General features: G+C 69.6%; 176 protein-coding genes, 5 tRNA genes, 9 pseudogenes and 1 riboswitch (1 of these 191 running past the window's edge). Of the genes and pseudogenes, 138 read left to right on the forward strand and 52 right to left on the reverse strand.

All coding sequences use genetic code 11. The annotated features are described in order from the left end of the window. Window positions 1-146, forward strand: the 3' portion of a protein-coding gene (locus tag ACIBB8_RS03675; RefSeq protein ID WP_398948813.1) for an enhanced serine sensitivity protein SseB C-terminal domain-containing protein. The gene continues 631 nt to the left of window position 1, outside the view; 146 of the gene's 777 nt are visible here — the last part of the coding sequence; its start codon lies beyond the left edge, outside the window; its stop codon occupies window positions 144-146. Between the two features lie 131 nt (window positions 147-277). Here ACIBB8_RS03675 and ACIBB8_RS03680 read toward each other — a convergent pair whose 3' ends face one another. Then, complete coding sequence (locus ACIBB8_RS03680; RefSeq protein ID WP_398948814.1) at window positions 278-409, reverse strand: hypothetical protein; 132 nt, start codon at window positions 407-409, stop codon at window positions 278-280. 123 nt (window positions 410-532) lie between these two features. Between ACIBB8_RS03680 and ACIBB8_RS03685 the strand changes: the two genes are divergently transcribed. The 8 genes from ACIBB8_RS03685 to ACIBB8_RS03720 all read left to right on the forward strand — a co-directional run bounded on the left by ACIBB8_RS03685 (window position 533) and on the right by ACIBB8_RS03720 (window position 9,790). Further along, entirely contained in the window at window positions 533-1,531 is a 999-nt protein-coding gene (locus ACIBB8_RS03685) for an ABC transporter permease (protein ID WP_398948815.1), read from the forward strand. A gap of 116 nt (window positions 1,532-1,647) precedes the next feature. After that, window positions 1,648-3,432, forward strand: a complete 1,785-nt coding sequence (locus ACIBB8_RS03690) for an ABC transporter substrate-binding protein (RefSeq protein ID WP_398948953.1) — start codon at window positions 1,648-1,650, stop codon at window positions 3,430-3,432. 113 nt (window positions 3,433-3,545) lie between these two features. Beyond that, entirely contained in the window at window positions 3,546-4,544 is a 999-nt protein-coding gene (locus ACIBB8_RS03695) for an ABC transporter permease (RefSeq protein WP_398948816.1), read from the forward strand. Further along, entirely contained in the window at window positions 4,541-5,650 is a 1,110-nt protein-coding gene (locus tag ACIBB8_RS03700) for an ABC transporter ATP-binding protein (protein ID WP_398948817.1), read from the forward strand. Before ACIBB8_RS03695 ends, ACIBB8_RS03700 begins: the two co-directional genes overlap by 4 nt. Beyond that, entirely contained in the window at window positions 5,647-6,891 is a 1,245-nt protein-coding gene (locus tag ACIBB8_RS03705; protein WP_398948819.1) for an ABC transporter ATP-binding protein, read from the forward strand. Before ACIBB8_RS03700 ends, ACIBB8_RS03705 begins: the two co-directional genes overlap by 4 nt. A gap of 18 nt (window positions 6,892-6,909) precedes the next feature. Further along, window positions 6,910-7,581: a trimeric intracellular cation channel family protein gene (locus tag ACIBB8_RS03710; protein ID WP_398948820.1), complete on the forward strand. Its 672-nt coding sequence runs from the start codon at window positions 6,910-6,912 to the stop codon at window positions 7,579-7,581. Window positions 7,582-7,667: 86 nt separating this feature from the next. Next, on the forward strand, window positions 7,668-8,513 hold the full coding sequence (locus ACIBB8_RS03715) for a thioesterase family protein (protein ID WP_398948821.1): 846 nt from the start codon (window positions 7,668-7,670) through the stop codon (window positions 8,511-8,513). Window positions 8,514-8,620: 107 nt separating this feature from the next. Continuing rightward, window positions 8,621-9,790, forward strand: coding sequence for a cysteine desulfurase family protein (locus tag ACIBB8_RS03720; protein WP_398948822.1), 1,170 nt, complete (start codon window positions 8,621-8,623; stop codon window positions 9,788-9,790). Between the two features lie 81 nt (window positions 9,791-9,871). Here ACIBB8_RS03720 and ACIBB8_RS03725 read toward each other — a convergent pair whose 3' ends face one another. Next, window positions 9,872-10,681 carry an N-acetylmuramoyl-L-alanine amidase gene (locus ACIBB8_RS03725; RefSeq protein WP_398948823.1) on the reverse strand — a complete coding sequence of 270 codons (810 nt, stop codon included), beginning with the start codon at window positions 10,679-10,681 and terminating at the stop codon, window positions 9,872-9,874. A gap of 61 nt (window positions 10,682-10,742) precedes the next feature. Between ACIBB8_RS03725 and mnmA the strand changes: the two genes are divergently transcribed. Both mnmA and ACIBB8_RS03735 read left to right on the forward strand, forming a co-directional pair. After that, window positions 10,743-11,888, forward strand: a complete 1,146-nt coding sequence (gene mnmA, locus ACIBB8_RS03730) for a tRNA 2-thiouridine(34) synthase MnmA (protein ID WP_398948824.1) — start codon at window positions 10,743-10,745, stop codon at window positions 11,886-11,888. A gap of 137 nt (window positions 11,889-12,025) precedes the next feature. After that, window positions 12,026-12,385: pseudogene (locus ACIBB8_RS03735) on the forward strand (hypothetical protein); the annotation flags it as partial. Here ACIBB8_RS03735 and ACIBB8_RS03740 read toward each other — a convergent pair. Together ACIBB8_RS03740 and ACIBB8_RS03745 are read right to left on the reverse strand one after the other, a co-directional pair. Beyond that, the gene (locus tag ACIBB8_RS03740) at window positions 12,323-12,499 is read right to left on the reverse strand and encodes a hypothetical protein (protein ID WP_398948825.1); all 177 of its coding nucleotides are present in this window, start codon (window positions 12,497-12,499) and stop codon (window positions 12,323-12,325) included. The pseudogene ACIBB8_RS03735 and the gene ACIBB8_RS03740 overlap by 63 nt on opposite strands. A 95-nt stretch (window positions 12,500-12,594) precedes the next feature. Further along, window positions 12,595-12,930: a DUF427 domain-containing protein gene (locus ACIBB8_RS03745; protein WP_398948826.1), complete on the reverse strand. Its 336-nt coding sequence runs from the start codon at window positions 12,928-12,930 to the stop codon at window positions 12,595-12,597. Between the two features lie 111 nt (window positions 12,931-13,041). Between ACIBB8_RS03745 and ACIBB8_RS03750 the strand changes: the two genes are divergently transcribed. From ACIBB8_RS03750 to ACIBB8_RS03820, 15 genes and pseudogenes are all read left to right on the forward strand, one after another. Continuing rightward, window positions 13,042-13,581: a TIGR00730 family Rossman fold protein gene (locus ACIBB8_RS03750; protein ID WP_393303123.1), complete on the forward strand. Its 540-nt coding sequence runs from the start codon at window positions 13,042-13,044 to the stop codon at window positions 13,579-13,581. Between the two features lie 28 nt (window positions 13,582-13,609). Beyond that, on the forward strand, window positions 13,610-14,299 hold the full coding sequence (locus ACIBB8_RS03755; RefSeq protein ID WP_398948827.1) for an SDR family oxidoreductase: 690 nt from the start codon (window positions 13,610-13,612) through the stop codon (window positions 14,297-14,299). A gap of 119 nt (window positions 14,300-14,418) precedes the next feature. Next, window positions 14,419-15,444, forward strand: coding sequence for a methionine synthase (locus ACIBB8_RS03760; protein ID WP_398948828.1), 1,026 nt, complete (start codon window positions 14,419-14,421; stop codon window positions 15,442-15,444). Between the two features lie 29 nt (window positions 15,445-15,473). After that, window positions 15,474-17,669 (forward strand): NAD-dependent DNA ligase LigA, encoded by a 2,196-nt coding sequence (ligA, locus tag ACIBB8_RS03765; RefSeq protein ID WP_398948829.1) that lies wholly within the window; start codon window positions 15,474-15,476, stop codon window positions 17,667-17,669. 301 nt (window positions 17,670-17,970) lie between these two features. Beyond that, window positions 17,971-20,133: a putative bifunctional diguanylate cyclase/phosphodiesterase gene (locus ACIBB8_RS03770; protein ID WP_398948830.1), complete on the forward strand. Its 2,163-nt coding sequence runs from the start codon at window positions 17,971-17,973 to the stop codon at window positions 20,131-20,133. Between the two features lie 232 nt (window positions 20,134-20,365). Then, the gene (gene gatC / locus ACIBB8_RS03775; protein WP_358862620.1) at window positions 20,366-20,662 is read left to right on the forward strand and encodes an Asp-tRNA(Asn)/Glu-tRNA(Gln) amidotransferase subunit GatC; all 297 of its coding nucleotides are present in this window, start codon (window positions 20,366-20,368) and stop codon (window positions 20,660-20,662) included. A gap of 5 nt (window positions 20,663-20,667) precedes the next feature. After that, window positions 20,668-22,170, forward strand: a complete 1,503-nt coding sequence (gatA, locus tag ACIBB8_RS03780) for an Asp-tRNA(Asn)/Glu-tRNA(Gln) amidotransferase subunit GatA (protein WP_398948831.1) — start codon at window positions 20,668-20,670, stop codon at window positions 22,168-22,170. Further along, complete coding sequence (locus tag ACIBB8_RS03785) at window positions 22,167-22,406, forward strand: hypothetical protein (protein ID WP_393303111.1); 240 nt, start codon at window positions 22,167-22,169, stop codon at window positions 22,404-22,406. The genes gatA and ACIBB8_RS03785 overlap by 4 nt, the downstream gene beginning before the upstream one ends. A 16-nt stretch (window positions 22,407-22,422) precedes the next feature. After that, the gene (gatB, locus tag ACIBB8_RS03790; RefSeq protein ID WP_398948832.1) at window positions 22,423-23,931 is read left to right on the forward strand and encodes an Asp-tRNA(Asn)/Glu-tRNA(Gln) amidotransferase subunit GatB; all 1,509 of its coding nucleotides are present in this window, start codon (window positions 22,423-22,425) and stop codon (window positions 23,929-23,931) included. A 384-nt stretch (window positions 23,932-24,315) separates the two neighbouring features. After that, window positions 24,316-26,427, forward strand: coding sequence for a phosphocholine-specific phospholipase C (locus tag ACIBB8_RS03795; protein WP_398948833.1), 2,112 nt, complete (start codon window positions 24,316-24,318; stop codon window positions 26,425-26,427). Window positions 26,428-26,700: 273 nt separating this feature from the next. Continuing rightward, a pseudogene (locus ACIBB8_RS03800) lies at window positions 26,701-27,596 on the forward strand (MMPL family transporter); the annotation flags it as partial. Window positions 27,597-27,617: 21 nt separating this feature from the next. After that, the gene (locus ACIBB8_RS03805; RefSeq protein WP_366136806.1) at window positions 27,618-28,172 is read left to right on the forward strand and encodes a GNAT family protein; all 555 of its coding nucleotides are present in this window, start codon (window positions 27,618-27,620) and stop codon (window positions 28,170-28,172) included. Between the two features lie 91 nt (window positions 28,173-28,263). Beyond that, window positions 28,264-28,920 carry a hypothetical protein gene (locus tag ACIBB8_RS03810; RefSeq protein WP_398948834.1) on the forward strand — a complete coding sequence of 219 codons (657 nt, stop codon included), beginning with the start codon at window positions 28,264-28,266 and terminating at the stop codon, window positions 28,918-28,920. A 524-nt stretch (window positions 28,921-29,444) separates the two neighbouring features. Next, window positions 29,445-29,618 (forward strand): hypothetical protein, encoded by a 174-nt coding sequence (locus ACIBB8_RS03815; RefSeq protein WP_398948835.1) that lies wholly within the window; start codon window positions 29,445-29,447, stop codon window positions 29,616-29,618. Between the two features lie 58 nt (window positions 29,619-29,676). Then, a complete protein-coding gene (locus ACIBB8_RS03820) occupies window positions 29,677-32,814 on the forward strand; it encodes an AAA family ATPase (protein ID WP_398948954.1) in 3,138 nt (1,045 codons plus the stop codon). Here ACIBB8_RS03820 and ACIBB8_RS03825 read toward each other — a convergent pair. Together ACIBB8_RS03825 and ACIBB8_RS03830 are read right to left on the reverse strand one after the other, a co-directional pair. Beyond that, window positions 32,802-33,947 (reverse strand): PQQ-dependent sugar dehydrogenase, encoded by a 1,146-nt coding sequence (locus tag ACIBB8_RS03825; protein WP_398948836.1) that lies wholly within the window; start codon window positions 33,945-33,947, stop codon window positions 32,802-32,804. The two genes, ACIBB8_RS03820 and ACIBB8_RS03825, sit on opposite strands and share 13 nt — an antisense overlap. Window positions 33,948-34,139: 192 nt before the next feature. Further along, window positions 34,140-35,132, reverse strand: coding sequence for an aldo/keto reductase (locus tag ACIBB8_RS03830; protein ID WP_398948837.1), 993 nt, complete (start codon window positions 35,130-35,132; stop codon window positions 34,140-34,142). Window positions 35,133-35,250: 118 nt separating this feature from the next. Between ACIBB8_RS03830 and ACIBB8_RS03835 the strand changes: the two genes are divergently transcribed. The 6 genes from ACIBB8_RS03835 to serA all read left to right on the forward strand — a co-directional run bounded on the left by ACIBB8_RS03835 (window position 35,251) and on the right by serA (window position 45,148). Further along, window positions 35,251-36,201, forward strand: a complete 951-nt coding sequence (locus tag ACIBB8_RS03835; RefSeq protein ID WP_398948838.1) for a 2-hydroxyacid dehydrogenase — start codon at window positions 35,251-35,253, stop codon at window positions 36,199-36,201. Between the two features lie 184 nt (window positions 36,202-36,385). Next, window positions 36,386-39,322 (forward strand): putative bifunctional diguanylate cyclase/phosphodiesterase, encoded by a 2,937-nt coding sequence (locus ACIBB8_RS03840; protein WP_398948839.1) that lies wholly within the window; start codon window positions 36,386-36,388, stop codon window positions 39,320-39,322. Window positions 39,323-39,528: 206 nt separating this feature from the next. Next, the gene (locus ACIBB8_RS03845) at window positions 39,529-41,385 is read left to right on the forward strand and encodes an acetolactate synthase large subunit (protein WP_398948840.1); all 1,857 of its coding nucleotides are present in this window, start codon (window positions 39,529-39,531) and stop codon (window positions 41,383-41,385) included. A gap of 22 nt (window positions 41,386-41,407) precedes the next feature. Next, a complete protein-coding gene (gene ilvN / locus ACIBB8_RS03850) occupies window positions 41,408-41,935 on the forward strand; it encodes an acetolactate synthase small subunit (RefSeq protein WP_037690027.1) in 528 nt (175 codons plus the stop codon). A 348-nt stretch (window positions 41,936-42,283) separates the two neighbouring features. Continuing rightward, complete coding sequence (gene ilvC / locus ACIBB8_RS03855; protein ID WP_398948841.1) at window positions 42,284-43,285, forward strand: ketol-acid reductoisomerase; 1,002 nt, start codon at window positions 42,284-42,286, stop codon at window positions 43,283-43,285. A 270-nt stretch (window positions 43,286-43,555) separates the two neighbouring features. Continuing rightward, a complete protein-coding gene (gene serA, locus ACIBB8_RS03860; protein ID WP_398948842.1) occupies window positions 43,556-45,148 on the forward strand; it encodes a phosphoglycerate dehydrogenase in 1,593 nt (530 codons plus the stop codon). A gap of 411 nt (window positions 45,149-45,559) precedes the next feature. Here serA and ACIBB8_RS03865 read toward each other — a convergent pair whose 3' ends face one another. Further along, window positions 45,560-46,984: a PLP-dependent aminotransferase family protein gene (locus tag ACIBB8_RS03865; RefSeq protein ID WP_398948843.1), complete on the reverse strand. Its 1,425-nt coding sequence runs from the start codon at window positions 46,982-46,984 to the stop codon at window positions 45,560-45,562. Window positions 46,985-47,031: 47 nt separating this feature from the next. Between ACIBB8_RS03865 and ACIBB8_RS03870 the strand changes: the two genes are divergently transcribed. After that, window positions 47,032-47,514, forward strand: a complete 483-nt coding sequence (locus tag ACIBB8_RS03870; protein ID WP_398948844.1) for a carboxymuconolactone decarboxylase family protein — start codon at window positions 47,032-47,034, stop codon at window positions 47,512-47,514. A gap of 13 nt (window positions 47,515-47,527) precedes the next feature. On the opposite strand, the gene ACIBB8_RS03875 is transcribed toward ACIBB8_RS03870, so the two are convergent. Next, window positions 47,528-48,676 (reverse strand): PucR family transcriptional regulator, encoded by a 1,149-nt coding sequence (locus tag ACIBB8_RS03875; RefSeq protein WP_398948845.1) that lies wholly within the window; start codon window positions 48,674-48,676, stop codon window positions 47,528-47,530. Window positions 48,677-48,859: 183 nt separating this feature from the next. Between ACIBB8_RS03875 and ACIBB8_RS03880 the strand changes: the two genes are divergently transcribed. The 3 genes from ACIBB8_RS03880 (at window position 48,860) to ACIBB8_RS03890 (ending at window position 52,552) form a co-directional block, all read left to right on the forward strand. Then, entirely contained in the window at window positions 48,860-49,786 is a 927-nt protein-coding gene (locus tag ACIBB8_RS03880) for a proline dehydrogenase family protein (protein ID WP_398948846.1), read from the forward strand. 263 nt (window positions 49,787-50,049) lie between these two features. Next, window positions 50,050-51,681 (forward strand): L-glutamate gamma-semialdehyde dehydrogenase, encoded by a 1,632-nt coding sequence (gene pruA, locus ACIBB8_RS03885; RefSeq protein ID WP_398948847.1) that lies wholly within the window; start codon window positions 50,050-50,052, stop codon window positions 51,679-51,681. Window positions 51,682-52,000: 319 nt separating this feature from the next. Then, a complete protein-coding gene (locus tag ACIBB8_RS03890; RefSeq protein WP_398948848.1) occupies window positions 52,001-52,552 on the forward strand; it encodes a GNAT family N-acetyltransferase in 552 nt (183 codons plus the stop codon). 3 nt (window positions 52,553-52,555) lie between these two features. Here ACIBB8_RS03890 and ACIBB8_RS03895 read toward each other — a convergent pair whose 3' ends face one another. Continuing rightward, window positions 52,556-53,419, reverse strand: a complete 864-nt coding sequence (locus ACIBB8_RS03895) for an NAD-dependent epimerase/dehydratase family protein (RefSeq protein ID WP_398948955.1) — start codon at window positions 53,417-53,419, stop codon at window positions 52,556-52,558. A 128-nt stretch (window positions 53,420-53,547) separates the two neighbouring features. On the opposite strand from ACIBB8_RS03895, the gene ACIBB8_RS03900 reads away from it, so the two are divergent. The 3 genes from ACIBB8_RS03900 (at window position 53,548) to ACIBB8_RS03910 (ending at window position 55,180) form a co-directional block, all read left to right on the forward strand. Then, on the forward strand, window positions 53,548-54,390 hold the full coding sequence (locus ACIBB8_RS03900) for a helix-turn-helix transcriptional regulator (RefSeq protein ID WP_398948850.1): 843 nt from the start codon (window positions 53,548-53,550) through the stop codon (window positions 54,388-54,390). Between the two features lie 46 nt (window positions 54,391-54,436). Further along, complete coding sequence (locus tag ACIBB8_RS03905; protein ID WP_398948851.1) at window positions 54,437-54,748, forward strand: hypothetical protein; 312 nt, start codon at window positions 54,437-54,439, stop codon at window positions 54,746-54,748. Window positions 54,749-55,051: 303 nt separating this feature from the next. Then, complete coding sequence (locus ACIBB8_RS03910) at window positions 55,052-55,180, forward strand: hypothetical protein (RefSeq protein WP_093772350.1); 129 nt, start codon at window positions 55,052-55,054, stop codon at window positions 55,178-55,180. A 21-nt stretch (window positions 55,181-55,201) separates the two neighbouring features. Here the strand turns inward: ACIBB8_RS03910 and ACIBB8_RS03915 are convergent, their stop codons facing one another. Further along, entirely contained in the window at window positions 55,202-56,773 is a 1,572-nt protein-coding gene (locus ACIBB8_RS03915) for a purple acid phosphatase family protein (RefSeq protein ID WP_398948852.1), read from the reverse strand. 128 nt (window positions 56,774-56,901) lie between these two features. Between ACIBB8_RS03915 and ACIBB8_RS03920 the strand changes: the two genes are divergently transcribed. Together ACIBB8_RS03920 and ACIBB8_RS03925 are read left to right on the forward strand one after the other, a co-directional pair. Beyond that, complete coding sequence (locus tag ACIBB8_RS03920; protein ID WP_398948853.1) at window positions 56,902-57,942, forward strand: 3-isopropylmalate dehydrogenase; 1,041 nt, start codon at window positions 56,902-56,904, stop codon at window positions 57,940-57,942. Between the two features lie 239 nt (window positions 57,943-58,181). After that, window positions 58,182-59,270, forward strand: coding sequence for a branched-chain amino acid aminotransferase (locus ACIBB8_RS03925; protein WP_398948854.1), 1,089 nt, complete (start codon window positions 58,182-58,184; stop codon window positions 59,268-59,270). Window positions 59,271-59,344: 74 nt separating this feature from the next. On the opposite strand, the gene ACIBB8_RS03930 is transcribed toward ACIBB8_RS03925, so the two are convergent. Beyond that, a complete protein-coding gene (locus ACIBB8_RS03930; RefSeq protein WP_398948855.1) occupies window positions 59,345-60,787 on the reverse strand; it encodes a cytosine permease in 1,443 nt (480 codons plus the stop codon). A gap of 136 nt (window positions 60,788-60,923) precedes the next feature. Here ACIBB8_RS03930 and ureA point away from each other — a divergent pair, with 136 nt between their 5' ends. The 6 genes and pseudogenes from ureA to cimA all read left to right on the forward strand — a co-directional run bounded on the left by ureA (window position 60,924) and on the right by cimA (window position 67,336). After that, window positions 60,924-61,631, forward strand: coding sequence for an urease subunit gamma (ureA, locus tag ACIBB8_RS03935; RefSeq protein ID WP_398948856.1), 708 nt, complete (start codon window positions 60,924-60,926; stop codon window positions 61,629-61,631). Next, entirely contained in the window at window positions 61,628-63,319 is a 1,692-nt protein-coding gene (locus ACIBB8_RS03940; RefSeq protein WP_398948858.1) for an urease subunit alpha, read from the forward strand. Before ureA ends, ACIBB8_RS03940 begins: the two co-directional genes overlap by 4 nt. A 10-nt stretch (window positions 63,320-63,329) precedes the next feature. Continuing rightward, window positions 63,330-64,367 (forward strand): agmatine/peptidylarginine deiminase, encoded by a 1,038-nt coding sequence (locus ACIBB8_RS03945; protein ID WP_398948859.1) that lies wholly within the window; start codon window positions 63,330-63,332, stop codon window positions 64,365-64,367. Between the two features lie 119 nt (window positions 64,368-64,486). Next, the gene (locus ACIBB8_RS03950) at window positions 64,487-65,095 is read left to right on the forward strand and encodes a TetR/AcrR family transcriptional regulator (protein ID WP_398948860.1); all 609 of its coding nucleotides are present in this window, start codon (window positions 64,487-64,489) and stop codon (window positions 65,093-65,095) included. Window positions 65,096-65,122: 27 nt separating this feature from the next. Further along, window positions 65,123-65,450: pseudogene (locus ACIBB8_RS03955) on the forward strand (hypothetical protein); the annotation flags it as partial. Window positions 65,451-65,728: 278 nt separating this feature from the next. Continuing rightward, entirely contained in the window at window positions 65,729-67,336 is a 1,608-nt protein-coding gene (cimA, locus tag ACIBB8_RS03960) for a citramalate synthase (RefSeq protein WP_398948862.1), read from the forward strand. A 374-nt stretch (window positions 67,337-67,710) separates the two neighbouring features. On the opposite strand, the gene ACIBB8_RS03965 is transcribed toward cimA, so the two are convergent. Together ACIBB8_RS03965 and ACIBB8_RS03970 are read right to left on the reverse strand one after the other, a co-directional pair. Next, window positions 67,711-67,884 carry a hypothetical protein gene (locus ACIBB8_RS03965; RefSeq protein WP_358862740.1) on the reverse strand — a complete coding sequence of 58 codons (174 nt, stop codon included), beginning with the start codon at window positions 67,882-67,884 and terminating at the stop codon, window positions 67,711-67,713. A gap of 272 nt (window positions 67,885-68,156) precedes the next feature. Next, entirely contained in the window at window positions 68,157-68,774 is a 618-nt protein-coding gene (locus ACIBB8_RS03970) for a YceI family protein (RefSeq protein ID WP_398948863.1), read from the reverse strand. A gap of 224 nt (window positions 68,775-68,998) precedes the next feature. Here ACIBB8_RS03970 and ACIBB8_RS03975 point away from each other — a divergent pair, with 224 nt between their 5' ends. The 3 genes from ACIBB8_RS03975 to ACIBB8_RS03985 all read left to right on the forward strand — a co-directional run bounded on the left by ACIBB8_RS03975 (window position 68,999) and on the right by ACIBB8_RS03985 (window position 70,309). Beyond that, window positions 68,999-69,523, forward strand: coding sequence for a hypothetical protein (locus tag ACIBB8_RS03975; protein ID WP_366136785.1), 525 nt, complete (start codon window positions 68,999-69,001; stop codon window positions 69,521-69,523). A 253-nt stretch (window positions 69,524-69,776) separates the two neighbouring features. Then, the gene (locus ACIBB8_RS03980; protein WP_398948864.1) at window positions 69,777-70,070 is read left to right on the forward strand and encodes a hypothetical protein; all 294 of its coding nucleotides are present in this window, start codon (window positions 69,777-69,779) and stop codon (window positions 70,068-70,070) included. Next, window positions 70,067-70,309, forward strand: a complete 243-nt coding sequence (locus tag ACIBB8_RS03985; RefSeq protein WP_398948865.1) for a hypothetical protein — start codon at window positions 70,067-70,069, stop codon at window positions 70,307-70,309. Before ACIBB8_RS03980 ends, ACIBB8_RS03985 begins: the two co-directional genes overlap by 4 nt. A 125-nt stretch (window positions 70,310-70,434) precedes the next feature. On the opposite strand, the gene ACIBB8_RS03990 is transcribed toward ACIBB8_RS03985, so the two are convergent. Continuing rightward, window positions 70,435-70,722, reverse strand: coding sequence for a DUF1905 domain-containing protein (locus ACIBB8_RS03990; protein ID WP_398948866.1), 288 nt, complete (start codon window positions 70,720-70,722; stop codon window positions 70,435-70,437). 259 nt (window positions 70,723-70,981) lie between these two features. Between ACIBB8_RS03990 and ACIBB8_RS03995 the strand changes: the two genes are divergently transcribed. The 5 genes and pseudogenes from ACIBB8_RS03995 (at window position 70,982) to ACIBB8_RS04015 (ending at window position 78,019) form a co-directional block, all read left to right on the forward strand. Then, window positions 70,982-74,854, forward strand: coding sequence for an endo-alpha-N-acetylgalactosaminidase family protein (locus tag ACIBB8_RS03995; RefSeq protein ID WP_398948867.1), 3,873 nt, complete (start codon window positions 70,982-70,984; stop codon window positions 74,852-74,854). A gap of 148 nt (window positions 74,855-75,002) precedes the next feature. Next, a pseudogene (locus ACIBB8_RS04000) lies at window positions 75,003-75,419 on the forward strand (twin-arginine translocation signal domain-containing protein); the annotation flags it as partial. A gap of 47 nt (window positions 75,420-75,466) precedes the next feature. Continuing rightward, window positions 75,467-75,655 (forward strand): annotated as a pseudogene (locus ACIBB8_RS04005) (polysaccharide lyase beta-sandwich domain-containing protein); the annotation flags it as partial. A gap of 512 nt (window positions 75,656-76,167) precedes the next feature. Next, window positions 76,168-77,751, forward strand: a complete 1,584-nt coding sequence (locus ACIBB8_RS04010) for an acyl-CoA carboxylase subunit beta (protein ID WP_358862744.1) — start codon at window positions 76,168-76,170, stop codon at window positions 77,749-77,751. 64 nt (window positions 77,752-77,815) lie between these two features. Continuing rightward, on the forward strand, window positions 77,816-78,019 hold the full coding sequence (locus tag ACIBB8_RS04015) for an acyl-CoA carboxylase subunit epsilon (RefSeq protein WP_398948868.1): 204 nt from the start codon (window positions 77,816-77,818) through the stop codon (window positions 78,017-78,019). Window positions 78,020-78,189: 170 nt separating this feature from the next. On the opposite strand, the gene ACIBB8_RS04020 is transcribed toward ACIBB8_RS04015, so the two are convergent. From ACIBB8_RS04020 to ACIBB8_RS04055, 8 genes are all read right to left on the reverse strand, one after another. After that, window positions 78,190-78,771, reverse strand: coding sequence for an ATP/GTP-binding protein (locus tag ACIBB8_RS04020; protein ID WP_014048542.1), 582 nt, complete (start codon window positions 78,769-78,771; stop codon window positions 78,190-78,192). Further along, entirely contained in the window at window positions 78,752-79,399 is a 648-nt protein-coding gene (locus tag ACIBB8_RS04025; protein ID WP_398948869.1) for a DUF742 domain-containing protein, read from the reverse strand. The genes ACIBB8_RS04020 and ACIBB8_RS04025 overlap by 20 nt, the downstream gene beginning before the upstream one ends. Before the next feature lie 89 nt (window positions 79,400-79,488). Next, window positions 79,489-79,902, reverse strand: a complete 414-nt coding sequence (locus ACIBB8_RS04030) for a roadblock/LC7 domain-containing protein (protein ID WP_006127847.1) — start codon at window positions 79,900-79,902, stop codon at window positions 79,489-79,491. 10 nt (window positions 79,903-79,912) lie between these two features. After that, a complete protein-coding gene (locus tag ACIBB8_RS04035; RefSeq protein WP_398948870.1) occupies window positions 79,913-83,110 on the reverse strand; it encodes a nitrate- and nitrite sensing domain-containing protein in 3,198 nt (1,065 codons plus the stop codon). Between the two features lie 359 nt (window positions 83,111-83,469). Then, window positions 83,470-84,051 (reverse strand): ATP/GTP-binding protein, encoded by a 582-nt coding sequence (locus ACIBB8_RS04040; RefSeq protein ID WP_358861102.1) that lies wholly within the window; start codon window positions 84,049-84,051, stop codon window positions 83,470-83,472. Next, window positions 84,032-84,439, reverse strand: coding sequence for a DUF742 domain-containing protein (locus ACIBB8_RS04045; protein ID WP_266981123.1), 408 nt, complete (start codon window positions 84,437-84,439; stop codon window positions 84,032-84,034). The genes ACIBB8_RS04040 and ACIBB8_RS04045 overlap by 20 nt, the downstream gene beginning before the upstream one ends. Before the next feature lie 133 nt (window positions 84,440-84,572). Beyond that, complete coding sequence (locus ACIBB8_RS04050) at window positions 84,573-84,986, reverse strand: roadblock/LC7 domain-containing protein (protein WP_006127850.1); 414 nt, start codon at window positions 84,984-84,986, stop codon at window positions 84,573-84,575. Between the two features lie 9 nt (window positions 84,987-84,995). Next, on the reverse strand, window positions 84,996-88,817 hold the full coding sequence (locus ACIBB8_RS04055) for a nitrate- and nitrite sensing domain-containing protein (RefSeq protein ID WP_398948871.1): 3,822 nt from the start codon (window positions 88,815-88,817) through the stop codon (window positions 84,996-84,998). A 579-nt stretch (window positions 88,818-89,396) separates the two neighbouring features. Here ACIBB8_RS04055 and ACIBB8_RS04060 point away from each other — a divergent pair. The 3 genes from ACIBB8_RS04060 to gltX all read left to right on the forward strand — a co-directional run bounded on the left by ACIBB8_RS04060 (window position 89,397) and on the right by gltX (window position 91,963). Then, window positions 89,397-89,591, forward strand: a complete 195-nt coding sequence (locus ACIBB8_RS04060) for a hypothetical protein (RefSeq protein ID WP_366691609.1) — start codon at window positions 89,397-89,399, stop codon at window positions 89,589-89,591. An 82-nt stretch (window positions 89,592-89,673) separates the two neighbouring features. After that, entirely contained in the window at window positions 89,674-90,459 is a 786-nt protein-coding gene (locus tag ACIBB8_RS04065; RefSeq protein WP_366691608.1) for a fumarylacetoacetate hydrolase family protein, read from the forward strand. Continuing rightward, window positions 90,452-91,963, forward strand: a complete 1,512-nt coding sequence (gltX, locus tag ACIBB8_RS04070; RefSeq protein WP_398948872.1) for a glutamate--tRNA ligase — start codon at window positions 90,452-90,454, stop codon at window positions 91,961-91,963. Before ACIBB8_RS04065 ends, gltX begins: the two co-directional genes overlap by 8 nt. A 441-nt stretch (window positions 91,964-92,404) precedes the next feature. Here the strand turns inward: gltX and ACIBB8_RS04075 are convergent, their stop codons facing one another. Both ACIBB8_RS04075 and ACIBB8_RS04080 read right to left on the reverse strand, forming a co-directional pair. Beyond that, a complete protein-coding gene (locus tag ACIBB8_RS04075) occupies window positions 92,405-92,680 on the reverse strand; it encodes a transposase (RefSeq protein WP_398948874.1) in 276 nt (91 codons plus the stop codon). 82 nt (window positions 92,681-92,762) lie between these two features. Beyond that, on the reverse strand, window positions 92,763-92,885 hold the full coding sequence (locus ACIBB8_RS04080; protein WP_398948875.1) for a hypothetical protein: 123 nt from the start codon (window positions 92,883-92,885) through the stop codon (window positions 92,763-92,765). A gap of 647 nt (window positions 92,886-93,532) precedes the next feature. On the opposite strand from ACIBB8_RS04080, the gene ACIBB8_RS04085 reads away from it, so the two are divergent. From ACIBB8_RS04085 to ACIBB8_RS04110, 6 genes are all read left to right on the forward strand, one after another. Further along, window positions 93,533-94,252 (forward strand): HAD family hydrolase, encoded by a 720-nt coding sequence (locus ACIBB8_RS04085; RefSeq protein WP_398948876.1) that lies wholly within the window; start codon window positions 93,533-93,535, stop codon window positions 94,250-94,252. 87 nt (window positions 94,253-94,339) lie between these two features. After that, a tRNA-Gln gene (locus tag ACIBB8_RS04090) sits at window positions 94,340-94,411 on the forward strand. A gap of 24 nt (window positions 94,412-94,435) precedes the next feature. Beyond that, window positions 94,436-94,508 (forward strand) — tRNA-Glu (locus ACIBB8_RS04095). A gap of 60 nt (window positions 94,509-94,568) precedes the next feature. Further along, window positions 94,569-94,641, forward strand: a tRNA-Glu gene (locus ACIBB8_RS04100). A 12-nt stretch (window positions 94,642-94,653) separates the two neighbouring features. Continuing rightward, a tRNA-Gln gene (locus ACIBB8_RS04105) sits at window positions 94,654-94,725 on the forward strand. A gap of 19 nt (window positions 94,726-94,744) precedes the next feature. Beyond that, a tRNA-Glu gene (locus tag ACIBB8_RS04110) sits at window positions 94,745-94,817 on the forward strand. Window positions 94,818-94,917: 100 nt separating this feature from the next. On the opposite strand, the gene ACIBB8_RS04115 is transcribed toward ACIBB8_RS04110, so the two are convergent. After that, window positions 94,918-95,316 carry a hypothetical protein gene (locus tag ACIBB8_RS04115; protein WP_398948877.1) on the reverse strand — a complete coding sequence of 133 codons (399 nt, stop codon included), beginning with the start codon at window positions 95,314-95,316 and terminating at the stop codon, window positions 94,918-94,920. A 144-nt stretch (window positions 95,317-95,460) separates the two neighbouring features. After that, window positions 95,461-96,177 carry an IclR family transcriptional regulator NdgR gene (gene ndgR, locus ACIBB8_RS04120; RefSeq protein ID WP_014048551.1) on the reverse strand — a complete coding sequence of 239 codons (717 nt, stop codon included), beginning with the start codon at window positions 96,175-96,177 and terminating at the stop codon, window positions 95,461-95,463. Window positions 96,178-96,351: 174 nt separating this feature from the next. Between ndgR and leuC the strand changes: the two genes are divergently transcribed. From leuC to ACIBB8_RS04140, 4 genes are all read left to right on the forward strand, one after another. Beyond that, window positions 96,352-97,776: a 3-isopropylmalate dehydratase large subunit gene (leuC, locus tag ACIBB8_RS04125; protein WP_398948878.1), complete on the forward strand. Its 1,425-nt coding sequence runs from the start codon at window positions 96,352-96,354 to the stop codon at window positions 97,774-97,776. A gap of 5 nt (window positions 97,777-97,781) precedes the next feature. Further along, window positions 97,782-98,375 carry a 3-isopropylmalate dehydratase small subunit gene (gene leuD, locus ACIBB8_RS04130; protein WP_398948879.1) on the forward strand — a complete coding sequence of 198 codons (594 nt, stop codon included), beginning with the start codon at window positions 97,782-97,784 and terminating at the stop codon, window positions 98,373-98,375. Between the two features lie 104 nt (window positions 98,376-98,479). Then, window positions 98,480-98,707: a hypothetical protein gene (locus tag ACIBB8_RS04135; RefSeq protein ID WP_398948880.1), complete on the forward strand. Its 228-nt coding sequence runs from the start codon at window positions 98,480-98,482 to the stop codon at window positions 98,705-98,707. Between the two features lie 144 nt (window positions 98,708-98,851). After that, on the forward strand, window positions 98,852-99,514 hold the full coding sequence (locus tag ACIBB8_RS04140; RefSeq protein ID WP_393303006.1) for an HU family DNA-binding protein: 663 nt from the start codon (window positions 98,852-98,854) through the stop codon (window positions 99,512-99,514). A gap of 111 nt (window positions 99,515-99,625) precedes the next feature. Here the strand turns inward: ACIBB8_RS04140 and ACIBB8_RS04145 are convergent, their stop codons facing one another. Together ACIBB8_RS04145 and cofC are read right to left on the reverse strand one after the other, a co-directional pair. Then, a complete protein-coding gene (locus ACIBB8_RS04145) occupies window positions 99,626-99,829 on the reverse strand; it encodes a hypothetical protein (protein WP_326792733.1) in 204 nt (67 codons plus the stop codon). A gap of 10 nt (window positions 99,830-99,839) precedes the next feature. Beyond that, window positions 99,840-100,523, reverse strand: coding sequence for a 2-phospho-L-lactate guanylyltransferase (cofC, locus tag ACIBB8_RS04150; protein WP_398948881.1), 684 nt, complete (start codon window positions 100,521-100,523; stop codon window positions 99,840-99,842). A 163-nt stretch (window positions 100,524-100,686) separates the two neighbouring features. On the opposite strand from cofC, the gene ACIBB8_RS04155 reads away from it, so the two are divergent. The 3 genes from ACIBB8_RS04155 to ACIBB8_RS04165 are packed head-to-tail and all read left to right on the forward strand — an operon-like array spanning window position 100,687 to window position 103,664. Further along, window positions 100,687-101,439, forward strand: a complete 753-nt coding sequence (locus ACIBB8_RS04155) for a lysophospholipid acyltransferase family protein (protein WP_398948882.1) — start codon at window positions 100,687-100,689, stop codon at window positions 101,437-101,439. Then, complete coding sequence (locus ACIBB8_RS04160; protein ID WP_398948883.1) at window positions 101,436-102,446, forward strand: NAD(P)H-dependent glycerol-3-phosphate dehydrogenase; 1,011 nt, start codon at window positions 101,436-101,438, stop codon at window positions 102,444-102,446. The genes ACIBB8_RS04155 and ACIBB8_RS04160 overlap by 4 nt, the downstream gene beginning before the upstream one ends. A gap of 60 nt (window positions 102,447-102,506) precedes the next feature. Then, window positions 102,507-103,664: a D-alanine--D-alanine ligase family protein gene (locus tag ACIBB8_RS04165; RefSeq protein ID WP_398948884.1), complete on the forward strand. Its 1,158-nt coding sequence runs from the start codon at window positions 102,507-102,509 to the stop codon at window positions 103,662-103,664. 7 nt (window positions 103,665-103,671) lie between these two features. Here the strand turns inward: ACIBB8_RS04165 and ACIBB8_RS04170 are convergent, their stop codons facing one another. Continuing rightward, window positions 103,672-104,160 (reverse strand): DUF3515 domain-containing protein, encoded by a 489-nt coding sequence (locus ACIBB8_RS04170; RefSeq protein WP_398948885.1) that lies wholly within the window; start codon window positions 104,158-104,160, stop codon window positions 103,672-103,674. 20 nt (window positions 104,161-104,180) lie between these two features. Next, window positions 104,181-104,414: an Lrp/AsnC ligand binding domain-containing protein gene (locus tag ACIBB8_RS04175; protein WP_358861084.1), complete on the reverse strand. Its 234-nt coding sequence runs from the start codon at window positions 104,412-104,414 to the stop codon at window positions 104,181-104,183. Between the two features lie 317 nt (window positions 104,415-104,731). On the opposite strand from ACIBB8_RS04175, the gene ACIBB8_RS04180 reads away from it, so the two are divergent. Together ACIBB8_RS04180 and thiD are read left to right on the forward strand one after the other, a co-directional pair. Continuing rightward, complete coding sequence (locus tag ACIBB8_RS04180) at window positions 104,732-105,703, forward strand: thiamine-phosphate kinase (protein WP_366134382.1); 972 nt, start codon at window positions 104,732-104,734, stop codon at window positions 105,701-105,703. 10 nt (window positions 105,704-105,713) lie between these two features. Continuing rightward, window positions 105,714-106,529, forward strand: coding sequence for a bifunctional hydroxymethylpyrimidine kinase/phosphomethylpyrimidine kinase (gene thiD / locus ACIBB8_RS04185; RefSeq protein ID WP_398948886.1), 816 nt, complete (start codon window positions 105,714-105,716; stop codon window positions 106,527-106,529). A gap of 103 nt (window positions 106,530-106,632) precedes the next feature. Here thiD and rpmB read toward each other — a convergent pair whose 3' ends face one another. Continuing rightward, window positions 106,633-106,818, reverse strand: a complete 186-nt coding sequence (rpmB, locus tag ACIBB8_RS04190) for a 50S ribosomal protein L28 (protein ID WP_030928661.1) — start codon at window positions 106,816-106,818, stop codon at window positions 106,633-106,635. Between the two features lie 257 nt (window positions 106,819-107,075). On the opposite strand from rpmB, the gene ACIBB8_RS04195 reads away from it, so the two are divergent. The 9 genes from ACIBB8_RS04195 (at window position 107,076) to mutM (ending at window position 116,502) form a co-directional block, all read left to right on the forward strand. Beyond that, window positions 107,076-108,713 (forward strand): DAK2 domain-containing protein, encoded by a 1,638-nt coding sequence (locus tag ACIBB8_RS04195; RefSeq protein WP_398948956.1) that lies wholly within the window; start codon window positions 107,076-107,078, stop codon window positions 108,711-108,713. A gap of 305 nt (window positions 108,714-109,018) precedes the next feature. Then, entirely contained in the window at window positions 109,019-111,238 is a 2,220-nt protein-coding gene (recG, locus tag ACIBB8_RS04200; RefSeq protein WP_398948887.1) for an ATP-dependent DNA helicase RecG, read from the forward strand. A gap of 114 nt (window positions 111,239-111,352) precedes the next feature. Continuing rightward, window positions 111,353-111,937: a 16S rRNA (guanine(966)-N(2))-methyltransferase RsmD gene (rsmD, locus tag ACIBB8_RS04205; RefSeq protein ID WP_398948888.1), complete on the forward strand. Its 585-nt coding sequence runs from the start codon at window positions 111,353-111,355 to the stop codon at window positions 111,935-111,937. 26 nt (window positions 111,938-111,963) lie between these two features. Then, window positions 111,964-112,443 carry a pantetheine-phosphate adenylyltransferase gene (coaD, locus tag ACIBB8_RS04210; protein ID WP_398948957.1) on the forward strand — a complete coding sequence of 160 codons (480 nt, stop codon included), beginning with the start codon at window positions 111,964-111,966 and terminating at the stop codon, window positions 112,441-112,443. Between the two features lie 98 nt (window positions 112,444-112,541). Continuing rightward, window positions 112,542-113,612, forward strand: coding sequence for a cell division initiation protein (locus ACIBB8_RS04215; protein ID WP_398948889.1), 1,071 nt, complete (start codon window positions 112,542-112,544; stop codon window positions 113,610-113,612). A gap of 187 nt (window positions 113,613-113,799) precedes the next feature. After that, window positions 113,800-114,471, forward strand: a complete 672-nt coding sequence (locus ACIBB8_RS04220; RefSeq protein WP_398948890.1) for a YceD family protein — start codon at window positions 113,800-113,802, stop codon at window positions 114,469-114,471. A 2-nt stretch (window positions 114,472-114,473) separates the two neighbouring features. Then, the gene (gene rpmF, locus ACIBB8_RS04225) at window positions 114,474-114,647 is read left to right on the forward strand and encodes a 50S ribosomal protein L32 (RefSeq protein WP_003965982.1); all 174 of its coding nucleotides are present in this window, start codon (window positions 114,474-114,476) and stop codon (window positions 114,645-114,647) included. 19 nt (window positions 114,648-114,666) lie between these two features. Continuing rightward, a complete protein-coding gene (gene rnc, locus ACIBB8_RS04230; RefSeq protein WP_398948891.1) occupies window positions 114,667-115,491 on the forward strand; it encodes a ribonuclease III in 825 nt (274 codons plus the stop codon). A 144-nt stretch (window positions 115,492-115,635) separates the two neighbouring features. Next, window positions 115,636-116,502, forward strand: a complete 867-nt coding sequence (gene mutM, locus ACIBB8_RS04235) for a bifunctional DNA-formamidopyrimidine glycosylase/DNA-(apurinic or apyrimidinic site) lyase (protein WP_398948892.1) — start codon at window positions 115,636-115,638, stop codon at window positions 116,500-116,502. A 105-nt stretch (window positions 116,503-116,607) separates the two neighbouring features. Here the strand turns inward: mutM and ACIBB8_RS04240 are convergent, their stop codons facing one another. Next, the gene (locus tag ACIBB8_RS04240; RefSeq protein WP_398948893.1) at window positions 116,608-117,540 is read right to left on the reverse strand and encodes a CAP domain-containing protein; all 933 of its coding nucleotides are present in this window, start codon (window positions 117,538-117,540) and stop codon (window positions 116,608-116,610) included. A gap of 148 nt (window positions 117,541-117,688) precedes the next feature. On the opposite strand from ACIBB8_RS04240, the gene ACIBB8_RS04245 reads away from it, so the two are divergent. From ACIBB8_RS04245 to ACIBB8_RS04260, 4 genes are all read left to right on the forward strand, one after another. Next, on the forward strand, window positions 117,689-117,970 hold the full coding sequence (locus tag ACIBB8_RS04245; protein WP_358861072.1) for an acylphosphatase: 282 nt from the start codon (window positions 117,689-117,691) through the stop codon (window positions 117,968-117,970). Window positions 117,971-118,409: 439 nt separating this feature from the next. After that, window positions 118,410-118,622, forward strand: a complete 213-nt coding sequence (locus ACIBB8_RS04250; RefSeq protein WP_018551753.1) for a hypothetical protein — start codon at window positions 118,410-118,412, stop codon at window positions 118,620-118,622. A 532-nt stretch (window positions 118,623-119,154) separates the two neighbouring features. Next, entirely contained in the window at window positions 119,155-123,000 is a 3,846-nt protein-coding gene (locus tag ACIBB8_RS04255; RefSeq protein ID WP_398948895.1) for an AAA family ATPase, read from the forward strand. 203 nt (window positions 123,001-123,203) lie between these two features. Next, the gene (locus tag ACIBB8_RS04260; protein WP_398948896.1) at window positions 123,204-124,622 is read left to right on the forward strand and encodes a sugar porter family MFS transporter; all 1,419 of its coding nucleotides are present in this window, start codon (window positions 123,204-123,206) and stop codon (window positions 124,620-124,622) included. A 79-nt stretch (window positions 124,623-124,701) separates the two neighbouring features. Here ACIBB8_RS04260 and ACIBB8_RS04265 read toward each other — a convergent pair whose 3' ends face one another. Continuing rightward, window positions 124,702-125,661, reverse strand: coding sequence for an LLM class flavin-dependent oxidoreductase (locus ACIBB8_RS04265; protein ID WP_398948897.1), 960 nt, complete (start codon window positions 125,659-125,661; stop codon window positions 124,702-124,704). A gap of 493 nt (window positions 125,662-126,154) precedes the next feature. Further along, the gene (locus ACIBB8_RS04270) at window positions 126,155-126,538 is read right to left on the reverse strand and encodes a hypothetical protein (protein ID WP_398948898.1); all 384 of its coding nucleotides are present in this window, start codon (window positions 126,536-126,538) and stop codon (window positions 126,155-126,157) included. A gap of 108 nt (window positions 126,539-126,646) precedes the next feature. Here ACIBB8_RS04270 and ftsY point away from each other — a divergent pair, with 108 nt between their 5' ends. Beyond that, on the forward strand, window positions 126,647-127,858 hold the full coding sequence (gene ftsY, locus ACIBB8_RS04275; RefSeq protein WP_398948899.1) for a signal recognition particle-docking protein FtsY: 1,212 nt from the start codon (window positions 126,647-126,649) through the stop codon (window positions 127,856-127,858). 435 nt (window positions 127,859-128,293) lie between these two features. Here the strand turns inward: ftsY and ACIBB8_RS04280 are convergent, their stop codons facing one another. After that, the gene (locus ACIBB8_RS04280) at window positions 128,294-128,941 is read right to left on the reverse strand and encodes a bifunctional DNA primase/polymerase (RefSeq protein ID WP_398948900.1); all 648 of its coding nucleotides are present in this window, start codon (window positions 128,939-128,941) and stop codon (window positions 128,294-128,296) included. A gap of 423 nt (window positions 128,942-129,364) precedes the next feature. Here ACIBB8_RS04280 and ACIBB8_RS04285 point away from each other — a divergent pair, with 423 nt between their 5' ends. The 6 genes from ACIBB8_RS04285 to ftsH all read left to right on the forward strand — a co-directional run bounded on the left by ACIBB8_RS04285 (window position 129,365) and on the right by ftsH (window position 139,162). Further along, a complete protein-coding gene (locus tag ACIBB8_RS04285) occupies window positions 129,365-130,840 on the forward strand; it encodes a hypothetical protein (RefSeq protein ID WP_398948901.1) in 1,476 nt (491 codons plus the stop codon). A gap of 369 nt (window positions 130,841-131,209) precedes the next feature. Further along, window positions 131,210-132,565 carry an ammonium transporter gene (locus tag ACIBB8_RS04290; protein ID WP_398948902.1) on the forward strand — a complete coding sequence of 452 codons (1,356 nt, stop codon included), beginning with the start codon at window positions 131,210-131,212 and terminating at the stop codon, window positions 132,563-132,565. Beyond that, complete coding sequence (locus ACIBB8_RS04295; RefSeq protein ID WP_398948903.1) at window positions 132,562-132,900, forward strand: P-II family nitrogen regulator; 339 nt, start codon at window positions 132,562-132,564, stop codon at window positions 132,898-132,900. Before ACIBB8_RS04290 ends, ACIBB8_RS04295 begins: the two co-directional genes overlap by 4 nt. Before the next feature lie 31 nt (window positions 132,901-132,931). Beyond that, on the forward strand, window positions 132,932-135,385 hold the full coding sequence (locus tag ACIBB8_RS04300) for a [protein-PII] uridylyltransferase (RefSeq protein WP_398948904.1): 2,454 nt from the start codon (window positions 132,932-132,934) through the stop codon (window positions 135,383-135,385). Window positions 135,386-135,518: 133 nt separating this feature from the next. Further along, a complete protein-coding gene (gene ffh, locus ACIBB8_RS04305) occupies window positions 135,519-137,069 on the forward strand; it encodes a signal recognition particle protein (protein WP_398948905.1) in 1,551 nt (516 codons plus the stop codon). Window positions 137,070-137,248: 179 nt separating this feature from the next. Further along, window positions 137,249-139,162 carry an ATP-dependent zinc metalloprotease FtsH gene (ftsH, locus tag ACIBB8_RS04310; protein WP_398948906.1) on the forward strand — a complete coding sequence of 638 codons (1,914 nt, stop codon included), beginning with the start codon at window positions 137,249-137,251 and terminating at the stop codon, window positions 139,160-139,162. Window positions 139,163-139,189: 27 nt separating this feature from the next. On the opposite strand, the gene ACIBB8_RS04315 is transcribed toward ftsH, so the two are convergent. Next, complete coding sequence (locus ACIBB8_RS04315) at window positions 139,190-140,059, reverse strand: methyltransferase domain-containing protein (RefSeq protein WP_398948907.1); 870 nt, start codon at window positions 140,057-140,059, stop codon at window positions 139,190-139,192. A gap of 228 nt (window positions 140,060-140,287) precedes the next feature. On the opposite strand from ACIBB8_RS04315, the gene proS reads away from it, so the two are divergent. The 18 genes from proS to ACIBB8_RS04405 all read left to right on the forward strand — a co-directional run bounded on the left by proS (window position 140,288) and on the right by ACIBB8_RS04405 (window position 154,770). After that, the gene (proS, locus tag ACIBB8_RS04320) at window positions 140,288-141,703 is read left to right on the forward strand and encodes a proline--tRNA ligase (protein ID WP_398948908.1); all 1,416 of its coding nucleotides are present in this window, start codon (window positions 140,288-140,290) and stop codon (window positions 141,701-141,703) included. Window positions 141,704-141,929: 226 nt separating this feature from the next. Beyond that, window positions 141,930-142,523 (forward strand): hypothetical protein, encoded by a 594-nt coding sequence (locus ACIBB8_RS04325; protein ID WP_030928573.1) that lies wholly within the window; start codon window positions 141,930-141,932, stop codon window positions 142,521-142,523. Between the two features lie 157 nt (window positions 142,524-142,680). After that, window positions 142,681-143,124: a 30S ribosomal protein S16 gene (rpsP, locus tag ACIBB8_RS04330; RefSeq protein WP_037689851.1), complete on the forward strand. Its 444-nt coding sequence runs from the start codon at window positions 142,681-142,683 to the stop codon at window positions 143,122-143,124. Between the two features lie 2 nt (window positions 143,125-143,126). Continuing rightward, a complete protein-coding gene (locus ACIBB8_RS04335) occupies window positions 143,127-143,366 on the forward strand; it encodes an RNA-binding protein (RefSeq protein ID WP_005311361.1) in 240 nt (79 codons plus the stop codon). Between the two features lie 79 nt (window positions 143,367-143,445). Next, window positions 143,446-144,015 carry a ribosome maturation factor RimM gene (rimM, locus tag ACIBB8_RS04340; RefSeq protein ID WP_398948909.1) on the forward strand — a complete coding sequence of 190 codons (570 nt, stop codon included), beginning with the start codon at window positions 143,446-143,448 and terminating at the stop codon, window positions 144,013-144,015. Continuing rightward, window positions 144,015-144,836: a tRNA (guanosine(37)-N1)-methyltransferase TrmD gene (gene trmD / locus ACIBB8_RS04345; RefSeq protein WP_398948910.1), complete on the forward strand. Its 822-nt coding sequence runs from the start codon at window positions 144,015-144,017 to the stop codon at window positions 144,834-144,836. Before rimM ends, trmD begins: the two co-directional genes overlap by 1 nt. Window positions 144,837-144,964: 128 nt before the next feature. Then, window positions 144,965-145,315 (forward strand): 50S ribosomal protein L19, encoded by a 351-nt coding sequence (gene rplS / locus ACIBB8_RS04350; RefSeq protein ID WP_366134408.1) that lies wholly within the window; start codon window positions 144,965-144,967, stop codon window positions 145,313-145,315. 99 nt (window positions 145,316-145,414) lie between these two features. Beyond that, window positions 145,415-146,182 carry a signal peptidase I gene (lepB, locus tag ACIBB8_RS04355; protein WP_398948911.1) on the forward strand — a complete coding sequence of 256 codons (768 nt, stop codon included), beginning with the start codon at window positions 145,415-145,417 and terminating at the stop codon, window positions 146,180-146,182. Next, window positions 146,175-147,245, forward strand: a complete 1,071-nt coding sequence (lepB, locus tag ACIBB8_RS04360; RefSeq protein WP_398948912.1) for a signal peptidase I — start codon at window positions 146,175-146,177, stop codon at window positions 147,243-147,245. The genes lepB (ACIBB8_RS04355) and lepB (ACIBB8_RS04360) overlap by 8 nt, the downstream gene beginning before the upstream one ends. Then, window positions 147,151-148,044 carry a signal peptidase I gene (lepB, locus tag ACIBB8_RS04365; RefSeq protein ID WP_398948958.1) on the forward strand — a complete coding sequence of 298 codons (894 nt, stop codon included), beginning with the start codon at window positions 147,151-147,153 and terminating at the stop codon, window positions 148,042-148,044. Before lepB (ACIBB8_RS04360) ends, lepB (ACIBB8_RS04365) begins: the two co-directional genes overlap by 95 nt. Before the next feature lie 51 nt (window positions 148,045-148,095). Further along, a complete protein-coding gene (lepB, locus tag ACIBB8_RS04370) occupies window positions 148,096-148,845 on the forward strand; it encodes a signal peptidase I (protein ID WP_398948913.1) in 750 nt (249 codons plus the stop codon). Then, entirely contained in the window at window positions 148,835-149,323 is a 489-nt protein-coding gene (locus tag ACIBB8_RS04375; protein ID WP_398948914.1) for an NUDIX hydrolase, read from the forward strand. Before lepB (ACIBB8_RS04370) ends, ACIBB8_RS04375 begins: the two co-directional genes overlap by 11 nt. 64 nt (window positions 149,324-149,387) lie before the next feature. Next, window positions 149,388-149,696: a DUF2469 domain-containing protein gene (locus ACIBB8_RS04380; RefSeq protein ID WP_003965949.1), complete on the forward strand. Its 309-nt coding sequence runs from the start codon at window positions 149,388-149,390 to the stop codon at window positions 149,694-149,696. A gap of 121 nt (window positions 149,697-149,817) precedes the next feature. Next, window positions 149,818-150,177: a YraN family protein gene (locus tag ACIBB8_RS04385; RefSeq protein WP_398948915.1), complete on the forward strand. Its 360-nt coding sequence runs from the start codon at window positions 149,818-149,820 to the stop codon at window positions 150,175-150,177. Continuing rightward, the gene (locus ACIBB8_RS04390) at window positions 150,177-151,802 is read left to right on the forward strand and encodes a YifB family Mg chelatase-like AAA ATPase (RefSeq protein WP_398948916.1); all 1,626 of its coding nucleotides are present in this window, start codon (window positions 150,177-150,179) and stop codon (window positions 151,800-151,802) included. The genes ACIBB8_RS04385 and ACIBB8_RS04390 overlap by 1 nt, the downstream gene beginning before the upstream one ends. After that, window positions 151,799-153,040 carry a DNA-processing protein DprA gene (dprA, locus tag ACIBB8_RS04395; RefSeq protein ID WP_398948918.1) on the forward strand — a complete coding sequence of 414 codons (1,242 nt, stop codon included), beginning with the start codon at window positions 151,799-151,801 and terminating at the stop codon, window positions 153,038-153,040. Before ACIBB8_RS04390 ends, dprA begins: the two co-directional genes overlap by 4 nt. Before the next feature lie 241 nt (window positions 153,041-153,281). Continuing rightward, entirely contained in the window at window positions 153,282-154,118 is an 837-nt protein-coding gene (whiG, locus tag ACIBB8_RS04400) for an RNA polymerase sigma factor WhiG (protein ID WP_266981018.1), read from the forward strand. Between the two features lie 94 nt (window positions 154,119-154,212). Continuing rightward, window positions 154,213-154,770, forward strand: coding sequence for a TetR/AcrR family transcriptional regulator (locus ACIBB8_RS04405; RefSeq protein ID WP_398948959.1), 558 nt, complete (start codon window positions 154,213-154,215; stop codon window positions 154,768-154,770). A gap of 62 nt (window positions 154,771-154,832) precedes the next feature. Here the strand turns inward: ACIBB8_RS04405 and ACIBB8_RS04410 are convergent. Beyond that, window positions 154,833-155,408, reverse strand: a pseudogene (locus ACIBB8_RS04410) (murein hydrolase activator EnvC family protein); the annotation flags it as partial. Window positions 155,409-155,686: 278 nt separating this feature from the next. Between ACIBB8_RS04410 and rpsB the strand changes: the two are divergent. The 10 genes and pseudogenes from rpsB to ACIBB8_RS04460 all read left to right on the forward strand — a co-directional run. Then, complete coding sequence (rpsB, locus tag ACIBB8_RS04415; protein ID WP_398948919.1) at window positions 155,687-156,556, forward strand: 30S ribosomal protein S2; 870 nt, start codon at window positions 155,687-155,689, stop codon at window positions 156,554-156,556. A gap of 101 nt (window positions 156,557-156,657) precedes the next feature. Next, window positions 156,658-157,494: a translation elongation factor Ts gene (gene tsf, locus ACIBB8_RS04420; protein ID WP_366692664.1), complete on the forward strand. Its 837-nt coding sequence runs from the start codon at window positions 156,658-156,660 to the stop codon at window positions 157,492-157,494. Between the two features lie 159 nt (window positions 157,495-157,653). Further along, window positions 157,654-158,430: a UMP kinase gene (pyrH, locus tag ACIBB8_RS04425; RefSeq protein ID WP_266981013.1), complete on the forward strand. Its 777-nt coding sequence runs from the start codon at window positions 157,654-157,656 to the stop codon at window positions 158,428-158,430. A gap of 184 nt (window positions 158,431-158,614) precedes the next feature. Further along, window positions 158,615-159,172, forward strand: coding sequence for a ribosome recycling factor (gene frr / locus ACIBB8_RS04430; RefSeq protein ID WP_093899080.1), 558 nt, complete (start codon window positions 158,615-158,617; stop codon window positions 159,170-159,172). Beyond that, window positions 159,172-160,257, forward strand: coding sequence for a phosphatidate cytidylyltransferase (locus ACIBB8_RS04435; protein ID WP_398948920.1), 1,086 nt, complete (start codon window positions 159,172-159,174; stop codon window positions 160,255-160,257). Before frr ends, ACIBB8_RS04435 begins: the two co-directional genes overlap by 1 nt. 589 nt (window positions 160,258-160,846) lie before the next feature. After that, window positions 160,847-161,953, forward strand: coding sequence for a 23S rRNA (adenine(2503)-C(2))-methyltransferase RlmN (gene rlmN, locus ACIBB8_RS04440; RefSeq protein ID WP_398948921.1), 1,107 nt, complete (start codon window positions 160,847-160,849; stop codon window positions 161,951-161,953). A 41-nt stretch (window positions 161,954-161,994) separates the two neighbouring features. Beyond that, a riboswitch (TPP riboswitch) is annotated at window positions 161,995-162,111 on the forward strand. Window positions 162,112-162,184: 73 nt separating this feature from the next. Then, complete coding sequence (locus tag ACIBB8_RS04445; RefSeq protein WP_398948922.1) at window positions 162,185-163,306, forward strand: thiamine ABC transporter substrate binding subunit; 1,122 nt, start codon at window positions 162,185-162,187, stop codon at window positions 163,304-163,306. Window positions 163,307-163,422: 116 nt separating this feature from the next. Then, window positions 163,423-165,072: an ABC transporter permease gene (locus ACIBB8_RS04450; protein WP_398948960.1), complete on the forward strand. Its 1,650-nt coding sequence runs from the start codon at window positions 163,423-163,425 to the stop codon at window positions 165,070-165,072. Between the two features lie 22 nt (window positions 165,073-165,094). Continuing rightward, complete coding sequence (locus ACIBB8_RS04455) at window positions 165,095-166,120, forward strand: ABC transporter ATP-binding protein (protein WP_398948923.1); 1,026 nt, start codon at window positions 165,095-165,097, stop codon at window positions 166,118-166,120. A gap of 31 nt (window positions 166,121-166,151) precedes the next feature. After that, window positions 166,152-166,379, forward strand: a pseudogene (locus ACIBB8_RS04460) (ArsR/SmtB family transcription factor); the annotation flags it as partial. Between the two features lie 93 nt (window positions 166,380-166,472). On the opposite strand, the pseudogene ACIBB8_RS04465 reads toward ACIBB8_RS04460, so the two are convergent. The 5 genes and pseudogenes from ACIBB8_RS04465 to ACIBB8_RS04485 form a co-directional block, all read right to left on the reverse strand. Further along, window positions 166,473-166,815 (reverse strand): annotated as a pseudogene (locus tag ACIBB8_RS04465) (Rossmann fold nucleotide-binding protein); the annotation flags it as partial. Window positions 166,816-166,900: 85 nt separating this feature from the next. Then, window positions 166,901-168,085: a hypothetical protein gene (locus ACIBB8_RS04470; RefSeq protein WP_398948924.1), complete on the reverse strand. Its 1,185-nt coding sequence runs from the start codon at window positions 168,083-168,085 to the stop codon at window positions 166,901-166,903. Further along, entirely contained in the window at window positions 168,067-168,804 is a 738-nt protein-coding gene (locus tag ACIBB8_RS04475; RefSeq protein ID WP_398948925.1) for an ABC transporter ATP-binding protein, read from the reverse strand. Before ACIBB8_RS04475 ends, ACIBB8_RS04470 begins: the two co-directional genes overlap by 19 nt. A gap of 279 nt (window positions 168,805-169,083) precedes the next feature. Then, window positions 169,084-170,463: an aspartate aminotransferase family protein gene (locus tag ACIBB8_RS04480; protein ID WP_393302900.1), complete on the reverse strand. Its 1,380-nt coding sequence runs from the start codon at window positions 170,461-170,463 to the stop codon at window positions 169,084-169,086. Further along, window positions 170,448-170,939, reverse strand: coding sequence for an Lrp/AsnC family transcriptional regulator (locus ACIBB8_RS04485; RefSeq protein ID WP_030928325.1), 492 nt, complete (start codon window positions 170,937-170,939; stop codon window positions 170,448-170,450). The genes ACIBB8_RS04480 and ACIBB8_RS04485 overlap by 16 nt, the downstream gene beginning before the upstream one ends. Window positions 170,940-171,117: 178 nt before the next feature. Here ACIBB8_RS04485 and ACIBB8_RS04490 point away from each other — a divergent pair, with 178 nt between their 5' ends. Together ACIBB8_RS04490 and ACIBB8_RS04495 are read left to right on the forward strand one after the other, a co-directional pair. Further along, the gene (locus ACIBB8_RS04490) at window positions 171,118-172,557 is read left to right on the forward strand and encodes a gamma-aminobutyraldehyde dehydrogenase (RefSeq protein WP_398948927.1); all 1,440 of its coding nucleotides are present in this window, start codon (window positions 171,118-171,120) and stop codon (window positions 172,555-172,557) included. Window positions 172,558-172,739: 182 nt separating this feature from the next. Then, the gene (locus ACIBB8_RS04495) at window positions 172,740-173,903 is read left to right on the forward strand and encodes a PotD/PotF family extracellular solute-binding protein (protein ID WP_398948961.1); all 1,164 of its coding nucleotides are present in this window, start codon (window positions 172,740-172,742) and stop codon (window positions 173,901-173,903) included. Between the two features lie 103 nt (window positions 173,904-174,006). Here ACIBB8_RS04495 and ACIBB8_RS04500 read toward each other — a convergent pair whose 3' ends face one another. The 6 genes and pseudogenes from ACIBB8_RS04500 to ACIBB8_RS04525 form a co-directional block, all read right to left on the reverse strand. After that, window positions 174,007-175,203, reverse strand: coding sequence for a serine hydrolase domain-containing protein (locus ACIBB8_RS04500; RefSeq protein WP_398948962.1), 1,197 nt, complete (start codon window positions 175,201-175,203; stop codon window positions 174,007-174,009). Between the two features lie 74 nt (window positions 175,204-175,277). Next, window positions 175,278-176,006, reverse strand: a complete 729-nt coding sequence (locus tag ACIBB8_RS04505) for a response regulator (protein WP_398948928.1) — start codon at window positions 176,004-176,006, stop codon at window positions 175,278-175,280. Then, window positions 176,003-177,190, reverse strand: coding sequence for a sensor histidine kinase (locus tag ACIBB8_RS04510; protein WP_398948929.1), 1,188 nt, complete (start codon window positions 177,188-177,190; stop codon window positions 176,003-176,005). The genes ACIBB8_RS04505 and ACIBB8_RS04510 overlap by 4 nt, the downstream gene beginning before the upstream one ends. 19 nt (window positions 177,191-177,209) lie before the next feature. After that, window positions 177,210-177,305, reverse strand: a pseudogene (locus ACIBB8_RS04515) (SAM-dependent methyltransferase); the annotation flags it as partial. A gap of 98 nt (window positions 177,306-177,403) precedes the next feature. Continuing rightward, window positions 177,404-178,108, reverse strand: a complete 705-nt coding sequence (locus ACIBB8_RS04520) for a glycerophosphodiester phosphodiesterase (protein WP_398948930.1) — start codon at window positions 178,106-178,108, stop codon at window positions 177,404-177,406. A 23-nt stretch (window positions 178,109-178,131) separates the two neighbouring features. Next, entirely contained in the window at window positions 178,132-179,250 is a 1,119-nt protein-coding gene (locus tag ACIBB8_RS04525) for an adenosine deaminase (RefSeq protein ID WP_398948963.1), read from the reverse strand. Between the two features lie 49 nt (window positions 179,251-179,299). On the opposite strand from ACIBB8_RS04525, the gene ACIBB8_RS04530 reads away from it, so the two are divergent. Beyond that, entirely contained in the window at window positions 179,300-180,022 is a 723-nt protein-coding gene (locus ACIBB8_RS04530) for a DUF4190 domain-containing protein (RefSeq protein WP_398948931.1), read from the forward strand. Window positions 180,023-180,095: 73 nt separating this feature from the next. On the opposite strand, the gene ACIBB8_RS04535 is transcribed toward ACIBB8_RS04530, so the two are convergent. Further along, a complete protein-coding gene (locus tag ACIBB8_RS04535) occupies window positions 180,096-180,656 on the reverse strand; it encodes an NADAR family protein (protein ID WP_398948932.1) in 561 nt (186 codons plus the stop codon). A gap of 206 nt (window positions 180,657-180,862) precedes the next feature. Here ACIBB8_RS04535 and ACIBB8_RS04540 point away from each other — a divergent pair, with 206 nt between their 5' ends. Genes ACIBB8_RS04540 through ACIBB8_RS04565 form a run of 6 tightly spaced genes read left to right on the forward strand, consistent with a single transcriptional unit; the run spans window position 180,863 to window position 188,049 of the window. Next, window positions 180,863-182,377: a gamma-aminobutyraldehyde dehydrogenase gene (locus ACIBB8_RS04540; RefSeq protein WP_358860136.1), complete on the forward strand. Its 1,515-nt coding sequence runs from the start codon at window positions 180,863-180,865 to the stop codon at window positions 182,375-182,377. Between the two features lie 43 nt (window positions 182,378-182,420). Continuing rightward, a complete protein-coding gene (locus tag ACIBB8_RS04545) occupies window positions 182,421-183,671 on the forward strand; it encodes a PotD/PotF family extracellular solute-binding protein (RefSeq protein WP_398948933.1) in 1,251 nt (416 codons plus the stop codon). 56 nt (window positions 183,672-183,727) lie between these two features. Beyond that, window positions 183,728-184,879 (forward strand): ABC transporter ATP-binding protein, encoded by a 1,152-nt coding sequence (locus tag ACIBB8_RS04550; protein WP_398948934.1) that lies wholly within the window; start codon window positions 183,728-183,730, stop codon window positions 184,877-184,879. Further along, window positions 184,876-185,808 carry an ABC transporter permease gene (locus tag ACIBB8_RS04555; protein WP_398948935.1) on the forward strand — a complete coding sequence of 311 codons (933 nt, stop codon included), beginning with the start codon at window positions 184,876-184,878 and terminating at the stop codon, window positions 185,806-185,808. Before ACIBB8_RS04550 ends, ACIBB8_RS04555 begins: the two co-directional genes overlap by 4 nt. Next, window positions 185,808-186,611 carry an ABC transporter permease gene (locus tag ACIBB8_RS04560; RefSeq protein ID WP_398948936.1) on the forward strand — a complete coding sequence of 268 codons (804 nt, stop codon included), beginning with the start codon at window positions 185,808-185,810 and terminating at the stop codon, window positions 186,609-186,611. The genes ACIBB8_RS04555 and ACIBB8_RS04560 overlap by 1 nt, the downstream gene beginning before the upstream one ends. A 22-nt stretch (window positions 186,612-186,633) precedes the next feature. Next, entirely contained in the window at window positions 186,634-188,049 is a 1,416-nt protein-coding gene (locus ACIBB8_RS04565) for an NAD(P)/FAD-dependent oxidoreductase (protein ID WP_398948937.1), read from the forward strand. Between the two features lie 152 nt (window positions 188,050-188,201). Here the strand turns inward: ACIBB8_RS04565 and ACIBB8_RS04570 are convergent, their stop codons facing one another. Both ACIBB8_RS04570 and gabT read right to left on the reverse strand, forming a co-directional pair. Then, the gene (locus tag ACIBB8_RS04570; protein ID WP_398948938.1) at window positions 188,202-189,026 is read right to left on the reverse strand and encodes a phosphatase PAP2 family protein; all 825 of its coding nucleotides are present in this window, start codon (window positions 189,024-189,026) and stop codon (window positions 188,202-188,204) included. A 123-nt stretch (window positions 189,027-189,149) separates the two neighbouring features. Then, window positions 189,150-190,490: a 4-aminobutyrate--2-oxoglutarate transaminase gene (gene gabT / locus ACIBB8_RS04575; RefSeq protein WP_398948939.1), complete on the reverse strand. Its 1,341-nt coding sequence runs from the start codon at window positions 190,488-190,490 to the stop codon at window positions 189,150-189,152. Between the two features lie 266 nt (window positions 190,491-190,756). On the opposite strand from gabT, the gene ACIBB8_RS04580 reads away from it, so the two are divergent. The 7 genes from ACIBB8_RS04580 (at window position 190,757) to ACIBB8_RS04610 (ending at window position 199,642) form a co-directional block, all read left to right on the forward strand. Beyond that, complete coding sequence (locus tag ACIBB8_RS04580; protein ID WP_398948940.1) at window positions 190,757-193,186, forward strand: ATP/GTP-binding protein; 2,430 nt, start codon at window positions 190,757-190,759, stop codon at window positions 193,184-193,186. A gap of 174 nt (window positions 193,187-193,360) precedes the next feature. Further along, window positions 193,361-194,932 carry a PucR family transcriptional regulator gene (locus ACIBB8_RS04585; RefSeq protein ID WP_398948941.1) on the forward strand — a complete coding sequence of 524 codons (1,572 nt, stop codon included), beginning with the start codon at window positions 193,361-193,363 and terminating at the stop codon, window positions 194,930-194,932. A gap of 194 nt (window positions 194,933-195,126) precedes the next feature. Further along, window positions 195,127-196,572, forward strand: coding sequence for an aldehyde dehydrogenase family protein (locus ACIBB8_RS04590; RefSeq protein WP_037689742.1), 1,446 nt, complete (start codon window positions 195,127-195,129; stop codon window positions 196,570-196,572). A gap of 333 nt (window positions 196,573-196,905) precedes the next feature. Next, window positions 196,906-197,301, forward strand: a complete 396-nt coding sequence (locus ACIBB8_RS04595; RefSeq protein ID WP_398948942.1) for a hypothetical protein — start codon at window positions 196,906-196,908, stop codon at window positions 197,299-197,301. Window positions 197,302-197,488: 187 nt separating this feature from the next. Next, the gene (locus ACIBB8_RS04600) at window positions 197,489-197,674 is read left to right on the forward strand and encodes a hypothetical protein (protein ID WP_398948943.1); all 186 of its coding nucleotides are present in this window, start codon (window positions 197,489-197,491) and stop codon (window positions 197,672-197,674) included. A gap of 589 nt (window positions 197,675-198,263) precedes the next feature. Next, on the forward strand, window positions 198,264-198,881 hold the full coding sequence (locus tag ACIBB8_RS04605; protein WP_398948944.1) for a carboxymuconolactone decarboxylase family protein: 618 nt from the start codon (window positions 198,264-198,266) through the stop codon (window positions 198,879-198,881). 140 nt (window positions 198,882-199,021) lie between these two features. Next, window positions 199,022-199,642, forward strand: coding sequence for an MBL fold metallo-hydrolase (locus ACIBB8_RS04610; protein WP_398948945.1), 621 nt, complete (start codon window positions 199,022-199,024; stop codon window positions 199,640-199,642). Window positions 199,643-199,847: 205 nt separating this feature from the next. Here the strand turns inward: ACIBB8_RS04610 and ACIBB8_RS04615 are convergent, their stop codons facing one another. Beyond that, window positions 199,848-202,754, reverse strand: coding sequence for a PQQ-binding-like beta-propeller repeat protein (locus ACIBB8_RS04615; protein WP_398948946.1), 2,907 nt, complete (start codon window positions 202,752-202,754; stop codon window positions 199,848-199,850). 562 nt (window positions 202,755-203,316) lie between these two features. Between ACIBB8_RS04615 and ACIBB8_RS04620 the strand changes: the two genes are divergently transcribed. Next, entirely contained in the window at window positions 203,317-205,263 is a 1,947-nt protein-coding gene (locus tag ACIBB8_RS04620) for an acyl-CoA dehydrogenase family protein (protein ID WP_398948947.1), read from the forward strand. The last annotated feature ends 130 nt before the right edge of the window (window positions 205,264-205,393 follow it).

Genomic DNA, 205,393 nt, shown 5'->3' on the forward strand with positions numbered 1-205,393 from the left:
TGCCCGTTTCCACCGTCGCGATGTCCGACGAGTACGACCCGGTCGCGATGTGGCTCCGCGCCAACGCCCGCCCGTTCTACGACCGCGAGGCGCACGTCGCGCCCGCTCCCGCCGTTGGTTACGGCTACCCCCCGGTCCACGGCTGACCGGCCCGGGCGCCTGCCAATTGGCGCCGGGATGAACCCTGTTGGGGTACCTGTCCGATCTGGGCGAAGAGTGCCGACTTGGTTCGCTGGGGCGATCACGGCGTCCGGATAACGGAAGCCAGCTGGTCACATCACGGTTGCGCATCCATTCCCCACCAGGGCTGGCGGGTGATCCGCGACGCGTTGAAGACTCCCCGGAACAAGAAGCGTTCGGCGCCCTGTGCGACCTGCGGCTTCTGGTTGGACCAGTTGAACTGCTCCACTCGAACCACCTGCATCTTCCGTACCACCCGCACCAAACGTGCGACTTGCACCTGTGATGTGAACAAGCCGCTACAGCGGCGGGCGCGGGCCGACCACAGCCGGCCGAGAGGGGTCCCACCACGATGACGGCACCACTGCATGACACGACAGCCGCTGAGACCGCGGCCGTTGATGTCGCCGCGGATGTCCCCGAGAAGGCGATCGAGGGCCGGTCCCCGTGGAAGATCGCCTGGTCCCGGCTCAAGCGTGACAAGCTCGCGCTGACCGGTGGATTCGTGGTGCTCTTCCTCATTGCCGTCGCGCTCCTCGCGCCGGTGATCGTGAGTGCTTTCGGGCATCCGCCGAACGAGTTCCACGAGGACAAGATCGACCCGCTCTTCGGTACCCCGATCGGCTCCTGGGGCGGCATCAACTCCGACTTCCTGCTGGGAGTCGAGCCCGTCAACGGCCGTGACGTGTTCAGCCGCATCGTCTACGGCGCACGCATCTCGCTGCTCGTGGCCTTCCTCGCCGCCATGGTCGCCGTCGCCCTCGGCACGGTCATCGGCATCGTCGCGGGCTACTTCGGCGGCTGGGTCGATGCGGCGATCAGCCGGGTCATGGACGTGATGCTCGCCTTCCCGCAGCTGCTCTTCACCATCGCCCTGGTCTCCGTACTCCCCAACGAGCTCCTCGGCCTGGAGGGTTCGAGCGTCCGCGTCGGAGCGCTGGTGCTGGTGATCGGCTTCTTCGGCTGGCCCTACGTCGGCCGAATCGTCCGCGGCCAGGCCCTCTCGCTCAGGGAGCGCGAGTACGTGGAGGCGGCCCGCAGCCTGGGCGCCGGACGCTTCTACATCCTGTGGCGCGAGCTGCTGCCCAACCTGGTCGCGCCGATCACCGTGTACGCCACCCTCATGATCCCGACGAACATCCTCACGGAGGCCGCGCTCAGCTTCCTCGGTGCCGGCGTGAAGCCGCCCACCGCCTCGTGGGGCCAGATGCTCTCGAAGGCCGTCAACACATATGAGTCCGACCCCATGTTCATGGTGATCCCGGGTCTGGCCATCTTCATCACCGTGCTGGCCTTCAACCTCTTCGGAGACGGCGTGCGGGACGCGCTCGACCCGAAGGGGGCCCGCTGATCCGGCCTTGGGCCGTCCGTAAGACCCGTTCGACCCCGCCCCTGCCGATCAGCCAGGAGGCCATCGAAAGCCGGCGGCTCCTCGTCAAGGACCGCCACTATCACGGAGGTTGCGAGATCGTGACACCCATCAGTTCATCGAGGCGCAGGCTCGTCGCGGGCTCGGCTCTCGTCGTAGCGGCTCTGCTCGGCACCGCGGCCTGCGGTGGCGGAGACAAGGACGACAACGGTGGCGGCGGGGGCAAGCCCGGGGCCGCGGGCTTCAACGCCGCGGTCAGTAAGGTCGCCAGCGCGTCCGACAAGAAGGGTGGCGAGCTGAAGTTCATCGGCACCCAGGACGCCGACTCGTGGGACCCGCAGCGCGGTTACTACGGCTTCATGTGGAACTTCGCCCGCTACTACACCCGTCAGCTGATCAGCTTCAAGGGCGAGCCGGGTGCCGCCAGCACCGAGCTGGTGCCGGACATGGCCACCGACGCCGGTCAGGTCTCGCCCGACGGCAAGACCTACACCTTCAAGCTGAAGCCGGGTCTGAAGTGGGAGGACGGCAAGCCCGTCACCTCCAAGGACCTGAAGTACGGCATCGAGCGCATCTGGGCCCAGGACGTCATCTCCGGCGGCCCGATCTACCTCCAGCAGGTGCTCGACCCCAAGGGTGAGTACAAGGGTCCCTACAAGGACACCACCCCGGACAAGCTCGGCCTGAAGGCCATCGAGACGCCCGACGACCAGACCATCATCTTCAAGCTGCCGAAGGCCAACGGCGACTTCCTGCAGATGCTGGCGATGCCCTCGGCCACTCCGGTCCGCGCGGACCTGGACACCAAGGCCAAGTACGGTCTGAAGCCCGCCTCCATGGGCCCGTACAAGTGGCAGGAGTACACGCCGAACAAGTCCATCACGCTCGTCCGCAACGAGAACTGGGACAAGGCGACGGACACCATCCGCAAGGCCCTGCCGGACAAGATCACGGTCAAGCTGCAGAGCAACTCCGACGACATGGACAACCGGCTGATCGAGGGCGAGTACGACCTCGACATCAACGCCACCGGTGTCGGCCAGGCCGCGCGTGCCAAGGTGCTCCAGCAGCACAAGGACAACGTCGACAACCCGCAGACCGGCTTCATCCGCTACGCGGTGTTCCCGCAGACGGTCAAGCCGCTCGACAACATCGAGTGCCGCAAGGCCCTCATCTACGCGGCCGACTCCAAGTCCCTGCAGACCGCCCGTGGCGGCCCGCAGGCCGGTGGTGACATCGCCACCAACATGCTGCCGCCGGCCATCAAGGGCTCCGACCCGAAGGCCGACCCGTACGGCAAGCTCTCCGGCAAGCCGGACGAGGTCAAGGCCAAGGAAGCGCTGAAGAAGTGCGGCCAGCCGAACGGCTTCAAGACCACCATCGCGGTCCGCAACAACAAGCCGATCGAGATCGCCACGGCCGAGTCGCTCCAGCAGGCGCTCGGCAAGGTCGGTATCCAGGCCGACATCGACCAGTACGACGGTGCGCAGTCCTCCGGCATCATCGGCTCGCCCAAGGTCGTCAAGGACAAGGGCTACGGCATCATCATCATGGGCTGGGGCGCCGACTTCCCGTCCGGTCAGGGCTTCCTGCAGCCGCTGGTCGACGGCCGCTTCATCCTGCAGAGCGGCAACAACAACTTCTCGCAGCTGAACGACCCGGCGATCAACAAGCTGTTCGACCAGGCGCTGGCGGAGACCGACCCCAGCAAGGCCGGTGACCTCTACAAGCAGATCAACACGAAGGTCACGGAGGCTGCGGTCTACCTGCCCTTCACCCACGAGAAGAACATCGTCTGGCGCGGCTCGCGCCTGACGAACGTGTACACGGCCGACGCCTACAACGGCCGCTACGACTACGCCGCCCTCGGCGTCGTCAAGTGACCGTCTGTCAGCTACACCGGCGCACCCGCCGCTAGGTTCGAAGGGCAGGTGATGGCCGTGCGCGGTGGCCGGGGAACCTTCCGGGGTTTCCCGGCCACCGCCGGGCCGACTGCATGCTTGCATATATCGTCAGGCGGCTGACCGCCGTCATTGTGATGCTGATGGTCGTCACGCTGGTGACATTCGGCATCTTCTTCCTCATCCCGAAGATGACCGGCAGTGACCCTGCCGCGATGTTCGTCGGCAAGCAGGCGGACCCGGCCTCGATCGAGGGCGTCCGTCAGAAGCTGGGCCTGGACGAGCCGATCCTGGCGCAGTTCTGGCACTTCGCCGTGGGTGTCGTCACCGGCCGTGACTACAGCAACGGCGGTGAGACCATTCACTGTGCCGCTCCCTGCTTCGGCTACTCGTTCCGTACGGAGCAAGACGTCTGGCCGCTGCTCAAGGACGCCTTCCCGGTGACCCTCTCGTTGATCATCGGCGCCGTGGTGCTGTGGCTCCTGGCCGGTGTCTCCACCGGTGTGATCTCCGCACTCAAGCGGGGCACGGTCGTCGACCGCGCTGCGATGATCACCGCCCTCGCGGGTGTCTCCCTGCCGATCTACTTCACCGGCATGCTGGCCCTGCTGATCTTCCGTACCCAACTGGACTGGACGCGTGCCGACTACGTGCCCATCACGGAGAACTTCGGTGGCTGGTTCGGCGGAATGATCCTGCCCTGGGTCACCCTTGCCTTCCTCTACGCCGCCATGTACGCCCGCCTCACCCGCGCCACCCTGCTCGAGGTGCTCGGCGAGGACTACATCCGTACCGCGCGCGCCAAAGGTCTGCGGGAGCCGGTCGTGCTCGGCAAGCACGCCATGCGCTCCACCATGACCCCCATCCTGACCATCCTCGGTATGGACCTCGGCGCCCTGGTGGGCGGCGCGATCCTCACCGAGACCACGTTCGGCCTGCACGGCCTCGGCTATATGGCGATCAAGTCGATCGGTGACCGCGACCTGCCCATCATCATCGGCGTCACCCTCATCACCGCCTCCGCGGTGGTCCTCGCCAACCTCGTCGTCGACCTCCTGTACGCCGTGATCGACCCCCGAGTGAGGCTGGCATGACCGACCTGCAGAGGACCGGGGCGGTCAATGAGCCCGTCCGCTCCGGCGCATCGGACCCGGGCGTCTTCCTGGACGTACGCGACCTGAAGATCCACTTTCCGACGGACGACGGTCTGGTCAAGTCCGTCGACGGCCTGACCTTCCAGCTGGAGAAGGGCAAGACCCTCGGTATCGTGGGCGAGTCCGGCTCCGGCAAGTCGGTCACCTCGCTCGGCATCATGGGCCTGCACACGGTCGGTCAGTACGGCCGGCAGAAGGCACAGATCTCCGGCGAGATCTGGCTGAACGGCCAGGAGCTGCTGTCCGCCGACCCGGACACCGTACGCAAGCTGCGCGGCCGCGACATGGCGATGATCTTCCAGGATCCGCTGTCCGCGATGCACCCGTACTACACGGTGGGCCACCAGATCGTGGAGGCGTACCGGGTCCACCACGACGTCGACAAGAAGACCGCCCGCAAGCGGGCCGTCGAGCTTCTCGACCGGGTCGGCATCCCCGAGCCGGGCAAGCGCGTCGACATGTACCCGCACGAGTTCTCCGGCGGTATGCGCCAGCGCGCGATGATCGCGATGGCGCTGATCAACAACCCCGAGCTGCTGATCGCCGACGAACCGACGACGGCGCTGGACGTGACCGTCCAGGCGCAGATCCTCGACCTCATCCGGGACCTGCAGAAGGAGTTCGGCTCGGCGGTCATCATCATCACCCACGACCTGGGCGTGGTCGCCGAGCTCGCCGACGACATCCTGGTGATGTACGGCGGCCGCTGCATCGAGCGCGGCCCGGCGGAGCAGGTCTTCTACCAGCCCCAGCACCCGTACACCTGGGGTCTGCTGGGCTCCATGCCCCGCATCGACCGCGAGCAGACCGACCGACTGATCCCGGTCAAGGGCTCCCCGCCCAGCCTCATCAACGTCCCCAGCGGCTGTGCCTTCCACCCGCGCTGCCCGTACGCGGATGTACCCAAGGGCAACATCACCCGCACGCAGCGTCCGGAGCTGAAGCTGCTGAGCGGGGACGGGCCCGGCCGCCACTACTCGGCCTGCCACATGTCGCAGGAGGAGCGGACCCGGATCTGGACCGAAGAGATTGCGCCGAAGCTGTGAGTGAGACAAAGGATCCCACTGTGCTCGATAAAAAGGGGACGATCCCGGAGCAGGCCACCTCTTCGCCCGAACCGCTGCTCAAGGTCACCGGCCTGGTCAAGCACTTCCCCATCAAGAAGGGGTTGCTGCAGCGGCAGACCGGCGCGGTCAAGGCCGTCGACGGTATCGACTTCGAGGTGCGCCCCGGAGAGACCCTCGGCGTCGTCGGCGAGTCCGGCTGCGGCAAGTCGACCATGGGCCGGCTGATCACTCGCCTGCTCGAGCCGACCGGCGGAACGATCGAGTTCGAGGGCAAGGACATCACGCACCTCGGTGTCTCGGGCATGCGCCCGATGCGGCGTGACGTCCAGATGATCTTCCAGGACCCCTACGGCTCGCTGAACCCGCGGCACACGGTCGGCTCGATCGTCTCGGCCCCCTTCAAGCTCCAGGGTGTGGAGCCCGAGGGCGGCGTGAAGCAGGAGGTTCAGCGGCTGCTGGGCCTGGTGGGCCTCAACCCCGAGCACTACAACCGCTACCCGCACGAGTTCTCCGGCGGCCAGCGTCAGCGCATCGGCATCGCACGGGCACTGGCCCTCAAGCCGAAGCTCGTCGTCGCCGACGAGCCGGTCTCCGCGCTGGACGTCTCGGTCCAGGCCCAGGTGGTCAACCTGATGGACGACCTCCAGAAGGAGCTCGGCCTCACCTACGTGATCATCGCGCACGACCTGTCGGTCATCCGGCATGTCTCGGACCGCATCGCGGTGATGTACCTCGGCAAGATCGTCGAGCTGGCCGACCGCGACTCGCTGTACCAGTCGCCGATGCACCCGTACACCAAGGCACTGCTGTCGGCGGTGCCGGTCCCGGACCCGCGGCGGCGCGGCGCGAAGAGCGAGCGCATCCTGCTCAACGGCGACGTCCCGTCACCGATCTCACCGCCGAGCGGCTGCCGCTTCCACACCCGGTGCTGGAAGGCGACGGAGGTCTGCAAGACGCAGGAACCGCCGCTGTTGACCCTGAAGAGCGGTCACCAAGTGGCCTGCCACCACCCGGAGAACGCCTCGGACCAGGCACCGGGCGACACCGTGCTGGAATCGGCGCGGGACGCGGTGGAGATCGTGGCGCTGAAGAAGGAGCCGGAGCCGGCCGCACCGGAGGCCCCGGGCAAGATCACTGAGGTCTCCCAGGGCGCCGCGGCCGCGACGGATTCAGAGGGCGCGGCGGACTCCGGGGATGCGGAGGACAGCCCGAAGGGGTAGTACCGGCACAATTGCCCGGTGCTCAACGAACTGTTCACGCCCTCCGTCCAGCATGCGCTCGACATCGTCGGAATCTTCGTCTTCGCGATCTCCGGCGCACTGCTCGCCGTACGCAAGAACTTCGATGTCTTCGGCATCGCGGTACTTGCCGAGGTGACAGCGCTGGGCGGGGGGCTGTTCCGTGACGTGATCATCGGAGCGGTCCCGCCCGCCGCCTTCACCGATCTCGGCTACTTCCTCACCCCACTGCTCGCCGCCGGCCTGGTCTTCTTCCTGCATCCGCACGTCGAACGGATCCAGGTCGCCGTCAACGTCTTCGACGCGGCGGGCCTCGGGCTGTTCTGTGTCGCCGGCACCGTCAAGGCGTACGACTACGGGCTCGGTCTCACCGCATCGGCTGCCCTGGGCCTGGCCACCGCGGTCGGCGGCGGTGTGCTGCGTGACGTCCTCGCCAACGAGACGCCGTCGCTGCTGCGCTGGGACCGCGATCTGTACGCCGTGCCCGCGATGGTCGGTGCCACCATGATCGTGCTGTGCATCCGCTTCGACGCGCTGAACGCCTTCACCAGCGGCACCGCCGCGATCGCCGCCTTCGTTCTGCGGCTGCTGGCGATGCGCTTCCACTGGCGGGCGCCCCGCGCCTACAACCGTTCCTCGGCCACGGCGGAGGAGAGCTCCGCGGCCACCTGACCGGACCCCCTGCCCGCGATACGCCGGTGCATCGGCACCTCAAAAAAGCTACCGCTCAGTAATGCACTCGGTGTACGGTGCATCTCATGGCACAGGCAGCTCAGGCACTCATCGGTGACAGCGAGTTCGACAGAGACACCGCCGTCACCCTTCGCGAAGAAGGCGTCTACGATGCCGAGCTCTCCGCGGGCTGGACGATCATCCGCGCCGTCAACGGCGGGTATCTCCTGGCCATGCTCGGCCGTGCGCTCGGCGAGGCCCTGCCCCACTCCGATCCCTTCTCGGTCTCCGCGCACTACCTCACCGCGTCCGTCCCCGGCCCCGCGGTGATCCGTACGCAGGTTGTCCGCACCGGCCGGACCCTCTCCACCGGCCAGGCGTCCCTCTTCCAGTGCGCGGAGGACGGCACCGAGGTCGAGCGCATCCGGATCCTCGGCACCTACGGCGACCTGGACTCCCTCTCCGACGACATCCGTACGTCGGCGAAGCCGCCGGCCATGGCACCGATCGAGCAGTGCTTCGGCCCGGGGGACGGCCCGACGCCCATCCCCGGAAGCTCCGCGATCACCGAGCGGCTCAGCATCAAGCTCGACCCGTCGACCGTGGGCTGGGCCGTCGGCGCCCCGTCCGGCAAGGGCGAGATGCGCGGCTGGTTCGGCCTTGCGGACGGCCGCGACGCCGACCCGTACTCCCTGCTGCTCACCGTCGACGCGCTGCCGCCGACCTCGTTCGAGCTGGGGCTCAAGGGCTGGACGCCGACCATCGAGCTCACCACCCACATCCGCTGCCGCCCGGCCCCCGGCCCGCTGCGTGTCTCCATCACCACCCGCAACCTCGCGGGCGGCTTCCTGGAGGAGGACGCGGACGTCTGGGACAGCGCCGACCGGCTGGTCGCTCAGTCCCGCCAGCTGGCCCGCGCCCCGCGCGGCTGACCCATGGTTCGGGGCACGCGGCACAGCACCCGCCCGCCGTGCACGGGTACCGGACCGCGATGCGCCCGGCATGCGCCCGGCCACGGGCTCGTAGAATCGAGCTCACCATGGCTTACCTCGACCACGCCGCGACCACGCCGATGCTTCCGGAGGCGATCGCGGCGATGACCGCCCAGCTCGCCGTCACCGGCAACGCGTCCTCACTGCACGCCGCCGGGCGACGGGCCCGCCGTACCGTCGAGGAGTCGAGAGAGACCCTCGCCGACGCCCTTGGCGCACGCCCCAGCGAGGTGGTCTTCACCTCCGGAGGCACCGAGGCCGACAACCTCGCCGTGAAGGGCCTCTACTGGGCCCGCCGCGACGCCGACCCACGGCGCACCCGCGTTCTCGCCGGTCCCGTCGAGCACCACGCGGTGCTGGACGCAGTCGACTGGCTCGCCGAACACGAGGGCGCGACCGTCGAATACCTCCCCGTCGACAGGTACGGGCGCGTCCACCCGGACGCACTGCGCGAGGCGATCGTGCGCAACCGGGACGATGTCGCGCTGGTCACTGTGATGTGGGCCAACAACGAGATCGGCACCATCATGCCGGTACGTGAACTGGCCGCCGTGGCCAACGAGTTCGACGTGCCGATGCATGCCGACGCGGTCCAGGCCTTCGGTCAGCTGGACGTCGACTTCGCCGGCTCGGGGCTGGCCGCGATGACCGTCAGCGCGCACAAGATCGGCGGCCCGTTCGGCATCGGCGCGCTGCTGCTCGGCCGCGAACACACCCCCGTACCCGTGCTGCACGGCGGCGGCCAGGAGCGGCATGTGCGCTCCGGGACCCTCGACGTGCCCGCCGTCGCCGCCTTCGCGGTGGCCGGACGGCTCGCCGCCGAACGGCGCGAGGAGTTCGCCCGCGAGATCGGCGGGCTCCGCGACGAGCTGGTCGCGGCCGTGCTGGCCGCGGTTCCCGACGCCATCCTCGGCGGCGACCCCGCCCCCGGCGGCCGGCTGCCGGCCAACGCCCACTTCACCTTCCCCGGGTGCGAGGGTGACTCCCTCCTGCTGCTGCTGGACGCCCAGGGCATCGAATGCTCCACCGGCTCCGCCTGCACGGCGGGCATCGCCCAGCCCAGCCATGTGCTGCTGGCCACCGGCACCGATCCGGACCTGGCCCGCGGCACGCTGCGGTTCTCGCTCGGTCACACGTCGACCAAGCAGGACGTCGAGGACGTGGCACGGGCGATCGGGCCGGCGGTCGAGCGCGCCAGGACGGCAGGGCTCAGCTAGTGCCCCTCCCGGCAAGCTTTGCCCCGTCGCGTCGTCCAGCACGCCCGCTCGCCGCGTTGGCCAAAAGCCCTGGTAGCTCCGCTACAAGGACTTCCGGCCGCCTTGCGATCGCACGCACTGGACGACGCTCCCTACGGGGCAAACATTGCCGGTCACGGCACTAGATCCGCCGGACGCCTCCTGGGGTCTCGGGCCCCCAGGGCCCTTCGCCGGGCCGGCAGCCGCTGCCCGTACCAGCTTGAGATACCGGTCCCAGTCCCAATGCGGACCGGGGTCGGTGTGGTCCGTGCCCGGCACCTCCACATGCCCGATGATGTGCTTGCGGTCCACCGGAATCCCGTACCGTCCGCATATCGCGGCCGTCAGCCGCGCCGACGACGCGTACATCGCCGCCGTGAAGTCCTGCGGCCGGTCCACGAACCCCTCGTGCTCGATGCCGACGCTGCGCTCGTTGTACGACCTGTTCCCGGCGTGGAACGCCACATCCAGCTCACGGATCATCTGCGCCACATGGCCGTCCCGGCGTACCACGTAGTGCGCCGCCGCCCCGTGGTCCGGACTCTGGAAGACCTTGACCGCGCTGCGGTAGCTGCCCTGCGTGACATGGATGACGACCCGGTCGATGTCGTAGTCGTCGGGGCGGTCCGCCCGCCGCCAGTTCGCCGGGGACGCCGCTATCCACTCCGCCCCGGCGTAATCCAGCTCACCCGGCTTCCGGGGCTTGGTGACTCCCGGCAGCCGCCACCAGGCATGCTCCAGCTTCGTCCGCGCCAGCGCCGCCGTGCCCACGGCCGTGACGGCAGCGCCGATCAGCATCCCGCGCCGGCTGATGCCGTGCTCCGGCTTCGCCCCTGCGGAGCCCTTGGCGCCCGTCGTCCCCTTGGTCCCCATGCGATCGACAACGCATATCCGCGAGCGTTCGGTTCCCGGCGACCCGTACCCTGGTGGAGCTATGAATCAGACTTCCCCGCGCCCCCTCCGGGTGCTCGCCGCCATGTCGGGCGGTGTCGACTCCGCCGTCGCAGCGGCCCGCGCCGCCGAGGCGGGCCACGACGTGACCGGTGTGCACCTCGCCCTCTCCGCGAACCCGCAGTCGTTCCGTACCGGAGCGCGCGGCTGTTGCACCATCGAGGACTCCCGCGACGCCCGCCGCGCCGCGGACGTCATCGGCATCCCGTTCTACGTCTGGGACCTGGCGGAACGCTTCCGCGAGGACGTGGTCGAGGACTTCATCGCCGAGTACGAGGCGGGCCGCACCCCCAACCCGTGCCTGCGCTGCAACGAGAAGATCAAGTTCGCGGCGCTGCTCGACAAGGCGCTCGCCCTCGGCTTCGACGCCGTCTGCACCGGCCACTACGCCACGGTCGTGCTGAACGCGGACGGCAGCCGCGAACTCCACCGCGCCTCGGACATGGCCAAGGACCAGTCGTATGTCCTCGGCGTCCTGGACGAGAAGCAGCTCGCCCACGCCATGTTCCCGCTCGGCGACACCCTCACCACCAAGGAAGAGATCCGCGCCGAGGCGGAGGCCCGCGGCCTGGCCGTGGCGAAGAAGCCCGACAGCCACGACATCTGCTTCATCGCCGACGGCGACACCCAGGGCTTCCTGGCGAGCCGGCTCGGCACGGCCGAGGGCAACATCGTTGACGAGTCGGGTACGAAGGTCGGCACCCATGAGGGCGCCTTCGGCTTCACCATCGGCCAGCGCAAGGGCCTGCGCATCGGCCACCCGGCGCCCGACGGCAAGCCGCGCTACGTCCTGGACATCTCCCCGGTGAACAACACGGTGACGGTCGGCCCGGTCGAGGCCCTCGACGTCACCGCGCTGACCGCCATCAAGCCCCGCTGGTGCGGCACCGCCCCGGTCGGCCCCGGTACGTACACCGCCCAGCTCCGTGCCCACGGAGGTGAGACCGAGGTGACCGCCGAGCTCGTGGACGGCAGCCTGAACGTCACCTTCACCGAGGCGGTACGGGGCGTGGCCCCCGGCCAGGCAGTCGTGCTGTACGACGGGACGCGGGTGGTCGGCTCGGCGACGATCGCGACGACGGTGCGGCGCACCGCGGCCGGGTGGCCGGTTGATGACGCTGCGATGTAGTCCTCGACGGTGTTGGCTCGTGCGGTCTTGCGGTGGGATTCATGGCTCCACCGCAAGGACTGCCCGGCGAGCCGGACGAGCGTCAGGCGGATCATTGCCACCTTGATCATGGCATCTGAGGTCGCGGTAAGCCGTTCGTATGCGGCCTCCTGAACTGGCTGTCGCTGCTGATTCTGCCCGCGCACTTGGCAACCTTGGCATGGACGCAGGCCGGACGTGCGACCTGGGTCCGCTGGGCGGCGGCCTCGGCGGCCGCTATGGCGTTTGCGCTGCCGTTGATCCTTTTCAGTCGAGGCCAGTCCGCGCAGGTGTCCTGGATACCGCCGCTGACCTGGCACATGATGATCGGCCCTGCGGTCCTGCTGGCAATCGGCGGCCTCGGGGCCCTACTGGACCGGCCACAGGTGGGCCGACTGTCGGCGGCGGCCGTCGGGCTACCACTGCTGGCAGTGCCGCAGGTCGGTCTGATCAGTCTCTCCCTGATCCAGCCGCTGTTCACGGGCCTCGGTCGCTGCGGTGCCCAGTACTCCGCCGACCAGGATCACGGGCGGTGCGTCACCCTGACGCCGGTAGGCGATCAGGGTGACGTCACGGGAGAGAGCCTTGTCCATGTGAGGGTGGACTCCGCAGCATCGCCGAACTCATCGCTCCGGGCCGGGAACGTGTGGGAATTTTCAATTCGGCACGTGAGGACGGCGCCTGACGATCAGTCGCGTACCGTCTCGGTTTCGTAGAAGCAGAAGTGGTCCTTGATCGCAGCGACTTCGGGCTTCGGGTCCGGATACGCCCAGACGAGATCGGCCGCGTCCGGCAGTGACCAGTAGGAGGCATCCCCCTTGAACGGACAGTGGGTATGGGTGTCCGAGGCCGTCAGCAGTTCCGTCCGGACGTCTTCGGGCGGCAGGTAGTAGCGGACCGGACAGCCCGTCTCGCGCAGGACGAGCGGGCTCCGGCTCTCGGCGAGCACCTGCCCGTCGCGCACCACACGTACATGCTCGGTACCGGGTTCGACGGTGATGATGTGTCCTCGTGTGGAAGTCATGTCTGGTTCAGCCGTGTCACGGGCCGATTTCTTCCCCTTTCCGCCCCCGCTGCCGGCCGGTTCTTCACCCGCACGCCCGGATGCGTCGGTGGTGGCCCTTACGGTTGCCGCATGAACATCTGTGTTTTTCTCTCCGCAGCCGACCTCGACGACCGCTACACCGTGCCCGCCCGCGAATTCGCCGAACTGCTCGGCCGGGGCGGACACACACTGGTCTGGGGCGGGTCGGAGAGCGGACTGATGAAGGTCGTCGCCGACGGGGTGCAGGAAGCGGGCGGACGGCTGGTGGGGGTGTCGGTCGACTTCCTGGCCGCGAAGGCCCGCACCAACGCCGACGAGATGGTGATCGCGCGCGATCTCGCCGAGCGCAAGGCACTCCTCCTGGAGAAGGCCGACGCGATCGTGATCATGGTGGGGGGTACCGGGACGCTCGACGAGGCGACCGAGATCCTGGAACTGAAGAAGCACGGCAAGCACGACAAGCCGGTGGTCCTGCTCAACACGGCGGGCTTCTACGACGGGCTGCGCCAGCAGTTCCAGCGCATGGAGGACGAGGGCTTCCTGCCGATTCCGCTCGCCGATCTGGTGTTCTTCGCGAAGGACGCGGTCGGGGCCCTGGCGTACCTCGAGGAGTGGTCCGGGCTGCAGTAGGCAGGTGGGTGGATGCGACCATGGGGCCATGTCCACTCATCTCATCACCGGCGCCGGCTCCGGTATCGGCGCGGCTGTCGCACGCCGTCTTCTGGCGCGGGGCGACGAGCTCGTGCTGCTGGCCCGGGACGCGGGCCGCGCCAAGGAGCTTGCCGCGCTGTACCCCGGCGCCCGCACGCTCGTCGGCGATCTCGGCAACCCGGACCGGCTCTCCTGGGCGTTCGCCCAGCAGCCGCTGCCGGAGCGGCTCGACTCGCTGCTGCACATCGCGGGCGTCGTGGAGCTCGGCCGGGTCGGCGACCTCACGCCCAAGGCATGGCACTTCCAGCTCAACGCCAACCTGGTCGCCCCCGCCGAGCTGACCCGGCTCTTCCTGCCGCAGCTTCGGGTTGCCCAGGGCCATGTCGTCTTCGTGAACTCGGGCGCCGGGCTCAGCGCGCACGCGGAGTGGAGCGCGTACGCCGCGAGCAAGCACGGCCTGAAGGCGCTGGCCGACTCGCTGCGCCAGGAGGAGCACGAGAACGGGGTACGGGTGACCTCCGTCTACCCCGGGCGCACCGCCAGCCCCATGCAGGCCAAGGTCCACCGGCAGGAGGGCAAGGAGTACGACGCCTCCCGGTTCATCGACCCGGAGTCCGTCGCGACGACGATTGTGATGGCGCTCGATCTGCCGCGGGACGCCGAGGTCAACGACCTGACAGTCCGCCCGGGGCGCTGACCGGGACCCGGGCCGGGACCAGGATCGCGGCCGGACCGGGACCCGGGCAGGGTCCTGGCGAGCGCTCTGCCGCGCCTGCCCCGCGACGGGCCCGGCGCCCCGGACCGTAGGCTTCCTGCGTGAGCGAGAAGAGCAAGTTCAGCGGGTGCCGCGCCACCGGGATCGGGTCGATGCCCGGGGGAGACGCGCGGGAGGCGGCGAAGACCGTCACCGGGTCCTTCGGGGACGGCGAGGGGCTGCCGTATCTGCCGGAGCTGCCCGCACGCGGGCCCGGCGCGGACATGATCGGGCGGACCATCGGGCTGCTCGTCGACATGTACGGCCACGTCGAGCCGAGTGGCTGGCGGATCAGTGACCGGCCGGGCCGCGACACCCGCCGGGCCCGCTCCTGGCTCGGCGAGGACCTCGACGCCCTGGAGGAGTTCACCCAGGGGTACGAAGGACCGCTCAAGGTCCAGGCCGTCGGCCCCTGGACGCTGGCCGCCGCGCTGGAGCGGCGGGGCGGCGAGGCGGCGCTCGGCGACCCGGGCGCCTGCCGCGATCTGGCGGGCTCCCTGACGGAGGGGCTGCACAACCACCTCGCCGACGTGCGGCGCAGGGTGCCCGGCGCGCAGGTGATCCTCCAGCTCGACGAGCCGTCCCTGACCGGTGTGCTCCGCGGACAGATCCGGACGGCGAGCGGATACCGCACCTACCGGGCCGTGGACCGGCAGGTGGTGGAGGGCACGCTTCGCGAGGTGCTGGCGGCGAACGGGGACGGCGCCACGGTCGTCCACACCTGCGCGCCCGACGTACCGTTCGCGCTGCTCCGGCGCGCCGGGGCCGACGGTATTTCGTTCGACTTCTCCTTGCTCACCGAGCGTGAGGAGGAGGCGATCGGGGAAGCGGTCGAGGGCGGGACCCAGCTCTTCCTCGGTGTGGTTCCCGGCGCCGACCCGGCTTCGGACGCATTGTCGGACCCGGGCGGTAGCGTCATGGGTGTCAGGACGCTGTGGCGCAGGCTGGGGCTGAATCCGGGGACTCTCGCCGAGTCGTTGGTGATCACCCCGTCGTGCGGCCTCGCGGGCGCGTCGCCCGCGTACGCGCGCGCCGCGCTCGCCCATTGCGCCCGGGCCGCGAGATCGCTCGCAGACAACCCTGAGTGACGGGTATCGGGTAACGGGAGGACGAGACGATGGCCGGCGGACAGCAGTCGGAAGTGCCCGCGGAGGTACAGGGGCGGCATGCGCTCCTCGCCGAGCAGATCGAGGAGCACCGCTTCCGCTACTACGTGAATGACCAGCCAGTCGTCAGCGACGCCGAGTTCGACCGGCTGATGCGCTCGCTGCAGGAGCTGGAGGACGAGTATCCGCAGCTGCGTACGCCCGCGTCGCCGACCCAGAAGGTCGCGGGGCCGTATCGGACGGAGTTCACCTCGGTCGAGCACCGCGAGCGGATGCTCTCCCTGGACAACGCCTTCGACGACGAGGGGCTGGCGGTCTGGGCCGAGCGCGTTGCCAAGGACATCGGCACGACCGGCTACCACTTCCTGTGCGAGCTCAAGGTGGACGGCCTCGCGGTCAACCTCACCTATGAACGAGGGGTGCTGACCCGCGCGGCGACTCGCGGGGACGGCCGCACCGGAGAGGACATCACCCCCAATGTCCGTACGATCGCCGAGATCCCGCACCGGCTGAAGGGCGACCGGATCCCGGAGCTGGTCGAGATCCGCGGCGAGGTCTTCTTCCCGATGGAGGCCTTCGAGGCGCTGAATGCCCGGCTGGTGGCAGCCGACGACAAGCCGTTCGCCAACCCGCGCAACGCGGCGGCGGGTTCGCTGCGCCAGAAGGACCCGAAGGTGACCGCGGGCCGCCCGCTGCACATGGTGGTGCACGGCATCGGTGCCCGTGAGGGCTTCGGGATCGACCGTCTCTCGCACGCCTACGAGCTGTTGCACGAGTGGGGCCTGCCCACTGCCGGACACAACAAGGTCGTCGACTCCCTCGACGGTGTACGGGAGTTCATCGCGCACTTCGGCGAGAACCGGCACTCCGTGGAGCACGAGATCGACGGCGTCGTCGTCAAAGTCGACGAGATCGCGCTCCAGGGCCGGCTGGGCTCCACCTCGCGTGCCCCGCGCTGGGCGATCGCCTGGAAGTACCCGCCGGAGGAGGTGAACACCAAGCTGGTGAACATCAGGGTCGGCGTCGGACGCACCGGCCGGGTCACTCCGTACGCGCAGGTCGAACCGGTCGAGGTGGCGGGCTCCGAGGTCGAGTTCGCCACGCTGCACAACCAGAACGTGGTGAAGGAGAAGGGCGTCCTCATCGGCGACACGGTGGTGATCCGCAAGGCGGGCGATGTGATCCCGGAGATCCTCGGCCCGGTCGTCGATCTGCGGGACGGCACCGAGCGGGCGTTCGTGATGCCGACCCACTGCCCCGAGTGCGGGACGGAGCTGCGGCCCATGAAGGAGGCCGACGTCGACGTCCGCTGTCCCAACGCGCGCTCCTGCCCAGCCCAGTTGCGGGAGCGCGTCGCTTACCTCGCGAGCCGCAAGTGTCTGGACATCGATCACTTCGGCTACGTTGCCGCGGCCGCCCTGACCAGGCCGCTGGAGCCTGTGGAACCGCCGATGAGCGACGAGGGCGATCTTTTCGGACTGACCATCGAGCAGCTGCTGCCGATCCGGGCCTATGTGCTCGACATGGACAGCGGACTGCCCAAGCGCGACCCGAGGACCGGCGAGGAGAAGACCGCCCTGGTCTTCGCCAATCAGGACGGCGAGCCGAAGAAGAACGCCGTGGCGATGCTGGAATCCGTTGCCGCCGCCAAGGAGGCTCCCCTGGCCCGGATTCTCACCGGGCTGTCGATCCGTCATGTGGGCCCGGTCGCGGCCGCGGAGCTGGCCCGTCAGTTCCGTTCGATGGACCGCATCGAGGCGGCCACCGAGCAGGAGCTGGCCGCCGCCGACGGGGTCGGACCCATCATCGCCGCCTCGGTCACCCAGTGGTTCGCGGAGGACTGGCACCGGGAGATCCTGCGCAAGTGGCGGGAGGCCGGGGTCCGGATGGCGGACGAGGCCGCGGGCGGGGACGAGGGGCTCCGGCCGCTCGAAGGCCTTACCGTCGTTGTCACCGGCACGCTGGCCGACCACACCAGGGACGGTGCGAAAGAGGCCCTGCAGAGCCGGGGAGCCAAAGTCACCGGTTCCGTTTCGAAGAAGACCTCCTTTGTTGTGGTCGGCGACAACCCGGGCTCGAAATACGACAAGGCCATGCAGCTGAAGGTTCCCGTTCTGGACGGGGCGGGCTTCGCCGTGCTGCTCGAAGAGGGACCGGAAGCGGCGCGCGCAGCGGCTGTACCTGTCGCCGGACCGGTTGAGGAGTAGCGGGCCGCAGTGGCGCCGGACGGGGTTCGGGAAGGGGCCGGACGCGATACGGAACGGGGCCGTCCGGGCAGGAGGCGCGGTCAGGGCGTCAGGGTTCACCCGTTCGGCGCATAACCGGCGCTGACGGATGGTCGGATTGCATTCGGGCAAGAGGTGTAGAGCGCTGCCCGTAGGGGGTTTCGCGGCCTACTGTTGAGACGTGCGCCTGCCGTGCCCCGGCTGCACGACCGCCGTGGGGCCGTGGTGGCATGGGAGCGGGACAACAGGTGACATCGGCACCGCCGGCTGTGAGAGGGACGGAATGAAACCGACCGAGAGCGCCGCACCGGTGTCGCGGCTGCAAGGTTTCGTCGGCCTCACCCCCAAAGTGGGTGCCGTCGTCATGGCGATCGCCACTGTCCAGCTCGGGACCGGTTTCTACCGGAGCGTGAGCGACGGGCACGCGCTCTTCCCGGACGGCGAGGCCGGCTGGTCGCTCGCCGTCCTCACCGGAATCATCGTCGGCCATCTGGTGGCCCTCGGGCGCGACCGCTGGTGGGGAGGGACCGGATCCAGCGCCGCCCTCACCCTGGCCGTCCTGCTGCTCTACGGCTGGGTGTCCGCCGGACTCGTCAGCATGGTCGTCGTCCTCCTCGTCGGCGTCACACGAAGACACCGCTGGTCGCAGGGGCTGCTGCACGGGGCAGTGGACATCCTGGGGATAGGGGCGGCGGCGCTGGTCCTCGCCGCGTTCGGTGAGGTGCAGACCGTCGAGTCGCCCTGGCAGCCACTCGACTGGGGCGTCCACGCAGTTCCGGAAGTCCTCCTCGCCGCCGCCACCTATCTGCTCGTCACCCGGGTCCTCCTGTGGTACGCGCGGGCAACTCAGGGCGGCGGGCTGCCGACCATCGCGCGCACGGCCCTGCTGCGGCAGGGACTCGTCGCGGTCGCGCTGCTCGGCATCGCCCCGCTGATCTGTGTCGTCGCGATGACCACCCCCGTCCTGCTGCCGCTCTTCGCGGTCCCGCTGATCGCCCTGGACTCCACCCTCTGGATCGCCCGGGCCAGAGCCGAGGAGCAGCTGCGGGACCCGCTGACCGGACTGCCCAACCGGCAGTGGATGCTGGAGCGCACCTGGACGGCCCTGGAGGACGCCGAGAGCACCGGCGCCAGATCCGCCCTCGTCCTGATCGACCTCGACCGGTTCCGGGCCGTCAACGACACCCTCGGTCACCTGGCGGGGGACCGGCTGCTGCTGCAGATAGCGGAACGGCTCCGGCTGGCCCTGCCGCGCGGAGCGGAGGCCGCGCGGCTCGGCGGCGACGAGTTCGCCGTACTGCTTCCGACCGCGGACTCCACCACCAGCGCCCAGCGCGTCGCCCGCCATCTGGTCGCCGAGCTCTCCTCACCGCTGGACCTCGACGGACTCACCCTGGTGCTGGAGGCCAGTGCCGGTGTCGCCGTCTACCCCGAGCACGCACTGGACGCGGAAGGGCTGCTCAGGCGCGCCGATGTGGCGATGTACCAGGCCAAGCGGGACCGTACGGGCGTCGAGGTGTACGAGTCGAAGCGGGACAGCAACACCCCGGACCGACTCGGTCTCCTCGGTGACCTGCGGCGCGCCCTGGACGCCGGCGAGGTGGAGCTCCACTACCAGCCGAAGGTCCGCTTCGACGGGCAGGTGGCCGGACTCGAGGCGCTGGTGCGCTGGGTTCATCCGGAGCGCGGGCGGGTCCCTCCGGACGAGTTCATCGCCATTGCCGAGTCGTCGGGGCTGATGCCGCACCTCACCGAGTACGTGCTGGAGACGGCGCTGGCGCAGGTCGCCCGGTGGCGGGCACAGGGGCTGTTCGTCCCTGTCGCGGTCAACGTTTCCCCGCGCGACGTCCACACCCCCGGCTTCGCGGGCGGCGTCGCGGCCCGGCTCGCCCGGCACGGCGTCCCTCCCGGCTCCCTGCAGCTGGAAATCACGGAACACGTACTGCTCGAGGACCCGCAGCGCGCCGCGGACACGCTGGCCGGGCTGACCGGGCACGGCGTGAAGATGTCGCTCGACGACTTCGGTACGGGGTACTCCTCGCTGGTCCACCTGCGCCGGCTGCCGGTCAGCGAGCTGAAGATCGACCGGTCGTTCGTGGCCCGGCTGGCTGTCGACCACGAGGACGCGGAGATCGTCCGCTGCACGATCGATCTGGCCCACTCGCTGGGCCTGCTGGTCGTCGCCGAGGGGGTCGAGGACGACGAGACGTGGGAGCGGCTGCGGGACCTGCGCTGCGACGCGGTGCAGGGGTGGCTGGTGGCGGCCGCGATGCCGCCGCAGGAGACGACGGCCTGGCTGAGGGCGCGCGGCGAGCACGGGTGGCGTCGGCCGGCCGAGCTGGAAGCAGCGGCTGCGGCCGCGGCCGCAGCCGCCGCGGCGGGGGCGGCCGAGCTGGAGCCGCGGTCCCCCGGGCGAGGGATTCCCTCGCGTCCGGCGACGACGTGAGCGGGCGGGCCGGCCGGTAGGGAAGAGAGCCCGGAACGCGCGAGTGGTGCCCTGTCCTCGATCTCCCCCAGGGCATCGAGGACGCCTCACGCACGGGGACCTTCTCGACGGGCCCGACCGGCCTCGATAAGCGCAGAACAGAGCGGAGTGTTCCATGGGTGGCGGTCCCTCCCATGGCGGACCCCATAGGATTGGGGCCAAAACCACAACACTCACCCCTGAGGATCGCTGCATGCCTGGCATCACGCGCGAGGAGGTCGTCCACCTCGCCCGGCTGGCGCGTCTGGAGCTGAAGGGCGAAGAGCTCGATCACTTCGCCGGTCAGCTCGACGACATCATCGGCGCGGTCGCCCGCGTCTCCGAGGTCGCCGACCAAGACGTACCGCCGACCTCCCACCCGCTGCCGCTGACCAATGTCATGCGCGCGGACGAGGTCCGTCCGTCGCTCACCCCCGAGCAGGCGCTCTCCGGCGCCCCGGCCCAGGAGCAGCAGCGTTTCAAGGTGCCGCAGATCCTGGGGGAGGACTAAAAGTCATGACGGACAACAGCTCCATCATCAAGCTCACCGCCGCCGAGATCGCCGCGAAGATCGCCTCCGGTGAGCTCACGGCCGTCGAGGTCACCGAGGCGCACCTGGCCCGGATCGACGCGGTCGACGAGAAGGTCCACGCCTTCCTGCACATCGACCGTGAGGGCGCGCTCGCGCAGGCCCGCGCCGTGGATGCGAAGAAGGCGGCGGGCGAGAAGCTCGGCCCGCTGGCCGGCGTCCCGCTCGCGCTCAAGGACATCTTCACCACGAAGGACATGCCGACCACCGTCGGCTCGAAGATCCTCGAGGGCTGGGTCCCGCCGTACGACGCGACCCTGACCAAGAAGCTGAAGGCGGCCGACGTCGTCATCCTCGGCAAGACCAACATGGACGAGTTCGCCATGGGGTCCTCCACCGAGAACAGCGCCTTCGGTCCGACCGGCAACCCGTGGGACCTCACCCGCGTGCCGGGTGGCTCCGGCGGTGGCTCCTCGGCCGCCCTCGCGTCGTACGAGGCCCCCCTCGCCATCGGCACGGACACCGGCGGTTCCATCCGCCAGCCCGCCGCCGTCACCGGCACCGTCGGCGTCAAGCCCACCTACGGCGGCGTCTCCCGCTACGGCATGGTCGCCTTCTCGTCCTCCCTCGACCAGGGCGGCCCCTGCGCCCGCACGGTCCTGGACGCGGCCCTCCTGCACGAGGTGATCGCCGGACACGACCCGCTGGACTCGACGTCCATCGACGCCCCGGTCCCGCCCGTCGTCGAAGCCGCCCGCAACGGCAGCGTCGACGGCATGCGCATCGGTGTCGTCAAGCAGTTCTCCGGCGAGGGCTACCAGGCCGGTGTCGTCCAGCGCTTCAACGAGTCGGTCGAGCTGCTGAAGTCGCTCGGCGCCACGATCGTCGAGCTGGACTGCCCGTCCTTCGACCTGGGTCTGTCGGCGTACTACCTGATCGCGCCGTCCGAGTGCTCGTCCAACCTGGCGCGCTTCGACGCCATGCGCTACGGCCTGCGGATCGGCGACGACGGCACGAAGTCCGCCGAGGAGGTCACCGCGCTCACCCGCGAGGCCGGCTTCGGTGACGAGGTCAAGCGCCGCGTCATCCTCGGGACGTACGCACTCAGCTCCGGCTACTACGACGCGTACTACGGCTCGGCGCAGAAGGTCCGCACGCTCATCACGCGGGACTTCGAGAAGGCCTTCGGGCAGGTGGACGTCATCGTCTCCCCGACGACCCCGACCACCGCCTTCCCGATCGGCGAGCGTACCGACGACCCGATGGCGATGTACCTGGCCGACCTGTGCACCATCCCGACCAACCTGGCCGGCAACTCCGCCATGTCGCTGCCCTGCGGTCTGGCGCCGGAGGACGGCCTGCCGGTCGGTCTGCAGATCATCGCCCCCGCCATGAAGGACGACCGGCTGTACAAGGTCGGGGCCGCAGTCGAGGCCGCCTTCGTGGAAAAGTGGGGGCACCCGCTGCTGGAGGAGGCTCCCTCACTGTGAGCGCACTGACCAAGGCCAAGGGCTTCAAGAAGTCCAAGACCGGTACGTACCTGTCCATCGGCACCACCGCCTTCGGCGCGATCGGCGTGCTCAAGCAGGCCAAGAAGGCACGCTTTGAGCACGACACGCTCCGGCTGGTCGACGCCGTCGTCTCCGCTGCCGCCATCGCCACCGGCATCGCTCTGCTCTGCCGAGAGCTGAAGCGCCTGGGCGACGACGACGTACTGCTGGGTTGAGAGGGAAAGTTTCACCGTGACTGTCACTGACCTGGTGCCGTACGAGGACGCCCTCGCGACGTACGACCCCGTCATGGGCCTTGAGGTCCATGTCGAGCTCGGCACCAAGACCAAGATGTTCTGCGGCTGCTCCACCGAGCTGGGCGCGGAGCCGAACTCGCAGACGTGTCCGACCTGCCTCGGCATGCCCGGCTCGCTCCCGGTCGTCAACGCGATCGGCGTCGAGTCCGCCATCAAGATCGGCCTCGCGCTCAACTGCGAGATCGCCGAGTGGTGCCGCTTCGCCCGGAAGAACTACTTCTATCCGGACATGCCGAAGAACTTCCAGACCTCGCAGTACGACGAGCCGATCGCCTTCGACGGCTATCTGGACGTCCAGCTGGAGGACGGCGAGATCTTCCGGGTGCACATCGAGCGTGCCCACATGGAGGAGGACACCGGCAAGTCGCTGCACATCGGCGGCGCCACCGGCCGTATCCAGGGCGCGTCCCACTCGCTGCTGGACTACAACCGTGCGGGCATTCCACTCATCGAGATCGTCACCAAGCCGATCGAGGGAGCGGGTACGCGCGCACCCGAGGTCGCCAAGGCGTACGTCGCCGAGCTGCGCGAGCTCATCAAGGCGCTCGGCGTGTCCGAGGCCCGCATGGAGCAGGGCCAGATGCGCTGCGACGTGAACCTGTCGCTGCGCCCCAACGGCACCGAGACGTTCGGTACGCGCTCCGAGACGAAGAACGTGAACTCGCTGCGTTCCGTCGAGCGCGCCGCCCGTTACGAGATCCAGCGCCACGCCGCGGTGCTGAACTCCGGCGCCGCGGTCGTGCAGGAGACCCGGCACTTCCACGAGGAGGACGGCTCCACCACGGCCGGCCGCATCAAGGACAACGCCGAGGACTACCGCTACTTCCCGGAGCCCGACCTGGTGCCGGTCGCCCCGGCCCGCGACTGGGTCGAGGAGCTCCGCAAGGGACTTCCCGAGCTGCCGCGCGTACGCCGCAACCGGCTGCGCGAGGAGTGGGGTGTCTCCGAGCACGACATGCAGTCGATCCTCAACGCGGGCGCGGTCGACCTGATCGTCGCCACGACCGAGGCGGGCGCCCCGTCGGACCAGGCCCGCAAGTGGTGGATGGGCGAGCTGGCCCGTCACTCCAACGAGACCGGCACCGCCCTGGACGAGCTGGCGATCACCCCGGCGCAGGTCGCCCGGGTGACCGAGCTCGTGGCCTCCGGCGACCTCAACGACAAGCTGGCGCGCCAAGTCATCGAGGGTGTCCTCGCGGGCGAGGGCGACCCGGACACCGTCGTCGAGAAGCGCGGCCTGAAGGTCGTCTCGGACGAGGGCGCGCTGGGCACGGCTGTCGACGAGGCCATTGCCGCCAACGCGGCCATCGCGGACAAGATCCGCGGCGGCAAGGTCGCGGCGGCGGGTGCGCTCGTCGGCGCGGTCATGAAGGCCACCCGCGGCCAGGCGGACGCGGCCCGCGTCCGCGAGCTGATCCTGGAGAAGCTCGGCGTCGAAGGCTGAGCCCTTCCTGCCGCCGCATGCGGATGAAGGGGCGGTGCACCCGTTTGACCGGGTGTACCGCCCCTTCCTGTTCTTTCCGCGCCCGGGGGAAGGTCCGCTGAACGCCGTCACCGCCGAAATCGTCTCCGTCGCGCTGCTCCTCGCGCTGCCGTCGTACGCCCCGCAGGGCTGCCCGAGGCGACCGTTGCCGTACCCGCGGCCCTGCTGGGCGTCGTCATCGGCGCCGTGCCGTTCGCTGACGCCCAGGCGCGGACCGGCGGCCTGTGGGTTGGATTTTCCCGGGGGACTTCTTGGACGTTCACCGTCGGGCCGTGCGGTGGCCTTTCCGCAGCCACCTGCCTTCAATAGCTTCCCCGCTGTACGACCGGACTCGGGAGGCTCAACTTGAACACGGACATTTCACGGCGCCGGCTCTTCGCACTGGGTGGCGGCGCGCTCGGCGTCGCGGCGGCCGGTTCGCTGCTGCCGCCGTCGCTGCAGGCCGCGATGGCCGCACAGCCTGCGCCTGCGGCGGGGTCCGGCGGCGGGCTCGGAGACATCAGGCACGTGGTGATCCTGATGCAGGAGAATCGTTCCTTCGATCACTACTTCGGGGCCCTGCGCGGCGTTCGCGGGTTCGGCGACCGCAATGCGATCGAGCTGCCCTCCGGAAAGCCGGTCTTCGAGCAGCCGGGCGCGGCAGGCACCTCCGTGCTGCCCTTCCCGGTCCGGGACGCCGCTGCGACGCAGAAGAAGGACCTCCAGTACATCGGCGCCCTCGACCACTCCTGGAGCGGCGGCGGCAAGGCGTGGGCCGGCGGCTGGATGAACGGCTGGGTGACCGCGAAGACGGCCGCCACCATGGCGTACTACGACCGCCGCGACATCCCGCTGCACTACGAACTGGCCGACACCTTCACCGTCTGCGACGCCTACCACTCGTCCATCCACACCTCCACCAGCCCCAACCGCAACCACCTGTGGAGCGGGAAGACGGGCTTCGAGGCGAACGGCAAGCGGGCGGTCGGCAACGACGCGTACAGCGAGCGCACCCATCCGGGGTACGACTGGTCCACGTACGCGGAACGGCTGGAGGAGGCCGGGCACAGCTGGAAGACGTACACCGAGTGGGAGAACTTCACCGACAACCAGATAGAGTTCTTCGCCACCTTCAAGGCGATCGCCCGCAAGGCGCTGGCGAAGACCGGTGGTCACACCTACATGGAGTCCTTCTACGCGGCCGTCCGCAACACGGGCGACGCGGCCGAGCGGGCCAGGCTGCTCGGTCTGCTGGAGGACGGCGTCGCCACGCTGACGAACCCGGAACGCAGCCTGTTCGAGCGGGGGCTGCGCCGGGTCGAGACCGGCACGCTGGCCGACGCGTTCGCCGCGGACGTGGCGGCGGGCACGCTGCCCGAGGTCTCCTACCTGGTGCCGTCGGCGGTCGACTCGGAGCACCCGAGCGTCTCCTCCCCGATCCACAGCGCGACGATCGTCTACAAGGTCCTGGACGCGCTGGGCAAGCACCCCGATGTGTGGCAGCACACCGCCGTCATCATCAACTACGACGAGAACGACGGCTTCTTCGACCACGTCCCGCCGCCCGTGGCACCGCCCGAGGTGACCGAGGAACAGTGGGAGTCCAAGCCCACCGGCCTCGGCGTACGGGTGCCGCTGCTCGTCGTGTCGCCGTGGACCGTGGGCGGCTACGTCTGCTCCGAGGTCTTCGACCACACCTCGGTGATCCGCTTCCTGGAGCGGTGGACGGGTGTGAAGGAGCCGAACATCAGTGACTGGCGGCGTACCGTCACCGGCGATCTGACCTCTGCGTTCGACTTCACGCGCGGGCGGCGCAGGCCCGAGATCGAGCAGCCTGGCGCCATTCCGCCGTTCAGCGGACGCTGGCAGCCGAAGCCGCCGGCCGTCCAGCAGATGCCCGTACAGGAGCCCGGTGTCCGGCCCGCCCGTCCGCTGCCGTACCAGCCGGACGCCCAGTCGACCGTGACGAACGGGGCAGTTCGGGTGGCCCTCAGCAACACGGGCCGTTCGTCGGCGCACTTCGCGCTGTATCCGTACGCGGGCGAGTTTCCCGTACCCCAGCACCAGGATGTACGGGGCACGGCGCAATGGATGGTCCCCCTCACCGGTGACGCGTACCGGTTCACGGTGACCGGGCCGAACGGCTTCCGGCGCGAGTTCGCAGGAGCTGCCGCCGGCGGACCCGAGGTCGCCACCTGGATCGATGCCCACGAGCGCGATCTGCACGTCACCCTGCGCAACACGGGGCAGCGGACGCTCACCTTCACCGTCCGGCCGCTGGGGTACGTCGACGAGGCGGACCTGCGCGACTGGACCCGGACCATCAAGGTCAAGCCCGGCCGGAGCCGTACGGTCGTCCACTCGGCCGCCGACGCGCACGGCTGGTACGACCTGTCCGTCACCGTCGACGGGGACGACGTGTTCCGCCGCCGGCTGATGGGGCACATCGAGAACGGCCGGGCGAGCGTCTCCGGCTGACCGCCGGGCACCACCGCGGACACGCGGAACCGTGCCCCGTGCGACGGGCGTATTCACGATCACGACTGAACCGATCGAGAACTGGTCCGGCGTCACGACGGGGTCCGCCCCGGACGAGGCGGACCCCACCTCTACCCCCGGCATCTGCCCCGCACCCGGGACCGACGGCGGCTTCGGCAGCGAGCCGCGCATCTGTCCCGTCCATCTTGCGGAGGCGTGGCGAAGGGCATCGCCGCGATCGAGGAGCAGTACGAGGACGAGCTGCGGGCGGAGGACTTCGCCCCGATGCTCGGCATGCTGATAGGGATCGGCGTCGGCATCGACTACGCGCTGTTCATCGTCACCCGGCACCGCACAGGACTGCGGCGCGGCATGACGGTCGCCGAGGCGGCGCAGGACGCTGTTGCGACGACCGGGCGCGCCGTCGTGATCGCCGGGGCCACCGTCTGCATCGCCCTGCTCGGCATGCTCATCCTGCGGCTCGGGACTTCGCCCAGGTCGTCATCGGCAGACTCCCGCTCTTCGTCGGCGCGGTCATCGGGCTCGGCTGCCTGCTCCTGCTGCTGGCGTTCCGGTCGATGGCAATCCCGCTGAAGGCGGCCGTGATGAACGTGGCCGCCGTGGCCCCCTCCTTCGGTGTCGTCGTCGCGATCTTCCAGTGGGGATGGGGGAGCGAACTGCTGGGGCTGGGCGGCGCCGGGCCCATCGGACCCTTTCTCCCGGTCATCATGGTCGCCGTGCTCTTCGGCCTCTCCATGGACTACCAGGTGTTCCTCGTCGGCCGGATGTACGAGGAGTGGCTGGAGACCGGCGACAACCGGCGGGCGGTCCGGGTCGGCCTCGCCGAGCCCAGCCGGCTGATCAACTCCGCCGCGGTGATCATGATCTCCGTCTTCCTCGCCTTCGTCCTCAGCGGAGACCGGGTCATCGCGATGTTCGGCATCGCACTCGCCGCCGCGGTCGCCCTGGACGCCTTCGTCCTGCGCACCCTGCTGGTTCCGGCCCTGATGCACATGCTGGGCGGCGCCAACTGGTGGCTGCCGCGCCGACTGGACCGAAGGCTGCCGCGCATCAGCATCGAGCCACCCGAGTGCCGGGCCGCGCATGCGAAAATTCTTTCGGCGCGCAGCAGCGAGGACGACGAACCGGCCGCGCAGCGCGTCCACTGACATGACAGTTGGAGGAGCACGATGTTCGCGGTATCCCTGGGTGACGACGGCGCGGAACTGCGCCCGCTGGAGGTTTGGCAGGCGGAGGAGTTCCTTGCGCACATCGACCGGGCCCGCGAGCTCGTCGACCCGTGGATCCCCTTCGCGGCCTTCGCCACCGATCTCGAATCGGCGCGCGCCCTGCTGCAGCGGTACGCCGACAAGCAGGCGGCCGACACGGGCCGGCTGTACGGCATCTGGCTGGACGGCACGCTCGTCGGCGGCGTCCTCTTCCGGATCTTCGACACCGAGTCCGGGAACTGTGAGGTCGGCTGCTGGCTGGAGTCCGCAGGAGAGGGGCGCGGTCTGGTGACCCGGGCGGTGCGCAAGCTGATCGACTGGGCGGTCGAGGAGCGCGGGATGCACCGCGTGGAGTGGGTGGCCTCCTCCGCCAACACCCGCAGTGTCGCGGTCGCGAAGCGGCTCGGCATGACGCGCGACGGGGTGCTCCGGGAGAGCTACCCGTACCGGGGGACACGGCACGACTCGGAGATCTGGTCCGTGCTGGCACCCGAGTGGCGCGCTCAGCGGGGCTGAGACGGTACTGCTGTCTGGTGCGGGTCCGCTCCGGGCCGGGCGGTACCGGACGTTAAGAGCGTTCTCATCCGGGCCGCCTAGCGTGCGGCGCATGAACCCCACAACGTCCAAGACCACCGAAGCCCCTGCCACCGAGGCGCCCGAAGCCACGGACCCGACATCCACGACGCTTGTGAAGGGCGCGTCGGACGCTTCCGATGCGTCCGACGAGGCGAAGGGCGAAGCCGAGGGCGGGCGGGCGCCGGGCGACGGCGACGGTCCCGGGCACGGCAGCAGCGCCGATTCGGACTCCGGTCCGGACCTCGACTTCGATCCGAAGGACGACGACTTCCACCGGGCGCCGTCCGGGCTCGGCGCGGCCGCCGCAGCCGTCGTCGCCACCGGCCTCGGAGTCGTCGGCCTCACCGGGGCGTGGCCGGGCCGGGTCGCCGCCGAGCGGGAGACCCTGCTGGGCCAGATAAAGACCGCCTCCGGTGGCTCCGTGGCCCAGCAGATCTCCGAGATCTACGGCGACGCCTGGCACTCCACCGCCCTCGTCAACGGCCTCTTCGCGCTTCTCGCCCTGCTGGTCGGTGTCTTCGCCCTGGTCCGCCCGGCCTTCGGCGCACCCACCAGGGACCCGCAGCCCGGCTGGGTCCGCGCCGTGGCGACCGCCGGAATCGTACTCGGTGTCCTCGGCGTGCTGATCTCCGTCGGTATGTACTTCGACCTCATCGTCCCCCTGCCGACCGCGAGCGCCGCAGGCTGAGACAGGGGATCGGGCCGCAGCTGGGGCGGGTGATCGGGCCCGGCCAGAGATGGCCGATCGGGCAGTACGCACCAGCCGGCGGTGCCCTCAGAGTCTGTCGGGCGACCTCTGAATCGGGCGTGCGCGGCGTGGCATGCACGCTTCCGGCGTTGCCGGAATGCCTGAGCAGCTCCTTCCCCAAGCTCTCAGCTTCGTTCGAGCAGGGGAGACCCCATCCGAGGGCGTCCCGGTGCCTTGCGATCGCACGCACCAGACGCCGCGAGCTGATCAGGCTCCCATTTCGTGAGTTCCTCTTGAGTTCCTCTAAGGCATCCGCCCGGGGGGCCTTGGTCCGGATGCGGCACCTGCCGCCTGCGCCTAAGGCCCCCCGCCCCGCAAAGATGCGGAAGTCGCCCGATGCGGCGCCACCCCCTGGAAGACGAAAGTGGAGACACGGCAGAGAACGAGCCCGGCAGAACCGGGACCGTCCCACCAACTGCCCCTCCACCAGGCCCCACCGGGCCGTCGACATCCAGGAGAACCACATGTACGCGTACGACCTCCACAAGATCAGGGAAGCCGAACTCCTGCACCGGGCCGAGCACGAGCGCGTCCTCCGGCAGATCCGCCGGGACCGCCGCGCCGCTCGCCGGTCCGCACACAAGGAGGACGAGGGGGCGGTGAGTTCGCTACGCAGCAGGTTCGTCCACGCCGCGTAACGGGCGTGAGATGAGCGCCGAATTCCCTCCCGCCGTCACGGTGTTGCACCCATGTGCGATGCTCGGCGACGTGGAGACCAGGTCTGTCAGTCCCGTGTTCGTCGGCCGCGCAGGCGAACTCACCTCGCTCACCGATGCGCTCGCCCGTGCCACCGGCGGACACCCCGACAGTGCCGGGGAGCCGCAGGCGCTGCTCATCGGTGGCGAGGCCGGCGTCGGCAAGACGCGGCTGGTCGAGGAATTCCTGATCGCGGCCGGCCGCCGCGAGGCAGTCGTCGCCGTCGGCGGCTGCGTGGAGATCGGCGCCGACGGGCTGCCGTACGCCCCGTTCTCCACGGCCCTGCGCGCCCTGCGCCGTACCCTGCCCGAGGAGATGGCCGCAGCCTGCGCCGGGCAGGAAGGCGAACTGGCCCGGCTCCTCCCCGAACTCGGCGAGGCCGACCGGGACGCCACCGGCGAGCACGGCACCGCCCGGCTCTTCGAGCTCACCGCCCGGCTGCTGGAACGCATCTCCGCGGACCGGCCCGTCGTTTTCGTCCTGGAGGACCTGCACTGGGCGGACGCCTCCACCCGTCACCTCCTCGCCTATCTCTTCCGCACGCTGCGCAGCGGCCGCCTCGTCGTCATCGGTACCTACCGGGCCGACGACATCCACCGCCGCCACCCCCTGCGCCCCCTCCTCGCCGAACTGGACCGCCTGCGCACCGTCCGCCGGATCGAACTCGCCCGGTTCAGCCACGCCGAGGTCCGCCGTCAGCTCACCGGCATTCTCGCGGCCACCCCCGAGCCCGCCCTCGTGGACGAGATCTTCGAACGCTCCGACGGCAACGCCTTCTTCGTCGAAGAGCTCGCCTGCAGCCTGGAGTGCTGCGACAGCGCCGGACTCTCCGACTCGCTCCGCGACCTCCTCCTCGTCCGCGTCGAAGCGCTCTCCGAGGATGCCCAGAAGATCGCCCGGATCATCGCCGAGGGAGGCTCCACCGTCGAGTACGAACTGCTGGCCGCCGTCTGCGGACTGACCGAGGACGAACTCATCGAGGCGCTGCGCGGAGCCGTCGGCGCCAACCTGCTGCTCACCACGGGGGAGGGTAACGGCTACCGCTTCCGGCACTCGCTGGTCCGCGAAGCCGTCAGCGACGACCTGCTGCCCGGCGAACGCTCCCGCCTCAACCGCCGCTACGCCGAGGCACTGGAGGCCGACCCCACGCTCGTCCGCACGGGCGAACGCGCCACGCGCCTGGCCAGCTACTGGTACGGCGCCCACGATCCGGCCAAGGCCCTTCCCGCCGTACTGAAGGCCTCCGTCGAGGCCCGCCGTCGCTACGCGTTCACCGAGCAACTCCGGCTGCTGGAACGCGCGATGGAATTGTGGGACGACGTCCCCGACGAGATACGCCGCACCCTGCGCCCCATCGACTACGCAGAGGTCTACCCGGCCTGTGGCTGTGACCCCGAGACCACCCCGCTCCGCTATCTCGACCTGATGGCCGAAGCCACCGTTGCCGCCCGCTTCGGCGGCGAACGCGAACGCGCCCTCGCCATCTCCAAGAAGGCCATACGGGTCCTGGACGAGGACCCCGACCCGCTCCGGGCCGCCTGGTTCTGGGTGCAGCGCTCCCGGCTGATGCAGGACCTCGCCCGGGGCGACGGCTGGCAGGAACTGGCCATCGCTCAGGACCTGGTCCGTGGCCTGCCCCCGTCCGCCGTCCACGCCGATGTCCTCATGAGCGTGGCCGGATGGGGTGCCATGCACCGCCCCGGCGAGGAGACGCTCGCCGCAGTCGACCGGGCCGTGGAGTACGCGCAGCTCGTCGGCGACGAGTACATCGAACTTCACGCCCGGCTCACCCGCGGCTGGCTCACCGCCGATGCGGGTGGTATCGAGGAGGGCATCGCCGAGATGTACGCCGTCCGCGACCGGGCCGATGAACTCCACCTCGTGGGCATCATGGGCCGCGCCAGCATCAACCTCCCCTCGACGCTCGAAGCCGTGGGCCGCTCCCTGGAAGCGGTCGCCGCCGCGGACCACGGCATCGAGGTCTGCCACAGCCACGGTGTCGCCGACATGGAGGCGTGGGTCCGCACCAACCAGGCGACGTCGTACTTCTCCCTCGGCCACTGGGACGAGAGCCGGGCGACCACCGATGCGGCGGCCCGCACCGCACAGTCCAGCAAGGCGCAAGGCCTCGTGGCCGCGCGCCGCACCGAGCTGGCCCTCGCCCGCGGCGACTTCGCCGAGGCCGAGGTCCAGCTCGCGCTGACTCGGCGGAACTTCGGTTCACGCGACCCGCAGCCCCAGCACCTCATCGAACCCGTGCGTCATGCCATGACCCTCGCTGTGCAACAGGGGCGCCTCCTGGAGGCGCGAGCCGCCTTCGAGGCGCAGGCGGAGCAGGGCTTCCCGCCCGGCACCCAGCGGTACGCGCTGCCGCTCCTCCATACCGCCGCCGCGGCGGAGGCGGACGCCCGCGGGCTGCCCGCCACGGAGCCCGGTCGGCCTGCGGTCCTCGCCCTCATCCGTAAGCACCTGGGGCAGTTGCCCATGTTCGTCCCAGTCTGGGCCGCGTACGGTCTGCTGATCAACGCCGAGCTGGCCCGGGCGGAGGGCGGCGACACTCCCGACCACTGGTCCCGCGCGGCCGCCGCCTTCGCCCCCCTCTCCCGCCCGTACGAGCAGGCCCAGGTCCACCACCGCTGGGCGGAGGCCATCCTCGTCGCCTCCGGTGACCGTGCCACGGCGGCCGGCCTCCTGCGCGACGCCCACAGCATCGCTGAACGGCTCGGTGCGCGCCCGCTGACCGAGACCATCGAGCTGCTGGCCGGCCGCGCGCGCGTCCCGCTCGCCTCCTCACCCGACGAGATTCCGGTCGCCGTCACCGTCCCGGCCGAGGCGGGCTCCACGATCGGGGCCGCGAAGCGGGAGCACTCCGAGGACCAGCTCCAGGACGCCGCCGTCGCGGCATTGGAGTCGTTCGGGCTGACGAGGCGCGAGCAGGACGTGCACCGGCTTGTCGCTGCGGGGTATACGAACCGGCGGATTGCCGAGGAGCTGTACATCTCGCCCAAGACCGCGAGCGTGCATGTCTCGAACATCCTTGCCAAACTCGGCGTCTCCAGCCGCGGCGAGGCTGCGGCCCTGGCGCACCGCCTCCGCCTGTACCGGGGTAACGGGGCGTCTCGCCGCTACCGCACCTGAAGCACCAGGATTCTGTCGTCTCCCGGTTTCGGGGTGCCGCGGGTGTCCGTGTTGCTGGTCACCAGCCAGAGTCTGTCGCCGCCCGCTGCGAGCACTGTGCGCAGACGGCCGTACTGCCCTTGCAGAAACGACTGCGGGGCTGCCAGAGGTTCCCTGCCCGGGTTGCCGGACAGCGGAATCCTCCAGAGCCGCTCACCGCGCAGGGCCGCCATCCAGATCGAGCCCTGGGCGAAGGCGATCCCGCTCGGGGATGCCTCGGACGGTCTCCACTGGGCCACGGGGTCGACAAAACCCGCCTTGCCCACCTTGCCCTCGTACTTCGGCCAGCCGTAATTCCCGCCGGGCACGATCTGATTCAGCTCGTCCCAGGTGTCCTGCCCGAATTCGGACGCCCACAGCCGTTTCTGCCCGTCCCAGGCCAGACCCTGCACATTGCGGTGCCCATACGAATACATCAGCGAGCCGGGCACGGGGTTGCCCGGTGCAGGTCTGCCGTCCGGGGTCATCCGCAGGATCTTGCCCGCCAGGGACTTCTTGTCCTGTGAGAGCTCCCTGGCCTGCCCTGTCTCGCCCGTGCCCGCGTACAGCATGCCGTCCGGGCCGAAGGCGATCCGGCCGCCGTTGTGGATGTAGCCCTTCGGGATGCCCCGCAGGATCGTGTGCGGTGCACCCAGCTGCCGGCCGGGAGCCCTGCCGGTCCCGTCGTACCGCATCCGCGCGATGCGGTTGTCGGACGCGGTCGTGAAGTACGCGTACAGCAGATGGTCCGTGTCGAACGCCGGGGAGACCGCGATTCCCAGCAGCCCGCCCTCCCCGGCGGGCGATACACCGGGCACGGTGCCCACCAGCGTCTGCTTCCCGGTGCTGCCGTCGATCCGGGTGATCGTTCTCCGGTCGCGCGAGGACACCAGCAGATCGCCGCCCGGCAACTCCGCCAGCCCCCATGGAGAAGCGAGCCCCTCTGTCAGCGTCGACACCACCTTCACCGAGCCCTTCGCCGCCGGTGGAGAGGAGGACGGTGAGGAGGACGACGTGCCGGGTGCGCCAGTGGAGCGAACCCGCGTGTTTCCCGAGTCGTCGTTCGACGAGCATCCCGCGGACAGGAGCAGCGAGCCCGCAGCCAGCGCGGCCACCGCCGCGCGGCGCGCGCCCGGGAGGACGCGTGGGTGTCTTGTAGGGGTTCTCGGCGATCCGAATACAGCAATGCGCACAGCACCGGCCCCTCCGACGGCTGCCTGACTACTGTTCCTACACCGCAGCCCGGCCCCGGGTTCCGCAAGCCCACGAATTTTCTCGGCGGGTGCAGGACCCGCGCACCCCCGCTCTCAGTCCCACGACCCCCGCGCCCGCGGCAACCGCGCGATCTCGGCCAGATCCTGCGCTGTCAGCTCCAGCCCGGCCGCCCCCGCGTTCTCCACCGCCCACTGCTCCCGCTTCGTGCCCGGCACCGGCACCACATGCGGGCCCTGCCGCAGCACCCAGGCCAGCGCCACCTGGGCCGGAGTCGCCCCGTGCCGCTCAGCGATCCGGCGAAGCCCCACCACCAGCGGCTGGTTCGCCGCCATCATCTCGGCGGTGAACCGCGGATGCCTGGCCCGAAGATCGTCCGGCTCGAAGCCCTGGCCCGGCGTCAGCGTGCCCGTCAGATAGCCGTTCCCCAGCGGCATCGCAGCCAGCAGACCCACACCCCGCGCCTCGCACCACGGCAGCAGCGCGTCCAGCGCCTCCGGCGACCACACCGAGAGTTCCGCCTGGACCGCGCTCACCGGAAAGACCTGCTGCACCCGCTCCAGCTGCAGGATCGTTCCGTCATGCATCCGCGCCCCCGGCCGGCGCGAGGCCCGTGCCCCGACCGCACTCAGCCCGAGCGCCCGCACCTTCCCCGCGGTGACCAGCTCCGCCATCGCCCCCCAGGTCTCCTCCACCGGCACCTCGGGGTCGGCCCGGTGCAGGTGGTACAGGTCGATCACATCGGTCTGCAGCCGGCGCAGCGACGCGTCACAGGCCCGGCGCACATAGCCGGGACGGCCATTGGCCACGATGTGCTGATCGCCCACCAGCAGCCCGCACTTGGTGGAGACGAACGCCTTGTCCCGGCGCCCCTTCAGCGCCCTGCCGAGCAGGAGCTCATTGGTGAAGGGGCCGTACATGTCGGCCGTGTCGAGCAGATCGGCACCCGCGTCGAGCGCGGCGTGCACCGCTCGCAACGCACGGTCACCACGCTGTTGCGACGCGCTGTACGCCCAGCTCATAGGCATGCAGCCGAGTCCGACCGCACCCACGGCGAGCGCCGCCGCCCCGAGACTCCTGCGCTCCAACTCCCCGAACCCTCCTTGGTACCCCGCCCGGCGAGGCACTCGGCCCCGCCGTCAGGGGACCGCACCGCACCCAAAAGTAACCTCTGCCGCCCGCAGGGCTTCGCATAGCCTCCTGACCATGACTTCTATAAAGACTCCCGACGTATGGCTGCCGATTCCGGCCGACGAGATCGGAGGGCTCCCCAAGGGTCTCAACTACCGGTTCTGGGACGGCGCGCAGGACTTTCCCGCCGATCCCGCGGACTGCGCCTTCTACGTTGTTCCCTACATGAAGGGCATGGAGATCGCGGTCCGCCCGCTCGCCGGGATGCGGGCCGTGCAGGTCGTGCAGACGCTCTCCGCGGGCATCGATCATGTCCAGCCGGGGCTCGGCCAGTTGCCCGCCGGGGTGCGGCTGTGCAACGCCAAGGGCGTCCACGAGGCCTCGACGGCGGAGCTCACCCTCGCCCTGATACTCGCCTCGCTGCGCGGCTTCCCCGGATTCGTCCACGGACAGGACAAGGAGGAGTGGCGTTCCGGCTTCTACCCGGCGCTCGCGGACAAGTCCGTACTGATCGTGGGGTACGGATCGATCGGCGCCGCCATCGAGGACCGGCTCGTGCCCTTCGAGTGTGCGCGGGTGGCGCGCGTCGCGCGCTCCGCACGGACCACTGCGCGCGGCCCCGTACACGCGCTCGACGACCTGCCCGCACTGCTGCCCGAGGCCGACATCGTCGTCCTGTCCACTCCGCTGAACGCCTCCACGCAAGGGCTGGTGGGCGCCGACTTCCTGGCCGCGATGGCGGACGGCGCGCTGCTCGTGAACGTCGCGCGCGGCGGCGTCGTGGACACCGGGGCCCTGCTCTCCGAACTCGAGTCCGGCCGGTTGCGCGCCGCTCTCGATGTCACCGACCCCGAACCGCTGCCCGCCGGTCATCCCCTCTGGCATGCTCCGAACGTCCTGATCACGCCGCATGTGGGAGGCAGCACCTCGGCATTCCTGCCGCGCGCCAAGCGCCTGCTGGCCGGCCAGCTCACCCGGTTCGCAGCGGGGAAGCCGGTGCAGAACGTCGTACTCACCACCGGCTGACCACACTGCGGCCGGTCCGCAGCACACCGTGTCGACAACCCCCCAGACCGTCACGCAGAGTAGAGGGGCTATGTCGCTGCGTGACGAGTCTGGTGTATCGTCCCGGATGGGGGGCTGCGTTGTGGAAGGGGCGGCACCGGGGTGGCAGCGGAACGCGAGGGGGGCGACGGGCGATGTATGGCCGATGGACGAACGATCCGACGCGACAGGGCGGTCGACGGCGACCGCCGGGCCGGCCACCCTGCCGGGCCCGCGCCCATCCGATGACATCGGGCGCACCCCGGTGAGCGCCTCGGCAGGCGGACTCGGGGCGCTCCTCTCCCGGCAGCCGACCGCCGGCGGGGCCTCCGGGCTGGTCTCGCAGATCCTCCTCGGCCTGGTCTGCGGTGGTTACGCCGTGGGGGCGGCCCTGGGCTGGGGCTCGTCCGAACTGGCACTCGTCATGGGTGACTTCGGCCTCAGCGGTGCCGCCCTGATCGCGGCTGTCTCCTGCTTCCTCTACGCGCGCGCCGCAGAGAGCCGATTCCGGCCCGCCTGGCTGCTGTTCTCGCTCTCCTCGCTGATGGCCGCCGGGGGGAACGCCGTCTGGGGGTGGTACGAGGTCGTGCTCGGGCTCCCGGTGCCCACCCCGTCCCTCGCCGACGTCTTCTACCTCTGCTTCGCCCCACCCGCGATCGTTGGACTGCTCGTCCTCGCCAAACGCCCCGCCACGCGGGCCGGCTGGGTCTGTCTCGTACTGGACTCCTGGCTGATCGGCGGATCACTCCTGACCCTGTCCTGGAGCCTCGCCCTCGCCCACACCGCGCACCTCGCGGACGCCGGGGGGACGAGCGTGGCCCGCGCGGCGCTCTCGCTCGCCTATCCGCTGCTCGACATCGTGCTGGTCTCCATGGTCCTCGCCCTGCACTTCCGGCGGTCCAACGTCAACCGCTCCGCGGTGAACACCGCCATCGCCGCGCTCGCCCTGACCGTCCTGTCGGACGCGCTGTTCACCTCGCCGCTGCTCCGTCAGACCTACCACTCCGGCCAGTTGCTGGACGCCGGCTGGTTCGCCGGGTCGCTGCTCCTCGCGTACGCCCCCTGGGGTGCGAACCGGGCATCGGACAACGCTGTCGAACAGCGCCCCGCCGCGCGGACCACCAGCCGTCCGATCGCCGGTTCGCTGGCCGCCCTGACGCCGTATCTCGCCGCGGCCGTCTGCACCCTCGGCATTCTCTACAACGTCATCGAGGGCCACAGGGTGGACCGCGTCGTGGTAATCACCGGGTGCATGGTGGTGCTCGCCCTGGTCGTCCGGCAGGGCATCATGCTCGTCGACAACATCGCCCTCACCCAGGAGCTGGCGCAGAAGGAGAACCACTTCCGCTCCCTGGTCCAGGGCTCCAGCGACGTCATCATGATCGCCGCACCCACCGGCATACTCCGGTACGTCAGCCCTGCCGCCTCCGGGGTGTACGGGCGCGAGGCCGACGACCTGATCGGCGCCGAGCTCGCCTCGATCATCCATCCCGAGGACCTGGGGCGCGTGGTCCACGAGGTGCGGCGGTTCCTGGCCGCCCCGCCCAGCGAGGAACCCACCACCCGGATCGAGTGCCGGTTCAGATCCGGCACCGGTGACTGGCTCAATGTCGAGTCCACCGTCAACCGTCACCAGGGCGGCCTGATCCTCAACAGCCGGGACGTGACCGAACGGGTCCGGCTCCAGGCCCAGCTGCAGCACAACGCCGAGCACGACCCGCTCACCGACCTGCCCAACCGCGCCCTGTTCACCGACCGGGTCCGGCAGGCTCTCGGTGGCCGCCGCTCCGGCGACCCGGGCACCGCGGTGCTCTTCATCGACCTCGACGGCTTCAAGGCGGTCAACGACCGGCTGGGCCACCAGGCGGGTGACGAGCTGCTCATCCAGGCCGCCCGCCGCCTCCAGGAGTCCGTACGGGTGGGGGACACCGCCGCCCGCCTCGGCGGCGACGAGTTCGCGGCGCTGATCCTCGGCGACGGCACCCGTGACCAGTCGGCGCGTGAGTACCAGGTCCACGAGATCGCCGACCGGCTGCGCCTCATGCTCTCCCAGCCTTATCGGATCGGCGGCGGCGACGTCCGCGTCGCCGCCTCCATCGGCGTCGCCTTCGCCGAGCCCGCCATCACCCCGACCGACCTCATGCGCAACGCCGATCTCGCGATGTACCGGGCCAAGGCGAGCGGTAAGGACCGCGTCGAGCTGTACGCCCCGCAGATGCAGGCCGATGTGGTACGCCGCTCGGAACTCGCGGCCCGGCTGCGAACCGCCCTGCGGGACGGCGAGTTCGCCCTGCTCCACCAGCCCGTGATCCATCTCGCCACCGGCAATGTCGCCGCCGTCGCCGCACAGGCCCGCTGGCGCTCCGCCCAGGGAATCCTGTTCACCCCCGCCGAGTTCCTCCGTGTTGCCGAGGACAGCGACCGCACCGCCGAGCTCGGCCGCTGGCTCCTCGAAGAGGCCGTCGAGCAGGCCGCGGCCCGGGCCAGGGCCGGGCACCACGTCTCCGTGGCCGTCCGGATGTCCGCCCGCAGACTGCTGGACAAGGCGATGCCGTTCGGTTCTGTCGAGGCCCTCCTCACCCGCTACAGCCTGCCGTCAGGGGCACTGATGATCGAGGTCTCCGACAGCGACCCCCGGGTCTCCTTCGATGAGCTCGAACAGCGCCTCGTCGCGCTGCGCCGGCTCGGCGTACGGATCGCGCTCGACGGCTTCGGCAGCGGTTACGCCGCGATCAACGCGCTGCGCCGGCTCCCCGTCGACGTACTGAAACTGGACCGCGGTCTCGTCGAGGGCGTCGTGGAATCGGCCCGGCTGCACAAGATCACCAGCGGGCTGCTGAGGATCGCCTGCGATCTCGGTCTGCAGTCCGTCGCCGACGGTGTCGACGTACCGGAGCAGGTCCTCGCGCTGCGCGCCATGGGCTGTACGCATGGGCAGGGAATGGCCTTCTCGGGGCCACTGGACGAGTACCGGCTGCGCCGCGCACTGGCCCGCGGCGAGTTCCCGGTCCCCGGGGGTCCGGTCGCGCAGCCCGTCCTGGCAGGCGGCTCGATCCCACTCCTCAGCGGCTCACATGCTGAGACGCCCATCCCACCAACTTGACACGTCGGCCGCGTCGGAGAGAGGGTCAATGCCATGCGCACCCGAATTCTCGTACTTGGAAAGCGCGTCGGCTGAAGCAGGGGCCCTCGTTGGCACTCTGCAGACCACACCGACGCGCTCCCCTCGCTTGCCTCACGGCACGAGGGGTTTTTTGTTGCACCGGTACACCCCAAAACCCCGCAAAAACCCTCAGCTTCGAGAAGAGAATGCCGATGACCGAGCAGGCCACCGGGGCCCACCATCCGCAGCCGCGGGCCCGTAGCGGCGGATCGTCCCCCGCCACCGTTGAGCACGTCACGGGTGCGCAGTCCCTCATCCGGTCTCTTGAGGAGGTGGGGGCCGACACGGTATTCGGCATTCCCGGCGGCGCCATCCTTCCGGCGTACGACCCGATGATGGACTCCACCCGGGTCCGTCATGTGCTGGTCCGCCACGAGCAGGGTGCGGGCCACGCCGCCACCGGCTACGCGCAGGCCACCGGCAAGGTCGGTGTCTGCATGGCCACCTCGGGCCCCGGCGCCACCAACCTGGTCACCCCGATCGCCGACGCGCACATGGACTCCGTCCCGCTGGTCGCGATCACCGGCCAGGTCGCCTCGAAGGCGATCGGTACGGACGCCTTCCAGGAGGCCGACATCTGCGGCATCACGATGCCGGTCACCAAGCACAACTTCCTGGTCACCCGTGCCGAGGACATCCCGCACACGATCGCCGAGGCCTTCCACATCGCCTCCACCGGCCGTCCGGGACCCGTCCTCGTCGACATCGCCAAGGACGCCCTGCAGGCACAGACCACGTTCAGCTGGCCGCCGACCCAGGACCTGCCCGGCTACCGTCCGGTCACCAAGCCGCACGCCAAGCAGATCCGCGAGGCCGCCCGGCTCATCACCCAGGCCAAGCGCCCCGTGCTGTACGTCGGCGGCGGCGTCATGAAGGCCGGCGCCACCGCCGAACTGAAGGTGCTCGCCGAGCTCACCGGAGCGCCTGTCACCACCACCCTGATGGCGCTCGGTTCGTTCCCCGACAGCCACCCGCTGCACGTGGGAATGCCGGGCATGCACGGTTCGGTCACCGCCGTCACCGCGCTGCAGAAGGCCGACCTGATCGTCGCCCTCGGAGCCCGTTTCGACGACCGCGTCACCGGCAAGCTGGACAGCTTCGCCCCGTACGCAAAGATCGTCCACGCCGACATCGACCCGGCGGAGATCGGCAAGAACCGCGCTGCCGACGTGCCGATCGTCGGTGACGCCCGCGAGGTCATCGCCGACCTCGTCCAGGCGGTCCAGGCGGAGCACACCGACGGTCACGTCGGCGACTACTCCGCCTGGTGGAAGGACCTCAACCGCTGGCGCGACACCTACCCCGTCGGCTACGACCTGCCGGAGGACGGCAGCCTCTCGCCGCAGCAGGTCATCCAGCGCATCGGCGAGCTGGCCCCCGAGGACACGATCTTCGCGGCGGGCGTCGGCCAGCACCAGATGTGGGCCTCGCACTTCATCCGGTTCGAGAAGCCTGCCACCTGGCTGAACTCCGGCGGCGCCGGAACGATGGGCTACGCGGTCCCGGCCGCTATGGGCGCGAAGGCCGGCATGCCGGACCGTACGGTCTGGGCGATCGACGGCGACGGCTGCTTCCAGATGACCAACCAGGAACTGACCACCTGCGCGCTCAACAACATCCCGATCAAGGTCGCGATCATCAACAACGGCGCGCTCGGGATGGTCCGCCAGTGGCAGACCCTGTTCTACAACCAGCGGTACTCCAACACCGTGCTGCACTCCGGCGCCGACACCGAGGGCACCCCGGCGAAGGGGACCCGGGTCCCGGACTTCGTCAAGCTGTCCGAGGCCATGGGGTGCTACGCGATCCGCTGCGAGGACCCGGCCGACCTGGACAAGGTCATCGCCGAGGCCAACTCCATCAACGACCGCCCCGTTGTGATCGACTTCATCGTCCACGAGGACGCCATGGTCTGGCCGATGGTCGCCGCCGGTACCTCCAATGACGAGGTCATGGCCGCCCGCGGTGTCCGCCCCGACTTCGGCGACAACGAAGACGACTGAGAGACAGAGAGAGACCGACTCCATGTCCAGCAAGCACACGCTCTCCGTCCTGGTCGAGAACAAGCCCGGTGTCCTCGCCCGGATCACGGCCCTGTTCTCCCGCCGCGGCTTCAATATCGACTCACTTGCGGTCGGTACCACCGAGCATCCCGACATCTCCCGCATCACCATCGTCGTGAGTGTCGAGGACCTGCCCCTCGAGCAGGTGACCAAGCAGCTCAACAAGCTGGTCAACGTACTGAAGATCGTCGAACTCGAGCCCTCCGCTGCGATCCAGCGTGAGCTCGTCCTGGTGAAGGTCCGCGCCGACAACGAGACCCGCTCCCAGATCGTCGAGATCGTTCAGCTGTTCCGAGCCAAGACCGTGGATGTCTCTCCGGAGGCCGTCACGATCGAGGCGACCGGCGGCGCCGACAAGCTGGAGGCCATGCTCAAGATGCTGGAGCAGTACGGCATCAAGGAGCTCGTCCAGTCCGGCACCATCGCCATAGGGCGCGGCGCGCGCTCGATCACCGACCGTTCGCTGCGCGCACTCGACCGTACGGCCTAGGAGGGCACTGAAGATCTTGGCCGGGCTCCCGACGCCTTGCACGCACATCTGCGGCGTTGCCAAAACGGCCTGATAGCTCCGCTATGAGGCCGCTTCGGCGCCTTGCAGCTGCACGCACCGGACGCCGCTCGCTGATCCGGCCAAGATCTTCAGCACCCTCCTGGGGCGTGTTTCGAAAGTCCCGCCTGCCATGCGACGCCTGGCCCGCCCTACGGGCGGACGACGCTACTTTCGAAACACGCCGTAGCCGCCACCCCCTCGCCGCTCGCATGGCGAGACCCGAAAACGTTTCTGACGCACCCCGCCGTACGGTGGGACGCACCACCTGCACACCAAGGAGAAGACCCAGTGGCCGAGCTGTTCTACGACGACGATGCCGACCTGTCCATCATCCAGGGCCGCAAAGTCGCGGTCATCGGCTACGGCAGCCAGGGCCACGCCCACGCGCTGTCGCTGCGTGACTCGGGTGTCGACGTCCGTGTGGGGCTGCACGAGGGCTCCAAGTCCAAGGCCAAGGCCGAGGAGCAGGGCCTGCGCGTGGTGACCCCGTATCAGGCCGCCGCCGAGGCCGACGTCATCATGATCCTCGTCCCGGACCCGATCCAGGCCCAGGTCTACGAGGAGTCCATCAAGGACAACCTCAAGGACGGCGACGCGCTGTTCTTCGGCCACGGTCTGAACATCCGGTTCGGTTTCATCAAGCCGCCGGCCAACGTCGACGTCTGCATGGTCGCCCCGAAGGGCCCGGGCCACCTGGTCCGCCGTCAGTATGAGGAGGGCCGCGGCGTTCCGTGCATCGTGGCCGTCGAGCAGGACGCCTCGGGCAACGGCCTGGCGCTCGCCCTCTCGTACGCGAAGGGCATCGGCGGTACCCGCGCCGGCGTCATCAAGACGACCTTCACGGAGGAGACCGAGACCGACCTGTTCGGTGAGCAGGCCGTCCTCTGTGGTGGCACCGCCGCTCTGGTCAAGGCCGGTTTCGAGACCCTGACCGAGGCCGGCTACCAGCCGGAGATCGCGTACTTCGAGTGCCTCCACGAGCTGAAGCTCATCGTCGACCTCATGTACGAGGGCGGCCTGGAGAAGATGCGCTGGTCCATCTCGGAGACCGCCGAGTGGGGCGACTACGTCACCGGCCCGCGGATCATCACGGACGCCACCAAGGCCGAGATGAAGAAGGTCCTCGCCGAGATCCAGGACGGCACCTTCGCCAAGAACTGGATGGCCGAGTACCACAACGGTCTGCCCAAGTACAACGAGTACAAGAAGGCCGACAGCGACCACCTGCTGGAGACCACCGGCCGTGAGCTGCGCAAGCTCATGAGCTGGGTCAACGACGAGGACGCGTAAGTCCTTCGCCGTGGGGCGGGTCTTCGGACCCGCCCCGCGGCGTATCCATCACAACACCGCTGGAAGAGGCGGCGTCGTACGTGTGTACAAGTCGTCCAGCCCCGTGTGGGTGATCCTTCCAACGGGGCGCAGAATGCGCCCTCGCGCATGACTACACTTCTGCACATATACGCGTCAGGCCCACAGTGTCGTGCGTCTTCCACGCGGCAAGCCCCTCCACCGCCTGCGGCCGTCGGGACGGCCGTCCGCACTGGACCTGTGAGGACTCACGTGAGCTCGAAACCTGTCGTACTCATCGCTGAAGAGCTGTCGCCTGCCACGGTTGACGCGCTGGGCCCGGATTTCGACATCCGGCACTGCAACGGCGCGGACCGCGCCGAGCTCCTCCCGGCGATCGCCGATGTCGACGCCATCCTGGTGCGTTCCGCCACCAAGGTCGACGCCGAGGCCATTGTCGCCGCGAAGAAGCTGAAGGTCGTTGCCCGCGCGGGCGTCGGTCTGGACAATGTCGACGTCTCCGCGGCCACCAAGGCCGGCGTGATGGTCGTCAACGCCCCGACCTCCAACATCGTCACCGCCGCCGAGCTGGCCTGCGGTCTGCTGGTCGCCACCGCGCGCAACATCCCCCAGGCCAACACCGCCCTCAAGAAGGGCGAATGGAAGCGCTCCAAGTACACCGGCGTCGAGCTGAGCGAGAAGACCCTGGGTGTCGTCGGCCTCGGCCGCATCGGTGTCCTGGTCGCACAGCGCATGTCGGCCTTCGGCATGAAGATCGTCGCGTACGACCCCTACGTGCAGCCGGCCCGTGCCGCGCAGATGGGCGTCAAGCTCCTCGCGCTGGACGAGCTGCTCGGAGTCTCCGACTTCATCACCGTGCACCTGCCCAAGACCCCTGAGACGCTCGGCCTGATCGGCGACGAGGCGCTGCACAAGGTGAAGCCCTCGGTGCGGATCGTCAACGCCGCGCGCGGCGGCATCGTCGACGAGGAGGCGCTCGCCTCCGCCCTCAAGGAGGGCCGCGTCGCCGGCGCCGGTCTGGACGTGTACACGAAGGAGCCCTGCACGGACTCCCCGCTGTTCGAGTTCGACCAGGTCGTCTGCACGCCGCACCTCGGTGCCTCCACCGACGAGGCCCAGGAGAAGGCGGGCATCGCGGTCGCCAAGTCCGTGCGCCTCGCGCTGGCCGGTGAGCTCGTGCCGGACGCGGTCAACGTCCAGGGCGGCGTCATCGCCGAGGACGTACGTCCTGGGCTGCCCCTCGCCGAGAAGCTCGGCCGTATCTTCACCGCGCTCGCGGGCGAGGTCGCGGCCCGCCTCGACGTCGAGGTGTACGGCGAGATCACCCAGCACGACGTGAAGGTGCTCGAGCTCTCCGCGCTCAAGGGTGTCTTCGAGGACGTCGTCGATGAGACCGTGTCCTACGTCAACGCCCCGCTCTTCGCCCAGGAGCGCGGTGTCGAGGTCCGCCTCACCACCAGCTCCGAGTCGCCGGACCACCGCAATGTGGTGACCGTGCGTGGCACGCTCGCCGACGGCGAGGAGGTCGCGGTCTCCGGCACGCTGGCCGGGCCCAAGCACCTGCAGAAGATCGTCGCGATCGGTGAGCACGATGTGGACCTGGCGCTCGCCGATCACATGGTCGTCCTGAGCTACGAGGACCGTCCCGGCGTCGTCGGCACGGTCGGCAAGATCCTCGGCGAGGCCGGGCTGAACATCGCGGGCATGCAGGTCTCGCGAGCGGACGTGGGTGGCGAGGCGCTGGTCGTGCTCACCGTCGACGACAACGTTCCGCAGGCGGTGCTCAGCGAGATCGCCGAGGAGATCGGCGCGACCTCGGCCCGTTCGGTGAACCTCACCGACTGATTCCGTCGCCTTCTCAGCCGCACCCGGCATACGGGCGTCCTGAACGGACGTCTGCATGCCGGGTGTGCTGCTGTCGTGGGGCGCCCTGAGAGTCCGCCCCACGGTGCCGAGCGCTGTCTGCCGGAGAGGGTTCCGGGACGACACCGCCACCGGCAGGCCCTTCATCAGGCAGAGCAACTCGGTGCGGGCTCCCTGCTGAAGCTGGAAGAAGCGGTGTGCGGCCGTGCAGCACCTCCGGGCCACGCCGTCATTGCGCCGCCCGGTCGCCTCTCGGTACGCACCGTTCAGTCCGGTGAGCTCGCCCGCGCGATGGCCCAGTTCGTCCTGACGCATCGCCGGCAAGGCGGCCAGCGCCAGGGGCGGCGGCGGTTTCGTCCTCCGCGGGCCCGGCCCGGTCATGCGCGGGACCGGTCAGACAGAGGGCGGCGGAAGGGCCCGGCACAGTGCCTCCAGGGCCGCGCCGTACGCATGGTCCGGCGGCGTCGCATAGCCCACGACCAGGCCGTCCTCGGCGGGCATCGTGGCAGCCGGATGCCGGAAGTCGGCGAGTGGGTCCAGAGCGAGCCCCTGCCAGGCCGCGGCCTTGACGGTGGAGCGCTCGGTGCCGGGCGGCAGCCGCAGAACGGCGTGCAGACCTGCCGCGATGCCGGTGGGCGTGATGTGCGGGGCGTGTTCGGCGAGCGCGGCGACCAACTGGTCGCGGCGGCGCCGGTAGTGCTGCCGCATCCGGCGGATGTGCCGGTCGTAGTGGCCGGACTCGATGAACTCGGCGAGCGCGAGCTGGTCCAGGACGCTCGCCCAGCCCTCGCGTTCGCCCTTGGCGGCCAGTACCGCGCCGACGAGCTGCTCGGGGAGCACCATCCAGCCCAGCCGGACCGCGGGGGAGAGGCTCTTGCTGACGGAGCCGAGGTGGACGACCCGTTCCGGGTCGAGCCCCTGGAGGGCGCCGACCGGTTCGCGGTCGTAGCGGAACTCCCCGTCGTAGTCGTCCTCCAGGACCAGCCCGCCGCGGGTGCGCGCCCAGTCGACCGTGGCCGTGCGCCGCTGCGGGTGCAGAGGACCGCCCGTCGGGAACTGGTGGGCCGGGGTGAGCAGCACACTCCGCACGGCCGGCAGTCCGGTCAACTCGCCGGTGCGTGCGCCGTGTTCGTCGAGCGCCAGCGGTACCGTACGCACCGAGGCGGCAGCCAGCAGGGAGCGGTGGAAACCGAGCCCGTACGACTCCACCGCCAGCGGTCCGCGCAGCACCCCGCCGCCGAACAGCAGTCGCAGCGCGTGCGCGAAGCCGGAGCAGATCACGATTCGTTCGGGCGCACAGCGCACCCCTCGGGCGCGTGCCAGATAGCCGGCCAGCGCCCGGCGCAGCTCGATCCGGCCCTGCGGATCACCGGGCCCGAAGGCGTCGTTCGGTGCCGCGTTCACGGCGCGGCGGGAGGCGGCCAGCCAGGGTGTGCGGGGGAAGGAGCCCGCATCCGGCTGGCCCTGCCGGAGGTTGTGCACGGGAGGGGCCGGGCGGGTCGGCGCCTTCTTCGGTACGCGGACCGGGGCCACCGGGGCAGCGCGGTGCGCGACCCGGGTGCCGGAGCCCTGCCGGGCGGTCAGCCAGCCCTCGGCGACCAGCTCGGCATAGGCGTCGGCAACGGTGTTGCGGGCCAGGCCGAGGTCGGCGGCGAGCGAGCGGTAGGGCGGCAGCCGGGTGCCCGGTGCCAGCCTGCCCTCCCGTACGGCGTCCCGCAGCGCGCGGATGAGGACGGTCCGGCGACTGCCGGGACCGGTCAGCTCCAACAGCAGGTCGCTGCCGATCCGTTCCGCCGAATTGACCCATGATTCCGCCATGAAAATGCACCCTACGCGAGGTCGCCCGGCTCCGTAGCGTAGTGGTCATGACGAACAGCGACGCAGTCACCCGCACCCCTCGGATCAACTTCGCCAAGGCCGCGCCGAAAGCGTTCAAGGCCCTCATCGGCTTCGACGCCGCCGCCCGCCAGGACCTGGACCCCGCACTCGTCGAGCTGGTCCAGATCAGGTCCTCCCAGCTCAACGGATGCGCGTACTGCCTCCATATGCACACCACGGACGCCCGCAAGGCCGGTGAGAGCGAGGAGCGGCTGCACATGGTCGCCGTCTGGCCGGAGGCCGCGCACTTCTTCACGGAGAAGGAGCAGGCGGCGCTCGCCCTCACCGAGGCCGTCACCCTGGTCTCCAGGGGCGGCGTCCCGGACGAGGTCTACGCCCGCGCGGCCGCCCACTTCGAGGAGGCCGAACTGGCCGGGCTGCTCGCCCTGATCTTCACGATCAACACCTGGAACCGCATCGCGCTGAGCACGGCCAAGGTGGCCGGCACGGACGAGCGGGCGGCGCACTGAGCGCGGCCGGGGCTCAGAGCCGGGCACCCTTCAGCGCCATGTGCAGCAGCAGCCGGTCCTCGCCGTCGTTGAGGTCCAGGCCGGTGAGCTGCTCGACCCGGGACAGCCGGTAGTAGAGCGTCTGACGGTGGACGCCCAGCTCGGCCGCCGTCCGGCTCGCCTGGCCCGCGCAGTCGAGGAACACCTCGGCGGTGCGGGCCAGCTCCGCGTGGGGCGGGGTGAGCAGCGTCCGGACGGTGAGGTCCGGGGCGGTGTCCGTGGTCGGCGGGAGGGAGGTCAGCAGACGGTACGGGCCGATGGCCGACCACTCGGCGACCGGGCCGAGGCGGGACTCCGCGGCCGCCGCGCGGGCCGCGGCCGCGGCCTCGTGCCAGGCCGAGGCCAGCTCCGGCAGGCCTCGGCGGGGGACTCCGATTCCGGCGGTCGCCGTGCGGCCCGCGGTGGTCCGCAGCCGGTCCGCGGCCGTGACAGCCGGGTCGAGCACGCCGGAGGAGCGCAGCCGGACCAGCGCGGCCAGCGACAGGGTGCCGGCGCGCGCCGGTGACGGGACGGTGGACAGCGCCGCAGCCGACGGCACCGTACGGGCCGACGGGGTCTCGTCCGGCCACGGCGTCACACAGACCACCGTGTGCAGGCCGTCCGCGTCCGGGCCCAGCGCCTCCCGGAGCGCGGCGACCGCCATATCGCGCTGCCACCCCCGCCCGGCGGTGAGCACCGCGCCGAACTCCCGGGACAGGTCCGTGCCGGCCCGCGCCTCGTCGGAGAGCAGTGCCCCGATCCGGGCCGCCACGTCCATCGCCGCGGTCAGTTGCTCGTCGGTCGGCCCGGGGTCCGCGTCGAGCAGCCATACGTAACCGAGCACGACACCCCGATGGCGTACCGGCAGACAGATCCGGTCCCGGAACACACCCGCCTCCGGGGCGGCCGGGATCCGGACCGGGCCGGTGGCACGGGCGATACCGAAGCCCTCGAACCACGCGCGGACCGCCGGGGTGGAGCGCCGGGTCAGGATCGACCGGGTGCGGACCGGGTCCATCGCCGTGTCGTCGTCGCTGTCGTGCGCCCCGAAGGCGACCAGGCCGAAGTCCCGGTCCTCCAGCGTGGCGGGGACCCCGAGCAGTGCGGAGATCTCGTCGACCAGCTCCTGGTAATCGCCCTTCACCCGGCCATTCTCGCACCCCCTTCAGACATATGTCTGAGATCCAGTGCATGGATGCGTGACAGCTGTCGATGGCACAGGATCGGGGAGATCCTTAGATTTCACGGTGGTTCTCCGTGCTGTACCGGTCTGATTCAGTTCCTGCCGATACGGCCCTCGTACATACCTTTCCGTTGGAGGTGCCCCGTGCTGGCTCCCGTGATTCTCGCTGCGTCGCGCAGTGACAAGATGCGCCGATTCATTTCGGCCGCCCCGGGGACCAAGCAGGTCGTCGACCGGTTCATCGCCGGTGAGACGGTCGAGCAGGTCGTCCCGGTCATCAAGGACGCCACCGGGAAGGGCCTGGAGGTCACCCTCGACGTCGTGGGCGAGGACATCACCACGCCGGAGCAGGCCACCGCCGCGCGCGACGCCTACCTGGAGCTGATCGACCGCCTCAAGGACCTCGGCCTGGGCACCAGGGCCGAGATGTCCGTCAAGCTGTCGATGTTCGGCCAAGCGCTGGAGGGCGGCCACGAGATGGCGCTCGCCAACGTCCGCCCCGTCGTCGAGGCCGCCGCGGCGATCGGCACCACGGTGACCCTGGACGCCGAGGACCACACCACCCTCGACTCGATGTTCGCCATCCACGAGGAGCTGCGGAAGGACTACCCGCAGACCGGCTGTGTCATCCAGGCGTACCTGTTCCGCACCGAGGAGGACGCCCGCCGCCTCGCCGCCGCAGGCAGCCGCGTCCGCATCGTGAAGGGCGCCTACAAGGAGCCCGCCTCCGTCGCATACCAGGACAAGGCCGAGATCGACAAGGCGTACGTCCGCATCCTGAAGATCCTGATGGACGGCGAGGGCTACCCGATGATCGGGTCCCACGACCCGCGGCTGATTGCCATCAGCCAGGAGCTGGCACACAAGGCCGGGCGCAAACTGGACGAGTACGAGTTCCAGATGCTGTACGGGATCCGCAGCGACGAGCACGTCCGGCTCGCGGCCGAGGGGCACCGGATGCGCGTCTACACCGCGTACGGCACCGACTGGTACGGCTACTTCATGCGCCGCCTCGCGGAGAAGCCGGCCAACCTGCTGTTCTTCGCCCGCTCCATCCTCACCAAGGGCTGAGCGGTGGCTGTCGTCATCCAGGTGTCAGGACGCATCCTGGATGAGGACAGCCAACGCTCTTCGGCAGGCTGCGCCCGACCCGGTTCCCTTTCGTCGCCGAAAGGCCGAAGGAGCCAGGGAACTCGTGACTCCGCCCCACTGGGGCTTCTCACTCACCCGCCGAACCAAGCTCGTGACGGTCAGGCCCTGACCGCTGCTCAACGTACGTCACCACTTCAGATCCTCTCGGCTGAAGTCAGGGATTCACTCGGAAGAGGTAACTCATGGACGCTGTGACCCAGGTCCCCGCGCCGGTCAACGAGCCGGTCCACTCCTACGCCCCGGGCTCCCCGGAGCGTGCCCGCCTGGAGGCGAAGCTCAAGGAGCTCGCCGAGAACCCGATCGACCTGCCGATGACCATCGGCGGCGAGAAGCGGATGGGCGGCGGCGAGCGCTTCGACGTCGTGCAGCCGCACAACCACAAGGCCGTCATCGGTACCTTCGCCGGCGCCACCGAGCAGGACGCCCAGGACGCGATCGACGCCGCCCTCGCCGCCGCCCCGGCGTGGCGCGCGATGTCCTTCGACGACCGCGCCGCGATCATCCTGCGCGCCGCCGAGCTGCTGTCCGGCCCCTGGCGCGAGACGCTGGCCGCGTCCACGATGCTCGGCCAGTCGAAGACCGCCCAGCAGGCCGAGATCGACACTCCCTGTGAGCTCGTCGACTTCTGGCGCTTCAACGTGCACTACGCGCGCCAGATCCTCGCCGAGCAGCCCCCGGCCAACTCCCCGGGTGTGTGGAACCGCATGGACCACCGCCCGCTGGAGGGCTTCGTCTACGCGATCACGCCGTTCAACTTCACGGCCATCGCGGGTAACCTGCCCACCGCCCCCGCCCTCATGGGCAACGTCGTGGTGTGGAAGCCGTCCCCGACGCAGACCCACTCCGCGGTGCTGCTCATGCAGCTCCTGGAGGAGGCTGGTCTGCCCAAGGGCGTCATCAACCTGGTGACCGGTGACGGCATCGCCGTCTCCGAGGTGGCCCTGAACCACCGCGACCTGGCCGGTATCCACTTCACCGGTTCGACCCCCACCTTCCAGCACCTGTGGAAGACGGTCGGCAACAACATCGCCAACTACCGCACCTACCCGCGGCTCGTCGGCGAGACCGGCGGCAAGGACTTCGTCGTCGCCCACCCGTCGGCCGACCACGCCGTCCTGAAGACCGCGCTGACCCGTGGCTCCTTCGAGTTCCAGGGCCAGAAGTGCTCGGCCTCCTCCCGCGCGTACGTTCCGGCCTCCATCTGGAACTCCGGCTTCAAGGAGAAGTTCGCGGCCGAGGTCGACTCCATCACCATGGGTGACGTCACCGACCTGTCGAACTTCATCGGTGCCGTCATCGACGAGCGCTCGTTCGCCAAGAACAAGGCCGCGATCGACCGCGCCAAGTCCGACCCGTCCTGCACGATCATCGCGGGCGGCACGTACGACGACTCGGTGGGCTACTTCGTCCGTCCGACCGTCATCGAGTGCAGCGACCCGGAGAACGAGGTCTTCACGACCGAGTACTTCGGCCCGATCCTCGCCGTGCACGTCTACGAGGACGACGCGTACGACGAGATGCTGGAGCAGATGGAGTCGGTCTCCGACTACGCGCTGACCGGTTCCGTCATCGCGAACGACCGCGCCGCGGCCGCGCACACGATGGAGAAGCTGCGGTACGCCGCGGGCAACTTCTACATCAACGACAAGTCGACCGGTGCCGTCGTCGGCCAGCAGCCCTTCGGTGGCGGCCGCGCCTCGGGCACGAACGACAAGGCGGGCGCCCCGCAGAACCTGCAGCGCTGGACGCTGACCCGCGCCATCAAGGAGACGCTGGTCCCGCCGACCGACTACACCTACCCCCACCAGGGCTGACGCCCCCCGGGACGCCGCCCGTCGGCGTCCCGCCTTGATTCCCGCCTCCCGCCCGGTTCCCCTGCCGGGCGGGAGGCGGTTTCCATGTCGGCCCCTCCGGCAGGTTCTCAGTACAGGAACCGCTTCACCACCGCGTCGCCCGAATCCGCGGCCCGCTCACAGAAGTCCAGCACCCGCCGGTAGTGGTGGGCGAGGGCACCGCGGACCTCGGGCTCCGCAGACCCCAGTGCGCGGCGACGCCACCGGCGGCGCGCCGCAGCTCATCGAACGGATGCGTCCTGAGTCCCTGGTGGCACAGGTGCCTGAGAGGCTGGGTGACATGACTGAGCCGTTGTGGCACATCGCGCACACCTACGAGCTGACCCCGACCGCCCGTGACGGGATCCGCACCTTCCTCGACACCGCTTTCGAGGGCGCCTTCAGCGACGACGACTGGGACCACACCCTGGGCGGCATCCACGCCTACGCACGCGACAGCGGCGGTCTCCTCGCCCACGGCAGTGTCGTCCAGCGCCGGGTGATCCACGCCCACCGCTCGTACCGCATCGGCTATGTCGAGGGCGTGGCCGTCCGCGCCGACCGGCGCCGCGAGGGGCTCGGCGGCCGGGTGATGGCTGCGCTGGAACGCGTCATCGACGGGGCGTACACGTTCGGCGCGCTGTCCGCCTCCGCCTCCGCCACCGGGGCCGGGCTGTACGCGGCGCGTGGCTGGCAGGTGTGGCAGGGGCGGATCGGCGTGCAGGGGCTGAGCCGGGTGGAGCTGCTGCCGGACGAGGAGGGCAGTACGTACGTCAGGGCGGCGGGCAGCCGCCCACTGCCCTCCCCGTCCCGGATGCTGATCTTCGACTGGCGCGACGGCGACGTGCTCTGATCCCTACAGGGCCCCCGCGTCCCGCGCCGTCCACACCGAGGGATACAGCGGCCGGAAGCCCAGCTCGTCCCGGGCCCGCAGCGTCGACATGATTCCGTACCACGGGTCGGGGTCGACCCGGTCGGCCGACTCGGCCGGCAACGCGACGCCGTTGAGCTGGTGCAACTCCACCGCCGTCACCGGCGCGTCGTCCGAGAAGTTGTAGCGGCGACCCGCCAGGCCCGGTGCGTACAGCAGCCGCAGCAGTCCCTGCGCGACATCCGCGTGGTGCACCATCGCGAGCCGCTGCGTGGCCGCCCACTGCCCGGCCCAGGCCATCGACTGCGCGAGGTGCGGGTCGCCCTCGCCGTACACAAAGGCCAGGACGGCGACCCGGACATCGAGCCCGTGGTCGCGGTGGAGCGCGAGCAGGCCCTCCTCGGCCGCCACCTTGGACTCGGTGTACGGACCCCACAGCTGCCCGCCCGGCACCGGGGCGTCGTCCTCCGTCAGCGGCCGGCCGCGCCCCGCGCCGTACGCGAGATTCGTGCCGACCTGCACGAACCGCTGCGTGCCTGCCTCAACGGCCGCCCGGCCCAGCGCCACCGCGGCGGCGTGGTTGACCGCCCACGCCTCCTCGTCCGGCACCCCGCGGAACGCCGCCGCGATGTTCACCACCGCGTCTGTTCCGGCCAGCGCCTTCCGTACGTCCTCCGGGTCCCGCAGGTCACCGACGACGACCTCGGCCCCCAGCGCCGCGAAGGGCGTCCCCCGCTCCTCGTCCCGCACGATCACTCGCACCGTGTCACCGGCGGCGGCCCGCTGCAGCAGCCGCGGTACGAAACGTCGGCCGACCTCACCCGTGGCACCCGTCACCAGAATCAGCATCATCGGTTCCTCTCGTCGCTTCCGATGTCCCTCACCCTGCGACGAGTCGCCGGCCGGCGGGAGAGACGCGGTTATCCGGGGACCGGCACTCCCTGGATACGGATCCGTGCGCAAGCCATGCTGGGGACGTGGACCTCGACCGATCGGAACTCGCCGACTTTCTGCGCCGCTGCCGCGCCCGCCTCGAACCGGCCGACGTGGGGCTGACCGCCGGCTCCCGGCGACGCACCCCGGGGCTGCGGCGGGAGGAGGTCGCGCATCTCGCCGGTGCCTCCGTGGACCACTACACGCGCCTGGAGCAGGGCCGCGGCTCACGCCCCTCGCGTCAGATGCTCTCCGCGGTGGCCAGGGCGTTGCGGCTGAGCGAGGACGAGCGCGACCACCTTTTCCGACTGGCCGGGGAGGAGCCGCCGAGCGACCGCCACGGCCCCACACAGCATGTGCGCCCCGGGCTGTTGATGGTCCTCGACCGGCTGCACGACGCACCCGCCCAGGTCCTGAGCGACCGCGGGGAGGTCCTCGCCCAGAACGCCATGGCCGTGGCGCTGACCGGTGAGCACCAGCCGGGGCACAACATCATCCGGTCCTGGTTCACCGCCCCCGAAGGGCGGGCGCTCTTCCCGTCCGAGGACCACGAGGCGCACTCCCGCACCCATGTCGGCCAGCTCCGCGCGGTGCTCGCCGCCCGCCCCGATGATGTCGCCCTCGTCGCCCTCGTCGACGAACTGCGTGCGGCGAGCGAGGAGTTCGATCTGCTGTGGGCCGAGCACGTGGTCGCCGTGCGGCGCGCCGAGCACAAGCGGTTCGTGCACCCGGTCGTCGGGGAGCTGGACCTGGAATGCGAGGTGCTGCTCAGCGCCGACCACGGACAGGTGCTGGTCATCCACACGGCCCGGCCCGGCACGGACGCGTACGAACGGCTGCAGTTGCTGCGTGTGGTGGGCCTTCAGGACCTGACCGTCGGGCCGTGACCGGTCAGGACCTGAGCTTGCGGCGCGTGCCCGGTACATCAGGTCGATGAAGTGTCCGCCGTCACCGGGCGGGGCGTACGGGTGCTCGGAGAACGCCTGGTGGGCCACCACCCAGGAGACCTGGGGCACCGTGCCGGTCAGGCTGTCGGCTCTGATGGCGGCGGCGATGTCGTCCGGTGCCGAGGCCGGTGGTGGCAAGCACGGACGCCATTCCGCGGTCGGGCAGCGCGCTGCCGGGCGCCGTGGCCGTGAACTTCGTGAAATCTCCCTCGAAGGAGTACCCGACAACGTGGGGATCACTGATCTCGGACCGGAGTGGCCGACCCGCGCCTTCGGCTATGTCACCGCCCTTGAGTAGGCGCAATCCCTCGCCGCCCGGGCTCTGATCCGGAAACCGGGGCAGCAGGCCGTAAACCTCCGTCTCAGATAGTAGGAAGTCCGAGTAATTGTGGAGACAGACCGGCCGAGCTGTCCTAGCTTTGTAGAAGCCGAACGTCTCGCTAGATCCAGCGACCGGCGGTCGTGAGCGCGTGCTCCCGTGCAGGCAACCCCTGCGGCACCCGCTCCCCGCCCCTTCCGGCGCCTCGAAATCCCGATCTCGAAATCACGCTCACGTTTTTTCGATCTCGAAATCCTCGCGATCTCAAGGAGTCGATCCACCATGGCCGAGACGACTGTCCGCCGCGTCCGACACACCCATCGCCCGACCGAGTCGGAGCGCCAGAATGCCGCCGCCGCCCTGCAGCGAGCCCTCGACCGCAGGGACAACGGCGGCTCCACCGGCCATTGAGGCCGGTGGAGCCGGCAGTGCTCAGCCGCGGCTGATCTCGAAGTGGTCGATGCGCTCGCCCGACTCGGCGAGCGCGGTGACCTTCATCCGGGCATGCTGTCCGGGCTGGACCTCCACCGCGAGGAACGAGAAGCCGGTGTAGCGCACCCGCGACCACTCCACGGTCTCGGTCGCCCTGCCGCCGCCCTTGACCACGTGGTACGTGTCCACGCTCTCCTGGTCCTTGATGTGCCCCTCGTACGTGTCGGGCGCCGGGAAGTTGTACAGCGACTTGCCCGCGCCGCCCGCCGTGACGTACACGATGCCGTCCCGCGTCGGGTCGGTGCGCTCGCCGATCGGCACCTTCCGTGCGACCGCGTTCTTCAGTATCGCGTCGGTGCGCTCGTACACGTGGTTGTGGCCGTTGATGACCAGGTCCACCTGGTGCTTCTCGAAGAGGGGCACCCAGGCATCCCGCACACCGCCGTCCGACGCGTGCAGGTTGGTCGTCGAGAAGGCGCAGTGGTGGAAGAAGACCACGATGAAGTCGATGTCGTGGCGGGCCCTCAGCTCGCCGAGGCGACGGTCCAGCCAGCGGGTCTGCCTGCCGTCGCTGATCCCGAAGTTGGCGGGGATCTCGTACGAGACGTCGTTGGCGTCGAGCGCGACCACGCCCACGTTGCCGTGCACGAACGAGTAGGCGCCGGGCTGACCCACCGGGTCGGGGCCGTTGTCCGGCAGCGACCAGCGGGCGTTCTGGCCGCCGTAGCCGTCGGGCGAGTACCACGCCTCCATGTCGTGGTTGCCGGTGGTCACCATCCACGGCACGGTCTTCGAGACGGTCTCCGTCTGTGCCAGGAACTGGTCCCAGGTGCGGGCGTCGTACGTGTCGGTCGCCTGGCCCATGCCGGACGGGTCGGCGTAGCAGATGTCGCCCGCGTGCAGGTGGAAGGCCGGGTTCTGGCCCAGGATCAGCTGGTCGTTGCCGAGGGCGTGGTAGCTGACGCCCTGGTCACCGAAGGCGGTGAAGGTGAAGGACTCGGCGCGCGAAGGTGCGGTCGTGAAGGTGCCGAGCGTGCCCAGATTGCGGGTGTCCGCCGGGTCGAAGCCGTCGTGGCCGACGCCGTAGTAGTACGTCGTGCCGGGCTGCAGCCGGTCCAGGCCCGCGTGTACGTAGAACTGCTCGGCGGCCGCGATCTTGCCGTCGTTCAGCAGCGGGGTGGTCAGGTGCCGCACCTCGGCGTCGATCTTGCGGCTCAGCGCCCACGGCTTGAGGCCGATGCGGATGTACGGGCGCCGGACGGCGAACGGGACCTGCCAGGAGACCCGCATCTGCGTCTTCGGGTCGGCGCCGTACGCGAGATGGCGGCCGAACGGTGCAACCAGCGAGCCGTCCACCTGGGTGGAGGTGCGCGGGGTGAGCACCGTGGGTGCGGCGAAGGCGGGCGGGGCCGCGAGCCCGGTGCCCAGACCGGCACTGGCGACGGCCGCGGTCGCCACGCTCGTGCGCAGCACGCCGCGCCGGGTCAGCCGGGTGCGCAGATAGTCGTGCTGCTCCGCCATGGTCATGCGGTTGGCGAGCTTCTCGGGGATGCCGAAGCGGGGGATGTCCATGGCCAGACCATCCACCTGCGTGCTGACGCCACCCCATCGGACGGGTGAATGGCGCGCGCACAACTCCCCATGCGTCCGTATAGTGGATGTAAAATGTCACTAAGCGGGACTGGCGGTAGGGTGCCGACATGACTCGCAGCATCAATCTCGCAGTGGTCCCCGGTGACGGTATCGGCCAGGAGGTCGTGGCTCAGGGCCTCAAGGTCCTCCACGCTGTCCTCCCGCAGGATGTGAAGCTGGAGACCAAGGAGTACGACTTCGGCGCCAAGCGTTACCACGCGACCGGTGAGACCCTCACCGACGCCGATGTCCAGGCGCTCAAGCAGCACGACGCGATCCTGCTCGGCGCGATCGGTGACCCCTCGGTCCCGTCCGGAGTCCTGGAGCGCGGCTTCCTGCTGAAGCTCCGTTTCCTCTTCGACCACCATGTGAACCTGCGGCCGTCGAAGCTCCTCCCGGGTGTCGCGACCCCCCTCAAGGGGCAGCCGGAGATCGACTTCGTCGTGGTCCGCGAGGGCACCGAGGGTCCGTACACCGGCAACGGTGGCTCGATCCGCACCGGCACCCCGCACGAGGTCGCCACCGAGGTCTCGGTCAACACCGCCTTCGGTGTCGAGCGCGTGGTCCGTGACGCCTTCGCCCGCGCCCAGGCCCGCCCGCGCAAGAAGCTGACGCTGGTCCACAAGAACAACGTGCTGACCTACGCCGGGCACCTGTGGACCAACATCTTCAACAAGGTCGCGGCCGAGTTCCCGGACGTCGCCACCGACTACCTGCACGTGGACGCGGCGACGATCTTCCTCGTCACGCAGCCCGAGCGCTTCGACGTGATCGTCACCGACAACCTCTTCGGCGACATCATCACCGACCTCGCCGCGGCCGTCTCCGGCGGCATCGGCGTCGCGGCCTCGGGGAACATCAACCCGAGCGGCGAGTTCCCCTCGATGTTCGAGCCGGTGCACGGATCCGCCCCGGACATCGCGGGACAGGGCAAGGCCGACCCCACGGCCACGGTGCTCTCCGTCGCCCTCCTGCTGCGCCACCTGGGCTACGAGGCCGAGGCCGTGCGCATCGAGGAGGCCGTCTCCGCCGACCTCGCGGAGCGCGGGGACACCCCTCGTACGACCTCGGAAATCGGTGACGTGCTCGCGGTACGCGTAGCGAGCTGACCCGACGACTCCACTTCGAAGCCGCCGGGTCGCCACCGCACCCGGCGGCTTCTCCTGTGTGGTCCCGGGTGCCACCATCGAACCCTGGACCGCATTCGCGTCATTTCGTGCACGGGTCCCCGCGAGAGATAATCGAACGGGCCGTGGCTTGCGGTAGAGCTCGGACATCCCAGCACCTGTCTGACAGGAGCCGGCGTGAGCGCGGTCCATCACACACAAAACCGGTGAAGGACACGCACATGACGACGCCCACGATCGAGCTCAAGCCCTCTTCGACCCCGCTGTCCGACGCGGAGCGCGAGGCGATGCTGGCCAACCCCGGATTCGGCCGCTACTTCACCGATCACATGGTGATCATCAAGTGGACCGAAGGCCGCGGCTGGCACGACGGCCAACTCGTTCCCTACGGCCCGCTGTCGATCGACCCCGCCACCAACGTCCTGCATTACGCGCAGGAGATCTTCGAGGGGCTGAAGGCCTACCGCCACCCCGACGATTCGGTCGCCCTGTTCCGCCCCGACGCCAACGCCCGCCGCTTCCAGGCCTCCGCGCACCGGCTGGCCATGCCGGAGCTCCCGGTCGAGACCTTCATCGCGGCCTGCGACGCGCTGGTCCAGCAGGACAAGGCATGGGTTCCGGCGCACGGTGGCGAGGAGTCCCTGTACCTGCGCCCGTTCATGATCGCGTCCGAGGTCGGCCTCGGTGTGAAGCCCGCCAACGAGTACCTCTTCATCGTCATCGCCTCGCCCGCCGGCGCCTACTTCCCCGGTGGCGTCAAGCCCGTCTCGATCTGGCTCTCAGAGGACCGCGTGCGCGCCGTCCCCGGCGGCATGGGCGACGCCAAGACCGGCGGCAACTACGCGGCGTCCCTGCTTGCCCAGGCCGAGGCCGCGGCCAAGGGCTGTGACCAGGTCGCGTACCTCGACGCCGTCGAGCACACATGGGTCGAGGAGCTGGGCGGCATGAACCTGTACTTCGTGTACGGGAACAAGATCGTCACCCCGGAGCTCACCGGCTCCCTCCTCGCGGGCATCACCCGCGACTCGCTGCTCGCGGTCGCCCGTGATCTCGGCTACGAGTCCGAGGAGGGCCGCGTCTCCATCGACCAGTGGAAGGCCGACACCGAGAACGGCAGCCTCACCGAGGTGTTCGCCTGTGGTACCGCAGCCGTGATCACCCCGGTCGGCACGGTCAAGTCCAAGCGCGGCGAATGGACCCAGGCCAACGGGCAGCCGGGCGAGGTCACGATGAAGCTGCGCAAGGCGCTGCTCGACATCCAGACCGGTGCGGCCGAGGACAAGCACGGCTGGACGCACAAGCTCGGCTGACGCATACAGCATGCCAGAACGCTTGAGGGCCGCCCCGTACGGAACGGGGCGGCCCTCAAGCGCGGGGGAGCGGATCAGCCGGCCTTGACCCCCGCCGCCGCCTCGACGACGGCCTCGGTCCCCTCGGCGGCCGGCACGGGCTGGGTCCGGGAAAGCACCAGGTAGGTGATGCCGCCGGTCACGCCGGAGAGGACGAAGCTGCAGTCGACGCCGCCGGTGAACGCCAGCAGCGGGCCCTCGTACACCGAGGTGGACACGGCGAGCAGACCGACGGTCGCGCCCACCGCCCAGGAGATGACGGCCGGGATGTTCCAGCCGCCCGAGTACCAGTAGATGCCGCCGACCGAGCGCCGGTTGAAGACCTGGAGCGCGTCCGGGTCGTACACGCCCTCGCAGCGCTTGTAGCCGACGAGCGTGATGACCGCCCAGGGCGTGCCGAGGGCGGTCAGCAGCAGCACGAACGACGTCATCGCGGACTGCACGCTCCAGGTGAACGCGCCCAGGAAGACGAAGACGGTGGCGACCACGGCCACGACGAGGGTGCACATGGTGCGGCTGGCCTTCGGCATGATCGCGTCCAGGTCCAGGCCCATGGAGTAGAGCATCAGGCCGGAGTTGCCGACGGAGCCGGCGAAGGCGGCGATCAGCAGCGGCACCAGGTACCAGACCGGGGAGTGGGCGACGAGCGGACCGGCGTAGTCGGCGCCGGCGCGGGCGGCGAGCGCGGTGTAGGTACCGAACAGTTGCGGCACCAGCAGGCCGAGGAGCAGGCCGGTACAGGTGGCCCAGTACACCGAGCGCTTGCTGTGGCGGTTCGGCGAGACATACCGGGTGTAGTCACCGAGCAGGGTGATGAAGGCCACAGGGCCGGACAGGCCGGCGGCGACCGCAGAGAGCACCCAGGTGGGCCAGAACGAGCCGAGCAGATACGAGGTGTCCGGCGGGGCGGCGGTGGTGAAGTCGCCCGCGTAGGCGAAGACACCGGCCAGCAGCAGCAGGGTCATGCCGATGGACAGCGTCTTGCTGAGCTTGAGCAGCAGCTTGTAGCCGTAGACCGCGCCGACCACGGTGAAGGCCGCCAGCACCGCGTACATCAGGGCGTGCGTCACACCGTTGTCGGGCAGTCCGACCAGCCGCTCCAGGGTGCCGACCATCACATCGCCGCCGATCCACAGGGTCAGCGCGGTGTAGCCGAGCGCGAGCAGCAGACCGACGATCGAGCCGACGAGCCGGCCCTTCACGCCGAACTGGGCGCCGCTGGAGGTGGAGAGATTGGTCGCCGTGCGGAGCGAGACGAGTGCGAGCGGCGCGGTGAACGCGATGCCTACGACGGTTCCCGTCAGGACCGAGGTCAGGGACGGCACCAGGCCGAGCCCGAAGGACGGTGGGAGCCAGCCGAAGACGATGACGCCGAGGCAGAGATTCGAGCCCAGGAGCAGGCTCACGAGGTCACGAGGACCGCTGGTGCGCTCCTCGTCGGGGATGGTGTCGACTCCGCGCTGCTCTATCACTGGCATGAGTTCTTCCCCTTGCGCTTGAACGGAATGAAAGTTTGAGCGACGTTCAATGTGAGGCAAGGCTGCATCTAAGTCAATGGTTCCGCTCGATCAATGAGATTGTTAGAGTGATGCTCTAAATAGGAGGTGTGGTGGCGTGCGACTTACCCCCACGGAACGTGACCGGCTTCTGCTGTTCGGAGCCGCAGAACTGGCGCGGGCCCGCCGTGCTCGCGGGTTGAAGCTCAATGTCCCCGAGGCGACTGCTCTCATCGCGGACACCGTGTGCGAGGCGGCCCGCGACGGCCGTCGGCTCGCCGAGGCCATCGAGGCGGCCCGCAACGTGCTCGGCCCCGACGACGTGCTGCCCGGTGTGGCGGACGTGGTGACCGAGGTGATGGTCGAGGCCGTGTTCGACGACGGCTCCCGGCTCGCGGTCGTCTCCGACCCGATCGGCGGAGGCTCCCTCGGCGACGCCGCCCCGGGCGCGGTGCTGCCCGGACCGGCTCACGAGGAGCCGGAGCCGGAGGTGCGCATGGTCGTGCGGAACACCGCGGCCGTCCCGGTCAGCGTCACCTCGCATTTCCACTTCTTCGAGTCCAATCCCCGCCTCGACTTCGACCGTGCCGCTGCCTACGGCATGCGGCTGAGCATCCCGGCCGGCTCCTCCGCCCGCTTCGACGCGGGCGGCGAGGCCGAGGTCGGCCTCGTGCCGATCGGCGGCGAGCGCGTCGCCATCGGCTTCGCCGGCCTCGTCGACGGCCCGCTGGACGCGCCGGGCGCCAAGGAGGAGGCCCTGCGCAGAGCAGTGGCCTGCGGATACCTGGGTGCCGACCGGTCCGAGCAGAAAGGAGCTGAGGGATGACCACCATCGACCCTCGTGACTACGCAGCCGTACACGGCCCCCGTGCCGGTGACCGGGTCGTCCTCGGCGACTCCGGCCTCGTCGTACGTGTCGAGTCCGACACCCAGAAGCCGGGCGAGGAGTTCCTGGCCGGCTTCGGCAAGACCGCCCGCGACGGACTGCACCTGAAGGCCGCCGCGGTCCGCGAGACCTGCGACGTCGTCATCAGTAACGTCCTGGTGATCGACGCGGTGCAGGGCATCCGCAAGGTGTCCATCGGCATCCGGGAAGGCCGCATCCACGCGATCGGCCGAGCCGGCAACCCCGACACCCTCGACGGCGTCGACGTCGTCGTCGGCACCGGCACCTCGATCGTCTCCGGCGAGGGCATGATCGCCACCGCCGGCGCCATCGACACCCATGTGCACGTGCTGTCGCCGCGCATCATGGAGGCGTCGCTCAGCTCCGGCGTCACCACGATCATCGGCCAGGAGTTCGGCCCGGTCTGGGGCGTCGGCGTCAACTCGCCGTGGGCCCTGAACCACGCCTTCAACGCCTTCGACGCCTGGCCCGTCAACATCGGCTTCCTCGGCCGCGGCTCCTCCTCGCACGGCGCCCCCCTGGTCGAGGCCCTCGCCGAGGGCGGCGCCCTGGGCTTCAAGGTCCACGAGGACATGGGCGCGCATACCCGAGCCCTGGACACCGCCCTGCGGGTCGCCGAGGAACACGACGTCCAGGTCGCCCTGCACAGCGACGGCCTCAATGAGTGCCTCTCGGTCGAGGACACCCTGCGCGTCCTCGACGGCCGTACGATCCACGCCTTCCACATTGAGGGCTGCGGCGGCGGTCACGTGCCGAACGTGCTCAAGATGGCGGGCGTGCCGAACGTCATCGGCTCGTCCACCAACCCCACCCTGCCCTTCGGCCGGGACGCGGTCGCCGAGCACTACGGCATGATCGTCTCCGTCCACGACCTGAAGACGGACCTGCCCGGCGACGCCGCCATGGCCCGCGACCGTATCCGCGCGGGCACGATGGGCGCCGAGGACGTTCTGCACGACCTGGGCGCGATCGGCATCACGTCGTCCGACGCGCAGGGCATGGGCCGCGCCGGCGAGACCGTACGCCGCACCTTCGCCATGGCCGGGAAGATGAAGGCCGAGCTGGGTCCCATGGCCGGCGACGGCGAGCACGACGACAACGCGCGTGTGCTGCGCTACATGGCCAAGCTCACCATCAACCCCGCCATCGCCCACGGCCTCTCCCACGAGATCGGCTCGATCGAGGCCGGCAAGCTCGCCGACATCGTGCTGTGGCGCCCGGAGTACTTCGGCGCCAAGCCGCAGCTGGTGCTCAAGTCCGGCTTCCCCGCCTGGGGCGTCACCGGCGACCCCAACGCCGCCACCGACACCTGCGAACCGCTCGTCCTCGGCCCGCAGCTCGGCGCCCACGGCGCCACCGCCGCCGACATCTCCGTCGCCTTCGTCGCCGGCGCCGCACTCGAGCAGGGCAACGACCGGATGCCCACGCGCCGCCGTCGGGTCGCTGTCCGCGGCACCCGTGGCATCGGCCCCGCCGACCTGATGTTCAACTCCCGCATCGGAGACGTCCAGGTCGACGGCCGCACCGGCCTCGTCTCCCTCGACGGCGACCCGATCCGCTCCGAGCCCGCCGAATCCGTCTCCCTCAACCGCCTCTACTTCCTGTGAGGACCCCCGCATGAGTAGCACCCCCGTCGCCGACGGCTTCCGCATGCCCGCCGAGTGGGCTCCGCACGAGCGCACCTGGATGGCCTGGCCCAGCGTCAACGCCACCTTCACCGACGCCGAGGAACTGGACTCGGCCCGCACGGCCTGGGCCGAGGTCGCCCGCACCGTCCGCCGCTTCGAGCCGGTCACCGTGGTCGTCGGCCTGGGCGAGACGGGCAACGCCCGCACGTACCTCGGTGACGACGTCGACATCGTCGAGCAGGAGCTGAACGACGCCTGGATGCGCGACATCGGCCCCACCTTTGTCACCGACGGCACCGAGATCCGCGCGGTGGACTGGATCTTCAACGGCTGGGGCGCCCAGGACTGGGCCAGCTGGGAGCACGACTCCAAGATCGCGGCGCATGTCGCCGATCGGGCGGGCGTGGCCTCGTACGCTTCGAAGCTCGTGAATGAGGGCGGCGGCATCCACGTCGACGGCGAGGGCACGGTCCTGCTGACCGAGACCGTCCAGCTCGGCCCGGAGCGCAACCCGGACTGGACCAAGGAGCAGGTCGAGGCCGAGATCCACGCCCACCTGGGCACCACCAAGGCCATCTGGCTGCCGCGCGGCCTGACCGCCGACTACGGCACCTACGGAACCCTGGGCCACGTCGACATCGTCGCCTCCTTCGCCCGCCCCGGCACGGTCCTGGTCCACACCCAGCCCGACCCGGCGCACCCGGACCACGATGTCTCCAAGGAGATCGTCGCGTTCCTGCGTACCCAGACGGACGCGAAGGGCCGTGCCCTGGAGATCATCGAGGTGGCCGCGCCGACCGTCCTGCAGGAGGACGGCGACTGGGTCGACTACTCGTACATCAACCACTACATCTGCAACGGCGGCGTGGTGCTGTGCGGTTTCGGCGATGCCGAGCGCGACGAGAACGCGGCGGCGATCTTCCGCGGTGTCTTCCCGGACCGCGAGGTGACGTTGGTCGACGCCCGCCCGATCTTCGCCAACGGCGGCGGCATCCACTGCATCACCCAGCAGCAGCCGCGCGTCTGACACCGTTCACCACCCCATGGCACACCGCCGGGGCCGGACGGGTCCTCACCCCGTCCGGCCCCGGCGGTCCTGTACTACCTGCCCGTATGCTGAGATCCCCGCCGACCACGGAGAATCCCATGCCCGAGCCCGCCCGCACCACGCGGCGGCGGAACGCCGCCCCGCCGCGGGAGACCGTGCTGGCCGCCGCGATGGAGAACATCGCCCAGCACGGGCTGGAGAAGCTCACCATGGCGGGCCTCGGCCGCGAGGTCGGCATGAGCAGCGGGCACCTGCTCTACTACTTCCGCACCAAGGACGAGCTGCTGCTCCAGACCTTGGAGTGGAGCGAGGAACAGCTCGGGGCGCAGCGCCGCTCCGCCCTCGCCCGCCAGGTCCCGGTCCGCGAACGTCTCGACTCGTACATCGATCTGTACGTCGCGGACGGCCCCCGAGATCCGCACTGGACACTCTGGCTGGAGCTGTGGAACCGGGCCCACGGGGTCGACGAGGATTCCCGCAACCGCCTCCTCGACATCGAGCTCTCCTGGCACCGCGACCTGGTCGCCCTCCTCGTCGAGGGAGCCTCCCGCGGCGAGCTGCGCGCGGTCGACGCGGACAGGTACGCCACCCGGATACGGGCCCTGCTGGACGGCTTCAGCACCCATGTGGCGATGGGTCTCCCCGGTTCCGACCGGTCCCAAGTCCTGGCTCACATCGGCGAGTTCATCGACGAGACGCTCGGTTGAATTCCGTGCGCGGACGCCTGGCGGTCTGTCGACATTGTCGCCGCCTTCGCCCGCCCCGGCACCGTCGTCACCCACGTGCAGCCCGACCCGGCCCACTCCGACCACGAGATCAAGCGCGAGACGGTCCCGGTACCGCTGCAACGACGGCGTCGTGCTGTGCGCCTTCGACGATCCGCGCGACGAACTCGCCGCCGGGATCTTCCGCCGCCGCTACCCCGAACGGACCGTGACCCTGGTCGTCTATCTGACGATGCGTGAGACCCGCGACATCGACCTGGGCCGGGTCGGCTTGGTGGCTGCCGAGGGCGGGCGGACGGAGCCGGCCGGAGCGACGAGCGTCACGCCCGCATCCTGAGACGGCCGGGGGTGCGGAGGCAGTGCTGTGCGAGACTGCCTCCGTGTCCTCGTTCGTCATGATTATTGGCAACAGGCGCGCCGGTCCGCAGTGACCGTCCCGTACCACCAGATACGGAGCGGCCACCGTGCCCCAGACCCGCGCGCAGACCTCTCGCACCCGCGAGGGGTTTTTTCGTTTTCCGGCCCTCACCTCGGCCGGGGCGATGCGCGCGGGATGATGGGGGCAAGTGGAGCCCAATCGTCCGGATCCACTCATCCGACAGGAGTCAGACCAGCATGACCACCAAGGCCAAGCCCACCGACGACAGCTTCCATGTCTTCGACACCACACTGCGCGACGGTGCACAGCGTGAAGGCATCAACCTGACGGTCGCGGACAAGCTGACCATTGCCCGGCACCTGGACGACTTCGGCGTGGGCTTCATCGAGGGAGGCTGGCCCGGCGCCAACCCCCGCGACACGGAGTTCTTCGCCCGGGCTCAGCAGGAGATCGAGTTCAAGAACGCCGAGCTGGTCGCCTTCGGCGCGACCCGCAGGGCCGGTGCCAAGGCGTCGGATGACCCCCAGGTCAAGGCGCTGCTGGAGTCCGGAGCCCCGGTGATCACGCTGGTCGCCAAGTCGCACGACCGGCATGTGGAACTCGCCCTGCGCACCACCCTCGAAGAGAACCTGGAGATGGTCCGCGACACCGTTTCCTACCTGCGCGAACAGGGCCGCCGGGTCTTCGTCGACTGCGAGCACTTCTTCGACGGCTACCGCGCCAACCCCGAGTACGCCAAGGATGTCGTCCGGGCCGCCCACGAGGCCGGCGCCGATGTCGTCATCCTCTGCGACACCAACGGCGGGATGCTCCCCGCCCAGGTCCAGGCCGTCGTCTCCACCGTCCTCGCGGACACCGGCGCCCGGCTCGGCATCCACGCCCAGGACGACACCGGCTGCGCCGTCGCCAACACCCTGGCCGCCGTCGACGCGGGCGCCACGCACGTCCAGTGCACCGCCAACGGGTACGGCGAGCGGGTCGGCAACGCCAACCTCTTCCCCGTCGTCGCCGCCCTGGAACTCACGTACGGCAAGAGCGTCCTCCCCGAGGGCGCACTCGCCGAAATGACCCGTATCTCGCACGCCATCGCCGAGGTCGTCAACCTCGCGCCCTCCACTCACCAGCCCTATGTGGGTGTTTCAGCCTTCGCCCACAAGGCCGGACTGCACGCCTCCGCCATCAAGGTCGACCCCGACCTCTACCAGCACATCGATCCGGCGCTCGTCGGCAACACCATGCGGATGCTCGTCTCCGACATGGCGGGCCGCGCCTCCATCGAGCTCAAGGGCAAGGAGCTCGGCATCGACCTCGGGGGCGACCGCGAGCTCGTCGGCCGGGTCGTGGAGCGGGTCAAGGAGCGTGAGCTCAAGGGCTACACGTACGAAGCCGCGGACGCCTCCTTCGAACTGCTGCTGCGTGCCGAGGCCGAGGGCCAGGTACGCCGCTACTTCCGTACGGAGTCCTGGCGCGCGATCGTCGAGGACCGACCCGACGGCACGCACGCCAACGAGGCGACCGTGAAGCTCTGGGCGAAGGGCGAGCGGATCGTCGCCACCGCCGAGGGCAACGGCCCGGTCAACGCCCTCGACCGGGCGCTGCGCGTCGGCTTGGAGCGGATCTACCCGCAGCTCGCCAAGCTGGAGCTGGTCGACTACAAGGTCCGCATCCTGGAGGGCCGCACCGGCACCGAGTCCACCACCCGCGTGCTGATCACCACGAGCGACGGCACGGGTGACTGGGCGACCGTCGGCGTCGCGGAGAACGTCATCGCCGCGTCCTGGCAGGCGCTGGAGGACGCGTACACCTACGGGCTGCTGCGGGCCGGGGTCGAGCCCACGGAGTAGTTGCGCGGTCCGACGCGGACCACCCGCTGCTCACCGGTGATCCGGCCGGGCGCCGACCAAGCTGAAGGAGGCGTACCGGGCCGCTTGAGGCGCACAGGAGTTGAGGCCTTTCAGGGTCACAAGACCCTGAAAGGCCCGCCCATGAGGGTTCGACGGGGGTGGTGATTTCGGCGGTGGCGGCGATTTCGGTGGCGGCGGCTTCTGAGAGTCGTTGCTGCCCGCCCGCCGGCTCCGTCCGCCACCGCGCAGCAGTGAGGGCGCCCGCACAGCCGCTGTGCCGCGGTGGCGGGCGCCCCTGTACTCCCTTGGATCAGCGTCCTGCCCGAGCCCGGCCTACGGGGGGCAGGGGCAGCGGATCAGCGGGGGAGTTGCACCTACAGGTTCTGGTCGATCTGCATCTCCCGGACCTTGTCGTCACGGTGCGTCTTGTCATTCTTGATGGTGTACGTCGTCGACGGGCCGGTGCCGCTGACCTTGGTGATCTCGCCCTGGCACTTCTTGTTGTCCGCGTCCCGGTACTCCACGCGCTGACCCTCGTTGTGCTGCATTGACTTCTCCACTTCTCGATCTCGACTGGCAAGGGCCGCCCCCGGCTCTTCAGCCCGGGCTGCCCCGTCCGGCGCCCGCTTCTCGTCGCGGTGCGCAATGCCAGATCACACTGGGTGCGGGCAATCAGCGACTCCAGAGAGCCCAATGGGGTCAACTTCCGGGCGAATCCCGTGTCGTTCCCCGTGTCCCCTTGCAAGAGGGACGGCGGAGGGTTCGGTGGCCGGCAGCGGAGTGGAAGGCGGGCGCGCTCGGGCCGGAGGACTTCCGCGGATCAGGCCTGCGGGGCGGCCTTGATCGCGGAGATGTCGAAGTTCAGCTTGACCTTGTCGCTGACCATCACGCCGCCGGTCTCCAGCGCCGCGTTCCAGGTCAGGCCCCAGTCGGAGCGGAGGATGTCCGCGCTGCCCTCGAAGCCGACACGCTCGTTGCCGTAGGGATCGGTGGCGGAGCCGTTGAACTCCAGGTCGATGGCGAGCGGGCGCGTGACGTCCTTGATGGTGAGGTCGCCGGTGATCCGGTACTTGTCGCCGCCGAGCTGCTCGGCCTGCGTGGAGCGGAACGTCATGAGGGGGAACTTCTCGGCGTCGAAGAAGTCGCCGCTGACCAGGTGGCCGTCACGGTCGGAGATGCCGGTGTCGACGCTGGCGATCTTGACGTCGATGGAGGCGGCCGAGTTCGCGGGGTTGTGACCGTCCAGCTTCAGGGTGCCCTCGTGCTCCCCGAAGGAGCCACGCACGTTGGTGACCATGGCGTGACGCACGGTGAAGCCGATGCTGCTGTGGGCCGGGTCGATGGCGTACTCGCCGGTCAGGGCGGCCAGGGCCGGGTCCACGGCGACGGTGGCGGGGGCGGACGGGGCGACGGTGGACTTGCGGTTGAACAGAGCCATGGCTCCTCCTCGGGGGGCGTGATCGAGCGGCAGTCGAAGCGGATGTTTAACCTTCAACGAGATTGACTGTAGACCCATCTTGTTCAAAGTTCAACATCAAGGAGCCGATTCGTTTCCTGAAGAACGGCGTTCATCTCACGGTCACGCGAGGCCCTCTGGCGGACGCGCGTAGAACTCGGGCACTATCTCCCTGCCTAGTTGTCATGAGCAGGAGGAGTCTCCCCATGGTGTCCCGTATGACCCTGCGTCCCGTCCTGACCGCCCTCGCCCTCGTCCTCGGCGCCCTCTTCGCCCCCGGAGTCGGCGCCCTCGGCAGCGGCGCCACCGAGGCGCACGCCGTCACCAAGCTCACGCACGCGCAGGCGACGTCGATGTTCCGCGCGTCGGGCATCACCTGGTCGTCCTCGGGCGGCTGTTCCGACCGGAACAACTCCACCTGCACCTCGTTCGAACAGCTGAACCTGGCCACCGCCCAGGGCGCCCAGACCCTCAAGAGCGCCACGGGTTGCGCCCTCAACATCACCGGCGGCACCGAGACCGGGCACGCCAGCGGTACGTATTCGCACTGGAACGGCTACAAGCTCGACTTCGGCAAGTCCACCTGTCTCACCAACTACGTCCACGGTGTCTTCAGCTATATAGGGCTCCGCGGTGACGGCGCCCCCCAGTACAAGTCCGCCTCCGGCAACATCTACGCGGACGAGGGCAACCACTGGGACGTGACGTACTACAACTGCGGCGGCTGCTGACCTCCGCACGCACCGACCCGCACGGGGTGTCCCTGTCCGCCGGACAGGGACACCCCGTGCTGCTGGCTCACACCACGTCGGCCGCGCCGGGCCGCGACGAGGGATACCTCGTCGATCCGAATATGTGACGGATTGGCATGGCCAACTGCCGAGGTCCTGACCCGAACTGACCGATGCGGCGTACCGCCGGATCGGTCAATAGCCGGATGTGGCACGTCAGTCGAGCCAGCCATCGTGATCACCAGGAGGGTTCATGTCCTTCGAAGAAGAGTGGGCCGGCCTCACGGCGAATGCCGCCGCCCGTATGCAGTTGAACGGTGCGCCGACGACGGACCCGCGCTTGGCGCCGTCCGACGGGGACCTCGTCATCTACGACGACGAACTGGGCAAGATCGGTCATTTCGCTTACCAGTTGCACAACAACCTGAAGGCCGACGGCAAGCACGCCCGGACCACGACCGAGGGCCGCCGGTGCGAGCCTGAGAAGGAACCCGGTGACACCCATGTGGAAGCCCCGGCAGAACCAGGAAAGGTGAGGTACCGGTGAAGCACTCCGCAGGCCCGCCGCCTGGTCGCCGCCGTCCGAACTTGTGGCACCGGCTGCGCCCCCGGAGTTCACGGGCGTTCGTCCTCGGCATCTGCATGGCCGTCGGCGGGCTCGCCGGCGGGGTGCGCTCCGTGGTGAACGGAAAGGGGATCTGGACGGCCTTCGGCATCTTCGGGGTGGGGGTTCTCGGAGTTGTTCTCACCCTTGCGTGGATCGTGACGTACACGCGGGAGCGCTGAGGAGAGGGCTCGGGCACAGCGGCCGGGTCGCGGGCGCCGTCCGGATGTAGAAATGAGCCGGCCTGCCAAGCAGTTCGGGCGAGGCGGCCGGTCGCGATCCTGCCGACGCCCACATCACGCGACAGTTACACGCGGACGGTCATGGTCACGGTCACCTCGTCACCTGCCGAGAGTCCCTGCGGCTTGCGGACCGCGTTCTTGAGCGGCAGCAGGTAGCTGCCGTCCTTGGGGAAGAGCGACGTGGTGAAAGCGGTCTCGCCGATGCACGCGTCCACGGGGACAGCCCCCCAGCCGTACGTGGCCAGCGCAGCCACCTCGCGGATGTCGGCGGCCTGTTCGTCGGGCACGGCGGCGAAGTAGAACGGTGAAGGCCCCCGCCACTCGATGACGCGGCCGGTGAATACAACGTGCACGAGGTCGATCCGTTCATCGAGGGAGCCGAATGCCGGGCAGCGTACATGCGGGCTCACTCGGCACAAGAGGTGGCGGTCGCTCACCTGCGGGAGGCGACCGCCACCCGCAGGATCAGGCTCCCACGGTCACCGTGAAGCGGCGTCAGTCGACCGACGCGCACCGTCCACTTGGACTTACGCAACGCGGTTGTTGGACTGGAACGCCCCGAGTCGTAGCAGGTCATTGACGGTGTCCGGACAGGGGGATTACTCAGGGAACATGTCGCGAAGATTTACTTCGGCGGGCGCTGTCGCCGCCGCCTCAGCCGCCGTCCTGGCGCTGGTGGGGACCGCGCTCCCCGCCACAGCCGCCACCCCGTCACCCGCCGCAGTCGGCGCGGCCGTCCCCGCGGACGCCGCCGTCATCGGATCGCCGCAGCTCTCGGTCGCTGTTGCCGACGACTTCCCGCGCGTCCTGTCGTACACCGACCGGGCCAGCGGCAACCAGCTGTCCGGCTCCACGAAGCCGGTCACCGAGGTCACCCTCAACGGCACCGCACACGCCGTGAAGCTCAAGGCCGCGCCCGAGATCACTGACACGACCGCCCGGTACACGCTGACCTTCCCCGATCTGCCTGGCATCGAGATCGACGCCTCGCTCTCGGTCTCCGGGCGCGCCACCACCTTCAAGGTGACGGCCGTCCGTGACACCGAGGCGTTCCGGGTCGGCACCATCGACATCCCCGGTCACGACCTGGTCTCCGTCGGCTCCGCCGACACCGGCGCCGCCACCGCGTTCACCCGGCTGGACAACGACTCGACGAAGACCGCCGACGTCTTCGGCAAGGTCACCGCGGACACTGCCGCGGACAAGGCGCCGGTCGGTGCCTCGTACGCGATCGTCAACACCGGCTCGCTCGCGGCGGCCATCGAGTCCAACTCCTCGTACGACAAGCCGTCCGGCGCCACCGGCGGCGACGACGCCCGGTTCTGGCACCAGGCCCGCAAGGCCGACGACGGCAGCGTCCGGGTAGGTGTCTGGTCCGGGCAGTGGACCTACCGCGGCGAGGGCGCACCACAGCCGGAGAGCGGGGACGACCTTCCCTGGGCGAAGGTCGTCGTCACACCCGACGCCAACGGCGACAAGACCGTCGACTGGCAGGACGGCGCCGTCGCGTTCCGGACCATCGGCGTGATCGCGCCCGGCAGCGACGACACCGCGGACCGGGTCATCACCCACATTCCGTTCAACTTCGCCAGCCAGGCCACCCACCCCTTCCTGCGGACTCTCGACGACGTCAAGCGGGTCTCGCTGTCCACGGACGGCCTCGGGCAGAGGGCGATCCTCAAGGGGTACGCCTCCGAGGGCCACGACTCCGCCCACCCCGACTACGGCGGCAACTACAACAAGCGCGCCGGCGGGCTGAAGGACCTCAACGAGCTCCTGAGGGACGGCAAGAAGTGGGGTGCCACCTTCGGCGTCCACATCAACGACACCGAGGCGTACGCGGAGGCCAACGCCTTCGACGAGAAGCTCGTCGACAAGACCAGGCCGGGCTGGAACTGGCTCGGCCAGAGCTACTACATCGACCAGCGCCGCGACGTGAACAGCGGCGACCTGGCCAAGCGGATACAGCAGCTGCGCGACGAGACGGACCGCAACCTCAGCCTGCTCTACTTCGACGTCTACTACACGCACGGCTGGATCCCCGACAAGACCCTCCAGGACGTGCAGAAGCAGGGCTGGAACGTCGCCACCGAGTGGGCCGACAAGTTCGAGCGCGGCTCGCTCTGGTCGCACTGGGCCAATGACCTCGACTACGGCCCCGCCACCAACAAGGGCCTCAACTCGAAGATCATCCGGTTCATCCGCAACGGCGAGAAGGACGTCTGGAACAACGACCCGGTCCTCGGCCAGACCGCGATCCAGGAGTTCGAGGGCTGGACCGGCGAGACCGACTGGAACGCCTTCTACGACAACATCTGGCAGCGCAACCTGCCCGCCAAGTACCTCCAGCACCAGAAGATCACCCGCTGGGACGGCAACGACATCACCTTCACCGGTGATGTCCGGGGCACCGTCGAGGACGGCAAGCGGACCTTCTACGACCACGGCCGCAAGGTGCTGAGCGGCACCGACTACCTGCTTCCGTGGGACGGCGGGAAGAAGCTGTACCACTACAGCAAGTCCGGTGGTACGAGCAGCTGGGCGGTGCCGTCCACGGGGGCGTACACCGTCTACAAGCTCACCGACAACGGCCGGGTCAAGGCAGGCACGGTCAAGCCCGTCGACGGGAAGATCACGCTGACGGCCACCGCCGGACAGCCGTACGTCCTCTACCCGGACGAGGCGCCGAAGGCCGCCGACCCCCAGTGGGGCGAGGGCACCCCGGTCGACGACCCGGGCTTCAACGACGACGGGCTGACCGCCTGGTCGAAGACCGGCACCGTCGCCCGCGACACCGACGGCCGGGGCCGCAACAGCGCCAAGCTCTCCGGCGCCGGCACGGCGGCACTCTCGCAGCGCATCTCCGGCCTCACGCCCGGCAAGCGCTACACCGCGTCCGCGCTCATCGAGGTCCAGCCAGGAAAGACCCGGCACACGACACTCTCGATCGGCGGGAAGTCCGTCGTCGTGGACCGCTCCACGGCCGAGGACTACGTGGCCGCGTCCGACTGGCACGGCACGTACTTCCAGCGCGCCAAGGTGAACTTCACCGCGCCCGCGAGCGGCCGCACCACGTTCCGTATCGAAGCGGCCGGAGGAAGCGCCGCCACCGTGCGGGCCGATGACGTACGTATCGTCGCCAACGCCCCGGCGACGAAGAAGAACACCGTCGTGTACGAGGACTTCGAGGACGTCGACCAGGGCTGGGGCCCCTTCCTCAAGGGCGACGCGGGCGGTTCCACCGACCCCCGCACCGTCATCTCCCAGCTGCACGCCCCGTACACCCAGGCCGGCTGGAACGGGAAGCTCGTCGACGACGTGATCGGCGGCAAGGAGTCCCTCAAGGCCCATGAGGAGAACGGCGGGCTCGTCTACCGAACCGCGCCCTGGACCGTACCGATGGCCAACGGCCACCGCTACAAGGTGGAGTACGACTACCAGTCCAGCCACGCCGGCGCCTACGAGTGGGTCGACGGGTACGACCGGATCACGGCCGACGGCACCCCCGACTCGGTCGAGACCCGCACCACGGCGATCGGTCAGCAGCGAACCACGGGACACTTCTCCGAGACCGTCACGGCGGGCTGCGGTGACACCTGGGCCGGGCTGCGCAAGCGTGGCGACGCACCCGACGGTGCCGACTTCGTCCTGGACGGGTTCACCGTGACCGACCTCGGCGCCGCCCCGGCCGGTGAGATGGCCGCCTGCGGAACGCTCAGCGTCGACCCGTCCGCGGAGACCCTGGAGCCGGGCGTCGCAGGCGTCGTCGAGGCGAGCTTCACCAACTACGAGGCGACGCCGGTCACCGGCGTTTCGGTGAGCCTCACCGTCCCGGACGGCTGGAAGGCGGAGCCCGTGGGCGCGGTCACCTTCGACTCGGTCGCGGCGGGTGCCAAGGCCACCGCCGGCTGGCGGGTCACTCCGCCGGTGGACGCCAAGTACCAGACGTACAACCTGAGTTCCGAGGTGTCCTATACGGTCGGCAGCGCGCAGCGGACCCTCGGCGCGCAGACGTCCGTACGCACGTTGCCGCCGCCGCCCACCACGGACAGCTGGGCCAGCGACCTGGACTGGACCGCCGCCAGCAACGGCTGGGGACCGGTCGAGCGTGACATCTCCAACGGTGAGACGGGCGCCGGCGACGGCTCCCCGCTGACCATCGGCGGCACGGTCTACGCCAAGGGCCTGGGCAGCCACGCCCCCGCGAAGATCCGCTACTACCTGGGCGGCCAGTGCACCTCGTTCACCGCCGAGGTCGGCGTGGACGATGTTCAGAAGAGCGCGGGCAGCGTGCAGTTCAGCGTCACCGCCGACGGCACGGAGAAGGTGAAGTCACCGGTGCTCAAGGCGGCCGACACCGCCTGGTCGCTCACGGCGGACGTCACCGGAGCGAAGTACGTCGAGCTGGTCGTCGGGGACGGCGGCGACGGCAACGGCAACGACCACGCGGACTGGGGCAACGCGCGGTTCCACTGCGGGAGTTGACCGGGCGATCGGTGAGCACTGAGCAATAGGCGGTGAGGGGGCGGGGCCGGTCTCGGTCCCGCCCCCTTCCCGTTCCCACGGGCGCGTGCTAAACCGGCGGGCGGCCGGTCCATACCACTGAGGTTCCGGAGGTCTTGTCGTGTCACTCCTGCCCGCCTTGTCACGCCGTGCCTTTCTGGCCACCAGTAGCGCCACCGCACTCGGCCTGGCCCTCCCTGGACAGGCGCACGCCATCGACGCACCCGCCGACGAGTTCGACACCCTCCGGCTGCGCTGGGTCGATCTCGCACTCGGCACCGGATACGACGCCGCCGCCGAGCCCTACGCGTCTCGGCTCGCCGAGACCGGTGGACTCGCCGCGGGGTTCCGCGCCACCATGGCCCCCGCCGCGGCCTCCCTCTGGGCCGACCGTCCCTTCGATCCGCCGTCCGGCATCACCGCGAGCTACAGCCGCCTGTGGACGATGACCCAGGCGTACGCCCAGCAGGGCACCGGCCACACGGGTGACACCGCGCTCCTCGCCGACATCGTCCGAGGCCTCGACCACCTCGCCGCGACGATCTACAGCACCACGGCACGGATCCCACCGACGCCACGTATCTCTGTCTGCTGATGCCGGGCGCGTCCCGCCGCGCGCTCGCCGCCCGCGCGGCGGACCGGCAATGGCTGACCGTGCTGGCCAACACCGCGGACCGGCAGGGCGTCGCCGTCCGTTCGCTGGGGCTGACCGCCGCCAATTTCTGGCAGCCGGGCACGGCGGGCCCGCTTTCCGTCACGGCACCGGCCAGCGTGCTCGTACGGGAGAGGCGTCACTCGACGACGGTGTGCGTGAGCGGGCCCGACCGGAGCGGGACGCCCGTGGACGTGGTGTGGGAGCATCCGGTGCGCGAGGTCGTCTCCACCGACCCGGGGATCGAGGTGCGCGCCACCGGCCGCCACCTGGTCCTGCGGGTCGCGCCGGGTAGGGCAGGCGCTAGCCTTCGCTGTGCCCTCCTAGGGCCTTTCGTTCCGGGTCCTGCCGGGCTCCCTGATCCGGAAAGATCCGAAAAATCGGCCCTGCAGGCCCTGGGCCGACGGGTCCGGACCGCCGCTCCTGCGTGCGGTAGGCACAAACGGCCCACACGCCCGGGGTGACGGGCTTGTGCGGTACACCACAGTCCCGTTTTGTAGAGCTCTCACAAAGTGGGACCGCATTCCCCTGGTGGTTCGCCTGCATGGGGCAACGTTTCTGTCCGGCTCCGCCAGGAAACGGGTCAGGAGACTGTACGGAGTCGACGGCAGGATTTTCTTGGCCGGGTTCGTAGGGTCGATACATGACCGTTGTGGACGAAACCCCGGGCGAGCCGAGTGACACCCGTGGCCGGGTGACCGAACTGCTGGCGCTGCGCGAGCAGGCCCGGCGCGGACCGAGCGACCGGGCGACCGAGGCCCAGCACGCCAAGGGCAAGCTGACAGCGCGTGAGCGCATCGAGCTGCTCCTGGACCCGGATTCGTTCAAGGAGGTCGAGCAGCTCCGCCGGCACCGGGCGACCGGGTTCGGCCTGGAGGAGAAGAAGCCGTACACCGACGGTGTCATCACCGGCTGGGGCACGGTCGAGGGCCGCACGGTCTTCGTCTACGCACACGACTTCCGGATCTTCGGCGGCGCCCTGGGCGAGGCCCACGCCACCAAGATCCACAAGATCATGGACATGGCGATCTCGGCGGGCGCACCGCTGGTCTCGCTGAACGACGGCGCCGGCGCCCGCATCCAGGAGGGCGTCAGCGCGCTCGCCGGATACGGCGGCATCTTCCAGCGCAACACGCGCGCCTCCGGCGTCATCCCGCAGATCTCCGTGATGCTCGGCCCGTGCGCGGGCGGCGCGGCCTACAGCCCCGCCCTCACCGACTTCGTCTTCATGGTCCGCGAGACCTCCCAGATGTTCATCACCGGACCGGACGTCGTGAAGGCGGTCACCGGTGAGGAGATCTCGCAGAACGGCCTCGGCGGCGCCGATGTGCACGCCGAGACCTCGGGCGTCGCGCACTTCGCGTACGACGACGAGGAGACCTGTATCGCCGAGGTGCGGTACCTGCTGTCGATGCTCCCGTCCAACAACCGGGAGAACCCGCCCACCGTGGCGAGTGACGACCCGGCCGACCGGCGCGGCGACGTCCTGCTGGACCTGGTGCCGGCCGACGGCAACCGCCCGTACGACATGCACAAGGTCATCGAGGAGCTCGTCGACGACGGCGACTACCTGGAGATCCACGAGCGCTGGGCCCGCAACATCGTCTGCGCCCTGGCCCGGCTCGACGGTCAGGTCGTCGGCATCGTGGCCAACCAGCCGCAATCCCTCGCCGGTGTCCTGGACATCGAGGCGTCGGAGAAGGCGGCCCGCTTCGTTCAGATGTGCGATGCATTCAACATTCCCATCATCACCCTTTTGGACGTACCCGGCTTCCTGCCCGGCGTCGATCAGGAGCACGGTGGAATCATTCGGCACGGTGCGAAGCTGCTCTACGCGTACTGCAACGCCACGGTGCCGAGGATCTCGCTGATCCTGCGCAAGGCCTACGGCGGGGCGTACATCGTGATGGACAGCCAGTCCATCGGTGCGGACCTGACGTACGCCTGGCCCACCAACGAGATCGCCGTGATGGGCGCCGAAGGTGCCGCCAACGTCATCTTCCGTCGGCAGATCGCCGACGCCGAGGACCCGGAGGCCATGCGGATCCGCATGGTCAAGGAATACAAGGCCGAACTGATGCATCCGTACTACGCCGCCGAGCGCGGCCTGGTCGACGACGTCATCGACCCCGCCGAGACCCGCGAGGTCCTGATCGCCTCGCTCGCGATGCTCCGGTCCAAGCACGCCGATCTGCCGTCCCGCAAGCACGGGAACCCCCCGCAGTAACCGCGACTGCGTACCACCCCGCACAGTCCGCCACGGTACTGCCGAAAAGACGGAGATACATCCCATGAGCACTGTTCCTGCCGAGTCCGTGCTGCGCGTCGAGAAGGGTCTTGCCGACCCCGAGGAGCTGGCCGCCATAACCGCGGTCCTGCTCGCCCGCGCCGCAGCCACGTCCGCCGCTCCGGCCCACCGGGGCCGTACCTCCGCGGGCTGGCGCCGTCTGGAGCGCACCCCGGGCTTCCGCGCCCCGCACTCCTGGCAGGGCTGAGACCCGCTGTCCTCGATCGCCGGACGGGCTTGGAATCAAGCTCGTCCGGCGATTCGTTTCAGCCCGTCCGGCGATCCGGCGATCGAGGACACAGCGTGGCCGAAGCCCCGCAACGCGGAAGGCCCCGCACTCCCGAAGGAGTGCGGGGCCTTCCGCATGGCTGCCGGGGACTACCGCAGGCGGGCCATCAGCGCATGCTCGACCAGGGTGATGAGCGCGCTCTTGGCATCCGCACGGTGGCGGGCGTCCGTGGTCAGGATCGGGGTGTCGGGGCCGATCTGCAGGGCCTCGCGCACCTCGTCCGGTGTGTACGGCTGGTGTCCGTCGAAGCCGTTGAGGGCGATGACGAAGGGCAGGCCGCTGTTCTCGAAGTAGTCGACGGCCGGGAAGCAGTCGGCGAGACGCCGGGTGTCCACCAGGACGACGGCGCCGATCGCGCCGCGGACCAGGTCGTCCCACATGAACCAGAAGCGGTCCTGACCGGGGGTACCGAAGAGGTACAGGATCAGGTCCTGGTCCAGGGTGATACGGCCGAAGTCCATGGCCACCGTCGTGGTGGTCTTGTCCCCGGTGTGGGTCAGATCGTCGATGCCCGCGGACGCGGACGTCATCACGGCTTCGGTACGCAGCGGGTTGATCTCCGAAACGGCACCGACGAACGTGGTCTTACCCACGCCGAAGCCCCCTGCCACCACGATCTTCGCGGAGGTAGTGGAGCGGGCTGCTCCGCCGCTAGAGCTTGCGAAGTCCACTGAGCACCCTTTCGAGCAGTGTCACATCTGGCTGGCCGCTGGCGGACTCGTCGCCGCCGGGCTGATGGATAGCGACGAGTCCGGCCTCGGCCAGGTCGGCTACGAGGATCCGGGCAACGCCGAGGGGGATCGAGAGAAGCGCCGAGATCTCGGCGACCGACTTGATCTCGAAGCACAGCCGGCAGATCCGCTGGTGCTCGGGCAACTGCCCCTGCAGCAGGGATGGATCGGCCGTGGTACTGACCAACGCCTCAATGGCGAGCTGGTATCGCGGTCGGGTCCGGCCGCCGGTCATGGCGTATGGACGGACCAGCGGGTTGTGCGCCGCCGGTTCTGCGGGCTCGGCGGCCCGCCGCGGCTGCACCGGCTGAATCCGGGGCTGCCGGGGCGCGTCCAACCGGTGCGGCCGCTGAGGGTGCTGCGGCTGCTGGGGCCACTCACCGTCCTGGGCCTGCGGCCACCCGCCGCCCTGCGCCTGTTGGGGCGGATACGGCTGCTGAGGTGGCTGATAGGGCTGCTGCGAGCCCTGTCTGCTGGGCGTGGAGGGGAAGTTGAAACGGTTGTCCCCGTGCTCACCCGGTACCTGCTGACCACCGTGGTACTGGTGTCCGCCTGAGGGTGTTGCCACGTTTCCTCCTCCGACTGCCGTTCCTGGTCTCAGTGGGGCCGCGCCACCGCACCTTATGGCGCGGTGGCGCGGAACGCACCGCCTGTCTGTTAGTTAAGAAGACTTCCCTGCAGTTCGGCACGGAGATCGGGTGTGAGGACACTGCCCGCACGGTCGACCAGAAGTGCCATTTCGTACCCAACCAGACCGATATCGGCGTCCGGATGTGCAAGAACTGCCAGCGAAGATCCGTCAGAGATGGACATGATGAAGAGGAATCCGCGCTCCATCTCCACCACGGTCTGGTTCACGGCGCCGCCCTCGAAGATCCGCGAGGCGCCCGCGGTCAGCGAGGTCAGACCGGAAGCAACGGCCGCCAGCTGGTCGGCACGATCGCGTGGGAATCCTTCGGACATGGCCAGCAGGAGTCCGTCGGCGGAGACCACCACCGTGTGCGACACCCCGGGGGTGTTGTCCACGAAGTTGGTGATCAACCAGTTGAGATTCTGCGCCGCCTGGCTCATCGGGCTCACACTAACGCTCCTGGTTGTAGGTAGTACTTGCGTCCGAACCAGCGTTACGTCCCCGCTGAATGCCCCGGCGCAGGTTGCTCAACCTGCCCCGGACGTCCTCAGGGGCGCGGGAGACCTGAGGGCCGCCCTGCTGGGTCTGCTCCGCCGTGCCCTCGACCAGATTGGCCTTGGGCACCCGCCGGGGAAGTCCGGACGGGGTGACCCCGCCCGCCTTCGGCTCCCGGAGCTTCTCGGCTCGCTCCCAGCGCTCGTCGTTCGTCGAGCGCCAGTCGTCGGAGCCGTTCCCGTCCTGCTGCGCGGGCGACGGCCGCTGCGGCAACTTCTGCTGCCGCGGCGGCTGCTGCTCGGCTGAGACGGGCTGGTCGTTTCCGCGGCCGGTGGGCTGCCAGTGCTGCTGACCGCCCCGGCGCGGCAGACCGGCATCGGTCAGCTCGTGGCCGGCGTTCGGGGTGGAACCCGGACGGTCGAAGCCTACGCGCTCCTGCGGCTCCGCGGGAGCGCTGGGGGCAGATTCCGGTTCGGCCTGCGGTGTGGGCTCGTACGCGTTCTGGTACGTGCCCTGATCTGCCCACTCTTCCTGGTGGGGCTGGGCCGCGAACTGTTCCTCGTAACCCTGCTGAGCGCTCTCCCGGGTGGTATATGCCGCCTCCGGATAGCCGTCCTGCGGTGCGTAGTCGGACTGCTCCGGATAGCCGGTCTCGCCGCGGTACGGGTCGTAGGAACCGTCGTACGAGGCCTGTGCGTACTGCTCCTGCTGCTGGCCCTGCTGCGGCTCCTGCGCGTACGGATCCTGTGCGTACGCGTCCTCGGTGTACGAGGTGTCCGAGAAGGAGGCGTCCGCGAACTGCGGGCGCTCACCGCCCGTCTGGGCCTCCAGCGCCGCCCGGCGCTCCTCACGCATCAGCGAGCGGCCCACCGGGTCCAGCTGCGCGGCGTCGGCCGGCTGCTCGTACCGGGAGTCGTCGAAGCCGAGTTCGGCCGCCGTGCGCAGCGGGGACTGCTGCGGCTCCGGCTCGAACGACGACTGCTGCGGGATGATCGAGGAGACGGTGAAGTCGTCCTGAGGGTCCGTGGAGCCGAGGCTCTCGCCCCCGCCTCCGTGGGTGATCGCGTCCGGCAGCATGACCAGCGAGGTGGTTCCGGCCTGTTCGCCCGAGGGGCGCAGCTGGACCCGGATGCCGTGCCGGTCGGCGAGCCGGCCGACCACGAAGAGTCCCATCCGCTGGGAGACCGCGGCGTCCACGGTCGGCGGGTTGGCCAGCTTGTGGTTGATGTCCGCGAAGTCCTCGGCGGTGAGGCCGATGCCCTTGTCGTGGATCTCGATCATCACGCGGCTGTCCGGCAGCCGGGTGGCGGTGACGCGGACCTTGGTCTGGGGCGAGGAGAACGTGGTGGCGTTCTCCAGCAGTTCCGCAAGGAGGTGCACGAGGTCGGTGACGGCCTGACCGTGGATCTCGGTCTCCGGGACACCGGAGAGCTCGATGCGCTCGTACGACTCCACCTCGGAGGAGGCGGCCCGCAGGACGTCGACCAGCGGAACCGGCTGGTTCCAGCGGCGGCCCGGCTCCTCGCCGGCGAGGACGAGGAGGTTCTCGCCGTTGCGGCGCATACGGGTCGCGAGGTGGTCGAGCCGGAAGAGGCTCTCCAGCTGGTCCGGGTCGGCCTCGTTGTTCTCCAGGTCGGTGATGAGGGTCAGCTGGCCCTCGATCAGCGACTGGTTGCGACGCGACAGGTTGGTGAAGATCGCGTTGACGTTGCCCCGCAGCATGGCCTGCTCGGCCGCGAGCCGCACCGCCTCGCGGTGCACCTGGTCGAAGGCGCGGGCGACCTCGCCGATCTCGTCCCGGCTGGTGATCGGAATCGGCTGGACCCGGGTGTCGACCCGGCCCGGCTCGGTCCGCGACAGCTGGTCGACCAGCATCGGCAGCCGCTGCTCGGCGATCCCGAAGGCGGCGGTACGCAGCTGGCGCATCGATCGGCTCATCTGGCGGGCCATGAGTCCGGCCAGGAAGAACGCGGCCAGCAGGGCCACCAGCACGATCGCGGCGTTGACGATGGCGTCGGTCCTGGCGCTGGACGAGATGTCCGCGGCCTCGGTCACCGCCTTGTCGACGAGCTCGTCCTCGACCGTGGTGTAGCCGTCGAACTTGGCGGTCGCGGCGGCCATCCAGGTCTCGGGCGTGATGCCCTTGGCGGCCAGCTTCTGGGGCGACTTGCCCTGACCGATCTGCTGAGCCATCCCGTCGAAGACCGAGCCGTCGATGCTGGGCGGCGCGACGAACGGCACACCGGCCGCGTCGGCCTGCTCCTTGGCGGTTTTCAGCTTCTTCGCACCCTCGGCCGCCGTATCGGCCATGACCTGCTTCAGCCGCGCGGAGTCGGCCTCCGTACCACCGGAGACGAACTCGCCGAGGGCGATCTGCTCCAGGTAGTTGTACGAGCCGAACGCCTTGACCTGGGCGTCGAACTTGGGGCCCTCCTGGCTCGGGCGCACCAGCAGGTGCATACCGATGGAGCGCTGGAGCGATTCTGCCGCCTTGGCCAGCTCGATCGCGTAGACCGTACGGCCGTAGCTGGTGATGTTGCCGGTGCCGAGGCCGAGTTCGTTGCTGAACTCCATCAGGGAGTGCTGAACCTTGACGTAGCCCTCTTCCGTCTTCACCGGGTCCATGGCCTCGGCGTAGGCGGCCTTGCGCAGGTCGGGGAGGTTGGGCTCCTCCTGCTTGAACAGCTGGAGACGGCGCTCCAGGCCCTGATCCTTCGGCATGTCCTGCACGGCGCCGTCGAACTTGGCGGCGGCGGCATCAGTGGTGGCACGCGCCTCGGAGACGACCGCGGCGTCACGCTTGTTCGACAACAGGGACTGCGCGGTGAGGTCACGCTCGTTGAGCAGTGCCTGCCCGTACTCCGAGGCCGCGCGGACGATCAGCGCGGTCTTCTCGGCGTCCTCGGCCTCTTTCCACGTGTCGATCGACCCCTTCACCTGGAAGCCGCCCATGATGAGGCCGACCAGTACAGGGATCAGGAGGATGGCGTTCAGCCGGGTGGGCACCCGCCAGTTGCGGGGGGACAGCCTGCTGGTGCTGCCACCGGCCGGTGCCTGTGCGGACACGTCGGCGGGTGACGCCGCGGTGCGCGGCAGCGGGGTGAAATTGTCCCGCTCCGGCTGAACTGCGGAGCCCTCGTTGCTACGCCTCACTCGACCAACAACCTCTCGGCGTCGGCACCTACGCTGTGCCGTTTTTCGTTCAGGGCCGTACTACTCGGGAGTTTCGTCGAATTGCAGCACGGGGACCGGCCGCGTTCCAAACACTCGGAATGAGCCATTCCGAGTGGTCCAAGCCTCAGATAAAACGGGCATAAAGAGCGAGCCCCGTCAAAAGGCGGGGCTCATGTGAGCACAGTGATACCGGCCGAACGCATCGGGTGTCGAAGCCCGGGTAATTCTCTGTCGAAACGTTATGAACACGGGGGCGGATCGTGTCAAAGGACACAGTCCGCCCCCGTGCGACTACGGCAACTGCCGTATGCCCATACCGACTTGCGGCGAGCTTTCGGCTACTTCAGCCGGGCCATCAGCGCGTGCTCCACGAGCGTAATGAGCGCGCTCTTCGCATCGCCGCGGTGGCGGGCATCCGTCGTGATGATCGGGGTGTCGGGGCCGATCTGCAGGGCCTCGCGCACCTCGTCCGGTGTGTACGGCTGGTGTCCGTCGAAGCCGTTGAGGGCGATGACGAAGGGCAGGCCGCTGTTCTCGAAGTAGTCGACGGCCGGGAAGCAGTCGGCGAGACGCCGGGTGTCCACCAGGACGACGGCGCCGATCGCGCCGCGGACCAGGTCGTCCCACATGAACCAGAAGCGGTCCTGACCCGGGGTACCGAAGAGGTACAGGATCAGGTCCTGGTCCAGGGTGATACGGCCGAAGTCCATGGCCACCGTCGTGGTGGTCTTGCCGCCGGTGTGGGTCAGATCGTCGATGCCCGCGGACGCGGACGTCATCACGGCTTCGGTACGCAGCGGGTTGATCTCCGAAACGGCACCGACGAACGTGGTCTTACCCACGCCGAAACCGCCCGCCACCACGATCTTCGCCGAGGTGGTGGCCCGGGCCGCACCGCCGCTAGAGCTTGCGAAGTCCACTGAGCACCCTTTCGAGCAGTGTCACATCCGGCGCGCCGCCGGCCTCTCCGTTGCCCGGCTGGTGGATGGCCACCATGCCGGCTTCCGCCAGATCCGCGACGAGAATCCGGGCCACACCGAGTGGCATCGACAGCAGCGCCGATACCTCGGCCACCGACTTGACCTCACGGCAGAGGTGGCAGATCCGCTGGTGCTCCGGGAGCAGCGTCGCCAGATGCGCCGGGTCGGCCGTGGTGGAGACCAGGGCCTCTATGGCGAGCTGGTAGCGCGGCCGGGTCCGGCCACCGGTCATGGCATAGGGACGAACCAGCGGCTGGTCGCCTTCACCTTCGTACGACGCGTGGTGCAGCGCGCCGTACGGATCGGGTGAGGCGGGTGGCGGGGTCATGAATCCTCCGGGCGTGACAGCAAGGGGTCGGCCTGCCGTCTGAAGGGGCCGGTGGGGGGTTGAAACGGCCGGACGGGCGAGGGTTGGAGTGCGGTACCTGGGGCAATCGTGTCGGACACCGGTTCATCGCCGCCTAGTGGAGCAGGCTGCCCTGGAGTTCGGCGCGGAGGTCCGGGGTGAGGACCGTTCCCGCGCGGTCGACCAGGAGGGCCATCTCGTACCCGACCAGACCGATGTCGGCGTCCGGGTGGGCGAGCACGGCCAGTGACGAGCCGTCCGAGATGGACATCAGGAAGAGGAACCCGCGTTCCATCTCCACCACGGTCTGGCTGACAGCGCCGCCCTCGAAGATCCGGGACGCGCCCGCGGTCAGCGAGGTGAGCCCGGAGGCGACCGCTGCCAACTGGTCGGCACGGTCGCGCGGGAATCCTTCGGACATCGCCAGCAGCAGGCCGTCTGCGGAGACCACCACCGTGTGCGACACCCCAGGGGTGTTGTCCACGAAGTTGGTGATCAACCAGTTCAGATTCTGCGCGGCCTGACTCATCGGGCTCAACTAACGCTCCTGCTGGTGAGTGGGGCCGAGTGGGAAACTGCCGGTCGACTGGTCGTTGTTGGCCTGCCGACCCTGCTGGATACCCCGGCGGAGATTGGTCAGGCGCCCGCGCACATCATCGGGCGCACGCGAAACCTGAGGACCGGACTGGTGGTTCTGCTGCTGGGCAGTGCCCGGCACCAGATTGGCACGCGGCACCCGGCGAGGCAGTCCGGAAGTGGTGATTCCGCCTGCTGCGGGCTTCTTGGCCCGCTCTGCCTGCCGTACGAGTTCATCGTTCGGCGAGGCACGCCAGGAGCTGGTGGTGCCGGTGTCGCCCGCGCCGCGGCGCGGCATGGGGGGAGCGGGACGCTCAGGGGCGGACTGCTGAGGGGCGCCCGGCGCCTGCGGCTCGGCGGACGGCTGCTGGCCGCCCTGCTGCGGGCCGTGGAACCAGTTCGTCTCCAGCGTGTCGTACAGCGGAGTACGACCGTCCCCGAGACCTGCCGGAGGCAGTGCCTCGGGCTGGGGCTGGGGCGGCAGCACCGGGCGGTACTGCGCCTCGGCGGCGGGAGCCGCGGCCGGACGCGGAGCGCCGAAGTCCTCGGCGTCCAGGCCGCGCTGACGCGGCCCGGGCATCCCCTGGTCCTGGGAGGACTGCGGGACACCGAAGTCCGGGCGGGCGAACTGCGAGGTGCTCGCGGGGTCCTGGTGCTGCGGGGCCGGGGCCGAGAAGTCCGGCCGGGCGAACTCGGCGGTGGAGCCGGGCCCCTGCCGGTCGTCCATCGGCGAGTGCCGGTCCATGGACGGATTCATCGGCTGCTGGAACTGGCCGGTGGACTCGGGCTCCTCGTGACCGCGCGGGGCGTCGAGCGGAGTACGCCGCGGGACCGACGGGTCCTCGGTGCCCCAGCTGGTGGTCTGCGGGCGCTGAGGCTGCGGGTTGCCACCGGGCAGCTCGGCACGCGGACCGCCGACGGGCGGCAGCTGACGGCCGGGGTGGCCCGGACCGCCGGGCTGCTGGAAGCCGCCCTGACCGTCGGGAGCGTTGTACCGGGGCTGCTGCGGGGCCTGCCGGGCACCCGGACCGTTCTGCTGACCGGGCTGACCGGGCTGACCGGGCTGACCGGGCTGACCGGGCTGGCCCGACCGGTTCTGACCGAACAGGTTGGTCTGACCCGACTCCGTACGACCGGAATCGTCCTGGCCGCCGCGGGCGCCGAGCCGGGCACTGTCGCCGAAGGCGCCGGACGGTCCGCCGCCCTGACGCGGCGGATCCTGCCGCGAAGCGTCCTGCGGGCCGGTGTTCGACAGCCCGGCGTTCTGGAAACCGGCGTTCTGGAAACCGGCGTTCTGGAAACCGGCGTTCTGCTGACCCTGCTGGTTCGGCTGGCCCTGCTGGTTCGGCTGGCCCTGCTGGTTCGGCTGACCCTGCTGGTTCGGCTGACCCTGCTGACCCTGCTGGTTCGGCTGCTGGCGGGGACCGTTGTCGCGCGCCGGCAGCGCCGCCCGCGGACCGGAGCCCGCACCGACCTGCTCGCGCTGTCCACCGGGAGCCGCGCCGAGACCCCGCGGAGCACCGCCGAGACCCGGACGGTTGCCGTTGCCCGCGCCGTTGCCGCCGGCGAGCAGACCACCCGGGGCGGACTGCTGCTGACCGGGCGTCTGCTTCGAGACCGGCTGCTTGCCGCCGTGTGCGACATCGACGGGGAGCATGACCAGTGCGGTCGTGCCACCGGAGTCGGACGGCCGCAGCTGGATCCGGATGCCGTGACGCAGGGACAGCCGGCCGACCACGAACAGACCCATGCGCCGGGAGACGGAGACGTCCACGGTGGGCGGCGACGCGAGCCGCTCGTTGATGGCCGCGAGGTCCTCCGGGGAGAGACCGATGCCGGTGTCGTGGATCTCCACGAGCACCCGGCCGTCGGGCAGTGCGTGACCGGTGACCCGGACCTTCGTCTGCGGCGAGGAGAACGACGTGGCGTTCTCCAGCAGCTCGGCGAGCAGGTGCACGAGGTCGTTGACCACGCGGCCGGCCACCTCGGTGGCGGGCACCGCGGCCAGTTCGATGCGCTCGTACTGCTCCACCTCGGAGGCGGCGGCACGGAGCACGTCGACCAGCGGGACGGGGCGGGTCCACCGACGGCCCGGCTCCTCGCCCGCGAGGACGAGGAGGTTCTCGCCGTTACGGCGCATACGGGTCGCGAGGTGGTCGAGCTTGAAGAGCGAGGACAGCTGGTCCGGATCGGCCTCGCGGGACTCCAGCTCGGAGATGAGCGAGAGCTGACGCTGGATGAGACCCTGCGAACGCCGCGAGAGGTTGGTGAACATCGCGTTGACGTTGCCCCGCAGGAGGGCCTGTTCGGCGGCGAGGCGGACGGCCTCGCGGTGCACGTCGTCGAAGGCCGCGGCCACCTGGCCGATCTCGTCCCGGGAGTGCACACCGACGGACTCGACCGAGGTGTCGACGTCCTGCGGGTCCGACTCGGAGAGCTGCTTGACGAGTTCGGGCAGCCGGTCCTGGGCGACCCGGGTCGCGGTGTCCTGCAGCCGCCGCAGCGAGCGGATCATGGACCGGGCGACGACGAAGGCACCGACCAGGGAGACACCGAGGACGAGCAGGATGAGCGCACCGCTGATGATGGCTTCGCGCTTCGACGCGTCGCGGAGCTCGCGGGCCTTGCCCTCCATGTCGCTGAGGAGGGTCTCCTCGATGGTCTTCATCGCCTGGATCTTGGTGGAGCTCTGTTCGTACCAGTCCAGGTACGAGCGCCGCGGCGCCCCCGCCATGCCGTTGGGGGTTTCGAGCACCTTCGAGGCGTAGGCGTCGGCGGCCTTGATCTCCGGGTTGCCGTTCTTCAGAGACGCCGTCAGCTGGTCGGCGTTCTGACCGGTGGCCGCGTAGGTCGAACTGAACGCCTCCATGGCCAGCCTCTCCTTGCGGAGGGCGGCCCGGCCGAACTGCTTGTCGTTGCCGTCGAGGTGCGATTTCTTGAGGGTGCCGCCCCCGCCCGGCAGGGCCGCGGCGATGATCGCCCGCTCGACCGACGCGTACTCCTTGGCGGAGGAGAAGGCCGCCAGGGCACGGGTCCGCTTGATCATCTCCGGGTTGCTGGTTGCCTGCGCCATGTCCTGCGAGAGGCTCAGCAGCGAGGTGATCAGCTGGCTGTACTGATCGACGGTCTGGAGACTCGGGCTGCCGTCCTCGTACGCCGTCTTGCGGATGTCGTGGATCTGATTGAGCTGGGTGGCGATCTGGCTGACGCTCGCGTGGATCGACTCCAGAGCGTCGTCGCCCTGGGTGTCGCCGATATCGTTCGTCGCCTGCAGGAAGGCGGTCTTCGCCCGGTCGGTCCTCTTGCGCGGCTCGGTGACCTTGAAGTCGTCGGCCTTCACGCCGTTGGACAGCGGACCCGCCGACCTGTCGCGCTCCTCCTGGAGCGCCTGGGCGAGCGTGGTCGCCTGCTTGGTCATCTTGGTGAGCAGCTGCATGTGGTCCAGCTGCTGCATTTCGTTGATGGAGTCGTTGATGCGCAGACCACCCAGGGTGGTCGCGGCGACTACCGGAAGAGCGAGCAGGGAGACCAGGCGCGTACTGATGCGCCAGTTGCGCAGAGCCACGCGCGAACCCGTGCTGACGGGCCCCCGGGGCTTGAGCGGGGCGACCGGGTCGGTTCCGCTGTTCGCCGTGGCACCCGAGCGCGGAGCGCGGTCGCCGTTGTCGCCGGCCGCGGCCGGTCCCGGGTTCTGGGCGTGCTGGGGCGAGGCACCGCGGTCGGTCCCGCCGCGCGGCTCCTGTTCCGCCGCAGCGCTGCCATCCCTCTTGAAACGTCCCTGCACTAGCGTCGCAACCTCTGGACCAGGCGTCCCTCCGCGTAGACGGGCGGGACGGTGTCGGCGTCGTGGGGCGTTGTACCCGCCCCCTGGTGGTCGTGAGTGACCGGCGCTCTTCCCCTTCCCGCCGCCACTCGGCGCTGCGTTGCGCCCCCTGCGCGCCGGCCTGAAACCCGCGGCGGTGCGTGGAATTCCAGCACAGTGCCGGATCTCCAACAAGGCCCGCGTACCGGGCTGCGACCTGGGTGACACGTTGTGATGGCCGAGTCACCAACCGTGGAGCGTGTTCGTGGTCAAAGCGGGCGATAAGGAGCGAAACAGGTGGGAGTGGAGCGTGTCCCAGTCGAGATGATCGGGAGCGGAATGATTCATTCAGTGGTGCAATGTCCGTTTCCTTGGCCCGGGTCGACCGCCTGAAATGAGGTAATTGTCCACGCGGTCGTGAGCAAACTCACATCATGATCGCCGTCTCTTCCGGGGATCCGGAGGGAATTGGATGTTTAGCCTGGCGCTTTACAGGGATGGCAAATCCGACAACCGGCGCCCCTCCGGGCGGCGCCCGTACCGACAGGGTCCGAACGGCAGATGAAGACGACGATGATGGTCCGCACCATTGCCAACCCCCGGCGCACCACGCTGGCGCACCTCAAGGACGCCGAAGCGCTGCAGACGCCGGAGCAGCCGGAGCACGCCGTCGACCTGCCGGCACAGACGGCCAACCCGCGGCGCACCGTCCTCATGGTGGCCCCGGCCGCAGCAGCCGCCTCGACCGCTGGGTGATGGGCGCGGTTGTCCCCCTCACCCGCGTTAGCCTGGAGCGTCAGTCTTCAGCCAGCCAGCAAGTGAGGGGCGACAGCATCCCGTGCGCATCGCCAGGTTCTCCATCGACGGCAATGTCGCCTTCGGCGCGGTCGAGGGCAGTGGCACCGTCGGCTCCGGTGACCTCGTCCTCGACATCATCAAGGGCATTCCGTACGCCGACTTCGAGCTCTCCGGCACCAAGGTCCCGCTGAGCAAGGTCCGGCTTCTGCCGCCCGTGCTCCCCAATAAGGTCGTGGCCATCGGCCGCAACTACGCGGAGCACGCCGCCGAACTCGGCAACGAGGTCCCGGACGTACCGGTCGCCTTCTTCAAGCCCACCACTTCGGTGATCGGCTCCGGGGACGCCATCGAGTACCCCTCCTTCTCCAACGAAGTGCACTACGAGGCCGAGCTGGCCGTCGTCATCGGCCGTATGTGCCGCGAAGTGCCGCGTGAGCGGGTCAAGGACGTCATCTTCGGCTACACCTGCGCCAACGACGTCACCGCCCGCGATGCCCAGCAGCGTGAGAAGCAGTGGGCCCGGGCCAAGGGCTTCGACACGTCCTGCCCGCTCGGCCCCTGGGTGGAGACCGACCTCGACCCCAGCGACCTCGCCATCCAGGCCACGGTCAACGGCGAGCAACGCCAACTGGGCCGTACGAGCGAAATGATCCGCTCCATCGAGGACCTGGTCGTCCACATCACGGAGGCGATGACGCTGCTCCCGGGCGACGTGATCCTCACTGGCACCCCCGCAGGGGTCGGGCCCCTGCACGTCGGCGACGAGGTCGCCGTCACCATCGAAGGCATCGGCACTCTCACCAACAAGGTGATCAAGCGTGGCTAACACGATTTCCCCCAAGCTCTCGGCTCCGCTCGAGCAGGGGGTACCCCCTCGCGTACGTTTCTGTCCCTCCCCGACCGGCAACCCCCACGTGGGTCTGGTCCGCACCGCCCTGTTCAACTGGGCGTTCGCCCGGCACCACGGCGGCACCCTGGTCTTCCGCATCGAGGACACCGACGCGGCGCGCGACTCCGAGGAGTCGTACAACCAGCTGCTCGACTCGATGCGCTGGCTCGGCTTCGACTGGGACGAGGGTCCCGAGGTCGGCGGCCCGCACGCCCCGTACCGACAGTCGCAGCGCATGGACATCTACCGGGATGTCGCCGAGAAGCTCCTGGCCGGCGGGTACGCGTACCACTGCTACTGCACCACCGAGGAGCTCGACGCCCGCCGCGACGCCGCCCGCGCTGCCGGCAAGCCGTCCGGCTATGACGGGCACTGCCGCGACCTGAGCACCGAGCAGACCGCCGCGTACCAGGCTGAGGGCCGGACGTCCATCGTCCGCTTCCGGATGCCCGACGAGGCGCTCACCTTCACGGACCTGGTCCGCGGTGAGCTGACCTTCCAGCCGGAGAACGTGCCGGACTACGGCATCGTCCGGGCCAACGGCGCCCCGCTCTACACGCTCGTCAACCCGGTCGACGACGCGCTGATGGAGATCACCCACGTCCTGCGCGGTGAGGACCTGCTCTCCTCCACCCCGCGCCAGCTCGCGCTCTACAAGGCGCTGATCGAGCTCGGCATCGCCAAGGACACCCCCGCGTTCGGCCACCTCCCGTACGTCATGGGCGAGGGCAACAAGAAGCTCTCCAAGCGCGACCCGCAGGCCTCGCTCAACCTCTACCGTGAGCGCGGCTTCGTCCCCGAGGGGCTGCTCAACTACCTCTCGCTGCTCGGCTGGTCGATCGCCGAGGACCGCGACATCTTCTCCGTCGAGGAGATGGTGGCCGCGTTCGACATCAAGGACGTCAACGCCAACCCGGCGCGCTTCGACCTGAAGAAGTGCGAGCACATCAACGCCGAGCACATCCGCATGCTCGACGTGAAGACCTTCACCGAGGCATGCGGCCCCTGGCTGAAGGCGCCGTTCGCCCCGTGGGCGCCGGAGGCCTTCGACGCCGCGCAGTTCGAGGCCATCGCCCCGCACGCCCAGACCCGCGTCACCGTCCTCTCGGACATCACGGCCAACGTCGACTTCCTCTTCCTCGACGAGCCGGTCGAGGACGAGGCGTCCTGGAACAAGGCGATGAAGGAGGGCTCCGACGCCCTCCTCGCCACCGCCCGGGCCAAGCTGATCGGCGCCGAGTGGAACGCCGAGGCGCTCAAGAACGCCATCCTCGCCGCCGGTGAGGAGCACGGCCTGAAGCTCGGCAAGGCCCAGGCCCCGGTCCGCGTCGCCGTCACCGGCCGCACGATCGGTCTGCCGCTCTTCGAGTCCCTGGAGATCCTGGGCCGCGAGAAGACCGTGGCCCGGATCGACGCGGCCATGGCGAAGCTGGCCGCGTAGCGGTTTCCGTTCACACGGTGGGGTGGTTGCTCGGTCGGAGCAGCCACCCCACTGGTATTCGGTTGCATTCCCGATCTATTGCTGACACCACGATCAAGATCAGTGATGAGATAAGGGATCGAATCCGAGCTCTCGTGGAGGAGCGTGGCCTGAGTACGCACGCGTACGTCGAGCGTTTGGTTTCCAGCGTCCCCACGGCGGACGAGCGGGCTGAACGGATGGCGAGGGTGATCGCGTACGTTCGCGCTCACTTCGGGACGGATCTCGGGCCGGACGATCTGGCCGCAGGCGAGAAGTGACGGCAGGCGATTATTGCCCGTCGTATCGGGAGTCGCCGGTGATCGTTCTTGACCACAACGCCGTTATCGCCCTGTGTCGAGGGCAGGAAATGCCCGGTCACCAGGCCCAGCGGCAAGAGCTGCATGGTCATGAGCCGGAAGATCAAAAATCAGAGACCGGCCGGGCGGCCTCGGCGATCACGCCTTCGAGCAGGGCATCGAAGACGTCCGCGTCGCGCCACTGGACGAACCGGCTGTAGACGGTCTGCCAGGCCCCGAACCGGGCCGGCATCTCGCGCCACTGGCTGCCGGTGTGGAACCGCCAGATCACCCCCTCGACCTGGTCACGTAGCCGCTCGGGGTACGGGCCGAACTTGCCTGTCGGCAGGAACGGCTCGATCAACTTCCACTCATCATCGGTTAGTTGCGCACGCGTCACCCGATTTTTCCTGCGCGGCGCCAACTGTGGTTGCCCGTACGGAGGTTCTTACGAACGTCTGCGCCCTCGATTTCGTGCTGGATCAACTCGGCAGGTGGATGACATGTCCTAACTGCGGCCGGTAGTGCTTCTTGATGTTGAGGAAGTCCCAGGTCAGACCCTTGACCCGGGAACGCGGAACGGTGAACCCACCGACAATCAGCACAGGCGGCGCATCGGGCCGAGCCGGATCGAGCCTCTGCCCGTTGCCGGCCTCGTCGATGTGGCAGAGATGTACCGAACCTCCCCGAAACACGTCTGCGGCCGCCCCCGAAGGGACGGCAACAGGGCCTGCGCAGCCATATGCGCGATGTTTTGCTTAATGATCCCGATGCTGCCAGCAGTCCGCGTGCAGGGCCAAGCTCTTCGTTACGTAGAGTTGGCGGGTGTCAACTCTGAGGTGTGGTCAGGGGTATGGGGTCAGGCCACATCAGGGAACCCATGCTCCCTGGGCGCAGCGAAATCAGTTGGGCGGCTCGGCCGGGGGTGCGCAGGGATATGCGGAATCCGCCGTCGACAGCGGTGACCTGAGCGCTGCCATGGGCATGGGCGAGCCCCAGACGGCGACGCGGGCGCCGAGTTCGCCATCGGTGGTGGCGAACTGTTCTACGACGGGTGTATCTCCTGCGGCACGCGGATCAGCCCGCTGGTCACAAGCTCCGGCACAACGAGCGGATCACTGCTGAGAACTCGGGCCATTCCCACCGCCCTCGCTGCCGGTCTCGCACGCCCGCAGGGGGCCCACCGGTCCGTAGCGGTGGCCGCCCCCTGCCGTTCCAGGCCCGCGCGCCGTGCGGGCGGTAGCGTGGCCGTATGCCGATCCGAGCCGTGCTCTGGGACATCGACGACACGATCTTCGACTACACGGGCGCCGACCGCGTCGGCCTGCAGAAACATCTGGAGAGCGAGGGGCTGCCCGGCGGATACGGTTCCGCCCCGCAGGCCCTCGATGCCTGGCGGGCGATCACCGACGTCCACTGGGCGCGTTTCGCCGCCGGGGAGACCGACTTCCAGGGGCAGCGCCGGGACCGGGTCCGTTCGTTCCTCGGGCGGCCGCTCACGGACGCGGAGGCCGACGAGTGGTTTGCCCGGCACCTCGCGCACTACGAGGCCGCCTGGTCGCTCTTCCCTGACACTCTGCCGGTCCTGGACAGGCTGGCCGGTCAGTACCGGCAGGCTGTCCTGTCGAACTCCAGCATCCACAACCAGGACCGCAAGCTGCGCATCCTCGGGGTCCGGGACCGTTTCGAGGCCGTGGTGTGTGCCGTGGAGCTCGGCATCTCCAAGCCCGAGGCCGGCGCGTTCCACGCCGCCTGCGACGAGCTCGGGCTGGAGCCGCAGGACGTCGTGTACGTCGGAGATCATCCGGACATCGATGCGGCCGGGGCGGTGGCGGCGGGGCTGAAGGGGGTTTGGCTGGACCGGGGTGGGCGCGGCGGACGGCCCGAACTGGAGCGGATCACCGGTCTCGATCAGCTTCCCGGACTGCTGGCGGGCGATACCCGTTTTGGAGCGCCGGACACCTTCGGGTAATGTTCTTTCTGCGCCGCCCGAGCGGGCCGAAAGATCCGGTCGGGAAGCGCAAGCCGAACAAAATCCCCTCTGGGGGTTGAGTTTTGGTGGGCTATGGTGTAATTGGCAACACTACGGTTTCTGGTACCGTCATTCTAGGTTCGAGTCCTGGTAGCCCAGCGCAGATCTTCATCTGTACAACACGCCCCCGTTGTGTAGCGGCCTAGCACGCTGCCCTCTCACGGCAGTAGCGCCGGTTCGAATCCGGTCGGGGGTACAGATCCTTCCCGCGAGATCATCTGGGTCGCACCCACGATTTCGATGCAGGATCGCTAGGGCCCCCGTTGTGTAGCGGCCTAGCACGCTGCCCTCTCACGGCAGTAGCGCCGGTTCGAATCCGGTCGGGGGTACTTGTAACACCATGGGCTATGGTGTAATTGGCAACACTACGGTTTCTGGTACCGTCATTCTAGGTTCGAGTCCTGGTAGCCCAGCGCAAGATCGCAGTATCAAGCCCCCGTTGTGTAGCGGCCTAGCACGCTGCCCTCTCACGGCAGTAGCGCCGGTTCGAATCCGGTCGGGGGTACAACAGAGCAAGGAACCAAGGGCCCTTCACTTCGGTGAGGGGCCCTTGGCTGTGCGCTCGGGCCAGTCGAACTCGGAGTCCGTACCGCCGGTTCGACTCCTCACTCCTGCGCCGGCCGGCGCAGCGACAGCGGTTCGTACAGCACGACCGAGGCCACCGCCATCACCACCTGCTCCGCCCCCGCCGGACAGGACTCCATCATGTCCAGGTCGCGGACCGCGACTTGCTCCATGCGGCGGGCCTGCTCGGTCGCGTACTCGATGTCGCAGGGGTGGCCGAGCCGGACGAGTGTGGCCATCGAGGCAACCAGTGAGCGGTACGTGGGGTCCAGGGAGCCGAGTTCCTGCACGAACGCCCAGCCGAGCCGGTCGAGAAGCCGGTCGGCCCCCGGCGCGCCGATTCCGTCTCCGGGGCGTCCTCGTCCGGCTCGGGGCCGTGCGGCAGCGACCAGAGGGTGGCGCCCAGCCGGATCGTCAGGCCGAGGGATCGTCTCGCGCACCGCTCGTCCAGGGAGCGGAAGGGCTGTGAGGGGGCCGTCACGACGCTGGGACGGCCGGGGAATGATTTCTTGCTGTGCCGGGTCTGTGCGCCGGGCTTGTGCGGCAGGCGGGTCCGTGCGCCGTGCCGGTAGGTGATCCGTGCGTCAGCCAGTGCGGCGCAGGGCCTCGCTCAGCCGGGCCGCCGAGTCGATGACCGCCTGGGCGTGCATCCGGCCCGGGTGGCGGGTCAGCCGCTCGATCGGTCCGGAGACCGAGACCGCGGCGACCACCCGGTTCGACGGCCCGCGTACCGGCGCCGAGACCGAGGCGACGCCCGGCTCCCGCTCGCCGATCGACTGGGCCCAGCCCCGGCGGCGCACGCCCGAGAGCGCTGTCGCGGTGAAGCGGGCGCCCTGGAGGCCGCGGTGCAGGCGCTCCGGCTCCTCCCAGGCCATCAGGATCTGGGCCGAGGAACCCGCCTTCATGGTCAGGGTGGAGCCCACCGGCACGGTGTCCCGCAGTCCGGACAGCCGCTCCGCCGCGGCCACGCAGATCCGCATGTCGCCCTGCCTGCGGTAGAGCTGCGCGCTCTCGCCGGTGATGTCCCGCAGATGCGTGAGCACCGGGCCCGCCGTCGCGAGCAGGCGGTCCTCGCCTGCCGCGGCCGCGAGCTCCGCCAGCCGGGGGCCGAGGATGAACCGGCCCTGCATGTCCCTCGCCACCATCCGGTGGTGTTCCAGTGCCACAGCCAGTCGATGAGCCGTGGGTCGTGCAAGCCCGGTCGCCGCGACCAGCCCGGCGAGGGTGGCCGGGCCGGACTCCAGGGCGCTCAATACCAGAGCCGCCTTGTCGAGAACGCCGACGCCGCTAGAGTTGTCCATACGACGATACTTGCGTCTCACTCTGTGAAACGCAAGTTCAATTTCCGGCGGAAGTTGCGAACCTGTAGGGGCGGCCGCACAACGGCCCGTAGCCACCGCCCCGCACGGGGTCCGGACGGCGGCGCACCGAAATCTCTAGTTGGGCCGGCGAAGACGCCGGCCGGAGGGAAAGCGATGGGTAGGACACTCGCGGAGAAGGTCTGGGACGACCACGTCGTCCGGCGCGCGGACGGCGAGCCCGATCTTCTCTTCATCGATCTGCACCTGCTGCACGAGGTGACCAGCCCCCAGGCCTTCGACGGCCTCCGGCAGGCCGGACGCCGGGTGCGGCGCCTCGACCTCACCATCGCCACCGAGGATCACAACACCCCGACCCTCGACATCGACAAGCCGATCGCCGACCCGGTCTCCCGCGCCCAGTTGGAGACCCTGCGCAAGAACTGCGCGGAGTTCGGCGTACGGCTGCACCCGCTGGGCGACGTCGAGCAGGGTGTCGTGCACGTGGTCGGCCCGCAGTTGGGTCTGACCCAGCCCGGCACCACGGTCGTCTGCGGCGACTCCCACACCTCCACGCACGGTGCTTTCGGCGCGCTCGCGTTCGGTATCGGCACCAGCCAGGTCGAGCACGTCCTGGCCACGCAGACGCTGCCGCTGGCCCGCCCGAAGACCATGGCGATCACCATCGACGGCGAACTGCCCGACGGTGTCACGGCCAAGGACCTGATCCTCGCGATCATCGCGCGGATCGGCACCGGCGGCGGCCAGGGCTACATCCTCGAATACCGCGGCTCCGCCATCGAGAAGCTCTCGATGGAAGCCCGGATGACCATCTGCAACATGTCGATCGAGGCAGGCGCCCGGGCCGGCATGATCGCCCCGGACGAGACCACGTTCGACTACCTGAAGGGTCGCGATCACGCTCCACAGGGCGAGGACTGGGACGCCGCCGTCGCGTACTGGAAGACGCTGCGCACGGACGACGACGCGGTCTTCGACGCCGAGGTCGTCATCGACGCTGCCGAACTGGCGCCGTTCGTCACCTGGGGCACCAACCCCGGCCAGGGCGCGCCCCTGTCGGGATACGTCCCCGACCCGGCTTCGTACGAGGACGCCTCGGAGCGGAACGCCGCCGAAAAGGCCCTGGAATACATGGGGTTGACCGCCGGCCAGCCGCTGCGGGAGATCAGCGTCGACACCGTCTTCGTAGGCTCCTGCACCAACGGCCGGATCGAGGACCTGCGCAACGCGGCCGCGATCCTGGACGGCCGCAAAGTCGCCGACGGCGTACGGATGCTGATCGTCCCGGGCTCGGTCCGGGTCGCCCTGCAGGCCGTCGAGGAGGGCCTGGACAAGGTCTTCACCGCGGCCGGCGCGGAATGGCGGCACGCGGGCTGCTCGATGTGTCTCGGCATGAACCCCGACCAGCTGGCCCCCGGCGAACGCTCCGCGTCGACCTCGAACCGTAACTTCGAGGGCCGGCAGGGCAAGGGTGGCCGTACCCACCTGGTCTCCCCGCAGGTCGCCGCCGCCACCGCCGTGCTGGGCCGCCTGGCCTCGCCGGCCGACCTGTCCGACGCCCTTACGTCCGCCGGAGTCTGAGAACCATGGAAGCTTTCACCGCACACACCGGCCGGGCCGTCCCGCTGCGCCGCAGCAACGTCGACACCGACCAGATCATCCCCGCCCACTGGCTGAAGAAGGTCACCCGCGACGGCTTCGAGGACGGGCTCTTCGAGGCGTGGCGCAAGGACCCCGAGTTCGTCCTCAACCGGTCCGAGCGGGACGGTGCAACGGTCTTGGTGGCCGGTCCCGACTTCGGTACCGGGTCCTCCCGTGAACACGCCGTCTGGGCCCTGCAGAACTACGGCTTCAAAGCCGTCATCTCCGCCCGGTTCGCCGACATCTTCCGCGGCAACTCGCTGAAGAACGGGCTGCTGACCGTGGTCCTCGACCAGAAGGTCGTCGACGCACTGTGGGAGCTGACCGAGGCCGACCCGGCCGCCGAGGTCACCGTCGACCTGGAGGCGCGCCAGGTCCGGGCCGAGGGCATCACCGCCGACTTCGAGCTCGACGAGAACGCGCGGTGGCGACTGCTGAACGGGGTGGACGACATCAGCCTCACCCTGCAGAACGAAGCGGACATCGCCTCTTATGAGGTGGCAAGGCCGACCTTCAAGCCGCGTACAATTAACGCCTGAGCAGCGCGTTTCCAGTACTGCGCCCCTTACCTTCTGGTAAGGGGCGCAGTCGCTTGTTGAGACCCCATCGGGCGACAACTCGCCCCAGATGGCACAATCGGTGCATGGAACGCGACAACCAACTCAAGCTTTACGGTCAAGTCGCCGACCGATTGAAGGAAGCGCACACAACAGTGCGCGCACTGCAAGTCCCGGAGGGCGTACGGATGGCGCTGTCCCGGAAGCTGTTGGTCATCACGGCCGCGGCGAAGCACGATCTCCCGGATGCGGCAAGGCGTCTGGACCGGTTGATGAAGGACCTCGATGAGGGCCGATTCCCCGAAGGTGACTGACCTCTGCGGAACTGTGCAGCGGTCGACTTCGTTGCGGCACTAGGGTGATTAGCCCGTTTCGTGTTTGATTTGCGGTATATATCTGCCTAACGTGCGAAAACGCTTGAACACTTACGTTCTGGCAATGTCTCCGAAGGGGAAGACGTGAACAAGGCACAGCTCGTAGAAGCGATTGCCGACAAGGTCGGCGGCCGCCAGCAGGCCGCGGACGCGGTCGACGCGGTACTCGACGCGATCGTCCGTGCAGTGGTCGCGGGAGACCGGGTCTCGGTCACCGGTTTCGGCTCGTTCGAGAAGGTCGACCGCCCGGCCCGCTACGCCCGCAACCCGCAGACGGGCGAGCGCGTGCGGGTCAAGAAGACCTCGGTGCCCCGCTTCCGTGCGGGACAGGGCTTCAAGGACCTGGTGAGCGGCTCGAAGAAGCTCCCGAAGCACGATGTGGCCGTGAAGAAGGCGCCCAAGGGCAGCCTCTCGGGCGGTGTTTCCGCCCGTGCGACCACCAAGGCCGCGGCCAAGAAGGCCGCCGCCAAGAAGGTCGCGGCGAAGAAGGTCACCGCCAAGAAGACCGTGACGGCGGCGAAGGCCGCGGCGGCGAAGAAGGTCACCGCGAAGAAGACCACCGCGGCGGCCAAGAAGACCACGGCGGCCGCGAAGACCACTGCGGCGGCGAAGAAGACGACGGCTGCCAAGAAGGCCGTCGCCGCCAAGACCGCGCCCGCCAAGAAGGTCACGGCGAAGAAGGCGCCCGCGAAGAAGGCCACGGCGCGCAAGACCACGGCCAAGAAGGCCGTCGCACGGAAGAAGTGAGGCCGAGCAGCGCAGGGCTGCTCACACGCGCCGGGCCGGGCTCCCCTCGGGGAGCCCGGCCCGCGGGCTGTCCGGGGTGCGCTCAGCGGCCCCGCGGGCCGGACGCGCCCTTCAGAACGTCTGCAGCGTCACCAGGGTGATCCGCAGGGCCGCTCCCTCGCCCTCCACCTCGATCCGCACCCGCTGCCCCGGGCGCAGCAGCCGCAGGCCGCCCGCGTCGAAGGCCGGGGCGTCGAATTCCACCGGGGTGCCGTCGTCGAGCAGCACACTGCCGGTGCGGGTCTCGGGGTCGTACGTGTACGAGGTCGCCTGCATGAACGGCAGCCTATCGGTCCTTCGCGGGCACTTCCGAGGCCAAGCTGCCCGCCGTGTGCGGACCCACCCCGAGGGCCAGCGCGGCCCGCAGATCGGCGCCGGTGTCCACGTCCTGGCGGACCGATTCGATGCCGGCCGGGATTATTTCCACCGCGCCGGAGGCAAGGTGCCGGGCCCGGGACGGACCCCCGAAATCCGGGCGCAATTCCACCCCCGCTGAAGCCGACAGAAAAGTCGTGCCGATTCCCGCCATATCCGTAACAAATGCGCGCGGGAATTCAGCGGCGAATTCGAGCACCCGGGTCAATTCCGCGGGACGCAGCGCGGGCAGATCCGCGTTCAGCGCGGCGAGTGCCGCGGCGGGCCTTCGGTCGCGTATCGCCCGCTCGCCGTGGGCCAGCGCGGCATTGAGTCCGGCGGCCGGCCGGTCGGGAACGATGCGAGCGCCGAGCGCCGAGAGCGCGGCCCCGGCCACCGGGTCGTCCGTGACGACCACCACATCCCCTACGGCCCGGCAGGCCAGCGCGGCGGCCACGGTGTCCTGGGCGAAGGCCAGGGCGAGCCGGGGACGCAGCAAGGGGCCCGTTGCCTGCGTCAGCCTGCTCTTGGCCCGTGCCAGCGGCTTCAACGGGACGACCAGGGACCACACCCCGGTCCGGTCGGTGTTCGTGGCGATCTCCCCCTCGGTGCGCATCGCCGCCTATTCTCGCCTGCCGGTACGACAACCCGGTGCGACAATCCGGAGGGGTGGCCCCGGGGCTGGGGCGTACGGTGTTCTCGACAGAGCAGGGGCCTGGGGTGACACTTGACCGCCGCAGGCAGGCAAACGCGTCAGGTCCGTAGAGGAAGGTGTCCGAGTGTCCGGCCGCAGAATCGGCTTCTGGTACCGCCTGGCGGCGGTCATCGCGAAACCACCGCTGGTGGTTCTGTTCAAGCGTGACTGGCGGGGAATGGAGCACATTCCGGCCGAAGGCGGATTCATCACTGCGGTCAATCACAACTCGTATCTGGACCCGCTCTCCTACGGTCATTTCCAGTACAACACCGGCCGGGTGCCGCGGCTCCTCGCCAAGGCGGGGCTCTTCAAGACCCCCTTTGTCGGAATGATGCTGCGTGGCACCGGACAGATCCCCGTGTACCGCGAGACGACCAATGCGCTGGACGCCTTCCGGGCCGCCGTCGACGCCATCGAGCGCGGCGAATGCGTCGCCTTCTATCCGGAGGGGACCCTCACCCGCGACCCCGACATGTGGCCGATGGCCGGCAAGACCGGAGCCGCCCGCGTCGCGTTGATGACGAAGGCCCCGGTCATCCCCGTTGCCCAGTGGGGCGCGAACACGGTGATGCCGCCGTATGCCAAGGAGAAGAAGCTCCAACTCTTCCCGCGCAAGACCCTCCAGGTGCAGGCCGGTCCGCCCGTCGACCTCTCCAGGTTCTACGACAAGGAGCCGACGCCCGACGTCCTGCGCGAGGCGACCGAGGCCATCATGGCCGCGGTGACCGCACAGCTGGAGGACATCCGGGGCGAGAAGGCGCCCGCCGAGCTCTACGACCACCGCAAGGCGCGCGCCGAACAGCGGCGCAAGGCCGAAGGAGAGGGACCCAAGTGACGCACCCCGTAAAGGCAGCCGTCTTCGGAACCGGCTCATGGGGTACGGCCTTCGGCATGATCCTCGCCGACGCCGGCTGCGAGGTCACCCTCTGGGGCCGCCGCGCCGAGGTCGCCGAAGCCATCAACACGACCCGTACCAACCCCGAATATCTGCCGGGAATTGAACTCCCCGAGTCCATCCGGGCCACCACCGACGCCGCCCGGGCGCTGCGCGGCGCCGACTTCGCCGTACTCGTCGTGCCCTCGCAGACGCTGCGCGCCAACCTCGCCGACTGGGCCCCGCACCTCGACCCCGACACCGTTCTCGTCTCGTTGATGAAGGGTGTCGAACTCGGCACCGCGAAGCGGATGAGCGAGGTCATCGAGGACGTCACCAAGGTCTCCGCGGACCGCATCGCCGTCGTCACCGGACCCAACCTGGCCAAGGAGATCGCCGAACGCCGCCCCGCCGCGGCCGTCGTCGCCTGCCAGGACGAGTCGGTGGCCCTGCGCCTCCAGGCCGCCTGCCACACCCCGTACTTCCGCCCGTACACGAACACCGATGTGGTCGGCTGCGAGCTCGGCGGCGCGGTGAAGAACGTCATTGGTCTCGCTGTCGGTATCGCCGACGGGATGGGGCTCGGCGACAACGCCAAGGGTTCGCTCATCACCCGCGGCCTCGCCGAGACCACCCGGCTCGGTCTCGCCATGGGCGCCGACCCGCTGACGTTCTCCGGACTCGCGGGCCTGGGTGACCTCGTGGCGACGTGCTCCTCGCCGCTGTCGCGTAACCACACCTTCGGCACCAACCTCGGCCGCGGCATGACGCTGGAAGAGACCATCGCCGTCACCAAGCAGACCGCCGAGGGTGTCAAGTCCTGTGAATCGGTGCTCGATCTGGCACGCCGGCACGGCGTCGACATGCCCATCACGGAGACGGTCGTCTCCATCGTCCACGAGGGCAAGCCGCCGATGGTCGCTCTGGGCGAGCTGATGTCGCGCAGCGCGAAGGCCGAGCGGCACTGACGCCCGACCGGCCCCGGTGACGCTGACGCGACCCGTACCAGCAGGTACGCTCATCGTGATATGAGCAGCGAGAACCTCCCCCAGAGCCCGGAGCAGCAGCTCCGCAAGCCGCGTGTGGCCGTCGTGTTCGGCGGCCGCAGTTCCGAACACGGCATCTCGATCGTCACGGCCGGCGCCGTCCTGAATGCCATTGACCGGACGAAGTACGACGTCCTGCCGATCGGCATCACGACGGACGGCCGCTGGGCGCTCACCGCCGACGAGCCCGAACGCATGGCCATCACGGACCGGAAGATGCCGGACGTGGCCCAACTGGCCGAGTCCTCCGAGGGCAGCGTGGTGCTCTCCGTCGACCCCGGCAGCCGTGAAGTGGTGTACAGCGAGCCCGGCTCGGTCCCCAAGGCGCTCGGCGAGGTCGACGTCGTCTTCCCCGTGCTGCACGGCCCGTACGGCGAGGACGGCACTCTTCAGGGACTTCTGGAGCTGTCCGGTGTGCCGTACGTGGGCGCCGGTGTGCTCGCCTCGGCGGTCGGCCAGGACAAGGAATACATGAAGCGGGTGTTCACGTCGTTCGGGCTGCCCGTCGGCCCGTACGTCGTCGTCCGCCCCCGCGAATGGGACAAGGACCGCCTCGCCGCCCGCAAGCGCATCGTGGACTTCGCCGGGGAACACGGCTGGCCGCTCTTCGTCAAGCCCGCGCGGGCCGGCTCGTCCATCGGCATCACCAAGGTCGACGACCTCTCCGGACTCGACGAGGCGATCGAGGAAGCCCGCCGCCACGACCCCAAGTTCCTCGTCGAGTCCCTGCTGCGCGGCCGCGAGATCGAGTGCGGGGTGCTGGAGTTCGAGGACGGACCGCGTGCCAGCGTGCCCGCCGAGATCCCGCCGGTCACCTCGCACGACTTCTACGACTTCGAGGCCAAGTACATCGACTCGGCGTCCGGGATCGTGCCCGCCCCGCTCACTGAGGAGCAGACCGCTGAGGTCCAGCAGCTCGCGATCGACGCGTTCGAGGCCGCGTCCTGCGAGGGCCTGGTGCGCGCCGACTTCTTCCTCACCGAGGACGGCACGTTCGTCATCAACGAGATCAACACGCTGCCGGGCTTCACTCCGATCTCCATGTACCCGCGGATGTGGCAGGAGAGCGGTGTGAGCTACCAGGAGCTGGTCGACCGGCTGATCCAGGCGGCGTTGACCCGGCCCACCGGCCTGCGCTGACCCGGCGCTACAGGCTGCTGGGGATCGTCTTCCTGACAGCCGGGGCGAACGCCGCGAGCGGGCTGGCGTCATGGGCGTACGCCGTCGAGAGCGTCACCTCGACATATGCCTTGCGATAGGTCGTGGTGAAGCGCGGACCGGCGTCCTCCGGCTGCTCCAGCAGCCAGTTGACGCCGTCCGCATCGGTCCCCTTGGCCATGGGATCGTCCATCTTCGCGGGCCGGTCGACACCGCAGCGCAGTACGATCGCCCCGTCCCCCCATGAGGCGGTCAGCACGGATTTCGGGCCGGACTCGTCACGGTTCTGTCCGGCAATCGTCGCCGGCAGCTCCTTGTGCAGGGCACCGCAGTAGGCTGCGACTTCCGGCATCGGGGTGGGGACCGTGATCGACGCCGTGGCGTCCGTTGTGGAGCAGCCCGTCGCGGCCAGCATCAGAACGGCAGCGGACGGACCGAGAAACACGGGGCGGCGGAGCCGGCGGCGGAAGGACGTCACCGGCCCAGCGTAGACGGGGGCTACAGGTGGACGACCGGGCAGGTCAGGGTTCTGGTGATGCCTTCCACCTGCTGGACCTTGGCGACCACCATGCGGCCGAGTTCATCGACTGTGCCGGCCTGCGAGCGCACGATCACGTCGTAGGGGCCGGTGACGTCCTCTGCCTGGATCACTCCCGGGATTTTCGCGATGGTCTCGGCGACGGTCGACGCCTTGCCCACCTCGGTCTGAATAAGGATGTACGCCTGTACCACGGAACCTCCAGGGCGGCCACGAGGATCATGTGGGGGAAAGAGACGCCACGGTATCGCGTTGCCGAGGGCGGCGGGGAGACCTGTGGAACGGATGACGTCCACAGCGTGGCGCACGGATGCCATGAGTTGACGTATGCCTTGACAGTACCGACAGCACTGAAGGTCCGCGACCGCAAGCGCAGCGGTGCGGACGGGGGACAGGCATGCCGGTGACAACGGGGGCAGACTGCGCCCGGCGGCCGGGCCACGGCCCGGACCACCGGCCGCCGACCCAGACCGGACGCCCGTCCGGCGCGACAGATGAGAGGTGAGACTCGGTGAAGGGAACCGTGGGCGAGTTGGGGGAGTTCGGGCTCATCAAGGAGCTCACGTCCCGGCTCACCAGCACTCCGGCGGTACGGCTCGGACCTGGCGACGACGCCGCGGTCGTGGCCGCTCCCGACCGCAGGGTCGTGGCCAGTACGGACATCCTGGTGGAGGGACGGCACTTCCGCCGCGACTGGTCGACGGCGTACGACGTCGGTCGCAAGGCCGCCGCACAGAACCTCGCCGACATCGCCGCCATGGGTGCCGTCCCCACCGCGCTGCTGCTCGGCCTGGTCGTCCCGGCCGAACTCCCGGTCACCTGGGCGGGCGAGTTGATGGACGGCATCCGTGACGAGTGCCAGGTCGCGGGGGCGGCCGTGGTCGGCGGTGACGTCGTCGGCGGGGAGACCATCACCGTCGCGATCACCGCACTCGGCGATCTGCGCAACCACGAACCCGTCACCCGGGCCGGCGCCCGACCCGGCGATGTCGTCGCCGTCACCGGCTGGCTCGGCTGGTCCGCCGCGGGGTACGCGGTCCTCTCCCGCGGCTTCCGCTCGCCGCGCGCCTTCGTCGAGGCTCACCGGCGCCCCGAACCGCCGTACCATGCGGGCCCCGCGGCCGCCGGACTCGGCGCCACCGCCATGACGGACGTCAGTGACGGACTCGTCGCCGACCTCGGACACATCGCCGAGGCCAGCAAGGTCCGGATCGATCTGCGGTCCGGGCTGATCGACATTCCCTCGCAGATGTCCGACATCGGCCAGGCGGTCGGCGTGGACCCGCTCCAGTGGGTGCTCACCGGGGGAGAGGACCACGCGATCGTCGCGACCTTCCCCCAGGACGTGAAGCTGCCCGCTCGCTGGAAGGTGATCGGCGAAGTCCTCAACCCGTCGGCGCTGCCCCAGGTGACGGTCGACGGGGCCCCGTGGACCAGCAAGGGCGGCTGGGACCACTTCGGCGGCATCGAGGACGCCCAGTAGATTGAGGCGTATGCCCGTACCTTCTGCCGCACCGCAGGTACCGCTCGTTCCACCCCGAGTGCTCACCGTCGCCGGATCCGACTCCGGTGGCGGTGCGGGCATCCAGGCCGACCTCAAGACGATGCTGGCGCTCGGCGTGCACGGCATGAGCGTGATCACCGCGGTGACCGCGCAGAACTCGCTGGGCGTGCAGGGCGCATGGGAGCTGCCCGTGGAGACGGTACGGGCCCAGTACCGCAGCGTCGTCGATGACATCGGCGTCCAGGCGGTGAAGACCGGCATGCTCGCGTCGGCCGCCCTTGTCGAGACCGTCGCCGCGCTCCTCGCGGCAACGGACGCCCCGGTGGTCGTCGACCCGGTGGGGGTCTCCAAGCACGGTGATCCGCTGCTCGCTGCCGAAGCCCTCGATTCCGTACGGACGAAGCTGCTGCCGGTCGCCACGGTGGCAACCCCCAACCTCGACGAGGTGGCGCAGCTCACCGGTGTGACGGTCACGGACGAAACCAGAATGCGGCAGGCCGCGGCGGAGATCCTGGGACACGGGCCGCGCTGGGTCGTCATCAAGGGCGGTCACCTGCCCGGCGAACCGGTCGACCTCCTCACGGACGGCACCGAGGAGCACTGGCTGCGCGCCCCCCGCCACCACAACCGGCACACGCACGGCACGGGCTGCACCCTCGCCTCCGCGATCGCCTGCGGGCTGGCCCGGGGCAACGACGTACCGGCGGCCGTGCGTGCCGCGAAGGCGTATGTCACCGGGGCGATCGCGGCGGGCTTCCCACTGGGCACCGGGATCGGCCCGGTGCGGCACGGCTGGCAGCTGTAACGGCCTCCCCCGCGACGGGGAGTGGGGGAGCACAGCAAAAAGCCGGTCCACCGAGGCGGACCGGCTTTTTGGGCAACCGGAAGGCTGCGCTACGACGGGAACGTCAGCGCGCGACCTTGCCGGCCTTGATGCACGAGGTGCAGACGTTGAGCCGCTTCGGCGTCCGACCGACCACGGCACGCACGCGCTGGATGTTGGGGTTCCAGCGACGGGACGTACGGCGGTGCGAGTGCGAAATGTTGTTGCCGAAGCCCGGCCCCTTGCCGCAGACGTCGCAGTTGGCAGCCACGGGTCACTCCAAAGACTTCAGGTGCACTTACAGTGAATTCCGGCGCGCCGGAATCATTTGACTGAAGTGGCGGTACCGGAGGAAAGGCCCGACTCTCATCGGGCAACCGAAGCAGCATACAACGGCCGCGTCGGTAGAACGAAACTACCATGGGTTTCCCCGCCGTCTGCCCCGCCCCTGTCCCTGCCGGACGCACCGGGCGGGACTAGTCTGCGGTTCAGTCCGCCCGCATGGCCGCTCTCCAGGAGGAACACCAGGTGCCGCAGACCGCCGACGACATGGACGCCGTCGCGGTGCGTACCTGGTGCTCACTGGCGCTGGAGGCGTTGGGCCAGGAGCGTGAGGCGATCGACGCGATCAACGTCTACCCCGTCGCGGACGGGGACACCGGCACCAACCTCTATCTGACGGTGGAATCGGCGGCGGCCGCCGTCGAGGCGGTCTTCGCCGCCCACGAGACCGGCACGTCCGTGCCCGCCCTCGCCGATGTCGTGCGGGCCATGGCGCACGGGGCGCTGATCGGCGCCCGCGGCAACTCCGGCACGATCCTTGCGCAGCTGTTGCGCGGCATGGCGGGGGTGCTGGCCGACGGGCACGACGCGGACCATCTGCGCCGCGCCCTGACCCGGGCCGCCGAGGCCGCCCGGCAGGCCGTCGCGCACCCTGTCGAGGGCACGGTGCTGACCGTGGCCACGGCGGCCGCCGTGGCCGCCGGGCGCACGGCGGGCGACCCGAGACCGGAAGCGGTCGCGCAGGCGGCGTACGAAGGGGCGCGTACGGCACTGGACGCGACCCCCGGGCAGCTCGCCGTCCTCGGGCGGGCGGGCGTCGTCGACGCCGGAGGCCGTGGCCTGGTGACCGTCCTGGGGGCGCTTGTCGAAGCGGTCTCCGGTGAGGCGCCCGCACGCGGGACCTGGGTGACGCCCGACATCGCCCCTGTGACCGCTGCCGCTGCCGACGACTGCGCGGCAGGCGGGCCGGCGGAAGGACCCGCCTTCGAGGTGATCTATCTCCTGGAGGCCCGGGACGACGCCGTCGACCGGCTGCGGGCCCGGCTCGACGGGCTCGGCGACTCGCTCGTCGTGGTCGGCGGCGACGGGCTGTGGAACGTCCACGTCCATGTCGACGACGCCGGTGCGGCGGTGGAGGCCGGGGTCGAGGCGGGCAGGCCGTACCGGATCCGGATCACCCACTTCGGCGCCGACCGGGTCCACCCCCACCACCGCGAGCCCGCGCAGCGCGGTGTCGTCGTGGTGGTTCCGGGCGACGGGCTCTCCGGGCTGTGCACGGAGGCCGGCGCGACCACGGTGCTCGCCCGCCCCGGAGAGCCGCCCGCCAGCGGCGAACTGGTCGATGCGATCCGTCGCGCCCACGCCCGCGAGGTGGTCCTGCTGCCCAACGACGCGGAGCTGCGCCACACGGCCGCCGCGGCCGCGGAGCAGGCCCGTACGGAAGGCATCCGGGTCGCCCTGATCCCGACCCGCGCCGCCGTCCAGGGCATCGCGGCGCTCGCCGTCCACGAACCGGATCGCAGCTTCGACGAGGACGTGGTGGCGATGACCGCCGCTGCCGGTGCCACCCGGTACGCCGAACTGGCCGTTGCCGAGCGGCAGTCGTGGACCATGGCGGGCATCTGCCAGGCCGGCGACATCCTGGGGCTGATCGACGGCGATGTGGCGGTCATCGGGGAGGACGTGACCGGCACGGCCCGGGCCGTCCTCGACCGGATGCTGTCGGCGGGCGGTGAACTCGTGACGCTGGTCCTGGGCGAGCGCGTGCCGGACAGCCTGGCGGAGGCGCTGCAGGAGCATGTGCGCGAGGGGTACCTGGCGGTGGACACGGTGGTGTACCGGGGCGGCCGCCAGTGCGCTCCGCTGCTGATCGGGGTGGAGTAGACGCCCGGGCGGGCCCGGTCCCTCCTTCCCCGGAGCAGAGGTGAGGGGAGAGGGGGTCGGCCAGTCCGGGCAGAGCCATCTGGAAGGTGTGCGGCGACCGGGCGGAGAAGGATGCGGAGGACGAATCGGGGGACGCGGAATTCGCTCAGGTCTCGGATGCCATCGCCGCAGCGCCGGTGGGGGACGGGCGATGCCGCGGGGTGATCGCGAGCGAGGAGCCGGGGACCGGTCCCAGGGGTGCGCAGACGTTTCCGACCAGGGGATTCCGGTGGTGCGGGCGACTTCTGTCAGTGGCTTGGTGTGCAATGGATCGCGTGTCCGCGTTCGATGAACCCCTGAAGAAGCTGCTCGGCGGTGCCACCGCGAAGGTGATGGCCGAGCACCTCGACCTGCACACGGTCGGTGATCTGCTGCACCACTACCCGCGGCGGTACGAGGAGCGCGGCCAGCTCACCGCGCTGGCCGACCTCCCGCTGGACGAGCACGTGACCGTCGTCGCCCAGGTCGCCGACGCGCGGATCATGGTGTTCAACAACGGCAGGGGCAAGCGCCTGGAGGTGACCCTCACCGACGGCAGCGGCCGGCTGCAACTGGTCTTCTTCGGCCACGGCGTGCACAAGCCGCACAAGGAGCTGTTGCCCGGCCGCCGGGCGATGTTCGCGGGCAAGGTCTCCGTCTTCAACCGGAAGATGCAGCTCGCACACCCCACGTACCAGCTGCTCGACACCGCGGACGCCGACGAGGCCACGGAGGCGGTGGACGCCTTCGCCGGGCGGCTGCTGCCCATCTACCCCGCCTGCAAGCAGCTCGACTCCTGGCGGATCGCCAAGGCCGTCGACACCGTGCTGCCCAGCGCCCGGAACGCCGTCGACCCGCTGCCGCTCCCGCTGCGCGAGGGGCGCGGCTTCACCCCGCTGCCCGAGGCGCTGCTGAAGATCCACCGCCCGCAGACCAAGGCGGACATCGCCGACGCCAGGGACCGGCTGAAGTGGGACGAGGCGTTCGTCATGCAGGTCGCGCTCGCCCGCCGACGGTACGCGGACACCCAGCTTCCGGCGGTGGCACGCAGACCCGGGCACGGCGGACTGCTCGACGCCTTCGACGCCAAACTGCCGTTCACCCTCACCGAGGGCCAGGAGAAGGTCTCCAAGGAGATCTTCGACGACCTGGCGACCGAGCACCCGATGCACCGGCTGCTGCAGGGCGAAGTCGGGTCCGGGAAGACCATGGTCGCGCTGCGCGCCATGCTCGCCGTCGTCGACGCGGGCGGTCAGGCCGCGATGCTCGCCCCCACCGAGGTGCTCGCCCAGCAGCATCACCGCTCCATCACCGAAATGATGGGCGAGCTCGCCGAAGGCGGGATGCTGGGCGGCTCCGACCTCGGTACGAAGGTGGTGCTGCTGACCGGATCCATGGGGATGGCGGCCCGCCGTCAGGCACTGCTGGACCTGGTCACCGGCGAGGCCGGGATCGTGATCGGCACGCATGCGCTGATCGAGGACAAGGTGCAGTTCCACGACCTGGGGCTGGTCGTCGTCGACGAGCAGCACCGCTTCGGAGTGGAACAGCGCGACGCGCTGCGGTCCAAGGGGAAGCAGCCGCCGCACCTGCTGGTGATGACCGCCACTCCCATTCCCCGTACGGTCGCCATGACGGTCTTCGGAGACCTGGAGACGTCCGTCCTGGACCAGCTGCCGGCGGGCCGCTCGCCGATCGCCAGCCATGTCGTCCCCGCCAAGGACAAGCCGCACTTCCTCAGCCGCGCCTGGGAGCGGGTGCGCGAGGAGGTGGGCAACGGGCATCAGGCATACGTCGTCTGTCCCCGGATCGGTGACGACGCCGACGACGAGGCCGAGAAGAAGAACAGGAAGAAGGCTGCGGAGAAGGCGGCCGAGGAGGACGGGGAGAAGCGCCCGCCGCTCGCGGTCCTGGAGATCGCCGAACAGCTCACCAAGGGCGCCCTTGCCGGTCTGCGCATCGAGGTGCTGCACGGCAGGATGAACCCCGACGACAAGGACGACGTGATGCGGCGCTTCGCCGCGGGCCAGGTCGACGTCCTCGTCGCGACGACCGTCATCGAGGTCGGGGTCAACGTCCCCAACGCCACCGCGATGGTGATCATGGACGCCGACCGGTTCGGCGTCTCCCAGCTCCACCAGCTCCGCGGCCGGGTCGGCCGCGGCTCCGCCGCCGGCCTCTGTCTGCTCGTCAGCGAGGCGCACGAGGCGAGCCCCGCGCGCGCCCGGCTCTCCGCCGTCGCCGCCACCCTCGACGGCTTCGAACTGTCCCGGATCGACCTCGAACAGCGCCGCGAGGGCGATGTCCTCGGCCAGGCCCAGTCCGGGGTCCGCACGTCCCTGAGGGTGCTCTCCGTCATCGACGACGAGGAGGTCATCGCCGCAGCCCGCGAGGAGGCCGTGACGATCGTCGCGGCGGACCCGGACCTGTCCCGCCTGCCGGAGCTGCGCACCGCGCTGGCCGCCCTGCTCGACAAGGAGCGCGAGGAGTACCTCGACAAGGGCTGAGTTCGGGGGATGCACGGGGCCTTCGGGCCCCAGCGGACCCGAAGCCATATCGTGGGATGCACGGCGCCCGCCCCACCCCGGCGGGCCACCCCCCGACCCGAGGATCAGACACCCATGACCCGCGTGATCGCCGGCTCGGCCGGCGGACGCCGCCTGGCCGTCCCGCCCGGCACCGGCACCCGCCCCACCTCCGACCGCGCACGCGAGGGCCTGTTCTCCACCTGGGAAGCGCTCCTGGGCACCCTGGAGGGCATCCGAATCGCGGATCTGTACGCGGGCTCCGGCGCCGTCGGTCTCGAAGCGCTCTCCCGCGGCGCGGTCCACGCCCTGCTCGTCGAGGCCGACACCAAGGCCGCCCGCACGGTCCGGGACAACGTCCGTACGCTCGGTCTGCCCGGCGCCGAAGTCCGTACCGGCAAAGCCGAACAGATCGTGACAGGGCCGACGCCCGCGGACCCGTACGACGTGGTCTTCCTGGATCCGCCGTACGCCGTCACTGATGGCGATCTTGGCGAGATACTGCTCACACTCCGTGCTCAGGGCTGGCTCACGGACGATGCCCTCGTCACTGTGGAACGGAGCACCAGAGGCGGAGAATTCAACTGGCCCAAGGGATTCGAGCCACTGCGGGCCCGTCGCTACGGCGAGGGAACGCTTTGGTACGGTCGCGCCGCCTCTACGTGCGAAGACGCACGATGACCGCACCGGAGAGCGAGGGACTCAAGTTGCGCCGCGCCGTCTGTCCGGGGTCGTTCGACCCCATCACCAATGGACACCTCGACATCATTGGCCGCGCCTCGAAGCTGTACGACGTCGTACATGTCGCGGTGATGATCAACCAGTCCAAGAAGGGCCTGTTCACGATCGACGAGCGGATCGAGCTGATCCGTCAGGTCACCGCGAACTTCGGCAACGTCGAGGTCGAGTCCTTCCACGGCCTCCTGGTCGACTTCTGCAAGCAGCGCGACATCCCGGCGATCGTGAAGGGCCTGCGGGCCGTCAGCGACTTCGACTACGAGCTGCAGATGGCCCAGATGAACATCGGCCTCTCCGGGGTCGAGACGCTCTTCGTGCCGACCAATCCCACGTACAGCTTCCTGTCGTCCTCCCTGGTCAAGGAGGTCGCGGCCTGGGGCGGCGACGTCTCGCACCTGCTGCCGCCGCCGGTCCACGAGGCGCTCGTCGAACGTCTCGCCCAGCAGTGATGCACTGACAGTCCGTCACCCGGTGTCGGACGGGCGCCGACTGGCCGTACAGTCGTGCCATCCGTCTCCAATCAGCAGTAGAGAGTGGCGAGCACACGGTGGACGTGCAGAAGAAGCTCGACGAGATCGTCGAAGCGGTCGGGAACGCCCGGTCCATGCCCATGTCGGCGTCGTGCGTGGTCAACCGCGCCGATCTGCTCGCCATGCTCGAAGAGGTACGTGAGGCCCTTCCCGGCTCACTCGCCCACGCCCAGGAGCTCATCGGCGGCCGGGAGCAGATGGTCGAGCAGGCCCGGCAGGAGGCCGAGCGGATCATCGAGACCGCCCACGCCCAGCGCGGCTCACTGATCTCCGACACCGAGATCGCCCGGCAGTCCCAGGCCGAGGCCGACCGCATCCTCGGCGAGGCCCGCCGGGAGGCCGACGAGGTGCGCGCCGAGGCCGACGAGTACGTCGACAGCAAGCTCGCCAACTTCGAGGTCGTCCTCACCAAGACCATCGGCTCCGTCGACCGGGGTCGCGAGAAGCTCCTCGGCCGTGGCCAGGGCTTCGACGAGCAGGGGTACGAGGACCCCGACTTCGCCGAGGCCCCCGAGCGCAGCGCCGACCCGGAGACGCTCCGGCGCCGCGCCGACGAGTACGTGGACACCAAGCTCGGCGCGTTCGAGGCTGTGCTCGCCAAGACCCTGGAAGCGGTCGGCCGCGGCCGGCAGAAGCTGCACGGCCGGGTCGCCACCGACGAGCTCGGCGCGCACATGGCCGCCCAGGACGCCGCGGGCAGCCAGGGCCACACCAGCGACGAGGACCACTGGGCCGGTCTCGCCGAGCTCGCCACCCCCGAGCCGCAGCCGGCGCCCCAGCAGGTCCAGCCGCACTTCCCGGCACAGGCGCAGCCGAGCTACGCGGAGACGTACGGGTACCAGGAGCAGCCGCAGCAGGACATGTACGGGTACCAGCAGCAGCCGGACCCGTACGCCGTCTATCAGCAGCAGGGCTACGACGAGGGCCAGGCGCAGCTGCAGCCGCAGGGGTACGAGGGCTGGCAGCAGCCGATGCCGGCGCACCAGCCCTTTCCGCCGCAGGGCGAGAGCGCACTCGACGAGACCAGCCTCTTCGACACCAGCATGATCGACATCGATCAGCTCCGCCGGTACGAGCAGGAGCGCTGACCGGGGCGGCCGGGACGCAGACCGAACGCGACCGGTTCCGGCCGGTTCGGGACTGGTATCAGACCCGGTTGGGAGCAGGGTAACGCGTCCAGTATCCTGGTTGTTCGGTCGCGCGTAGGTCTGCGATCCCGGCTGCCCGCTTCGACTTCCGATCCGGTCGGCCCCTCCCCACGGTGCGCTGTGCGCCATGCATACGATTTCGAAAGCAGGAAAAGCCCTGAACGGCCACCTCGACCACCGAAACCCTCTCGTGTTCGATACGCACGAGCTGGGTCGGCGTCCCGGTGCTCTTCTGCGGCTGACCCGCTCGGTGGACGCGCCCGAGGACCTCGGTATCGACGGGGTCATCGGTGTGCCGGAAGGCTCCCCCGTGGAGCTGGAGCTCCGCCTCGAATCGGTCATGGAAGGGGTGCTTGTCACAGGCACCGCCCGTGCGTCGGCCGAGGGGGAGTGCGTAAGGTGTCTGGAGCCGCTGCGCCAAGAGGTTGTGGCGGACTTCCAGGAGATGTTCTCGTACCCTGACGCCGATGACCGGGGCCGCAGCAAGGTGGCGGACCCGGCCGACGACGCCGAGGACGACGAGGACAGGCTCTTCCTCGAGGACGGCTTGTTCGACCTCGAACCAGTGCTGCGTGATGCGGTGGTGCTCGCACTGCCGATGCAGCCGGTGTGCCGGGAGACCTGTGCCGGCCTGTGTTCCGAATGCGGGATCAGGCTGGACGAGAACCCCGGTCACCACCACGATGCCGTCGACATCCGTTGGGCGGCATTGCAAGGACTCGCCGAGACCGTTCAGGACGGCGAGAAGGACAACATGGGCGGCGCCGAAGCGGGCGTCGACGAGAAGCAGGAGAAGTAGCCGTGGCTGTTCCGAAGCGGAAGATGTCGCGCAGCAACACGCGCCACCGCCGGTCGCAGTGGAAGGCTGCGGTCCCCACCCTGGTTTCGTGTGAGCGTTGCCAGGAGCCGAAGCTGCAGCACATCGCGTGCCCCAGCTGCGGCACGTACAACAAGCGCCAGGTCCTCGAAGTCTGAGCGGCTGGTGAGAGGCCCGATGTCTGAGTTGTCCCACGCCAAGAAGCAGGCAGACAACGTCAACACAGCCTCGTCCCACACGCTTCTGGAAGGGCGGCTCGGGTATCACCTTGAGTCCGCCCTTCTGGTGCGTGCGCTGACCCACCGTTCCTACGCATACGAGAACGGCGGCCTGCCCACCAACGAGCGGCTCGAATTCCTCGGGGATTCGGTACTCGGCCTGGTGGTCACGGACACGCTGTACCGCACCCACCCCGACCTGCCCGAAGGCCAGCTGGCCAAGTTGCGGGCCGCGGTGGTCAACTCGCGTGCACTTGCGGAGGTCGGCCGCGGCCTCGATCTCGGCTCCTTCATCCGGCTCGGCCGGGGCGAAGAGGGTACGGGCGGCAGGGACAAGGCATCCATCCTCGCCGACACGCTTGAAGCGGTGATCGGCGCGGTCTATCTCGATCAGGGCCTCAGCGCGGCCTCGGAGCTGGTTCACCGGCTCTTCGACCCGCTGATCGACAGGTCCTCCAATCTCGGCGCCGGCCTGGACTGGAAGACCAGCCTCCAGGAGCTCACCGCGAGCGAGGGCCTCGGAGTCCCCGAGTACCTCGTCACGGAGACCGGCCCGGACCACGAGAAGACCTTTACTGCTGCTGCTCGCGTCGGTGGTGTCTCGTACGGCACCGGCACCGGCCGTAGCAAGAAGGAAGCGGAGCAGCAGGCGGCGGAGTCCGCCTGGCGCGAGATCAGCGCCGCTGCGGAGCAGCGGGAGGCCGCGGCGAAGGCCGTGGCCGACGGAGGGGCCGCCGACACCCCTGCCGGCCCGCTGCCGTCCACGGACGTCACTCCGGCCTGACCCGGGATCCCCTCGGTGCCTTGTGCACCGGGGGGATCTTCCTGTCCGGACCCAGGGCGTGACCGCACAGTCATGCTCTGGGGCTGTCCGGTGGATCAGGGCCGTACACCCCCTAAACTGTTCAGTCTCTTGAGGAGCCACTCCGTGCCCGAGCTGCCTGAGGTCGAAGTCGTACGGCGCGGTCTCGATCGCTGGGTCACCGGCCGCACGGTCGGTGAGGTCGAGGTCCTGCACCCGCGCGCGGTCCGCCGCCACCTCGCGGGTTCCACGGACTTCGCGGCCCGGCTCAGCGGCAGCCGCTTCGGTACGGCCATGCGCCGCGGCAAGTACCTGTGGGTTCCTCTGGACGACGACTCCTGCTCGCTCCTCGGCCACCTCGGCATGAGTGGTCAGCTGCTCGTACAGCCGCAAGACACCCCCGACGAGAAGCATCTGCGGATCCGGATCCGCTTCGACGACGCCCTCGGCACCGAGCTGCGCTTCGTCGACCAGCGGACCTTCGGCGGGCTCTCCGTCCACGAGAACACCCCGGACGGGCTGCCCGACACCATCGCGCACATCGCCCGCGACCCTCTGGACCCCGCCTTCGACGACGCGGCGTTCCACACCGCTCTGCGTCTGCGCCGTACGACGGTCAAGCGTGCCCTGCTCGACCAGTCGCTGATCAGCGGCGTCGGCAACATCTACGCGGACGAGGCGCTCTGGCGCACCAGGCTGCACTACGACCGGCCCACCGCGACCCTGACCCGGCCCAGGTCGGCCGAGCTGCTCGCCCATGTCCGCGACGTGATGAACGCTGCGCTCGCGCAGGGCGGCACCAGCTTCGACAGCCTCTACGTGAATGTGAACGGCGAGGCGGGCTACTTCGACCGGTCGCTCGACGCGTACGGGCGCGAGGACGAGCCCTGCCACCGCTGCGGTACGGCGATACGCCGCCGCCCGTGGATGAACCGCTCCAGCTACTACTGCCCGCGCTGCCAGCGGCCGCCGCGGGCCAACACGCCTGGCTAACGGCCTGCCCGCACAGCGCTCCCTTTCGGAGTGCGCTGTGCGGGCGTAAGTGATCAGGCGAAGTGCGGCCCATGCGGTCCGGGATCCCGGAGGGCTCCGGAAGGATCAGAAGCCGAAGTCCTGAGTCCACCAGGGGCCACCGGAGCCGAAGTGCACTCCCACCCCGAGGGTCTTGTAGTCACAGTTGAGAATGTTTGCGCGGTGACCCTCGCTGTTCATCCAGGAGTCCATCACTGCCTGTGCGTCCGCCTGGCCGCGGGCGATGTTCTCGCCGCCGAGCCCCGTCACACCGGCCTTCGACGCGCGGTCCCAGGGGGTCCGGCCGTCTGGGTCGGTGTGGTCGAAGAAGCCGCGGGCCGCCATGTCATCACTGAAGTTCTGGGCGAGGGAGGCGAGCGGGGCACTGGCCGTGACCGGGCTGCAGCCGACCTTCGCGCGCTCCTGGTTGACCAGCGCGAGCACGGCGGCCTGGGCGGAGGTGTCGCCGGCCGGGGTCGTGGCGCTGCGCGCCGGAGCTGCGGCAGATGTCGTCGGCGCAGCCGAGGCCGTGGCGGACGGCGCGGAACCGGTCGTTCCTGCAGCCGCGGGCGCCTTCGTCGGCTTCGTCTGCTCGGCCGTCTTCGAAGGGGAGGCGGACGGCGTGGCCGAGGCGCTGGGGGGGCCCGGCCGCTCGGACTTCCGGGGCACCTGGGAACGCTCGGTGCTGCGGCCGGCCTCGGCCGACGCGATACCGCGGTCGGCCGGAGCGGTGGTGGAGCCGCCCTGCGTCAGCAGGTCCGGCGCTCCCTGGGAGCGGATCTGGTTGGTCGCCGTGCTACCGGTCACGTGGTACGCGCCACCGCCGGGCAGCAGACCCGAAGCCACGGCCACGGCTCCGACGGCCATCGCGGCGGAGACGCCGATCAGTCCCGTACGCACGGGCATGCCGGACCGCTTCCTGCGGCGCGCGCCGCGGCGCGCGCGGGCTTTCGCGGCCGCGGACGTGTCAGCGGCCGAACCGGCCACGGGACCCGCGGCGGAGCGTCGATGGCGTCCCATCTGCTGTCCCCTTCTGACGGTCTGGACGCCAGAATCGGCGTCAATACGCCTCACCCGATCGAGTGAGGCTTTGGTTTCGACGGGACTGTACGCCATGGCTGAACGAGGCGAAGTGACCCTTGGGTAATTGGGCGGTTAGCGTTCGGCCATGAACGAAGATGTACGACTCACCGCCTGGGTGCGCGGCCGAGTACAGCAAGTAGGGTTCCGGTGGTTCACCAGGGCAAATGCTTTGGAGATCGGTGGCCTCACCGGATTCGCCCTCAATCTCGACGACGGTCGGGTGCAGGTTGTGGCCGAGGGGCAACGTGAGAATTGCCACCGCCTGCTGGAGTGGCTGCGCTCCGACGACACACCCGGACGCGTGGATGGAGTCACTGAGATCTGGGGTACTCCGCGCGGCGGTTATGAGGGGTTTGCGATCCGCTGATCCCGTTCCGAATGAGGTCCGCATTCGGGGTCGTGTTCGGATCGTGTTCGATAGGCGGCGAGGGGGCACCGAAGGGGCCGCTCATCTGCGTACACATGAAATGACCTGCGGAAGGACCGGACAGTTGCCAAGATTCGGTTGCCGTGCCAGGCTGCGGCAGTAAGGATGATCTCCACGCCCCCCAGGGCCCCGCAGGAGAGTCGCGCCGCGTGATCGTCAAGCCGCGCGCCCCCGGGTCAGCCGCGTCTACGGGGTGTGATCGTGTTGACCGTCAAACTTTTTGGTGAGACGCTGAAAACCCCGCGCACCTTAGCTGTTTGGCAGAGTTCTTTGGCAGCAGAACCGCAGTGATGACAGAGCACTGCCGAGCACCGCGGGTGCGATTCCCTCACGACCCACACCGCATCGGTCGGTCACTCAGTGTGGAGGACCATCCATCATGGCAAAGGCGCTTCTCGGTTACGTCGGCGGTTCCGACCCGCGACTCCTCGCCGAGATGCGACGGCTCCAGCAGCGCGTCCAGGACCTGGAATCCGAACTGGTACGGATCCAGGACGAGAACGACGCGCTCAACGCCGCCGCCCAGCACCAAGAGTCGCTGCTCGACAGCATCGACATCGACGTACCTCAGGCGGAGCCGGCGCTGACCTGACCGAGGGCCCACAGGGGCCGGTCGGGCTGCTCGCGTCAGCCGTCTGAGTTCATCACCGGATCGTCACCGGAATAATCGTCACCGGATCATTGAAGATCATCACTGTGATCTGTCGCCTTCTTGATCCGCCGCGTTCTTTGATCCGTCACGCAGCACTTCGCAAGATCTGCAAGGGGCGCTTCGGCGTCCCTTCTTTCTTTTGCCCTACTGCGACAGACCCGCCCCGGACATACACCCCTTCCCTTACGGCCTCTTCCACGACAGGGAGTGGGCTCCCGACGCCCGGCGACTGCTCCCCAAGCTCTCGGCTTCGCTCGAGCAGGGAGGGCGTTATCCGTCGGTCACCGACTCTCCCACAGCCTTAAGGGCGTGGGAGGTGCCCCCTCCGCGTCGACTGCGTCCTCCCCCTTACCATCGAAGCCGCACGACGCCGCTCGCTGACCCACTCCCTGTCGCGGGGGAGGCCGTTACCGTCTGATGTGCCCTGCACCTTCATCAGCGAAACCGAGAGCGAAAGGTAGAGTCCGGCGGCGTGCATCTCAAGGCCCTGACCCTGCGTGGTTTCAAGTCGTTCGCCTCTGCCACGACCCTGCGGTTCGAACCCGGGATCACCTGCGTCGTCGGTCCCAACGGTTCCGGCAAGTCCAATGTGGTGGATGCGCTCTCCTGGGTCATGGGTGAGCAGGGAGCCAAATCCCTTCGCGGCGGCAAGATGGAGGACGTGATCTTCGCCGGCACCACCGGGCGGCCGCCGCTCGGACGTGCCGAGGTGTCGCTGACCATTGACAATTCCGACGGCGCGCTGCCTATCGAGTACGCCGAAGTGACGATCACGCGGATCATGTTCCGCAACGGCGGCAGCGAATACCAGATCAACGGCGACACCTGCCGGCTCCTCGACATCCAGGAACTTCTTTCCGACTCCGGTATCGGCCGGGAGATGCACGTCATCGTCGGACAAGGCCAGCTGGACTCCGTACTCCACGCCGATCCGATGGGGCGCCGCGCATTCATCGAAGAAGCCGCCGGTGTGCTCAAGCACCGCAAGCGGAAAGAGAAGGCGCTGCGCAAGCTGGACGCGATGGGAGCCAATCTGGCCCGTGTCCAGGACCTCACGGACGAACTGCGGCGGCAGTTGAAGCCGTTGGGCCGGCAGGCGGCCGTCGCCCGGCGGGCCGCCGTCATCCAGGCCGATCTGCGTGACGCAAGGCTGCGGCTGCTCGCCGACGACCTGGTGCGGCTGCACGACGCGCTGCGTAGCGAGATCGCCGACGAAGCGGCGCTGAAGCAGCGTCGGGAGGCGGCGGAGGCGGAGCTGAAGGCGGCCCTGACGCGGGAGGCGGAGCTGGAGGACGAGGTACGACGGCTGGCGCCGCGCCTGCAGCGGGCCCAGCAGACCTGGTACGAGCTGTCGCAGCTCGCCGAGCGGGTACGCGGCACGATCTCGTTGGCCGAAGCCCGGGTGAAGAGCGCCACCGCCGCACCTGAGGAGGAGCGGCGCGGTACGGGATTCAGGGACCCGGAAAGCATGGAGCGCGAGGCCGCCCGGATCCGGGAGCAGGAGGCTGAGCTGGAGTCCGCGCTGTCGGCGGCGGAGCACGCGCTGGAGGACACCGCTGCCCACCGGTCCGAGTTGGAACGGGAGTTGGCGGCCGAGGAGCGCAGGCTCAAGGACGCGGCCCGCGCCATCGCTGACCGGCGCGAAGGGCTCGCCCGGCTGACCGGGCAGGTCAACGCGGCGCGCAGCCGGGCCGGTTCGGCGCAGGCGGAGATCGACCGGCTGGCCGCCTCGCGTGATGAGGCGCAGGAGCGGGCGGTCAGAGCCCAGGAGGAGTACGAGCAGCTCAAGGCCGAGGTGGAGGGGCTGGACGCGGGTGACGCGGAGCTGGGCGAGCGCCACGACGCCGCCAAGCGGGAGCTCGTCGAGGCGGAGTCGGCCCTCTCCGCCGCCCGGGAGGCCACCACCGGCGCGGAACGGAAGCGGGCGGCGGTCGCGGCCCGGCACGACGCCCTGGCCCTGGGCCTGCGCCGCAAGGACGGCACGGGCGCACTGCTCGCCTCGCGCGACAGGCTGGCGGGCCTGCTCGGCCCGGCCGCGGAACTGCTGACGGTGGCCCCGGGTCGCGAGGTCGCGGTCGCGGCGGCACTGGGCGCGGCGGCGGACGCGGTGGCGGTGACGGACCCGGCTACGGCAGCGAACGCCATCCGGCTGCTGCGCAAGCAGGACGCGGGGCGGGTGGCGTTGCTTTTGGGGGGTGCGAGCGCGGGTGCGCCCGAGGCTGATACGGGGCAGGTGCCCGTCCAGGGCGGGGCTGCGACGAAGCAGGTACCCGGGCAGGGTTCGGCGCCCGCCGCGGCCGGGGACGTCCCGCCCCGGACCGCCGAGTCCGGTGCGGGGCACGTAGCGGGGCAGGCTGCTGGGCAGGACCGGGCCGCCCACACCGGTGCGGCGCACGCGCCCGGCCACCACGTCGGCCACGTACCCGCGCCGGGTCCGGCCCCCGACGTCCTGTCCCACGGCCCCGCCGGCCGCCCCGAGGTACCCGGCCACGTGCTCCGCGCGGCTGTCCCGGACAACCCGCCGGCAGTCGCCGATCTTGTCCGCGGACCCGCTGAGCTGATGGCTGCCGTGCGCCGACTCGTACGTGGCATGGTCGTCGTGCCCACCCTGGAGGACGCCGAGGATCTTGTTGCCGCGCATCCCGAGCTGACCGCCGTGACCGGTGAAGGAGACGTCCTCGGGGCGCACTTCGCGCACGGCGGTTCCGCCGGGGCGCCCAGCCTGCTCGAAGTGCAGGCCTCCGTCGACGAGGCCGCCGCCGAACTGGCGGACCTGGCTGTCCGGTGCACCGAGCTGGCCGAGGCCCAGCGCCTCGCGGGGGAGCGACGCAGTGCCTGCGTCGCGCTTGTCGAGGAGCTGGGGGAGCGGCGCAGGGCCGCCGAGCGGGAGAAGTCGGGGGTGGCCCAGCAGCTCGGCCGGCTCGCCGGGCAGGCCCGCGGGGCCGCGGGCGAGGCCGAGCGGTCGGCCGCCTCCGCCGCCCGCGCCCAGGACGCCCTGGAGCGGGCGACCGAGGAGGCCGAGGAGCTGGCCGAACGGCTGCTCGTCGCAGAGGAGATGCCGGTCGAGGAGGAGCCGGACAACTCCGTGCGCGACCGGCTCGCCGCCGACGGTGCCAATGCCCGCCAGACCGAGATGGAGGCCCGACTCCAGGTCCGTACCCACGAGGAGCGGGTCAAGGCACTCGCCGGGCGTGCGGACTCCCTCGACCGCGGTGCCCGCGCCGAACGCGAGGCCCGTGCCCGTGCCGAGCAGCGTCGAGCTCGGCTGCGCCACGAGGCTGCGGTGGCCTCGGCCGTCGCCTCCGGTGCCCGTCAGCTCCTCGCTCATGTCGAGGTGTCCGTCGAACGGGCCGGGCAGGAGCGGGTCGCCGCCGAGGCGGCGAAGGCGGAGCGCGAGCAGGAACTGATCGTCGAGCGTGGCCACGGACGTGAGCTCAAGGGCGAGCTGGACAAGCTGACCGACTCCGTCCACCGTGGTGAGGTGCTCGGCGCCGAGAAGCGGCTGCGGATAGAGCAGCTGGAGGCGAAGGCCCTTGAGGAGCTGGGCGTGGAGCCGGCCGGGCTTGCCGCCGAGTACGGCCCCGACCAGCTGGTGCCTCCGTCGCCGGCTGCGGAAGGTGAGGAGCTGCCGGAGGACCCGGAGCACCCGCGCAACCAGCCGAAGCCGTTCGTCAGGGCGGAGCAGGAGAAGCGGCTGAAATCCGCCGAACGGGCGTATCAGCAACTCGGGAAAGTCAATCCGCTCGCCCTTGAGGAGTTCTCGGCACTGGAAGAGCGGCACAAGTTCCTCTCCGAGCAGCTCGAAGACCTCAAGAAGACCCGCGCCGATCTGATGCAGGTCATCAAGGAGGTCGACGAGCGGGTCGAGCAGGTGTTCACGGAGGCGTACCGGGACACGGCACGTGAGTTCGAGGGCGTCTTCTCACGGCTCTTCCCGGGCGGTGAGGGGCGGCTCATCCTGACCGATCCGGACAACATGCTGGCGACCGGGGTCGATGTCGAGGCGCGCCCGCCGGGCAAGAAGGTCAAGCGGCTCTCCCTGCTCTCGGGCGGCGAGAGGTCTCTGACGGCTGTGGCGTTGCTGGTCTCGATCTTCAAGGCCCGGCCGAGTCCGTTCTATGTGATGGACGAGGTCGAGGCGGCGCTCGACGACACCAATCTGCAACGGCTGATCCGGATCATGGAGGAGCTCCAGGAGAGCTCGCAGCTCATCGTGATCACGCATCAGAAGCGGACAATGGAGGTCGCGGACGCGCTGTACGGCGTCTCGATGCAGGGTGACGGGGTCTCCAAGGTCATCAGCCAGCGGCTCCGCTGAGGCTGCTAAATCTACAGGTCTTCAACACATCTTTTGGATGGCACTCTTATTGTCTTCAAAGCCCGCCATTTGACTTCGAAACTTGAAGACATAGGCTCTCCAGCGTCGTTTTTAACTTCAAGTGGTGGCACCTGTGGTGGTGTGCGCCACTTGGAAGAGTTCCCCCCCACGCCTGACGACGCGGCCAGGCACCAGGAGTTCATGTGACCAGCACATCGCAGACACCAGGATCCGGAGCCCGCGCGGCCCATCCGGAACACCTCGGCCACGTCATTTTCATTACGGCAGCCGCTGCGATGGGCGGCTTCCTCTTCGGCTACGACAGCGCCGTGATCAACGGCGCCGTCGAGGCGATCCGGGACCGCTACGGCATCGGTTCCGGAACGCTGGCCCAGGTGATCGCCATCGCCCTGATCGGCTGCGCCATCGGCGCCGCCACGGCGGGCCGTATCGCCGACCGGATCGGCCGCATCCGCTGCATGCGGATCGCCTCGGTACTCTTCACCATCAGCGCCATCGGCTCCGCGCTCCCGTTCGCTCTCTGGGACCTGGCCTTCTGGCGGATCATCGGCGGCTTCGCGATCGGCATGGCCTCGGTCATCGGCCCCGCCTATATCGCCGAGGTCTCGCCCGCCGCCTACCGAGGCCGGCTCGGCTCCTTCCAGCAGGCCGCGATCGTCATCGGTATCGCCATCTCGCAGCTGGTGAACTTCGGCATCCTGCAGCTCGCCGACGGCAAGCAGCGCGGAACGATCGGCGGCCTCGAGGCCTGGCAGTGGATGCTCGGCGTCATGGTCGTACCGGCGCTCCTCTACGGCCTGCTGTCGTTCGCGATCCCCGAGTCGCCGCGCTACCTGATCTCCGTCGGAAAGAACGAGAGGGCCAAGGAGATCCTCTCCGAGGTCGAGGGCAAGGAAGTCGACCTCGACGCCCGCGTGGCCGAGATCCAGGCAGCCATGCACCGCGAGCACAAGTCCACCTTCAAGGACCTGCTCGGCAGCCGCTTCGGCTTCCTGCCGATCGTCTGGGTCGGCATCGGTCTCTCGGTGTTCCAGCAACTCGTCGGCATCAACGTGGCGTTCTACTACTCGGCGACGCTGTGGCAGTCCGTCGGTATCGACCCGACCACCTCCTTCTTCTGGTCGTTCACCACATCGATCGTCAACATCATCGGTACGGTGATCGCAATGGTCCTCGTCGACCGAGTGGGCCGCAAACCGCTCGCGCTCGCGGGCTCCACCGGCATGGCGATCGCGCTGGCCTGTGAGGCCTGGGCCTTCTCCGCCGAGCTGGTCAACGGCAAACTCCCCACTACTCAGGGTGTTGTCGCCCTCATCGCGGCTCATGTCTTCGTGCTCTTCTTCGCCCTGTCATGGGGTGTGGTGGTCTGGGTCTTCCTCGGCGAGATGTTCCCGAACAAGATCCGCGCTGCCGCGCTCGGTGTCGCCGCGTCCGCTCAGTGGATCGCCAACTGGGCGATCACCGCGAGTTTCCCGAGCCTGGCCGACTGGAACCTGTCGGGCACCTACATCATCTACACCTGCTTCGCCGTGCTCTCGATCCCTTTCGTGCTCAAGTTCGTGAAGGAGACCAAGGGCAAGGCATTGGAGGAGATGGGCTGATCCCTGCTGCCCCTCTCCTCGATCACGCGGCCCCGGCCCGCGCCCGCGGGCCGGGGCCGCGTGATCGTCCCTGCGTACGTCAGCCGGTGATCGCCTCGCAGAACAGCCGCAGGCTGCGCCACCCCTCCTCGACGGGCATTCCGCCGCACAGCGGGTGCAGCACCAGGCTGTCGGCGTCCAGCGTGGCCAGCTGCTCCTGGGTGACGATCCGGTAGACCCCTTCGTCCCGCAGCTCCGCCACCGTCGTGGCCGCCGAGCGCACGGCCGACCGGATGTCCTTCGACTGCCAGGAGGCGTAGGTCCGCGCCTCGTGCAGGAAGTGCTCGCCGTACCGGTCCCACGTCCGCTCCGGATCCTCCGACACATGCAGCAGCGGCGTCTTCGTCGCCGGCATCATGCAGAAGCCCTCCGTCCCGTGCTCCGCGCGCCGTTCGTGGTAGTACGCCTCGAGCTCCGGCAGATGCGCGCTCGGGAAGAACGGCAGTCCCAACCGGGCCGCCCGCCGCGCCGCCGCCCGCGAGCTGCCACCGACCAGCAGCAGCGGATGCGGCTGGGTGTACGGGCGCGGGGTGACCCGGACGGTACGGCCGCGGTACGGGAACGGCTCACCGGTCCACGCCTGCAACAGGGTCTCCAGCAGCTCGTCCTGGAGCCGGCCGCGCCTGCCCCATTCGACGCCCGCCTGTTCGTACTCCTCGGGCCGGTAGCCGATACCCGCGACCGTGACCAGCCGGCCCGCGCTCAGCAGGTCGAGGACTGCGATGTCCTCGGCCAGCCGCAGCGGATCGTGCAACGGCCCGATGACCGCCGAGACCGTGACCGCGATCCGGCGGGTGGCGCCGAAGACCGAACCGGCGAACACGAAGGGGGAGGGCAGCCAGGAATTGGCCGCGCCGTGGTGCTCCTCGGTCTGCACGGTGTCCACGCCGTGCGCGTCTGCGTACGCGGCCATCTCGAGCGCCGCGCGGTAGCGGTCCGAAAGGGACGCGGGGGTGGCGTCGGGATCGACGAGATTGAACCGGACCACTGTGAAGGCCATGACGCGTGTCCCCTTCGCCGGGCGGGTTTGGCGAGGCGGGACAGTAGCTGACGCTGCGTCAGAAGTGTAGGGGTGTGTCGTCCTCGTGCCCGGCGGGCGGCGGCAGAAGTGCGTACAGCCCCCGGAGACAGCGATCGTGGCCGTCCGGCCCGGACCCTTGCGTCCGATCCAGGTGGCGGCGAGCGGCCGGCCGGAGAACCGCGTCACGCCCGTGACCGGCAGTCCCACCGTCAGCCCCGCACTCCATGCCGCGACAGCGAGCACGGCGAAGCCGCCGGTGTACCAGTAGGTGCCCACGGGACTGGTGTCCAGCGACGCCGCTGCATCGTGCGTACGCCCCCACCTCGGATCCACTCCCACATACGCCGATCCACGCCGAGAACGTCACGGCGAGCACGGTCGGAAAGGGGAAGAGCGAATCCGGGAAACTCGCCGCCACCATCATCAGTAGACACCGCGGAAGGGGAGTGATCGCGGCATTCACACCGAGCGCTCAGGTGCGAGGGGACGCGAATCCCCGTGCCTGTGCGGTGAAACCGGCCGAATACATCGACATCGCATGGATCAGCGCGATACCGACCACGGCAGTCGGCAGATACGGCAAGGCGCCGATGGAGGCGACCGGGTCATTGCTGACCGCCAGATCCGGGGCCGCGACCGCCGTCACGCGCCCATCACCACCAGCGGCAGAACCACGAGCACCGCACCGCCCCCCGTCGCCCCGGCCGGCGACGGGCCCGACGCGGTCCGCGGCAGACGGCGCGTGAAGCCTGGAGTGGTCGGTGCCCAGCTTGGCGGCTGCCCAGGCCGGGAAGAGGGTGGCGACCCGGCCGGTGCGCTCGCTGTCGGGGACGGGGTCCAGGCCGCGGGCCTCCACGAGCAAGATCGTACCTTTACCGCCAAAGGGGCTATAACGGCCTTTCGCATCCCGGAGTGGTCCTCCGAGGCCGCCACTGGCGAGCATGTGACTGATACTGGGTGGGTTATGGAATTCGTCATCCTTGCTGTAGTCATCGCCGCCCTGGTCGTGGCCGGCCTGATCAGCGGGCTCGTGGTCAGCGGCCGCAAGAAGAAGCAGCTGCCCCCGACACCGTCGAGCACGCCGACCCTCACTCCCGCCGAACCCCATGTCGGCGAGGAAGCCGAGACACCGCGCGAGGAACCGCGCCGCACCATCGAGGAGGCCGGTCCCGCCGTAGCCGAGGCTCCCGCCGAGGAAGCCCCGGCAGTCGCCGAACCGGCGGCGCCCGCAGTCCCCGCGCTGGAGATCCCGGAGCCCACCGCGGGCCGTCTCGTACGGCTGCGCGCCCGGCTCGCCCGTTCGCAGAGCACCCTCGGCAAGGGACTGCTCACGCTTCTGTCCCGCGACAACCTCGACGAGGACACCTGGGAGGAGATCGAGGACACCCTCCTCACCGCTGATGTCGGCGTCGCCCCCACGCAGGAGCTGGTGGAGCGGCTCCGAGAGCGCGTCCGCGTCCTCGGTACCCGTACCCCCGAGGGGCTGCGCGGCCTGCTGCGCGAGGAGCTCCTGGCACTGCTCGGCACCGACTTCGACCGTGCGGTCAAGACGGAGAGCGGTGTCGACACGCCCGGCATCGTGATGGTCGTCGGCGTCAACGGCACCGGCAAGACCACCACCACGGGCAAGCTGGCCCGGGTCCTCGTCGCCGACGGCCGCAGCGTGGTGCTCGGCGCGGCCGACACCTTCCGTGCCGCCGCCGCCGACCAGCTCCAGACCTGGGGCGAGCGCGTCGGCGCCCGAACCGTGCGCGGACCCGAGGGCGGCGACCCGGCGTCGATCGCCTTTGACGCGGTGAAGGAAGGTATCGCCGAGGGTGCCGATGTCGTCCTCATCGACACCGCCGGCCGGCTGCACACCAAGACCGGGCTCATGGATGAGCTCGGCAAGGTCAAGCGCGTCGTCGAGAAGCACGGCCCGCTCGACGAGATCCTGCTCGTCCTCGACGCCACGACCGGGCAGAACGGCCTGGTTCAGGCACGGGTGTTCGCCGAGGTCGTCGACATCACCGGCATTGTTCTCACCAAGTTGGACGGCACCGCCAAGGGTGGCATCGTCATCGCCGTCCAGCGCGAACTGGGCGTACCGGTGAAGCTCGTGGGTCTCGGCGAGGGACCGGACGATCTGGCTCCGTTCGAGCCGGAGGCGTTCGTCGACGCACTGATCGGCGACTGACGGGCCGGCTGCGGCTCCTCCGCCCCCGAACGCCGGGCGGGCTCGACAGCGAGCCCGCCCGGCGTCGTCGTCCCTACCGCTGGTGCCGTGACCGGCATTGTCTCCACATGAGGGGCGTCGTCCGGTGCGTGCGATTGCAAGGCGGAGAGTCGCCCCGATATCAGGCGTATCGGGGCGAGCCCGGCAACGCAGCGAGCAGGTGTGCCAGGCGTCGCCAGGCAGGCGGGATTTTCGAAACACGCCTTACGGCCTGGTGCACGATAGCGAGCGGGCTCCCGGCGTCATGCGACTCCGCCTCCGGCGTTGTGTCAGTCGACGACTCCCCCATGGCCTTGAAGGCATGGGACGGGCCCCCTTCGCGTCACCCTCCTCCGCCTTGGATTCGAAGCCGCATGACGCCGCTCGCTGATCCACTCTCCATCGTGCACCAGGCCGTTAGGAGCGATGGCAGATGTAGGCCAGGGTGCCCAGCAGCAGTCGCGCCTGCGGCGGCGTGGCCGCCGTGTCCAGCACCGGCGGACGCAGCCAGCGGACCGGCCCGAGACCGCCCTCGTCCGATGGCGGTGCGGTGATGTGGCAGCCGCGCCCCAGCGCCCGCAGATCCAGATCCGCGTCGTCCCAGCCCATCCGGTACAGCAGCTGTGGAAGTTCGGCGGCGGCGCCCGGAGCAACGAAGAACTGTGCCCTCCCGGACGGCGTCATGGCCACCGGGCCGAGCGGCAGCCCCATCCGCTCCAGCCGCACCAGCGCCCGCCGCCCGGCCTGTTCGGCGACGTCGAGCACGTCGAACGTGCGTCCCACCGGCAGCAGCATCGAAGCGCCTGGCACTTCCGCCCATGCGCGTGCCGCCGCGTCCAGTGTGGCGCCCGCCGGTACCTCGTCGGCGAACCCCAGCGGATGAGTGCCGGGGGAGGGGCAGGCGGTGTCCCCGCAGGAGCACCTCCCGGCCGCGACCCGCGCCCCCGGCGCGACGGCCCAGCCCCACAGTCCTGTGTACTCGGCCACCGCGGTGCACTCGGCCGTACGGCCTCGACGCCGTGAGCCGGATCGCATCTCCCGGATGCCGCCGATCGTGAAGCCCATACCCCCTCCAACGGGTCCGGCTCGCCGGTGGTTACGACGCGGAGTGCGTTGTGACACTCCGTCGCCCCGTCGATCCGGCAGCACCCGGATGGTGCCCGGGGTCGTGCGACACGAGCCACGCGCCCCTGCGCCCATCACTGCCTCGGCTGCTGATCGTCGTCTGTCAAGTGAATCGCGCCGGGCGGCAGGCGCGTTCATTCGAAGGGGTGGCGAATGGTGGCGTTTCTGTGAATGCCGTCGCGGGGCGGTGATCGTCGGATTACCGTCGGTACACGAACCGTGGAAGTATGTGCGCCCGTGGGTATGCCGGAGGCAACCCGATTTCCTGTTCGATGGCGCACAGCCTTCGTACGAACGGCTTCGGCTCACGGGATTCTGATTAGTGGTTCGCGCGACAGTATTCAGCGGGATGGGGGCGTTCCAGTGAGTGGCAGCGGCGCAGGCGATTCGAATGCCGGTAAGCGCCCGAACGGGCAATTGGGATCATGGTTCGTGCGCAGCGGCTGGTCGAAGGGCGAGCTGGCACGGCAGGTGAACCGCAGGGCGCGCCAGATGGGCGCCCACCACATCAGCACCGACACCTCCCGGGTGCGGCGCTGGCTCGACGGCGAGCAGCCGCGCGAACCGATCCCGCGCATCCTGTCCGAGCTCTTCTCCGAGCGCTTCGGCACCGTCGTCGCCGTCGAGGACATCGGGCTGCGCTCCGCCCATCAGGCACCGTCGGTGTCCGGCGTCGACCTGCCCTGGGCGGGCCCGCAGACCGTCGCCCTGCTCAGCGAGTTCTCCCGCAGTGACCTGATGCTCGCCCGCCGCGGCTTCCTCGGCACCTCGCTCGCCCTTGCCGCGGGCCCGGCCCTCATCGAACCCATGCAGCGCTGGCTGGTGCCGGTCGCCGCCGCGGCACCCGCGGAGCCCGAGTCGCCGGCCGCCGCCCGGCGCCCCTCCCGGCTCTCCGGCCCCGAGCTCGACCTGCTGGAGTCCACCACCGTGATGTTCCGTAAGTGGGACGCGCAGTGCGGCGGCGGACTGCGACGCAAGGCCGTCGTGGGGCAGCTGCACGAGGTCACCGACCTGTTGCAGGAACCGCAGCCCGCGGCCACCGCCAAGCGGCTCTTCCGGTGTGCGGCCGAACTCGCCGAACTGGCGGGCTGGATGAGTTACGACGTCGGTCTCCAGCCCACGGCCCAGAAGTACTTTGTCCTCGCGCTGCATGCCGCGAAGGAGGCCGGCGACAAACCGCTGGGCAGTTATGTCCTGTCCAGCATGAGCCGCCAGATGATCCACCTCGGACGGCCCGACGACGCCCTCGAACTCATCCATCTCGCCCAGTACGGCAGCCGGGACTGCGCCACCCCGCGCACCCAGGCCATGCTGTATGCGATGGAGGCCCGCGCCTATGCCAACATGGGCCAGCCCAGCAAGTGCAAGCGAGCCGTCCGAATGGCCGAGGACACCTTCCTCGACGCCGGGATCGACGGCGAGCCGGAGCCCGACTGGATCCGCTTCTTCTCCGAGGCCGAACTCCACGGCGAGAACTCCCACTCGTACCGTGACCTCGCCTATGTGGCCGGCCGCAGCCCCACGTACGCCTCGCTCGCCGAGCCGATCATGGAGAAGGCCGTCGAGCTCTTCGGTGAGGACGACGAACACCAACGGTCGTATGCGCTGAACCTGGTCGGCCTCGCCACCGTCCATCTCCTCAAGCGCGAACCCGAACAGTCCACGGTGCTCGTCGAGCGGGCCCTGCAGGTCGCCAAGAAGGTCCGCTCCGAGCGCGTCAACACACGGCTGCGCAAGACCGTCGACACCGCTGCCAGGGACTTCGGCGGCATTCTCGCGGTTGCCGAGCTCACCGATCTCCTCACCGAGCAGCTGCCCGAGACCGCCGAAGCGGTCTGACCGGGCACCCCCTCACTCCGGCCACGACGACCACCCTGCACAGACCGACTTCGGCTCCCCCTTGCCAGGTCAGCGGGTGATCGGCGTGGCCGGTTCGCGTTCCCGTTCCCGTACTCCAGAGTTGTCACCGCACCGTGTGCGGCCACGGCCGCAGGGTAGGCCCGGCCCCGGATACGCCACTTGCGGTTCATGGGGACGTAACACGCCACACTTCTTCGTCACTGCGGCGAAACACCGTGCGGCATCGGCGGAAACCGCGCTGGGCGAATCTCATGGCGCATAACCGGCCCGCACCTTTTCCACCGTGGTCCCGCACGTGGTCCCGCAGGTTTCGCCCCACGCGGCCGCACCGACGACGAGGAGACGCCGATGCCCCCAGGCATCACGACGCTTGCCGCAGACGCCCCGACGCTGTCTGCCGCCAACACAGGGTTCATGCTCATCTGCTCGGCCCTGGTGATGATCATGACCCCGGCCCTCGCCTTCTTCTACGGAGGCATGGTCCGCGTCAAGAGCACCCTCAACATGCTGATGATGAGCTTCATCAGCCTCGGAATCGTGACGATCCTGTGGGTGCTCTACGGATTCAGCCTCGCCTTCGGGACCGACATCGGCTCGTTCATCGGCTGGAGCTCGGACTTCGCCGGCCTGAGCGGAATCGGCATCACACAGCTCTGGGACGGCTACACCATCCCGGTCTATGTGTTCGCCGTCTTCCAGTTGATGTTCGCCGTCATCACCCCAGCCCTGATCAGCGGCGCTCTCGCCGACCGCGTCAAGTTCACCTCCTGGTCCCTGTTCGTCGCCCTGTGGGTGACCGTCGTCTACTTCCCGGTCGCGCACTGGGTCTGGGGCGCGGGCGGCTGGCTCTTCGAGCTCGGCGTCATCGATTTCGCCGGTGGTACGGCCGTCCACATCAACGCCGGTGCGGCAGCCCTCGGCGTGATCCTCGTCATCGGCAAGCGCGTCGGCTTCAAGAAGGACCCGATGCGGCCGCACAGCCTGCCGCTCGTCATGCTCGGCGCCGGTCTGCTGTGGTTCGGCTGGTTCGGCTTCAACGCCGGCTCCTGGCTCGGCAACGACGACGGCGTCGGTGCGGTCATGTTCCTCAACACGCAGGTCGCCACGGCCGCCGCGATGCTCGCCTGGCTCTGCTACGAGAAGATCCGCCACGGCTCGTTCACCACCCTCGGCGCCGCCTCCGGCGCGGTCGCCGGACTCGTCGCCATCACCCCGTCCGGCGGTGCGGTCAGCCCGCTCGGCGCCATGGCCGTCGGTGCGATCGCCGGTGTCCTCTGTGCCATGGCGGTCGGCCTCAAGTACAAGTTCGGCTATGACGACTCCCTGGACGTCGTCGGCGTCCACCTCGTCGGCGGAGTCGCGGGCTCGCTCCTCATCGGCTTCTTCGCCACCGGCGGTGTCCAGTCCGACGCCAAGGGCCTCTTCTATGGCGGTGGCCTCGACCAGCTCGGCAAGCAGGCCGTCGGAGTCTTCGCGGTCCTCGCGTACTCTCTGGTCGTCTCCGCGGTCCTCGCCCTCCTCCTCGACAAGGCAATCGGCATGCGGGTCGACGAGGACGACGAGATCTCCGGCATCGACCAGGTCGAACACGCCGAGACCGCGTACGACTTCAGCGGCGCCGGTGGCGGTGCGGCCCCGCGTACGGCCGCCACACCGGCATCGGGGACCGCGACAGCAGCGCAGACCAAGAAGGTGGACGCATGAAGCTCATCACGGCAGTCGTGAAGCCGCACCGGCTCGACGAGATCAAGGAGGCCCTCCAGGCCTTCGGTATCCAGGGCCTCACGGTCACGGAGGCCAGCGGATACGGGCGCCAGCGCGGCCACACCGAGGTCTACCGGGGCGCCGAATACACCGTCGACCTCGTTCCCAAGATCCGCATCGAGGTCCTTGTCGAGGACGAGGAGGCCGAACAGCTCATCGATGTCGTGGTCAAGGCCGCCCGAACCGGCAAGATCGGAGACGGCAAGGTCTGGAGCGTTCCCGTCGAGACAGCCGTACGGGTCCGCACCGGCGAACGCGGCCCGGACGCACTCTGACCGACGGCCTCGCAAACGGAAAGGCAGCTGGGTGACGAGCACCGAAGTGACCACCGAATCCGAAGACTCGGGACCCAGCGGCTACGGGGCGGCCCGGCTGCGCCTCCTCCAGGAGAAGGCGCGGTCCGGGCCGCCGCGCCGTGCGGCCCTCGCCTCTCTCACCGACGACTGGCTGACCGCCCTGTTCGCCACCGCCACCGAACAGACCGGCGTCCGCGGTGCCGCCCTCGTCGCCGTCGGCGGCTACGGCCGCGGCGAACTCTCCCCGCGCAGCGACCTCGATCTCGTGCTCCTGCACGACGGCAGAGCCGACGCCGGAGCCATCGCCTCCCTCGCCGACCGCATCTGGTACCCCGTCTGGGACCTCGGCCTCGCCCTCGACCACTCCGTGCGGACCCCCGGCGAAGCCCGGAAGACGGCCGCCGACGATCTCAAGGTGCAGCTCGGACTGCTCGACGCGCGGTCCGTCGCCGGAGACCTCGGCCTGGTCGCCGCGATGCGCACCACTGTCCTCGCCGACTGGCGGAACCAGGCTCCCAAACGGCTTCCCGCCCTCGACGAACTCTGCCGCGAACGCGCCGAGCGCCAGGGCGAGCTCCAGTTCCTCCTCGAACCCGACCTGAAAGAGGCCCGCGGCGGCCTGCGCGACGCCACCGCCCTGCGCGCGGTTGCCGCCTCATGGGTCGCCGACGCCCCCCGCGAAGGACTCACCGAGGCCCGCCGCATCCTCCTCGACGCCCGCGACGCCCTGCACCTGACCACGGGCCGCGCCACCGACCGCCTCGCCCTCCAGGAACAGGACCAGGTCGCCACCGCCCTCGGCCTCCTCGACGCCGACGCACTGCTGCGCCAGGTGTACGAGGCCGCGCGCACCGTCTCGTACGCCACCGACGTCACCTGGCGCGAGGTAAACCGCGTCCTGCGCGCCCGGTCCGTACGCCCCCGGCTGCGCGCCATGCTGGGCGGCGGCAGGACCGCCGCCACCGAACGCACCCCACTCGCCGAAGGCGTCGTCGAGGCCGACGGCGAGGTCGTCCTCGCCCGCACCGCCCGCCCCGAACGCGACGCCGTGCTGGTCCTGCGCGCCGCCGCCGCGGCCGCCCAGTCCGAACTGCCGATCTCCCGCCACGTCGTGCGCCGCCTTGCCGCGGCCGCCCGCCCGCTGCCCGTGCCCTGGCCCGCCGAGGCCCGTGAGGAACTCGTCACCCTGCTCGGCGCGGGCGAGGCCACCATCCCCGTCTGGGAGGCCCTCGAAGCGGAAGGGCTGATCACCCGGCTGCTGCCCGACTGGGAACGCGTCCACTGCCGCCCGCAGCGCAACCCTGTCCACACCTGGACCGTCGACCGTCACCTCGTCGAAGCGGCCGTCCGCGCCTCCTCGCTCACCCGCCGCGTCGGCCGCCCCGACCTCCTGCTCGTCGCCGCCCTGCTCCACGACATCGGCAAGGGCTGGCCAGGCGACCACTCCGCCGCCGGAGAGGTCATCGCCCGCGACGTCGCCGCCCGGATCGGCTTCGACCAGCACGACGTGGGCGTCGTCGCCACCCTCGTACGCCATCATCTGCTGCTCGTCGAGACCGCCACCCGCCGCGACCTCGACGACCCGGCCACCGTCCGCTCCGTCGCCACCGCCGTCGGCAGCGCGTCCACGCTGGAACTCCTGCACGCCCTCACCGAGGCCGACGCGCTCGCCACCGGGCCCGCCGCATGGTCCACCTGGCGCGCCTCCCTCGTCGCCGACCTCGTCAAACGTGTCGCCGCGGTCCTCGCCGGCGAGGCGACCGCCGATCCGGAGTCCGTCGCACCCAGCGCCGAACAGGAACGGCTGGCCATTGAGGCGCTGCGCACCGGCGAACCCGTCCTCGCCCTGCACACCCAGGCCGAGACCCCATACGAGGACGGCGAACCGGAACCCATCGGTGTCGAGCTCCTCATCGCCCTCCCCGACCGCCCGGGCGTCCTGCCCGCCGCCGCCGGAGTCCTCGCCCTGCACCGTCTGACCGTCCGCGCGGCCGACCTGCGCGCCGTCGAACTTCCCACCGAGCTCGGCGAGTGCGCCGACGTGCTGGTGCTCAGCTGGCGGGTGGCGGCGGAGTACGGCTCCCTGCCGCAGGCAGCCCGGCTCCGCGCCGATCTCGTACGCGCCCTGGACGGCTCACTCGACATTCGCGCCCGCCTCGCCGAACGCGAAGCCGCCTACCCGCGGCGCCGCGGGGTGAAGGCACCACCACCGAGGGTGACGGTCGCGGCGGCGGGCTCGCGGCTGGCGACCGTGATCGAAGTGCGCGCCCAGGACGCCCCCGGGCTGCTGCACCGGATCGGGCGGGCGCTGGAACAGAGCGCGGTGCGGGTGCGCAGCGCCCACGTGTCGACGCTCGGCGCCAACGCGGTGGATGCCTTCTACGTCACAGGGACGGACGGGGAGCCGCTGTCCGACGCGCGCGCAACAGAGCTGGCCCGAGAGGTCGAGCGGGCCCTGGGCTGACTCCCGCGCGCTCCGCGGAAGGGTCCTCGTCCGTCACGAGAACCGGGCAAGGGCTTTGCGTTTCCCGGTGTCCGGATACCCTGGGGGACGACTGACCTGCACCCGACCCCGACCCCGAGGACCGACGAGCGCCGTGTTCGATACTCTCTCCGACCGCCTTAGCGCGACTTTCAAGAACCTCAGGGGCAAGGGCCGCTTGTCCGAGGCGGACATCGACGCCACGGCCCGCGAGATCCGTATCGCCCTGCTCGAGGCCGATGTGGCGCTGCCCGTCGTGCGCGCTTTCATCGCCAACGTCAAGGAGCGGGCGCGCGGCGTCGAGGTCTCCCAGGCGCTGAATCCCGCCCAGCAGGTCGTCAAGATCGTCAACGAGGAGCTTGTCGGCATCCTCGGTGGCGAGACCCGGCGGCTGCGGTTCGCCAAGAACCCGCCCACCGTGATCATGCTCGCGGGTCTGCAGGGTGCCGGTAAGACCACCCTTGCCGGAAAGCTCGGGCTCTGGCTCAAGGGCCAGGGCCACTCCCCGCTGCTCGTCGCCTGTGACCTCCAGCGCCCCAACGCCGTCAACCAGCTCAGCGTCGTCGCCGACCGCGCCGGTGTGGCGGTCTACGCCCCGCAGCCGGGCAACGGCGTCGGTGACCCGGTCCAGGTCGCCAAGGACTCCATCGAGCACGCCCGCTCCAAGCAGTACGACGTGGTCATCGTCGACACCGCCGGCCGCCTCGGTATCGACGAGGAGCTGATGCAGCAGGCCGCGGACATCCGCGATGCCGTCAGCCCCGACGAGATCCTCTTCGTCGTCGACGCGATGATCGGCCAGGATGCGGTCAACACCGCCGAGGCCTTCCGTGACGGCGTCGGCTTCGACGGCGTGGTGCTCTCCAAGCTCGACGGTGACGCTCGCGGCGGTGCGGCCCTGTCGATCGCCCACGTCACGGGCAAGCAGGTCATGTTCGCGTCGAACGGTGAGAAGCTCGAGGACTTCGACGCCTTCCACCCCGACCGCATGGCGTCCCGCATCCTCGACATGGGTGACCTGCTCACCCTGATCGAGCAGGCGGAGAAGACCTTCAGCCAGGAAGAGGCCGCCAAAATGGCCTCCAAGCTGGCGTCCAGCAAGGGCAAGGACTTCACGCTCGACGACTTCCTGGCCCAGATGGAGCAGGTCAGGAAGATGGGCTCCATCTCCAAGCTGCTCGGCATGCTGCCCGGCATGGGGCAGATCAAGGATCAGATCAACAACATCGACGAGCGCGACGTGGACCGTACCGCCGCGATCATCAAGTCGATGACGCCGCACGAGCGCCAGGAACCGACGATCATCAACGGCTCGCGCCGGGCCCGTATCGCCAAGGGCTCCGGCGTCGAGGTGTCCGCCGTGAAGAACCTGGTGGAGCGGTTCTTCGAGGCGCGCAAGATGATGTCGAAGATGGCGCAGGGCGGCGGCATGCCCGGCATGCCCGGTATGCCGGGCATGGGTGGCGGCGCGGGCCGGCAGAAGAAGCAGGTCAAGCAGGCCAAGGGCAAGCGCAAGAGCGGCAACCCGATGAAGCGGAAGGCCGAGGAGCAGGCTGCGGCCGCCCGTCGCGAGCAGGCGGCGGCGCAGGGCGGCGCGTTCGGTCTTCCGGCGCAGGAGGGCCAGAACTTCGAGCTTCCCGAAGCGTTCAAGAAGTTCACGGGCTGACACCCGACGCCTTCAGGGGCACAGAGGTAAGGGGCATTCGCCACAGGCGGGTGCCCCTTACCCGTGCCACCCGTATCGCGTCGGCGTCCCTCCATGGGCCCAGTGGGCAGCTCCTCCGAGGGCTTTGATCGTATTTCTCCTTTAATGTCGGCTCAACGGCTGTCGGCAGAGGAGCGCGCGTGACCAATCCCGTACCGCCACGCGATCGGACCGACCAGCCGTGGCGCTCCGAAGGTGCCCCACCGCCCGCGCCGCAGCGCCGGAAGATGCCGGGCGGCTGGGGCCGACTGCTGCTGACCGCGCTGGCCGTCTATCTGATCGCCAACCTGGTGCTGTCCTTCTTCAACGGCAGGAACGAGCCGACCATCGCGTACACGGAGTTCAGCAAGCAGGTCACGGCGGGCAACGTCGCCAAGATCTACTCCAAGGGCGATTCCATCCAGGGGCAGCTCAGGAAGGAGGCGAAGGTCCCCGGCACCGACAGCACCTACACGAAATTCGTCACCCAGCGGCCCGCGTTCGCCGAGGACAACCTCTGGGCCGAGCTGGTCAAGGAGGGCGTCACCGTCACCGCTGAGCCGGTCGTCAAGGAACGCAGTTTCCTCGCCAACCTGCTGATCTCGCTGGCGCCGATGCTGGTGCTCATCCTGCTCTGGGTGCTCATCGCCCGGCGGATGTCCCGGGGCATGGGCGGCGGGATGGGCGGCTTCGGCCGCAAGGCCCCGCCCAAACCGGTCGAACTGGAGGCGGGCAAGCGCACCACCTTCGAGGATGTGGCCGGCATCGACGAGGTCGAGGGAGAACTCAACGATGTCGTCGACTTCCTGAAGAACCCGCAGCAGTACCGGCGGATGGGCGCCCGGATGCCCGGGGGAGTGCTGCTCGCGGGTCCGCCCGGCACCGGCAAGACACTCCTCGCGCGGGCCGTCGCCGGCGAGGCGGGCGTGCCGTTCTTCTCCGCCTCCGCCTCCGAGTTCATCGAGATGATCGTCGGCGTCGGTGCCGGCCGGGTACGGGAACTGTTCGCCGAGGCCCGCAAGGTCGCCCCCGCCATCGTCTTCATCGACGAGATCGACACCATCGGCCGGGCCCGCGGCGGCGGCTCCGGCATGGGCGGCCATGACGAGCGCGAGCAGACGTTGAACCAGATCCTCACCGAGATGGACGGCTTCTCCGGATCGGAAGGCGTCGTCGTCCTCGCCGCAACCAACCGCGCCGACGTCCTCGACCCCGCCCTCACCCGGCCCGGCCGCTTCGACCGGATCGTCCAGGTGAGCCCTCCCGACCGGAGCGGCCGGGAGGCCATCCTGAAGATCCACACCCGGCAGATTCCGCTCTCCGACGACGTGAGTCTCGCCCAGGTGGCGCGGACGACCCCCGGTATGACCGGTGCCGACCTTGCCAACCTCGCCAACGAAGCCGCGCTTCTCGCCGTCAAGCGCAAACAGTCCGAGGTCAGCCAGACCGACCTGTCGGACGCCCTGGAGAAGGTTCAGCTCGGAGCCGAACGACCGCTCGTCATGCCGGTGGAGGAGCGGCGCAGGACCGCGTACCACGAGAGCGGCCACGCTCTGCTCGGCATGGTCCAGCCGGGCGCGGACCCCGTGCGCAAGGTGACCATCGTGCCGCGCGGCCGGGCCCTCGGCGTCACTCTCTCGACGCCGGACGCCGACAAGTACGCGTACACCGAACCGTATCTGCGCGGCCGCATCATCGGTGCCCTCGGCGGCATGGCCGCGGAACAACTGGTCTACGGAGTGGTCACCACGGGCTCGGAGAGCGACCTGGAACAGGTCACCAATCTGGCGCGCGGAATGGTCGGACGCTGGGGGATGAGCAGCAAGGTCGGCAGGCTGACGGCGATCCCGGGAGACGTCCAGCAGGCGTACGGACTCTCGGCGGCTCCGGCCACGCTGGACGCCGTGGACGACGAGATGCGGCGGATCGTCGACGAGTGCTACATCGAGGCGCAACGGCTGCTGCGCGAGCACCGGGAGAAGCTGGACGCGCTGGCGTCGGCGCTGCTCCAGAACGAGACGCTGGACGAGGAGGCGGCCTACCGGGCGGCCGGCATCCCGCGCCTGGCCAAGTAGGACCGCCCCATCGCGTTGGCACCTGCTTCAGGAGGTGCAGACGAGATAGCGGAAGACATTCGGCATCCACACCGTGCCGTCCTGGCGCCGGTGCGGGTGCAGTGCCTCCGCGACCTCCTTCTCCACCTGGGAGCGGTCCGTCGCCCGCACCGCCGCATCGAACAGCCGCGTCGACAGCAGTCCGCGCACCGCGCTGTCCAGGTCCGCATAGCCGAACGGGCACGCCACACGCCCCGAGCCGTTCGGATTCAGTCCGGCCCGGAACGCCACGTCCTCGAGATCGTCCCTGCGCGTCGGGCGCCAGCCGCCCGCGCGGGGCGCGCGTGCCCCGTCGGTGAGCCGGGCCGCTACCCGGAGCACCGTCGCGGTCGCGCACCGCTCGGGGGGACCCCAGCCGGTGAGCACCACCGAACTGCCCCGGGCGAGCAGCGGCAGGGCGGACTCCAGGGCGGGCAGCAGCCCTTCGGAGTCGCCCGCCGAGCAACCGATCGGGGTGAACGCGGTGAGCAGGTTGTACGGGACACCGTCGGCCGGTTCGACGGCGGACGGATCACCGGTGTAGAGCTGGGGCGGCCGGGCCGGGGCCGGATCGGGACCGCCGTCCCACGTCGCTTCTGGCAGCAGCCGTTCGCGGGCCAGGTCAAGGCGTTGACGGTCGGTGTCGACGCCGGTGACGCGAGCCCCGCGGGCGGCCGCGATCAGCAGCGCGAGCCCGGAGCCGCAGCCGAGGGAGAGCATCCGTGTACCGGCTCCGACTTCGAGCCGGTCGTACACCGCTTCGTACAGCGGCGCGAGCATCCGCTCCTGGATCTCGGCCCAGTCACGAGCACGGGTTGCGGGGTCCACCGGGGCGGACGGATCCGTCTGCCCATGGTGCCGGACGAGCGTTGGTGTCATGGAAAGCGCCCCAATCCGCCGAGAGGTAGGTCGTTCCCGAGTGATGGACGGCCCCCGTGTGTGCGTGCCCGCACTTCCCCCGTATGTCAGAGAACTGCGCATCCGCGGCCGCGTCCAGAGGGCGGAGGGCAATGGTTGTGCGCCTCGGTGGTGCGCCCCCGCAGACAGTCGGCCGTGACCGGTCCCGTCACTCCGTGGGAAAGGCGATGTCGCCGTACGATGCGCGCCATGGCAAAGGCACCCGTTCTCACACCCCAGGCCGAGGACTTTCCCCGCTGGTACCAGGATCTGATCAACAAGGCCGAACTCGCGGACAACGGCCCGGTGCGCGGCACCATGGTCATCCGACCGTACGGATACGCCCTGTGGGAGCGGATGCAGCTGGAACTGGATGTCCGCATCAAACGCGCGGGCGCCCAGAACGCCTACTTCCCGCTCTTCATCCCCCAGTCTTACCTGACACGCGAGGCCGAGCACGTCGAGGGCTTCGCACCCGAGCTGGCCATCGTCACGCACGGCGGCGGGAAGGACCTCGAAGAGCCCGTGGTGGTGCGGCCGACGTCCGAAACGATCATCAATGAGTACTTCTCGAAATGGGTGCAGAGCTACCGGGATCTGCCCCTGCTGATCAACCAGTGGGCGAACGTCGTCCGCTGGGAGATGCGCCCGCGGGTCTTCCTCCGTACGACCGAATTCCTCTGGCAGGAGGGCCACACGGCCCACGCGACCTACGAGGACGCCCGTGACTACGCCGCATACATCCACCGGGACGTCTACGCGGACTTCATGACCCAGGTCCTCGGCATCGATGTGGTGCTCGGCCGCAAGCCCCCGAGCGAACGGTTCGCGGGCGCCATCAACACCCTCACGCTCGAATCGATGATGGGCGACGGCAAGGCCCTGCAGATGGGTACGAGCCATGAGCTCGGCACCAACTTCGCCAAGGCGTTCCACACCGAGTACCTGTCCCGGGAGGGCAGGCAGGAGCTGGTCTGGCAGACCTCCTGGGGCGCCTCGACCCGGATGGTCGGCGGCCTGATCATGTCCCACGGTGACGACCGGGGACTCCGCGTCCCGCCGCGGCTCGCCGCCGTGCAGGCGGTCGTCCTCGCGATCAAGGAGGACGACGCGGTGCTGGCCGCGGTCCGCGAGATCGGCGACCGGCTGCGGGAGGCCGGGATCAGGGTCCGGATCGACGACCGCACCGACACCCCGTTCGGCCGCCGCGCGGTCGACTGGGAGCTGAAGGGTGTGCCCGTACGGATCGAGATCGGTCCGCGCGACCTGGAGAACGGCACCGCGATGCTGGCCCGCCGCATCCCCGGCGGGAAGGAGCCAGTCGCGATCGAGGCACTGCCGGCCCTGCTCCCGACGGTCCTGGAGGAGGACCAGGCGACGCTGTTGCGCGAGTCCCGGGCCCGCCGGGAGTCCCGCACCAGCGAGGTGTCCACCGTCGACGAGGCCGCGGAGGCGGCGGCCGCGGGCGGCTGGGCGCGTATTGCGTGGGACGTCCTCGGCCCGGCGGGGGAGGCCCGGCTCGCGGAGCACGGGGCGTCGGTACGGTGTCTGGTGGCCGAGGACGGGTCGGTGCCGGAGTCGGACGACGCCCCGGGTACTGTCGCCGTCGTGGCCCGCGCCTACTGACCCCCGGGCGCTCCCGGAGCCGTCGGAACCCCGGCGCGGAGGCATTGTCTACGTACCGGGTCGTACCCGGCACTACGCACCGCCTTGGTGTGAGCTGTGAGAGTTCTCCACAGATCTGCGCACCCGCCCTCGTCAGGGCGCATCATCGGCAACTGACTGGTACGTGCAAATTATTTGGGATGCCCCGGAATAGGAACACCGGGGCACTCGCGCTCGTTGTCACGACGTGAGCACGACACCACCTGTACTTGCCGCAGAGCTGGCACAGGCGTGGGCCGACATTCAGCGGTACCACCCCGAGCTGCCCGATCTTGCCGCGCCAGAGTCCCTGATCGGAGAGTCGTCGTCCGCCTGTGGCGCCGAACTCTCCTTCGAGCGACTGCTGCATGAGGCAGTCCATGGAATCGCCGCCGCACGAGGTGTCCGCGACACCTCCCGCGCCGGCCGCTACCACAACCGCAGATTCCTCGCGATCGCCGAGGAGCTGGGCCTCGATCATGCCGAGGAGCCCCACCCCAGCAGCGGCTTCTCGCTGGTCACGCTCAATCCCGAGGCGAAGCGCAGGTACCGCCCGACGATCGAGCGGCTGCAGCGCGCCCTCAAGGCGCACACGGTCGCCACCGCCGCCGATACCAAGCGCTCCTTCCGCGGGCCCGCCGCCCGGCACGGCTCCTCCGGTGGAGGCGTGCGGGTCAAGGCCGTCTGCGACTGCGGACGCAACGTCCGGGTCGTTCCCTCGGTCCTCGCCCAGGCGCCGATCGTCTGCGGTGGCTGCGGGAAGCCGTTCCGTATCCCGGAAGCCGCAGTCGCGGTGGGGTGACCCGACGTGGTGTGGCACAATGGCAAGCTGTACTCGACAGTCGCACAGGACCCCTCTCTCCTCCGGCTGACGCGTCCATCGGGCACCCGAGTACCGCAACCCCACGTGGCATCTTCGTTGTGCCCAACCACGTCATAGACCAGGAGACACCACTTCCGTGGCAGTCAAGATCAAGCTGAAGCGTCTGGGCAAGATCCGTTCGCCTCACTACCGCATCGTCGTCGCCGACTCCCGTACCCGCCGTGACGGCCGGGCCATCGAGGAGATCGGTCTGTACCACCCGGTGCAGAACCCCTCGCGCATCGAGGTCAACTCGGAGCGTGCGCAGTACTGGCTGTCTGTCGGCGCCCAGCCGACCGAGCCGGTTCTCGCGATCCTGAAGCTCACCGGTGACTGGCAGGCCCACAAGGGTCTCCCGGCCCCCGCGCCGCTGCTGCAGCCGGAGCCCAAGGCTGACAAGCGCGCCCTGTTCGAGGCCCTGGCCAAGGACACCGGCGAGGAGTCCAAGGGCGAGGCCATCACGCAGAAGGCGAAGAAGTCCGACAAGAAGGCTGACGAGGCTGCTGACGCTGCCGCGCCCGCCGAGTCGACCGAGGCCTGAGCATGCTCGAGGAGGCTCTCGAGCACCTCGTGAAGGGCATCGTCGACAACCCCGACGATGTGCAGGTGGCCTCGCGCAACCTGCGCCGTGGTCGTGTGCTGGAGGTCCGGGTTCACCCCGATGACCTCGGCAAGGTGATCGGCCGCAACGGCCGCACCGCACGCGCACTGCGAACGGTCGTGGGCGCCATCGGCGGCCGTGGCATCCGCGTCGACCTCGTCGACGTGGACCAGGTTCGCTGACAGAGTTGAACACCGGCACGGGCCGGGGAGGGCCATGCGCCCGCCCCGGCCCGTCGTCGTATGACAGGAGAGACACAAGGTGCAGCTGGTAGTTGCGCGGATCGGCCGCGCCCACGGCATCAAGGGCGAGGTCACCGTCGAGGTACGCACGGACGAGCCGGAACTCAGGCTCGGACCCGGGGCCGTACTCACCACCGACCCGGCCGCGAACGGACCGCTGACGATCGAGACCGGCCGGGTGCACAGTGGCAGGCTGCTGCTGCGTTTCGAGGGCGTACGGGACCGTACGGCGGCCGAGGCCCTCCGGAACACCCTGCTGATTGCCGACGTCGACCCGGCGGAACTTCCGGAGGACCCCGAGGAGTTCTACGACCACCAGCTCATCGACCTCGATGTGGTCCTCGCCGACGGCACCGGGATCGGCCGGATCACCGAGATCTCGCACCTGCCGTCCCAGGACCTCTTCATCGTGGAGCGCCCGGACGGCGGCGAGGTGATGATCCCGTTCGTCGAGGAGATCGTCACCGAGATCGATCTGGAGGAGCAGCGCGCGGTCATCACCCCGCCGCCCGGCCTGATCGACGACAGCCAGGCCGTGGTCGCCTCCGCGCGGGACGACGAGGCTGTCGAGCAGGAGAACGAAGCCTGATGCGGCTCGACGTCGTCACGATCTTCCCCGAATACCTGGAACCGCTGAACGTCTCGCTCGTCGGCAAGGCCCGCGCCCGCGGCCGCCTCGATGTGCACGTGCACGATCTGCGGGACTGGACGTACGACCGGCACAACACGGTCGACGACACCCCCTACGGCGGCGGTCCCGGCATGGTCATGAAGACCGGTCCGTGGGGCGACGCCCTGGACGAGACGCTGGCGGACGGGTATGAGGCGGGGGCGCACTCCCCGGTGCTCGTGGTGCCCACGCCCAGCGGCCGCCCGTTCACCCAGAAGCTCGCCGTGGAACTCTCCGAGCGACCGTGGCTGATCTTCACCCCGGCCCGCTACGAGGGCATCGACCGCCGGGTCATGGACGAGTACGCCACCCGGATACCGGTCGTCGAGGTCTCCATCGGTGACTACGTGCTGGCCGGCGGGGAAGCTGCCGTACTCGTGATCACTGAGGCGGTGGCCCGGCTGCTGCCCGGCGTACTCGGCAACGCCGAGTCGCACCGCGACGACTCCTTCGCCCCTGGCGCCATGGCCGATCTGCTGGAGGGCCCGGTCTTCACCAAGCCGCCCGAGTGGCGCGGCCGGGGCATTCCGGACGTCCTGCTCAGCGGTCACCACGGGAAGATCGCGCGCTGGCGGCGGGACGAGGCGTTCCGCCGCACCGCGCTCAACCGGCCCGATCTGATCGAGCGCTGCGAGGCAAGCGCCTTCGACAAGAAGGACCGTGAAATCCTCTCCATCCTCGGCTGGTCCCCGGAGCCCGGTGGCCGATTTTGGCGCAGGCCCGAAGCCGTGGAAGAATGAGCCGCTGCTGTACGTCCGGTGTGCGCCCCTGCCACAGGGGGAACGACGCCCGCCCGACGCGATCAGCACCCCATCTCCTTACGATCTCCCGTCGATGACCTGTGGCATCGGCGAAGAAAGCAGACAACATGGCTTCCCTGCTCGATGGCGTCAACGCCGCTTCCCTGCGTACGGACATCCCGGCGTTCCGTCCCGGTGACACCGTCAACGTCCACGTGCGAGTGATCGAGGGCAACCGCTCCCGTATCCAGCAGTTCAAGGGCGTAGTCATCCGCCGCCAGGGCTCTGGCGTCAGCGAGACCTTCACGGTCCGCAAGGTCTCCTTCAGCGTCGGCGTCGAGCGCACCTTCCCGGTGCACAGCCCGATCTTCGAGAAGATCGAGCTCGTCACCCGCGGTGACGTCCGTCGCGCCAAGCTGTACTACCTCCGTGAGCTGCGCGGCAAGGCCGCGAAGATCAAGGAGAAGCGCGACAACTGAGCTGGCGCCCCTCCCGGCAGGCTTTGCCCCGTCGCAGACACTGCCGGTCACGGCACCAGCTCCCAGCTCCATGGCTCGGCCGGATAAGCTCTGGCCCCGATGGACATGGAAGCAGAGCACACGGAGCGCGACCGCTCTTCCGTACCCGAAGCAGGGGCGGAGGGGAGGTCGCGCTCTTTGCGTATCCCGGACCGGTTCGCCTCCTTGTCGTGGCGGCGTGCAGCCTTTCTCGGCGCCGTCTGCTCGGTCTTTCTGCTGCTCTTCAGTACCTATGTGCTGCAGCCGTTCCTGATCCCCAGTGGCTCGATGGAGTCCACCTTGCGGGTGGGGGACCGGGTGCTCGTCAACAAATTGGCGTACCGTTTCGGCTCCGTACCGCACCGCGGTGACGTGGTGGTCTTCGACGGCACCGGATCCTTCGTCCAGGTGGCGCCCGCCGAGAACCCCGTCACCGGGCTGCTGCACGGCGCGGCAGCGTCCCTGGGGCTGGCGGAGCCTGCCGAGACCGACTTCGTGAAGCGGGTGGTGGGTGTGGGGGGCGACCGGGTGGTCTGCTGCGACAAGCGGGGCAGGATCGAGGTGAACGGGCAGCCGGTGGACGAGGACTATCTCCATTCCGGCGACGACCCGTCCCGGGTGGCCTTCGACATCGTCGTCCCTGACGGCAGGCTGTGGATGATGGGCGACCACCGGAGCAACTCCCGCGACTCCCGTGACCATCTCGGAGAGCCCGGCGGCGGCATGGTGCCGGTCGACATGGTCATCGGCCGGGCGGACTGGATCGGCTGGCCGCTGGGCCGGCTGGGCTCGATCCCGGAGACCCGCGCCTTCGACTCCGTACGGGTACCCGGCGGGACGCATGGGTAACCGAGGACGGGCAAGCGGCGCGTCCGACGCCGACGATCCGCTGCCGACCGGCACCAGGCCGACGGGCGCGCGCTCGCTGCCGACCCGGGCGGAGCGGCGCAAGCTGGCACGCCGGGTCAAACGGCGACGGCGCAGGTCCGCCGTGAAGGAGATACCCCTCCTCATCACCGTGGCGCTGCTCATCGCACTCGTCCTCAAGACGTTCCTGGTGCAGGCCTTCGTGATCCCGTCCGGGTCGATGGAGCAGACGATCCGGATCGGCGACCGGGTGCTGGTGGACAAGCTGACGCCCTGGTTCGGATCCAGGCCCCAGCGCGGCGACGTGGTCGTCTTCAAGGACCCGGGGAAATGGCTGGGACAGGAGAACGTCGCGAAGAAGGATCCACCCGTCGTGGTCAAACAGGTGAAGGAAGTGCTGACCTTCATCGGGCTGCTGCCGTCCGACGACGAACAGGACCTGATCAAGCGGGTGATCGCCGTCGGCGGTGACACCGTGAAGTGCTGCGACAAGGACGGCAGGGTCACCGTCAACGGCGTACCGCTCGACGAGCCCTATCTGCATCCGGGCAATCCGCCCTCCACGCTCAAATTCGAGGTAAAGGTTCCGGCCGGCCGAATCTTCGTCATGGGCGACCACCGCTCCAATTCCGCCGATTCGCGCTATCACCTGGACGAGCCGGATCACGGCACGGTCTCCGAGGACGAGGTCGTGGGGCGGGCTGTTGTCATCGCCTGGCCCTTCGGGCACTGGCGGAGACTGGAAGAGCCCGAGACGTTCGCTTCGGTCCCGGACGCGCGCGCCGGGACGTCGGTGGCGTACGCACCGTCGAATAGTGTGTCGTCCCAGGACCTCGATGGAATGGTCCGGCTCCCGACCCCTGCGGAACTCCCGCTCGTTATGGGAGTGGTGGGCCTGCACCGACCAGGGGGCAGGCGGTGGCACGGAGTGAGGAGTGGATGTGGGGGATTTGGTGGTCGGCGCACGATCCGGACACGACGAATCCGAGGACCGGCCCGAGAGCGAAAGGTCTGCCGAGGCGACGCCGGGCCGGGCGGAGAGTGACGGCGACTCCCCCGACGGTGGTGGCAGGGCTCCGGGGAAGCCACGCTCCTTCTGGAAGGAGCTGCCCCTGCTTATCGGCATCGCGTTGATTCTGGCGCTGCTGATCAAGACGTTTCTGGTGCAGGCGTTCTCGATTCCCTCGGACTCGATGCAGAACACGCTCCAGCGGGGCGACCGGGTGCTGGTCGACAAGCTGACCCCCTGGTTCGGCTCCGAGCCGCAGCGCGGCGAGGTCGTGGTCTTCCACGACCCGGGCGGTTGGCTGGTGGACGGCGAGTCGACGCCGGAACCCAACCTCGCGCAGAAGTTCCTCAGCTTCATCGGGCTGATGCCGTCCGCCGAGGAGAAGGACCTGATCAAGCGGGTCATCGCGGTCGGCGGCGACACGGTGGAGTGCAGGAAGAACGGGCCGGTCGTGGTCAACGGCAAGGCGCTGGACGAGCAGTCGTTCATCTACCCGGGAAACACCCCCTGCAACGACGAGCCGTTCGGTCCGATCACGGTGCCCGAGGGCCGTATCTGGGTGATGGGTGACCACCGTCAGAACTCCCTGGACTCCCGCTACCACCAGGAGCTTCCCGGTCAGGGCACGGTCTCCACGGACGAGGTGGTCGGCCGGGCCATCGTGGTGGCCTGGCCGATCAACCGCTGGGCGACCCTGCCGGTCCCGAGCACCTTCGACCAGCCGGGACTGAGCGCCGCGATGGGGATGGCGCCGGGAGCACTCGGTGTAGCCGGCGCGCTGCCCCTCGTGTTGTGGCGCCGCAAGAGGCTGACCGCCGGGCGTACTGCCGGGTAGGGTGCCGACTCGGATCAGCGATTGTCGATCTCCGAGGTGGGGGACGCTGGGATGAGTGGAACAGGACGTACGGCTGACGGCCACGGCCGGCTCGGCAGCATGCTGTCGGGGCTGGCCGTGGCCGTCGGCTGTGTGCTCTTCCTCGGCGGGTTCGCCTGGGCGGCGGTGGTGTACAAGCCGTACACCGTGCCGACGGAATCGATGACGCCGACGGTGAACGCGGGTGACCGGGTGCTCGCGGAGCGGGTGGACGGCGCCGAGGTGCGCCGCGGTGACGTGGTGGTCTTCAAGGACTCCGCGTGGGGCGACATGCCCATGGTGAAGCGGGTCGTGGGCATCGGTGGCGACAGGATCGCCTGCTGCGAGAAGAACGGCAGGCTCACCCTCAACGGCAAGCCCATTGAGGAACCGTATCTGCAGACCAAGGACCTCGCCTCGGTGAAGAACTTCACGGCGGAGGTGCCCAAGGGGCAGCTCTTCCTCCTCGGCGACGAGCGCAGCGGCTCCCTGGACTCCCGGGTCCACCTCGACGACCCGGGGCAGGGTTCGGTACCGCGCAGTGCCGTCCAGGCCCGGGTGGACGCCATCGCCTGGCCGATGAACGGGATGATCGAGCGACCGCAGGCGTTCGCGGACCTTCCCGGCGGGGTGTCGAAGCCCGGACCGCTGAGGCTGCAGATCGGGGCCGTGCTGGCGGGTGTGGTCCTCATTGTCGGCGGCGCGGTGTACGGGCCGATCGCGGCGCGGTCCGCACGGAGCAGGCGCGGACAGGGCGGGAAGGTGCCTGCGGGTGCCCGCTGAGACCCGGAAGGTCGCACGGGTGATCCTGCTCGACCCTGACGACCGCATTCTGCTGATGCACGGCTACGAACCGGGCAACCCCGACGTCACCTGGTGGTTCACGCCCGGAGGCGGCCTGGAGGGCGACGAGACCCGCGAGGAGGCCGCGCTGCGCGAACTCGCCGAGGAGACCGGGATCACGGACGTCGAGCTCGGCCCCGTGCTGTGGCAGCGCATCTGCTCCTTCCCGTTCGACGGGCGGCGCTGGGACCAGGACGAGTGGTACTACCTGGCACGAACCGCGCAGACCGACACGGATCTGAGCGGGCTCACAGGGCTGGAACAGCGCAGTGTCTCGGGCCTGAGGTGGTGGACGTGCGCCGAACTGTCGGCGGCGCGTGAGACGGTGTATCCGACCAGGCTCGCCGGGCTGCTGCGCACGCTGCTCGACGAGGGTCCGCCACGTACGCCAGTGGTTCTGGCCCCCGAAATCGTCTGAGCCTTCGGGGGCGCGGGAGCCTGGCGCACAATAGGTGGACGCACGGCTGAAGGGGAACATGCCAATGAGCGCCGAGGACCTCGAAAAGTACGAGACCGAGATGGAGCTGAAGCTCTACCGGGAGTACCGAGATGTCGTCGGTCTGTTCAAATATGTGATCGAGACCGAACGGCGTTTCTACCTCACCAACGACTACGAGATGCAGGTGCACTCGGTTCAGGGGGAGGTCTTCTTCGAGGTGTCCATGGCGGACGCGTGGGTCTGGGACATGTACCGGCCCGCCCGGTTCGTCAAGCAGGTACGCGTCCTGACCTTCAAGGACGTCAACATCGAAGAACTCAACAAGAGCGATCTCGAACTCCCGGGCGGCTGAGCCGCCCCGGCGGTCGCCCGTCCGTCCGGGTGACGGAGTTGTCCACAACCACTGAGTTGTCCACCAAGATCCACCAGCGGGGCTCGGACACGTCAGAGTCGGTGCCGGAGGTGGTGCCGACATGAACGCACGGGGGGCACTCGGGCGGTACGGCGAGGATCTGGCGGCGCGGCTGCTGACCGACGCCGGCATGGCCGTACTGGAACGGAACTGGCGCTGTCGCGCGGGCGAGATCGACATCATCGCGATGGACGGGGACGCGCTGGTCGTCTGCGAGGTCAAGACCCGCAGGGCGGGGGCGTTCGAGCATCCGATGGCGGCCGTCGGCCCGGTCAAGGCGGACCGGCTGCGGCGGCTCGCCGAGATCTGGCTCGACCGGAACGGCGGCCCGCCGCCGGGCGGGGTGCGGATCGATCTGATCGGCGTGGTGCTGCCCAGACGGGGCGCGCCGGTCGCCGAGCATGCGCGCGGGGTGGCCTGATGGGGTTCGCGCGGGCGTGTTCGGTGGCGCTGGTCGGCGTCGAAGGTGTGGTGGTGGAGGTCCAGGCGGACCTGGAGCCGGGGGTGGCGGCGTTCACCCTGGTCGGTCTGCCGGACAAGAGCCTGGTGGAGAGCCGGGACCGGGTCAGGGCCGCCGTGGTCAACTCCGGGGCCGAGTGGCCGCAGAAGAAACTCACGGTCGGGCTCTCCCCGGCTTCCGTGCCCAAAGGAGGCAGCGGCTTCGATCTGGCTGTCGCGTGTGCCGTACTCGGTGCGGCCGAGCGGATCGATGCCTCGGCCATCTCCGATGTGGTGATGATCGGGGAGCTCGGCCTCGACGGCCGGGTGCGGCCGGTCCGTGGTGTGCTGCCTGCCGTGCTCGCCGCGGTGGAGGCGGGGTACCGGAAGGTCGTCGTGCCCGAACAGACCGCCGGCGAGGCGGCGCTGGTGCCCGGGGTTTCGGTCCTCGGAGTGCGGAGCCTGCGGCAGCTGATCGCCGTGCTCAGCGACGAGCCGGTGCCCGACGAGCGGGAGAGTGACGAGGAGGGACGCCCCTCCACGATGCTGGCGGGGCTGATGGTGCCGGGCGCGGGCATCGGCACCGGGCTGGCACGGGTTTCCGCACAGGGCGAGGGGCATCGCCCGGACCTGGCGGACGTCGCCGGCCAGGAGACGCCGCGTCTGGCCCTCGCGGTCGCAGCGGCGGGCGGGCATCATCTGCTGCTCTCCGGACCCCCGGGCGCGGGCAAGACCATGCTGGCCGAGCGGCTGTCCGCGATTCTGCCGACCCTGACCCGGCAGGAATCCCTGGAGGTGACCGCGGTGCACTCGGTGGCGGGCATACTGCCGCCGGGCGAACCGCTGGTCACCCGGGCGCCCTATTGCGCACCGCACCACTCGGCGACGATGCAGTCCCTGGTCGGCGGGGGGAACGGATTGCCGAGGCCGGGGGCGGTCTCGCTGGCCCACAGAGGTGTGCTGTTCCTGGACGAGGCGCCGGAGTTCTCCGTCCGGGCGCTCGACGCGCTGCGCCAGCCGTTGGAGTCGGGGCATGTGGTGGTGGCGCGCAGCGCCGGGGTGGTGCGGCTGCCCGCCAGATTTCTGATGGTGCTGGCGGCCAATCCCTGCCCCTGCGGGCGCCACACCCTCGTCGGCGCCGGTTGCGAATGCCCGCCCTCCTCGGTCCGGCGCTACCAGGCGAGACTTTCCGGGCCGCTGCTCGACCGGGTGGATCTGCGGGTGGTCGTCGCACCGGTCACACGCGAGGACCTGATGAGCCGGGGAGGCCGGGGCGAGTCCACGGCCGTCGTTGCGGCAAGAGTACGGGAAGCCAGGGCACGGGCGGCAGAACGACTTGCGGGCACGGGATGGACCACCAACAGCGAGGTGCCCGGCCATGAGCTGCGAACCCGGCTGCTCGCGGCGCCGGGGGCGCTCATGGAGGCCGAACGGGACATGGAGCGGGGACTGCTCACCGCGCGGGGGCTCGACCGGGTGCTGCGGGTGGCGTGGACCGTCGCCGATCTGCGCGGCGCGGATCGCCCGGAGGCGTCCGATATCGCGGTGGCCCTGGAACTGCGGACCGGGGTCGCCCGGGGAGCCTTGGCCCGGGGCGGGGCGTCATGACGCCGGAGTCGGTGGGAGACCGCGAATCAGGGCGCGGGCAGGAGGCGGTGGACGGCCGGCAACCGGTACGTGCGCCGGGGACGGTGGGGGAGCGGGAGCGGCTGGCACGGGCTGCGCTGACCCGCGTGCTGGAGCCGGGGGACGAGCACGGTGGCCGCTGGCTGCGCCAAGTCGGTGCCGTTGAGCTGATGCGGCGGCTCACGGCCCGGGATGGGACCGCGGAAAAGCTGAGCGGCATGACGCCGAAGCGGCTCGCCGGATACCGGTTGCGGGTCGGGTCCGCCGAGCCCGAGCGGGACCTGGCGGCGGTCGCTGCGGTGGGCGGCCGCCTGGTCTGTCCCGGTGACCCGGAGTGGCCCAGCCAGCTCGACGACCTGGGCGACTCCAGGCCGACCGCGCTCTGGGTGCGGGGCCGGCCCGATCTGCGGCTCTGGGCGCTGCGTTCCGTCGCCGTGGTCGGCGCCCGCGCCTGCACTCCGTACGGGGCGCATATGGCGGCGAGCCTCGCTTCCGGGCTCGCGGAGCTGGGGTGGGTGGTCGTGTCGGGCGCCGCGTTCGGGGTGGACGGGGCGGCACACCGCGGCGCACTCGCGGCCGGCGGGGCGACCATGGCGGTCCTGGCCTGCGGTGTCGACGTCGCCTATCCCCGAGGCCACGCCGAGCTGATCGGACGCGTGGCGGAACAGGGTCTGGTCATCGGCGAGTTGCCGCCGTCCGATCATCCGACACGCAGCAGATTCGTCCTTCGGAACAGGGTGATTGCCGCGTTGACGCGGGGAACGGTCGTGGTGGAGGCGCAATACCGCAGCGGCTCGCTGGTCACGGCGCGCAGGGCTCAGCAGCTCGGACGCTTCACCATAGGGGTTCCGGGACCTGCCACCAGCGGGCTGTCGGCCGGTGTCCATGAACTGCTCCGGGGTGAAGGCGTCCTGGTCACGGACGCCTCGGAGGTGGTCGAACTGGTGGGGGACATCGGTGATCTCGCTCCCGTCCGACGCGGCCCTCTGCTTCCCAGAGACCTGCTGGACGCCGTCTGCGCCCGGATCCTCGACGCCCTCCCCTCCCGCGGTTCCGTCAACGCGACGGACGTCGCACGCACCGCGGGGACCGGCGCCGACGAAGCGCTCGGCAAGTTGTACGAACTCCACTCACTGGGGTTCGTCGAACGTGATGGCGATGGATGGCACTTGACGCGGCGGTCGGCATGCGATGGGGACGCGCGGCGAGGCGGTCCTTGACCTGGAGCATTCGGGTGAAAAGGTGATGCTGATGACCTCAGGGGATCCTTCAGCGACCCCTCCGGGACCGCTGCACAGGCGACGGGCCCGGAGCGTAGTCGTGTCCGTTCCCCCAGAAGTACCCGGCACCGATGCTCTATCCTGCGCGGACCGCGACGCTTCAGTCACGCTACGCTCACAAGGAATCCGGCTCAGACACAAGTCCCCCAGCACTTCACAGCAGAACGGCTCAAGGCACCACATGCCCCAGCACACCTCCGGGTCTGACCGCGCAGCAGTGCCACCCGCTGCGCGTGGCACTGTGCGCCCCCCTGCCCCCTCCTCGCTCGACGAGTTGTGGCGTTCGTACAAGTCCACGGGCGACGGCCGGCTGCGTGAGCAGCTGATCCTTCACTACTCGCCGCTGGTGAAGTACGTCGCGGGCCGGGTGAGCGTGGGACTGCCGTCCAATGTCGAGCAGGCGGACTTCGTCTCCTCGGGAGTCTTCGGACTGATCGACGCGATCGAGAAGTTCGACATCGAACGGGCCATCAAGTTCGAGACGTACGCGATCACGCGCATCCGCGGCGCGATGATCGACGAGCTCCGGGCGCTCGACTGGATCCCGCGCTCCGTCCGGCAGAAGGCGCGGGCCGTGGAGCGCGCCTACGCGACGCTGGAGGCGCAGCTGCGGCGTACCCCGTCCGAGGCGGAGGTCGCGGCGGAGATGGGCATCGCGCTGGAAGAACTGCATGCGGTTTTCAGCCAGTTGTCGCTGGCGAACGTGGTCGCGCTGGAGGAGCTGCTGCATGTCGGCGGCGAGGGCGGCGACCGGCTGAGCCTGATGGACACCCTTGAGGACACCGCCGCCGACAATCCGGTGGAGGTCGCCGAGGACCGTGAGCTCCGTCGGCTGCTCGCCCGGGCGATCAACACGCTCCCGGACCGCGAGAAGACCGTCGTCACCCTCTACTACTACGAGGGGCTCACCCTTGCCGAGATCGGCAACGTGCTCGGGGTGACCGAGAGCCGGGTCAGCCAGATCCACACCAAATCGGTGCTGCAGCTCCGCGCGAAACTGGCCGACGCAGGACGTTGAGCAGGCGTCCGGCCGGGCGATGTCGGCTGCCCGCGCCCTTCTCGAACACCCGCCGCCGTAGAGTGGGTCCGTGCCCAGGATTCGAGCGGCCTCCGTGGCCGAGCACCGGACCATGCAGCGCGGCGCCCTCCTGGACGCTGCCCGCTCCCTGCTGTCCGAGGGCGGTACGGAGGCGTTGACCTTCCCCGCTCTCGCCGAGCGCACGGGCCTTGCACGGTCCTCCGTCTACGAGTACTTCCGTTCCCGCGCGGCCGTCGTCGAGGAGCTGTGCGCTGTCGACTTCCCCGTCTGGGCGGCCGAGGTCGAGAACGCGATGGAGCGGGCACAGACGCCCGAGGAAAAGATCGAGGCGTATGTACGCCGCCAGCTCGATCTGGTCGGGGACCGGCGGCACCGAGCTGTCGTCGCCATCTCGGCGAGCGAGCTGGACGCGGGCGCACGGGAGAAGATCCGGGCAGCGCACGGCGGGCTGATCGCCATGATCGTCGAGGCGCTCGGTGACCTCGGCCATGAACAGCCGAGGCTGGCGGCGATGCTGCTGCAGGGCTCGGTGGACGCCGCCGTGCGCCGTATCGAACTGGGCGTGGCGGAAGCGCCCGGGGTGATCGCTGACACCGCCGTTGCCATGATCCTGCGGGGTGTACGGGGCTGACGCCCGTACCCGGCCGCCGCGACGAGGAGCACGGCAGGGGCTGCGTACCCGACGGCATCCGGCGCCCGCGGCTCCGGTACGCCGAAGACCGGCAGCAGCCGCGAAGGACCCCGCCGCAGCAGCGCCGGAGGCAGCAGCGACAGCGGATCCAGATACGCGTCACCACGCCGCAGCCCCCAGTGGAGACACCCGGACTCGCAGTGGAACGGCCCGTCCTCCATGACCGCGACCGTCTGGCCGGCGCGGACCTCCTCACCTTCCGAGACCAGCGCCCGCACCGGCTCGTACGTCGTGCGCAGCGGCAGATCACCGGTCCCCGCCACCTCGATCGCCAGCACCCCCCGTCCCGCGACGCGCCCTGAGAACGAGACCCGGCCGTCGGCGGCGGCTCGCACCCGGGCACCCGGCGCGGCGGCGAGGTCGACGCCTCGGTGCCCCCGCCCGTAGGTGCCGGCCGGTGGCTCCCATCCCCGTACGACCACGGGCCGCCCCGCCAGCGGCCACGCGCGCCCGCCGTTTGGCGTGGGGTCGTCCGCGGCGGCGGCGCCCGCACCGCACAGCATCGTGAGCACGGTCATGAACGCCGCCACGAGCGCCGCCCGGGCGCGGTGAGCCGTCGGTTCTGGTGTGGATCGCATGACCCGAACCGTTCCGCACCCGGCGGATCCGTGGGGATCATGGACCGGATCTGTGGACTACTCGCCGGTTGTGGACAGCGCCGTCACCCGGCACTCGGCGGGTCCCGTACACTTCTTGTGGCGATCCGGGTCACCGGGTCGACTTCGCACGCCCCGCCACCTCCCTCTCCGCGGACGGTGGCCGCGCTCCTCGGTCCCTTGTGGCACGGCGCGTCGGGGCGTCAGGCGCGACCGCAATCCTGCGGTTGCGACAACCGAGTACCTCAAGGAGTACGGCCATGGCCGTCGTCACGATGCGGGAGCTGCTGGAGAGCGGCGTCCACTTCGGTCACCAGACCCGTCGCTGGAACCCGAAGATGAAGCGCTTCATCTTCACCGAGCGCAACGGCATCTACATCATCGACCTGCTCCAGTCGCTGTCGTACATCGACCGCGCCTACGAGTTCGTCAAGGAGACCGTCGCGCACGGCGGCTCCATCATGTTCGTGGGTACGAAGAAGCAGGCCCAGGAGGCCATCGCCGAGCAGGCGACGCGCGTCGGCATGCCGTACGTCAACCAGCGTTGGCTCGGTGGCATGCTCACCAACTTCTCCACCGTCTACAAGCGCCTTCAGCGTCTGAAGGAGCTTGAGCAGATCGACTTCGAGGACGTGGCCGCCTCCGGCCTCACCAAGAAGGAGCTTCTGGTCCTCTCCCGCGAGAAGGCCAAGCTGGAGAAGACCCTCGGTGGTATCCGCGAGATGCAGAAGGTGCCCAGCGCCGTCTGGATCGTCGACACCAAGAAGGAGCACATCGCCGTCGGTGAGGCGCGCAAGCTCCACATCCCGGTCGTCGCGATCCTCGACACCAACTGCGACCCCGACGAGGTCGACTACAAGATCCCGGGCAACGACGACGCGATCCGCTCCGTCACCCTGCTCACCCGCGTGATCGCCGACGCCGTCGCCGAGGGCCTCATCGCCCGTTCCGGCGCCGCGACCGGCGACTCGAAGCCGGGCGACAAGGCTGCCGGTGAGCCGCTCGCCGAGTGGGAGCGCAACCTGCTCGAGGGCGACAAGAAGGCAGACGCCGAGGTGCAGGCGTCCGCCGAGACCGAGAAGGCCGAGGCTCCGGCCGAGGCTCCGGCCGCGGACGCCGAGCAGGCCTGACAACTCCGTCACGGCTGAATGACGGCGGGGGCCGGTGCCACAGGCACCGCTCCCGCCGTTCACCCGTAGATCTTTCAGACTTCGAGAGAGAACACAGACTCATGGCGAACTACACCGCCGCTGACGTCAAGAAGCTCCGCGAGCTCACCGGCGCCGGCATGATGGACTGCAAGAAGGCGCTCGACGAGGCCGACGGCAACGTCGACAAGGCCGTCGAGGAGCTCCGTATCAAGGGTCAGAAGGGCGTCGCCAAGCGCGAGGGCCGTTCTGCCGAGAACGGTGCCGTCGTCTCCCTCATCTCCGAGGACAAGACCTCCGGCGTCCTGCTCGAGCTGAAGTGCGAGACGGACTTCGTCGCCAAAGGCGAGAAGTTCCTGGCCGTCGCCGACGCACTCGCCGCCCACGTCGCCGCGACCTCGCCGGCCGACCTGGCCACGCTGCTCGCCTCCGAGATCGAGGCCGGCAAGACTGTTCAGGCCTTCGTCGACGAGGCCAACGCCAACCTCGGCGAGAAGATCGTCCTGGACCGCTTCGCGCAGTTCACCGGCGGTTACGTGGCTGCGTACATGCACCGCACCATGCCCGACCTCCCGCCGCAGGTCGGCGTCCTGGTCGAGCTGGACAAGGAGAACGCCGAGGTCGCCAAGGACGTCGCGCAGCACATCGCCGCCTTCGCCCCGAAGTACCTCAACCGCGACGAGGTCCCGGCCGAGACGGTCGAGAACGAGCGTCGTGTCGCCGAGGCCACCTCTCGCGAGGAGGGCAAGCCCGAGGCCGCCCTTCCGAAGATCGTCGAGGGTCGCGTCAACGGCTTCTTCAAGGACGTCGTCGTCCTGGAGCAGGCGTTCGCCAAGGACAACAAGAAGTCCGTCCAGAAGGTCCTGGACGAGGCCGGTGTCACCCTGAAGCGCTTCTCGCGCATCAAGGTCGGCATCTGAGTCCGTCCGCGAAAAACGGTGGACCCCCATAGGGTCCAGTGCAGTCGTCGGCCGCACACCCGCCGTACGACCGCAGATCTGACGAGGAGGCCATTGCCGCTGAGGGACACCAGACCCACCGGCAATGGCCTTCTTCGTATGTGCACGAGGAGAATCTCCATGAACAAGGGCGCGGACGCCGCCAAAGGTGACCACAAGCGCGAGGACGGCAAGGTGGCCGGACGCTTCATGCTGAAGCTGTCCGGGGAGGCATTCGCTGGCGGCGGGGGTCTCGGCGTTGACCCCGATGTCGTACACGCCATTGCCCGGGAAATCGCAGCTGTCGTCCGGGGCGGCGCGGAAATCGCGGTTGTCATCGGCGGCGGCAACTTCTTCCGCGGCGCCGAGCTCCAGCAGCGCGGCATGGACCGGGCCCGGTCCGACTACATGGGCATGCTCGGCACCGTCATGAACTGCCTGGCACTCCAGGACTTCCTGGAGAAGGAAGGCATCGACTCCCGCGTCCAGACCGCCATCACCATGGGGCAGGTCGCGGAGCCGTACATCCCGCTGCGCGCCGTGCGTCACCTGGAGAAGGGACGCGTCGTCATCTTCGGCGCCGGTATGGGCATGCCGTATTTCTCCACCGACACCACCGCCGCCCAGCGCGCCCTGGAGATCGACGCCGAGGGCCTGCTCATGGGCAAGAACGGGGTGGACGGGGTCTACGACTCCGACCCGAAGACCAACCCCGACGCGGTGAAGTTCGACGCGCTGGAATACAGCGAGGTGCTCGCCCGCGATCTCAAGATTGCCGACGCCACCGCCATCACGCTCTGCCGTGACAACCAGCTGCCGATCCTGGTCTTCGAGCTGACCGCGGCCGGAAATATCGCCCGCGCCGTCAAGGGTGAGAAGATCGGCACGCTCGTGAGTGACCAGGGCACCCGGGCCTGACAACCGGGGGGCCGCCCGGGGGGAATCCCCCGACGGCCCGGGGGCCGGCCGGGGATTCCCCCGGGGGACGGTTCCGAAGGATGGACAACGGCCTGCCGGTCGGACACCGTGCAGGTGAGGACGCGACGCAGGACCCGCCGGGCCCGAGCACGCCGGGCCCACTCAAGACACGCAGGAGCACGTGGTGATCGAAGAAACCCTCCTCGAGGCCGAGGAGAAGATGGAGAAGGCCGTCGTGGTCGCGAAGGAGGACTTCGCCGCGATCCGCACCGGCCGTGCGCACCCGGCGATGTTCAACAAGATCGTCGCCGACTACTACGGCGCGCTGACCCCGATCAACCAGCTGGCCTCTTTCTCGGTTCCCGAGCCGCGTATGGCCGTCGTGACGCCGTTCGACAAGAGCGCGCTGCGTAACATCGAGCAGGCCATCCGCGACTCCGACCTCGGCGTCAACCCGAGCAACGACGGCAACATCATCCGAGTGACCTTCCCCGACCTCACGGAGGAGCGTCGTCGCGACTACATCAAGGTCGCGAAGACGAAGGCCGAGGACTCCAAGATCTCGATCCGGGCCGTCCGCCGCAAGGCGAAGGAGACCCTGGACAAGCTGGTCAAGGACAAGGAGTCCGGCGAGGACGAGGTGCGCCGCGCCGAGAAGGAGCTCGACGACACCACTGCGAAGTACGTCGCGCAGGTCGACGAGTTGCTCAAGCACAAGGAAGCCGAGCTGCTCGAAGTCTGATGAACGACTCTTCCTGGGGCGCCCCGCAGGGAGCCGGCTACGGGGGTGCGCCCGAGATGAGGGCGGCCCCGGCAGGTCCTGCATACGATGTGCATGACGCCCAGCAGACACGGCCCATGCCCATCGTGCCGGACGTTCCCGATGCAGGTAGAGACGCTGACGGCCGTGACGACCGGTACGGGGGAGCCGCCGGCCGGCGCGGCGGTCCTCCGTACCGTGACGAGAAGCAGCAGGAGCCCATGTCCACCGCGCCGCCGCCCCCGCAGAAGAAACGTGCGGGTCGTGACCTGCGAGCCGCCATAGGGGTCGGTGTGGGGCTCGGGGCCGTCATCGTCGCCTCGCTGTTCATCGTGAAGGCCGTCTTCGTCGGCGTGATAGCCATCGCCGTCGTCGTCGGCCTCTGGGAGCTCACCTCCCGGCTGCAGGAGCGCAAGGGCATCAAGGCGCCGCTCGTACCGCTCGCGATCGGCGGCGCGGCGATGGTCGTGGCCGGCTATGTGCGCGGAGCCGAGGGCGCCTGGGTCGCCACGGCCCTGACCGCTCTGGCGGTGCTCGTCTGGCGGATGACCGAGCCGCCCGAGGGGTATCTCAAGGACGTCACGGCCGGTGTTTTCGCCGCGTTCTACGTACCCTTCCTGGCCACCTTCGTCGCGATGCTGCTGAGCGCCGACGACGGGGCGCAGCGGGTCCTCACCTTCCTCCTGCTGACCGTGGTCAGCGACACGGGCGCGTACGCCGTCGGCTGGCGCTTCGGTAAGCACAAGCTCGCGCCGCGGATCAGCCCCGGGAAGACCCGGGAGGGACTGTTCGGAGCCGTCGCCTTCGCGATGGTCGCCGGTGCGCTGTGCATGCAGTTCCTGATCGACGACGGCACCTGGTGGCAGGGGCTGCTGCTCGGCCTGGCCGTCGCTGCCAGCGCCACCCTGGGTGACCTGGGCGAGTCCATGATCAAGCGGGATCTCGGGATCAAGGACATGGGCACGCTGCTCCCCGGTCACGGCGGGATCATGGACCGACTGGACTCGCTGCTGCCGACCGCTCCGGTGGTCTGGCTGCTGCTGGTGCTCTTCGTCGGCTCCGGCTGAGAAGCCGGGTCCATCCCGGCCTGACTTGCGTTTTTATGAGTGAGGGTCCGTTGTCCACAGAACGGCGGGCCCTCACTCGTCTGCCTGCGCGACGATCCTGCCCTCGGCAGGCGCCGGCCTCCACGGGGGCAGTGGGCTGTTGTGCGCACCACGTGAGCGTCGTGCGATCGGTCACGGTCCGCGGGCGCGACCGGGCCGTGTGTGAGCCGTCGGCATGGCGACCGGCAAGGGGCGCCGTCGCCGGGGCGCGGTCCCGCCCTGTCCCGCCTGAGAGCCTGTCGGGCGACCTCTGATCGGGCGGCCATGGCGTGGCACGCACGCTTCCGGCGTTGCCGAGAAGCCCCAGGGCGTGTTTCGAAAGTCCCGCCTGCCTGGCGGCGGACGGCGCTCTTTTCGAAACACGCCCTGGTAGCTCCTTCCCCGAGCTCTCAGCTTCGTTCGAGCAGGGGAGACTCCATCCGAGGCCCTCCCGGCGCCTTGGAATCGCACGCACCACGCCGCGTCCGCTCTCCGGTCGAAGGTCACCCGACAGGCTCTGAGCCGGCGACGACGGCTGGCACCACGGCGTGTCTGCGACACTGGAGGAACCATGCCTAAGCCCGGAGAACTCACTTTCGTCGCGCCCCGCGGAGCCAAGAAGCCACCGCGGCACCTCGCCGACCTCACGCCCGCCGAGCGCAAGGAAGCCGTCGCCGCGGTCGGCGAGAAGCCGTTCCGCGCGCAGCAGCTGTCGCAGCACTACTTCGCGCGGTACACGCACAACCCGGCCGAGTGGACCAACATCCCGGCCGGTTCACGGGACAAGCTCGCCGAGGCGATGTTCCCCGACCTCATGTCCGTGGTCCGGCACATCAGCTGCGACGACGACACCACCCGTAAGACGCTGTGGAAGCTGCACGACGGAACGCTGGTCGAGTCCGTCCTGATGCGCTACCCGGAGCGGGTGACGATGTGCATCTCGTCGCAGGCCGGATGCGGGATGAACTGCCCGTTCTGCGCGACGGGGCAGGCCGGTCTGGACCGCAATCTGTCGACCGCCGAGATCGTCCACCAAATCGTGGACGGCATGCGTGCGCTGCGCGACGGAGAGGTTCCGGGCGGGCCTGCGCGGCTCTCCAACATCGTCTTCATGGGCATGGGTGAGCCGCTCGCCAACTACAAGAGGGTGGTCGGCGCGATTCGCCGGCTGACCGACCCGGAGCCGGACGGTCTCGGTCTTTCGCAGCGCGGCATCACCGTCTCCACCGTGGGCCTGGTGCCGGCCATGCTGCGCTTTGCCGACGAGGGCTTCAAGTGCCGTCTCGCCGTCTCGCTGCACGCGCCGGACGACGAGTTGCGGGACACGCTCGTGCCGGTGAACACGCGCTGGAAGGTACGCGAGGTGCTGGACGCGGCGTGGGAGTACGCAGAGAAGTCCGGCCGCCGGATTTCCATCGAGTACGCGCTGATCCGCGACATCAACGACCAGGCCTGGCGCGGTGACCTGCTCGGCCGGCTCCTCAAGGGCAAGCGCGTCCATGTCAACCTGATCCCGCTCAACCCGACGCCCGGCTCGAAGTGGACCGCTTCCCGGCCCGAGGACGAGAAGGCGTTCGTCGACGCGATCGCCTCCCACGGAGTGCCCGTGACCGTGCGGGACACCCGCGGCCAGGAGATCGACGGGGCCTGCGGGCAGCTGGCGGCATCCGAGCGCTGAGGCCGAAAGGGCCCGTGTAACCTGGGCCCGAAATCAACTTCATATTCCGACAGGGGAGCGCCACAGCGCTGAGAGTGCGGCACCGAGGACAGGTTGGCCGCAGACCCTCTGAACCTCGCCCGGGTCATTCCGGGTAGGAAGTTCGGTCATCAACTCATGCTGTTGCGCCCTGCCCGCTTCTCCAAGGGCAGGGCCGCGTCTCTTCCTGGTCAAACCCAGGAGGAATTCATAATGAGCACCACCCGCACCACTCGTGGGACCAAGCAGCTCGCGGCGACGGCCCTCGCCGCCGCGCTCGGCGTCACGGCACTCGCCGGCTGCGGCAGTTCCGACGACTCGGCGTCAGGGGCCGGTGACACGAAGGATTCCGGCTCCAAGATCGTGACGCTTGTCAGTCACGACTCGTTCAACGCCTCCAAGGACGTGCTGAAGGCGTTCACGAAGGAGACCGGCTACACGGTCAAGGTGCTGAAGAGCGGTGACGCAGGCGCTGCCCTCAACCAGGAGATCCTGACCAAGGGTTCCCCGCGCGGGGATGTGTTCTTCGGCGTCGACAACACGCTGCTCTCCCGCGCCCTCGACAACGGACTGTTCACCCCGTACGAGGCGAAGGGCATCGACCGGGTCGCGGCCGATGCCCAACTGGACGCGGCCAAGCACCGGGTCACTCCGATCGACACCGGCGACATCTGCATCAACTACGACAAGAAGTACTTCGCCGACAAGAAGCTCGCGCCGCCGAAGACCTTCGACGACCTGGCGAAGCCCGCGTACAAGAACCTTCTCGTCACCGAGAACGCCGCGACCTCGTCGCCCGGTCTCGGCTTCCTCCTCGGCACCGTCGCCACCTACGGCGAGAGCGGATACCAGGACTACTGGAAGAAGCTGAAGAGCAACGGCGTGAAGGTGGTCGACGGTTGGGAGCAGGCGTACAACGAGGAGTTCTCCGGGTCCGCGGGCGGCAAGAAGGCCAAGGCGGACCGGCCGCTCGTCGTCTCGTACGCCTCCAGCCCGCCGGTCGAGGTGCTCTACGCGAAGCCGCAGCCGAGCGAGGCTCCGACCGGCGTCGCGACCGGGACGTGCTTCCGTCAGATCGAGTTCGCCGGTCTGCTGAACGGCGCGAAGAACGAGGCGGGCGGCAAGGCGCTGCTGGACTTCCTGATCAGCAAGAAGTTCCAGGAGGACATGCCGCTCAACATGTTCGTGAGCCCCGTCACCAAGGACGCGAAGCTGCCGGAACTCTTCACGGAGTTCGGCGCCACGGTCGACAGGCCCACCACCGTGGCCCCGGCCGTCATCGCCAAGAACCGTGAGCAGTGGGTCCAGTCGTGGTCCTCGCTCGTAGTGAAGTAGCGAAGAGTCCCGTACGCGGTCCGGGCGCGGGCGGGAAGGGTTCGCGCGCCCGGACCGGGCTCGCGGATCCCCGGAGCGCGGGGGCGTGGCGGGGGAGCGCGGTGCGGCTCGGTCTGATGGCCGTGCCCGTCGCGTTCTTCGCGCTGTTCTTCGCCTATCCCGTCGTCGCGATCGTCGGCCGCGGGCTGAAGGCCGACGGCGCCTGGCAGTTCGGCCGGATCGGCGAGGTGCTGTCCCGGCCGGACATTCTCGACGTCCTCTGGTTCACCACCTGGCAGGCCCTCGCGTCGACCGCGCTGACCCTGTTGATCGCGCTGCCCGGCGCGTATGTCTTCGCCCGCTTCGACTTCCCCGGCAAGCAGGTGCTGCGGGCGGTCGTCACCGTGCCGTTCGTCCTGCCGACCGTCGTCGTGGGGACGGCCTTCCTGGCGCTGCTGGGGCGCGGCGGTTTCCTCGACGAACTGGCGGGCGTGCGTCTCGACACCACGGTGTGGGCGATCCTGCTCGCCCATGTCTTCTTCAACTACGCGGTCGTCGTGCGGACCGTCGGAGGACTGTGGTCGCAGCTCGACCCGCGGCAGGAGGAGGCCGCCCGGGTGCTGGGCGCCGGGCGGTTTGCGGCGTGGCGGCGGGTCACTCTGCCGGCTCTCGCGCCCGCGGTGGCCGCCGCCGGGCTGATGGTCTTCCTCTTCACGTTCACCTCCTTCGGGGTCGTGCAGATCCTCGGCGGTCCGGGCTACTCCACGCTGGAGGTCGAGATCTACCGGCAGACCGCCCAACTCCTCGACCTTCCGACGGCCGCCGTGCTGACGCTGGTTCAGTTCGCCGCGGTCGGCGCGATCCTGGCCGTGCACGCGTGGACCGTGCGACGCGGGGAAACGGCGCTGAAGCTGGTCGATCCGGCGCACACCTCCCGCAGGCCGCGCGGCACCGGGCAGTGGGCGCTGCTCGGCGGGGTCCTGGTGACGGTCCTGGTGCTGATCCTGCTGCCGCTCGGAGTGCTCGTGGAACGTTCGCTGGACACCCCCGGCGGCTACGGCTTCGGCTACTACCGCGCCCTGCAGTCCGCGGAGGCGAGCGGCAGCACGTTCCTGGTCGCACCTCTCGAAGCGATCGGGAACTCAATGCGGTACGCGCTGGTCGCGACTGTGATCGCGCTGATCGTCGGCGGGCTCGCGGCAGCCGCGCTGACGCTCCCCCAACCTCGAACAGACTCGGCCGGGGGGACCCCCCTGGCCGGGCGGCTGGTCCGGGGTTTCGACGCGCTGCTGATGCTGCCTCTCGGGGTGTCCGCGGTCACCGTCGGCTTCGGTTTTCTGATCACGCTGGACAGGCCTCCGCTGGACCTGCGGACATCGTGGATCCTGGTGCCGCTCGCCCAGGCGCTGGTCGGCGTTCCCTTTGTGGTACGGACGATGCTGCCGGTCCTGCGGGCGGTGGACGTCCGACTCCGGGAGGCGGCGGCGGTGCTCGGGGCGTCGCCGCTGCGGGCCTGGCGCGAGGTCGATCTGCCGCTGGTGCGAAGAGCGGTGCTGGTCGCGGCGGGCTTCGCGTTCGCCGTGTCGCTCGGCGAGTTCGGGGCGACAGTGTTCATCGCGCGGCCCGACAACCCGACCCTGCCGGTGGCCGTGGCGCGGCTGCTGGGACGCTCCGGGGAGCTCAACTACGGGCAGGCGATGGCGCTCAGCACGATTCTGATGCTGGTGTGCGCGGTGTCGCTGCTGCTGCTCGAACGTATCCGCCCGGACCGGTCCGGGGAGTTCTGACGATGCTCGGGGTGTTCTGGACGTGCTGACACTGGAATCCGCCACAGTCCTCTTCGGGAAGCGGGCGGCGCTCGACGCGGTGGATCTGAAGGTCGGGGATCACGAGATCGTCTGCGTCCTGGGGCCCAGCGGCAGTGGCAAGTCGACCCTGCTGCGCGTGGTTGCCGGACTGCACCCGCCGGACGGCGGCCGGGTGCTCCTCGACGGCGTCGACCAGGTCGGCGTGCCGGTCCACCGGCGCGGTCTCGGCCTGATGTTCCAGGATCATCAGCTCTTTCCGCACCGGGACGTCGGTGCCAACGTCGCCTTCGGGCTGCGCATGCACGGCGTCACACGCGGCGACCAGGACCGCAGGGTCGCCGAACTTCTCGAACTGGTGGGCCTGCCCGGCGCCGAACGGCGGGCCGTTGCCGCACTGTCCGGCGGAGAACAGCAGCGCGTCGCCCTCGCGCGGGCGCTCGCCCCGCGGCCGAAGCTGCTGATGCTGGACGAGCCGCTCGGCCAGCTGGACCGCAGTCTGCGCGAACGCCTCGTCGTCGAACTACGCACCCTCTTCGCCCGGTTGGGGACGACGGTGCTCGCCGTCACCCACGACCAGGGCGAAGCCTTCGCCCTCGCCGACCGGGTCATCGTGATGCGCGACGGGCGGATCGCCCAGGCGGGCACCCCGTTGGAGGTCTGGCAGCGCCCCGCCTCCGCGTTCGTCGCCCGGTTCCTCGGCTTCGACAACGTGGTGGACGCGACGGTGACCGGCGCCGCGGCCGGTACGGCGTGGGGGAAGGTGCCGGTGCCGGACGGCTCGCCGCAGGGCCCGTGCGCTCTGCTGGTGCGCCCGGCGGGCGTACGGCTCGGATCCCCGGAGTCGGGGCTGCGCTGCACGGTCGGCGCGCGCACCTTCCGGGGCAACCATGTCGCCGTGACCCTTCATCCCGAGAGCGGACCGCTCCTGGAGGCGGAGTGCCCGCTGCGGGACACCCCTCAGGAGGGCGCGTCGGTGGGCGTGACCTTCGACGCGTCGGAGACAGTGGTACTGCCCGCGGCGTTCTGAGGGCTGTCCCGCGGGCACAGCGCGCCCCGGCATGGCTGAAGCGGACCGGCTCGGCGCCGTCTCGGCAGCTCTGGCCGACCCGACGCGCCGCGCGATCCTCGCGCGGCTCACCGCGGGCGATGCCACGGTCGCCGAACGTGCCGACCCGTCCGGCATGAGCCTGCCCGCGGTTTCCCGGCATCCGAAGGTGCTGGAGCGCGCCGGGCTGATCACGCGCGGCCGGTCGGCGCAGTGGCGGCCGTGCAGGCTGGAGGCGGTGCCGCTGGCGGACGCCACGCAGTGGCTGGACCATTGCAGGGCGTTCCGGGAGAGCGGTTTCGACCGCCTCGGGCAACACCTCAAGCAGCTTCAGAAGATCCGGAACGACTCCGGCGGCGCCGGGCAGGAAGACGACGCCGCCGTGGAGCGGGCGAGCAGCCCGTCCTCGCGCAGCGCGTTGGTGAAGTACGTGGCGATGTGGTCCGCGAACGGGTTCGACGGCTCATGACCGTAGAACCAGGTGGGGATCGAGACCGAGCCGCCGCCGTCCGGCCAGCGTTCCCGCACGGCGAAGGCGGCCAGTGTCCAGTCGGCGATCGACGGGGTGAACGACGGGGCGACGGCAAGGAGTTCGCATGCCTTGTCCGGTATCGGATCGGGATGCGGCGCCGCGTACACGCCGAGGTTGCCGCCTCCATCGCGCCCGGACCGCCGCCGTACCGGCATCGTGGCAGTCAGCGGTGCCGTCACCGTGCTCATCGCACTGCCCGTCGTGCCGGTCGCCGCGTCTGCCGGCAGCCCTCAGGCGGTCAGCGGCAGCGCGGCCAATTCGGCGATCGCCCAGGTGACCGGGGTGAATACGACCAGCAGAATGCCGACCCGCAGGGCCGTCGCTGCCCGCAGCGCCGAGGCCGGCGCACCGAGCCGCAGCAGCGTCTGAGCCAGGTGAGCGCGGGCCTGCTTCGCCTCCAGGGCGGAGGTCAGCAGCGTCGCCGTCGTGCAGCCCAGGACCAGTACGGCGCCGAGCGCGGCGAGCGGGCCGAAGGGAAGCGGACCCGTCCCGTACAGCGCGGACGCCGCGATCACAGCGGAGAGCACCGCGCAGACCACACCCAGCGGCCGGCCGATCCGGCGCGCCTCGTCCATCAGCACCCTTCCGGCCAGCAGGCGTACGGCTCCGGGACGCACCGTTTGCAGCAGCTGTCCGCAGAGGTATGTCAGTCCGGGACCTGCCATGGCCAGACCGATTGCCGTCAGCGACCACCCCGCCAGCACCCACACCGAGGTGCCGTCGGGAATTCCCGGCAGGGGGAACGGGCTGCCCGCGCCATCACGGCTCGCGTACGCCTCGACCGCGAAACCGGCCGCCGCCAGCGCCACGCCCCATGGCAGTCCGGTCGGCGGAGCCGCCGGAGCCGGGATCTGCTCGTCCGGCACGATGTCCTGCGTGCCGTCCTCCGGCACCGCCGCCTGTAGCGGCCGGGTGCGCAGCGCCAACGCGCTCGCCGCTGCCGCGGCCACCGGCACCAGCGTCAGCAGAACAAGGGCCGCGGCCACCGGCAACGGGGCTCCTGCGCCCAGCAGTTCGGCCGCCGCGCCGTCGAACGGCAGCCCGGTCCGATCGCCGCGCAGATGCATGAAGAGGAGCAGCGCCATCATCGACCCGAGGGTGCAGGACATGGCGGTGGAGACCGCGGCCAGCACACCGAGCCGGACCGGCCCCAGACCGACGGCGGACAGCCCCGGACGCGGGCGGGTGCTCGGGTCCGTACGGGCCACCGCGACCGCGAACTGCACGGTGGCGGCCAGCGGTACGAAGCACCACAGCAGCCGCAGCACCGAGGCGGTCGAGTAGGCCGGATGCGTCGACGCGTAGACCAGGGTGTAGAGCAGCAGGAAGCCGACCCCGGCTGAGGCGGCCGCGACCAGCAGTCGCCGCACCAGGACCAGCGGATGGGTACCGCGGGCTAGACGGAGAGCGAGCACGCCGCGTGGCCTTCCGTATCGGACACCGCGGGCAGGGCGACGGTGGCGACGCGGCGGCCGTCCAGCAGCGGGACGGTGCGGTCTGCCAGCGAGGCGACCTCCACGTCATGGGTGGCGAGCACGACCGTGATGCCGTGCGAGCGGGCCGCGCTCGTCAGTGTCCGCAGCACGTGGGTGCGGTCCGTGCGGTGCAGCGTCGCGGTCGGCTCGTCGGCGAAGATCACCGTGGGTGAGCCGGCCAGCGCGCGGGCGACGGCGATCCGCTGGCGCTGCCCCTGGAGCAGCATGTGGGGCCGCTGCTTGGCGCACATGCCGATGTCGAGCCGCTCCAGCCACTCCATGGCGGTCTTCTTCGCGGCCCGGTGCGAGGTGCCGCGCAGCAGCAGGGGAAGCGCTGCGTTCTCCCAGGTGCTCAGCTCCGGTACGAGCTGGGGATCGGGTGCGATCCAGCCGAACCGGTCACGGCGCAGCCGCTCGCGCAGCCGCGGACCCATGGTGTGGACCGGGACGCTGTTGAACCACACCTCGCCCTGCTGAGGCACCAGTTGGCCGGAGAGGCAGTGCAGCAGAGTCGTCTTGCCGCTGCCTCGTGGGCCGGTCACGGCGAGGATCTCGCCGTCGTGGACCTCCAGGGAGATTCCGCCGAGCGCGGGTGAGCCGTTGTGGGAGTGGTGCAGGGAACGCGCCCAGATCACGTCGTTGTCCGGCGGGGCCACCATGGCGTACACCTCGGTTCAGATCAGATTTCCCGTCCCCCGTACGGGGGAACGAAGAGGAGGCCGATCGGTCACTCGGCACCGTAAGGATTCGGACCGCGGTGTGTGCACAGCACGCGGCCCGGGTGCGCTTCTTCCCACTCGAATGGGCGCATCCGGGCCGCGTGGACCGTATGAAATGACCGCTGGAATGCAGTCGGCTGGTGATCGGGCCGGGGTCAATCGGTCAATCGATCCGTGGTCGATCAGCCGATCGACCCGCGGCCCGGGTCACCGTCCCTCTCAGAGCTTCGTCCAGGCCTCCGTCAGGACGCTCCGGAGGATGCCCTCGATCTCGTCGAACGTCGACTGGTCGGAGATCAGCGGCGGCGCGAGCTGCACGACCGGGTCGCCGCGGTCGTCGGCCCGGCAGTACAGACCGTTGTCGTACAGCGCCTTGGAGAGGAAGCCGTAGAGAACGCGCTCGGTCTCCTCGTCGGTGAACGTCTCCTTGGTGACCTTGTCCTTCACCAGCTCGATGCCGTAGAAGAAGCCGTTGCCGCGGACGTCGCCGACGATCGGCAGGTCGTGCAGCTTCTGCAGCGTCGTGAGGAACGCGTTCTCGTTGTCCAGGACGTGCTGGTTGAGACCCTCGCGCTCGAAGATGTCGAGGTTGGCGAGGCCGACCGCCGCGGAGACCGGGTGGCCGCCGAAGGTGTAGCCGTGCAGGAAGGTGTTGCCGCCCTCGTAGAACGGCTCGGCGATGCGGTCCGAGACGATGCAGGCGCCGATCGGGGAGTAGCCCGACGTCATGCCCTTGGCGCAGGTGATCATGTCCGGCACGTAGCCGAACTTGTCGCAGGCGAACATCGTGCCGAGGCGGCCGAAGGCGCAGATGACCTCGTCGGAGACGAGCAGCACGTCGTACTTGTCACAGATCTCGCGGACCCGCTGGAAGTACCCGGGCGGCGGCGGGAAGCAGCCACCGGCGTTCTGCACCGGCTCCAGGAAGACCGCGGCGACCGTCTCCGGTCCCTCGAAGAGGATCTCCTGTTCGATCTGGTCGGCGGCCCAGCGGCCGAAGGCCTCCGGGTCGTCGCCGTGGATCGGGGCGCGGTAGATGTTGGTGTTCGGCACCTTGTGCGCGCCGGGGACCAGCGGCTCGAAGGGGGCCTTCAGGGCCGGCAGGCCGGTGATGGACAGGGCACCCTGCGGGGTGCCGTGGTAGGCGACCGCACGCGAGATGACCTTGTACTTGGTCGGCTTGCCCTTGAGCTTGAAGTACTGCTTGGCAAGCTTCCAGGCGGTCTCGACGGCCTCGCCGCCGCCGGTGGTGAAGAAGACCTTGTTGAGGTCGCCCGGCGCGTAGTCGGCGAGCCGCTCGGCCAGTTCGACGGCCTTCGGGTGGGCGTAGGACCACACCGGGAAGAAGGCCAGCTCCTGGCCCTGCTTGTAGGCAGCTTCGGCGAGCTCGTGACGGCCGTGACCGGCGTTGACCACGAACAGGCCGGACAGGCCGTCGAGGTAGCGCTTGCCCTGGTCGTCATAGATGTAGGTGCCCTCGCCACGCACGATGGTGGGAACGGGCGCGTTCTCGTAGTCCGACATGCGGGTGAAGTGCATCCACAGGTGGTCGTACGCGGTTCGGCTGAGGTCCTTGCTCACGGCTATCGGGTTCCCCACATATAGGTCTGCTTCTTGAGCTTCAGGTAGACGAAACTCTCGGTGGAGCGCACGCCGGGGATGGCCCGGATGCGTTTGTTGATCGTTTCCAGCAGGTGGTCGTCGTCCTCGCAGACGATCTCCACCATCAGGTCGAAGGAGCCCGCGGTCATCACCACGTACTCGCACTCGGCCATGGCCGACAGCGCTTCCGCGACGGGATCGAGGTCGCCTTCGACATTGATGCCGACCATCGCCTGCCGCCGGAACCCCACGGTGAGCGGGTCCGTGACGGCGACGATCTGCATCACGCCCTGATCGAGCAACTTCTGGACGCGCTGCCGCACGGCCGCCTCGGAGAGGCCGACGGCCTTGCCGATCGCGGCGTACGGACGACGCCCGTCCTCCTGGAGCTGCTCGATGATTGCGAGAGAGACGGCATCGACCGCTGGTGACGATCCGTTCCCGGTCCTGGAGTCTGCGCTGCGACTGGCCACGCATCCACTGTGCACCGAGACTCGTCTGTCTTGCAACCCTCAATCGATGAAATTCGTTGTCTGAGGGTCCAGATCTCACTGAATCCGAAGTTCTCGGCGGGTGGGTATGTCGAAAGCGTTACCTCTGCGACTAGGCTGGACGTCTCACTCATTGGACGTGTCGACAGGAGGGGTGGTTGTGACCACCGAGGTGCGCCGTCTGCGCAACTACATCAACGGGGAGTTCCGGGACGCCGCGGACGGGCGGACCATCGACGTGGTCAACCCGGCGACGGAAGAGGTTTACGCGACCTCTCCGCTCTCCGGCCAGGCCGATGTCGATGCCGCCATGGATGCAGCCGCGGCGGCCTTCCCCGCCTGGCGCGACACCACGCCCGCCGGGCGCCAGAAGGCCCTGCTGAAGATCGCGGACGCGTTCGAGGCGCGGGCGGAGGAGCTGATCGCCGCCGAGTCCGAGAACACCGGCAAGCCGATCGAGCTCACCCGCACCGAAGAGATCCCGCCGATGGTGGACCAGATCCGCTTCTTCGCGGGCGCGGCGCGGATGCTCGAAGGCCGCTCGGCCGGCGAGTACATGGAGGGGATGACCTCCATCATCCGCCGCGAGCCGGTCGGCGTCTGCGCCCAGGTCGCGCCGTGGAACTACCCGATGATGATGGCCGTATGGAAGTTCGCCCCGGCGCTCGCCGCGGGCAACACCGTCGTCATCAAGCCGTCCGACACCACCCCGGCGTCGACCGTGCTGATCGCCGAGATCATCGGCGACATCCTGCCCAAGGGCGTCTTCAACGTCATCTGCGGCGACCGCGAGACCGGCCGCGCGATGGTTGAGCACCGGACCCCGGCGATGGCCTCCATCACCGGTTCGGTACGGGCCGGCATGCAGGTCGCCGAGTCCGCCGCCAAGGACGTCAAGCGCGTTCACCTGGAGCTCGGCGGCAAGGCGCCCGTCGTCGTCTTCGAGGACTCCGACATCGCCAAGGCCGTCGAGGGCATCTCCGTCGCGGGCTTCTTCAACGCGGGTCAGGACTGTACGGCCGCGACCCGCGTCCTCGTCCACGAGTCGATCCACGACGAGTTCGTCACCGCGCTCGCCAAGGCCGCCGCCGACACGAAGACCGGGCAGCCGGACGACGAGGACGTGCTCTACGGCCCGCTCAACAACGCCAACCAGCTGAAGCAGGTCAGCGGGTTCATCGACCGGCTGCCCGCGCATGCCAAGGTCGAGGCGGGCGGCCACCGGGTCGGCGAGAAGGGCTACTTCTACGCCCCGACCGTCGTCTCCGGTCTGCGGCAGGACGACGAGATCGTCCAGAACGAGGTCTTCGGACCCGTGATCACGGTCCAGTCGTTCACCGACGAGGACCAGGCCGTGGAGTACGCGAACGGCGTGGAGTACGCCCTCGCCTCCTCGGTGTGGACCAAGGACCACGCCCGCGCGATGCGCATGTCCAAGAACCTCGACTTCGGCTGTGTGTGGATCAACACCCACATCCCGCTCGTCGCCGAGATGCCGCACGGCGGATTCAAGAAGTCCGGCTACGGCAAGGACCTCTCCGCGTACGGCTTCGAGGACTACACGCGCATCAAGCACGTCATGACCTCGCTCGACGACTGACACCCCGCGGTGGTGACGGCCCCTCGAATGTGCTAATTCGAGGGGCCGTTCCCGTGTCCTCCGCCTGATGGCGCATCGACAGGGTGTGCGAGAGAGGCCAGCTCTGCTGGACGGTTGGTCCATTGTCCGCCGCGTTCTGGACCGGGCATCCTGCGCAGGTGCGAGCGATCCCGAACAACCCCATGTCCCGCCGGTCCCTGCTGCGCGCCTTCGGGGCGGGAGCGGCCGGTGTCACGCTGGCCGGCTGCGGAGTGCCCGCTGCCTACGTGCAGCCGGGCGACCGCGCCGGACACGACTACTCCGGCGGCGACCACACGCTGCATTTCGCCAACTGGCCGCTGTATATCGACACCGATGACAAGGACCAGTCGAAGCGGCCCACCCTCGACGCCTTCGCCGAGCGCACCGGGATCTCCGTCACGTACACCGAGGAGATCAACGACAACGACGAGTTCTTCGGGAAGATCAGCCCGGCGCTGATGAACCATCAGCAGACCGGCCGGGACGTGTTCGTCATCAGTGACTGGCTGGTCGCCCGGTTCGTGCGGCTCGGATGGGTGCAGGAGATGAACCGGGCCAAGCAGCCCAATGTCGCCAGATACCTGGACCCGCAGCTGCGTTCCCCCGCCTTCGACCAGGGGCGGACGCGCAGCGTTCCCTGGCAGTCCGGGATCACCGGCATCGCGTACAACCGCAAGAAGCTCGGCCGCGAGGTCCGGCACATGAGTGATCTGTGGGCGGACGACCTGCGAGGCAAGGTGACGCTGCTGTCCGGGCTCGACGAGTCCATCGCCTTGCTGATGCAGGGCAACGGCGTCGACATCGCCCGGTGGACGCTGGACGACTTCTACACGATGTGCGACCAGGTGGAGAAGCTGGTGAAGAAGAAGCACATCCGCCGTTTCACCGGGAACGACTACATCAAGGACCTCTCGACCGGTGATGTGCTCGCCTGCCAGGCGTATTCGGGAGATGTCATCCAGCTGCAGGCGGACAACCCGGAGATCGAGTTCATGGTGCCGGAGGAAGGAGCCGAGCTCTGGGCGGAGTCGCTTGTGATCCCCAACCTCGCCCGGCACAAGCGCAATGCGGAGAAGCTGATCGACTACTACTACGAGCCGGAGGTCGCCGCGGAGCTCGCGACCTGGGTCAACTACGTCTGCCCCGTCCCGGCCGCCCGCGAGGTGCTGGCCTCCTCGAAGGACGAAGAGACCGCGGCGCTCGCCGAGAATCCGCTGATCTTCCCCGACGACGCGATGCGCAGACGGCTGGCGATCGCCCGCGACATCACGTCCGAGGAGCGCACCGAGATGGCGAAGAAGTGGAACTCCATCGTCGGGTTGTGAAACCGGTCCAGGGGTGAGGTAAAAGGCACGCAAACACGGTCGTACGCTGCGGACATGACGCCGGACCCGGTGGCCGGGCCGACGTCCGCGGCAACGGTCTGAGTCACCGGGCCGACGGGGCACCGAAGGCGGCCACCACGATGTTCATCGCCGTGGCATTCATGCCTTCCCCCTTCGCGTCCGTCGCATTGACGCTGTAGACGAGGGTCCGCGAGAGATCGCGGGTGGCCGCGACGGCTGTGTTGTAACCCCAGCGGCCACCCGTCTTGCCCCACACCTCACGCCCGCCCAGCCTCATCACCGACAGACCCGCGCTGTAGGCGGCCCGGGCGCCCGTGCCGTAGTCGCGTACCGAGGCCCCGGGCAGGGTGAACATCTCCTCCAGCAGCGGCCCGCGCACCACCCGCCCGCGGAACAGGGCCCGGATGAAGTGCTCCAGATCGGCGGTGGTGGAGATCAGATCGCCCGCCGCCCAGGCGTCCGTCGCCCCCCACACCGTCACATCGCGAAGTTCGCTGGTTCCGTCGGCCCCGGCGAAGACCTGGTAGCCGTGGTTGTGCGGGCCGCGGATCGTCGGGTCGGTGCCGGGGAAGCCGGTGTCCTTCAGTCCCAGGGGACCCAGGATGCGACGGGACACCTCCGACTCGTACGTGCGGCCCGTGACCTTCTCGATCAGCAGGCCCGCCACGGTGTAGCCGATGTTGTCGTAGTGCTGCTGCGTACCGGGCGCGAAGTCCGGCCGCTGGGAGGTGGCTTCGCGCACCATGTCCGCCGCGTCGTGCAGATCGAAGCGGTGCGCGTACCACTCGTCGAGCGTGTCGCCGCCGGAGCCGACGGACGGGATGCCGCTGGTGTGGTTCAGCAGTTGGCGCACGGTGACCTTCTTGTACGCCGCCGGGATCAGCTCCGGCAGATAGTGCCGGACCGGCAGGTTCAGGTCGAGCTTCCCCTCCCCGGCCAGCTGCAGCACGACGGCCGCCGTGAAGACCTTGGTGACCGAACCGGCCCGGAAGCGGCCCCCCGGATCCGCCGGGAGCCCCGACTCCAGGTCGTGCACACCGGAGCTGCCTCGCCAGGTTCCCGCGGTGCCTGCGACCCGGACGAGTGCGGCCGTGGCGTCGGTTCTCGGGAGCCCGGCGATCGCGGCCCGCAGGGCCTCGGCGTCCGGGGCGGCCTGCCCGGTGGTCGCGGCGGCGGTCGTCGGCGTGCGGTCTGCCGCGAGCGCCGGTCCGGCCGGGCCGGCGGCGATGCTGAGGAGCAGGGCGGCTGCGACGGCGGTACGGGAAGTGCGGGCGTTCATGTCCGGTGCCTCCTGGGCGGGGAATCCGTAACTGCTGGTGGATTCCATCCTGTTGATCCGCAGACCCCGGCGGATCACCCGGCCGAGCGGTCCTCGCCGGGCGCTTTTCTCGCCTGTGCGGGGGAGGCGGGTGACGGCTGTCCCTCCGGCGAGGGAGTGACGACGCCGCACTCGTACGCGCAGATGACCGCCTGGATCCGATCGCGCAGTCCAAGCTTGGACAGCACATTGCCGACATGGGTTTTCACCGTGTGTTCGCTGACGACCAGCGCGGCCGCTATCTCCGCGTTCGACAGGCCGCGGGCCAGGTGCAGCAGCGTCTCGCGCTCGCGGGCGGTCAGCACGTCGAGGCGCGCCGCCGACGACACGGCTGTGGCCGCCGGCCGCGAGGTGTAGTCGGCGATCAGCCGGCGGGCCACCGAGGGCGCCAGCAGCGAGTCCCCGGCCGCCACCACCCGTACCGCGTGCACCAGATCGTCGCGGCGCACGTCCTTGAGCAGAAACCCGCTGGCCCCCGCGTGCAACGCCTCATAGACGTAATCGTCCGAGTCGAAGGTGGTGAGCATGACCGTCCGGCAGCCGGTCTCCGTGCTGATGGCGCGGCACGCCTCGATGCCGTCCGTGCCGGGCATCCGAATGTCGAGCAGCGCCACGTCGGGCGCCAGCCGGCGCACCGCGTCGACTGCCGCGGCGCCGTCGCCCGCCTCGGCCACCACCTCGATGTCCGGCTGTGCGGCAAGGATCATCGCGAAGCCGCTGCGCACGAGCTCCTGGTCGTCGGCCACCACCACACGAATCGTCAACTTCCCACTCCTGTACGTGTATCTCCCTGTGGAAGCGTCACCCGGACCCGGAACCCCCGGCCATTCGGACCCGGGCCGGTGACGGCGGTGCCGCCGTGTGCCGCCGCGCGCTCCCGGATACCGATCAGGCCCATGCCGGTGCCGGTGCCGGTGCCGGTCCCGGAACCGCGGCCGTCATCGGTAATGGTGAGGGTCAACGCTTCCGTTCCGTATGCCAGGTGTACGGACACCGTGTCGGCGGCTGCGTGTTTGACGGCGTTCGTCAGGGCCTCCTGCACGATCCGGTGCACCGTGGCCTCGACGGCCAGGCCGAGCGGCCGGGCCGGGCCCGTGACCTCGTACGGGATGTCCAGGCCGCTGCCGCGTACTCGCGCGATCAGTGCCGGCAGTTCCGCCAGTGAGGGCTGGGGTTCCCGGGGTGCGTCCGGTGCGCTCTCGTTCTCGCGCAGCACGCCGAGCATCCGGCGCAGCTGCACCATGGCGTCCCGGCCCGTCTCCGAGATCGCGTCGAACGCCGCCTCGGCACGTTCCGGCGCTGTCCGGACCGCGACCGGTCCGGCTTCCGCCTGCACGATCATCAGGCTCACCGCGTGCGACAGGATGTCGTGCATCTCCCGTGCGATCCGGGCCCGTTCGCGCGCCGCCGCCTGCTCGGCCTCGATCCGGTGCGTCAGCTCCAGCTGCCGGGCCCGGTCCTCCACCGCATTCAGATAGGCCTTGCGTGTCACGGTGAACCGGCCGAACGCGTAGGCCGCGGCGAACACGAAGAGGGAGAAGAGCTGCTCCCTGATCTCGCTGCTGTCGAGGCCGACCGAGAACACCACCGCCACAGCCGTGAGCACCGTGATGCCGAGCCGTTTCAGCGGCGAGGAGAGTTCGGCCACCGTGTAGAACGCCACGAGGCCGGTGTACGGGAGCGGCTGGCCCGGACCGTCGACGGCGAACTTGTACAGACCACCGGCCAGGAGCACGCCGATCAGGGCCGCGACCGGTGCCCGCCGACGGGCGAGCAGCGGCAGCACGGTCAAGGTGGTCAGCCCGTACGCCGTCCATGTCGCCTCCGGCAGCTCAGGGGCACGCGGGACGACGAACGGCATGGTCACCGCGGCCTGCACCAGCAGTGCGACGGTGAGGTCCACGGTCCGGGGGCCGGCCCCGAGCACCCTCGGGGCCAGGTCTCTCATGTGCATGCTGTCGGTGCTGTCAGGGCTTCCGGGCGACGGTGCCGAACTGGGCGACCACCGGCGCCGTGGTTCCCGGGTCGGTCCGCCACCGCGCACACGAGACGATGCCCGGCTCGGGCAGGACGGGGGCTGCTGTGCGGTTCGGTCACATCTGCTCCTCGGGCACCGGTTTCCGCGACCAGCGGTGGGGCACCACCCATGATGCCGGATCGATCAAGAAAGCTCAGCGGACCGGAAGTTGGCGAGCAGACCGTGCAGGGCGTCGACCCGGTTGGTGGTGATCGAGTCGACGCCGTGTCCGATCAGACGGCGCATCGTGCGCCTGGTGTCGGCCGTCCAGGCGGAGACCAGCAGCCCGTCCCCGTGGATACGGTCCGTCAGTTCCCGGCTCACCAGCCCGAACCGGTAGTTCAGCCAGCGCGGCCTCACCACGTCCAGCAGGGCGGGGCGGGGTGGGGCGAGGGTCGTCCAGGTGAGGGCGATCTCGGCGGACGGATCCGCGGCGCGTACCCGCAGCATGGCCTCGGGGCCCGCGCAGTAGTACGTACGCTCCCCGGCCCCGCACTCGCGGACCAGGCCGATGGTCTTTCGTACCGACTCGTCGGTGGAGCCGGGCAGATCGAGCATGAGGCGGTGCGTCCCGGCGGCGAGCAGCGCCTCGCGCAGGGTGGGCACACCGCCCGCCGTCAGCTCGGTGAGCTCCTGGTGGGTGAGCCGGTCCAGTCTGCGCTCGTGCCCCCACAGCCGCTCCAGCGTGGCGTCGTGCAGCAGGACCGGTACCCCGTCGCGGGTGACCCGGACATCGATCTCGACCGCGTCCGCCCCCCGTTCGATGGCGGAGCGGATCGAAGGGAGGGTGTTCTCGCGGACACGGTACGGATCGCCGCGGTGGGCTACGGCGGTGACAGAGGCGGCCATGGGGCCATTGTCACCAACGGCGGTCACCGGCCGACGCGCTGCAGCCAGTCCGACGTGTACGTGTCGATCTCGGCGGCCAGCGTCCGCTTGCCGGCCGGGTCGAGGTACGAGGCCTCCACCGCGTTCTTCGCGAGCGCCGCAAGACCCTGCTCGTCCAGACCGAGGAGGCGGGCCGCCACCGCGTACTCGGTGTTGAGGTCGGTGCCGAACATCGGCGGGTCGTCGCTGTTGATGGTGACCAGGACTCCGGCGTCCACCATCTCCTTGACCGGGTGCAGGTCGAGATCGGTCACGGCGCGGGTTGCGATGTTCGAGGTCGGGCAGACCTCCAGCGCGATCCGGTGCTCGGCGAGGTGGTCGAGGAGCCTGCGGTCCCGGGTGGCGCTGGTGCCGTGGCCGATGCGCTCGGCGCGCAGTTCGGTGAGGGCGTCCCAGATCGTCTGCGGGCCCGTGGTCTCCCCGGCGTGCGGGACGGAGTGCAGACCCTCGGCGATCGCCCGGTCGAAGTACGGCTTGAACTGCGGGCGGGGCACGCCGATCTCCGGACCGCCGAGCCCGAACGAGACGAGCCCCTCGGGCCGCAGGTCCACGGCGAGCCGGGTGGTCTCCTCGGCTGCTTCGAGCCCGGCCTCACCGGGAATGTCGAAGCACCAGCGCAGGACGACCCCGAGCTCGGCCTCGGCGGCCTTGCGGGCGTCCTCTATCGCCTCCATGAACCCCTGCTCCGGAATGCCGCGCCGGGTCGAGCTGAACGGGGTGACGGTCAGTTCCGCGTACCGGATGTTCTGGCGGGCCATGTCACGGGCGACCTCGAAGGTCAGCAGCCGGACGTCCTCCGGGGTGCGGACCAGGTCCACGACGGAGAGATAGACGTCGATGAAGTGGCCGAAGTCGGTGAAGGAGAAGTAGTCGGCCAGCGCCTTGGGGTCGGTGGGGACCTTGGAGTCCGGGTGGTGGGCGGCCAGTTCGGCGACGATGCGGGGCGAGGCGGATCCGACATGGTGGACATGCAGTTCGGCCTTGGGCAGCCCCGCGATAAAGGCGTGCAGATCGGTCATCGGATCCTCCGGGGGCGTGATGTGGAGCCGTCCGGGCACGGGACGGCCCGGTGTGGGACGGGGAACATCGTAGGCCGGAGTGATGGTTGCCGGGGCGGCCCGTAGCATGACGGGACCACGATGGGGGAGGCCCATGTCAGAGAACACAGAGCAGCCCGCGGACGGGGCTGCGCCACGCGATCCATGGGCTCCGCCGGACAGCAGGGTGCCGCTGGAGAAGCAGCCCGGTGACCCGCGCCCGCCCGCTGTGCACGACCAGCAGACGGTCACCTCGATGCCGGCCACAGGAACGGGACCGGCGCCCACGGCGGGGTTCGGCGCCGCACCCGGGACCGGCCCCTTTGCCGCACCGGGGACCGGCCCTCTGCCCGGAGCGGGACAAGCGCCCGGGAACGTACCGCCGCCGCCGATCGCGCCGGGCGGTCCCGGGCAGCAGGTCCCTCCGGCAGGACAGTACGGGTACCCTGCCGCACCAGCCCCGCAGTACGGCGGATATCCGGGCTACCCCGGCTACGGCCAGGGGGCTTGGGGCGGACCGGCGCCCGCGAACGGGCTGGGTATCGCGTCGATGGTGCTCGGCATCATCGCCGTGGCCGGCTTCTGCATGTGGGGGCTCGGGGTCGTCCTCGGCGTCCTCGCGCTGATCTTCGGTGTCATAGGCCGCGGCCGGGTCAGCCGGGGTGAGGCGAACAACGGCGGCGTCGCGCTGGCCGGCATCATCCTGGGCTCGCTCGGCATCGTGATCAGCGGAGCGTTCCTGGGCTTCCTGATCTGGGGCGTCAGCCACGACTTCAACAACCAGGACTCCTACGACGACACGTACGGAATGTCCCTGGTCGTGGACGGCACGCGGTAGAGGCAGGAATGCCGCTGCACAGAGCAAGGCCCGCGGGGCGGTGGGGAGTACCCCGACCGCCCCGCGGGCCTTTTCATGTCCCGTCGGGCACGGCGCGCAGCCGTGTTCGCGCCTCCATGAGGGCGAACCCCAGCAGATTCAGCCCCCGCCAGCGCTCCGGATTTTTTGCTCGCGGGTCGTCCGCCGCCAGTCCGATGCCCCAGATCCTGTCCAGGGGGCTTGCCTCGACCAGCACCCGGTCCCCGGTGTTCAGCAGGAACGCGCGCAGCCCGGCGTCCTGGCCGAACTTGTGGACACTGCCCGCCACCACCAGGGCGAACCGCTCCCGCTCCCACACCGTGTCGTCGAAGGCGCGGACCAGCCGGCCCGCCTTCTTCGCCGCCGCGGGGCTGCTCGCGGACAGCGCACGGTGCTCCGCCTCCGCGTCGCCGAAGAGCCGCGCCTTGCCGGCCATCATCCAGTGCTCGGCCGACGCATACGTCACCCCGTCGACCGTGAACGGCGCAGGCCACCACTGGCTGAGGCAGCTCGCACCGATCCGCCCGTCCGGCCGAGGGCGGTGCCCCCAGAACGGCAGGTACTTCACTTTCTCACCGCGACGGGTCCGCGCCACGAGCTCGCTCAGGTGTTCCATGACATGCGAGTCTGGCATCCGCCACTGACACTCCGTACGTGGATTTCCGCAGCGACACGACACATGGTCGACAGTTTCCGTCGCGTAACCAAAAGGCAACAACGGAATCACTTGTTGGGGTCAGCCTCCTCTGTCAGGATCGGCACTCAAATCGAGCAGAAGGTACGCCGCCCCGGTTCACGGAGACAGCGGCGGAGGAGAGCGTCATGGGCAACGGCTTCCACGTGCGGGACCGCTTCGCGGCCGGCGCGCAGTACATCGGCGGAAAGCTGCGCTCCGGCACATCGGGACGCAGCCACGACGTCGTGAACCCGGCTACGGGTGAGATCGTCTACACCTACGAACTGGCGGGCACCGCCGATGTCGACGCGGCCGTCGCGGCCGCCCGCGAGGCGTTCCCCGGCTGGTCGGGTGCCACCCCGGCCGAGCGGTCCGAGGCGATGCACCGGTTCGCCGCCGTCCTCGCGGAGCAGGCCGACGACTTCGCGTACGCCGAGTCGCTCCAGTGCGGCAAGCCCATCAAGCTCTCCACCGAGTTCGACGTGCCCGGCACCGTCGACAACACCTCCTTCTTCGCCGGCGCCGCCCGCCACCTGGAAGGCAAGGCCGCCGGGGAGTACGACGGCGACCACACCTCGTACGTACGCCGCGAGGCCATCGGCGTCGTCGGCTCGATCGCCCCCTGGAACTACCCGCTCCAGATGGCCGCCTGGAAGGTCCTCCCGGCGGTCGCGGCGGGCAACACGATCGTGCTGAAGCCCGCCGAGATCACCCCGCTGACCTCGCTGATGTTCGCCCAGGCGGCCACCGAGGCAGGCATCCCGGACGGTGTGATCAACATCGTCACCGGCGCGGGCAAGGACGCGGGCGAACATCTCGTCGGCCACCCGGACGTCGTGATGACCTCCTTCACCGGCTCCACCGCCGTCGGCAAGCGGGTCGCGGAGATCGCCACCGCCACCGTCAAGCGCCTCCACCTCGAACTCGGCGGCAAGGCCCCCTTCGTGGTCTTCGACGACGCCGACCTGGAGGCCGCTGTCAACGGCGCGGTCGCCGGAGCGCTCATCAACACGGGTCAGGACTGCACCGCCGCCACCCGCGCCTACGTCCAGCGGCCGCTCTACGACGCCTTCGTCCAGGGCGTCGCCTCGCTGATGGAGACCGTCCGGCTCGGCGATCCCTTCGACCCGTCGACCGACCTCGGCCCGCTGATCAGCCACGCCCAGCGGGACCGGGTCGCCGGCTTCGTCGAGCGCGCCCGTGCGTACGCCACCGTCGTGACCGGCGGTGAGGCCCCCGGCGGCGACCTCGCGGACGGTGCCTACTACCGGCCGACGCTCGTCGCGGGCGCCGCTCAGGACAGCGAGATCGTCCAGTCGGAGATTTTCGGCCCGGTCCTGGTCGTGCTGCCCTTCGACACTGATGACGAGGGCATCGCCCTCGCCAACGACACCCCGTACGGACTCGCCGCCTCCGCCTGGAGCCGCGACCTGTACCGGGCGGGCCGCGCCACCCGCGAGATCAAGGCGGGCTGCGTCTGGGTCAACGACCACATCCCGATCATCAGCGAGATGCCGCACGGCGGATACAAGGCCAGCGGCTTCGGCAAGGACATGTCGGTGTACTCGTTCGAGGAGTACACACAGGTCAAGCACGTGATGTACGACAACACCGCGGTCGTCCGCAAGGACTGGCACCGCACGATCTTCGGGGACCGATAACCAGGCCGGACAACGGCCACACCCACCCGAAAGGGCAACGCGCATGGAGCAGTACGAGCCGGAGCACCTCTCCGCGGCCCAACTGGCCGCGATGCGGCGCAGTCTCACCAGTGGCAGGGGTGCCCTCACCCGCCGTTCGTTGCTGCGCGCCTCCGGCATGGGCGCGCTCGCGCTCGGCGGCCTGGGCACGCTGAGCGCGTGCGGCATCCCGCCCGCGCAGCGGGAGGGGGACGCAGCGGCGGCCTCCGACGACCACTCGGCCAAGGAGAAGCAGGTCAACTTCTCCAACTGGACCGAGTACATGGACGTCACCGACGACGGCAAGCACCGGCCCACCCTGGAGGCGTTCACCGAGCGCACCGGGATCCAGGTCAAGTACACCGAGGACATCAACGACAACGTCGAGTTCTTCGGCAAGATCAAGCCGCAGCTCGCGGCCGGCCAGGACACCGGCCGCGACATCATCAACGTCACCGACTGGCTGGCCGCACGCATCGTCCGCCTCGGCTGGGCGCAGAAGCTCGACGCGTCGAACCTGCCGCACGCCTACGCCAACCTCTCGGCCCAGTTCCGCTCCCCGGACTGGGACCCCGGCCGCGCCTACTCGTACCCGTGGGCGGGCATACCCACCGTCATCGCCTACAACTCCAAGGCGACCGGAGGCCGTAAAGTCGATTCCGTCAGCCAGCTGCTCGACGACCCGAAGCTCAAGGGACGGGTCAGCTTCCTCTCGGAGATGCGCGACTCGATCGGCATGACCCTGCTCGACATGGGCAAGGACCCCGGCACCTTCACCGACGCCGACTACGACGCCGCGATCGGCCGGCTCCAGAAGGGCGTCGACAAGAACCAGATCCGGCGCTTCACCGGCAACGACTACACGGCAGACCTCGACAAGGGCGACATTGCCGCCTGCGTCGCCTGGGCGGGCGACATCATCCAGCTCCAGGCCGGAAACCCGGACATCAAGTACGCCATCCCGGCCGCCGGTTACATCATTTCCAGCGACAACCTGCTCGTCCCGGTGAAGGCCCGGCACAAGACCAACGCCGAGAAACTCATCGACTACTACTACGAGCCGCCGGTCGCCGCCAAGCTCGCCGCGTACATCAACTTCGTCTGTCCGGTCGACGGAGTCCGCGACGAACTGGCGAAGATCGACCAGGCGATGGCCGACAACGTCCTGATCCTTCCCGACAAGGAGATGGCGGCCCGGTCGCACGCCTTCCGCTCGCTGACCTCCAAGGAAGAGACGGCGTACGAGGAGAAGTTCGCCAAGCTCATCGGCGCCTGACCGACCCGACATTCCTTCCCCCCGATCTCCCCCTGACACCACTGGGACTCCGACCCATGACACAGCAGCAGACAGAAGGCGGCGACGTCCGCCTCACCGGGATCAGCAAGACGTACGGCTCCTTCAAAGCCGTCCAGCCGCTCGATCTGACCGTTCCGCAGGGCTCCTTCTTCGCCCTGCTCGGGGCGTCCGGCTGCGGCAAGACCACCACCCTGCGGATGATCGCGGGGCTGGAGGAGGCCACCACCGGCACCATCTCGCTGGGCGGCCGGGACATCACCGACCTCCCCCCGTACAAGCGGCCTGTCAACACCGTCTTCCAGAGCTATGCGCTCTTCCCGCACCTCGACATCAGCGAGAACGTCGCCTTCGGTCTGCGCCGGCGCGGCATCAAGTCGGTCAAGAAGCAGGTCGACGACATGCTGGAGCTCGTCCAGCTCGGCGACTTCGCGAAGCGCAAACCGCACCAGCTCTCCGGCGGCCAGCAGCAGCGCGTCGCCGTCGCCCGCGCCCTGATCAACCACCCGCAGGTGCTCCTGCTCGACGAGCCCCTCGGCGCCCTCGACCTCAAGCTGCGCCGCCAGATGCAGCTGGAGCTCAAGCGCATCCAGACCGAGGTCGGCATCACGTTCATCCATGTCACCCACGACCAGGAGGAGGCCATGACCATGGCCGACACCGTCGCGGTGATGAACGCGGGCCGCGTCGAACAGCTCGGCGCCCCGGCGGATCTGTACGAGAATCCGAAGACGACGTTCGTCGCCAACTTCCTCGGCACCTCCAACCTCATCGAGGGCGAGATCACCGAGGCCGGCGAGGACATCCTGGTCGGTGCGGGCGGCATGACGCTGCGGCTGCCCGCCGGGCGGTGCCAGGCCCCGACCGCCCGTGGCGGCAAGCTGCTGCTCGGTGTCCGTCCGGAGAAGATCTCCCTCGCCCACGCCGACGACGCGGACTCCATAGCCGCCGGACGCAACCGGGTCACCGGCCGGATCACCGACTCCAGCTTCATCGGTGTCTCCACGCAGTACGTGGTGGAGAGCCCGGCCGGCAAGGCGCTTCAGGTGTACGAGCAGAACATTGAGCGCGACACCCGGCTCACCCCGGGAGCCGACGTCGTTCTGCACTGGAACCCCGCGCACACCTTCGGCCTCGACGCGGCCCAGGACATCGACGCAGGCGTGGAGACGGTGGAGGACGCGACGTGACCGTCACCGAAGCGCCGCCCGCGCCGCCCACAGACCCCGCCGAACTCCCTGTACGCAAGGCCTCCACCCGCAAGCGGCTCGTGCCGTACTGGCTGCTGCTCCCCGGCATCCTGTGGCTCGTCGTCTTCTTTGCGCTGCCGATGGTCTACCAGGCGTCGACCTCCGTACAGACCGGATCCCTGGAGAAGGGGTTCGAGGTCACCTGGCACTTCCAGACCTACTGGGACGCGCTGTCCGAGTACTACCCGCAGTTCATCAGGTCCCTGCTGTACGCGGGCACCGCGACGATCCTGTGCCTGCTGCTCGGCTACCCGCTCGCGTATCTCATCGCGTTCAAGGCGGGCCGCTGGCGCAACGTGGTGCTGGTGCTGGTCATCGCGCCGTTCTTCACCAGCTTCCTGATCCGTACGCTCGCCTGGAAGACGATCCTCGCGGACGGCGGTGCGGTCGTCGACGTGCTGAACACCCTGCACGTCCTGGACGTCACCAGCTGGCTCGGCTGGACCGAGAACAACCGGGTGCTGGCCACGCCGATGGCGGTGGTCTGCGGTCTGACGTACAACTTCCTGCCGTTCATGATCCTGCCGCTCTACACCTCGCTGGAGCGGATCGACGGCAGGCTGCACGAGGCGGCCGGCGACCTGTACGCCACCCCCGCCACCACCTTCCGCAAGGTGACGTTCCCGCTCTCCATGCCGGGCGTCGTCTCCGGCACGCTGCTGACCTTCATCCCGGCCAGCGGTGACTACGTCAACGCGGAACTGCTGGGCTCCACCGACACCAAGATGGTCGGCAGCGTCATCCAGACCCAGTTCCTGCGCGTCCTCGACTACCCGATGGCGGCCGCGCTCTCCTTCATCCTCATGGCGGTGGTCCTGCTGATGGTCACCGTCTACATCCGCCGCTCCGGGACGGAGGACCTGGTCTGATGTCCGTACTGCGCTGGCTCCGCCGCCATCTGATCGTCATCGCGGGTCTGCTGACCCTCGCGTACATGATCCTGCCGAACATCGTCGTCATGGTGTTCTCCTTCAACAAGCCGAACGGGCGCTTCAACTACGCCTGGCAGCGCTTCTCACTGGACGCCTGGAAGGACCCCTGCGGCGTCGCCGACATGTGCGGCTCGCTCTCGCTCTCTCTTCAGATCGCCACCTGGGCGACCATCGGCGCGACCGCGCTCGGCACGATGATCTCCTTCGCGCTGGTCCGCTACCGCTTCCGGGCGCGTGGCGCGATCAACTCGCTGATCTTCCTGCCGATGGCGATGCCCGAGGTCGTCATGGCCGCCTCGCTGCTCACGCTCTTCCTCAACATGGGTGCGCAGCTCGGTTTCTGGACGATCCTTATTGCGCACATCATGTTCTGCCTGAGTTTCGTCGTGACGGCGGTCAAGGCGCGCGTGATGTCGATGGACCCGAGGCTGGAGGAGGCGGCCCGCGATCTGTACGCGGGCCCCGTGCAGACCTTCCTGCGGGTGACCCTGCCGATCGCCGCCCCCGGAATCGCCGCAGGAGCGCTGCTCGCCTTCGCGCTCTCCTTCGACGATTTCATCATCACCAATTTCAACGCGGGCTCGACCGTGACCTTCCCCATGTTCGTCTGGGGTTCGGCACAGCGCGGCACACCCGTGCAGATCAACGTCATCGGCACGGCGATGTTCATCATTGCCGTACTGGTGGTTGTCGCCGGCCAGCTGGTCGCGAACCGGCGAAAGAACAGCGCACGACCCTGAAATCCTGAAGGAGTTGGAAACCATGGCCCCAGCTGCCATGCGTACTGCTGCACAATCACTCTCCGGCGCCCGGCCGGTCTCGTTCTGGCTGGACGACCCCGGCAGGCCCGAGGCGCTTCCCGCGCTCATCGGCGCCGAACACTGCGATCTGCTCGTCATCGGCGGCGGATACAGCGGACTGTGGACCGCACTGATCGCCAAGGAACGCGACCCGGAACGGGACGTCGTACTGATCGAGGGGCACGAGGTGGGCTGGGCCGCCTCGGGCCGCAACGGCGGATTCTGCGCCGCCTCCCTCACCCATGGCCTCCCCAACGGCCTGGAACGCTGGCCCGACGAGATCAAGAAGCTGGAGGAGATGGGCGAGCAGAACCTCGACGCCATCGAGGCGGCTGTCGCCCGCTACTCCATCGACTGCGAGTTCGAGCGCACTGGCGAGATCGATGTCGCCACGGAACCCCACCAGCTCGAAGAACTCCGGGAATGGCACCGGGAAGCGGAGCAACTCGGCTTCACCGGAGTGGAATTCCTCGATCAGGACGCACTGCGCGCGGAGGTCGACTCACCGACATTCCTGGGTGGGCTCTGGGACCGGCGCGGGGTCGCCATGCTGCACCCCGCCAAGCTCGCCTGGGGGCTGAAGCAGGCCTGCCTCGATCTGGGTGTACGGGTGTACGAGCACACTCGGGGCCTCGAACTGGTCAGGACCGCCACCGGGATGGCGGTCCGCACGCCGTACGGGAAGGTCCTCGCCCGGCGGGTCGCGCTCGGCACGAACATCTTCCCGTCACTGGTGAAGCGGGTGCGTCCGTACACCGTCCCGGTCTACGACTACGCGTTGATGACCGAACCGCTCACCGCCGATCAGCTCGCCTCCATCGGCTGGAAGAACCGGCAGGGTCTCGGCGACAGCGCCAACCAGTTCCACTACTTCCGGCTCTCCGCGGACAACCGGATCCTGTGGGGCGGCTATGACGCGATCTATCCGTACGGTGGCCGGCTGAGCGCCGATCTCGACCAGCGGCCTGAGACGTTCCTCAAGCTCGCGGGCCAGTTCTTCGACTGCTTCCCGCAGTTGGCCGGGGTGCGTTTCAGCCACGCCTGGGGCGGTGCGATCGACACCTGTTCCCGTTTCTCCGCCTTCTTCGGGACGGCCCATCAGGGTCGGGTCGCCTACGCCGCCGGATTCACCGGGCTCGGTGTCGGAGCAACCCGGTTCGGCGCCGACGTGATGCTCGACCTGCTGTCGGGCGAGAGGACCGAGCGGACCGGTCTGGAAATGGTGCGCACCAAGCCGATGCCGTTCCCCCCGGAGCCGTTCGCCTGGGCCGGGATCGAACTCACGAAGAGGTCCCTGGCCAGGGCGGACAGCAATGGCGGGCACCGCAATCTGTGGCTGCGGACGATGGACCGCCTGGGGCTCGGCTTCGACAGCTGACCGGGCCGCGAGCCGGGACGCTCGCGGTGTGATCCGGTTCACTGCCGACTGGTGGCCCCCACCCGCACCTGGCCCGGACTGCGCGGACCGATGAGGTGGTCGAGCAACTGGGACCGCTTCGACAACGGTGGGCTCTCGAAGAACTTCGACGCCTACTCCGGCGGCTGACGCCGCCGTGAGGAGCCGCTCGACCAGCTGAACGCCAGGAGGAGCAGCCCGCTCAGGCACCAGCTGCCGAGCACATCCAGCGGCCAGTGATAGCCGCGCAGCACCAGACCGATGCCCGTCGCCACTGTCAGCAGGACAGCGGCGGCGGGCATCATCCATGACCACGTCGACCGCCCTGCCGGGCCTGTGCGCGGTGCGAGCAGCAGCGCGGCGGCCCCGTACGCCACCGCGGCCGTCGCCGCATGGCCCGACGGGTAGTAGCCGGTCACCTCGGTCAGCGGTCCCGGACGGGCGATCAAGTCCTTGAGCGGGACGACCAGCGCGGGTACCGCTGCCATGGCGAGCGCCGCGGACAGCGGCGCACGGCGTGCGCCGCGCAGCAGCGCGTAGACGATCGCGCACCCCAGGACCGGGAGCGCGACCTGCATGTTGCCGAGATCGGCGAGGAATTCGGTGAGCCGGGCGGGACCGTGTCCGACGACGGTCCGGCCGATCCGCTCGTCCAGCCCGCGCAGCGGGCCGTCGGCCGCGACCTGCCAGGTGAGGAGCGCGAAGACCGTGAGCAGCGATGACACCAGCGAAAGGAGAGAAGCCGACCGCCCCGGAACAGGGGGGGTGGTTCCGGGGCGACCGCCTGGACCGGTTTGCCGCGCGCCCCGGGGGGTTTGGGGCGAGCGGCCATCCGATCGGTGAGGAGTTCCGGAGCCAGAGGCTCCAGTGGTGTGCGCGAAGGCACGACCAGGACGGTGCCGGGGAAGCTCCGACCCGGTCTCACTCGCGGTGCCCTGCGAGCGGGGTGTTTCTCTCATCTGGAGAAACCGTACGGCAGCCGATGGGGGGCCGACAGCCGGAATCGGATCCCGCCATCGGCCCCCCACACCTTCTTCACAGACCCTCACGTGGGCCCGGTCGAGATCGGCTCCGGGACCGGATCAGATCTGCGCGAAAGCCTGCTCGATGACGTCGAGGCCCTCGTTCAGCAGGTCCTCGCCGATCACCAGCGGCGGCAGGAAGCGCAGCACATTGCCGTACGTGCCACAGGTGAGGACGAGCACGCCCTCGGCGTGGCAGGCCTTCGCGAGCTTCGCGGCGGCCTCCGGGTTCGGGTCCTTCGTGCCGGACTTCACCAGCTCGATCGCGATCATCGCGCCGCGGCCGCGGATGTCACCGATGACATCGCCGTTCGGCAGCTTCGCCTGCATCTCGGCGAGGCGGCCCTTCATGACCTCCTCGATGCGCTTCGCCTTCCCGTTCAGGTCCAGCTCACGCATGGTCTCGATGGCGCCGAGCGCACCCGCGCAGGCCACCGGGTTACCGCCGTACGTACCGCCGAGGCCGCCCGCCTGCGCGGCGTCCATGATCTCGGCGCGGCCGGTCACTGCCGAGAGCGGCAGACCGCCCGCGATGCCCTTGGCGGTGGTGATCAGGTCGGGGACGATGCCCTCGTCCTCACAGGCGAACCACTGGCCGGTACGGCAGAAGCCGGACTGGATCTCGTCCGCGACGAAGACGATGCCGTTGTCCTTGGCGAACTGCGCGATGGCGGGGAGGAAGCCCTTCGCCGGCTCGATGAAGCCGCCCTCGCCGAGCACCGGCTCGATGATGATCGCGGCGACGTTGTCGGCGCCGATCTGCTTGGTGATCTGGTCGATGGCCTGGGCGGACGCCTCGGCGCCGGCGTTCTCCGCACCGGTCGGCCAGCGGTAGCCGTACGCCACCGGGACGCGGTAGACCTCGGGCGCGAACGGACCGAAGCCCTGCTTGTACGGCATGTTCTTGGCGGTCAGCGCCATCGTGAGGTTCGTCCGGCCGTGGTAACCGTGGTCGAAGACGACGACGGCGGTGCGCTTGGTGTAGACGCGGGCGATCTTCACGGCGTTCTCGACGGCTTCGGCGCCGGAGTTGAACAGCGCGGACTTCTTGGCGTGGTCGCCCGGCGTCAGCTCGGCGAGCTGCTCACAGACCTCGACGTACCCCTCGTACGGCGTGACCATGAAACAGGTGTGGGTGAAGTCGGCCAGCTGCGCGGACGCGCGGCGTACGACGGCCTCGGCGGAGGCGCCGACCGAGGTCACGGCGATGCCGGAGCCGAAGTCGATCAGGCGGTTGCCGTCCACGTCCTCGATGATCCCGCCACCGGCACGGGCGGTGAACACCGGCAGGGTGGAGCCCACACCTGCGGCGACCGTCGCGAGACGGCGGGCCTGCAGCTCCACCGACTTCGGGCCGGGAATGGCAGTGACGACGCGGCGCTCCTGCGGAATTGCGGTCATGCGGGGCTCCTGGGGGTGTTTCGGACGCTTCTCTCTGCAGGCTAGGGGCGAGGCCGGGGGTCCGGCATGTTCCGTTCGGGAGAAGTGGCGGATCGCGGTTGTCCGTCTCGGACATAGCGACCGGCATGGCCCTCGGCCCGGCAGCAGGTGCGGGGCATCCCGATCAACAGCGTCTGACGGGGTGGTACGGGGCACTAGATTGAGGGGATCGGGCGCCCGCGCCCGGAGTTACCGGTCGGCGCTGGTCAGGGGACGAGGGACAGCACATGGACACCGAGGGCACGTACGACTCACGCGGCACCCGCTCCGGTCATTCGGTGCCGCGCCCGGCCGGCCCGCCACCACCCGTACTGCCGCCCATGCCGGGCCACGCACCGGCCTCCGGGCCCTCCCTCGGCGACTGGCTGCGCATCCCCAGGCCCCTCGCGGAACCGGGCGTCTGGCGGTTCGGTCACACCTCCCGGCCCGCCCAGGAAGAGGAGCGCACGCCCGACCGCACCCTGCTCAGCGGAGCCGTGATCTCCCTGCTGGCCGCCATCCTCGTCTGGTCGCTCTGGCGCAACGGATACATCCCGTACTGGCGGGTCCCGCTGAAGCTCTTCACCCCCGACGGCTGGTGGGGACCGTTCGGCGATCAGCCGCTGACCCATGGGGCCGTACGGGCGCTCGACATGTACCGCCTCCTGATCATCGGAGCAATCTTCTACGGGTTCGGTCGTCTGGGTAACTGGCGAGCCGCGTTCGAACGATGGGCCGGGGGCCGGGGACCCGCCGCCCGGGCCGGCGGCGCCGCGGTCGGCGCCCTGCTGGTCTGGATCCTCGTATGGAACGGGACCGTGCCGGGCATGGAGCTCACCTTCAGCTTCGCCGCACCGTGGCTGGGCACCGACCGCACCGTGACCACCGCGGTCACGTACACGCTGTACGCCCTGATCACCCTGGCGATCGTGTGGCCGTTCGCGAAGCTCGGACGATGGGCGGAACTGCGGCGCCGGACCTCCGCCGGCAACGGACCGCAGCACCCGCCGACGGCCCACGCCACCACGACCGGGCGTGCGAAAAACAACGTGCACGGCGGCACGGCCCAGGACACGGGCCGCGGCACCGAAGGCCGCACGGACGACGGCGCGGACGATCCGGCCGAGTGGCCCGACCTGCGCGCCGCCGGACAGAACCAGGCCGCCGCCAAGCTCTCCCAGGAGGCGCGGTCGGGCCGGATGAACGACGTCGACTACGCCCGTATCCGACGTGCCTGGACATCCGTACGCGCCGACAGCAGCCGCCTCGCCGCCTTCACCGACACCGTGCTGCGCAACGGCGCCGCCGCCTGCACCCACCCCTCCGGCGCACGTGATCTCCCGGTCCGTGCCGCCCGGCACGATCTGCTGGTCGACCAGGTCAGACTCGGCACCGTCGACGACAGCGAACGCAACCCCTACGCACGCCGCGGCAACGGCATCGCCCTCGACCCCGGGCTGCTCGGCACGTCCCTGCTGGCGGTCGGGCCGCCGGGGGCGGGCAAGAGCCGCGCATTGATCCGGCCGGTCGTCGAATCCCTCGCCCTCCAGGCGCTCGCCGGGCGCGCCGCCGTCGTCGCGGTGTGCGCCGCCGGAACCCAGCTCGGTGCCGACGAGGGCTTCGACATCGTGGTCAAGCTCGGCGACCCGTCCTCCGTCCACGATCTCGACCTGTACGGAGGCACCACCGACCCCGACGAAGCCGCTGCCGTGCTGGCCGAAGGGCTCGTCGGCGATCTCCAGGAGGTGGACAGCCGACGTGCCGCCACCGCCCTCGCCCAGCTCCTCGGTCCCTACCGCGCCGCCCACGGCCGCTTCCCCTCCGTCCCGCAGCTGCGGGAACTGCTCGACGACGTACCGGAGACGCTCTCCACCCTGCGCGAGGCCCTCGACGCCACGGGCCGGCAGGACATGCACCGCGAACTGGACGCGCGCGCCCGCCAGTCCGGCGCCCCCGGCGACGCCGGACCCGCGCTCGCCGACCGGGTCGCGCTCCTCGACCGGCCCGCGTTCGCCGATTTCTTCGACACCGCCGGCAAGACCCGCCCCTTCTCCCTGCGGGCCCTGGAACACCCACTGAGGGTCCGCATCGACCTGCCCGAACGCGGCCACGCCGAGGCGTCGAGGATGCTGGCCCGCCTTGTCCTCGCCCAGTTCACAGCGAGCGCCGCCACCCGCACGGACCGCTCGCTCTTCGCCTGCCTCGTCCTCGACGACGCCACCCGCACCCTGACCCCGGACACCGTCCGCGGAATCCAGCGGCTGCGCTCCGCGCACGCCGGAGCCGTGGTCACGCTGCGCACCCTCGACGACGTCCCGGAGAGCCTCCACACAGCGTTGCTCGGCGCCGTGGGCTGCCGGATGGCGTTCTCCGGGATCACCACCTGGGACGGCAAGAAGTTCGCCGAGGCGTGGGGCACGGAATGGGTCGAGACGAGGGACGTCACCCAGCGCACGGTCTTCGCCGACCAGCCGATGACCCGGGCCATCCACGCCTTCCGCAAACTGGTCACCGGGAAGGCCGTGACCACGGACGCGGTGACCGTGCGCCAGGTCGAACGCGAACGCTGGTCCGCCTCCGAACTGGCCCATCGCGTTCCGGCCGGACACGCCGTGCTGTCCCTCACGACCGTACGAGGGGACCACGCACCGCCCCTGCTGGTGAACCTGAACGGCTGAACCGTGTCCGTGCGGCCCTGACGTGCGGACCGGGTCCTCGGCAGCGGATCCGGTGGGCGGGAACGGTGCCGAATATCTGAGAGCGGTTACGGCAGACCCTGCCGCCCTGGCAGAATCGGAAGGAGTCGTTCGTACGGGACGGCAAAATCGACTCCTGAAGGTCCCGCGGTCTCCATGCCCCCCACTCTCGCCTCGCTCGTCCAGCACTCGGCGCTCAAACTCACGGTGCGTGCGGGGGCGGACCGGCTCGACCAGCCCGTGCGCTGGGCGCATGCCAGTGAGCTCGCCGACCCCGTCCCTTACATGGAGGGTGGAGAACTCCTCCTCGTCACCGCCACCAACCTCGACGCGGAGAACCCCGAAGCGATGCGACGGTACGTGCGACGGCTGGCCGGCGCCGGAGTCGTCGGGCTGGGCTTCGCCGTGGGCGTCAACTACGACGACGTACCCCAGCCGCTGATCGACGCCGGGGAGGAGGCCGGGCTGCCGATCCTGGAAGTGCCGCGCCGCACCCCGTTCCTCGCCATCGCCAAGGCTGTTTCGTCGGAGATCGCCGCCGACCAGTACCGGGCGGTGACAGCGGGGTTCGAGGCCCAGCGGGATCTGACCAAGGCCGCACTTGCGGGGGACGGACCCGCCGAACTCCTCACCCGGCTCGCCGCGCAGGTCGACGGCTGGGCCGCGCTGTACGACACCTCCGGTGCCGTCGTGGCCGCCGCCCCCGACTGGGCCGCCCGGCGTGCCGCCCGGCTCACCCCCGATGTGGAGCGCCTGCGGGAGCGCCCCGCTCCGGCGAGTGTGGTCGTCGGCGACACCGACGACCGGGTCGAGCTCCAGACCCTGGGCACCGGCCGCAGGGCCCGGGGCGCCCTGGCCGTGGGCACCGGTTCGGCTCTCGGCACCGCCGAGCGGTACGCCGTGCACTCGGCCGTCGCCCTGCTGACACTCACCACCGCCCGCTCGCGCTCCCTCCAGGGCGCTGAGCAGCGGCTCGGCGCGGCGGTGCTGCGGATGCTCCTGGCCGGCCAGCCGGACCACGCGCGGGCCGTTGCCGGGGATCTGTACGGAGGGCTGCTCGATGCTCCTTTCCGGCTGCTGATCGCGGAGGCGACCGAGTCGTCGACACCGGCGCTGCTCGGTGAGGCGATGGAGGCGGCGGCCTTCCGGGCCGGCGAGACGCTGTTGACGGTTCCCGAGGGCGAGCGGCTCGTCGTCCTCGCCGCGGACGGTGGTGCGGCCGTCGCCGCGTGCATGGCATACGCAGGGGCACAGGACGAGCGGACCCCACGCGACCAGAAGACGCCCGAAGAGGGGGAAGTGGTGATCGGGCTGTCCGCACCGGCGGGTCCGATCGCCGTCTCCGCCGCATACAAGCAGGCCGAACAGGCACTCTCGGTCGCCCGCCGCCGGGGCAGGGCCCTCGTCGAGCACGAAGAGCTGGCGGCCGGTTCGGTTCTGCCACTGCTCGCGGACGACGCGGTACGGGCCTTCGCGGACGGCATGCTCCGCGCCCTGTACGAGCACGACGCGAAGGGGCGCGGTGACCTGGTCGCCTCGCTTCGCGCCTGGCTCTCCCACCACGGTCAGTGGGACGCGGCCGCAGCCGATCTGGGTGTGCACCGCCACACCCTGCGCTACCGGATGCGGCGTGTGGAGGAGATCCTCGGCCGCTCCCTGGACGACCCGGATGTCCGGATGGAACTCTGGCTGGCGCTGAAGGCCACCAGCTCCCCGTCGACGCCGTGAAACGGAGTCCGACCGGCGCCTGAGGACGCCCCGCGTGCCGGACGGTTGCGGCACACCATTCCGATGGGCGCGGTCATCCGACAAACCGGCGCATGCCTGCCGCGCTTCGCTCCATGACGGACAAGCGTCAGGGTGACGGCCCGGCCCTACGGTGGGGGCAAGACACCCCACGACTCCGAAGGGCCGGAACCTCCATGACTTCCACCCACGCCTTCTGGCTCGCCGGCCGCCAGGCCACCGGCGAGGACAGCTTCGACGTCACGAACCCCTGGGACGGCCGTCTCGTCGGTACGGTCAGCGTGCCGACCGACGCGCAGATCGAGGAGGCCGTCGCCGCCGCGCACGCCGTGCGCGAGGAGTTCGCCGCGACGCCCGCCCACGTCCGCGCCGCCGCCCTCGACCACGTCGTACGGCGTCTCGTGGAGCGCACCGAGGAGATCGCCCAGCTGATCTCCGCCGAGAACGGCAAGCCCATCAAGTGGGCGCGCGGCGAGGTCGGCCGCGCCGTCTCCGTGTTCCGGTTCGCCTCCGAGGAGGCCCGTCGCTTCAACGGCGGTGACGCCCAGCGCCTCGACACCGACGCCGGTGGCACCGGCCGTCTCGGGCTGACCCGGCGCTTCCCGCGCGGCACGGTCCTCGGTATCGCGCCCTTCAACTTCCCGCTGAACCTGAGCGCCCACAAGGTCGCCCCGGCCATTGCCGTCGGCGCCCCGATCATCCTGAAGCCCGCCCCGGCCACCCCGATCTCGTCGCTGATCCTCGGCGAGCTGCTGGCCGAGACCGACCTCCCGGCCGGTTCGTGGTCCGTGCTCACGGTGCCCAACGACCGTATGCCCGCCCTCGTCCAGGACGAGCGCCTGCCCGTGATCTCCTTCACGGGTTCCGGCCCGGTCGGCTACTCCATCCTGGAGTCGGTGCCGCGCAAGCACTGCACCCTGGAGCTGGGCGGCAACGGTGCGGCGGTCGTCCTCGGCGACTACGCCTCCGACGAGGACCTGGACTGGGCCGCGAGCCGGATCGCGACCTTCTCCAACTACCAGGGCGGCCAGTCCTGCATCTCGGTGCAGCGCGTCATCGCGGACGCCTCGGTCTACGACCGGCTCGTCCCGAAGATCGTCGCGGCCGTCGAGGCCCAGGTCACCGGCGACCCGTCCGACGCTGCCACCGACGTCGGCCCGCTCGTCAGCGAGGACGCCGCCAAGCGCGTCGAGTCCTGGGTGGACGAGGCTGTGCAGGCAGGCGCCCAGCTGCTCACCGGAGGCAAGCGGGACGGTGCCACCTACGCGCCGACCGTGCTGGCGGAACTCCCGGACGGCGTCAAGCTCTCCTGCGAGGAGGTCTTCGGGCCGGTCCTGTCCGTACAGAAGGTGGACGGCGAGGCCGAGGCCTTCGCCTCGGTCAACTCCTCGAAGTACGGCCTGCAGGCAGGTGTGTTCACCCACGACCTGCAGACCGCGTTCCGTGCGCACCGGGCCCTTGAGGTCGGTGGCGTGATCATCGGCGACGTCCCGTCCTACCGCGCCGACCAGATGCCGTACGGCGGAGCCAAGCAGTCCGGCGTCGGCCGTGAGGGTGTTCGTTACGCGATGGACGACTACACCTACGAGCGCGTGCTGGTTCTCACCGGCCTCGCCCTGTAGCCCGTAAGCAGGATCGAACCGATCCACAGGAGCCGCCTGTAATCCGCCTGGACAGCACGACAGCAGGCGGCAGACGAACGGCCGGAGCCCACTGTGCGGGGGCTCCGGCCGTTCTCGCGTATCTGCACTCTGACCCCGGTCGCGATTCACGATCTAGCTGAGGCCGTGCTCGGCTGCGTCTGCGCAGCACTCGACCACACGGCCGCCGAGGTTGAGGGCCAGCCTGGTTGTCCTGATTGCAGGTCGTGCGTCGTCCCCGGTGCGCCTGCATGGGATTCCTGCGACGACCCATGCGGGCCCGGGGACGGGGCCGGCGGGCAGCTCACGGTGTCGGTGGCCCGCATCTACGGCAGCAGCGACGCCGAGTTCCCCTCGGAGTCCCGCATCGTCCAGGGCGCGCGCGGCTGCACGCCTCCGCCGGTCACTGCGCTGGAGCTCGTTGTGACGCTGTTGCGGTGCGCCCCGACGTTCAGCGAGAACGGGTGCCCGCCCTCGTGTGACGAGCTGACGCGGGCCTCGCAGGTCCTCCACGTCGACATGGTCACGGTGTTCAACGCACTGCTGTGCTGCCTGCCTGGTACCCAGCAGTCGCGGCGTGGCCGGAAGTTCGTAATGGGCGCGCAGAGGGTCATCGGCCCGGAAGGCGGTTGTGTGGGCCTGGAGCAGCGCGTCACTGTAGCGCTACCGGGCTGCGGGAAGTGCCCCGATGATGAAGGGGTGTCGCTGTGAGAGGTCCGCACTGGCCGCGTGCCCTCGCCCACCGGCGGGGGTGGATCGCGTCGCCTGCGCTCGCTTTGAGGGGTGTCCCGTTCGGCCCCCAGAAGCGGGACCTCGCCGGCGAAGTGATGGGCCGCATCGCGCGCGGTCATGATGCAGGAGCGTGTCCGGTCTGCTCGGCCCCAGATGAGGTGTCGCCATGAGCGTCGAAGTGCGGATCGATCCCGGGAAGATTTCGAGGCTGCTGCGGCTGCGCAGCGGCCGGGTGGCGCGGAAGTTGGCCGAGCGGACGCAACGGACGGCGCGGATCGCGGAGCGGGAGGCGCCAGGACAACCCGATGGGCCCTTCCTGTATTTCGAAGTCCCTGCCTTCATGGTTGTCTGAGATCAGGAACTTCCTCACCCAACAACGCTCATGGGCAAGGCGGTTGAGGAGGACGTAGCTCACTGGAGGGAACGCGCTGTGACAGACAGGTCGAACGGATTACATCGGGTAGGGCGGCACGCAGAGAGCGCAACGCTCAGCGGCTGGACCCACCGGCGAACGGCCTGGGTGTCCCTTGGGCTTGTCGCAGGTGCGGTCGCTGCTACGGCGGGATTCCAGCTGGTGCACGACAATGCTTCCCCGTCAGCGGACGACGTGACCGTACACGAGGCTGAGAAGACAGTTCCGGACTTGGAGGACTACTGGACTCCGGAGCGAATGCGGTCAGCGGAAGGCGCGTAGTCGCATGTGGTGGTGGAACCGGCTGCTGTTCCACCACCACACCATTCACGAGCGACGGTTCGGCACAGGCCGTTCACCGTGTGTGGATGCCGGTGAGGAGGTCCTCGAGGAGGTCGCAGGCATACAACTGGGGGGCGTAGGGGGTGCCCGCTGCTGTAGGTGTCCTCTGGGAGGGGCTGCGGGCCTGTGCGAGCCGGCGACCCGCGGTGGCGGTGGTTGTCACATGCGGGGGTCCGGCGGTGTCTTCATGCCGAACAGCTCAACAGGCACGTCCAAGGAGGACACTGTAGTGCTACGTCTCCCGAAGGCCGAGCTCCCGGCCGAGCTCGAGGAAAACATGATCAAGCAGCTCGGTGCTGTGCCCGAAAACGTCGAGGTGGTCTGGCACAGCCCCAAGGTCGCCCAGGACAACCTGGAGTTCGGCGGCAGGGTGGGCGCGTGGGATGCGGCCGACGCGAGCCTCAAGTCGTTCGCGCACATGGCCGTCGCGGCGCTGGTCGGTTGCAGCTGGTGCCTCGACGTCGGCTACTTCCAGGCACAGAACGAGAACCTGGACTTGGCCAAGGCGAGTCAGGTGCCGCGCTGGCGGGAGTCGGAGGTGTTCACGCCGCTGGAGCGGGACGTGATGGAGTACGCCGAGGCCATGACGAACACGCCGCTGACCGTCACCGACGAGCTGTACGCGAGCCTGCTTGACCGGCTCGGCCCGGCGGCGATGGTCGAGCTCACTGCGTACATCGCCTATGTCAACCTGGCGACCAGGGCCAACGTGGCGAACGGGGTCGAGTCGCAGGGCTTTTCCGACGCATGCGAGATTCCGCTGGCCGCGCGTCCTGAGAAGTCTGGCGTGGCGTCGACGGCATGACCGGGGACGGGTCGAGATCGACGGCGAGCCGTCCGCGGTGAGCCTGGTGGTGGACAACGGGCGGGTCACCCGGATCTACGTGGTGAGAAACGGCCGGAAAGGGCGAATGGACCCACGGGCCGATCGGAAGGATGGAGGCCATGAAGATCACCAAGTTCGGTCACGCGTGCGTACGCCTGGAGAAGAACGGCCGGGCGATCATCATCGACCCAGGTGTGATGACGCCTGAACCTGATGCGCTGGCCGGGGCCGAGGCCGTCCTCGTCACGCATGAACACTTCGACCACTTCGATCCGGAGCGCCTGCGCGGATTCGACGCGGCCGTCTACACCTGCGCCGGGGTTGCCCGGCACCTGAGCGGGTTGGACGAGCGCGTGAACGTGGTCCGCGATGGTGACAGCTTCTCCGTCGCGGGCTTCGCGGTGTCGGCGGCGGGCGGCAAGCATCACTTCAGTCACCCGGATGTGCCCCCGGTCGACAACGTCGGGTTCCTGATCGACGGAGAGGTCTTCCACCCGGGCGACTCACTCACTGTCGTCGACGTGCCGACGCTCCTGCTGCCCGGCCAGGCGCCGTGGCTGACGGTGCCCGACATGATCGGCTACCTGCGCCGGATGGCACCGCGCCGCGCCTATGCCATTCATGACGGGCTCATCAACGAGTGGGGCCTGAAAGTCCTGGACGACGTCCTGGCCATGGAGGCCGAACGAGCAGGAACCGACATCCGGCGGCTCTGCCCCGGCGAGAGTGTCGAGCTGTAGAGGGCAGCCGCCGACCGGCAGGTGCCGGACGACCTGCGGGGGCGGATCGAGTCGCTGCTGCCGGTGCGTGCTCGGCCCGAGCGCAATCCGGGGCGGTTGCCGCTGGGCAGATCGGTACGGCGCGAATGCGCAGCGCAAAAAAAGGCTTCCGCGCAGCGGGCTGCCTCCGCCGCACCGGAGTGCGGCGGAGGCAGGCGACGCCGGGTCAGTCGCGGGCGGTGAAGGCGTAGAGGTTGCCGTCCCAGGCGCCGATCAGCAGCGTGTTGCCGGTGACGGTCGGGGTCGACAGGATGGGAGCGCCGAGGTCCAGGTCCTGGAGCTTGGCGCCGGTGGTCTTGTCCAGGCCGTACAGGTGGCCGTCGGTGCCGCCGATCCACACCGTGTTGCCGCTGATGGTCGGCGAGCCGACGAAGGCCCTGCCGCTCTGGAAGTCCCAGAGCTTGGTGCCGGAGGCGGCGTCGAAAGCGGCTATGCGGCCGTTGGTGAAGCCGGCGTAGACGGTGTGGCCGTCGACCGCCGCAGAGGCACCGGGCTGGCCGGCGTCATCCTTGGAGACTCCGGTGCTCCGGTAGTGCCACAGCTCCTTGCCGGTGGCGGCGTCGCGGGCCAGGAGGGTGTTGTTGCCGGCGTCTCCGACGAAGTCGGTGGTGAACACACGTCCGTCGGCCACCACGGGAGTGGAGTGGTGGACGCCGCCGACGCCTCCGGCGGAGACGAGCTGCTTACCGGTGGTGGCATCGTAGATACGCAAGCCACCGCGGCTGTCGTGGACGTAGACCTTGCCATCGACCACGGTGGGGGTGCTGCTGTCCCACCAGCCGCTGTCCACCGAGGAGTTCCACAGCTGCTTACCGGTGGCGGTGTCCACGGCGACGAGGTGGCTGCCCGTGGTGGTGTAGCCGAAGTAGTAGGCGGTGGAGCCGGAGACGGTCGCGCCACCGTAGGCATAGCCGTCGTAGCGGCCGGTCTCCGAGGATCCGGGGAGGGTGTAGCTCCACTTCTTCGCGCCGGTCGCCGCGTCCAGCGCGGTCAGGGTGCCACGCATCTCGGTGACGTAGACGGTCCCGTCGTGCACCACGGGCGTGGACTGGACCAGGCTGTCGGTGGCGAAGTGCCACTTCGTCCGGCCGGTGGCGAGGTCGACGGCGTCCACGCCGTTGCCCTTGGACCCGTCGGTGTCCCAGGTGCCGATGTACGCGGTTCCGTTCGCGACCACCGGGGAGGACATCCCGATGGTGGAGCCGGTGCGGTGGGTCCAGGCGTTGGTGAGGCTGCCGGAGCCAAGGCTTCCGGGCTGCACTCCGGTGTGGAGGGCGTCGCCGTGGAACTCGGGCACGTCCGCACCCGGGCGCACCTGGTCGGCCTGCGGTACGACGGTGAAGCGGCTCGTTGTGGACCAGCTCTTGCCCGCGTCGTCGAATGCGGTGACCTCGGCGGTGTGGTCGCCGAGTGTGAGTTGGCGGGTGTCCCACGGCGCCGACCACGAGAACTTGCCGGTGGGCCGCAGGTTCGGGACCTTGTGGCCGTCGATGCGGACCTCGACCCGCACCACATGGCTGGAGGTGTTGTAGGCGTCCACCTGGAACTCGGTACGCCCCTGGCCGACCTGGGAGCCAGGCGCAGGCGAGGTGGCCGCGATCGTGTGCTCCTGGTTGAACATCCGGAACTCGGCCTTCAGCTCACCGTCGCGCATGGTGACCTCGCGGAAGCCGATGGGCGAATGGTCGTCGTTGTAGGTTGCCGAGGCCGTGTTGTACTCCACCGCGCCGTCCATCAGGTGGGGGTCGGTGAAGTTGGTGTGCATGTGGCCGTTGAAGAAGGCCTTGACGTCGTACCCCTTGAGAAGTCCGAGCAGGGAGTTGATCTGCCCGGTGGAGCCGCCGGGGTCGGGGGTGTCCAGCGGCTCGTGGAGGCTGACCACGATCTGCTTGCTGGTGCCGTCGGCGTTCTTGCCGTTCAGCTCCAGGTCCTGCTTCAGCCAGGCGAGCTGCACCGGATCGCCGAGACCACCGTTGTTCTCGAGCTGGACGAAGTGGGTGTTGCCGTAGTCGAAGGAGTACCAGGCGGGCCCGAGCAGCGAGCGGTAGTTGCCGACGCCGCCGGTGTCCCCGCCGCCGTGGTCGTGGTTGCCCGTCACTGGCCAGATCGGGAGCTTGGAGTTCGCTGTGCCCTTGAGCCATGCCTGCCAGTGGGAGGGCGCTCCGTCGCCGCTGAGGTCTCCGGTGGCCAGGACGAAGGCCGGCTGGGTCGGCAGTGCGGCGATGTCGTCCAGCTGCTTGGCGAGCTTGCCCGGGGTGACGCCGTCAGCGTCCGCGGGCGACTCCGGACCGTCGGGGCTGGTCACGTGGGTGTCGGTGATCTGGGCGAAGGTGAAGTCGGGCTGGTTGCTGGACTTGTCGCGCTGCAGATCGAAGTTCCGGGTGATGGTGGTGTCGGCCTCCGGTGAGCCGAGGTCGCGGTAGAAGCGCTGAACCCGGTTGCTGCCGAGGGGGGCCGAGTAGCCGCGTGGCATGGTGATGTCGACGATCGTGCGGGCCCACTGGTTGAGGTCGGCGGAGAGCTTGTAGTGGCCGTCGCTGTCGGTGCGGACGATGGTCGCGCCGTCCGAGACGGACACATCGGCCAGCCCCTGCTCGCCCTTGTCCTGGCTGCCGTTGCCGTTCTTGTCCTCGAAGACGGTGCCCTGCACGGTGGCATGGCGCGGGGGACGGGGGGCGATGTCGAAGTTCACCTGCGGGGCGAGTGCCTGGTACCCGTCGTTGGCCAGCAGGTACGCGGAGTAGGAACCGGCGGGCAGACCGGAGGTGTCCAGGGTCACGGTGCCATTGGCGTTCGGGACGTAGACCCAGGTGAGCGAGGCCCCGTCGCCGGGCTTGCGGTTTGCCGGGTAGATGCCGATCCAGTTCGTGGCGCCGGGAGCGTCTGTGGTGTAGCTGAAGGTCAGCTTCTGACCCACCTGGGGCTGCTGGGTGACCAGTGTGAGGGTGGATGCGCTCACGGCCGACTGCGCGCTGCTGATCGGTGCGGCGGAGGAGGCGGGCGCGCCCACCACAGCCAGAACAACGGCGCAGGACCCAGCCAGTACTGCGGATCGGATACGGGAAGAGGGCACGCTGCACTCCTTGCGGTGCGGAAAGTTGTCTTGACAACTCTCATCAACACAACAGAGGAGCAGGTGTCCCGCAGGTGTTGCGGCGGCGTACTGCACACGAGGATCGTGTGTCTCCGATCGCGTGTCTCCGCTGGACGGCTCCAGGCCGGCTGCGCACAGCGCGGTGGTGCCGATCCCGTCCGGCGCGTCCACGGCGGCCTGGGCGGCGGCGCGCGCCTCGGCCGGCTCATCGGTGAGCGTGGCCGGGGCCGGCTTCGGGCGGATCATCGCTCGTTCGCGCAGGTCGGAGGGAGACCACAGGTCAGGGCGGTGTGGGGGCCCACGGTGCGGGGGCTCCGGCCATTCCTGCTTCCCCCTCGCCCCGGCCCGACCGCGGTTCGCCCGCTGAACGTGCCACTGGAGTGGCTCGCGACCCGATCGGCGTCCGGGGGCTGGTGAGACCGGCAGGAATCGGGTACATACGGACGAGTAGCACCGGTTGGTATGCCTCGGGAGGCGCGCATGCGCTCCGCGCGGACCGGCCGGGTCCGCCAACCCGACAACGCGGCGAGGTGAGCTCCTCATGACCGCACCATCCGCTCCGAAGAACACGCCCAAGGTCACCGAGCGTGAAGCGCGTCAAGTGGCCGAAGCCGCACGCGAGCAGGACTGGCGCAAGCCCAGTTTCGCCAAGGAACTCTTCCTCGGCCGCTTCCGGCTGGACCTGATTCATCCGCATCCCATGCCGCCCGGCGACGACGTCCGGCGCGGCGAGGCGTTCCTCGCCCGGTTGCGCGACTTCTGCGAAACCAAGATCGACGGCGCTCTGATCGAGCGTGAGGCGAAGATCCCCGACGAGGTCATCAACGGCCTCAAGGAGCTCGGCGCCCTCGGGATGAAGATCGACCCGAAGTACGGCGGCCTGGGGCTGACCCAGGTCTACTACAACAGGGCGCTCGCCATGGTCGGCTCCGCCAACCCGGCGATCGGCGCGCTGCTCTCCGCCCACCAGTCCATCGGCGTACCGCAGCCGCTGAAGCTTTTCGGCAGCCAGGAGCAGAAGGACACCTTCCTTCCCCGGCTCGCCCGCACCGACATCTCGGCGTTTCTCCTCACCGAACCGGATGTCGGCTCCGACCCTGCCCGGCTCGCCACCTCGGCCGTTCCGGACGGTTCCGACTACATCCTCGACGGTGTGAAGCTGTGGACGACCAATGGCGTCGTCGCCGACCTGCTGGTCGTCATGGCTCGCGTCCCGAAGTCGGTCGGTCACAAGGGCGGCATCACCGCGTTCGTCGTCGAGGCGGACGCCCCGGGCATCACCGTGGAGAACCGCAACGCCTTCATGGGGCTGCGCGGGCTCGAGAACGGCGTGACCCGCTTCCACCGCGTCCGGGTCCCGGCCGCCAACCGTATCGGCCCCGAGGGAGCCGGTCTCAAGATCGCCCTCACCACGCTCAACACGGGTCGGCTGTCGCTCCCCGCCATGTGCGTCGGAGCGGGAAAGTGGTGCCTGAAGATCGCCCGCGAATGGTCGGCGGTCCGCGAACAGTGGGGCAGGCCGGTTGCCCGGCACGAAGCCGTCGGTGCCAAGGTCTCTTTCATCGCGGCCACCACATTCGCCCTGGAAGCAGTTGTCGACCTCGCCTCGCAGATGGCGGACGAGGATCGCAACGACATCCGCATCGAGGCAGCGCTGGCCAAGCTGTACGGCTCCGAGATGGGCTGTCTCATGGCCGACGAACTGGTCCAGATCCGGGGCGGCCGAGGCTTCGAGACCGCCGACTCCCTTGCCGCCAGGGGTGAACGGGCCGTCCCCGCCGAACAGCTCCTCCGCGACCTGCGGATCAACCGGATCTTCGAGGGCTCGACAGAGATCATGCATCTGCTGATCGCCCGCGAGGCCGTCGACGCCCACCTGAAAGTCGCCGGAGATCTTATCGACCCCGACAAGCCCCTCTCGGCCAAGGCGAAGGCGGGAGCGAACGCGGCCGGCTTCTACGCCCGCTGGTTGCCCAAGCTTGTCACCGGACCAGGTCAACTGCCGCACACCTACAACGAGTTCCATCCGCCCGGTCACCCGGACCTGTCCACCCATCTGCGCTACGTCGAACGCTCTGCCCGCAAACTGGCCCGCTCCACCTTCTACGCGATGTCGCGCTGGCAGGGACGCATGGAGACCAAGCAGGGTTTTCTCGGCAGGATCGTCGACATCGGTGCCGAACTGTTCGCGATGAGCGCCGCCTGCGTCCGTGCCGAACTTCTGCGCACCACCGACGAGCACGGCCGGGAGGCCTACCAACTCGCCGACGCCTTCTGCCACCAGTCCCGTATTCGCGTCGAGGAACTCTTCACCCGCCTGTGGTCCAACACCGACCGGCTCGACCGGCACGTGGTCGACGGCGTCCTCTCCGGCGCGTACCTCTGGTTGGAGGAAGGCGTCGTCGACCCGAGCGGTGAGGGCCCCTGGATCGCCGATGCCACCCCTGGCCCGGCCACCAAGGACAACGTCCACCGTCCCATCCGCTGACCGCCGGTCCATCGAGCCGGGGGGGGGGGGGGGGGGGGGGGGGGGGGGGGGGGGGGCCCCCCGCCCCCCCCCCGCGCCAGATGCGCTGAGCCGAAGGTACGGGGGGAACCCCGGCTCTGTGCGCTGCCGA

Origin of the sequence: Streptomyces sp. NPDC051286 (assembly GCF_044455345.1) — a bacterium.
Taxonomy (GTDB): domain Bacteria; phylum Actinomycetota; class Actinomycetes; order Streptomycetales; family Streptomycetaceae; genus Streptomyces.

Bases quoted from the DNA above. Each gene is read 5' to 3' on its own strand.
- ACIBB8_RS03685 (WP_398948815.1), top strand. From the start codon at position 533: ATGACGGCACCACTGCATGACACGACAGCCGCTGAGACCGCGGCCGTT.
- ACIBB8_RS03695 (WP_398948816.1), top strand. From the start codon at position 3,546: ATGCTTGCATATATCGTCAGGCGGCTGACCGCCGTCATTGTGATGCTG.
- ACIBB8_RS03700 (WP_398948817.1), top strand. From the start codon at position 4,541: ATGACCGACCTGCAGAGGACCGGGGCGGTCAATGAGCCCGTCCGCTCC.
- ACIBB8_RS03715 (WP_398948821.1), top strand. From the start codon at position 7,668: ATGGCACAGGCAGCTCAGGCACTCATCGGTGACAGCGAGTTCGACAGA.
- ACIBB8_RS03720 (WP_398948822.1), top strand. From the start codon at position 8,621: ATGGCTTACCTCGACCACGCCGCGACCACGCCGATGCTTCCGGAGGCG.
- ACIBB8_RS03725 (WP_398948823.1), bottom strand. From the start codon at position 10,681: ATGGGGACCAAGGGGACGACGGGCGCCAAGGGCTCCGCAGGGGCGAAG.
- mnmA (WP_398948824.1), top strand. From the start codon at position 10,743: ATGAATCAGACTTCCCCGCGCCCCCTCCGGGTGCTCGCCGCCATGTCG.
- ACIBB8_RS03740 (WP_398948825.1), bottom strand. From the start codon at position 12,499: ATGGACAAGGCTCTCTCCCGTGACGTCACCCTGATCGCCTACCGGCGT.
- ACIBB8_RS03745 (WP_398948826.1), bottom strand. From the start codon at position 12,930: ATGACTTCCACACGAGGACACATCATCACCGTCGAACCCGGTACCGAG.
- ACIBB8_RS03750 (WP_393303123.1), top strand. From the start codon at position 13,042: ATGAACATCTGTGTTTTTCTCTCCGCAGCCGACCTCGACGACCGCTAC.
- ACIBB8_RS03755 (WP_398948827.1), top strand. From the start codon at position 13,610: ATGTCCACTCATCTCATCACCGGCGCCGGCTCCGGTATCGGCGCGGCT.
- ligA (WP_398948829.1), top strand. From the start codon at position 15,474: ATGGCCGGCGGACAGCAGTCGGAAGTGCCCGCGGAGGTACAGGGGCGG.
- ACIBB8_RS03770 (WP_398948830.1), top strand. From the start codon at position 17,971: ATGAAACCGACCGAGAGCGCCGCACCGGTGTCGCGGCTGCAAGGTTTC.
- gatC (WP_358862620.1), top strand. From the start codon at position 20,366: ATGCCTGGCATCACGCGCGAGGAGGTCGTCCACCTCGCCCGGCTGGCG.
- gatA (WP_398948831.1), top strand. From the start codon at position 20,668: ATGACGGACAACAGCTCCATCATCAAGCTCACCGCCGCCGAGATCGCC.
- ACIBB8_RS03805 (WP_366136806.1), top strand. From the start codon at position 27,618: ATGTTCGCGGTATCCCTGGGTGACGACGGCGCGGAACTGCGCCCGCTG.
- ACIBB8_RS03810 (WP_398948834.1), top strand. From the start codon at position 28,264: ATGAACCCCACAACGTCCAAGACCACCGAAGCCCCTGCCACCGAGGCG.
- ACIBB8_RS03815 (WP_398948835.1), top strand. From the start codon at position 29,445: ATGTACGCGTACGACCTCCACAAGATCAGGGAAGCCGAACTCCTGCAC.
- ACIBB8_RS03820 (WP_398948954.1), top strand. From the start codon at position 29,677: ATGCTCGGCGACGTGGAGACCAGGTCTGTCAGTCCCGTGTTCGTCGGC.
- ACIBB8_RS03835 (WP_398948838.1), top strand. From the start codon at position 35,251: ATGACTTCTATAAAGACTCCCGACGTATGGCTGCCGATTCCGGCCGAC.
- ACIBB8_RS03840 (WP_398948839.1), top strand. From the start codon at position 36,386: ATGGACGAACGATCCGACGCGACAGGGCGGTCGACGGCGACCGCCGGG.
- ACIBB8_RS03845 (WP_398948840.1), top strand. From the start codon at position 39,529: ATGCCGATGACCGAGCAGGCCACCGGGGCCCACCATCCGCAGCCGCGG.
- ilvN (WP_037690027.1), top strand. From the start codon at position 41,408: ATGTCCAGCAAGCACACGCTCTCCGTCCTGGTCGAGAACAAGCCCGGT.
- ACIBB8_RS03865 (WP_398948843.1), bottom strand. From the start codon at position 46,984: ATGGCGGAATCATGGGTCAATTCGGCGGAACGGATCGGCAGCGACCTG.
- ACIBB8_RS03870 (WP_398948844.1), top strand. From the start codon at position 47,032: ATGACGAACAGCGACGCAGTCACCCGCACCCCTCGGATCAACTTCGCC.
- pruA (WP_398948847.1), top strand. From the start codon at position 50,050: ATGGACGCTGTGACCCAGGTCCCCGCGCCGGTCAACGAGCCGGTCCAC.
- ACIBB8_RS03890 (WP_398948848.1), top strand. From the start codon at position 52,001: ATGACTGAGCCGTTGTGGCACATCGCGCACACCTACGAGCTGACCCCG.
- ACIBB8_RS03895 (WP_398948955.1), bottom strand. From the start codon at position 53,419: ATGCTGATTCTGGTGACGGGTGCCACGGGTGAGGTCGGCCGACGTTTC.
- ACIBB8_RS03905 (WP_398948851.1), top strand. From the start codon at position 54,437: ATGAAGTGTCCGCCGTCACCGGGCGGGGCGTACGGGTGCTCGGAGAAC.
- ACIBB8_RS03910 (WP_093772350.1), top strand. From the start codon at position 55,052: ATGGCCGAGACGACTGTCCGCCGCGTCCGACACACCCATCGCCCGACC.
- ACIBB8_RS03915 (WP_398948852.1), bottom strand. From the start codon at position 56,773: ATGGACATCCCCCGCTTCGGCATCCCCGAGAAGCTCGCCAACCGCATG.
- ACIBB8_RS03920 (WP_398948853.1), top strand. From the start codon at position 56,902: ATGACTCGCAGCATCAATCTCGCAGTGGTCCCCGGTGACGGTATCGGC.
- ACIBB8_RS03925 (WP_398948854.1), top strand. From the start codon at position 58,182: ATGACGACGCCCACGATCGAGCTCAAGCCCTCTTCGACCCCGCTGTCC.
- ACIBB8_RS03930 (WP_398948855.1), bottom strand. From the start codon at position 60,787: ATGCCAGTGATAGAGCAGCGCGGAGTCGACACCATCCCCGACGAGGAG.
- ACIBB8_RS03940 (WP_398948858.1), top strand. From the start codon at position 61,628: ATGACCACCATCGACCCTCGTGACTACGCAGCCGTACACGGCCCCCGT.
- ACIBB8_RS03945 (WP_398948859.1), top strand. From the start codon at position 63,330: ATGAGTAGCACCCCCGTCGCCGACGGCTTCCGCATGCCCGCCGAGTGG.
- ACIBB8_RS03950 (WP_398948860.1), top strand. From the start codon at position 64,487: ATGCCCGAGCCCGCCCGCACCACGCGGCGGCGGAACGCCGCCCCGCCG.
- cimA (WP_398948862.1), top strand. From the start codon at position 65,729: ATGACCACCAAGGCCAAGCCCACCGACGACAGCTTCCATGTCTTCGAC.
- ACIBB8_RS03965 (WP_358862740.1), bottom strand. From the start codon at position 67,884: ATGCAGCACAACGAGGGTCAGCGCGTGGAGTACCGGGACGCGGACAAC.
- ACIBB8_RS03970 (WP_398948863.1), bottom strand. From the start codon at position 68,774: ATGGCTCTGTTCAACCGCAAGTCCACCGTCGCCCCGTCCGCCCCCGCC.
- ACIBB8_RS03975 (WP_366136785.1), top strand. From the start codon at position 68,999: ATGGTGTCCCGTATGACCCTGCGTCCCGTCCTGACCGCCCTCGCCCTC.
- ACIBB8_RS03980 (WP_398948864.1), top strand. From the start codon at position 69,777: ATGTCCTTCGAAGAAGAGTGGGCCGGCCTCACGGCGAATGCCGCCGCC.
- ACIBB8_RS03995 (WP_398948867.1), top strand. From the start codon at position 70,982: ATGTCGCGAAGATTTACTTCGGCGGGCGCTGTCGCCGCCGCCTCAGCC.
- ACIBB8_RS04010 (WP_358862744.1), top strand. From the start codon at position 76,168: ATGACCGTTGTGGACGAAACCCCGGGCGAGCCGAGTGACACCCGTGGC.
- ACIBB8_RS04015 (WP_398948868.1), top strand. From the start codon at position 77,816: ATGAGCACTGTTCCTGCCGAGTCCGTGCTGCGCGTCGAGAAGGGTCTT.
- ACIBB8_RS04030 (WP_006127847.1), bottom strand. From the start codon at position 79,902: ATGAGCCAGGCGGCGCAGAATCTCAACTGGTTGATCACCAACTTCGTG.
- ACIBB8_RS04045 (WP_266981123.1), bottom strand. From the start codon at position 84,439: ATGACCCCGCCACCCGCCTCACCCGATCCGTACGGCGCGCTGCACCAC.
- ACIBB8_RS04050 (WP_006127850.1), bottom strand. From the start codon at position 84,986: ATGAGTCAGGCCGCGCAGAATCTGAACTGGTTGATCACCAACTTCGTG.
- ACIBB8_RS04060 (WP_366691609.1), top strand. From the start codon at position 89,397: ATGAAGACGACGATGATGGTCCGCACCATTGCCAACCCCCGGCGCACC.
- ACIBB8_RS04085 (WP_398948876.1), top strand. From the start codon at position 93,533: ATGCCGATCCGAGCCGTGCTCTGGGACATCGACGACACGATCTTCGAC.
- ndgR (WP_014048551.1), bottom strand. From the start codon at position 96,177: ATGGACAACTCTAGCGGCGTCGGCGTTCTCGACAAGGCGGCTCTGGTA.
- leuC (WP_398948878.1), top strand. From the start codon at position 96,352: ATGGGTAGGACACTCGCGGAGAAGGTCTGGGACGACCACGTCGTCCGG.
- leuD (WP_398948879.1), top strand. From the start codon at position 97,782: ATGGAAGCTTTCACCGCACACACCGGCCGGGCCGTCCCGCTGCGCCGC.
- ACIBB8_RS04135 (WP_398948880.1), top strand. From the start codon at position 98,480: ATGGAACGCGACAACCAACTCAAGCTTTACGGTCAAGTCGCCGACCGA.
- ACIBB8_RS04145 (WP_326792733.1), bottom strand. From the start codon at position 99,829: ATGCAGGCGACCTCGTACACGTACGACCCCGAGACCCGCACCGGCAGT.
- cofC (WP_398948881.1), bottom strand. From the start codon at position 100,523: ATGCGCACCGAGGGGGAGATCGCCACGAACACCGACCGGACCGGGGTG.
- ACIBB8_RS04165 (WP_398948884.1), top strand. From the start codon at position 102,507: ATGAGCAGCGAGAACCTCCCCCAGAGCCCGGAGCAGCAGCTCCGCAAG.
- thiD (WP_398948886.1), top strand. From the start codon at position 105,714: ATGCCCGTACCTTCTGCCGCACCGCAGGTACCGCTCGTTCCACCCCGA.
- recG (WP_398948887.1), top strand. From the start codon at position 109,019: ATGGATCGCGTGTCCGCGTTCGATGAACCCCTGAAGAAGCTGCTCGGC.
- rsmD (WP_398948888.1), top strand. From the start codon at position 111,353: ATGACCCGCGTGATCGCCGGCTCGGCCGGCGGACGCCGCCTGGCCGTC.
- ACIBB8_RS04220 (WP_398948890.1), top strand. From the start codon at position 113,800: ATGCATACGATTTCGAAAGCAGGAAAAGCCCTGAACGGCCACCTCGAC.
- rnc (WP_398948891.1), top strand. From the start codon at position 114,667: ATGTCTGAGTTGTCCCACGCCAAGAAGCAGGCAGACAACGTCAACACA.
- ACIBB8_RS04240 (WP_398948893.1), bottom strand. From the start codon at position 117,540: ATGGGACGCCATCGACGCTCCGCCGCGGGTCCCGTGGCCGGTTCGGCC.
- ACIBB8_RS04245 (WP_358861072.1), top strand. From the start codon at position 117,689: ATGAACGAAGATGTACGACTCACCGCCTGGGTGCGCGGCCGAGTACAG.
- ACIBB8_RS04250 (WP_018551753.1), top strand. From the start codon at position 118,410: ATGGCAAAGGCGCTTCTCGGTTACGTCGGCGGTTCCGACCCGCGACTC.
- ACIBB8_RS04265 (WP_398948897.1), bottom strand. From the start codon at position 125,661: ATGGCCTTCACAGTGGTCCGGTTCAATCTCGTCGATCCCGACGCCACC.
- ftsY (WP_398948899.1), top strand. From the start codon at position 126,647: ATGGAATTCGTCATCCTTGCTGTAGTCATCGCCGCCCTGGTCGTGGCC.
- ACIBB8_RS04280 (WP_398948900.1), bottom strand. From the start codon at position 128,941: ATGGGCTTCACGATCGGCGGCATCCGGGAGATGCGATCCGGCTCACGG.
- ACIBB8_RS04290 (WP_398948902.1), top strand. From the start codon at position 131,210: ATGCCCCCAGGCATCACGACGCTTGCCGCAGACGCCCCGACGCTGTCT.
- ACIBB8_RS04295 (WP_398948903.1), top strand. From the start codon at position 132,562: ATGAAGCTCATCACGGCAGTCGTGAAGCCGCACCGGCTCGACGAGATC.
- ACIBB8_RS04315 (WP_398948907.1), bottom strand. From the start codon at position 140,059: ATGACACCAACGCTCGTCCGGCACCATGGGCAGACGGATCCGTCCGCC.
- proS (WP_398948908.1), top strand. From the start codon at position 140,288: ATGGCAAAGGCACCCGTTCTCACACCCCAGGCCGAGGACTTTCCCCGC.
- ACIBB8_RS04335 (WP_005311361.1), top strand. From the start codon at position 143,127: ATGCTCGAGGAGGCTCTCGAGCACCTCGTGAAGGGCATCGTCGACAAC.
- trmD (WP_398948910.1), top strand. From the start codon at position 144,015: ATGCGGCTCGACGTCGTCACGATCTTCCCCGAATACCTGGAACCGCTG.
- rplS (WP_366134408.1), top strand. From the start codon at position 144,965: ATGGCTTCCCTGCTCGATGGCGTCAACGCCGCTTCCCTGCGTACGGAC.
- lepB (WP_398948911.1), top strand. From the start codon at position 145,415: ATGGACATGGAAGCAGAGCACACGGAGCGCGACCGCTCTTCCGTACCC.
- lepB (WP_398948912.1), top strand. From the start codon at position 146,175: ATGGGTAACCGAGGACGGGCAAGCGGCGCGTCCGACGCCGACGATCCG.
- lepB (WP_398948913.1), top strand. From the start codon at position 148,096: ATGAGTGGAACAGGACGTACGGCTGACGGCCACGGCCGGCTCGGCAGC.
- ACIBB8_RS04380 (WP_003965949.1), top strand. From the start codon at position 149,388: ATGAGCGCCGAGGACCTCGAAAAGTACGAGACCGAGATGGAGCTGAAG.
- ACIBB8_RS04385 (WP_398948915.1), top strand. From the start codon at position 149,818: ATGAACGCACGGGGGGCACTCGGGCGGTACGGCGAGGATCTGGCGGCG.
- ACIBB8_RS04390 (WP_398948916.1), top strand. From the start codon at position 150,177: ATGGGGTTCGCGCGGGCGTGTTCGGTGGCGCTGGTCGGCGTCGAAGGT.
- dprA (WP_398948918.1), top strand. From the start codon at position 151,799: ATGACGCCGGAGTCGGTGGGAGACCGCGAATCAGGGCGCGGGCAGGAG.
- whiG (WP_266981018.1), top strand. From the start codon at position 153,282: ATGCCCCAGCACACCTCCGGGTCTGACCGCGCAGCAGTGCCACCCGCT.
- rpsB (WP_398948919.1), top strand. From the start codon at position 155,687: ATGGCCGTCGTCACGATGCGGGAGCTGCTGGAGAGCGGCGTCCACTTC.
- tsf (WP_366692664.1), top strand. From the start codon at position 156,658: ATGGCGAACTACACCGCCGCTGACGTCAAGAAGCTCCGCGAGCTCACC.
- pyrH (WP_266981013.1), top strand. From the start codon at position 157,654: ATGAACAAGGGCGCGGACGCCGCCAAAGGTGACCACAAGCGCGAGGAC.
- ACIBB8_RS04435 (WP_398948920.1), top strand. From the start codon at position 159,172: ATGAACGACTCTTCCTGGGGCGCCCCGCAGGGAGCCGGCTACGGGGGT.
- rlmN (WP_398948921.1), top strand. From the start codon at position 160,847: ATGCCTAAGCCCGGAGAACTCACTTTCGTCGCGCCCCGCGGAGCCAAG.
- ACIBB8_RS04445 (WP_398948922.1), top strand. From the start codon at position 162,185: ATGAGCACCACCCGCACCACTCGTGGGACCAAGCAGCTCGCGGCGACG.
- ACIBB8_RS04450 (WP_398948960.1), top strand. From the start codon at position 163,423: ATGGCCGTGCCCGTCGCGTTCTTCGCGCTGTTCTTCGCCTATCCCGTC.
- ACIBB8_RS04475 (WP_398948925.1), bottom strand. From the start codon at position 168,804: ATGGTGGCCCCGCCGGACAACGACGTGATCTGGGCGCGTTCCCTGCAC.
- ACIBB8_RS04495 (WP_398948961.1), top strand. From the start codon at position 172,740: ATGTCCCGCCGGTCCCTGCTGCGCGCCTTCGGGGCGGGAGCGGCCGGT.
- ACIBB8_RS04500 (WP_398948962.1), bottom strand. From the start codon at position 175,203: ATGAACGCCCGCACTTCCCGTACCGCCGTCGCAGCCGCCCTGCTCCTC.
- ACIBB8_RS04510 (WP_398948929.1), bottom strand. From the start codon at position 177,190: ATGAGAGACCTGGCCCCGAGGGTGCTCGGGGCCGGCCCCCGGACCGTG.
- ACIBB8_RS04520 (WP_398948930.1), bottom strand. From the start codon at position 178,108: ATGGCCGCCTCTGTCACCGCCGTAGCCCACCGCGGCGATCCGTACCGT.
- ACIBB8_RS04530 (WP_398948931.1), top strand. From the start codon at position 179,300: ATGTCAGAGAACACAGAGCAGCCCGCGGACGGGGCTGCGCCACGCGAT.
- ACIBB8_RS04535 (WP_398948932.1), bottom strand. From the start codon at position 180,656: ATGGAACACCTGAGCGAGCTCGTGGCGCGGACCCGTCGCGGTGAGAAA.
- ACIBB8_RS04540 (WP_358860136.1), top strand. From the start codon at position 180,863: ATGGGCAACGGCTTCCACGTGCGGGACCGCTTCGCGGCCGGCGCGCAG.
- ACIBB8_RS04545 (WP_398948933.1), top strand. From the start codon at position 182,421: ATGGAGCAGTACGAGCCGGAGCACCTCTCCGCGGCCCAACTGGCCGCG.
- ACIBB8_RS04550 (WP_398948934.1), top strand. From the start codon at position 183,728: ATGACACAGCAGCAGACAGAAGGCGGCGACGTCCGCCTCACCGGGATC.
- ACIBB8_RS04560 (WP_398948936.1), top strand. From the start codon at position 185,808: ATGTCCGTACTGCGCTGGCTCCGCCGCCATCTGATCGTCATCGCGGGT.
- ACIBB8_RS04565 (WP_398948937.1), top strand. From the start codon at position 186,634: ATGGCCCCAGCTGCCATGCGTACTGCTGCACAATCACTCTCCGGCGCC.
- ACIBB8_RS04570 (WP_398948938.1), bottom strand. From the start codon at position 189,026: ATGAGAGAAACACCCCGCTCGCAGGGCACCGCGAGTGAGACCGGGTCG.
- gabT (WP_398948939.1), bottom strand. From the start codon at position 190,490: ATGACCGCAATTCCGCAGGAGCGCCGCGTCGTCACTGCCATTCCCGGC.
- ACIBB8_RS04580 (WP_398948940.1), top strand. From the start codon at position 190,757: ATGGACACCGAGGGCACGTACGACTCACGCGGCACCCGCTCCGGTCAT.
- ACIBB8_RS04585 (WP_398948941.1), top strand. From the start codon at position 193,361: ATGCCCCCCACTCTCGCCTCGCTCGTCCAGCACTCGGCGCTCAAACTC.
- ACIBB8_RS04590 (WP_037689742.1), top strand. From the start codon at position 195,127: ATGACTTCCACCCACGCCTTCTGGCTCGCCGGCCGCCAGGCCACCGGC.
- ACIBB8_RS04600 (WP_398948943.1), top strand. From the start codon at position 197,489: ATGAGCGTCGAAGTGCGGATCGATCCCGGGAAGATTTCGAGGCTGCTG.
- ACIBB8_RS04605 (WP_398948944.1), top strand. From the start codon at position 198,264: ATGCCGAACAGCTCAACAGGCACGTCCAAGGAGGACACTGTAGTGCTA.
- ACIBB8_RS04610 (WP_398948945.1), top strand. From the start codon at position 199,022: ATGAAGATCACCAAGTTCGGTCACGCGTGCGTACGCCTGGAGAAGAAC.
- ACIBB8_RS04620 (WP_398948947.1), top strand. From the start codon at position 203,317: ATGACCGCACCATCCGCTCCGAAGAACACGCCCAAGGTCACCGAGCGT.